Genomic DNA, 227,568 nt, shown 5'->3' on the forward strand with positions numbered 1-227,568 from the left:
GGCGCGGTGGCCGTGAAGCCCTGACGTCCGGCCGCACCGGGTGGCGCCCACCCACCTCACGGACTGGCTGCACCTGGCGGGCTGGCACGAGCCCCGTCCTGCTGCTGCACTGCCGGCCCTTCCAGCGCCAGGCCGCCTACCCGCCCTTCCCGACGCGCTGCGCACCGCCGCGTGGGCGGGGCGCGACAACGCCCGCCGGGTCTACCGGCTGTCCGAAAGCCGGCCGGCGTGTGGCTGATCACAGTTGTCCCGGAGCGGCTACCGGGAAGCCCGAACCGCTGAAAGTATGATCAAGCGATGTCTGACATGACCGAAACCACGCCCGGTTGGCTGACTCCCGACGAACTGGAGTCGGCGCGCGCCCGCATGCCGATCCTGTACGTCGAGGCCGTCCCCGTGCGCGTCGACGACAGCGGCGAAGTCACCAGCGTGGGGCTGCTGCTGCGCATCGGGCCCGACGGAACGGTCAGCCGGACTCTGGTCTCCGGCCGTGTACTGCACCACGAGCGGGTCCGCGACGCCCTGCTGCGCCACCTGGAGAAGGACCTCGGCCCCGTGGCGCTGCCCCGCGTTCCGGCCTCCCTCCAGCCCTTCACGGTCGCGGAGTACTTCCCGACGCAGGGCATCACGCCGTACCACGACCCCCGTCAGCACGCGGTGTCCCTCGCCTACATCGTGCCGGTGACCGGTGACTGCCGCCCCCGGCAGGACGCGCTCGACCTGGTGTGGTTCAGCCCGCAGGAGGCCATCTCGCCGGCGGTGCAGAGCGAGATGCCGGGCGGGCACGGGGTGCTGCTGAAGCAGGCGCTGGCGCACGCGGGCTGCGCGATCTGACACCGCCGCGTCGCGCGCTCGGCGGCGTACCACTCGACGCGCACAGACGCACGCAAAGGGCCCCGCGGGCTTTCACCCGCGGGGCCCTTCCGAACGATCCGAATGCTCGGAACGATCAGACCAGGTCGAACCGGTCCAGGTTCATGACCTTGTCCCACGCCGCGACGAAGTCCGTCACGAACTTCTTTTTGGCGTCGTCGCTCGCGTAGACCTCGGCGAGCGCCCGCAGCTCGGAGTTCGAGCCGAAGACGAGGTCGGCACGGCTGCCGGCCCACTTGAGCTCGCCCGTGGCGGCGTCACGGCCCTCGAAGGTGGTCTGGTCCTCGGACGTCGCCTTCCAGGTGGTGCCCAGGTCGAGCAGGTTGACGAAGAAGTCGTTCGTCAGGGCCCCGGGCGTCGTGGTGAGCACGCCGAGCTGCGACTGCTGGTGGTTCGCGCCCAGGACGCGCAGGCCACCGACCAGGACCGTCATCTCGGGGGCGCTCAGGCTGAGCAGGTTCGCCCGGTCGAGCAGCAGGTACTCGGCCGGCAGGCGGTTGCCCTTGCCGAGGTAGTTGCGGAACCCGTCGGCCGTCGGCTCCAGCGCGGCGAACGACTCCGCGTCGGTGTGCTCCTCGGTGGCGTCGACGCGGCCCGGCGTGAAGGGCACCTCGATGTCGAAGCCGGCGTCCTTGGCCGCCTTCTCGATGGCCGCGCAGCCGCCGAGCACGATCAGGTCGGCCAGGGACACCTTCCTGGCGGAGCCCGCGTTGAAGTCCTGCTGGACGCCCTCGAGGGTGCGCAGCACCAGCGCCAGCTGGTCCGGGTCGTTGACCTCCCAGCTGCGCTGCGGCTCGAGGCGGATGCGGGCGCCGTTGGCGCCGCCGCGCTTGTCGCTGGCGCGGAAGGTGGAGGCCGACGCCCACGCGGTGGTGACCAGCTGCGAGACGGTCAGGCCCGACTCGAGGAGCTTGGTCTTGAGGACCGCGATGTCAGCGGCGCCGATGGGCTCGCCGTCGGCCTCGGGGAGCGGGTCCTGCCACAGCAGGGTCTCCTCGGGGACCTCCGGGCCGAGGTACAGCGACTTCGGACCCATGTCGCGGTGGGTCAGCTTGTACCAGGCCCGGGCGAAGGCGTCCGCGAACTCCTCGGGGTTCTCCAGGAAGCGCCGCGAGATCTGCTCGTAGACCGGGTCGAAGCGCAGCGCCAGGTCCGTGGTGAGCATGTTCGGGGCGATCTTCTTCGAGGAGTCGTGGGCGTGCGGGACGGTGCCCTCGCCCGCGCCGTCCTTCGGCTTCCACTGCTTGGCGCCGGCCGGGCTCTCGGTCAGCTCCCACTCGTAGCCGAAGAGGTTCTCGAAGAAGTTGTTGCTCCACTGGGTGGGCGTGGTGGTCCAGGTGACCTCCAGGCCGGAGGTGATGGTGTCCGCGCCCTTGCCGGTGCCGTACGTGCTCTTCCAGCCGAGGCCCTGCTCCTCCATCGAGGCGGCCTCGGGGTCGGCGCCGACGTGGTCCGCCGGGCCGGCGCCGTGGGTCTTGCCAAAGGTGTGGCCGCCGGCGATCAGGGCCACGGTCTCCTCGTCGTTCATCGCCATGCGGCGGAACGTCTCACGGATGTCGCGGGCCGCGGCGAGCGGGTCCGGGTTGCCGTTCGGGCCCTCCGGGTTGACGTAGATGAGGCCCATCTGGACCGCGCCGAGGGGGTTCTCCAGCTCGCGGTCGCCGGTGTAGCGCTGGTCGTCGAGCCAGGTGGTCTCGGGACCCCAGTACACGTCCTCCTCGGGCTCCCAGACGTCCTCGCGGCCGCCGCCGAAGCCGAAGGTCTTGAAGCCCATGGTCTCCAGGGCCACGTTGCCGGCGAGGATCATGAGGTCGGCCCACGAGATGCTCTGGCCGTACTTCTTCTTGACCGGCCACAGCAGGCGGCGGGCCTTGTCGAGGTTGGCGTTGTCCGGCCAGCTGTTGAGGGGGGCGAAGCGCTGCTGACCGGCGCCGGCGCCGCCGCGGCCGTCGCTGATCCGGTAGGTGCCCGCGCTGTGCCAGGCCATCCGGATCATGAACGGGCCGTAGTGGCCGAAGTCGGCGGGCCACCAGTCCTGCGAGGTCGTCAGCACCTCCGCGATGTCGCGTTTCACCGCCGGCAGGTCGAGGGACTTGAAGGCCTCGGCGTAGTCGAAGTCCTCGTCGAGGGGGTTGGCCACGGCGGGGTTCTTGGCGAGGATCTTCAGGTTGAGCCGCTCCGGCCACCACTGGCGGTTCCCGCCGCCCTGGGTCGGGTGCAGGGCACGCCCGTGCGCGACCGGGCAGCCGCCTGTGGCCTCCTCCATCTTCGGGTCGGTGACGATCGCATCGGGATTCTCAGCCATGGGGGTCCTTCCGAACTAAGTGGTTCACGGTGCTCAGGAACTGCTGGCGGTGGAACATGCGGGGCACAGGCCCCAGTAGATGACCTCGGCCTCGTCGATCGAGAAGCCTCGGTCGTCGGACGCGGTCAGGCAAGGGGCCTCGCCGACGGCGCAGTCGACATCGGCGAGGACACCGCACGACCGGCACACGAGGTGGTGGTGGTTGTCCCCGACGCGTCCTTCGAACCGGGCCGGGCTGCCGGGCGGTTCGATGCGGCGTATGAGCCCTGCCGCGGTGAGCGCGTGGAGAGCCTCGTACACGGCTTGCAGGGAGATGTGGCCCACCCGCTCGCGCACCCCGGAGGCGATCGCCTCGACGCCGAGGTGGTCACCGTCCCGGACGGTCTCGAGCAGCGCGACGCGAGCGGCCGTCACCCGCAGGCCGGCACCGCGCAGCTCCTCGGCGGTGGTCGGAGGCGGGGCTGCGGTCATGCCGCACAACCTATCCCCGTAAACACGAACGGTTCAAGAAAAAGAACGGTTCTAATTTTGGCGCCACACAGAACACGACTCTCTCGAACACGACGAAGGCCGCCTTCTCATCGCTGAGAAGGCGGCCTTCGAGCTACGACCTCACACGTCGGGACGACAGGATTTGAACCTGCGACCCCTTGACCCCCAGTCAAGTGCGCTACCAAGCTGCGCCACGTCCCGTTGCCCGTCTGACCTGGGGTTTCCCCTGGCCGAACGTGCAGGGAAACAATACCGCACTCGGGCCGGTGATCGCGCGCGCCTTTCTCCGGGGCAGGCGGGAAGCCGCCGTCCCGGCCGGGCTTGACCTCAAGTTTGCTTGAGGTTGCACGCTCGCCGTATGACGACGACCGACGAACGCGGACGCGCGTACGACTACACGGAGCTGCCGGGGCTCATGGGCCTGATGACGGGCGACGAGAAGCACGGCCCGGCCGCGACGTCCACGCTGGACGTGCTGTGGGTCCTCTACGACCGGGTGCTGCGGGTGGACCCGGAGCGGATGGACGACCCGGGGCGGGACCGGTTCCTGCTGTCGAAGGGCCACGGGCCGATGGCGTACTACGCCGTGCTGGCGGCCAAGGGCTTCGTGCCGGTGGAGTGGCTGCCGGGCTTCGGCTCGTACGACTCCCCGCTCGGGCACCATCCCGACCGCACGCTCGTGCCGGGTGTGGAGATCGGCAGCGGGTCGCTGGGGCACGGCCTGCCGATCGCGGTGGGCACGGCGCTGGGGCTGCGCGCCCAGGGGCTCGACGAGCCGCGGGTGTGGGTGCTGATCGGGGACGCCGAGCTGGACGAGGGCAGCAACCACGAGGCGATCGCCTTCGCCGGGCCCGCCGGGCTCGACCGGCTGCACACCGTGGTCGTCGACAACTCCTCCGCCAGTCATGCGCTGCCCGGCGGGATCGCCGCCCGCTTCGAGGCGGCGGGCTGGTCGGCGGTGACCGTCGACGGCCGGGACCACGAGGCGCTGCATGCCGCCTTCACCGCGCCGCATCCGGGCCGCCCGCACGTGGTGGTGGCCCGGGTCGAGCCGAAGCACGCGTGAAACCGCCTCCTTCCATCCCCTTCTGAGCTCGGAAAGGACCGACTTCCGTGGACACCATGCGTGACCGTTTCGCCCCTGTCGTTACCCGGCTGCTCGACGAGGATCCGCGGGTCGCCGTAGTCCTCGCCGAGATCGGCACGGACGGCTTCGCCGAGGCCCGGCGCCGGCATCCCGACCGGGTGATCAACGTCGGCATCCGCGAGCAGCTGCTGGTGGGGGCGGCCGCGGGGCTGGCGCTGACCGGGCTGCGGCCCGTCGTGCACACCTTCGCCAGCTTCCTCGTCGAGCGGCCCTTCGAGCAGGTCAAGCTGGACCTCGGGCACCAGGACGCGGGCGCGGTGCTGGTGAGCGCCGCCGCCTCCTTCGACTGGCCGGCCGGCGGGTACACGCACATGGCGCCCGGCGACGTGGCGCTGCTCGACACCCTGGACGGCTGGAGCGTGCACGTACCGGGGCATCCGGACGAGGCCGAGGCGCTGCTGCGGCACGCGGTCGCCGCCGGTGACGACAAGGTCTACGTGCGGCTGTCCGTGCAGTCGAACACGCAGGCACGGCCCGTGGACGGGCAGCGGTTCCGCACCGTGCGCGAGGGACGTTCCGGTGTCGTGGTCGCCGTGGGGCCGATGCTCGACGCCGTGATCGAGGCGACAAAGGGCCTCGACCTCACGGTTCTGTACGCGACCACGGTCCGCCCCTTCGACGCGGCCGCCCTGCGCCGGGCCACGGAGACGGCCGGGGCCGACGTCGTCCTCGTCGAGCCGTACCTGGCGGGCACGTCGACGGCCGCGGCGAACGACGCGCTGTCCGACGTACCGCACCGGGTGCTCGGCCTGGGCGTGGGCCGGCGTGAACTGCGCCGGTACGGGACCGTCGAGGAGCATGTCGCCGCGCACGGACTGGACGCACGGTCCCTGCGGGCGCGCATCGGGGAGTTCACCGGGCGCCGGGCGGGCACGTAGCGGTCGGCGGCAGCCGGAGCCCCCCTCCAGCCCCGGCTGCCGCTCAGTGCCCCGGATCATGCCACGGGGCACCGACAACGCCTCCCGGCTCATCAGTCCACGGCCGGCAGTCCCAGCCGGGGGTGCGCCTCCAGCAGGCGGGGCGGGGCCGCCTGTCTCCAGGAGTCGGCGAGGATGTCGCGCAGTTCCTCCTCGTCCTCCAGCGCGGCGAGGCGGACTCTCACCCAGGCGAACTGTGCCTCGTGGCCGGCGATCCAGAACTTCTCCGGTTCGGCGAGCGCCAGTTCGTCGCGCTCCTCCTTGGGGCAGCGCACGGCGAGGGAGGTCTCGTCCTCGGGCAGGGTGGCGAACATCTTCCCCGCCACCCGGAACGTGGGCATGCTCCAGGCGGTCTTCTCCGTCGTGTCCGGCAGGGACAGGGCGATCCGTCGTACGTCTTCGGCATCCGGCATGGCAGGCACCGTAGCCGCTGCCACTGACAATCACCTGGTCGGAGCGGCTGCGCCCACGTACTTGCAGTAGATCGTCGTGGGCCTGAGGACACCGGCCGGATCCGCCGCGTAGTCGGGGATCGTGCCGACCCGGGTCCAGCCGGCGGAGCGGTACAGGTGCTCGGCGGGGCTGCCGGTCTCGGTGTCCAGGTGCAGGAGGGTGATGCCGGCCTCCGCGGCCGCCTCCTCCGCGACGGCCAGGAGCCCGCGGCCGAGGCCCCGCCCGCGGGCGTCGCGGTGGACCATGAGTTTCACGAGCTCGGCGCGGTGGCGGCTGTTGGGCTTGTCAGGGAAGGCGAGGCTCACGGTGCCCAGCGCCCGGCCCTGCCCGTACGCCACCCACACGGCGAGCTGCCCGGCGGCCACGGCGGCGGCCCGCCCCTGCCACCAGGCGACGGCCCGCGCCCGGTCGAGCGGCGCGAGGAAGCCGATCGAGGCACCGCCGTCGACGGTGTCGGCCAGCAGGTCGGCCAACTCCTCGCTGCCCTCCAGCAGTTGCGCTTCGTCCAGACGGCGGACGGTCATGGCCGCACCACCGCCAGCACGTAGCGCACGTCCTCGGGGCCGGGGCACCGGAACCGGGTCGGCCCCCACACCCGCAGCCGCAGGCAGTCGCCCGCGCCGAGCCGGTGCTCGATGTCCTGTGCCGTCACCGCGAGAGCTCCTTCCAGGACCCAGATGTGCTGTTCCAGGCCGGGCACGGGCGGGCGGTCGTAGGCGATGTCGGCGCCTGCGGCGAGCCGCCCCTCGACGAGTTCGCCGCGCAGCCCGGCGTGCGGCGGGGACACGGACCGCCGTACGAAGCCGGAGGACCGGTCCTCCCACACCGGCTGCTCGGCGGTCCGCACCAGCGGCGCCGGCTCGGCCTCGACCTCGCTGAGCAGCTGGGACATGGTCCGTCCGTAGACGGCACACAGGCGGTTCAGGAGCGAGGCGGTGGGACTGATCTCCGCCCGCTCGGCCCGGGACAGGGTGGACCGGCTCACCCCGCTGCGCTCCGCCAACTCCCCCAGGGACCAACCGTGTTCGGCCCGCAGCTCGGCCAGGCGCGCGCCGAGCCGGGCGTCGACGGGGTCGGCCTCCACACCCTCTCGTTTCACATGCGGGATGATATCCCATATCCGGGAACCACGTCGTCAGTCCCGTCCGCCGAAGGCCGCCAGCGTCCGCTCCAGCGCCGGCAGTGCCCGCACCACCCGCTTGGAGCGGATCAGCAGGTCCCACGCGGGCTCGAACTTCTTCCAGCCGCCGGCGTACGCGAGGTGCCGCAGCCGTTCGTGCGGGCCCGGCTGGGCCGCCGAGCCCCGCCAGATGCTGGACCAGCGGTAGAAGTCGCGGTACGCCCGCCAGTAGCCGTCCTGGAGCTGACGTGCCGTCATCCCCTTCGGCTCGTAGACGACATGGCGGGTGTCGTACAGGTCCCAGTCGCGGTGCAGGATGCGGCCCTCGGACTCCAGTTGCTTCCACAGTCCGGTCGCCGGGTACGGCGTCATGATGTGGAAGGTCGCCGTCTCCACGCCCTGGCCGATCGCCCACTCCACGGTGCGGTCGAAGACGTCGGGGCCGTCCTGGTCGAGGCCGAAGACGAAGCTGGCGTTGACCATGACCCCGGCGTCGTGCAGGCGCCGTACGGCCGCCGCGTAGTCGGTGCCGATGTTCTGGTTCTTGCGGCGTTCGGCGAGGTTGGCGTCGTTGACGGTCTCGAAGCCGACGAACAGGCTGCGCAGACCCGCCTCCACGGCCCGCTCCAACAGATCTGGGGCCAGGACGGAGTTGACGGTGCCCGCCGCCTGCCACAGCCGGCCCATGCCCTTCATGCCGTCGAACAGGGCCCGCGCGAAGCGCCGGTTGCCGAACAGGTGGTCGTCGAGGAAGTAGAGATGGCGTCCGGGCAGGCGGTCGATCTCGGCCAGGGCGTCGTCGACGGCCTGGGTGTAGAAGGACTTGCCGCCCTCGAAGAAGGCGTCCTTGTAGCAGAAGTCGCAGTGGTGCGGGCAACCCCGCGAAACCACGATCGAGTTGGGGACCAGGTACAGGTGACGCTTGATCAGGTCGCGGCGGACCGGCGGCAGTCCCGCGAGAGTCCGCAGGGCCGAGTCGTAGCGGCGGGCGGGGACGCCGTCGCGGAACTCCTTGAGGAACAGCGGCCAGGTGTCCTCGCCGGGACCCGTGAAGATCGTGTCGGCGTGGGCCGCGGCCTCCTCGGGGAGCGAGGTGACGTGCAGGCCGCCCAGGGCGACGTGCACGCCCCGGGCGCGGAAGTGGTCGGCTATCTCGTAGCTGCGCCGGGCCGAGGTGATGTACGGCTGGATCACCACCAGGTCGGGGGTGCCGAGGGCCTCCAGGTCGAGCCGCTCCACGTGTTCGTCGTGGAGGGTGACCTCGTCGTCGGGATCGAGGTAGCCGGCCAGGGTGGCCAGGCCCAGGGGCGGGAACAGCGAGTACTTGATGGGCCGGAACAGCGGGCTGGTCGCCTCGGTGAGGGCCGGGAGGATCATCGTCACGCGCATGCAGATCGAGACTGCGGGCGACCCGTGGCCGGTTCCCGCCCCTCGCGGCCTACGCCTGGGCGTCCTGGCGCCGGGCGGCCTCGCCGAGCGCGTCCAGCACCGGCCGGATCAGCGGATGCCCCTCGGCTCCCCGGCGTACGGCGGCGAACACCCGGCGGGTCGGCGCCACGCCGTCGACCGGACGGACCACCACGCCGGACAGGTCCATGCCGCGCAGCGCCGAGCGCGGTACGAGGGCCACGCCCGCGTCGGCCGAGGCGAGCGCGACGACCGCACGGAAGTCGTCCGAGGAGTGTTCCAGACGTGGCTGGAAACCGGCGGTCTCGCAGGCCAGGACCACCACGTCATGGCAGGGGTTGCCGGGGTACGGCCCGATCCACGGGTCCTTGGCCAGCTCCGCGAGCGGCACCTCGGCGGCCCCGGCCAGGCGGTGGCTGACGGGGACGACCGCGTCGAAGGGCTCGGCGTACAGCGGTACGTGGCTCAGCCGCGGGTCGTCGGCGGGCGGGGCCCCGCGGTACTCGACGGCCACGGCGACATCGACCTGCCGGTCCAGCACCATCGGCAGGCTGGCGTCGCCCTCGGCGTCCTGGACGCGGATGCGGATGCCGGGCGAGGTCTCGGCGAGCCGGGCCACCGCGGGCGCGACCACCAGGGCGATGCCGGTGGCGAAGGAGGCGACCGTGACCGTGCCGGCGGCGCCCGAGCCGTACGCGGCGAGCTCGGCCTCGGCCCGCTCCAGCTGGGCGAGGACGGCGTTGGTGTGGCTGAGCAGGATCTCGCCGGCCGGGGTCAGCCGTACGCCCTTCGCACCGCGCTCCACCAGCCGGTGGCCCGTCTCCTGCTCCAGCGCGGCGAGCTGCTGGGACACGGCGGAGGGGGTCAGATACAGCGCGGCGGCAGCCGCCGTCACCGTGCGGTGGTCGGCCACCGCACGGAGGATGTGCAGCCGCCGCGCTTCGATCATGAGATCGATTGTCTCAAATACGTCCCTCAGGCCTGCTCGGCGTCCAGCTCGGCCCGGGCCGCCGCGAAGGCGTCGACCGCCCGGTTCACGTCCGCCGTCGAGTGCGCGGCGGACAGCTGCACGCGGATCCGGGCCTGCCCCTGCGGCACGACCGGGTACGAGAAGCCGATCACGTACACGCCCCGCTCCAGCAGCAGCTCCGCCATCCGGCCCGCCTTCGCCGCGTCGCCGATCATCACGGGCGCGATGGGGTGGTCGCCGGGGAGGATGTCGAAGCCCTCGTCGGTCATCCGGCGGCGGAACAGCGCCGTGTTCTCGGTGAGCCGGACCCGCAGGTCGTCCGCCGACTCCAGCAGGTCGAGCACCTTCAGCGAGGCCGCCGCGATCACCGGGGCGAGCGTGTTCGAGAAGAGGTACGGCCGGGACCGCTGGCGCAGCAGGGCGACGATCTCGGCGCGGGCGGCGACATAGCCGCCGGAGGCGCCGCCGAGGGCCTTGCCGAGGGTGCCGGTGACGATGTCGACGCGGTCCATGACGCCGTGCAGTTCGGGCGTGCCGCGCCCGCCGGGGCCGACGAAGCCGACGGCGTGCGAGTCGTCGACCATGACCATCGCGTCGTAGCGGTCGGCGAGGTCGCAGATCTCGCGGAGCGGGGCCACATAGCCGTCCATGGAGAAGACGCCGTCGGTGACGATCAGTCGGCGCCGTGCGTCGGACGCGTCCTTCAACTGCCGTTCCAGATCGGCCAGATCACGGTTGGCGTAGCGGAAGCGGCGTGCCTTGGACAGGCGGATGCCGTCGATGATCGACGCGTGGTTCAGCGCGTCGGAGATCACCGCGTCCTCCGGGCCGAGCAGGGTCTCGAAGACACCGCCGTTGGCGTCGAAGCAGGAGGAGTACAGGATCGTGTCCTCCTGGCCGAGGAACGCCGACAGGCGCGCCTCCAGCTCTTTGTGCACCTCCTGCGTGCCGCAGATGAAGCGCACGGACGCCATGCCGTAGCCCCAGCGGTCCAGGGCCGCGTGGGCGGCGGCGACGACCTCGGGATGGTCGGCGAGGCCGAGGTAGTTGTTGGCGCAGAAGTTGAGGACCTCACCGGGGCGGCCGCCCGCGGTGACGTTCACGGTCGCGGACTGCGGGGTGCCGATGACGCGCTCGGGCTTGTGCAGACCGGCGGCGCGGATCTCGTCGAGGGTGGCGCGCAGGTCGTCGCGCACGGAGTCGAACATGAGGGAAGCTCCTGAGATGCTTGCGGAGGAAGGGAGTTGGGTGCTCCAGGGCTACGCGCTTCGCGGGTTGGTGCTTCGCGGTTACACGCTTCCCGGGTTACGCGCTTCGCGGCTTGCGAGCTGTACGGGTTACGCGGTCCAGTCGAGGATGACCTTGCCGCCGCGGCCGCTCGCCGCGTCGTCGAACGCCGCCTCGAAGTCGCGGTAGCCGTACCGGCCGGTGATCACGGGTGCGAGGTCCAGGCCGCCCTCCAGCAGGACCGACATCGCGTACCAGGTCTCGAACATCTCCCGGCCGTAGATGCCCTTGAGGGTGATCATCGAGGTGACGATCCGGGCCCAGTCGACCGGGAACTCCTGCGCCGGCAGGCCGAGCATCGCGATCCGGCCGCCGTGCGTCATGTTGGCGATCATGTCACGCAACGCCTCGGGGCGGCCGGACATCTCCAGGCCGATGTCGAAGCCCTCGCGCAGGCCGAGTCGGCGCTGGCCGTCGGCGATGGACGCGCCGGAGACGTCGAGCGCGAGGCTCACGCCGATCTTGCGGGCCAGCTCCAGCCGTTCCTCGCTGACGTCGGTGATGACGACGTTGCGGGCGCCGGCGTGCCGGGCCACGGCGGCGGCCATCAGGCCGATCGGGCCGGCACCGGTGATCAGGACGTCCTCGCCGACCAGCGGGAAGGACAGGGCGGTGTGCACGGCGTTGCCGAACGGGTCGAAGATCGCGGCGACATCGAGGTCGACGGGCACGCGGTGCACCCAGACGTTGGCGGCAGGCAGGGCGACGTACTCGGCGAACGCCCCGTCCCGGCCGACGCCGAGCCCGACGGTGGCCCGGCACAGGTGCCGCCGGCCGGCCAGGCAGTTGCGGCACTTGCCGCACACCAGGTGGCCCTCGCCGCTGACCCGGTCGCCGACGCTGATGTCGGTGACGTCCCGTCCCGTCTCGACGACCTCACCGACGAACTCGTGCCCGACGACCAGCGGGGTGCGGATCGCCTGCTGCGCCCAGCCGTCCCAGGCCCGGATGTGCAGATCGGTGCCGCAGATCCCGGTGCGCAGCACCTTGATCAGTACGTCGCCGGGTCCGACGGCGGGCTCCGGGACGTCCGCGAGCCGGAGCCCGGGCTCCGCCTTCTCCTTGACCAGCGCCTTCAACGCTACGGCTCCTGTGGGTGAGTCCCGGCTCCGGGCATGCCGAAGGAGCCCTGGGCCGGGAGGAGGAGTGGAATCGCACAGCAATCTGCCGTACGGCGCCCTCACCGGTCCATCGAGGTTTTCTTAAGCGCGGCCACAGCTTTCCTTCACGCCTGACCTGTGTGGAAAGATCGCCGGGCCGGAGGATCTCTGGGAGCACCGGCCGCCGGTCAGTGCGGCAGCCCGTCGCCCTCCCGGAACTCCAGCCGCAGGACGAGGTCCGCGGCCTGCTCCTTGATGATCGCCAGGCCCGCCTTCCCCCAGGGCCGGGGCTGAATGTCGGCGACGCACACGGTGCCCAGCACCATGCCGGTGCTGTCGATGAGGGGAGCGCCCAGGTAGGAGCGGATACCGAACTCGTCGACGACCGGGTTGCCCGCGAACCGCGGATAGTCGCGGACGTCCTCCAGCACCAGGGCCTTGCGGCGGACCACCACATGGGGGCAGAAGCCGTGGTCGCGGGGCAGGGCGCGGCCCAGCAGGGCGCCGGTGCCGTCGCTGCGCACGACCGGGGCGATGAGGGGGGTGTGCAGGCCGGCGAAGAACTGCCCGTTCTCGTCGAGGAAGTTGACCATGGCGTACGGCGCCCCGGTGTGGTCGGCGAGGCGGCCCGCGAAGGCGTCGAGCCCGGGCTCCGGGCGCTCCCCCAGGCCGAGCGCCCGCAGTCGCCGGGTACGGGCGGGAGCCTCTTTGTCCTCAGGTGTCAGCAGCAGACGACCGGCCGGGCGCGGCGGGTCGTAGCTCATGGGCGGGCTCCCGTGCTGTGGGCGTACGTCATATGCGGCTCCGTGACGAGGTGTGCGGGGGTCACATGTGGGCGCCGTACCCCGTGGCGGGGGCCGGTGCGTGGGCGATCAGGTGGCGTACGAGCGTGGCCAGGGTCTGGACGCCGGAGCTGGAGATCCGGGCGTCGCAGCACACGACGGGGATCTCGGCGGACAGGTCGAGAGCGGCGCGCACCTCCTCGGGGTCGTAGCGGTAGGCGCCGTCGAACTCGTTGACCGCGACGATGAAGGCGAGGCCGCGCTGCTCGAAGAAGTCGACGGCCGCGAAGCACTCCTCCAGGCGGCGGGTGTCGGCGAGGATGACCGCGCCGAGCGCGCCCTCGCACAGCTCGTCCCACATGAACCAGAACCGCTCCTGGCCGGGCGTGCCGAACAGGTACAGCACGTGTTCCGGGCTGAGGGTGATGCGGCCGAAGTCCATGGCCACGGTCGTCTCAAGCTTGTTCTCGATCCCGTCGAGGTTGTCGGTCGCGGCGCTGACCGTGGTGAGCAGCTCCTCCGTGCTGAGCGGGGCGATCTCGCTGACCGCGCCGACGAAGGTGGTCTTGCCCACGCCGAACCCGCCCGCCACGAGGATCTTCAGCGCGGTGGGAAAGGGGTCGGTGCCGTCGTCGTAGTCAGAGCTGTCGTCGTAGTCCATCGAGCACTGCCTCCAGAAGGGCCCGGTCCGTCGGGTTGTGGTGGAACACGGGGGGCTTGGTGGTGAGCGCCCCGCAGTCGACGAGGTCCGCCAGCAGCACCTTGGTGACGGCCACCGGCAGCTTCAGATGGGCGGCGACCTCGGCGACCGGGACGGGCGCGCGGCACAGGTCGAGCGCCTGCGCGTGCTCGGGGCCGAGGTAGCCGAGGGGGGTCGCCCCGGTGGCCATCACCTGCGACATGAGGTCGAGCGCGACGGTGGGACGGGTGCGGCCGTTGCTGACGGTGAAGGGGCGCACCAGCCGACCGGCCGCGTCGTCGAGCCAGGGCCCGTCACCGGCCGCCGCCACGCTCAAGGCCTCATCGCCCGGGAATCGACGGTGTGCTGGCGGGGGGCGGTCACCAGGTAGGGACGGACGCTCTTGACCAGCATCGCCATCTCGTAGCCGAGGACCGCCGCGTCGGCCTCCCGGCCGGCGAGCACGGCGAGGCAGGTGCCGGAGCCGGCGGTGGTCACGAACAGCAGGGTCGAGTCCAGTTCGACGACGACCTGCCGTACGTCGCCGCCGTCGCCGAACCGGACACCGGCGCTGCGGCCGAGGGAGTACAGGCCGGAGGCCAGGGCGGCCATGTGGTCGGCGCTGTCCGGGTCCAGGCCGTGCACGGACTTCACCAGCCCGTCGCAGGACAGGAGCACCGCGGCGGTCGTGTGCGGAACCCGCTGCACGAGGCCGCTCATCAGCCAGTCGAGATCGGATACCTGGGCGGTCGGCGCTTCGCTCGCCATGGTGGATCGACTCCTTGAGGTACGAAGGTCTGCGGGAGCGCTGGGGGTGGGAAGGGGGGTCGTCATCCGGCGGGTGCGCTCCCGTCGTGCCGGGCGGTCTGGTCGAAGGTCTGGTCGGGGCGGGACAGGGGCACGCCATCACGCGCGCCGCGCGCCTCGGAGGAGGCGGGCGCGTGCGCGGAACGCGCCTCGGTTGTGGGGGCCAGGTCCATGGGGCGTACGCCCATGGAGGGCGGGGTGAGGGTGGAGGACGCGTCCATGGGGGGCCGGATGGTGCGCGGCGTTGGATCTGTGGGTGCCGGGGCCATGTGGGCCGACTCGCTGTGGGCCGGGTTCGGATGGGCCGACTCCCGGTGGACCGGGGCCATGTGGGCCGACTCGCTGTGGGTGGGCTCCATGGGGACGGGCTGCCTGGGGGCAGGGTCCATGGGGACGGGCTCCATGGGGATCGGCATCCGGTGGGTCGACGTCGTGCGGTCCGGCTCCCTGCTGGTCGGCTGCGTGCTGGTCAGGTCCGTGCTGGTCGGCTCGCTGAGTGTTGACTGCCGGTGCGTGGACTGCGCTGGCTTTGCGCCCAGATGACCGGGCTCCATGTGCCTGGAGTTCATGTCGCTGGAGTACATGTGGCTGGAGTCCATGTGGCCCGAGTCCGAGTTGCCGGAGTTGGTGTACCCGGAGTCTGTGTAGCCGGACTCCATGAGACCGGAGTCGGTATGGCCGGAGTCCATATGCCCCGCCGCCATGTGGCCGGGCTCCCTGTGCCCCGCTTCCATGTGCTGTTGGGCTTCGGCGAGCCCGATGCCGCGCTGGAAGGCCGCCATCAGGCCGGGGTCGTGGCCGGCGAGGTACTCGGTGTCCTGGCGCGGGGCCGGGCCGCCGCGCAGCTGCGGTGCGATGTGCTCCTGGGCGCGGCGGCGGGGCAGTTGGGGTTTGCCCATGGTGCCGCGCACCGCTCCGCTGCGCGGGGTGGGCGGCGCGGTCACGTTCTCGGCGAGGATCCGCCGGTCGTCGGGCTTGATGCCGGGCGCGGCCTCGGCCGGGTTGGGGCGCTCCTCCCGCGCGCCACGCACGGGCAACGGCGGCGGTCCGCCGCCGGTCCACCCCGCGGCCGGTGCGGCGGGCTGCGGCTGCCGCCGCGCTTCGCCGTGAGGTGCCGATGGCGCATCCGACGCGCCGAGGTGGGACAGGGAACCGGACGAGTCGCCCGGTGCGGCCCCGGCCACCGGCGCGGACGCGATCACGGCCCCGGACCCGGGCAAGGACCCCCGCGCGGACGACGAACTCGGCGCAGACGACACCCCTGCCCCGGACGAAGCCCCCGGCACAAAGGAATCGCCCGGTGCCGGAGAGCCCGTGTGCGTAGCCGAGGCACCCTGCCCGGACCCGGGCCGCGCCCGCTGTGACGCTACGACCGGCCGGTCCGCACCGGCACCCGTACCCCCACCCGCTCCGGCACCGGAACCCGCACCCGCACCACCCGGTGCCTGTGCCTGCTCCCCCACTCCGGAGGCGCCCGGCGCAGCCCCCAGCAGTGCCTGCGGCACGACGAGCACCGCCTGCACCCCGCCGTAGATGTTGGTCTGCAGCCGGACGGTGATGCCGTGCCGCCGGGCGAGCTGCGAGACCACGAACAGCCCGATGCGGCCGTCGGCGAGGAGCCGGGCGACGTTCACCTGGTCCGGGTCGGCGAGGAGGGCGTTCATCCGCTGCTGCTCCTCGACGGGCATGCCGAGTCCGCGGTCCTCGACCTCGACGGCGAGCCCGGAGGTGACGAGGTTGGCCCGCAGCAGCACCTGGGTGTGCGGGGCGGAGAACACCGTGGCGTTCTCGACGAGTTCGGCCAGCAGGTGGATGACGTCGGCGACGGCGTGGCCGCGCAGGGTGCCGTCGATCGGCGGCACCAGCTTGACCCGCGAGTACTGCTCGACCTCCGCGATGGCCGACCGCAGCACCTCGGTCATGGAGACCGGGTTGCTCCACTGCCGCCGGGACACGGCCCCGCCGAGCACGGCGAGGTTCTCGGCGTGCCGGCGGATCCGGGTGGCGAGGTGGTCGACGTGGAAGAGCCCCTTGAGCAGGTCGGGGTCCTCCATCTCGTTCTCCAGCTCGTCGAGGATGGAGATCTCGCGGTGCACCAGGGACTGCAGGCGCCGGGCGAGGTTGACGAACACCTCGAGCTTCTGCTCGCTGCCCGCCTGGCTGGAGAGCTGGGAGGCCTGGACGACGGCGGTGACGGCGCCGTCGTGGGCGCGGGCCAGGTCGGCGGCGAGCGGTTCGAAGTCGTCGGCGTCCTCGGGGGGAGCGCTGAGCGGCCGGCGCTCGGGTGGGCCGTCGCCGCGGCGCAGCGCCTCGACCAGGGCGCGCAGGTCGGCCTCGCGGCGGGCGGTGCTGCGGCGCAGGGCGCTGATGCGGTCGTGCACGGACCGGGCCGCGCGGTTGGCAGCCACAGCGGCGATGACGATGCCGGCGAGGGTCACCGAGACCGCGCCGCCGAGCACGGCCCACAGGGTGAGGCCCGGTCGCGCTCCGGTGGAGCGGACGGTGAACAGGACGGCCGCACAGGCACTGAGGGCCACGGCGATGGGCGGCAGCACGGCGAGACGCAGCAGTTGGGGCTGTATGTGAGTCTCGGGCAGTGCGGGCGCGGTGCGGGCGACCGGCCGCCCGTGCCGCCCGCCCTCACGGCGGTCTGCGCGGGCGGCCGGGGCGCGGAGGTGAGACATCGGTGTCCTCGTGCTGGTCCGTCGGGCCGGGGTGCCAGGGGGGCTCGTGGGAGTGCGACCGGGCTCGCGGGCCCGGGTGCGCGCCGTACGGGGTGCATGGCCGGCCTGGCGGCCGCGGGCGTGCCGCGCGTGTCCCGCGCCGGGGCGCCCACCGCCCACCGGCCGACCCGAATCGGCGGCGGACGGCTCGCCCGCATCGGCGGCAGCCGCCCACTCCGAGCCCTCGTCCGGGCTCGGACGACGGGGATCCCCGTCGCGTCGACCACCTCGTCCGCCTTGCGCCTGCACCTACAGACCCCGCTCCCCTGACCTGCCTGATCCAGGCGACACCGCGGCGCGGCCCATCCGGAATCCGGCCCTGCGTCGCCCGACGGACACTCACAGTAGTCGTCACCGCATCATGTGCGGTGGGCAGTTGACAAACTCATACGGTGAGCGTCCCGCTCTGGTATGAGGCTTCGCACGACAGACCGATAAGCCTCCGGGGTGCCCACCCCGGAAGGGAAAGAGTTCGATCTGACCTGGTCAGAAGCGGTCACGGAGAAACAGCAAGACCCGGGGAGCCCTTCGCTCCCCGGGCCTCACACCATGCGCGTCCCCCGCCGACGGCCAGTCCTCCGGGAACGCCCAAGCGCCTCCCACCCGTCCGACCGCACCGCCGAAATGTCACTGAGCGTGTCGGCCTAGGCCATGACTCCGCGTCGCCCCTGGCCCTGATCGTGGCCCCGGATGAGCGCCACCCCACGCCACCACGGCCGTCGGACGACAACCGCCCGCACGACCCGCCCGCGAACCCTGCCCGGACCTGTCGAGCGGACGAGCGGGAGGGAGCGGACAAGCAAGACGAGCGGAAGGGAGCGGACGAGCGGGACGAACGGACGAGCCCGGCGATCACACCCCGGCCGCCCTGAACGGGATCGCGTTCCCGTCACGACTCGCCGACGAGGTCGGCGTCCTTCGCGACCGTCTCGGCCGCCACCGGCCAGGCCGCCCACCCCTCGGCAGGAGCCCGGGTCACCTCACGCCACCAGGGGCGTGCGGGAGGGAGATGTGCCGGCTCGAACGGTTCCCCGGGGACCGGCGTCGCCACCGCCTGCCCTGCCTCGTGGCCGGCGTACAGGGTCCGCTCGGCGGGCTCGTGCCAGGGATGCGGGGCCAGGTTGAACGTGCCCCAGTGGATCGGGAGCAGGACGCCGTGCGGTCGGCCCTGCTGCAGATCAAGCTGCGCCCGTATTCCTTCGTCGGGGGTCATGTGGATGTCGGGCCAGAACTCGGAGTACGCGCCGATCTGGATCATCGTGGCGTCGAACGGGCCGTGCTCGGCGCCGATGTCCTCGAAGCCCTCGAAGTAGCCGGTGTCGCCGCTGTGGTAGATCCGGTGCTCGGCTCCGGCGACGACCCAGGAGGCCCACAGGGTGTGCTGGGTGTTGCGCAGGCCCCGGCCGCAGAAGTGGCGGGCCGGGGTGGCGGTGAGGGTCAGTCCCCCGAGCTTCGTGTCCTCGTGCCAGTCCAGTTCGCGCAGCCGGTCGGCGGACACGCCCCAGTGCTCGAGGTGGGCGCCGACGCCGAGCGGCACGGCGAACACCGTGTCCGTGCCGGCCAGCGCCTTGATGGTGGGCATGTCCAGGTGGTCGTAGTGGTCGTGCGAGATGACGACGACGTCGACGGGGCCGAGCGCGGCCAGCGGCACCGGCACCGGATGCAGCCGCCCGGGACCGGCGAAGGGGAACGGGGAGCAGCGCCGGCCCCACACGGGGTCGAACAGGACGCGCTGTCCGTCGATCTCCGCGAGCACGCTGGAGTGCCCCATCCACGTCAGCCGCAGTCCGCTCACCGGGGGCTTGGCGAGGTCGGCGAGTGTGGTGGCGTGCACCGGCGGCGTGCCCTGCGGGGTGCGGCGGGTCCGGGCGTCCTTGTCGAAGTAGAGCTTCGCGAAGTCGCGTGTGGAACCCGAGGGGCGGGTCCGTGCGGTGCCCCCGGGGTTCTGGAAGACGCCGTCCTTGAAGTGGGGCGATCTGCGGATCCGCGCCATGCGCTCCCCGCTCGGGTCCACGCCGAAGGCCGCGGGCCGCAGTGCGCGGAGCCCGGAGCTCAGGGAACGGTAGCCGGCCACGGTACCTCCAGGTGGAGTCGGTCAGGCATCCCATTATGGTCGGCCCCTCCGACAGCGCCGGGCCGCCCTGGTCACGGTGGGCATCACAGACCCCACCACCGAAGATCGGTCAGGACGTTGACCGTGCGTCGCACCGCTTCCGGTACTGACCCGCGATTCAGCAGGAGCCGTCGTGACCAGTCCCTTGTCGCAGCTCACCTGGACCGACCACCTCACCGGTCGCCAGGGCTTCCTGGCGCGGCCGGTACGTCCCGCTGGGCGGCGCCAAGGGCGGCATCGACGGCGATCCCCGGGAATCCGTAGGCGTACGGGCTGCGCTGCCGGTGCGCTGTCTGCGGGATCAAGGGCGCGGAACAACAGCTCGGGATCGGCCGAATCGCCCTGCCAGGAGGTTCCCTACTGCTGTGTAGGGTGACGGCGTGGCGAGAGTCCGGTTGAGCGTGGCGGAGCGGCGCCAGGAACTGCTGCGGGCCGCCATCGAGCAGATCGAGGCACGGGGCGTGGCGGCGGTCAGGATCGCCGACGTGGCTTCGGCGCTCGGCGTGTCCAACGCGCTGGTGCTCTATCACTTCTCGACGAAGGAGCAGCTGGTCGCCTCCGCGTTCCGGCACGCGGCCGAGGACGACCTGGCGCATCTGCGCAGGCTGCTCGGCCGCCGTACGTCGGCGCTGCGGCGGCTGCGGTCGGCCGTACGGTGGTACGCCCCCACGGGCCAGGCCAAGGGCTGGCGGCTGTGGATCGAGGGCTGGGCGGCGGCGCTGCGCGACCCGGCGCTCCAGGAGGTAACGCGCGATCTGGACAAGCAGTGGAAGGCCGCGCTCGCGGAGGTCATCGCGGAGGGCGTGGCCGCGGGCGAGTTCCACTGCCCGGACCCCACGGGCGCGGCCCTGCGCCTGACCGCCCTGCTCGACGGGCTCGCCGTCCAGCTGACCTCATACGCCGGTGCCGTGCCGCGGGCACGAGCCCAGGCATGGGTGGACGAGGCCCTGGCCCGCGAACTCGGCCTGGGCCGGGAAGCCTTGACGGCCGCCCGACGCTGAACTCCCGCCCAGGCGCGGGCCACACCAACCGCCCGTACAAGCAGCACCCACCAGATCGCCCCACCCACACCCGACCACACCACGACGACACGCGCCCAGGCACGGGCGGACGAAGCACCGGCCCACGAACTCGGCCTGAACAGCAAGACCTGAGCACCGCCCGACGACGGACTCCCGCCCGAGTGCGAGCCACGCCGGCCGTCCCCGTGCGAGCAGCACCCGCCGAATCGCCGCACCCACGCCCGACCGCACCGCGACGGCGCCGCCCGCGCCCGAGGGTGCTCAGGCCACCGAGGCGATCCGCATCTTGATGTCGTCCGGCGACAGGGTTCCCTTGGCCGTCACGTGGTCGCCCGACGACTCCCCGCGCAGCCGGCGCCCGATCCACGGGACCAGGTACTCGCGCGCCCAGTGGACGTCGTCCCGCCGGATCTCGAAGGTGCCGCGCGGCGGCAGGGGCGGCCAGGGCTGCTCCGGGTCGGCCGGCACCTTCAGGCCGAGGGCCTGGCCCGCGCGCAGCGCCACGCGCGTGTGCCCCTCGGGCGACAGGTGCAGCCGGTCGGCGTCCCAGGCCCTGCGGTCCCGGACGCTCTTCAGGGACCACAGGTCGAGCACCGGGCAGCCGTACCGGTCGGCGATGGCCCGTACGTGGCCGTTGTACGTGGCGATCTTGCCGCGCAGGTGCTTGAGCACGGGCACGTCCCGGGTGTCGAAGCCGGTCGCCACCATGACGGTGCCGGCCGCGGCGGTCAGCGCGGCCACCGCCCGCTCGAACCGCTCGGCCACGTCGTCCGGGTCGCCGCCGGGCCGGATGATGTCGTTGCCGCCCGCGCAGAACGAGACCAGGTCCGGGGCGAGTTCGACGGCCCTGGGGACCTGGTCCGCCACGATCTGGTCGAGCAACTTGCCGCGCACGGCGAGGTTCGTGTACCGGAAGTCGCCTTCGGGCCGGCGGTCCGCGAGCAGCACGGCGAACCGGTCGGCCCAGCCGACGAACGCCCCGTCGGGGCCGGGGTCGCCGACGCCCTCGGTGAAGCTGTCCCCCACCGCCACGTACGACCCGATCACTGATCTGCTGTCACTCTTCGAATCGTCTGCCACGGCAGAACATGATTCACCCTCGAATGTGACCTACGCGACCGTAGGAAGGGATTGACGCGCGGTGAGATAAGCCACTCCCAAAGTGTTGGCCAGCTCCGGAATAGTGCGCCGATCAGGGATGTTGAGGGGCAAGCCGCCACACCCGGAACCCGGTGACGCGGAAGTGGCTCCACACGGTCCGGAAGGCAAAGTGGCCGCCGGTGTACGGCTGCGGGTCGCGGTAGTCGAAGACGAGCCGCCCGTTGTTCCACCACTGGACGGTCGACCCGTCGGAGACGATCCGGACGCGGTTCGGCTCGTTCGGCACCAGCAGCGGCTCGGTGTAGTCGAAGACCAGCGGACGCACTCCGGGCTCGCCGACGTAACGGCGCAGCCTGGTCGTGGTGTTGTGGTTCGCGCCGTACCCGGCGTAGTACGTCGTGAGGTGGTCGTACTCGGCGAGCGCGCCGCCGCGCGCCGTGGCGAAAGAGGTCGTCCGGGGAGCGGACGTCGGTCGCGTTCCAGAAGTTGTTGAGGTCCGAGACGCGGTCGTTCGCCCCGCCCTCGGACACCGGCGTGGCGGTGTACTCCAGGACGTACGGCCCCTCCAGCCGCTGTGTGAACCAGACCGTCGCCCCGCTCGGCACGTCGATCTCCAGCACGCCGCGGGAGGCGGTGACACGCCCGCCCTCCTGGAGTTCGGTCACCCACCGGCCGAGGCCGTGACGGAAGTCGTCGCGGGCGAGGAGGCGCCGGTGGCGGGGCGCCGCGTGCGCGGTGCCCGTCGGGGCGAGAGCCGCCAGGGCGGCACCGGCGGCCAGGACTCCGAACGTTCTACGGGTGGTCGGCACAGGACACAGCTCCTTCGCATCACATCCGCCAGAAAGCGCTTGCTCCACTGAGGAGATCACTGTGTCCCAACTGCCGCCGCATGTCGATGCCTTGGCGTCCCGCACGCACACCGAAGGCCGGACCCGGGGATCGGGATCCGGCCTTCGGAGGCGTGTCAGGCAGGTGGTCGCGTGGGTCAGCCGACGGTGACGCCGTGCGAGCGGAGGTAGGCGACCGGGTCCACGTCGGAGCCGTAGTCCGGCGTGGTGCGGATCTCGAAGTGCAGGTGCGGTCCGGTCGAGTTGCCGGTCGAACCGGAGAGGCCGACCTGCTGGCCGGCGGTCACCGTCTGGCCGGCCGACACGGAGAGCGAGGACAGGTGGGCGTACTGGGCGTAGTAGCCGTCGTTGAGCTTGATGACGACCTGGTTGCCGTACGCGCCGGCCCAGCCGGCGGAGACGACCGTGCCCGCGCCCACGGCCTTGAGGGAGGTCCCGGTCGGGACGGAGAAGTCCACGCCGGTGTGGTAGCCGCTGGACCACATGCTGCCGGCCACCTTGTAGCCGGTGCCGACCCCGGCGGACACCGGCGCGGTGTAACCGCCGGAGGTGCTCGTGGCCTCGGCGGCCCGGGCCGCGGTCGTCGTCTTCGCGGCGGAGGACTTCTCGACCGCCTTCTTCGGGGCCGACGCCTTGGACTCCGACGCCTTGGACTCCGTGGACTTGGACTCCGGGGACTTGGCCGGGGAGGACGGCTTGTCCGCGCCCGTCGTCGCCTTCTTGCCGATCGTCAGCTTCAGGCCGGGGTGGATCAGGGACGGGTCCTCGCCGACGGCCTCACGGTTGTCCGCGTACAGCTTCTTCCAGCCACCGCTGACGTTCTGCTCGGCGGCGATCTTCGCAAGATAGTCGCCGGCCTGCACGGTGTACGTGCGCACGTCCGCATTCTTCTTCTCGGCGGCATTCTTCTCGGCCACCGGAAGGGACTGGACGGCCCTTTCGGAAGCCGACTGCGGGGTGGCGGCATAGGCGCCGGTGGCCCCCAGCAGCGGAAGGGCGAGTGCGGCGCCACCGGTTCCGGCGACGGCGATGGAACGAGTGAAACGCTGGGTCTTGGGACGGCGGTGCTTACCCTTCGCGGGCATGGCGAATTCCTCTCCGGCGCCTGCGAGGTGAGCTGTCGGGTGCGGACTGGAGATGCCCGGCCGCGCCGAGGCGCGACTTAACCCCAAGCCTGTTCCGGAGACCGGAACAGGCGTCGTACCTGTGGGTCCCCCGCTCCTGCCGTACACGGGTCAGTGTGGGTGCGGGCTCCGGGCGGCGGCAGGATTCGGCGTCCGTCCGGATCGGTGGCGAACGTAAGCGAATAAGACGCGTGGGGACAAGCTTGCGGTTGCTCGTGAATGCGACTCAGGAGATTCCTGTGGACATTCCCGGTGACCCTGCGTCGATTACGGATCTCCCGCTTTCCCCAAACTCCCTTGAAAAGCATGTTGATTACGTGAACATGACGACAACACATCGTCACGAATATGACGCTCCTCACGTGCCCCGACCCATCTCCCTTTCTATCGGGGCACGTTATGCCGAAGTGCTCTATTCAGACAGATCGGCCACTTGCCACGAACCGCCCGGGCATTCGTGGCCGAGCCGGGTCACCGGCGTCGCAGCCGGAGCACGGTGGCGTCGAGGTCCCCGCGCAGTCCGGTCCGCAGCCCGTGGTGGGTCAGCACAGCGCCTCGATGGATTTCTCCGGTTTCGAGGCATTCGTACGACGCTGCCGCATCGAGGCCGCGCAGCCTGAGCGCCGGGACCGGTTCCCCGTAGTGCTGCGCCTGCAGCCAGGCCAGCACGACGGTCTCGTCGCCGAGGACGTACTGCACCGCGCTGAGCCCGCCCGCCGGAGGACGCAGCCGGTACAGGTCGCCGCGCTGGACCACGGGCCGGATCTGCTTGTAGAGCTCCACCCACTCGCGGGCCTCGGCGAGCTCCTCCTGCGTCCACCTGGTCAGGTCGCCGCCGACGCCGAGGACTCCGGCCATGGCGCTGACGAACCGGAAGCGCAGGGAGCTGACCCGGCCGTTGAGCATGACGTTCGGGCTGTCGGTGACCCAGGCCGCCATGACCCGGGCCGGGTGGATCTGGCTGAAGCCGTGCTGGATGGCGAGCCGGTCGAGCGGGTCGGTGTTGTCCGAGGTCCACACCTGGTCCGTCCGGCTCAGCACCCCGAGGTCGATCCGCCCGCCCCCGCCCGAGCAGGATTCGAAGGCGACGTGCGGGTGCGCCTGGCGCAGCCGGTCCAGCAGGGCGTACAGGGCCCGTACGTGGTCGGTCCACAGCCGCTGCGGATACGGGTCGCCCGGCCAGCCGGCGTCGGTGAAGCAGCGGTTGAAGTCCCACTTCACGTAGTCGATCGGGGCGCTGGACAGCAGCCCGTCGAGCTGCTCCCACAGGTAGTCCTGGACGTCGTCGCGGGCGAGGTTGAGGACCAGCTGGTTGCGGAGCTCCGTCCGCGTGCGTCCCGGCTGGAACTGCACCCAGTCCGGGTGCGCGCGGTACAGGTCGCTGTCCGGGTTGACCATCTCCGGCTCGACCCAGATGCCGAACTGCATGCCGAGGCCGTGCACGTGGTCGGCGAGCGGCTTGAGCCCGTGCGGGAAACGGTCGGGGTTGGGCGTCCAGTCGCCGAGCCCGGCCCGGTCGCTGGTGCGCGCCCCGAACCAGCCGTCGTCGACCACGAACAGCTCCACGCCCATCGCGGCGGCCCGCTCGGCGAGCGCCCGCTGCTGCTCCTCGGAGATGTCGAACTCGGTGGCCTCCCAGGAGTTGAACAGCACGGGCCGGTCCCGGTCCGCGTCCGGGACGACGTACGTCCGCTGGTAGGCGTGCCAGGCGCGACTGGCACCGCCGAAGCCGCCGTCGCTCCACAGGCCCGCGAAGACGGGGGTGGTGTACGACTCCCCAGCCCCCAGCATCAGCAGGCCGGAGTCGTCGTGCCCGGCCCCGCCGGTGATCTGCACGCGCGCGTCCGGGAGTTGGGCGACGGCGATCCGCCAGGACCCCGACCAGCCGAGGGCGCAGCCGTACACCTCGCCGCGTTCCTCGGTCGCGTCGGTGTCGAGGGCGACCCACGGCAGGTGCTGGTGCCCGGTGTGGCCGCGGCGGCTGCCGATGACCTTCTCGCCGTAGGTGAGCTCCGAGCGCACCAGCCGGGACTCCGCGCCCCAGCGGCCGTGCAGCTGGGACAGCCGCCAGCCGTCACGGTCGGGCAGGGTCCAGGTGGCGGAGTCGGCGCGCAGCACTTCGACGTCCGGCCCCTGGTTCTCCAGGGTCACCCAGCGCTCGACGACGTCGGTGGCGGGACGCATCCGGTAGTGCAGCGTGACGGCGAGACCGCCGTCCCGGAAGCGGAGCCGCAGCTCGCCGTCCTGAGCCGTGTCGTGACCCTCGTACGTCCACTCCGTACCGCGCCGCTCGCCGGTGCGCACGGACAGGGCGGGACGGGTGAAACGCGGACCGCCCTCGACCGGGTACTCCTCGCGTCCGTCGAGCGGGGACTCGAAGGGCCAGTAGTCCGGCAGCGGGCGCACGGCGAGGGCCTCGGCGTCGGCGAGCGCGATCCTGGGGCCCCAGTGCAGGTGCACCAGCTCGTCGCGGTCGGTGAGATGCACGGCGTAACTGCTGGTCGGCCCTGTCAGGACCCACGTACGACCGTCTTCGGAGATCTCCGGCATCAGACCCTCACAGATTCGAACAGGTGCGATCAAGCACCAACATCATCGGGGTGCCCGGGCTGTCCGGGCAACGTCTGTGGACAACTGATTGGCCCTGGCAGGCATGCCGTATGGTCGTGTGGTGCCCGTCGGCGAGTCGCGTCGGCGGGGCCGAGTGGGAGGGAGCCCTCGTGACGCAGCAGGTCCCGTCGACCGAGCCCGAGCTGGCCGCAGTGCGCAACTTCCGTGACGTGGGCGGACTTCCGACCGTGGACGGTCGACGGGTGCGCTACGGGGTGCTGTTCCGCAGTGGCCACCTCGCGCACGCGACCGCGGAGGACGCCGCCTTCCTCGCCTCCCTGGGCCTGCACACCATCTTCGACTTCCGCAACGCGGCCGACCAGAAGCTGGAGGGGCCGGACGTCGAGCTGCCGGGCGTGCGCAATGTGAACCTGCCGCTGACCGACCCCGCCGACGGCGCCGAGTTCTGGAAGATGGTTCGCGACGGCGACATCGACCAGCTGCGCGAGATCCTCTCGGACGGCAAGGCCGCGAACCGGATGATCGCCTCCTACCGCACGATCATCAAGGAGCGCACCGCCGAGCATTCCCAGGTGCTGCACGCCCTCGCCGAGGACAGCGTGCCCGCCCTGATGCACTGCGCGGCCGGCAAGGACCGCGCGGGCCTGTCCGTCGCGGTGACCCTGCTCGCCCTGGGCGTCGAGCGTGAGGCGATCCTCGACGACTACCTGAAGTCCAACGCCAAGCACCGCCGCTACAAGGTGCACCGCAGCAGCAGCTCCGCCTCCGCCTACTCCGACGAGGTCATGGACCTGCTCAGCCCCCTCTTCGACGCACGCGCCGAATACCTGGACGCGGCCTTCCAGACCATCGAGGAGACCTGGGGCGGCGTCGACACCTACCTGGAGAAGGGGCTCGGCGTCACCCCGGAGACCCGGGAGCGGCTGCGCGAGCGACTGCTCGACTGATCCCCGGGAGCCGAGGGGATCACTTCGCGCCCACCTCGAACAAGAGGTAGATGAAGGCCGCGAAGACATGCCCCACCGCGATGTAGATGATCAGCCGCACCCACAGGGCGCGGGGGAACTTCTCTTCCATGTCGCTCATGGCGTATCTCCAGGGGTGGGGCCCAGGCACAGGGCGGCCGTGGGGCTCTGCAGCAGGGTGTGGACGAACAGCAGCTCGACCCCGTCGGGGTCCTGGGCTGCGATGCGGTGCGGGGTCAGCGAGTCGAAGTGCGCGCTGTCGCCCGGGCCGAGCCGGTGCGTGGCGTCCCCGAGGCGCAGCCGCAGCCGCCCCTTGAGGACATGGAGCCATTCCTCACCGGGGTGCACGCGCACGATGTCGCCCTGGGAGCCGTACGGCACGTGGACGCGCAGGGCCTGCATGCCGCGCCCGGGTGCGCCGGCCTGCCAGTACGTCCAGCCGCCCGCCACGGTGGGCTCCATGGCGGCGGCCCGTACGACGGCGTCCCGGTCGGCGACCGTTTCGCCGAGCAGCTCGGAGACGGTCGTACCGTAGATGCGGGCGAGCGCGAGCAGCATCGGCAGTGAGGGCTGGCGCTGACCGGTCTCCAGGCGGGAGAGGTGGGCGGGCGACAGCCCGGCGGCGCGGGCCGCGGCCTCCAGCGTGAGGGAGGCCCGATGGCGCAGGGCGCGCAGCTGGGGCGCGACGGCGGGCAGGGCACCGGCCGGATCGCCCGGCTCGACCGGCGGCCCGGTCTCGGAGGAGCTCATGCCTCCATTCAGCCGGAGCCTTGCCTGTGCGGCAAATTCATTGCCTGAAAGGCAAAAGGCGGCGGGGTGCGCGCCTGGTCAGCGGTTGGCCACCGCCTGCTTCACCAGCGTCTTCCCGAAGTCCCACACCAGCCCGCCGTTGTGCGCGTCGTCCATGACTGCGGTGAAGGCGTCGACGAACCGGTCCACCTCCCGCTCGCCGATGATCAGCGGCGGGATCAGCTTGATCACCTCCATGTGGTCGCCGGAGACCTGGGTGAGGATCCGGTGCCGCTGCAGCAGCGGTACGACGACCATCTGAGCGAACAGTCCCTTGCGGGCGGCCTGCAGCACGGTCCAGCGGCTGCGCAGCTTCAGCGACCTGGGCCTGCCGAACTCGATGCCGATCATCAGGCCCCGGCCGCGCACCTCGGAGAGCAGCTCGTACTTGTCGGTCAGCGCCGCGAGCCGGGACTTCAGCTGCTCGCCGGTGGCGCGGACGTTCGCGACGATCTGCTCGTTCTCCATCACCGACAGCACCGCGAGACCCGCCGCCATGGCCTGCGCGTTGCCGCCGAAGCTCGCCGAGTGGACGAGGACCCGGTCCATGGACGAGTAGACCTTCTTGAAGATCCAGTCCTTGCCGAGGGTGGCCCCCACCGGCACATAGCCGCCGGAGAGCGCCTTGGCCACGCACACCAGGTCCGGCTCGACCCCGTCCTCGTGCTGGTAGGCGTAGAAGTCGCCGGTCCGGCCGAGTCCCGTCTGCACCTCGTCGGCGATGAGCAGCGCCTTGTGCTGGTGCAGCAGCTCCTGGGCGGCGCGCAGATAGCCGGGCGGGGCCTCGTGGACGCCCTTGCCCTGGATCGGCTCGACGATCAGGGCGGCGACGTCCCCCTTTCTCAACTCCCGCTCCAGGGCGTCGAGATCGCCGAGGGGCACGGCCGTGTCGGGCAGCAGCGGGGCGAAGCCGTCCCGGAAGCCGGACTCGCCGTTCACGGACAGCGCTCCGGTGGTCAGTCCGTGGAAGGCGTGCGCGCAATACAGGATGCGCGGCCTGCCGGTGACGTAGCGGGCGAACTTCAGGGCGCCCTCGACGGCCTCCGTGCCGCTGTTGCCGAAGAACACCCGGTCCAGGTGCGGGGTGTGGGCGAGCAGCTTCTCGGCCAGCAGCCCGGGCAGCGGCTGGCAGTCGAAGCGGGTGAGGTCGGCGAGGGAGGCGTCGAGGACGTCGTGCAGCGCCTTGCGGACGACGGGGTGGTGGCGGCCCAGCCCCATCACCCCGAACCCGGCGAGCATGTCCAGGTAGTCGTCGCCGTCCGCGTCCCAGAAGTAGGCGCCCTCGGCACGCTCGTAGACCTTGTCGAAGCCGATGGTGTGCAGCATGCGCGGCAGCTGGTGGTTGAGGTACCGGGCGTGGAGGTCGTAGCGTTCGCCGCCACGCTCGGCCAGCAGCCTGCCGAGATCGAACTCCCCGGTCCCGGCTGCGGGTTCGGCGGTGGTCATCCCTGGTTCTCCTTGGACAGCTCTTCCTTGACGGCCAGACTCGCGCTGATCCGTCCGGCGACCTCGACGGGCGTGAGGCCGATGTCGGCGAGCACTTCGGCGCGCTTGGCGTGCGCGAGGAACTGCTCCGGGATCCCGAACCGACGTACGGGCACGTCGACGTCGGCGTCGCCCAGCGCCAGCGCCACCGCCGAACCGACCCCGGCGGCGCGGCTGTTGTCCTCGACGACGGCGACCAGGCGGTGCTCGGCGGCGAGAGGGGGCAGCGCCGGGTCGACGGGCTTGACCCAGCGGGGGTCGACGACAGTGCAGCCGATCCTGCGGGCCTCCAGCAGCTCGGCGGCCCGGAGGCAGACGGGCGCCATCACGCCGACGGCCACGAGCAGCACCTCGGGGTCGTCCGCCCGGTGCAGGACGTCCAGCCCGCCCACCCGGTCCACCGCCGGAATCGACGGGCCCACGGACTCCTTCGGGAAGCGGACGAGAGTCGGCGCGTCGTCGACGGCGACCGCTTCGCGCAGCTGGGCGCGCAGCTGGTCGGCGTCGCGCGGCGCGGCGATCCGCAGCCCCGGCACGACCTGGAGGACCGCCATGTCCCACATGCCGTTGTGGGAGGCGCCGTCGACGCCCGTGACGCCGGCCCGGTCCAGCACGAAGGTCACCCCGCAGCGGTGCAGCGCCACGTCCATCAGGAGCTGGTCGAAGGCGCGGTTGAGGAAGGTGGCGTAGACGGCGACGACCGGGTGCAGGCCGCCCGTCGCCAGGCCCGCCGCGGACACGGCCGCGTGCTGCTCGGCGATGCCGACGTCCCACACCCGGTCCGGGAACCGCTCGGCGAACCTTCCCAGGCCGACCGGATGCAGCATGGCGGCGGTTATCGCCACCACGTCCTCCCGCTCCTCGCCGATCTTCACGATCTCGTCGCCGAACACGGACGTCCAGGACGGGCCATGGGACGGCGCGAGCGGCTCGCAGGTCAGCGGGTCCATCACGCCGACGGTGTGGAAGTGGTCCTCCTCGTGGGCGAGGGCGGGTTCGTAGCCGCGTCCCTTCTCCGTGAGGCAGTGGACGAGGACCGGCCCGTGGAAACGCTTGGCGCGCCGCAGCGCGGACTCGACGGCTCCGATGTCGTGCCCGTCGATCGGGCCGACGTACTTCAGGCCCAGGTCCTCGAACAGGCCCTGCGGGGCGAAGGCGTCCTTGAAGCCCTTCTTCGCACCGTGCAGCGCCTCGTAGACGGTGTTGCCGATGACGGGCGTGCGCTGGAGCACCTCCTTGCCCCAGGCCAGCACCCTCTCGTAGCTGTCGGTCGTGCGCAGGGTCGCGAGGTGGTTCGCGAGGCCGCCGATGGTCGGGGCGTAGGAGCGTTCGTTGTCGTTGACGACGATGATCAGCGGGCGGTTCTTGGCGGCGGCGATGTTGTTCAGCGCCTCCCAGGCCATGCCCCCGGTGAGCGCGCCGTCGCCGATCACCGCGACGACGTGGCCCTTCTCCCCCTGCACCTGGCGGGCCTTGGCGAGCCCGTCGGCCCAGCCCAGCGCGGTGGAGGCGTGGCTGTTCTCGATGACGTCGTGCTCGGACTCCTCGCGTGACGGGTAGCCGGACAGGCCGCCCTTGCCGCGCAGCTTGGAGAAGTCCTGACGGCCCGTGACCAGCTTGTGCACGTAGCTCTGGTGGCCGGTGTCCCACAGGATGCGGTCGACCGGTGACTCGAAGACCCGGTGCAGGGCGACGGTGAGCTCCACCACCCCCAGGTTGGGCCCGAGATGACCGCCGGTCCTGGCGACCGCGTGCACCAGGAACTCCCTGATCTCGCCGGACAGTTCGCCGAGTTCCGCCTCGGACAGCGCCTTCAGGTCGCGTGGTCCCCGGATGCTCTCCAGAATCGTCACGCTCGGGCCCCCTCTCGGTCCGTGCCTCGCTTCAACTCACCGTCACTGCTGGTGTCCCCATGACGGTCGGGGCGCCGGACGCGGCGCCGTCCTGCTCCATCTGCTCGGCGAGCTTCATCGCCTCTTCGATCAGTGTCTCGACGATCTTCGACTCGGGGACGGTCTTGATGACCTCGCCCTTGACGAAGATCTGTCCCTTGCCGTTGCCGGAGGCGACCCCCAGATCCGCCTCCCGCGCCTCGCCGGGGCCGTTGACCACGCACCCCATGACGGCGACGCGCAGCGGCACCTCCATGCCCTCCAGACCGGCGGTGACCTCGTCGGCCAGCTTGTAGACGTCGACCTGGGCGCGCCCGCACGACGGGCACGACACGATCTCCAGCCGCCGCTGCCGCAGCCCCAGCGATTCCAGGATCTGGATGCCGACCTTGACCTCCTCGGCGGGCGGGGCCGACAGCGACACCCGGATGGTGTCGCCGATGCCCTGCGAGAGCAGCGCGCCGAAGGCCACGGCCGACTTGATCGTGCCCTGGAACGCCGGGCCCGCCTCCGTCACCCCCAGATGCAGCGGGTAGTCGCACTCCTCGGCGAGCTGCCGGTACGCCTCGATCATCACGACCGGGTCGTTGTGCTTGACGGAGATCTTGATGTCCCGGAAGCCGTGCTCCTCGAACAGCGACGCCTCCCACAGGGCGCTCTCCACGAGTGCTTCCGGGGTCGCCTTGCCGTACTTCTGGAGCAGCCGCCGGTCGAGCGAGCCCGCGTTGACCCCGATCCTGATCGGCGTGCCGTGGTCCCTGGCGGCCCGGGCGATCTCCTTGACCCGGTCGTCGAACTGCTTGATGTTGCCGGGATTGACGCGTACGCCCGCACAGCCGGCCTCGATCGCGGCGAACACGTACTTCGGCTGGAAGTGGATGTCCGCGATCACCGGGATCTGCGACTTGCGGGCGATGGTCGCCAGCGCGTCCGCGTCGTCCTGCGTGGGGCAGGCGACGCGCACGATCTGGCATCCGGAGGCGGTGAGTTCCGCGATCTGCTGCAGGGTGGCGCCGATGTCGGACGTACGGGTCGTCGTCATCGACTGCACCGACACCGGGGCCCCGCCCCCGACCGCCACCGGTCCGACGTGGATCCGCCGCGACGGGCGCCGCTCGGCGATCGGACGGGCCGGCATCTCGGGGACGCCCAGGGAGACGGCGGTCATGCGCTACCCCTTGCTTCCGGCGACGGTCTCGCGCATGGCGCGCAAGGACTCCTTCAGGGACCCCATGGTGGCCAGGACGGCGGTCGGCTCGTAGCCGCAGTGCGCCATGCAGTTGGCGCAGCGCGGGTCCTTGCCGCGGCCGTACTTGTCCCAGTCGGTGTCCTCGATCAGCTCCCGGTACGTCGGCACGTACCCGTCGCTCATCAGGTAGCAGGGCCGCTGCCAGCCGAAGAGCGAGTAGTTCGGGATCGCCCACGCGGTGCACGGGAAGTCGACCTTGCCCTCGAGGAAGTCGAGGAACAGCGGGGAGTGGTTGAGCCGCCAGCGGCGCCGGTTGCCGCCCGAGAAGGCCTTCTTGAACAGCTCGCGGGTCTGCTCCACACCCAGGAAGTGCTCCTGGTCGGGGGCTTTCTCGTAGGCGTAGGCGGGCGAGATCATCATCTCGTCGACCTTGAGGTCGTCGTTGAGGAAGTTGAGCACCTCGATGACGGTCTGCGGGGTGTCGGTGTTGAAGAACGTCGAGTTGGTGGTGACCCGGAAGCCGCGCCGTTTGGCCTCCTTGATGGCCTCCACCGCCTCGTCGAACACGCCCTCCTTCGCCACCGACTCGTCGTGCCGCTCGCGCAGCCCGTCGATGTGCACGGCGAAGGCGAAGTAGGCAGACGGCTTGAACTTGTCCATCTTCTTGCGCAACAGCATGGCGTTGGTGCACAGGAAGACGTACTTCTTCTTCGCCACCAACTGACGGACGATCTCGTCGATCTGAGGGTGCATCAGGGGTTCGCCGCCGGCGATGGACACCATCGGCGCGCCGGACTCGAGCACCGCCCCCACGGCCTGGGCGACCGGCATGCGCTGCTTGAGCACCCCCGCCGGGTGCTGGATCTTGCCGCATCCCTCGCACTTGAGGTTGCAGGCGAAGAGCGGCTCCAGCTCGACGATGAGCGGAAACTTGTCCCGCCTGCGGAGCTTCTGTTCAGCCAAGTACGTAGCGACCTTGATGGACTGGCGCAGCGGCATGGCCATCTGGCTCACCTCCGGGGGAGCAGCAAAGAACGGTGCCATTCGAAGAATGCGGGCAGGACGGAGCGAAGAATGCGGAAAGCCGATATTCCACCGCGCACCGTGCCGATCCGGACGAGTTCATGTTCTGGAGCGTCCACGACCACCCGTACGGCCGCAACCGGGCGCTCGCCCGCCCGCACGGCGCTCAGGAGCGTGGCCGCCGACTCCATGTCGACCGCGATCGCGCCGGTCGCGAGCAGATCGGACCGCTCGTGACCGCGGACGACGTGGTCGGAGCCGGTCAGCGGCCCGGTGTGGACGGTGCGCCCGGGCACGGCGCGCCCGAGCTCCTTGACGAGCAGGTCGGTCCCCACGCACGGGACGGTCCCGCGCGGGTCCCGGGTCTCCTCGGCGACGACGAGGTCGCCGGGGTGCATGCCGGGCGCGAGCCCCGCGCAGAAGCCCGTGGCCAGCACGGCGGCGTCGGCGAGGGCCGGGTCGGACAGAATCCGGGAGACGCAGCGTTCGGCCGCCTTGGGCCCCATGCCCGTACGGAGCACGGTGACCGGCCCGCCGGCGCCGCCGCGGTCGCTGGTGCGCAGGGCGAGGTGCTCGATGCCGAGCGCGCAGGCGATCAGCAGCGGAGCCGGGGCGGGCTGGGCGCTCATCAGCCCTCCTTGCGGTCCGGGAACGGCTCCCCGTGCACGTACCGGCCGAGAGCGGTGAGCGGGAAGACCTGCCGGTAGAGGTGGTAGTTGATGGAGAAGTCCCAGGGGAACCCGGTGCCGGTGAAGTACGGCTCGTCCCAGGAGCCGTCCTCCCGCTGGGTGGCCGCCAGCCACTCGACGCCCCGCTCGACGGCCTTGGAGTCCCTCTCCCCCGCCGCCAGCAGGGCCATCAGTGCCCACGCCGTCTGCGAGGCGGTGGAAGCGCCCCGGCCGCTCCACTCCTTGACGTCCCGGTAGGAACGCAGGTCCTCGCCCCAGCCGCCGTCGTCGTTCTGGACGGACTCCAGCCAGGCCACGGCCCGCCGGATCGCCGGGTGCGAGCCGGGGATCCCGGCCGCCACCAGGGCGGGGACGACGGAGCCGGTGCCGTAGACGTAGTTGACACCCCAGCGCCCGAACCACGAGCCGTCCGGCTCCTGTTCGGCCAGCAGCCACTCGATGCCGCGCCGGGTACGCGGGTCGTGGGCCAGGCCCTCGACCGCGAGCATCTCGACGACGTGCGCGGTGACGTCGGCGGACGGCGGGTCGATGACCTCACCGAAGTCGCAGAACGGCAGCTTGTTGGGGAACATGCTGGTGTTGTCGACGTCGAAGGCGCCCCAGGCGCCGTTCTTCGACTGCATGCCGAGGTTCCAGCGCACCCCGCGCGAGATCGCCTTCTCCACCCGCTCCGGGTCGTGGTGCTTGACGCGGCGCAGCGCGAGGACCACCTCGGCGGTGTCGTCGATGTCGGGGTAGTTGTCGTTGTGGAACTCGAACGCCCAGCCCCCGGGCGGAAGTTCGGGCCGCCGTACCGACCAGTCGCCGGGCCGCACGACCTGCTCGGCCAGCATCCAGTCCGCGGCCTTGATGAGTTGCGGATGGTCGGCGGGCAGCCCCGCGTCGGCGAGCGCGATGGTGGCCAGGCAGGTGTCCCACACCGGTGACTGGCAGGCCTCGATCATCCGGGCCCCGTCCTCGCGCCACACGGCGAACCGGTCCAGGGACTCCAGCCCGGCCCGCATCACGGGGTGCTGAAGGTCGTAGCCCAGCAGGCGCAGGGCGATGATCGAGTACACGGCCGGCGGCTGGATGCCGCCCCAGCAGCCGTCGTTCTCCTGCCGCTCGATGATCCAGCGGGCCGCGGTGTTCATGGCGGCCCTGCGCAGCCGGCGGGGCGCGACCTTGCGCAACGCGTGCAGCGCCCTGTCCAGCCGCTGGAAGGCACCGTCCCAACTGGCCGCCGAAGCAAGGGGCCTGGGCGGGTTGGGGCGCTCCGGGTCGGTGTGCAGCTCGTCGAGCGGGAAGGGCGCGGGCCTGACCGGCCGCTTCGCGGAGACGATCGTCAGCGGGACGATGGTCTGCCGGGCCCAGCATCCGAAGTCGTAGATGTTGAGCGGCACCCACTTCGGGATGTAGATGAGCTCGGGCGGGAGTTCGGGCAGGTCCTCCCACTTCCACCAGCCGAACAGGGCGAGCCAGATCCGGGTGAAGACGCGGGAGGCGGCGATGCCGCCCTGCTCGCGGATCCAGGCGGAGGCCCTCGCCATGTGCGGCGCGTTAGGCGCGTCGCCGGCCAGGCGCAGCGCGACGTACGCCTCGATGGTGGTGGAGAGTTCGCCGGGGCCGCCGTAGAAGGTGCCCCAGGTGCCGTCCTCGCGCTGCTCGCCGCGGATGAAGAGCGCGGCGGCCTCGGTGGTCTTCTCGTCGCGGATACCGAGGAACTGGCGGAGCAGCAGGTCCTCGGCGTCCATCGTGACGTTGGTCTCGAGGTCGCCCTTCCACCAGCCCTGGGGGTCCTGCCGCGCGAGCAGGAAGTCGGTGGCGCGCCGGACCGCGCGCGCGGCGGCTTGCTGGACCCCGGCCGCCCCGGGGGTGTCGGTGTCGGTTTCGCTGGCCGCGGCAGCGCGGGGCGGCAGGGCCCCGGTGCTTCCGTCGGTCGTCGCTGTCATGGCTTCCCCTTCGTGCAGTGCTGCAAGTAGTGCGTCTGCTGTGGGTCCGCCGTCGGCCGGTGCGTGTTGACACGCCACACCGGCCGGCGACTACGCGAGGGCTATTCGACCGATAGTGATCATCTCTTTTCGCCCGGTGGTGATCATCTCTTTCGTACGACGACGAAGTCGGCGAGCGCCGTGAACTGCGCCCGCACCCGGTCGGGCATGTCGACGGCGTCGAGGGCCTCGATGGCGACGGTGTGCTGACGACGCGCCTCTTCGGCGGTCCACTCGCGGCCGCCCGCCTCCTCGATGAGGGCGGCACGGGCCGCGAACTCCTCCTCGGAGAAGTTCTCGACATCGCTGCTCTTGGCGTCGGCGGCGAGGATCTCACCGAGCCGCTCGGAGGCGGAACCGCCCGCCGCGAGCGCGGCGACGACCGGCAGGGACTTCTTGCGCTGGCGCAGGTCGCTCCAGGTCTGCTTGCCGGTCGCGACCGGGTCGCCCCAGATGCCGAGCAGATCGTCGACGGCCTGGAAGGCCAGGCCCAGGTGGTAGCCGTACTTCTCCAGCGCGTCGGCGCTGCGGTCGTCCGCGCCGCCGAGCACCGCGCCGATGGAGCAGGCGCAGGCCAGCAGGGCGCCGGTCTTGTTGCCCTCCATCTCCAGGCACTCCGCGACGCTGACGCGGTCGCGGTGCTCGTAGGAGATGTCCTGCGCCTGACCGTCGATCAGGGCGCGGGTGGCGGTGGTCAGGCGGCGGGCGGCGCGGCCGGCTTCGACGGTGCCGAGTTCGAGGAGCACCTCGTTGGCGAGGGCGAACAGGGCGTCGCCGACGAGGATGGCCTGGGCGGGGCCGTGCACCTTCCACACGGTGTCGCGGTGGCGGCGCTGTTCGTCGCCGTCCATCAGGTCGTCGTGCAGGAGTGAGAAGTTGTGGACCAGTTCGACGGCGACGGCGCCGGGGACGCCGACCTCGGGCGCGGCGCCGGTGACCTCGGCGGACAGCACCGCGAGGGCGGGACGTACGGCCTTGCCGCCGTCGCCGTCCGCGGGCCTGCCCTGGGCGTCGATCCAGCCGAAGTGGTAGGCGGCAACCGTGTCCATGGGAGGGGCCAGGCGGTCGATGGCCGCCCTCAGTACCGGTGTGGCCAGGGTCCGGCCGCGCTCCAGGAGCGCGGTCACGTCCACCGCGTCGGCAGCCTTCGAGGCCGGGGGCACAGTGGGCACAGTCTCTCCTCTTGTTGCGGTACCGGGGGTGCGGGGGCCGCCTGCCGCGCTGCGCTGATCGAGCATCACGCCGCCTCCTCGACTTCGAAGAGCTGGCGCGGGCGGGGCCGGCCCAGGGCGCTCAGCGCGGCGTCCGCCGCGCTTACACCACTGCGGACCGCACTCTCCATGGTCGCGGGCCACCCTGTGGCGGTCCACGCTCCGGCCAGGTAGAGGCCGGGTGCCTTGGTGCGGGCGCCGGGCCGCAGACGCCCGACGCCGGGAGTGGGAGCGAAGGTCGCGGTGCGCTCCCGGGTCACGAAGAAGTCCTTCACTTCGGCGCCGCGCGTGAGGGGCAGCAGCCGCTCCAGCTCCGGCAGGTACCGCTCGCGCAGCACGGCCACCGGCTCGTCGATCTCGTCCTGCGCGACCGACTGCGACAGGGCGAGGTACTGCCCCTGGCGCAGCCCGGACGCCTCGGTACGGTCGAACACCCACTGCACCGGCGTGCCGAGCGCCGCGAAGAACGGCCTGCTCAGCACCGTCCGGTCGTAGACGACATGGAGGTTGAGGATCGGCGCGGTGCCGATCTCCAGCAGCCGCTCGGGCGCGTCGAGCGCGTCGGCGGGCAGCAGGTCGTACGTCTCGCGCTGCGGTACGGCGAGCACGACCGCGTCGGCCTGAAGCGTCTCGCCGGGAACCTGAACGCTCCACTGCCCGTTCACGTTTGGGGAGACGGAGGTGACGCGTGTACGGACCTCGGTACGGACGCCCGCGGAGTCGAGCGCCTTGCGGGCCAGCCGATCGTGCAGTTCGCCCAGCGGGACGCGGGCCCAGCCGATGTCGGCCGCGCCCGGGTCGGACAGCAGACCGGTCTTGAACACCATCGCGGCGAGCCCCAGGGAGGCCTCGCCCGCGACCGCGTTGAGGGTGGCGACCCCGACCAGGTCCCACAGCGCTTCGACGGCACGCGCCGACTGGCCGTGCGCGGCCAGCCAGCTGCCGAAGTCCTGTGTGTCCAGGGTCGGATCGGCGAGGTCGAGCCCCTTGAGCGCGAGCGCGGCACGGCCCACCTTGGCGCGGTCGGCGAGCGACAGGTGCGGATACGTGGCGAGGCTGCGCCCCAGGTGGAGGGGCACGGGCAGCGCGTCGCGCCGCAGTCTGCCCAGCCGCCGCCCCTCGGGCCGCGCTACGTCCAGGACGGGCACGTCGAGACGGTCCTGCAGCGGTGCCAGCGCCGCGCCCTCGATACGGTCGAGGAACCACCGGTAGGCGGTGCAGCAGCGCAGGTACACGTGCTGTCCGTTGTCGACGGTCAGATCGCCGCGCTGGAAGGAGAAGGCCAGGCCGCCCAGCCTCGGCCTGCCCTCGAGCAGGGTGACACGCACACCGGAGTCGGCGAGCGCGAGCGCGGCGGTGATGCCGGCGAGCCCGCCGCCGACCACGACGGCGTGCCCACCGCCCGGCATCGGGCTGTCCGCGAGCGGCCCGTGGGACCGTGTGCCGTGGGTCATCGTGCACCCTCCCCTGCCCGGCCGCCGTACTGCTGGAACGGTGCACGAGCGGCCGTCTCCGTCAGGGACGCCGCCCCGCACCGGAGGGTTGCCCGCCGCTTTTCGCCGGTGACATCACCTTGGACCGGTCCGACCGTCTGCCCCATCAGACGCGCCTCCTGACGGGCCGTCGCGCCACATGCCGCGCGTCCAGGCCGGACAGGCCGCGCACGGCGACGTACGCCTTCTCCCGCCCGGGCAGCGAGACCCGGCCGCGCAGCACGGCCTCCGGGTCGCGCTCGATGCGGTCCAGGAGGCGGCGGTAGATGCCGGCCATGGCGGCGACACAGGCGCCGCTGCGCCGGTCGAGCATGGGGAGCAGCCGGTAGCCCTCGGCGAAAAGGGCGCGGGCCCGTCGCACTTCGAAGTGCACGAGGCCCGCGAAGTCGGAGCCCTCCGGTGGCCTCGGCCCGCTGAACCCGGCCGAGCAGCCGAACTTGGCGAGGTCGTCGGCGGGCAGATAGACGCGCCCGCCCGCGGCGTCCTCGCGGATGTCCCTGAGGATGTTGGTGAGCTGGAGTGCGAGCCCGAGCGTGTCGGCGTACTCGGGCGCGCGCTCGGCGCCGCGCGCCCCCGGTTCCGTGCCGAACACGCCGAGCGAGAGCCGTCCGATGGCGCCGGCCACACAGCGGCAGTAGACCTTCAGGTCGTCCCAGGTCTCGTAGGTCTCGCCGCGGACGTCCATCAGGACGCCGTCGATGAGCTCGTCCAGGCCGCCCAGTGGGATCGGGAAGTGCTCGGCGGCGTGGGTGAGGGCGACCGCGACCGGGTCGGTGTCGTCCTCGCCGACGTCGCCCTCGCGGATCCGGGTGAGCAGCGCTCTGGTCTCCTCGAGTCTGGCGACCTTCACGTCGTCGGCCAGCGCGCCGTCGCCGATGTCGTCGACGCGCCGCGAGAACGCGTACAGCGCTGACATCGCGCGGCGCTTGGGCGTCGGCAGCAGCCGGATGCCGTAGGCGAAGTTACGGGCCTGCTGTCCGGTGACGGCCTCGCAGTAGCGGTAGGCGGCGAGTACCGGTGCGGACGCGTGTGGTTCCGACTCCACGGTCCGGATCACCCCTCTCCTCGCAGAGTCACGCCCACCTCACGCAGCAACCGGATCTTGCCGGGCTTGGGCGGGCCGGGAAGTACGTCGTAGTCGGCGGCGGCGATCGCGCGGACGGCCGCCCTTCCCCCCGCCACGAACCCTGCGAGCAGCAGCTTCAACCTGCCGTGGACGCTACCCACGAGGGGGACGCCTTCATCCAGGAGTGCACGGGCACGTTGCGCTTCGTACGCAACCAGAGCACGCACCGACGCGCCAGCGGTTTTCGTGGCGAGATCCGCCTCCTGGACGTGAAAACGCTTCATGTCCGCGGCTGGCAGATAGATACGGTCGCGGCCCAGGTCCTCGGCCACGTCCTGGAGGTGCTCGACGATCTGCAGGGCCGTGCAGATCATGTCGGAGCGGCGGATCCGCTCCGGGGTGGAGGTGCCGGTGACGGCGAGCACGAGACGGCCGACGGGGTTGGCGGACAGCTCGCAGTAGGCGAGCAGGTCGTCGTAGGTCTCGTACCGCCGGACGAGCTGGTCCTGGCGGTTGGCGGCGATCAGGCCGAGGAAGGGCGCGGGGGTCAGCGAGCGGCGGCGGACGGTCGGCTGGAGGCGGCGCAGCAGGGGATGGCGCGGGACACCGTCGAAGACTCTGCGCAGGTCGGCCTCGAAGGCGTCCAGCAGCACCAGCCGGTCCTCGGCCTCCCGCGGGGACACCCCGAGCAGGCGGGCGTCGGCGCCGCCGGGGGCCAGGTCGCCGTCGCCGATGTCGTCGACCAGGCGGGCGAAGCCGTAGACGGCCATGAGGTCGTCACGCCAGGTCCGGGGCAGGAAGAAGGGGGCCACGGGGAAGTTCTCACCCGCGGCCTTGTCGAGCGTGCCGCGCTCCGGGTCGACGGCGCGCGCCGTGCCGGTTCCCGTCACCGCGGACTGCCCGGGGCGGGGACGGCACATGCTGCGTGGACCTGGGGAGTTTCCGTAGCCATTGCCGTCACATCTCCCGTTCTACACTGCCGACCCAATACAGACTATTTCGGACACGCCGCCCGGCCGTCGGTGCAGCAGCCCTGACGGAGGGTGTCGCGCGTTATCGCCCTACTTGCCGCGTTTCGGGACCTGTACAGCTTACGTTGTACAACGCAGCGGGGATCGCCTGGGTGTCCTGCGCGTCACAACAACACACCGATCAGGCCCAAGATTCCTAAACCAGGCCGAAGTTGACGTTTCCTTTGCAGACGCGGGGCCCCGCCGGAACAGTTCCTGCGGGGCCCTGGGCGAAGCGGGTCACTTGCCCGTGAACTTCTCGTACTCCTTGAGGACCTCGTCGGTCGGGCCGTCCATGCGCAGTTCGCCGCGTTCCAGCCACAGGACGCGGTTGCAGGTGTCGCGGATCGACTTGTTGTTGTGGCTGACCAGGAAGACGGTGCCGGCTTCCTTGCGCAGTTCCCGGATGCGGTCCTCGGAGCGCTTCTGGAACTTGCGGTCACCGGTGGCCAGGGCCTCGTCGATCATCAGAACGTCGTGGTCCTTGGCGGCGGCGATGGAGAAACGCAGGCGGGCCGCCATGCCCGAGGAGTAGGTGCGCATCGGCAGGGTGATGAAATCGCCCTTCTCGTTGATGCCGGAGAAGTCCACGATCTCCTGGTAGCGGGCCTTGATCTCCTCGCGGGACATGCCCATGGCGAGTCCGCCCAATATGACGTTGCGCTCGCCGGTCAGGTCGTTCATCAGGGCCGCGTTGACGCCGAGCAGGGAGGGCTGGCCGTCGGTGTAGACCTTGCCCTTCTCGGCGGGCAGCAGGCCGGCGATGGCGCGCAGCAGGGTGGATTTGCCGGAGCCGTTGGAGCCGATCAGGCCGATGGCCTCGCCGCGGTAGGCGACGAAGGAGACGCCGCGCACGGCGTGCACCTTGCGAACCCCGCGCGCCGCGTCGTCGGAGCCTCGCTTGAGGATGCGGCTGAGGGCGGCGGTCGCGCTGCCCTTGCCGGTCCTGGCGCCGTTGACGCGGTAGACGATGTGCAGGTCGTCCGCGATGACGGTGGGGACCCGCTCCTGCTGCTTCTGCTCAGCCACGGCCGTACCTCTCCTCCGCCTTCCAGAAGTACACGAAGCCGCCGAGGGCGAAAACCAGGGCCCAGCCGGCCGCGGCCGCCCAGACGTGGTCGGGCAGGTACTCCGAGCCGTAGCCGTCGATGAGGGCGAAGCGCATCAGGTCCATGTAGATGGCGGCCGGGTTCCACTGCAGGACGGTCGCGATCCACTGCGGCTTGTCGGCCAGGAAGACCGGGATGGAGAACATCACGCCGGAGGCGTACATCCATGTACGCATCACGAAGGGCATCAGCTGCGCCAGGTCCGGAGTCCTGGCTCCGGCCCGGGCCATGATCAGCGCGAGGCCGGTGTTGAAGCAGAACTGCAGGACGAGAACCGGCAGGATCAGCAGCCAGGACAGGTCGGGGACGCTGCCGAAGCCGACCGCGACCGCGAACAGCACGATCATCGAGAACAGCAGCTGCTGGAGCTGCTGGAGCGCGAAGGAGATCGGCAGCGAGGCGCGCGGGAAGTGCAGGGCGCGCACCAGTCCGAGGTTGCCGGAGATCGCGCGCACCCCCGCCATCACCGAGCTCTGCGTGAACGTGAAGACGAACACGCCCGTGACGAGGAACGGGATGTACACCTCGCGTTCCATGCCCCGGTCGGCCTCCAGGAGCAGGCCGAAGATGAAGAAGTACACGGCCGCGTTCAGCAGCGGGGTGACCACCTGCCACAGCTGTCCGAGCTTGGCCTGACTGTACTGGGCGGTCAGCTTCGCCTGGGAGAAGGCCAGAATGAAGTGCCGCCGTCCCCACAGCTGCCGGACGTACTCCGGGAGGGACGGCCGGGCGCCGCTCACGGTCAGCCCGTACTTGGCGGCGAGCTGTGCCGCCGTGAGGCCCTCGTCGGGCGACGCGGGCGCGCTCACCGCGACCGTGCCGTCGTGCGTTGTCTCACTCACCAGTTGGAAACTTTCGTCTTCGAGATGCGCAGCCTGTGCGGGCCTGGCATGAGCCTGCTGGGGCCGGGGCCGGCCCGGGTTGCTCCCGGACACGAGCTTGTCAGATGACGGGGGGCCGGCCCAGTCGGGTCAGCCGCCACACCGTACGCCACTTCATGGGGCGGCGGGGTCCGCACGGAGTGGTCCAGCCTTCCCGGAATCCGCCGAACCATGCCCGCAGGGCCGGGCGGGAGGGCCGGCGTACGAGGGTGAGCAGCAGCCAGGCGCCGAGGTAGACCGGGACGAGGAGCGCGGGGAGGTTGCGGCGGGCGAGCCAGACGCGGTTGCGGGCGACCATGCGGTGGTAGACCGCGTGCCGGGAGGGCGCGGTCGTCGGGTGGTACAGCACCATGTCGGACCGGTAGTCGATCATCCAGCCCGCGTCGAGGGCCCGCCATGCCAGGTCGGTCTCCTCGTGGGCGTAGAAGAACTCGTCCGGAAGGCCGCCGACGTCCGCGAAGACCCGGGTGCGGACGGCGTTGGCGCCGCCGAGGAAGGTGGTCACGCGGGAGGAGCGCAGCGGGTTAGACGCCCGCAGCCGGGGGACGTGGCGGCGCTGGGTGAGGCCGGTGTCCGGGTCGGCGATGCGGAAGCTGATGATGCCGAGCTCGGGGTCGGCCGCGAAGGCCTGGCGGCACAGCTCGGCGGTGTCGTTGTTGGCCAGCAGGCCGTCGTCGTCGAGGAACAGCAGGATGTCGACATCACGGCCGCCGGGCCCGAAGGCCTCGATGCCGACGTTGCGGCCGCCGGGGATGCCGAGGTTCTCGGGCAGCTCGATCGTGCGGACGCCGTCGGGGACGTCCGGGACGGGCGAGCCGTTGCCGACCACGACGACCTCGACCGGGTCGCCCTCCTGCTTGGCGATCGAGTCGAGCAGGGCGCGCAGCTCGTCGGGGCGGTTGCCCATGGTGATGATGACCGCGCCGACCTTCAGGGAAGAGGTCACGGCGCTCACCGCAGCCTGCTCGACGCCAGGATCGACACCAGGTGCAGCAGCGTCTGCAGCAGGGCGATCGCGGCGAGTACGGCGGTGCCGAGCCGGGTGAAGAACAGGTCGCCCCTGCTCGCGTCCAGGACCGCGAGGACGAGGATCAGCAGGGACGCCTCGATGCCGAGGATGAGCCGGTGGAACTTGATCGCGGCGGCGGCCCGGCGGGCCAGCGCCATGCCGGAGGAGCGCGGTTCGGCCGCGGCCTCCTTGACCGGCGGCAGTCCGCCCTGGTGGCGGGCGACGCCGACGAGGTCGGTCTCGGCCTTGATCAGGATCGCGCCGAGCGCGGCGAGGGTCCCGAGGAAGGCCCAGAGCCAGTCGATGCGGCCGGGGCCCCACAGGTCGGCGGCGCGCAGGCCGAGCCCGACCAGGACGGCGGCGTCGGTCAGGTAGGCGCCGACCCGGTCCAGGTAGACGCCGCCGAGGGAGAACTGCTTCTTCCAGCGCGCTATCTCGCCGTCGACGCAGTCCAGCAGCAGGTACAGCTGGACCATCACCACGCCGAGCACGGCGCCCGCGATCCCCGGCACCAGCAGGGCCGGGGCCGCGAGCACACCGAAGACGGTCATCAGGTAGGTGAGCTGGTTGGGCGTCACCCGGGTGTTGACCAGGTAGCGGTCGACCCGCAGGGACACCTCGCGCATGTAGAGGCGTCCCGCCCAGTGCTCACCGCTGCGCCGGTCCTTCACCCCTGCGGGGTGAACGACGGGGCGTAGTTCAGCTACCGATGGCCTTGACATAGTCGGCGTAGATGTCCTTGATCTGTTCGGTGTTCAGGTCGAGGTGTTCGAGGATCGTGTACCGGCCGGGCCGGGTCTCCGGAGCGAACTCCACGACCTTGACGAACTCGTCCGTCGTGAAGCCGATCTCGTCCGGCAGCACCGGCAGCCCGTGCCGGCGCAGCACCTGGGCCATGTACGCCGACTCCTCGTGCGCGCCCCGCAGCCACATCGCGAAGGCCGCGCCGAGACCGCACTGCTCGCCGTGGGCGGCGGCCCGCTTGGGGAACAGCAGGTCGAAGGCGTGGTTGATCTCGTGGCAGGCCCCGGAGGACGGCCGCGAGTCACCGGACACCGACATGGCGATGCCGCTGAGGACCAGCGCCTCGGCCAGCACCTGGAGGAAGTCGTTCTCCCCGATGCCGCCTGGGTGCCGCAGCACCGCCTCGCCGGCCTGCCGGGCCATGGCGGCGGCGAGGCCGTCGATCCGTTCGCCCTTGACGCGGTTGGCGAGCTCCCAGTCGGCGATCGCGGAGATGTTGGAGACGGCGTCGCCGATGCCCGCGCGCACGAAACGCACCGGGGCCTCGCGGATGACGTCCAGGTCGATGACGACCGCGATCGGGTTCGGTACGCCGTACGAGCCTCGGCCCGCGTCGTTGTCGAGGGTGGCGACCGGCGAGCACAGGCCGTCGTGCGCGAGGTTCGTCGGGACGGCGACCAGCGGCAGGCCGACGCGCGCCGCGGCGAACTTGGCACAGTCGATGATCTTGCCGCCGCCGAGGCCGACGACCGCGTCGTAATGGCCGGCCTTTATGTCGCCGGCCAGCCGGACCGCGTCGTCGAGGGTGCCGCCGCCGACCTCGTACCAGGTGGCGCCGGGCAGGCTGGGCGCGATCCGCTCGCGCAGCCTGGCGCCGGAGCCGCCGCTGACGGCGACGGCGAGGCGGCCGGAGTGCGAGATGCGCTCGTCGGCGAGGACGCACGCCAGGTCGTCGAGGGCACCCGGGCGGATGTCCACGACGAGCGGCGAGGGGATGAGCCGGGTCAGTACTGGCACGCGATCTCCCGTCCGCGGGCGAGATCGTCGTGGTTGTCGATCTCCACCCACTTGACGTCGCCGATCGGCGCCACGTCGATACGGAAGCCGCGGTTGACGAGCTCCTGGTAGCCGTGCTCGTAGAACTGCTGCGGGTCGGTCTCCCACACGGCCTTCAGGGCGTCGGCCAGCTCGGGGGCGGCGTCGCCCTCGATGAGGGTGACGCCGATGTACTCGCCGGTGGCCTCGGCGGGGTCCATCAGCTTGGTGATCCTCGTCATGCCCCTGTCGGGATCGACGACGACCTTCATCTCCTCGTCGGCGAGCTGCTTGACCGTGTCGAGGGCGAGGATGATCTTCTTGCCGTCGCCGCGGGCGGCGAGCAGGGTCTTCTCGACGGAGACCGGGTGCACGGTGTCGCCGTTGGCGAGGATCACGCCGTCCTTGAGGGCGTCACGGCCGCACCACAGGGAGTAGGCGTTGTTCCACTCCTCGGCCTTGTCGTTGTCGATGAGGGTGAGCTTGAGGCCGTACTTCTTCTCCAGCGCTTCCCTGCGCTCGTACACGGCCTCCTTGCGGTAGCCGACGATGATCGCGGCCTCGGTCAGGCCGATCTCGGCGAAGTTGCCGAGTGTCAGGTCGAGAACCGTGGGTTCGCCCTCTATGCCCGCGGGCCCCACCGGCACCAGCGCCTTGGGAAGGCTGTCGGTGTAGGGGCGCAGACGCCGTCCGGCGCCGGCCGCCAGCACGAGGCCGATCATGCGGGTTCTCCTTCATCGTGTACGGCGGGCGCGCCTCCCAAGTGAGAGGCCACCCAGAAGCGGATGCTCTCGACGAGCACCACGAGGGCGACGGCCACGGCGAGGACCGTGAGCGCGACCTTGAACTGCGAGGCGGTGAGCACCGCGGCGAGGACGGTGACGAGCAGCGTGCGCCCTTCGTGCCCCCCTATGGAGCGCACCAGCCAGGCCGGGGGCGCTCCGGCGTTCCCGCGGATGCGGTACACCGTGTCGTAGTGATGGTAGGCGACCGCCGCCACCAGCCCGAAAGCCGCAGGAAGGGCGCCGTTCACGTCCGCTTGGGCCGCCAGTACCAGGACGGTGCCGTATTCGGCGGCGCGGAAGAGCGGGGGGACGAGCCAGTCGAGGGCGCCCTTGAGGGGCAGTGCGACGGCGGCGGCCGAGGTGAGCGCGTAGAGGGCGGCCGCCGCGACGGGGAGCGCGCTGCCGTACGGCTCCAGGGCCACCGCGAGGACCAGCAGGGCCGCGCCGGGCAGCGCCACGCCGATGCGCGCGCCGAACGGCGGCTTGGCGGGCAGCTTGCTCAGCGCCCGTACCAGTGCCTCGGAGATCGGCCCGCTGTCCGCCAGGTCCGCCAGCGCCTTCGCCGCCCGGTCCGTCCGCTGGGCCTTGCGCGTCAGCGACCGCAGCACACGCCCCGCCGTGGTGTACGTCGCCGCGAAGGCGCAGCCGATGAGCAGCGCGTAGAAGGTGATGCGGGGAGTCGTGACAGCCGTCAGGACGGCGATCATCGCCCAGCGTTCGCCGATGGGCAGGACGATCATGCGGCGTACCCAGACCGTCCAGCCGACGCTGTCGAGCTTGTCGGAGAGGGCGGCGGTGGGGCTGGTGTTGGCGGCGGCGTCGTGGTTGGCCTCGTTGAAGGAGAAGTCCACGACGTGCCGGCAGGTCTGCAGGACCATCGCGCCGAGGGCGAGGGCCCACACGTCGTCGCCGCCGCGGGCCGCGCCGAGCGCGAGGCCGGCGTAGTAGGCGTACTCCTTGGCGCGGTCGAAGGTGGCGTCCAGCCAGGCGCCGAGCGTGGAGTACTGCAGGGAGTAGCGGGCGAGCTGGCCGTCGGTGCAGTCCAGGACGAAGGAGAACAGGAGCAGGACCCCGGCGGCGACGAAGCCGCCCCGGGTACCGGTGGCCGCGCAGCCCGCCGCTATGAGGGCGGTGAGCAGCGAGGCGGTGGTGACCTGGTTGGGGGTCAGGCCGCGGCGGGCGCACCAGCGGGCGATGTAGCGGGAGTACGGGCTGATGAAGAAGGTGGTGAAGAAGCCGTCGCGGGCCTTCACGGCCGACTTCAGGCGTACGGCCTCGTCGTCGACGGCGGCGACGGCCTGCCGGGCCTCGTTGCGGGCCTGCGGGTCGGCGGGGACGGCGGCGACGAGGCTGCCGAGTTCGGGGCGGTGGACGCTCGCGCCGTCGGCGTCGAGGGCGGTGACGATGCGGTCGGCGAGGCTGTCGACCAGGGTCGTGCCACGGCCGGAGGAGTTCTCCCGTGCCACGGCCCGCGTCAGGGCCTGGCGGCCGGCCGGCTGGGCCGTGACGGCGCCGGGGATCGCGGCGAGCGGGAAGCGGGGGTCGGTGAGACCGAGGCGCAGCGCGTGCAGGTGGCCCACGAAGCGGGCGTCGACCACGGCGACCCGCTCCCCCGTGGGCACCGCGGCGAGCAGGGTCTCGGCCTCGGCGGTGTCGGAAGCGACCCGTACGTCGAAACCGAGGGACCGCAGATCGCCCTCGATCGACGAACCGGGGACCGGCTGACCGGTGAGGATGGCGGTCGACAACCGAACTCACTCCCTGGGTGCCGACGCGGTCGGCGTCGGTCATGTACATGATGGGGGCGCCCGTGCCGGTGGCTCCCGGGCGGCATGTCGGCAGAGGCTATCGGATGCCGGGAAGCCCGCGTTCACCGCCCGTTTGACGGCCCGATCAACGTGGTTCGCCCAAGCCCGTGCCGCGATCATCATCGGGGATCGGGGGCCCGCCCCACAAACCGCGCCTGACAGACCGGGCGTCACTGGACATGGGTGACATTGCGCCCGGCCTCGCGGGGTCGGCATAGGGTGGGCGACCATGACATGGCTGATCACAGGCGGAGCCGGCTACATCGGGGCACATGTGGCGCGGGCCATGACCGAGGCCGGGGAGCGTGTCGTGGCGCTGGACGACCTCTCGGCCGGGGTGCCCGCGCGGCTCCCGGCGGACGTCCCGCTCGTCGAGGGCTCGTCGCACGACGGTGCCCTGCTGAAGCGGGTGTTCGCCGAGCACGCGGTGACGGGGGTGGTGCACCTCGCCGCCCGCAAGCAGGTCGCCGAGTCCGTCGCGCAGCCGACCCGCTACTACCTGGAGAACGTGGGCGGTCTCGCGACGCTCCTTCAGGCCGTCGCCGAGGCGGGGATCCGGCGGTTCCTGTTCTCCTCGTCGGCCGCCGTGTACGGCGACCCGGGTGTGGACCTCATCACGGAGGACACGCCCTGCGCGCCGGTGAACCCGTACGGCGAGACCAAGCTCGCCGGGGAGTGGCTGGTGCGGGCGGCGGGCCGGGCGCACGGCGTCTCCACGGCGTGCCTGCGCTACTTCAACGTGGCGGGCGCGGCGGCGCCGGAGCTGGCCGACACAGGTGTCTTCAACGTCGTCCCCATGGTCTTCGACCGCCTCACGCGCGAGGAGGCCCCGCGGATCTTCGGCGACGACTATCCGACGCCGGACGGCACGTGCGTCCGTGACTACATCCACGTCGCCGACCTGGCCGAGGCACACCTGGCGGCGGCCCGGCGGCTCGCCGACGGGGGCGTGACGGGCGACCTGACGGTCAACATCGGCCGCGGCGAGGGCGTCTCGGTGCGTGAGCTGATCACCGTCATCGGCGAGGTGACCGGTGACCGTCGGCGCCCCGTCGTCGAGGCACGCCGTCCCGGGGACGCGCCGCGCGCGGTCGCCTCCGCCGCCCGGGCCGCCGAGGAGCTCGGCTGGACCGCCCGGCGCGGGGTACGGGAGATGGTCGAGTCGGCGTGGCAGGGGTGGCTGCTGCACCACGGCGGCTGAGGAGGCTGGCGCGCTGCGGCCGCCCGCACGCCTGTTGCCCCGCTCGCGCGGACGCCCGCGCGGCCGGTTCCGGTCCCACCGCCCCACGGGTCGCGCCGACGCGGCCGCCCTGACGCCAGAACACCGGCTCACCCGGCCGCCCGCGTCTCCGCGGCATCCCGTTGGTGCGGAGGCCGGGGCGCGCCGCAGCGCACCCGTCGGGCGACCGCGTCTCCCAGGCGGCCGTGCCGCCGCTGCCGCGGCTGCGGCCGCTCGCCGAACCTCGCCACGGCCTCCTGCCGCCGCGCGCGGTCGGCTCCGCCCTGACCACGATTGCGCACCCGCCGACGGCCCGGCAGCCTGACGCCCCCGACCGCCGAGGCCCGCACGCACGCCGCCCGCACCCAGCGCCCAGCCTCCTGACCTGCGCATGTTTCCGCAGGTCAGGGCACATGACAACGGTGTTCAGTGCCGCGTTGCTCATACCCCCTGCCCGTAGTTCACTGTGGGGCGCGGGCATGATCCCGACGGACACAGGAGGGCGGCTTTCATGGGGGCTGGGCACGATCACGGGCACGCGCACGGCGCGTCGGCGGGCGGTACGGCGGCCTCGGCCTACCGCGGCCGGCTGCGGGTGGCGCTGTCGATCACGCTGGCCGTCATGGTCGTGGAGATCGTCGGCGGCGTCCTCGCCGATTCGCTGGCGCTGGTCGCGGACGCGGCGCACATGGCGACCGACGCGCTGGGCCTGGGCATGGCCCTGCTGGCGATCCACTTCGCGAACCGCCCGCCGAGCGAGCGGCGCACCTTCGGCTACGCCCGCGCGGAGATCCTCGCCGCCCTGGCCAACTGTCTGCTGCTGCTCGGGGTCGGCGGATACGTCCTGTACGAGGCCGTGCAGCGGTTCGTCACCCCGGCCGGCACCGAGGGCGGGCTGACCGTCGTGTTCGGTGCGGTCGGCCTGGTCGCGAACATGGTGTCGCTGACGCTGCTGATGCGCGGCCAGAAGGAGAGCCTGAACGTACGCGGTGCGTTCCTGGAGGTGGCGGCGGACGCCCTGGGCTCGGTCGCGGTGATCGTCTCCGCGCTGGTGATCCTGACCACCGGCTGGCAGGCCGCCGACCCGATCGCCTCGCTCGTCATCGCGCTGATGATCGCGCCCCGGACCTGGAAGCTGCTGCGCGAGACGCTGGACGTGCTGCTGGAGGCGGCCCCCAAGGACGTCGACATGGCGGAGGTGCGGACCCACATCCTCGCGCTGGACGGTGTCGAGGACGTCCACGACCTGCACGCCTGGACGATCACCTCCGGCATGCCGGTGCTCTCCGCGCACGTGGTCGTCAGCTCCGAGGTCCTGAACGCGATGGGCCACGAGAAGATGCTCCACGAACTGCAGGGCTGCCTCGGCGACCACTTCGACGTCGAGCACTGCACCTTCCAGCTGGAGCCGGGCGGGCACGCGGAGCACGAGGCGCGGCTGTGCCACTGAAGCGGGGGTGCGCGAGGCGCGCGCGGACGTGAAGGCGCCGGGGAACGCAGCCGTCGGCCGCGCGCCCGCATCCTGACTCGCACCGACCTGCGCCCGGACGATTCCCCGTTCGCCGCGGCGGGCACGATCATCTACCGGGCCCCTCCTGCGGTGTCCGGGAACCGGCCGCGGTCCCCGCCGCCGCGCGGGACATGCGGGTGCCCGCGAATGCCGGGTGTGCCGGTCTCGTACGGCACACTTGGGGCGCGAAGACCGATGTGAAGGATGGGTATGCCGATCACACCTGCCACCGCGACGCACAGTCCGTCGAACGGCACCGCTGACGCGATTCTGCTGGAACTGGTCGACGAGGACGGCGTGACGATCGGCACCGCGGAGAAGCTCGCGGCCCACCAGCCGCCGGGGCAGTTGCACCGCGCCTTCTCGGTGTTCCTGTTCGACGAGCGCGGCCGGCTGCTGCTCCAGCAGCGGGCGCTGGGCAAGTACCACTCCCCCGGCGTGTGGTCCAACACCTGCTGCGGCCATCCCTACCCGGGCGAGGCACCGTTCGCTGCGGCGGCGCGGCGGACGTACGAGGAACTGGGCGTGTCGCCGTCGCTGCTCGCCGAGGCGGGCACCGTCCGCTACAACCACCCGGACCCTGCCTCGGGCCTGGTCGAGCAGGAGTACAACCACCTGTTCGTCGGCATAGTGCAGTCCCCGCCGCGGCCGGATCAGCGGGAGGTGGCGGCGACGGCGTTCGTGACCCCGGCCGAGCTGGCGGAGCGGCACGAGAAGGACACCTTCTCGTCCTGGTTCATGACCGTCCTGGACGGGGCCCGTCCGGCGATCAGGGAGCTGACCGGGTCTTCGGCCGGCTGGTGAGCCAGGACACCTGCACGGGTTCGCGCCGGTGAGCTAGGGCACGCGCACGGGTTTGAGCGGCAGGGCGGCCCAGATCACCTTGCCGCCGCTCGTCGTGTGCTCGACGTCGCACACGCCGCCCGCCTCCAGCGTGATCTCACGGACCAGGAGCAGCCCCCGCCCGCCGGTCTCGCTGTGGGCGGCCTCCAGGGCGGTCGGGCGGTAGGGGTGGTTGTCCTCCACGGACACCCGGATCCACTCGGCACCGACGGTGACCTCCACCGCGAGCATCGGCGACAGCACGGCCGCGTGCTTCACCGCGTTCGTGACCAGTTCCGACACGATCAGCAGCAGGCCGTCCACCAGGTCCTCCGAGACCGGCACGCCCTGGCGCAGCAGCAGGTCCCGGACGGCGTGCCGGGCCTGCGGGACGGAGGCGTCGACGGCGGGTGCGGTGAACCGCCACACCCCCTCGTACGGCAGCGGATCCGCGGGCCTCGTGCCGTACGGTGCTTCTTGGCCCTCGGGGCGTGGGCCGGGCCCGCGCCCGTGATTGTCCATCGTCCGGTCGCCACCCTCGCGCTCGATTGTCACCACACGTCGAGTGTTGGTAACGATCCGCTCCGCACCGCAGTTCTGAACAGAAGTCAGCGAGTATCGAACGCTTCTGATCGTTGGCGTATGACACGGTCAGTTGTGGGACTGGTCCTGTCCCTGTTGTGCCGACTCGGCGGACTCTTCGGGTTGTACGGGTTTGGCAGGTGCCGATCACGTACTGGCTGCTGCTCCAGCCGACCCGGGGTCCGCGCACCGGCGGGCTCGGCCGTCCAGCCGGGCGGATAGCATCCGGCGCATGGAGCCCCAGCTGCTGCACAGCGTCACCGACGCGGTCGCCACCGTCGTCATCCGCCACCCGGCCAAGCGCAACGCCATGACGGCCGCGATGTGGCGGGCCCTGCCGCCGCTGCTCGACGCGCTGGCGGCCGATCCGGCCGTGCGGGCAGTGGTGCTCACCGGTGAGGGCGGCACGTTCTGCGCGGGGGCCGACATAGCGACACTTCAGGGCTCGGCGGAGGAGGCGCAGCGGCTCGCCGTGCGCGCCGAGGAGGCCCTCGCGGCGTTCCCGAAGCCGACGCTGGCGGCGGTCCGCGGGCACTGCGTGGGCGGTGGGGCGCAGCTGGCGGGGGCGTGCGATCTGCGGTTCGCCGAGGAGGGGGCGCTGTTCGGGATCACGCCGGCCAAGCTGGGGATCGTGTATCCGGCGTCCTCCACCCGGCGGTTGGTGGCGCTGGTCGGACCGGCCACCGCCAAGTACCTGCTGTTCTCCGGCGAGTTGATCGACACGGAGCGGGCGCTGCGCACCGGCCTGGTCGACGAGGTGCTGCCGGAGGGCGAACTGGGCAAGCGGGTCGCGGAGTTCACACGGATCCTGGTGTCCCGTTCGCAGCTGACGCAGGCCGCGGCGAAGGAGTTCGCGAACGGGCGCACGGACCGGGACGCCCACTGGGCCGAGCAGGCGCGCGGCAGCGGCGACACCGCGGAGGGCGTCGCCGCGTTCCTGGAGCGCAGGCAGCCGCGCTTCACGTGGAGCGTGCCTGCGTCAGGGTCCGAGTCATGGTCCACGTCGGCGTCATGGTCTACGTCAGGATGAAGCGGCTGCGCGCCCGGAGCCGGTCCACGAGGTGTGCGGGCGCCTTCTCGGGCGATCCGGCGTCGTAGGGCGGCTGCGGGTCGTACTCCGTGGCGAGCTGGACGGTCTGGGCGTGTTCGTCACCGGCGATCCTGCCGAGCAGGGTGAGGCCCATGTCGATACCGGAGGAGACGCCGGCGGCGGTGACGTACTTGCCGTCGAAGACCACCCGCTCCCCCGTCGGTTCGGCGCCGAAGCGCTGGAGCTGGTCCAGGGCCAGCCAGTGGGAGGTCGCGCGGCGGCCTTCGAGGAGTCCGGCGGCGGCGAGCAGCAGGGAGCCGGTGCACACGGATGTCGTCCAGGTACTGGTGGAGTCGGCGGCGCGCAGCCAGTCCAGGAGTGTGTCGTTCTCCATCTGCCGGCTCTGGCCGGGGCCGCCGGGGACGACCACGATGCCGGGGTCCGGCACGTCGGCCAGGGTCCGGTCGGCGGTGAGCGCCAGGTTCCCCCTGTCGGTGCGGACGGGGCCGTTCCGTTCGGCGACGAAGACGGTCTCGGCGCCCGGGAGGCCGCCGAGGGTCTCGTACGGGCCGACGGCGTCGAGGGCGGTGAAGCGGTCGAAGAGGACGATCGCGATCTGCATCGATTTCCCTTCCGGGGCGGCTGCGGGGTGTCGGCGGCGGGTGCGGGGCGTCAGTGGGCGGTCGCGGGGCGGAACCGGCGGCGGTACTCGGCCGGGGCCGTCCCCAGGGCTTTGAGAAAGGCGCGGCGCATGGCCTCGGGGGTGCCGTAGCCGCTGGCGCGGGAGATCTCCTCGACGCCGTCGGCGGTGTCCTCCAGCAGGCGGCGGGCATGTTCGAGGCGGACCCGGTCGACGTACCGGCCCGGCGTCATGCCGGTCTCGGCGCGGAAGGCGCGGGCGAAGTGGCGCGGCGAGAGGCGGGCCCGGGCGGCGAGGGAGTCGACGGACAGGTCGGCGTCCGGGTGTTCGGTGATCCACTGCTGGACCTCCCTGAGGGGCTCGCGCTGTGCGGTCTGGGCGGCGAGCTGGGCGCTGAACTGGGCCTGGTTCCCGGGCCGGCGCAGGAACACCACCAGGTGGCGCGCGATGGTGAGGGCGACGTCCCGGCCCAGGTCCTCCTCGACCAGGGCGAGGGCCAGGTCGATGCCGGCGGTGACACCGGCCGAGGTGGCGACGTGCCCGTCGCGTACGTAGACGGGGTCGGGGTCGACCTCGACGGCCGGGTGGTCGCGGGCCAGCTTGGCGCAGTACGCCCAGTGGGTGGTGGCCCGGCGGCCGTCCAGCAGACCGGCCTCGGCGAGCAGGATCGCGCCGGTGCACACGGAGACGAGGCGTGCGGCACGTGGCCCGTGGTCGCGCACCCAGTCGACCAGGCGCGGGTCGGGACGGCGGGTGCCCTGTCCGCCCGGGACGAGCAGCGTGTGCGGCCGTGGCGCGTCGGCGAGGGACTGGTCGGGTACGAGGGTCAGGCCGCTGCCGGCCCGTACGGGCGCGCCGTCCAGGGAGGCCGTGCGGATCCGGTACGAGCCCGGGCACTGCTTCTCCGCGCCGGCGAAGACCTCCACGGGACCGGTGACATCGAGACTCTGCACGCCGTCGAAGAGGACGACGAGAACGGTGCGCTGCGCCATGCGGTCGATTCTTCGCGCGCCCGCTCATGGCCGCAATGACGAGTTTCCCACCTTCTCTGCCATGCGGTGCACGCCCCTGGAGGACATACCAAGCGGTTGGTAACCTGCCGGGCATGACGACTGCCGCCATCGAGCCGCGCGCCGGACGCCGCTGCCACAACGCGCTCAACTCCCTGCACTCGACGCACTACTTCTCGCCCGACCTGGGCCGGGAGCTGGGCGAGGTCGGGATCACGGACCCGCGTGCCGTCAACTTCGCGGTGCGGTCGGCCGCGCTGGGGCCGGTCGGGCCGGGGACGGTCGCGGCGGCGTTCTACAACTACAAGTACGAGCTCGTCGCCCGACACGTGCCCGCGGTGTGGGACACCGCCACGCCCGGGCAGGTCCTCGCCGCACGCGCGCGTGCCGTCGACGCGACGCTGCGCCGCCTGCTGGGCGACAAGGCCGTGGCGTCCGCCGAGATGACCGAGGCCGCGGGGCTGGCGCTGCGTGCCGCCGAGGCCTGCTCGCGCGGTGCCCGGCCGCTGTACGCCGCCCATGCCGACCTGCCCGTCCCCGACGAGCCGCACCTGGCGTTCTGGCACGCGGCGACCCTGCTGCGCGAGCACCGGGGCGACGGGCACCTCGCCGTACTGGTGTCCGCGGGGCTCGACGGCCTGGAGGCCCTCGTGACGCACACCGCGACCGGCAAGGGCCTGGCTCCGAAGTGGGTGTTCGGCACCCGCGGCTGGAGCCGGGAGGAGTGGGACGCGGCGGCGATGCGGCTGCGCGAGCGCGGACTGCTCGACGAGGCCGGCGAGCTGACCGGGCAGGGGGTCGCGCTGCGCGAGGAGATCGAGCGGGAGACGGACCGGCTGGACGCGGCCCCGTACGAGCATCTGGGCGCCGAGGGCGTCGCGCGGCTGACGGAGCTCGCGACGGCGTTCGCACGCACCGCGTTCGCCGCCGGAGCCTTCCCGGGCGACCTGATCGGCAAAGGCTGAGCATGTCAACGCGGCGGTGAGGTACCCGTGCCTCTCCCGGTCGTCGTGGCCGGGAGAGGAAAGGGGAAATTCGTGTTCCGTGCTATCGCTGATGTGCTGCGCCAGATCGGTGGCGCCATCGCCACCGTCGTGACGCTGCCGTTCCGGGCCCTGGCCCGTCTCTTCGGCGGGGCCTCGTCCTCGACGCGGAGCCGCAGGGTCTGACGTTCCACCCGACCCGCACCGCCCGGCCGGCGCCCTGAGCCACGAATGTCGGTGCCACCTGCCACAATTGCCGCGCAACCTCAGTGGAGAAGGCGGTACGGGATCGTGACGACACCCGGGTCCCTCGAAGTAGGGTCCATCGAAGGCAGGATCGCCGAGGAGCTCGGCGTACGGGAGCGGCAGGTCAAGGCTGCCGTCGAGCTGCTCGACGGCGGTTCGACGGTGCCCTTCGTCGCCCGCTACCGCAAGGAAGCGACCGAGATGCTCGACGACGCGCAGCTGCGCGTGATCGAGGAGCGGTTGCGCTATCTGCGGGAGCTGGAGGAGCGGCGGACGGCGATCCTGGAGTCGGTGCGCGAACAGGGCAAGCTCACCGAGGAGCTGGAGGCGCAGATCCGGGGCGCTCAGACCAAGGCGCGCCTGGAGGACATCTATCTGCCCTACAAGCCCAAGCGGCGCACCAAGGCGCAGATCGCGCGCGAGGCGGGGCTGGAGCCGCTGGCGGAGGGGCTGCTCGGCGATCCGACCGTCGAGCCCCTCGCCGCGGCCGCCGCGTTCGTCGACGCCGACAAGGGTGTGCCCGATCCGCAGGCCGCCCTCGACGGCGCCCGGGCGATCCTGACCGAGCGGTTCTCGGAGGACGCCGACCTGATCGGCGAGCTGCGCGAGCGCATGTGGGTGCGCGGGCGGCTGGCCGCCAAGGTCCGGGAGGGCAAGGAGGAGGCGGGCGCCAAGTTCGCCGACTACTTCGACTTCGCCGAGCCGTTCACCGAGCTGCCCTCCCACCGCGTCCTGGCGATGCTGCGCGGCGAGAAGGAGGAGGTCCTCGACCTCGTCCTGGAGCCCGAGGAGCCGACGGACGGCCCGTCGTCGTACGAGGGGATGGTCGCGCACCGGTTCGGGATCGCCGACCGGGGCCGGCCCGCCGACAAGTGGCTGGTGGACACCGTGCGCTGGGCGTGGCGCACCCGCATCCTGGTGCACCTCGGCATCGACATCCGGATGCGGCTGCGCACGGCCGCCGAGGACGAGGCCGTGAAGGTGTTCGCGGCCAATCTGCGTGACCTGCTGCTCGCCGCCCCGGCGGGCACGCGTGCGACGCTCGGCCTGGACCCCGGGTTCCGTACGGGTGTGAAGGTCGCCGTGGTCGACGCGACCGGCAAGGTGGTGGCGACGGACGTCATCCACCCGCACGTCCCGGCGAACAGGTGGGACGAGGCGATCGCCAAGCTGGCGCGGCTCGCGAAGGAGCACGCGGTCGAGCTGATCGCGATCGGCAACGGCACGGCGTCCCGCGAGACCGACAAGCTCGCCGGGGAACTCATCGCCAAGCACCCGGAGTTGAAGCTCACGAAGGTGGTGGTGTCCGAAGCGGGCGCGTCCGTGTACTCGGCGTCCGCCTTCGCCTCGCAGGAGCTGCCCGACCTGGACGTGTCGCTGCGCGGCGCGGTGTCGATCGCCCGCCGGCTGCAGGACCCGCTGGCCGAGCTGGTGAAGATCGACCCGAAGTCGATCGGCGTCGGCCAGTACCAGCACGACCTGTCCGAGGTGAAGCTGTCCCGTTCGCTGGACGCGGTGGTCGAGGACTGTGTGAACGGCGTGGGCGTGGACGTCAACACGGCATCCGCGCCGCTGCTCGCCCGCGTCTCCGGCATCACCTCCGGCCTCGCCGAGAACATCGTGGCGCACCGGGACGCCAACGGGCCGTTCAAGTCCCGCTCCGAGCTGAAGAAGGTGCCGCGGCTGGGCCCGAAGGCGTACGAACAGTGCGCGGGCTTCCTGCGGATCCGGGGCGGCGACGACCCACTGGACGCCTCCAGCGTGCACCCCGAGGCCTACCCGGTCGTCCGCCGCATGGTGAAGACCACCGGCCAGGAGGTCGCCGCGCTCATCGGCAACACGGCGGTGCTGCGCTCGCTGAAGCCGCAGGACTTCGTGGACGAGACGTTCGGTCTGCCGACGGTGACGGACATCCTGAAGGAGCTGGAGAAGCCGGGCCGCGACCCGCGGCCCGCCTTCAAGACGGCCGCCTTCAAGGAGGGCGTCGAGAAGATCTCCGACCTGTCGGCGGGGATGATCCTGGAGGGCGTCGTGACGAACGTGGCGGCGTTCGGGGCGTTCGTGGACGTCGGCGTCCACCAGGACGGTCTGGTGCACGTCTCCGCGATGTCCAAGACGTTCGTCAAGGATCCGCGGGACGTCGTGAAGCCCGGGGACATCGTCAAGGTGAAGGTCCTCGACGTGGACATTCCGCGCAAGCGGATCTCGCTGACGCTGCGGCTGGACGACGAGGCGGCCCCGAAGGGCCAGGGCTCCGGTTCCGGATCCGCTTCCGGTTCCGGTGAACGCCGTCAGCGGGGCGGGCGTCCGCCGCAGCAGCGGCAGGGCGGCCGGGGCGGCGGTGGCGGCTCGCGCCAGGCGCCCCCGCCGGCCAACAGCGCCATGGCCGACGCGCTGCGCCGCGCGGGCCTGCTCGACCCGAAGAACGGCAGGCGCTGACCCGCCCGGGCCCGGCTCCCCGTACGGCATCGGGGGGCCCGGGCCCGGTCCTGCTCGTAGGGTGGCGGTATGACCACTTCGCGCGTACTCACCTGGGACGTCACGGCGAGCCGGGGCTACGAGACCGCCTGGGTCGACTTCGACGCCGGCACCCTGCGGGCCCGCGGCCGGGCGGTCGGGACCTCGCCCGAGCCGTACTGGATCGCGTACGAGCTCGACACCGGTGAGGGCTACGTGACGCGGCGGCTGCTGGTGACGGCCGAGACGGCGGCCCGTACCCGCACACTCGATCTGCGGCACGACGGACGGGGCGGGTGGACGGCCGACGGGGAGCGGCTGGCGGGCATGGGCGGCGCCCTCGACTGCGATCTGGGGCTGTGCCCGCTGACCAACACCATGCCGGTGCTGCGCCACGGACTGCACCGGGCGCCCGGCGAGCAGGAGTTCCTGATGGCCTGGGTGTCGGTGCCGGGGCTGACGGTACGGCGGTCGCGGCAGACCTACACCCACCTCGCGCGGACCGACGGCGGTGGGCGGGTCCGCTTCGCCTCGGGCGACTTCCGCAGTGACCTGGAGTTCGACGGGGACGGCTGTGTCGTCGACTATCCCGGTCTGGCGCGGCGCCTGACGCCCCGTTAGGGCCGCGCGGCCCGTCTAGCGCTCGGTGACCTTGCCGTCCGCCACCTCCAGGCGGCGCGTGACGCGTACCGCGTCGAGCATCCGCCGGTCGTGGGTGACCAGGAGGAGCGTGCCCTCGTAGGAGTCGAGGGCCGACTCCAGTTGCTCGATGGCGGGCAGGTCGAGGTGGTTGGTCGGCTCGTCGAGGACCAGGAGGTTGACGCCCCGGCCCTGCAGCAACGCCAGTGCGGCGCGGGTGCGTTCGCCCGGGGAGAGGGTCGCCGCCGGGCGCAGGACATGGTCCGACTTGAGGCCGAACTTGGCCAGGAGGGTGCGGACTTCGACCGGTTCCGTATCGGGTACGGCGGCACGGAACGCGTCGAGCAGGGGCTCCGGGCCGTGGAAGAGCCGGCGGGCCTGGTCGACCTCGCCGAGCAGGACGCCCGAGCCCAGGGCCGCGTGCCCGGCGTCGAGCGGGACGCGGCCCAGCAGGGCGCCCAGCAGCGTGGACTTTCCGGCGCCGTTCGCTCCGGTCACCGCCACCCGGTCCGCCCAGTCGATCTGCAGGGAGACCGGGCCGAGCACGAAGTCGCCGCGGCGCACCTCGGCGTCCCGGAGCGTGGCGACCACCGCGCCCGACCTCGGGGCCGCCGCGATCTCCATGCGCAGCTCCCACTCCTTGCGCGGCTCCTCGACGGCCTCCAGCCGTTCGATCATGCGCTGGGTCTGCCGGGCCTTCGCGGCCTGCTTCTCGCTGGCCTCGCTGCGGAACTTGCGGCCGATCTTGTCGTTGTCGCCGGCCTTGCGGCGGGCGTTCTTCACGCCCTTGTCCATCCAGGACCGCTGCGTCTGCGCGCGTTCCTGGAGGGCCGCCTTCTTGTCGGCGAACTCCTCGTACTCCTCGCGGGCGTGCCGGCGGGCCACCTCCCGCTCCTCCAGATAGGCCTCGTAGCCACCGCCGTAGAGGTTGATCTCCTGCTGGGCGAGGTCGAGTTCGAGGACCTTGGTGACGGTGCGGGCGAGGAACTCCCGGTCGTGGCTGACGACCACCGTCCCGGCGCGCAGGCCGCTCACGAAGCGTTCCAGGCGCTCCAGGCCGTCCAGGTCGAGGTCGTTGGTCGGCTCGTCGAGGAGGAAGACGTCGTAGCGGGAGAGCAGGAGGGACGCGAGGCCGGCTCGCGCCGCCTGGCCGCCGGACAGGGACGTCATCGGCTGCTCCAGGTCCACCGCCAGGCCGAGGGAATCGGCGACCTCCTCGGCGCGTTCGTCGAGATCGGCACCACCGAGGGCCAGCCATCGCTCCAGGCTCGTCGCGTACGCGTCGTCGGCGCCGGGGGCGCCCTCCACCAGGCCCTGGGTGGCCTCGTCCATCGCCCGCTGGGCCTCGGCGACACCGGTGCGGCGGGCCAGGAACGCGCGTACGGTCTCGCCCGGCCGGCGGTCCGGCTCCTGCGGCAGGTGTCCGACGGTCGCGGCCGGCGGGGACAGCCGCAGCTCGCCCTGCTCGGGCGCGGTCAGCCCGGCGAGCATCCTGAGCAGCGTGGACTTGCCCGCGCCGTTGGCGCCGACCAGCCCGATCACATCACCGGGGGCGACCACGAGGTCCAGTCCGGAGAAGAGGGAGCGGTCGCCGTGGCCGGCGGCGAGGTTCTTGGCGACGAGGGTGGCAGTCATCAGAGGGCAGATCCTAATGGCGCCCGGGGGCCGTGTGCGTCCTGGTCTCGGGGGGCTGGCGCGTCCCGGCCTGAGGGGGCCGGGTACGCCCCGGTCTCAGGGGGCGCGGTCCGTCCGGGCTTCAGTGCGCCACGGCCGCCGCCAGCACACTTCCCGCGGTCCGCGCCACGACGAAGGCCTCCCCCTTCACCGTCTTCGCGTCCAGGGCGATGCGGTGGCGGCCCGCCTCGAGGATGCCGTCGAAGGCTTCGTGGGTGTGGGTGCGGTAGAGGCGGTCGAGGCGATACGCGGTGAGCCGGACCCGGCAGGGGGAGGTGACCTCGACCTCCGCCGCGCGCCCGTCGGCGGACAGGCCGGTCAGGCGGCGCCGTGCGACCGGGCTGCGGTCCAGGGCGTGTTCGATCTGGGCGACGAGGAGGGGGACGATCGGGGCGAGGCCGTCGACGTAGGCCACCTGGACCCCCGCGCGTTCGAAGGCGCGGCGGACGGCGGCACGTTCCTCCTCGCCGACGGCACGGCCGAAGGCGACGGCGCCGTAGCCGCGCAGTTCGTCGGCGGGGACGTCGCGGGCATCGTGGGTGATGTCGGCGCCGATGCCGATGGTGCGCAGGGCGGCGGCGAGCTTGGCCAGGACGGCGACACGGGCGCCGATGAGCAGCACGCGGCGGCGCTCGCCCGCGGCCGAGCCGTCCAGCAGGGAACCGAGCGCCGCGCGGTACTCCGCGCCACGGAAGCGGAACGGGCCGATGCCGTGGTAGCCGTTGAGGTCGAGGTCGGCGTGTTCGTCGGTCTGCCAGGCGAAGTCCCGCCAGACGAAGTCGTCGCCGTCGCGCTCGATGGCCGCGGTCACGGCGCCGCACGCCAGGTCCTCGCACTCGGGGCAGCCGTAGATGACGTACCGGCCGCCGGGCAGCGGCGGGTCCGTCTCCAGGAGCAGGCTGCGGACCTGCGCGGTGAAGATCGCGGGCGGGACGTCGGAGGCCAGCGGGGAGACGGCGTCCAGGTCGGAGAGCTGGAACAGCAGCGGACGTCCGTCGACGACGAAGTCCATGAAGTCCCGGTGGACCTGGTAGTCACCGTCTGCGAGGACCCCGCCGGCCCGCATCGCCGGAGCCAGGCCGAAGGTCGCGTACTCGGCACACATAGGTGAGTATCCCCACACAAGGCGTGATCTGAGCGCGGCATGACAGATTCCGCTACCGTCGCCGCGTGGCGGGTGAACCAGGTGACGAGATCGTGGTGGTCGGCGGCGGCGTCGTCGGGCTGGTGACGGCTGTTGTCCTCGCCGAGCGCGGCAGGCGGGTACGGGTGTGGACGCGGGACCCCGTGGAGGGGACCACCTCGGCGGTTGCCGGGGCCCTGTGGTGGCCGTACCACGTGGAGCCGATGGCGTTGGCGCGTGCGTGGGCGCTGCGCTCGCTGGACGTGTACGAGGAGCTGGCGGAACGGCCGGACGTCACCGGCGTACGCATGGTCGAAGGAGTCATGGGCGAGACCGCCCTGGACGATGCGGTCGCGTGGGTGGCCGCCCGGGTGCCAGGGCTGCGCGCGGCGACGACCGAGGAGTACGGCGGGACGGGCATCCGGGCGCGATTGCCGCTCATCGACATGTCGACTCATCTGCCGTGGCTGCGTGAGCGGTTCCTGGCGGCGGGCGGGGTGATCGAGACGCGTACGGTGTCCCGCGGGTTCACGGAGGTCGACGCGCCGGTCGTGGTCAACTGCACGGGTCTGGGTGCGCGGGAGCTGGTGCCGGATCCGTCCGTGCGGCCGGTACGAGGCCAGTTGGTCGTCGTGGAGAACCCCGGGATCCGCACCTGGCTCGTCTCCACCACCCCCGACGGGGAGATGGCGTACTTCTTCCCGCAGCCCGGCCGGCTCGTGCTGGGCGGCACGTCGGAGGCAGACGTGTGGTCGACCGAGCCGGATCCGGCGGCGGCCGAGGCGATCGTCGCGCGGTGCGCGGCACTGCGGCCGGAGATCGCCGGGGCGCGGGTCCTGGAACACCGGGTGGGCCTGCGCCCCGCCCGGGACGCGGTCCGGCTGGAGCGCGAACCGCTGCCGGACGGACGGCTGCTCGTGCACAACTACGGCCACGGCGGCGCGGGAGTGACGGTGGCCTGGGGGTGCGCGGAGGAGGCGGCGGGGCTGGCGTGCCGTTGAGCACCGCCGGGGCGCGTCCCGCCCGCGATGGCCGGGACGCCTTCTGCTGGTGATGGCGGGGGCGTCTCCTGCTGATGATGGCCGGGACGCCTCCTGCCGGTGATGGCCCGGACACCTCCTGCCGGTGATGGCCGGGACGCCTCCCGCCGGTGATGGCCCGGACACCTTCTGCTGGTGATGGCCGAAGCGTCTCCTGCTGGTGAATGTTGGGGCCGCCTCCGGTGGCGAACGCCCGCGAGCCCCCCGGGCCTCAGCCACCAGGGCCGTCTCGCGGACAACCACGCAGACGCCTCCGCCAGCGACCGCCAAGGGCGCCTCCCGCCGATAGCGGCCAGGGCCGCCTCCCGTCGGCGACTGGCGAGCGAGGCGCGATCCTTGCCGGCCGGCCGTGGCGTCCTCGCTGGCGAACACCCAGGCGCAACCAGCCGACACCCACCAGCGCACCCGCACCCATCAACCACCGCCGCGTCCCCCGCCAACCCCATGAGCACCTCCGCTGGCGAACACCCAAGCGGCGGCTCCCGCAGGCAACTGCGGAAACGCATCCGGTGACAACCGCGCCGGAGCCTCGCGCCCGGAACCGCACCTGGGCGTCTCCCGCCGACGACCGCCAGGGGCACCTGCGGTTGGCAACCGGCCAGGGCCGCCTCCGCGCGCGGCCGAGGCAGCCTCCCGCCGGCAAACGCCCAGGATCCCCGCACTCGCCACGCCGGGACGGCCCCACCGGCAACTGCCGGACCTCCTCCCCTGGCAAGCGCCGGGCCCCGCCAGCCACCGGGAGGGCGCCCCCGTGGGCAACCGCCAAAGCCGCCCGCCCGACAGCCACCGGGACGTTCCCCACCAAGAACCACCGAGGCCGGCCGGGCTGCCAACCGCCCAGTCCCCCCTCAATGACCACGGCCGGGATGCCCCCCAGGGCAACCGAGAACCGGGAACGCCCTCCAGCAGTAACCGCCGCCCCCGACACCTCTCAGTGCTTACCGATCGGATCGCCCTCCACATCCGGGCCGCGGCCCGGGCCGACGCGGAATTCGAAATCGCCGTCGTACTTCTTGTGGCCCTCGATGACGGCCAGTTCGACGGCCTCGGAGCCCATCTGCTCGCGGACGATGAGCGGGTCCCTGCGCAGATCGCGCATCAGGGCGATGCACATGCAGATCATCACGAGGACGAAGGGGGCCGCCGCGAGGATCGTGAGGTTCTGCAAGCCTGTGAGGGCGTCGCCCTGGCCGCTGCCGACGAGGAGCATGACGGCGGCCACGGCTCCGGTGACCACGCCCCAGAACACCACCACCAGGCGGCCGGGTTCGAGGGCGCCGCGCTGGGAGAGGGTGCCCATCACGATCGAGGCCGCGTCGGCGCCCGAGACGAAGAAGATGCCGACGAGGATCATGACCAGCAGGCTGGTGACGGTGGCGATGGGGAACTCGCGGAGGACGGCGAAGAGTTGGCCTTCGGGCGTGGACTCCTCACCGAGCCGGCCCTGCTCTCGCATCTTCATCGCCGAGCCGCCGAAGACCGCGAACCAGACCAGGCTGACCGTACTGGGGACGAGTATGACGCCGCCGACGAACTGGCGGATCGTACGGCCCCGGCTGATGCGGGCGATGAACATGCCGACGAACGGCGTCCAGGAGATCCACCACGCCCAGTAGAAGACGGTCCAGTTGCCCAGCCAGTCCGCGACGCCTTCGCCGCCGCTGGCCTCGGTGCGGCCGGCGAGCTGGGGCAGATCGCCGAGGTAGGCGAAGACGGAGGTGGGCAGCAGGTCCAGGACGATGATGGTCGGGCCCGCCACGAACACGAACAGGGCGAGGATCAGCGCCAGCACCATGTTGGTGTTGGACAGCCACTGGATGCCCCGCTCCACACCCGAGACCGCGGACGCGACGAACGCCCCCGTCAGCACGGCGATGATCGTGACGAGCAGCCCGGTGCTCACCTTGTCCATCCAGCCCAGTTCCTCGACGCCGGAACCGATCTGCAGCGCACCGAGCCCGAGCGAGGCGGCGGAGCCGAAGACGGTCGCGACGATCGCGAGGATGTCGATGACGCGGCCGGCCACGCCGTTCACGTGCTTCTCCCCGAGGAGCGGGGTGAAGACGGCGCTGATGGTCTGGCGGCGGCGCCTGCGGAAGGTGCTGTACGCGATGCCGAGGCCGACCACGGCGTAGATCGCCCAGGGGTGCAGGGTCCAGTGGAAGAGGGTGGTGGCCATGGCCGCTTCCATGCGGTCGCCGGAGTCGGCCGGGTCGGTGCCCGGCGGGGCCGTCGTGTAGTGCGACAGCGGCTCGCTCACGCCGTAGAACATCAGGCCGATGCCCATGCCCGCGCTGAACATCATCGCGACCCACGACACCGTGCGGAACTCGGGTTCCTCGCCCTCGGCGCCGAGGTGGATCCGGCCGTAGCGGCTGGCCGCGAGCCAGAGGGCGAAGACGACGAAACCCGAGGCGGCCAGCATGAACGCCCAGCCGCCGTTGTGCATCAGTCCGCTGAGCATGCTGGTGGAGACGTCTTCGAGCGAGTCCGTCGCGGCGGCGCCCCAGGTCACGAACGCGAGGGTGAGCACGGCCGTGATGCCGAACACGATCCGGTCGGTCCGGGGCCCTTCCTGACCGGGGAGGCCCGCTTCCGAACCCGGCAGCGAGCCTCCCGCCTGGCCTTCCTTGTCGGTTGGTCGATCCTGCGTCACAGGCGGAACCTTTCCTCGGGACGATGGAGGTGGAGCTTGTACCTCCGTTACGCCCCTACCACATGTGGCGCAAACTCACCCCTCGGGAATCTCAGCAGTCTCAGCAGTCCGTGTCCGGCTCGCCCGCGGTCAGGTGGTACGCGGCGCGCGCGTCGAGCAACAGCGGCACCAGGGCACGCAGCGACTGGCGCAGCGGTACCAGGACACCGTCGCCGTCGCCGTCCCGGTGTACGCGTACGCCGTGCAGGGCGAGTTCGTCCTTCACCTGCGTGTACTGGCCGGCGGTGAGCCGGTAGCCGCAGGGCGGGTCCTGGATCACCTCGGACTCCTCGGGCGGGTCGTTGTCGGCGCCTCCGACGTGGACCGGGCCGGTGTCCCGGTAGCCCGCGAGCCGGGCCGCGCCCGTCGCCGCCTCGATCCGGCCCCGGCGGTCGTCCGTGAACTCGAACAGACCGTCGAGTGCGGCGAGTTGGGAGTGGACGCGGCGCCTGTTGTTGAGCGCTTCGTCCCGCTGTTCGGCGTCCGTGAGGGGGTCGACGCGGCTCTCGATGAGCAGCCCGACCGTGTGCTTGATGCCGGACATGTTCCGCAGGATGCGCTCCTGCCCGTCCCCGGCCACCTGCCGGATCGGTTCGCCGGTGACGGGGTCGGTCCAGATGCCGTACGTGCCGGTCGAGTAGCCGGCGGCCCGCGCGGTGGGGCGTAGGTAGGTTTCGGACAGGGTCTGCGCCTCGTCGTGAACCCGCGTGTGCGTGTTGAGGTTGCGCGGCCACAGGTCGAACAGGTCCTTGTCGTAGTACGGGGGTGTGGCGCCGTACTCGTGCAGGTCGTAGACCACGTCGGGCCGCTGGTCGCGGACGACCGCGGCCAGGGCGCGGCCCTCGGCGGTCTTCAGGGCGAGGTGGTCGCGGTTGATGTCGACGCCGTCGGCGTTGCCGCGGGTGTCGGCGGCCCGGCCGTCGGGGTTGGCGGTGGGCACGACGAGCACCGTGGTGCGGTCCAGCAGGCGGCGGGTCTTCGCGTCCCGGGCGTACGCCAGGTCGCGGATCGTGCTCAGGCAGGCCTCGCGGCCGGCGGGTTCGTCGCCGTGCTGGCCGCACACGAGCAGCGCCTTGTTCGGGGCCGGGTGCGTGCCGATGCGGACGAGCTGGAGCGGGCGGCCCTGCTTCGTCGTACCGATGCGGGTCATGGAGACCCGGCTGCTCGCCCGGTCGACGGCCGCCAGGAACTGCTGTTCCTCGGGCTGGGTGGTCCAGCGGGCGCCGTCGGTCCGCTCGAAGCCGGTGCGTGGCGGGGAGTCGGTCGCGTGGGCGGGTGCCGCGACGAGGGAGGCGGCGAGGGCCGCCGCGGTGAGGGTGAGGGTGAGGGCGCGTATCACCGGCCTCCCTCCGGAATGCGCTCGGCGATGCGCGGATCACGTACGCCGTCCAGCTCGCCGGCCGTTGGGGCGGGGACGTGGGCGCCGGCGGTGGCGCGGGCGAACGCGGCGGTGCCTCCGACGAACGGGACGCGCGCCGAGGTGCGGGACAGGTCGAGGGTGAGCGTCGGGGTGTCGGCGGGCGGGTCGATGAGGTCCTTGTCGGTGCCCGCGACGATCAGCGCCAGGCGGTGGCCCTTGGGGACGACGTGGTCGGTGGCCGCCAGGTCGAGGGTGATCGTGTACTTCTTGCCCGGGGTGAGCGGGGCGCCCTTAAGGTCGGAGGCGTGGTTGCCGAGGTCGGCCCAGCCGCGGCTGACGATCGTGTAGTCGACGTCGGCGGTCTTGGCGCGGGTCTCCTTGAAACAGGAGCTGTCGCCCGCGGTGCTCGCGCCCCAGCAGGTGCGGTCGGTGAGGGTGGTGATGCCCTCGGCCGCGTCGGCGTAGTCGCGGATGGTGGCGGGGCCGAGGTCGACCAGGACGGCGGAGAGATGGGCCGTCGGGGTGGTGGGGGTCGCCGTGACGGTGACCTTGGAGGAGCCGGACAGGCGCAGGTCGCGGGTGAGCGGCCTGGTGGTGAAGCCGGCCTTGTCCGGGGTCGACCTGTCGATCTGCGCGGCCCAGTCGGTTTCGCTCAGCTGCCGGTTGTCGGTGAAGGTCTCGGTGCCCTCACCCCTGCGCAGGCCGAGGGTGCCGACGCCCGGCTCGGTGCCCTCGTCGGGGCGCAGGGTCGTCCTGTCGGTGCCGCGCGGCGGCCAGACCTGGGACGTGACCCACTGGTCGGGGTGGCGTTCGATGTCGGCCATGGGCTCGCGGTCGATGCCGTTGTCGTAGCCGAGGAGTTCGTGGTCGAACCAGCGGTGCAGGGTGTCGACCCACTGCGCGCGCCGGAAGTCGAAGGGGTCGACGTGGCCGACCTGGGAGAGCCAGATCTTGCGGTCGACGCCGTGCCGGGCGAGGGCTTCCCACCACTGGCCGAAGTGCTTGGCGCGGACGTTGAGGTCCTGCATGCCGTGGATCACGAAGACGCTGGCCTTCACCTTCGCCGCGTCCTTGACGTAGTCCCGCTCGGTCCACAGCCGGGTCCAGTCGCCGGTGCGCGGGGCACCGGCCACGAGCTCGCGCTGCACGGCGGCGCACCCGGCTCGGGCATCGGGGCTCTCGACGTAGTTCGACAACCAGTCGGGGCCGGAGTCGTAGAGCGGGGCGCCCTTGGCGAAGTAGTAGTCGTACCAGGAGGAGATGGCGCCGATCGGGACGATGGTCTCCAGGCCCTCGACACCCGTGGCGGCGACGCCATTGGCGACCGTGCCGTCGTAACTCTTGCCGATCATCCCCGTCCGGCCGTTGGTCCAGGTGGCCTTGGCGCGGACGGTGCCCGTGCGGGTGGTGTACGCCTTGGCGCGGCCGTTCAGCCAGTCGACGACGGCCTTCGCGGACTGGACGTCGGAGCGGCCGCCGACGTCGACACAGCCGTCGGAGCGATTGGTTCCGGCCAGGTCGACGCCGACGAAGGCGTAGCCGCGTGGCACGAAGTAGTTGTCGTAGAACAGCGGCATCTGGACGACGTCGCCGTCGGCGTCGTACGTCTTCTTCTGGCTCTCGTTGCCGCGCCCGCAACAGGAGTAGTACGGGCTGGCGTCCATGATGACGGGGATCTTCCGGCCCTGCTGGGCGGGTTCGCGGGGGCGGACGATGTCGACGGCGACACGGTCGGTGCGGCCGTCGCCGTCCTCGTCGAGTCCGGTGTCCACCCAGACGGCCTCGCGGACGGCGTTGTCGTACGAGTAGACGGGCCGGCTCTCCCGCGGGGCGGCGTGCGCCGCGGCGGGGGTGAACAGCGTGGCCATCAGGGCGGCCGTGGCCGCCGTCGCGAGCGGTCTCCAGGTCGTGAAGCGCGTGCGTTTCGGCATGCGCGGGACGGTACATCGGTCAACTCCCGTACAGAAGAGGGCAGCTGACGGACTGACGGGAGGGTTGTGGCCGAGAAGTGCCCTTGGGGCCCGGCGTCTCGTGACGGCCGAAGGGCGATCGTGTGACAGCGGCGGCCACGGCCACGCCGGGCAGCACCCCGCAGCGCCCCCCGGGAAGCCCTCCCCCAGCGCCGGGTTACGCACCCACCCGTGCCGGCCGCAGCGGGCACCAGCCGCGTTCGTGAGCTCCGGCGCGCCCCGTGCCGCCCGGCGGTCTACGGTGGGCCCATGCGCGCCGGGCGCGTGGGCCGGTCGGTGCCGACGGGGCGATGAGGGAGTCGGACGTGCGGGACGTGGCGATCATCGAGGCTCCGTCCGTGCTGGGGCTGCGGCCGACCGGTGTTGAGGGCCTGCCGGACGCGCTGCTGGGCGCCGGTCTGGGCACGGGGCTCGGGGCGGTGCGGGCGGGCAGTGTCGAGCCGCCCGCGTACGACCCGGAGCGGGACCCGGACAGCGGGGTCCTCAACCCGGAGGGCATCGCCGCGTACTCCGTGGCGCTGGCCGACGCGGTGGGTGACGTGCTCGACGGCGGCCGGTTCCCGGTGGTGCTGGGCGGCGACTGCAGCATCCTGCTCGGCAACCTGCTCGCGCTGCGCCGCCGGGGCCGGCCGGGGCTGCTGTTCCTCGACGGCCACACCGACTTCTACCAGCCGTCGGCGGAACCGTCCGGCGAGGTGGCCTCCATGGAACTCGCCCTGGCCACCGGCCGCGGGCCCCGTGTGCTGTCCGACCTGGAGGGCCGCGGCCCGCTGGTGCGGGACGAGGACGTCGTCGCCCTGGGCTTCCGGGACGCCGAGGAGTCCGCGGAGGCCGGGATGCAGCCCTTGCCGCCCGGGCTGCACGCGATGGAGCTGGACATGGTGCGGGCGCTGGGCGCGCAGGAGGCGGCGCGGCGCGCGGTGGCCCTGCTGACCGGCTCGGGCGCCGGGTACTGGATCCACCTCGATGCCGACGTGCTGGACGACGCGGTCATGCCCGCGGTCGACTACCGGCTGCCCGGCGGGCTGACCTGGCAGGAACTGGAGACCGTACTGCGCACCGCGCTGTCCGGTGCGGGTGCCGTCGGCTTCGACGTCGCGATCTTCAACCCCCGGCTGGATCCGGACGGGACGATCGCGCGGCGGTTCACCGCGTGTCTGCTGCGGGCCTTCGCGACGCAGGGCTGATCGGCTCGCCCACCACGCGGCTCGCCAGCTCCGCGGCCAACTCCGAGACATACACGCGCAGTTCGGCCTCCGCCGCCATGCGTTCGGCCTCGAGGCGGGGGCCGGCCCCGGCGAGCAGTTCGTCGCGCTCGCGTACGCCGTCGGCGCGGGCGGCGGCGATCAGTGCGGCGCCCTGCTCCTGGGCCCGCTGCCGGACGCCGGCCGCGTCATGGCGGGCCTCGGCGAGCAGCGCCTGCGTCTCCTCGCGGGTGGCCTCGGCCTGGGCGCGCACCTCCTCGGCGTGCCGGCCGACTCCGCTCGTCGCCTGCTCGCGGGCCGCGAGGACGCGGTTGATCCGGCGGAGCAGCCGGGTCAGGACGAGGTAGCAGGCCGCGAACAGGACCGCCGCGACCAGCATCTCCTGGACCCGGGGGTTGAGCGGGCCGACATCCACGGGAATGAGCTCCACGCCGATGCTTTACCCGCTCAAGCGTGCGAGCGATCGCGCATCCGCGCCAATCTTGGCCGAAATCGCACCGTCTCGGGCGGACGGCACCCGGTGTTCCGGGGGTCAGTCTCCGTGGTCGTAGACCGTCACCGGTGTCCCCCGCTTCACCAGCCGCCCGGCTATGAGCGGCTCGACGCGGGACCACGTGCCGCCGGCCAGGCCGCAGCCTGTGCGGGGCAGGTGGACCGAGGCTCCCGGCTCGGCCGCCCGGTCGGCGAGCCGGCCGGGCGGTGTCGATCGCCTCGCAGCGCACGGGGACGCCCGTGCCGCCGGTTCTGATGCCACGCCGGCCGATCATGTTGGCCACCCACACGTACGGCTCGACCTGGACGAGTTGCACGGCGCCCAGCCCGAACTCGTTGGAGGCGCGGCTGCGGTGCCAGGCGCGGTGGGCCGCCTCCGGCTCGGGCCGGCGCCGCGATATGGCCAGGACGAAGCCCTTCCCCCCAGCCGCCGATGTCGTTGCAGACATGGGCGATGACCTTGACGCCCTTGACCGACGGAACGGTGGCGCCACCCCCGACATATGTGATCCCCGACATGACGCCACCGTGGGCGATGCCACTGACAGTAGCGCTGACCTGCTACTTCGTGAGCTGCGAGAGCTCCTTGTCGGCGGTCTGCGACACCCGGCGCCGGATGCCGAACCAGCCCGCCACCAGCATGGCCGCGATCAGCGGGATCAGCAGCAGCGTCCTGCGGCCGACCTCCGGGTCGTTCCACATCATGCCGAGGCAGGCCAGCAGGAACGCGATCGTGGCGATCTCCGTGACCGGGCTGCCGGGCAGCCGGAAGTGCGGCCGGGCGACCAGGCCCGCCTTCGCGCGGCGGACGAAGACCAGGTGGCAGATCATGATGATCACCCAGGTACTGATGATGCCGAGGGAGGCGACGTTCAGCACGATCTCGAAGGCCTGGCTCGGCACGAGGTAGTTCAGGCCGACGCCGAGCACGCACACCGCGCAGGTCAGCAGGATGCCGCCGTAGGGGACCTGGCTGCGGTTCATGCGGGCGGTGAACTTCGGGGCCGAGCCCGCCATCGCCATGGAGCGGAGGATCCGGCCCGTGGAGTACAGGCCCGAGTTCAGCGACGACATCGCGGCCGTCAGGACCACCAGGTTCATCACGTCGCCCGCCGCCGGGACGCCGATCTTCGACAGGACCGTCACGAAGGGGCTCTGGTCGGCGGAGTACACCGAGCCGGGCAGCAGCAGGGCGAGCAGGACGACCGAGCCGACGTAGAACAGGCCCACCCGCCACATGATCGAGTTCACCGCGCGCGGGACGACCTTCTCCGGCTCGGCGGTCTCGCCCGCGGCGACACCGACCAGCTCCAGTGCGGCGTACGCGAAGATCACGCCCTGCATGACCAGGACGACGGGCATCAGGCCGTGCGGGAAGACACCGCCGTTGTCCGTGATGACGCTCAGGCCCGGCGTCCGGCCGCCCACCTCGTGCTGGGTGGCGAGCAGGAAGATGCCGACGAACATGAAGCCGACGAGCGTGGCGACCTTGATGATCGCGAACCAGAACTCCATCTCGCCGAAGATCTTCACCGAGATCAGGTTCACGGCCAGGACCACCGCGAGGGCGGCCAAGGCGAGCACCCACTGCGGGATGTCCGTGAACATGCTCCAGTAGTGCGTGTAGAGCGCGATCGCGGTGATGTCGGCGATACCGGTCGTGGACCAGTTCAGGAAGTACATCCAGCCGGCGACGTAGGCGCCCTTCTCGCCGAGGAACTCGCGCGCGTACGACACGAACGAACCCGACGACGGCCGGTACAGGACCAGCTCGCCGAGCGCGCGGACGACGAAGAAGGCGAAGACGCCGCAGACCAGGTAGGCCAGCGCCAGTGCCGGTCCCGCGTTGTGCAGGCGTCCGCCGGCGCCCAGGAAGAGGCCGGTGCCGATGGCACCGCCGATGGCGATCATGTTGACGTGGCGGGCCTTGAGGTCCTTGCTGTAGCCGGCGTCGCCCGCGTCCGCGGGCACGCGGGCCGCATCGGTGCGCGGCGTGGCCTCAGCCGTGTTCACGGCGTTCTTGCTCACGGGTGGTTCCACTCTCTGGTGCGCCCGGGCGGGTCTCGCCCCGGTGTCCGGATGTGCCTCGGCCGGCGCTCTGGATGAGGGCACAGACCGAGGCAGCACCTTCCCACAGCGACCGGCCCGCATGTGATGGCGTACGTCACAGAGCGTTACTTCTCACATGATCCACCACGGGTATCCATCTTGGTCACGGGCCGTTCACGCCATGGTCGTCGGCAGGTGCGTGGGAGGTTTCACAGCACTGGTGGGACAGCGATACTGCTGCGCATGACGACCGACACCGAGGACCCCACCGACACCGAGGACCCCACCGACAGCGGGGACCCCACTGACAGCGGGGAGCCGACCGACACCGGGGAGCCGACTCTCACGATCGACGAGCTCGCCGCCCGGGCCGGTGTCACGGTGCGCACGGTCCGTTTCTACGGCACGCGGGGCCTGCTGCCGCCGCCGGTGATCGGTCCACGCCGTGTGGGGCACTACGGGCGGGAGCATCTGGCCCGGCTGGCGCTCATCGAGGAGTTGCAGCTTCAGGGCATGACGCTGGCGGCCATCGAGCGCTATCTGCGGCAGCTGCCGCCGGACCTGAGCGCACGGGACCTCGCGATCCACCGGGCGGTCGTGGCGTCCTGGGCGCCGGACATCGTGGAGACGGTGACGCGGGAGGAGCTCGAGCGGCGGGCGGGCAGGCCGCTGGGCGACGACGCCGTCGAGCGGCTGGTCGCCATGGACGTGGTGCGGCACCGGAACGGCACGTACGACGTCGACCTCGGCCTGCTCCGGCTGGGCGTACGGCTCCTGGACGTACCGATCTCCCAGGAGGCGATCCTCGCGGCGCGCAAGGTCCTCATCGAACACTCGCGCGCCGCGGCCCATGAGCTCTCCCAGCTCTTCCGCGGTGAGGTGTCGGAGCGTGACGCGCGGGACGTGCGGTCCCTGTCGGCACATATGCACCCCTTGGTGGTGCAGGCGCTCCTGACGACCTTCCAGCGGTCGCTGAAGGAGGAACTGGGCGAGTGGCTCACCCAGTCAGGAACGGGCTGAGTCGCTGAACCGCTCCCCCTTCTCGGCCTTCTCCACCAGCAGCGCGGGCGGCGTGAACCGCTCGCCGTAGCGTTCGGCGAGTTCACGCGCGCGTGCCACGAATCCGGGCAGGCCCGCACCTCCCCCGGCGCCGCCGTCGTAGCCGTTGATGTACTGGAGCACGCCGCCCGTCCAGCCGGGGAAGCCGATGCCGAAGAGGGAGCCGATGTTGGCGTCGGCGACAGAGGTCAGCACGCCCTCCTCCAGGAGCCGGACGGTGTCCAGCGCCTCGGAGAACAGCATGCGTTCCTGCATGTCCCGCAAGGGGATCTGGTGGCCGGGCTCGGTGAAGTGCTCGCGCAGTCCCGGCCACAGGCCGGTGCGCCTGCCGTCCTCGTCGTAGTCGTAGAAGCCGGCGCCGCCGCTGCGGCCGGTGCGGCCGAACTCGTCGACCATGCGGTCGATGACGGCCTCGGCGGGGTGCGGGGTCCAGGTGCCGCCCGCCTCCTCCACGGCCCGCTTCGTTTCGTTGCGGATCTTGCGCGGCAGGGTCAGGGTCAGCTCGTCCATCAGGGAGAGCACCTTGGCCGGGTAGCCCGCCTGGGCGGCCGCCTGTTCGACGGACGCGGGCTCGATGCCCTCGCCGACCATGGCGACGCCCTCGTTGATGAAGTGCCCGATGACCCGGGAGGTGAAGAACCCGCGCGAGTCGTTGACGACGATCGGCGTCTTCTTGATCTGCCGGACCAGGTCGAAGGCGCGGGCCAGGGCCTCGTCACCCGTCCGCTTCCCCTTGATGATCTCGACGAGCGGCATCTTGTCGACCGGCGAGAAGAAGTGCAGCCCGATGAAGTCGGCCTGCCGCTCGACGCCCTCGGCGAGCGTGCTGATGGGGAGGGTGGAGGTGTTGGAGCACAGCAGGGCGTCGGGGGCGACGACGTTCTGGATCTCCTGGAACACCTTGTGCTTGAGGGAGGTGTCCTCGAAGACGGCCTCGATGACCGCGTCGCAGCCCGCCAGGTCCTGCACCTCGGCGGTGGGGGTGATCCGCGCGAGCAGCGCGTCCGCCTTCTCCTGGGTCGTACGGCCCTTGGCGACGGCCTTGGCGCACAGCTTCTCGGAGTGGCCCTTGCCCCTGACCGCGGCCTCCAGGGAGACGTCCTTCAGGACGACGTCGATGCCCGCGCGGGCGCACGCGTAGGCGATGCCGGCGCCCATCATGCCGGCGCCGAGGACGGCCACCTTGCGGACCTGGCGCGGTTCGATGCCCTGGGGGCGGTTGGCGCCGGAGTTGACGGCCTGGAGGTCGAAGAAGAAGGCCTGGATCATGTTCTTCGACGTCTGCCCGGCGGCCAGCTCCACGAAGTAGCGGGCCTCGATGACCTGGGCGGTCTCGAAGTCGACCTGGGAGCCTTCGACGGCGGCGGCGAGGATGTTGCGCGGGGCCGGGTAGGGCGCGCCGCCCGTCTGCTTGCGCAGGGTGGCCGGGAAGGCGGGCAGGTTGGCCGCGAACTTCGGGTGGGACGGCGTGCCGCCGGGGATCTTGTAGCCGGGCCTGTCCCAGGGCTGCTGCGACTCGGGGTGGGCGTCGATGAAGGCGCGGGCCTTGGCGATCAGCTCCTCCTGGCTCTCGGCCACGTCGTGGATGAGGCCGTTCTCCAGGGCGCGCCAGGGGCTGTACTGGGTGCCCTGGAGCAGGACCTTGAGGAGGGCGTCGGCGATGCCGAGGAGGCGTACGGTACGGACGACGCCGCCTCCGCCGGGCAGCAGGCCGAGGGTGACCTCGGGGCAGCCGATCTTGGCGCCGGGAGCGTCGAGGGCGACGCGGTGGTGGCAGGCGAGGGCGATCTCGTAACCGCCGCCCAGGGCCGCGCCGTTGATCGCGGCGACGACCGGCTTGCCCAGGGTCTCGATGCGGCGCAGGTTGCGCTTGATCGCCATGCCGCCGTCGAACAGTTCCTGTGCGGTCTCCGGGGTGACCCGGATCAGGTCGCGCAGGTCGCCGCCGGCGAAGAAGGTCTTCTTGGCGGAGGTGACGATCACGCCCCGGATGATGTCCTTCTCGGCCTCCAGGCGGTCGGTGATCGCGGCGAGCGAGTCGCGGAACGCCTGGTTCATGGTGTTCGCGGACTGGTTCGGGTCGTCGAGGACGAGGGTGACGACGCCGGTGTCGTCCTGTTCCCAGCGGATGGTGGTGCTCTCGGTCATGGGGTCTCCGTAGAAAGAGGTCTCGTGGTTCCGCCGGGGTCAGACGCGTTCGACGATGGTCGCGATGCCCATGCCGCCGCCCACGCACAGCGTGGCGAGGCCGTAGCGCTTGTCCTGGCGCTCCAGTTCGTCGACGAGCGTGCCGAGGAGCATCGCGCCGGTCGCGCCGAGCGGGTGGCCCAGCGCGATCGCGCCGCCGTTGACGTTGACCTTGTCCAGCGACAGGCCCATGTCCTTGACGAAGCGGAGCACGACCGCCGCGAACGCCTCGTTGATCTCGACGAGGTCGATGTCGTCGATGGTCAGGCCGGCCCGGGCGAGCGCCTTGCGGGTGGCGGGCGCGGGCCCGGTGAGCATGATGGTGGGCTCGGAGCCGGACACGGCGGCGGAGACGATCCGCGCGCGCGGGGTGAGCCCGTAGCGCTCGCCGACCTCCTTGGTGCCGATCGCGACGAGCGCGGCGCCGTCCACGATGCCGGAGGAGTTGCCCGCGTGGTGGACGTGGTCGATCTTCTCGACCCAGTGGTACTGCTGGAGCGCCACCGCGTCGAAGCCGCCGAGTTCGCCGATGTCCGCGAAGGACGGCTTGAGCTTCGCGAGGGAGTCGGCGGTGGTGCCGGGCCGCATGTGCTCGTCGTGGTCGAGGACGACGAGACCGTTGCGATCCTTCACCGGCACGACCGACTTCTCGAAGCGGCCCTCCTTCCAGGCGGTGGCCGCCCGCTCCTGCGACAGGGCGCCGTACTCGTCGACGTCCCGCCGGGTGAAGCCCTCGATGGTGGCGATCAGGTCGGCGCCGATGCCCTGCGGCACGAAGTTGACGGCCAGGTTCGTCATCGGGTCGTTGAACCAGGCACCGCCGTCGGACGCCATCGGCACCCGGGACATCGACTCGACACCGCCCGCCAGGACCAGGTCCTCCCAGCCCGAACGGACCTTCGCCGCGGCCAGGTTGACGGCCTCCAGGCCCGAGGCACAGAAGCGGTTCTCCTGCACGCCCGCCACCGTGTCGGGCAGCCCGGCGGCCAGGGCGGCGATCCGGGCGATGTCGGAGCCCTGGTCGCCGACCGGGCTGACGACCCCCAGCACGATGTCGTCGACGGCGGCCGGGTCCAGGCCCGGGAAGCGGGCGCGGATCTCGTGGATGAGTCCGACGACCAGGTCGATGGGCTTGGTGCCGTGCAGGGCGCCGTTCGCCTTGCCGCGTCCGCGCGGGGTGCGGATCGCGTCGTACACGTACGCTTCGGTGCTCACGAGGAGGCCTTTCACTGAGGGTTTCCGGGCGAGGGGCACTGGGAGTCGCGGGATGACAGGAGGAGCCGGGGTATGTCCCAGTCGCGGGCCACGTCCTTGGTGTCGGCGCCCGGCTGCGCGGGTCCGGTGCGGACCGTCGTGGGGGTCGCCGAAAAGCGGGGGGCCGGGGCGGGCTGGGTGATGCCGCCGTGGTCGGTGAAGGTGCCGCGGGCGGCGAGGTGCGGGTGGTGCGGGGCCTCTCCCAGGGTCAGCACGGGCGCCACGCACGCGTCGGAGCCCTCGAAGACGGCCGTCCACTCCTCGCGCGTACGGGTCTTGAAGCGGGCCGCGACTTGCGCGCGCAGTTCGTCCCATCGGGCGATGTCGTTGCGGGCCGCGGTCTGGTCCTCGATGCCGAGCAGGCCGAGGAACTCGTCGTAGAACGGCTGCTCCAGGGCGCCGACGGCCATGTACTTCCCGTCGGCCGTCTCGTACGTGCCGTAGTAGGGGCAGCCGCCGTCGAGGAGGTTGGCGGCGCGCCGGTCCTGCCAGCCGCCGGCGGCGAGCATGCCGTGGATCATCGCGGCGAGGTGGGAGGCGCCGTCGACGATGGCGGCGTCGACGACCTGGCCGGTGCCGGTCGCACGCGCGTGGTGGAGGGCGGCGAGGACGCCGACGACGAGGTAGAGGGAGCCGCCCGCGTAGTCGCCGACGAGGTTGGCCGGGGGCGGGGGCGGCTCGTCCGGTCGGCCGATCATGCCGAGGGTGCCGGTGAGGGCGATGTACGCGATGTCGTGCCCAGCGCGGTGCGCGAGCGGCCCTTGCTGGCCCCAGCCGGTCATACGGCCGTAGACGAGCCGCGGGTTGCGGGCGTGGCAGGGCTCCGGGCCGACGCCGAGGCGCTCGGCGACACCGGGGCGGTAGCCCTCGATGAGGATGTCGGCGCGTTCGGCGAGGTCCAGGACGCGCGCGGGGCCGTCCGGGGCCTTCAGGTCGACGATCACCGAGCGCTTGTTGCGGTTGGTGACGTCGTACGCCGGGTCGATCGCGAGCCCGGCACCGCCGGGCCGGTCGACGCGGACGACATCGGCGCCGAGGTCGGCGAGGAGCATCGCGGCGAACGGGCCCGGCCCGATGCCGGCCAGCTCGACCACGCGCACGCCGCTGAGCGGGCCGTGTCCTGGCGTCCTTGCCGTTGCCATCCAGCCCCCAGCGCTGTGACACAACTGATGTAACACCGGTGATGCTAGGAACGCGTTCCACTCACCACAAGACCCTGGGCGAGCAAGCGCTTAGCTCATTATGCGAGGGCACGGGGGTCAGTGCCCGTCCAGCTCCGCCGTCAGCCGCTTGGGCGCGATGGCGCGGTAGCTCTCCTCCACCCAGTCGCACAGCAGCTCCGCGGCCGGGGCGCCCTTCTCCTCCAGGGGGATGCTCACCCAGCCGGACCTGCCAAGGCCGTACCCAGCGGGCTCGGCGCCGGGACAGGTCAGGGCGTGCGCGTGGCTCGTCTCGTCCTTGAGCTTCACCGTCACCCCCAGGGGGTAGCTGCCGTCGTCGACGCCGAGGAAGACGAACACCTTCTTGTTGACCTTCGCGACGGACTCGCCCCAGGGGAAATCCTCCACGGCGCCGGGCAGCCCCAGGGCGAACTCGCGCACTTTCTCCCACTTCTTCAGGGCATGTGCGGGCACCGCCATGGCGTTCCTCCGGGCTCGTCGTCGGGCTCCGTCCCCCTCACGCTAGCCTCAGCCACCGACAGCGGCGCGGGCTGCACGACCGAGGGGTGTCATGAGCAGGCTGAACAGGACGGACCGTCCGTACGACATCGTGCTCTTCGGAGCCACGGGTTTCGTCGGGACGCTCACGGCGGAGTACCTCGCCGCGCACGCGCCCGAGGGGCTGCGCTGGGCGATCGCGGGCCGCAGCACGCGGAAACTGGAGCGGCTGCGGGAACGGCTGCCCGGGGGCGCCGAGGTCGGTGTGCTGCGGGCGGACGTGTCCGATCCGGCCTCACTGCGCGAACTCGCCGAGCAGGCGCGCGTGGTGGCCACGACGGTGGGCCCGTACGTGACGTACGGCGAGGAGCTCGTCGCCGCCTGCGCGGACACCGGTACGGACTACCTGGACCTCACGGGTGAGCCCGAGTTCGTGGACCTGGTGTACGTCCGGCACGACGCACGCGCGCGTGAGACCGGTGCGCGACTGGTGCACGCCTGCGGTTTCGACTCGATCCCCCACGACCTGGGCGTGTACTTCACCGTCCAGCAGCTGCCGGAGGGGGTGCCGCTGACCGTGGACGGCTTCGTGACCGCCGACGGGATGTTCTCCGGCGGGACCTTCGCCTCGGCCCTCAACCAGTTCGCGCGGCACCGCCAGATGCGGGCGGCCGCCCGGGACCGGCGGCGCCACGAGCCGCGGCTGGTGGGCCGCAGGGCGGCCACGCCGACCGGCGCGCCGCGCTTCGCGAAGGAGGTGGGCGCCTGGGCGCTGCCGCTGCCCACCATCGACCCGCAGATCGTGCGGCGCTCGGCGCAGGCCCTGGAGCGGTACGGGCCCGACTTCCACTACCGGAACTACGCGGCCGTCCGGCACCTGCCCGTCGCGGTGGGCGGTGTCGCGGCCGTGGGCACGCTGGTCGCGGCGGCCCAACTGCCGCCCGCGCGGCGCTGGCTGTCCGGCCGGATCAAGCCCGGGGAGGGCCCGAGCCCCGAGAAGCGGGCGAAGAGCTGGTTCTCGCTCCGTTTCGTCGGCGAGGGCGGCGGCCGGCGCGTGTGCACGGAGGTCGCGGGCGGCGACCCCGGATACGACGAGACGGCGAAGATGTTCGCCGAGTCGGCCCTGTCCCTCGCCCTCGACGACCTCCCGCCGACGGCGGGGCAGGTCACGACGGCGGTGGCGATGGGCGACGCGCTGATCGGCCGGCTGCGCGCGGCGGGGATCCGCTTCCGGGTGGCCGCGACCCGCTGAGCGGTCACACGGTCCTGCCGGTTCCGCTTACAGCGGCCACTCGGCGAGGGTGTAGATCATCCCGGCGATCCAGCCGAGCCCCGCCAGCACGGCGAGGATCAGCCCGACGGTCACAGCACGCTCGACGGGCTGGCTGGGGTGGGCAGCGGGCTTGGGGGCGCGGTGCGTTGTCATGCGCCCCAGCCTGCCGACCGGGGTGACGGCCCGGCATCCGTACACGTACTCAGAGCCGGTACTCAGATCGTGCCGCCCGGTACCTCCCCGACCGCCCGGCCGCCGGCTCCTCCGGTTGAGACTTTCCCGACCCTTGGGCTCGGCCCTCTGTGGCGACAGCGCGAAAGTGCCAACAAGCAGTTCAATGAAACCATTGAAGGCATGAAGTTCCTTCTCGAAGTGACCATGGACGACGCGGCGTTGGCGAAGGACCCTGCGGGCGAACTGGGCCGGATCCTGAGGTACTGGGGCGGCAATCTCCGCCATTACGCGCTGCGGCCCGGTGACGGCTCGGCCGTCTACGACTCGGAGTACCGAGAAGTGGGCCGCTGGCACATCGTCGAGCAACCCGAGGACGATCAACCCGAGGTGGTTCAGGCCGAGGACGCTCAGGCCGGGTAGGTCGCCTCGCGCAGCGCCCTGCGGCACAGGGCGTCCGCCCTGCGGGTGGTCTCCGGCAGGCGGTAGGCGGGGGTCAGGGCGAGGGTGTGGGCGCAGGCGTTGTCGAGGCTCACGCGGTGACCGACCGAGACGAAGACCGGTTTGACGGCGTCCCGGGTGCGCAGGGCGCGGCCGACCTCCTCGGTGCCGGCGCGCAGCGCGGACGTGCTGCCGCGCGGCGCGTCCGGGTCGTCGTACGTGAACGTGAAGGGGTTCTTGGCGACGCCGATCGTGGGCAGGCCGGTGAGGACGCCGAGGTGGCTGGCGAGACCGAAGCGGCGGGGATGGGCGAGGCCGTAGCCGTCGCAGACGACCAGGCCGGGCGGACAGGGCAGGGCGTCCAGGGCGGCGAGGACGGTGGGGATCTCGCGGAAGGCGAGCAGGCCGGGCACGTACGGGAAGGAGATCCGGCCCACGGCCGTCGCCTGGGCGACGACGTCGAGGGTCGCCGCGTCCAGCACCACCGCCGCGGCCGCGACGACGTCCCGCTCGTCGTCGTACGCCACGTCGACACCGGTCACCCGGCCCGTCCCGGGCGGCGGCCCGGGCTCGTCGAGCACCACGCGTGCGCGCAGTTCGTCCTGGACGGCGCGGGCCTGCTCCTCGGTCGCGGGCCAGCCCGCGGGAATGCGTACGGTCGTCATGGTGACCACGAGCCTACGGCCCGGGGTGGTGCCGCGATCGAGTGCGTACCGGAGCCGGGCCGCGAGGGCGCGGGACGGCTCGGCGAGCGGGACGCGGGCGTCCTGCCGGCGTGCGGACGTGAAGAACCCCCGCGACGGCGGGTGCTCACCGCCGGCGCGGGGGACCGTGCGCAACTCGTGGAGGCAGCAGCAGGCCGGCGTGGACCTGCGGTTCAGCCCTTGCCGCCCAGCGCCCGCTGCAGCTCGCTCTTGTTCATGTTCGAACGGCCGTGGATGTCGCGGCGCTTGGCCTCCTCGTACAGCTGGTCGTACGTGGGCCCCTGGGAGCCCCCGCCGGACCGCTGGCCGCCGCGCTGGGCGGACGACTTGTCCTGCTTCGAGGTGCGGCTGGCGGTCTTCGACTCGCCGGAGCGGGCGCGTTCCTTGTTCACCGTCCGCGCGGCGATCTCCTTGGCGCGCTCGGTGCCCTCGCCCCGGTCCTGCGCACTTTTCTTGATGTGCTCGTACTGGCGCTCCCTCTTGGAGCTCGAACCGCGTGGCATGTCCGCTCACTTCCTCTCAGTCACAGTGAACGGGTACCCACATTGCCAACAAACAGGGCATAGCGCGCGCTCAGTGCTCCAGGCGTGCCACCCGGCCCTTCTCGCCGGCGGCCCAGCAGCCGAGATCGGGGGCGCGGTCCACGGTGCCGTACGAGCCTGTGTCGACCGTCCGCCAGGAGCGGCCGGCGTCGGACGTCGACAGGATGCGGAACTTCCCGTCCCCCGGGTCGCTCATCGCCAGGCCGTGGCGGGTCTCTCGTGTGCTCGTGCGTCGCGTGCTCCCCAAGCACCTCATGGCGGGTGAAGTCGGCCCACCGCCCCGGTGTCATCCAGATGGCCGCGAGCGGTGTACGGGCGTTCCGGGGGCGTCGCAAGTGCCCTGCGGGGCAGCGAGGAGAGGCATGCCACTGTTGTGCATGAACGCGGTGACAGAGGTCACTCGCACTTCGTGTGCACGGATTGGCTGATTCCGTCGTCTCTTCCAGTGCCCGGCCCGAACCGCCCGGAAGTCCGTCCAGCCGTCACGAGGGAGCAAGGCGTTGTCCACCGTCATCGAGCAGCCCGTTGAGGCCCGCCTCGTCGCCGCCGCGCCGCGTATGCCGAGCATTCCCGCGACGCTCCACTACGACCGGCGCGATCCGTTCGCCGTCCGCATGACCTTCCCGGCCCCGGCCACCCTGGAGGGCGTGGAGGTCTGCTGGACCTTCGCCCGTGAGCTGCTCGCCGCGGGGCTGCGCGGGCCGGAGGGCCACGGCGACGTGCGGGTGCGGCCGTACGGGTACGACCGCACCGTCCTGGAGTTCCACGCCCCCGAGGGCACCGCCGTCGTGCACGTCCGCTCGGGCGACGTGCGCCGGTTCCTGGAGGCCACCAGCGAGCTCGTGCCGGTGGGTCTGGAGCATCTGCAGCTCGACCTGGACCACGATCTGGCCGAGCTGATGCGCGACGCCTGCTGACGACTGCGCCCGAGCAGGGTGCCGGGCTCGCCGTGGTCGAGGCCGCACACCGGCGCCTCGTACGCTCCCGCGCCCAGCGGCTCCCCTGCGGCGCGGCGGATCAGGGCGTGCGCGGCCCGGGCGATGCCCGGACCGGCGGCGCACCGGGACCGGCCCGCACGTTCAGCGGCCTTTTCACCCCCCTCGGCGAGCTCCCTCACGGTCCCCGGGTCGACGGACGGTGGCAGGAAGGGGCGGCGGCGACGCGCCCGGCCGGCTCGGTGACGCGACACGCGCGGCCCGTCACCGCGTCGTGCGAAGAGTCCTCGACGTGCAACCGGCCGCGCCCGTGGCGAGCACCGCGCGCACGGTGCCGGCGACGCCCTCCGAAGGCTCGGCGTACCCGCTCTCGCGGTCCGCGCCGACGGGCGCGCGGACCTCGTCGGCGATCCGCGCGACGGCGGCCGGGGCCCGCCGGCGCTCCGGCCGGTCGCCGTCCGCCCCTCCCCCAGGTCCGTCCGTCACTCCCCGGACGCCAGCGTGGGCGCCGTCACCGCCGCGCTGACCGCCGTGCGCACCTCGCGCAGGACCTGCCGCAGAACGGGTGTCGCCGCGCCGCTGTGGTCGGCGAGTTCCGCCAGGCGCTCCTTGTGGGCGGCGCGGTCCTTGACGCACAGCAACGTGCGCAGGTCCGCCGCGGCGGCGAGGGCGACGACCGTCGCGTCCCGCTCGGAGACGTCCTCGACCGGAAGGGGCCCCGCGAGCACGAGCCGCGCCTCCTCGCGCAGCGCCGCCACGACACCGACGCGCTCCAGCACGTGCTCCACGGACGGGAACACCCCGAGGACCCGCCTCTTCTCCGCGCGCAGATACCCCTCGGCCACCAGCTGCTCCCGCACGACGTCGAGGGTGACCTGCGCCCGCAGCGTCACCCAGCTGCGCCAGCGGTGCGGCCGGGATTCGCGGACCAGGTCCAGCAGTCCGTCGAGGCCCGCGTCCCCCGTACGGGAGTCCAGGTCGACCGGCGTGGCGATGCCGTCCTCGTCGACGAGCAGCCCGCGCTGGGCCAGTTCGGTGAGCGCGCCGGCGCGTACCAGGTGGTGAAGGTGGGCGGCGCGCGTGACCTCCAGCTTCTCGGTGTCCCAGGCCAGCAGGTACAGGCGGGCCGGCAGCGAGAGCGAGCCGTTGGGCACGGGGGCCTCCTCGAGGCGGTGAGGAAAGGGATCACGGTAATGCGTTGACAGCCCCCAGGTCCCCTCCTACGGTGTACAGCGGTCCTGTTGCCGTCGATTGGAGAAGGACGTTGCTCGTCTGAGGTCCTGAGACACCGCGTCACACCCGTCGGGTGTGGGCGTCGCGTGCGACCTCGGCGTTCGAGCCGTCCTTGCGGAGCAGGGCTTTTCTCATGCCCGGCCTGTCCAGGGTTCCCTCCCGGCTGTTGGTCGTCGCCTCCCCCGGTGTCTCGATACGCGCTTGCCCCTGACCGCATCAAGCAACCGCGAGGCCCGCATGCCACTTTCCATCAGCTGTACGTCCCTCTCCTTCACCTGGCCCGACGGCACCCCTGTCTTCGAGGACCTCGACGTCGCCTTCGGCCCCGGCCGGACCGGGCTCGTCGGCGTCAACGGGTCGGGGAAGTCCACCCTGTTGAAGCTCATCGCCGGAGAGCTCGCCCCGGTCGACGGCACCGTCCACGTCGCCGGCGAGGTCGGCTACCTCCCGCAGAACGTAACGCTCGACACCGCCCTCAGGGTCGACGAGGCGCTCGGCATCGCCGCACAGCGGGCCGCGCTGCACGCCATCGAGGCGGGCGACGTGGCCGAGGAGCACTTCGAGACCGTCGGCGACGACTGGGACGTCGAGGAGCGCGCCCTGGCCACCCTTGGCGAACTCGGCCTGGGGCACGTCGAGTTGGACCGCACCATCGGCGAGGTATCCGGCGGCGAGTCCGTGCTGCTGCGGCTGGCCGCGCTGCTGCTGCGCCGCCCGGACGTCCTGCTGCTCGACGAGCCCACCAACAACCTCGACCTGTACGCGCGGCGGCGGCTGTACGCGGCCGTCGAGTCCTGGCCGGGCGTGCTGGTCGTGGTCAGCCACGACCGGGAACTCCTGGAACGGGTCGACCAGATCGCCGACCTGCGCTCCGGGGAGATCACCTGGTACGGCGGGAACTACTCGGCCTACGAGGAGGCCCTCGCCGTGGAGCAGGAGGCGGCCGAGCGCATGGTGCGCGTCGCCGAGGCCGACCTGCGCAAGCAGAAACGCGAACTGGCCGACGCACAGGTCAAGTTGGCCCGCCGCAAGCGGTACGGGCAGAAGATGTGGGACAACAAGCGCGAGCCCAAGGTCGTCGTGGGCGAGCGCAAGCGCCAGGCCCAGGTCGCCGCCGGCAAGCACCGCATCATGCACGAGGAGAAGCTCGCCGAGGCCAGGGAGCGGTTCGACGAGGCGGTGGAGGCCGTGCGGGACGACGACGAGATCCGCGTCGAGCTGCCGTACACGGCCGTACCGGCGGGCCGCACCGTCCTCACCCTCCGGGACCTGCGCCTGGCGTACGGCGCACGCGTCGAGGGCGGTTTCGACCTGCACGGCCCCGAACGCATCGCGCTGATCGGACGCAACGGCGCGGGCAAGACGACGCTGCTGCGCACGATCGCCGGGGAGCTGGAGCCGGTGTCGGGCGAGGCGACGGCGCACGTGCCGCTGCGGTTCCTGCCGCAGCGCCTCGACGTCCTCGACGGCGAGCTCAGCGTCGCCGAGAACGTGGCCCACTTCGCGCCGGGCGCCACCAACAACCGGATCCGGGCCCGGCTCGCCCGCTTCCTGTTCCGGGGCGCCCGCGCCGACCAGCAGGCGGCGACGCTGTCCGGCGGCGAACGTTTCCGGGCGACGCTGGCCGCGCTGATGCTGGCGGAGCCGGCGCCGCAGCTGCTGATGCTGGACGAGCCGACGAACAACCTCGACATGGCGAGCGTCCGGCAGCTCACCACGGCGCTGGAGTCCTACGAGGGGGCGCTGGTCGTGGCCAGCCACGACCTGCCGTTCCTGGAGTCGGTCGGCATCACGCGGTGGCTGCTGCTGGAGGGAGAACTGAAGGAAATCACGCCAGAGGCTGTCGGGTTTCCCGCCTAGCGTCGGCGGCATGAGCGAGTACACGACCGCGCGCACGAGCGAGCACACGCACGATGTCATCACCCTGACCGGAGCCCGGGAGAACAACCTCAAGGACGTCACCCTCCGCATCCCGAAGGGCCGGCTGACCGTGTTCACCGGTGTTTCGGGATCGGGGAAGTCGTCGATCGTCTTCGACACGATCGCGGTGGAGTCGCAGCGTCAGCTGAACGAGACGTATCCGTGGTTCGTCCGCAACCGGCTGCCCAAGTACGAGCGGCCGCACGCCGACACCATGGAGGACCTCTCCCCCGCGATCGTCGTCGACCAGCGGCCGGTCGGCGGCCACTCGCGGTCGACGGTCGGCACGATGACGGACGTCTACTCGGTGATCCGGGTGCTGTTCTCCCGGCACGGCACCCCGCGCGCCGGACCGGCGACGGCGTACTCGTTCAACGACCCGTCGGGCATGTGCCCCGAGTGCGACGGGCTCGGGCGGACGGTACGGCCCGACTGGGACCGCATTTTGGACCCGGACCGCTCCCTGGCCGACGGGGCGGTCCGCTTCCCGCCGTTCGCCGCCGGGACCTGGCAGGGGCAGGCGTACACGAACAGCGCCGACCTCGACCCGCACAAGCCGGTGGGGCAATTCACCGCCGCCGAGCGGGAGTTCCTCCTGCGCGGGCGGCCCGGCAGCAAGGTCACCGTGGGCGGCAGCGGCGGCACCTGGACCACCGAGTACGAGGGGCTCGCCGACCGTTTCGAACGGCTGTACCTGAAGCGGGACCTGTCGGCGATGAGCCAGAAGACCCGTGACCTCGTACGGGAGTACCTGGTGGAGGGCACCTGCCCGGCCTGCCACGGGGCACGGCTCAACCAGGCCGCGCTCGCGACCCGGATCGGCGGGTTGAACATCGCCGACTGCACCCGCATGCAGGTCACCGATCTCATCGCCGTACTGAAGGAGATCGACGACCCGGTCGCCCGGCCGATCGCCGCAGCCGCCGTCGCCGCACTGGAACGCATCGAGGCGATCGGTCTCGGCTACCTCAGTCTCGACCGGGAGACCTCCACCCTGTCCGGCGGCGAGGGGCAGCGGCTGAAGACGGTCCGCCACCTCGGCTCCAGCCTGACGGGGATGACGTACATCTTCGACGAGCCGAGTGTCGGCCTGCACCCGCGTGACGTGGGCCGCCTCGGTGATCTGCTGCTGCGGCTGCGCGACAAGGGGAACACCGTGCTGGTCGTCGAGCACGACCCGGACGTCATCGCGCTGGCCGACCACGTCGTCGACATGGGGCCGGGCGCCGGTGACGGGGGCGGCCGGGTGGTGTTCGAGGGGACACCGGACGAGCTCGCCGCCTCCGGCACGCTGACCGGACGGTGCCTGCGGCGCCGTACCGCCGTCAAGGAGGAGGTGCGGGAGGCGACCGGCGAGCTGTGGGTGAAGGGCGCCGGCCGGCACAACCTGCAGGACGTGACCGTGCGGTTTCCCACCGGGGTGCTCACCGCCGTGACCGGGGTCGCCGGGTCGGGAAAGAGCTCCCTGGCCGGGGAGTTCACCGCCGCGCACGCCGACGCGGTGGTCGTCGACCAGTCGTCGATCGGGATCTCGGCCAGGTCCACCCCGGCGACCTACCTCGGGATCATGGACACGGTACGGAAGATCTTCGCCCGCGGGACGGGGTCGGAGCCGGGCCTGTTCAGCTTCAACTCCTCCGGCGCCTGCGGCACGTGCGAAGGGCGCGGGATCATCCACACCGACCTCGCCTTCATGGACCCGGTGACCACGACCTGCCACGACTGCGAGGGGCGGCGCTTCAACGAGGAGGTACTGCGCCTGACCGTGGACGGCCGCTCCATCGCCGACGTCCTTCAGATGACGGCCGGCCAGGCCCTGGACTTCTTCGCCGACCCGGGCGTACGACGCCGGCTGCGCGCGCTGCGGGACGTGGGACTCACCTACCTGACGCTCGGGCAGCCGCTGTCGACGCTGTCCGGAGGCGAACGGCAGCGCATCAAGCTCGCCACCCGGCTGCACCGGACGGGCGCGGTGTACGTCCTCGACGAGCCGACGACCGGGCTGCACATGGCCGACGTGGACGGGCTCGTCGCGCTGCTGGACCGGCTCGTGGACGCGGGCAACACCGTCATCGTCGTCGAGCACAACCTGGACGTCGTCGCCCGGGCCGACTGGGTCATCGACCTCGGCCCGGACGGCGGCAGGGACGGCGGACGGGTCGTGTTCGAGGGAACGCCCCGGCACCTGAGGGAAGCCGACGGCTCCTTCACGGCGGAGCATCTGCGGCGGGCGGTGGCCCGGGCCGTGCCCGCGCTCAGCCGGTGAGACAGCCCCCGGACGCGTCGACGTCGGTGCCGAGCACCGGGGCCGCGGACGAGGCCCGCGCGGCATCCACACCCGGTCCAGTGCGGTGCACCCCAGGGGCCCATCCCCTCCCCTGGGGTGACCTGGCCCGGAATGGCCCTGCATGATGGTCCGCCGACGCCCGATGGGTTCCGGCCGGTCCCGGAGGCAGCGTCGACGCAGTACCCGACACGTCCCACCCGATACGGAGTCACGCTCGTGCCCAGCAAGAAGGCCCTCGTCCGCCGCCCCAGCCCCCGCCTCGCCGAAGGGCTGGTGACGCACATCGAGCGGGAGAGGGTCGACGTCGACCGGGCGGTCGAGCAGTGGGAGGCGTACGTGAAGGCCCTGCGCACGCACGGCTGGGAGACGATCGAGGTGGATCCGGCCGACGACTGCCCCGACTCCGTGTTCGTCGAGGACACGGTGGTGATGTACAAGAACGTGGCGTTGATCACGCGGCCGGGTGCCGAGTCCCGGCGTGCCGAGACCGCCGGGGTCGAGGAGGTCGTGGCCGGCCTGGGCTGCTCGGTGAACTGGATATGGGAGCCGGGCACGCTGGACGGCGGCGACGTACTGAAGATCGGCGACACGGCCTACGTCGGCCGGGGCGGGCGCACCAACGCGGTCGGGGTGCAGCAGCTGCGGGCCGCGTTCGAGCCGCTGGGCGCGAGGGTCGTCGCCGTGCCCGTGAGCAAGGTGCTGCACCTGAAGTCGGCGGTCACGGCGCTGCCGGACGGTACGGTCATCGGGCACATCCCGAAGATGGACGCGCCGTCGCTGTTCGCGCGCTTCCTGCCGGTGCCGGAGGAGTCCGGCTCCCACGTCGTGCTGCTCGGCGGCGACAAGCTGCTGATGGCGGCGAGCGCGCCGAAGACCGCGGAGCTGTTCGCGGACCTCGGCTACGAGCCGGTCGTGGTGGACATCGGCGAGTTCGAGAAGCTGGAGGGCTGTGTGACGTGTCTCTCGGTGCGGCTGCGGGAGCTGTACGCCTGACCGGGCGGGCGATTCTGTCGTTCGGCCCCCGACCTGCGGGTCCGGGAGTCCGTGTCGTTCCCTGATGTGACCACGCTGATCAGCGATCTTTACATCACCCTTAACCTACGGCCCCGTAACCTACGAATACGTAGCCTACGATGGCGTAGGTTCATAGATTTCCGCTCGCACGTCCCCCTGGAGCCTTCATGACGACCACCACTCCGCACCTCGGCAGCCCGGCCGGCGCCTGGACCGACGCCCAATTGCTGTACGCCCTGGAAGAAGTGGTCGAAAAGGAGCTCAACCGGCATCTGCAGGTCGCCAAGGACTGGATGCCGCACGAGTACGTGCCCTGGAGCGACGGCCGCAACTTCCCCGGTTTCTTCGAGGACGGCGAGGCCTGGGACAAGCAGCAGTCCAAGGTCACCGAGATCGGCCGGATCGCGCTGGTGGTCAACCTGCTGACGGAGGACAACCTCCCCAGCTACCACCACGAGATCGCCACGCTGTTCGGCCGGGACGGCGCCTGGGGCACCTGGGTGCACCGTTGGACGGCCGAGGAGGGCCGGCACGGCATCGTGATGCGGGACTACCTGCTCACGTCGCGCGCGGTCGACCCGGACAAGCTGGAGCAGTTCCGCATGGCCCACATGAGCGAGGGCTTCGAGCACGACCACCGGCACTCGATGCTGCACTCGGTCGCCTACGTCGCCTTCCAGGAGCTGGCCACCCGCATCTCGCACCGCAACACCGGCCACCAGTCCGGCGACCCGGTCTGCGACCGCATGCTGGCCCGCATCGCGACCGACGAGAACCTCCACATGGTCTTCTACCGGAACCTGCTCAAGGCGGCCTTCGAGCTCGCGCCCGACCTGACCATGCAGGCGGTGCGGGACGTCGTGGTGAACTTCCGGATGCCCGGTCACGGCATGCCCGGCTTCGAGCGTTTCGCCGCGCAGATGGCGATCGGCGAGGTCTACAACCTGCGCATCCACCACGACGACGTGCTCCAGCCGGTGCTGCGCTTCCTGAAGGTCCTGGAGATCGACGGCCTGGGCGCCGAGGGCCGTCAGGCGCAGGAGGAACTCGGCCTGTTCATGGGCGGTCTGGACGCCGAGGCGGCGAAGTTCGACGAGAGGCTGGCCGCGCGCAAGGCCCGGATGGCGGCCCGCGCGGGCGGCTGACCGCCGCCGTCAGGGAGGGCGGCTGGATTCGAACCGGCGTGCCTTACGAGCTGTGCCGCCAGCGTGGGGTACGCCGCAGCTCCAGCCGCTCCTTCTCCGACAGACCGCCCCACACGCCGAACCGCTCGTCGTTGTCCAGCGCGTACTCCAGGCAGGCGGAGCGGATGGGGCACATGCCGCAGATCCGCTTGGCCTCCCGCACGGAACTGCCGGGCTCGGGAAAGAAGAAGTCCGCCCCCGTCTGCGCGCACAGCGCCTCCGCCTGCCAGGCGAGGTCGGGCGACGTGATCGTTTCGATGTGCATGGCCAGAAGGGTGCCGGGCGGCGAAAAACGTTCGCTCAACGCGGGATCAACGCCTCACCGCCCGGCGTCGGGCGACGGCACGATGATGACCCCGCCGGCTGCGGGCACGCACGGCGGCGCGCCGGGCGATCGCGCCGCAGGCCGCGGATCGCCCCGGCGAGGGCTATCGGGTGAGTCCTGCCCCGGGTCGCCCCGGAGCACGGCGAAGCGGGCACCGTACGGGTCTGCGAGCTTGGCCATCCGGCCGACCCCGGACACGGAGGTGGCCGGCATCCGGACGCTGCCGCCGAGCTCCTGTGCCCTGGCGACCGTGGCGTCCGTGTCGTCGACGGCGAAGTAGGGCAGCCAGTACGGCCCGGACCCGGCCTCTGTGGGTTCGTCGGCCAGGGGCACCAGGCCGCCGAACATGGCGTCCTCGCCCGTGCCCGCCGGATTGATGCCCGTGTAGGTGCCGCCGGGGAAGGACACGGCCGAGGTCTCCCAGCCGAGCACGGAGTGGTAGAAGGCGGCGGCGCGGGCGATGTCCGGGGTGTACAGCTCCACCCAGCACAGCGACCCGGGTTCGCCGGCCACGTCGACGCCCTTGAGCCGGGTCGGCTGCCAGATCCCGAAGGCCACGCCCGCCTGGTCGGCCAGGATCGCCATCCGGCCCTGGCCCAGGACGTCCATGGGTGCCACGGGCACACTGCCCCGGGCGTGCTCGGCCGCCTTGACGGTGGCGTCCGCGTCGGGGCTCTGGAAGTACACGGTCCACGAGGGCGGGCCCTGCTCCGGCGTGTTCTGCATCCCACCCGCGACGGTCCGGCCGCCGAGCTGGAAGAAGCCGTAGCCGCCGGCTTCGGGGCCCGCCGACCGGAACCGCCAGCCGAACAGGCCGCCGTAGAAGGACGTGGCGCCCTCGATGTCGGACGTGCCGACGTCGGCCCAGTTCGGAGCGCCGTGGACGAATCGGGTGGTGAGCATGGTGCCCTCCCGCGAGAGGTCCCGTGTGCCTGCTCTGCCGAGTCTCGCACCGGGCACTGCCACGCGCCGTCGGAGCGTGCCCACGCCTGTCCTGGGCTGTCGGGATGTCCGTCGGGATGCTTTTCGGTGCGGCACTCCCGAAGCAGGGCGTGCCGCCGTCCGTCTCCGCTACGCCGACGCCCGCCGCACCAGCGTCGTCGGCAGTACCACGCTGGACGGGGTGCCTCCCACCGCGTCCTCGGCGGTGGGGCGGTCCAGGCCGCGCAGCAGCAGGCGGGCCATGAGGCGGCCCATCGTCTCGATGTCCTGGCGGACCGTGGTGAGCGGCGGGTCGGTCTGCTCGGCGACGGGGAGCATGTCGTCGAAGCCGACCACGGCGACGTCCTGGGGGACGCGCCGCCCGTGCTCGCGCAGCACCCGCATCGCGCCCGCGGCCATCAGGTCGTTCGCGGCGAACACGGCGTCCAGGTCGGGGCAGCGGCCGAGGAGTTCCCGCATCGCGCGCTCGCCGCCGACCGGAGTGAAGTCGCCCTCGGCCACGAGCCGCGGGTCCGCGTCGACCATGACGTCCCGGAAGCCGTCGAGCCGGTCCACCGCGGACGTCTGGTCGAGGGGACCGGTGATGTGCGCGATCCGGGTGCGGCCGAGACCGACGAGGTGCCGTACCGCCTCGCGGGCGCCACCCCGGTTGTCGCTGTCGACGTACACGGCGGTGGGGGTCTGCCCTGCTCCGGCGGAGCCGCGAGCAGGGGGGAGCGTGCCCTCGTCGCTCCACCCCGGCCGTCCGCCGAACACGGTCGGCACTCCGGCGCGCCGGATCAGCCCGGGGAGCGGGTCGTCGAGGTGCAGCGAGAAGACGAGCGCGCCGTCGACGTGGCCGCCGGCGAGGTAGCGGGCCACGCGCGCGTGGTCGTCGCGGCCCTCGATGAGCAGCAGCACGAGCTGGTTGTCGTGGGCCGTCAGCTCCTTGCTGATGCCGCGGAGCTGCTGGGCGAAGAAGGGGTCGGCGAAGACCCGGGTCTCCGGTTCGGCGATGACGACGGCGACGGCGTCGTGCCGCTTGGTCACCAGGCTGCGGGCGGCCTGGTTGGGGACGTACCCGAGCTCCTCCACCGCCCGCCGGACCCGCTCGACGAGGGGTTCGCGCACGCCGTCCGCCCCGTTGACGACGCGGGACACGGTGGCCCGCGAGACCCCGGCCCGGGCGGCCACGGCCTCCAGCGTGGGGCGCGGCGCTGTCTCGGTCACTTCGGGGCTCCTCCTCGGCGGTTGCGGATCAGCATAGCCCCGGCCGACCGGCCGGGTGAGAGCGCTCTCCGTGACAGAGAGCGCGTTGGGGACGCAGGGGGCTTTCCGCTGCTGGAGGTTCGGGGCGGCGTACGCGTCAGGGCGTCTGCGCTCCCGGTCCCGGCTTCTTCGCCCGGCTCGGCTGGACGCGCTTCGGCTCGCCCGGCATCTTCGGGTACTCCGGCGGATACGGCAGATCGCCGAGCCCGTGATCGTGCTCGTCGCGGCGCGCCAGGTCGAGCAGGGCGTCCAGGGAGAAGCGGTGGTCGTCCATGTCCGCGTGCACGTCGCCCAGTTCGGCGAAGCGTGCGGGCATGGTCGCCAGGTCGAAGTCCCGGGGGTGCGCGACCCCGACCTCCTCCCAGGTCAGGGGCGCGGAGACGGGGGCGTGCGGGCGGGGCCGTACGGAGTACGCGGAGGCGATGGTGCGGTCGCGTGCCGTCTGGTTGTAGTCCAGGAAGATCCGCCTGCCGCGTTCTTCCTTCCACCACTTGATCGTCACGTGCTCCGGCATCCGCCGTTCCATCTCGCGCCCGACGGCGATGGCGGCGCGCCGCACCTGTGTGAACGTCCAGCGCGGCTCGATCGGCACGAACACGTGCAGGCCCCGGCCGCCGGAGGTCTTGGGCCAGCCGCGCAGGCCGCCGAACTCGTCGAGGACCGCGCGCAGTTCGTGGGCGGCGCGCACGGCGTCGTCGTAGTCCGTACCGGGCTGCGGGTCGAGGTCGATGCGGAGCTCGTCGGGGCGGTCGACGTCGTCGCGGCGCACCGGCCAGGGGTGGAAGGTGAGGGTGCCGTACTGGGCGGCCCACACCACGGCGCCGACCTCCGTCGGGCACATCTCGTCGGCGCTGCGGCCGCTGGGGAAGGTGATGTGCGCGGTCGGGATCCAGTCGGGCATGTTCTTCGGGGCCCGCTTCTGGAAGAACCACTCGCCGTTCAGGCCCTCGGGGTAGCGCTCCAGGGTGGTGGGCCGGTTCCGCAGGGCGCGCAGGATGCCGGGGCCGACCGCGATGTAGTACCGGGCGAGGTCCAGCTTGGTGAAACCGCGCTCCGGGAAGAAGACCCTGTCCGGGCTGGACAGCCGTACGGTCCGGCCGTTCACGTCCAGTTCCACCGCGTCACCCATGCGAGCCACGGTAGGCGTACGGGGCAAACCTCGCACACCGGGCAATCCCCGCGGTATGCGCGCAGAATCAGGAGCATGGACCTGCCGGTGATGCCGCCCGTGAAGCCGATGCTCGCCAAGTCGGTGGCGAAGATCCCGCCGGACATGCAGTACGAGGCGAAGTGGGACGGCTTCCGGGCGATCGTGTTCCGCGACGGCCCCGAGGTGGAGTTCGGCAGCCGGACGGGCAAGCCGCTGACCAGGTACTTCCCCGAGCTGGTGACGGCCGTGCGGGAGCGGTTGCCGGATCGGTGCGTGGTGGACGGGGAGATCGTGATCGCGCGGGAGGGGCGGCTGGACTTCGACGCGCTCACGGAGCGCATCCACCCGGCGGACTCCCGGGTGCGGATGCTGGCCGGGAAGACGCCGGCCTCGTTCGTGGCCTTCGACCTGCTGGCGCTGGCGGACGAGTCGCTGATGGACGTGCCGCTCACCGACCGGCGCAACCTCCTCACCATGGCGCTGTCCGACGTGACGGCCCCGGTGCACCTGGCGCCGGCGACCACGGACATCGAGGTGGCGCGGCAGTGGTTCGACCGGTACGAGGGAGCCGGCCTGGACGGTATCATCGCCAAGCCGCTGAACCTGCGCTACCTGCCGGACGAGCGCGCCATGTACAAGGTCAAGCACGAGCGCACGGCGGACGTCGTCGTCGCCGGCTACCGCCTCCACAAGAGCGGCCCCGTGGTGGGCTCCCTGCTGCTCGGCCTGTACGACGACCGGGGCACCCTCCAGCACGTGGGTGTGTGCGCGGCCTTCTCCATGAAGCGGCGGGCGGAACTGGTGGCGGAGCTGGAGCCCCTGCGGATGGACGACGTGGCGGGCCATCCCTGGGCGGCCTGGTCGGAGGAGGCCGCGCACGAGACGGCCCGGCTGCCGGGCGCGCCGAGCCGCTGGTCGGGCCGCAAGGACCTGTCCTGGGTGCCGCTCAGGCCGGAGCGGGTGGTGGAGGTGGCCTACGACCACATGGAGAACGGTCAGCGGTTCCGCCACACGGCCCAGTTCCGCCGCTGGCGCCCGGACCGGACCCCGGAGAGCTGCACGTACGCGCAGCTTCAGGAGCCGGTGCGTTACGACCTGGCGGAGATCTTCGGCCCGTAGCCGCTTTCACGGCCGTTTCACGGCCGTGTCAGATCCGCGGCAGGCACCAGCCGCCCTTACGGCTGCATCAGCACCTTGACCGCGCCGTCCTGCTTGCGCTGGAACATCTCGTACGCGTGTGGCGCGTCGCTCAGCGGCACCCGGTGGGTGGCGAAGTCCTCGACGCCGAGGGGGTCCTCGTCCGTCAGGTACGGCAGGATGTCGTCGGTCCAGCGGCGCACGTTGGCCTGGCCCATCCGGATCTGGATCTGCTTGTCGAACAGGGTGAGCATGGGCAGCGGGTCGACCATGCCGCCGTAGACGCCGGACAGTGACAGGGTGCCGCCGCGCCGCACCAGGTCGATGGCGGTGTGGAGGGCGGCGAGCCGGTCGACACTGAAGCGTTCGGTGAGCGGGCCGCTCAGCTTGCGGGGCAGCATCGCCGAGGCCTGCTGGGCGAGCTTGGCCGCCGCGCTGCCGTGGGCCTCGGTGCCGACCGCGTCGATCACGGCGTCCGGGCCGCGGCCGTCGGTCTCGTCGCGGATCGCGGTGACGAGCTCCTTCTCGCTGTCGAAGGACCTCAGGTCGTACGTCTCCACGCCCCGCTCGCGGGCCCTGCGCAGCCGCTCCGGGACCAGGTCCACGCCGAACACCCGCCCGGCGCCCTTGATCTGGGCGACCCGGCAGGCCATGTCGCCGATGGGCCCGAGGCCGAGCACGGCGATGCTGCCGCCCTGCGGGATGTCGGCGTAGGCCACCGCCTGCCACGCGGTGGGCAGCACGTCGGCGAGGTAGACGAAGCGGTCGTCGGGCGGGCCCTCGGGGACCTTGATCGGGCCGTACTGGGCCTGCGGGACCCGCAGGTACTCGGCCTGGGCGCCCGGCACCGAGCCGTACAGCCGGGTGTAGCCGAACAGGGCGGCGCCCATGCCCTCGCCGTGGACCTGGGTGGTCTCGCACTGGGTCTGCAGCCCGGTCAGGCACATCCAGCAGTTGCCGCAGGCGATCTGGAACGGCACCACGACCCGGTCCCCCGCCTGCAGGTCCGGCACCCCGGCGCCGACCTCCTCGACGATGCCGATGGGCTCGTGGCCGAGGATGTCCCCCGGTGTCATGAACGGGGTGAGCACCTCGTACAGGTGCAGGTCCGACCCGCACAGCCCGGTGGAGGTGACGCGGATGATCGCGTCCGTCGGCTCCTGGATCCGCGGATCGGGCACGTTCTCCACCCGCACGTCCCGCTTGCCCTGCCAGGTCACTGCCCTCATCCCTCGCGCTCCCTCCGTCATGTGCGCGTCGGTCGTACGGCGGGCGTCCGGGTACCCGGACGCCGCCGCGCCGAACCGCACGCCCCGGCCCCCGGCAACGAATGCGCCAGACCAGGTCACAACCGATCAACTGTGGCCATCAATGGGCGCACAAGTGCACAATCGAGAGAAATCCGATGACCTGAGGCTCGGTGACGACCGTGGGCATGGGACGAAGAGCGCGCACGCGGCGCGCCGCGACGACGGCGCTGCTGGCCGCCACGGTGACGGTCTCCCTGGCGGCGGGCTGCACGGGGACGGACGGCCCGGGCGACGACGGCGGGGGCGCACCGAAGGAGTCACCGCAGGGATCGCCGCGGGAACCGTCGCCGGACGGGGCCGGCAACGCCCCTCCGGTCCTCGCCGTGAAGCTCGACAACGCGCGCGCCGCCCGCCCCCACACCGGCGTCGACGCGGCGGACGTGGTGTACGTGGAGCAGGTCGAGGGCGGGCTGAGCCGTCTGATGGCGGTGTACGCGACCAGGCTGCCGGAGGCCGTCGGGCCGGTGCGCAGCGCACGCGAGTCCGATCTGGAGCTGCTGCGCCAGTTCGACCGGCCGGTCCTCGCCTTCTCCGGGGCGCAGAGCAAGCTCCTGCCGCTGATCGACGAGGCGCCGCTGGAGGCCAAGTCGCCCGCCGAGGCGTCCGGCGCCTACTTCCGCGGCACCGGCAAGCCCGCCCCGTACAACCTCTATCTGCGGCCCGAGCGGCTGATGCCCGCCGCGCCGGGCCCGGACGCCCTGACCACCGGTTTCCGCTACGGTGCCGCCCCCGCCGGCGGCACGGCCGAGAACTCGCGCACCGTGCGCTACCCGGCGGCCCGCTTCACGTTCACCTGGTCGGACGCCCGCGACCGCTGGCTGGTCACCATGGACGGCGCCCCGGCCGTGACGGCCGACGGGGAGCGGCTGGCGCCCGCGACCGTCGTCGTGCAGTACGTGAACGTGCGCGACTCCGCCTTCAAGGACTTCCTCGGCAACAACACGCCGTACACGGAGACGGTGGGCTCCGGGAAGGCGACGGTACTGCGCGACGGGCGGGCCCACGACGTGCACTGGAAGCGCGCCGAGGCCACGGACGGCACGGCGTTCACCACCAACGACGGCACACCGGTGAACTTCGCCCGGGGCCAGGTGTGGGTGGTGTACGCCAAGGCGCCCTGATCAAGGCGCCCTGACCAAGGCGCCGGCAGCAGAGACTCGGCTCAACGCGGCGCCACCAGGGACTCGGCCGGGTTGCGCAGCCCCTCGGCCGCGTCCGCGACCCGCCGGATGAGGTCGAAGAAGACGGTCTGTTCCTCGGCGGTCAGCGGGGCGAGGAAGACCTGGTTCATACGGGCCGTGCGCACGGTCAGCTTGCGGTGGGTGCGCACCCCCTCCTCGGTGAGGCGCAGCAGGAACCGGCGGCCGTCCTGCGGGTCGCGGACCTTGTCGAGCAGCCCGCGGCGGCCGAGCCGGCTGATCACCTCGGCGATCGTGGACCGGTCCAGACCCACCCGCTCCCCCACGGTGCGCTGGTCCAGGCCCGGCTCGGCGACGAGCGTGTTGAGGACCGCGAACTGCGGCGAGGTGATCTCCTCGGAGACCATCGTGTTCCACAGCAGGTAGTGCGCCTGCTGGAGCCGCCGGGCCAGGTGCCCGGGATGGGTGGTGAGGTCCACCGCGGCCATGTGCGCCCCCACGGTCGTTTTCGTTGGTGCACTGAACGATACCCGGCGCCGGACCGGCCCGCCCAGCCCGCATCCCGCGTTATTCCGAGGTATTGACGCTCCGCCGCTCCGGTGGCAGCGTGAGGGCAACCTCGCTGAAATACTCAGTGCCCTGATTAATCCTGAGGGTCGGGGCGCTTGGAAGAGATGGGGCTTGTCGGATGGACAAGGTGGTCGCCTCGGCCCTCGAGGCGGTGGCCGACGTGCCGGAGGGCGCGTCGCTGGCGGTGGGCGGTTTCGGGCTGTCCGGTGTGCCGAACGTGCTGATCCAGGCGCTGTACGAGCGTGGCGTGGGCGCTCTGTCGGTGGTCTCCAACAACTGCGGGGCGATGGAGTCCGGGCTGGCGGTCCTCCTGGCGGCCGGGCGGATCGCCCGGGTGACCGGCTCGTACATCGGGGCGAACAAGGAGTTCGCCCGCCAGTATCTGGCCGGGGAGCTGGAGGTGGAGCTGATCCCGCAGGGCACGCTGGCCGAGCGGCTGCGCGCCGGCGGGGCCGGGATCCCCGCCTTCTACACCCCCGCCGGGGTGGGGACGCAGGTCGCCGAGGGCGGGCTGCCGTGGCGCTACGACGGCTCCGGCGGTGTCGCGCTGGCCTCGCCGCCGAAGGAGGTCCGGGAGTTCGAGGGGGTGGAGTACGTGCTGGAGCGCGGCATCCGCACCGACTTCGCGCTGGTGCGGGCGGCCCGGGGCGACCGGCACGGGAACCTGGTGTTCAGCAGGTCCGCCCGCAACTTCAACCCGCTGGCCGCGATGGCGGGCCGGGTGACGATCGCCGAGGTGGAGGAGCTGGTCGAGCCCGGGGAGATCGATCCGGACGCGGTGCATCTGCCGGGGATCTTCGTGCAGCGGGTGGTGGCCCTCACCCCCGAGCAGGCGGCGGACAAGAAGATCGAGCAGCGGACGGTCTCCGCGCCCGAGGCGCGAGGGACGGTGAGCGGCTGATGGCCTGGACACGCGAGGAGATGGCCGCGCGGGCGGCCCGGGAGCTGCGGGACGGCCAGTACGTCAACCTGGGCATCGGCCTGCCGACCCTGATCCCCAACTTCCTCCCCGAGGGCGTCGAGGTCGTCCTGGAGTCGGAGAACGGCATCCTGGGCACCGGCCCCTACCCCACGGAGGACCAGGTCGACCCGGACCTGATCAACGCGGGCAAGGAGACCGTCACGGTCCTGCCGGGCGCGTCCTTCTTCGACTCGGCGCTGTCGTTCTCGATGATCCGCGGCGGGCACATCGACGTCGCCGTGCTCGGTGCGATGCAGGTCTCCGAGCGGGGCGATCTGGCCAACTGGGCGGTGCCGGGAAAGCTGGTCACCGGGATCGGCGGTGCGATGGACCTGGTGCACGGCGCCCGTACGGTCATCGTGGTCATGACGCACACGGCGAAGGACGGCTCCCCGAAGATCCTTCAGCGGTGCACGCTGCCGCTCACGGGCAAGGCGTGTGTGAACCGGGTCATCACCGACCTCGGTGTCCTCGACGTCACCGGCGACGGACTGGTGCTCGTCGAGACCGCGCCCGGTGTGAGCGTCGAGGAGATCACCGCCCGGACCGATGCCAAGCTGATCGTCGCGGAGGCTGTGAAGTGAAGGACGTCTACATCGTCGACGCCGTGCGCACGCCGATCGGCCGCTACAACGGCGGCCTGGCGCGTGTCCGACCGGACGACCTGGTCGCGCACGCGATCCGCGAACTCCTCGCCCGGACACCTGAGTTGGACCCCGCCCGGATCGAGGACGTGTACGTCGGCAACGCCAACGGCGCCGGCGAGGAGAACCGCAACGTCGGCCGCATGGCCGCCCTGCTGGCGGGTCTGCCGACGTCCGTGCCGGGCGTGACCGTCAACCGGCTGTGCGCCTCCGGTCTGGAGGCGGTCGTCCAGGCCGCGCGGGCCATCGCCCTCGGCGATGCCTCCATCGCGTTGGCCGGCGGAGTCGAGTCGATGACCCGTGCCCCGTACGTCCTGCCGAAGAGCGACAAGCCCTTCCCGGCCGGGCACACCGAGCTGTACTCCACCACCCTCGGCTGGCGCATGGTCAACCCGAGGATGGACCCGCAGTGGACGGTTCCGCTCGGCGAGTCCGCCGAACTCATCGCCGACAAGCACAAGATCAGCCGCGAGCAGCAGGACGAGTTCGCCCTGGCCTCCCACCACAAGGCCGCACGGGCCCGGGCCACGGGCCTGTTCGACGCGGAACTCGCGCCCGTGACGATCCCGCAGCGCAAGGGCGACCCGGTCGTCTTCGATGCCGACGAGTGTGTCCGCGCGGACGCCTCCCTGGCGGCGATGGCCAAACTCCAGCCGTCCTTCCGGCCGGACGGCGGCACGGTCACGGCGGGCAATGCCTCCCCGTTGAACGACGGCGCCGCCGCGCTGTTGCTGACCGACGCCGACGGACTGAAGGCCACCGGCCGCGAACCCCTCGCCCGCATCTGCGGCACCGGTGTCGCCGCGACCGACCCGCACTACTTCGGACTCGCCCCCGTCGAAGCCGTCAACCGGGCACTGGCAAAGGCGGGCAAGGGATTTGGCGACCTGTCGGTCCTCGAACTCAATGAGGCCTTCGCCGCCCAGGTGCTGGGCTGCCTGGCCGAATGGCCGGAGTTCGACCCCGCGATCCTCAACCCGCAGGGCGGCGCCATCGCCCTCGGCCACCCGCTCGGCGCCTCCGGTGCCCGCCTCGCCGGCACCATCGCCCACCAACTCGCCCGCAAGGGCGGCGGCATCGGCGTCGCCACCCTGTGCATCGGCGTCGGCCAGGGCCTCGCCCTCGTCCTCGAACGCTGAGAACCGCGCCCAGCACCCCAGGAACCTCAAGGACCCCCAGGGACCCCCATGACTCTCACCCAGCACGACATCGACCAGGAGATCGCGGCCGAGCACGCCGCGTACGAGAAGCGCCTCGCCGACGGCGGGCCCGTCGAGCACCACCCGCGCCGCGACTACGCCCCGTACCGCTCCTCGGTGCTGCGCCACCCGAAGCAGCCGCCGATCACCATCGACGTCACCAAGGACCCGGAGCTGGTGGAGCTGTCCTCCCCCGCCTTCGGGGAGCGGGACATCACCGAGATCGACAACGACCTGACCCGGCAGCACCACGGCGAGCCGATCGGCGAGCGCATCACCGTCTCCGGCCGGCTGCTGGACCGCGACGGCCGTCCGGTGCGCGGCCAGCTGGTCGAGATCTGGCAGGCGAACTCGGCGGGCCGCTACGCCCACCGGCGTGAGCAGCACGACGCCCCGCTCGACCCCAACTTCACCGGCGTGGGCCGCACCCTCACCGACGACGACGGCTTCTACCGCTTCACCACCATCCAGCCCGGCCCCTACCCGTGGCGCAACCATGTCAACGCCTGGCGCCCGGCCCACATCCACTTCTCCGTCTTCGGCACGGCGTTCACGCAGCGGCTCGTGACGCAGATGTACTTCCCGAACGACCCGCTGTTCCCGTACGACCCGATCCTGCAGTCCGTCACGGACGACGCCGCCCGGCAGCGGCTGGTCGCGACGTACGACCACAGCCTGTCCGTGCCGGAGTTCTCCCTCGGCTACCACTGGGACATCGTGCTCGACGGCCCGAACGCCACCTGGATGGAAGAAGGACGCTGACCCGCCATGACGAAGATCGACACGAGCGGCCCGGAGAACGCGCTGCCCACCCCGTCGCACACGGTCGGCCCGTTCTACGGGTACGCGCTGCCGTTCCGCGGCGGCGAGGACATCGCGCCGCTCGGGCATCCGGACACGGTCACCGTGCACGGGTACGTGTACGACGGCGGGGGCAGGCCGCTGCCGGACGCCCTGCTGGAACTGTGGGGGCCGGACCCGGAGGGCAACCTGCCGACGGCCGACGGTTCGATGCGGCGGGACCCGGCGAGTGGTGGCTTCCTCGGGCGCAACGGCGTGGAGTTCACCGGTTTCGGACGTATCCAGACCGACGCGGACGGCCACTGGTACGCGCGCACGCTGCGGCCCGGCGCGCGCGGGCGCAACGCCCCGTACATCAGCGTGTGCGTGTTCGCGCGCGGCCTGCTGGTGCACCTGTTCACCCGGATCTACCTGCCGGGCGACCAGGCCGCGCTGGCGGCGGACCCTCTGCTGTCCCGGCTCGACGCGGAGCGCCGCGGCACGCTGATCGCGGGCGACGAGGGCAACGGCACGTACCGTTTCGACATCCGCCTTCAGGGCGAAGGCGAGACGGTCTTCCTGGAGTTCCAGTGACATCGGCCGCAGCAGACGGTGGCCTGCTCGCCCCCGGATGGGCGGGCTCTCCCGCCGCGTCCGCGACGAGCGACAGTGCCTTCCTGCGGGCGTTGCTCGACGCGGAGGCCGCGCTGACCCGCGCCCAGGCCGCGCTGGGGCTGGCCCCCGCCGAGGCGGCGACGGCGATCACCGAGGCGGCCTCCGACACGGGCCGTTTCGACGTGCGCTCCCTCGCGGAGCGCGCCCGCGGCGGCGGGAACCCGGTGATCCCGCTGGTCGCGGACCTGACGCGGGCGGTCGGCGAGGAGTACGGCCCGTACGTCCACCGGGGAGCGACCAGCCAGGACATCATGGACACGGCGACGATGCTGGTCGCCGTCCGCACCCTGGACCCGGTGCTCGCCGACCTCGGGCGGACGGAGCGTGCGCTGGCCCGGCTCGCCGCGGGGCACCGTGACACGGTGATGCCGGGCCGGACGCTCACCCAGCACGCCGTGCCGACGACGTTCGGTCTGAAGGCGGCCGGCTGGCGGTCGCTGGTGCTCGACGCCCGGGACCGGGTGACGGCCGTCCGGGACGGTCTTCCCGCCCAACTCGGGGGCTCGGCCGGGACGTTGGCCGCCTTCACCGCGTACGGCGCCGACGACGCGACCGCGCTGCCGGTGGCCTACGCCCGGGAGCTCGGTCTTCAGGCCCCGCTGCTGCCCTGGCACACCCTGCGCACACCGATCGCCGATCTCGCCGGGTGCCTGGCGTTCGCGGCCGGGGCGCTGGGCAAGCTCGCGGCGGACGTGCTCGTGCTGTCCCGGACCGAGATCGCCGAGGTGGCGGAGGGCAGCGGCGGCGGTTCGTCCGCGATGCCGCACAAGGCGAATCCCGTACGGGCCACGCTGATCGCCGCCGCGGCGAGGCGGGCGCCGCAGCTCGCGGCGACGCTGTACGGCTCGCTGGCGGCGGAGGACGAGCGGCCGGCCGGGGCCTGGCACGCCGAGTGGGAGCCGCTGCGGGACCTGCTGCGGCTGGCCGGCGGGGCCGCCCGGGACGCCGCCGAACTCGCCGAGGGGGTGCGGGCGCACCCGGACACCATGCGCGACCACCTCGGCCTCACCCACGGGTTGATCGCCTCGGAGCGGCTGTCCGCCGAACTGGCGCCGGTGCTCGGCCGGACCCGCGCCAAGACGCTGCTGACGGAACTCACCCAGCGGGCGTGCGCCGAAGGGCGTGGCCTGGGGGAACTCCTCGCGGAGCAGCCCGAGTTGCAGGACATCGAACTCACCACCGACCCCGCCCGCTACACCGGCTCCGCCGGGGTCCTCACCGATCGTGCTCTGGAGCGACGTTGACCGGGAAACTCCTCAACCACCGCGTCGAAGGGCCCCCTTCCGCTCCCCCGCTGCTGCTCGGGCCGTCGTTGGGCACCTCGTACGCCCTGTGGGACAAGGTGGCGCCCGAGCTGTCGATCACGCACCGGGTGGTCCGCTGGGACCTGCCGGGGCACGGCGGCTCCGCGGCCGATCTGATCGGTCCCGGCGCGACCGTCGGCGACCTCGCGGGGCTGGTGCTCGCGCTCGCCGACACGCTCGGCATCGAGCGGTTCGCGTACGCGGGCGTGTCGCTGGGCGGGGCGGTCGGGCTGCATCTGGCCGTCCACCACCCGCAGCGGGTGTCGTCGCTGGCCGTGATCTGCTCGTCCGCGCACTTCAACGGGTCGCAGCCGTGGGAGGAGCGGGCCGCGCTGGTGCGGCGCGAGGGGCTGGCCTCCCTGGCCGAGAGCGCGAACGCCCGCTGGTTCACGCCCGGGTTCACCGTGCCGGAGCTGGTGGCCGACCACCGCGCGGCCGACCCGGACGCGTACGCCGCCTGCTGTGACGCGCTGGCCGCGTTCGACCTGCGGGACCGGCTCGCCGGCATCGGTGTGCCGACGCTGCTGGTCGCCGGCCGCGAGGATCCGGCGACCCCGCCCGCGCACCTGCGGGAGATCGCGGACGCGGTGCCGGGCGCCGCGCTCGTCGAGATCCCGGGCGCCTCGCACCTGGCACCCGCGCAGTGCCCCGAGGCGGTGCTCGCCGCGCTGCGACCGCACGTCGACGGGCCCGCCGGGCGGGGCATGGAGGTGCGGCGCGAGGTGCTCGGCGACGCGCACGTGGACCGGGCGCAGGCCGGGCAGACCCCGTTCACCGCCCGCTTCCAGGACTTCATCTCGCGCTACGCCTGGGGCGAGATCTGGACCGACCCGACGCTCAGCCGCCGCGAACGCAGCATGATCACACTGACGGCGCTGGTGGCGCACGGCCACTACGACGAGCTGGCCATGCATGTGCGGGCCGCGCGGCGCAACGGGCTCACGCCCGAGGAGATCGGCGCGGTGCTGCTGCAGACGGCCGTTTACTGCGGGGTGCCGGCGGCGAACTCGGCGTTCGCGGCGGCCCGGCGGGTGCTGGCCGAGGAGGACCGGGGCTGAGGGTGACCCTGCTGGTCGTAGCTCCGGCAGAGCCTCGCGGAGGTCCGTGCGCCGTGCCTACGGTGGGGGTATGTCCACCATCCTGATCACCGGTGCCACCTCGGGCCTCGGCCGGTACGTCGCCTTCGAACTGGTCCGCGCCGGGCACGTCGTCCTCGCCCACGGCCGTGACGCGGGCCGTACGGAGCGTCTGGTCGAGGAGCTGCGCACCGAGGGCGACGCCGAGGGGTTCGTCGCCGACCTGGCCTCCCTCGCGCAGGTGCGTCAGCTGGGCGCGCACGTCGCCGACGCGCACCCGGACCTCGACGTGCTGGTCAACAACGCGGGCGTGGGGTTCGGGCAGCCCGGTGCGGGCCGGGAGCTCAGCGCCGACGGGCACGAGCTGCGGCTGGCGGTGAACTACCTGACGCCCGTTGTGCTGACCCGGGCGCTGCTGCCGGTGCTGCGGGCGAACGCGCCCGCGCGGATCGTCAACGTCGGATCGGCCGGCCAGGAGCCCCTCGACTTCGACGACCCGGAACTCAGCCGCGGCTACCGCGGCGTGTCGGCGTACTGCCGCAGCAAGTTCGCGCTGGCCGCGCACACCTTCGCCCTCGCCGGGGAGCTGGAGGGCACCGGGGTCTCGGTGAACGTGCTGCACCCCGCGACCTACATGGACACCGGGATGGTCCGCGAGGCGGACGTGAACCCGTGGAACACGGTCGCCGACGGCGCGCCGGGCGTCCTCGCCCTGGCCACCCGGGACCTGGGCACGGGCCGCTACTTCGACGGCACCCGCCCGGCCCGGGCGCACGAGGCGGCGTACGACCCGGGCGTACGCGAGCGGCTGGCTGCGGTCACCGATCAGCTGCTGAACGTGTGACCGGTGACCTACCGCAGGCCCGCTCCCGTCTCCAGCTCCGCGTGTGCCATCGCCACCAGGCCGTCCGCGCCGCACGAACGCGCCAGGTCCAGGCCCCGGTTGAGCTCGGTCACCGAGCGGGAGACGATGCCGTGCTCGATGCGGGCGGCCGCGTGTTCGTACTGGCAGGGCGAGGCCTCCAGGTACGTGACGGCTTGGGCGGCGAGGCGGACCGCGCGCTGGCCGGTCTCCAGGGCGGCGGCGCAGCGCAGGGCCTCGCCGATGGCGGTGTCCGTGCCGAAGCGCTCGGCCCGCCGGCGGACGTCGACGGCGAGCTGGGCGGCGCGGGCCGGGTCCTCGGTGGCGAGGGCGCGGGCGAGGTCGGCCGCCCAGGGCACGAGCACCGGGTTGTGGTGGCCGCGTACGGCCGCCGCCTTCCCCGCGGCCTCCAGTTCGTTGATGCCGTCCTTGGTGCGGCCGACGGCAAGGAGCAGCCGGCCGCGTACCGCCCGCGGGTCCGGCAGCACTATGGTCGACGGGTAGGGCGGGGCGAAACCGCACCGTTCGGCGACGTCCCAGGCCTCGTCGACATGACCGCGGGCGAGCAGCGTGTCCACGAGATTGCAGGTCACGTTCCAGTACAGGGGCAGTCCGCGGCCGACACGCTCGGCGAGGGGCAGCGCTTCGCGCAGGGACAGTTCCGCGTCCTTCAGACGACCGCGCCTGCGGTGGGCGACGCCGACGTAGGCGCGTGCGAGGGCGAGATGCCCGCCGCTCCAGCCGGCGATCTCGTAGGCCCGCACGGCGTCGTGGTAGAGGCTTTCGGCGCGGTCGAGGCGGTCGGTGTAGGCGTACGCGGAGGAGAGCATCAGCAGCAGTTCGATGCCCCACTCACTGTCGGTCCACCCGAGTCCGGGGGCGAGGCGGCCGCTCACGAGGGTGCGGTCGCACAGCTCGACGATCTCCTCGGCGTTCTCCCCGTGCGTCAGGGCGTCGAAGGCGCGCAGGATGAGCAGCGCGCGTTCGGAGTTGTCCCGGCCGGTGCAGTTCCGGGCATGGTCGGCCAGGCGCTGGGAGCGGCCCGGTGAGCCGGCCTCGCCGGCGTGGATGCCCTCCCACATGATGTGCACGGCCTCCAGCCGCATCCGGGCGGGCCCGGGTTCGAGCCGGGCCGCCTCCGCCTCGACCATGCGGACGGCCTCCTCCAGCTGGTCGTTGTGGACCAGCGCCTGGGAGAGGCGGACGACGGCGTCCACCCGGTCGGCGCCGTCGAGTCCGGGCATGCCGAGAGCGGTCCGCAGGTGGCCGATCGACCTGTCGGGCACGGTCAGGAGGGCGGCGCAGCCCAGTTCGTACAGGACGTGCGCGTGGACGTCGGGTGCGGGCGGTTCCTCCAGGGCGCGCTCCAGGCAGCGGCGGGCGGCGTCCGGGGCGCCGACGGCGAGGTGTTCACGCGCGGCCTCGCGCAGCTGGTCGACGAGTTCCTCGTCGGCGTCCGGGTGGACTTCGAGGAGGTGCCGGGCGGCGACCGATGCGGGGTGGCCGGAGTCGGTGACGACGCGGGCGGCGATGCCGTGCATCGCGGTGCGCAGGGCGTCGGGGATGGAGTTGTAGACGGCGGTGGCGATCAGCGGGTGGACGAACTCCAGATCGCCGTCGCCGGCCCCGCCGGCCGCGGGATCGGGTGCGGCCAGAATGCGGGCATTGCACAGCAGTTCGGCACAGCGGACGGCCTGGTCGGGCTTCATGGTGGCGAGTTTGGCCACCAGGTCGATGGAGATGCCGGTGCCGAGGATGGCGGCCGCCCACGCGAACCGGGTGGCGTCTATACCGAGTTGCTCCAGGCGGGCGACGAGACCGCCGCCGCGGGCCGAGCGGTTCAGCTCGCGCAGTTCCCGGGCCCGCGCCTCGACCGGTTCCACCTCGCTGTCCTGCACCTTGGCGAGGAGTTCCACGGTGTCGTACGGGTTGCCGGCGGTGACGGCCCACACTTCGCGGCAGAACGCGGCATCCGCGTGTTCACCCAGTGTGGCGCGGGTGAGTCCGGCCGTCGCGTCCGGGGTCAGGGCGCTCAGGGTGGCGACGGGGCGGTTCGACGCGGCGGCGACCGCGTCCAGGTGGCGGGCGCCCGCGCCGCTGATGTCACCGGGCCGGCGGGCCACCACGAGCAGCACGGAAAGGTCGCCCAGGCGCTCGGCGAACGCGGCGAGCCAGTGCAGGGTCTCCTGGTCGGCCCAGTGGGCGTCGTCGATCAGCAGCACCAGCGGCCACTCACGCAGCGCGAGCCGGGTCACGGCGGCGACCAGGCCGTGGCACACGCTCTGCGGATCGGCGTGCCGGTCGCCGGGGTCCGCGATGCCGAGGGCGGGGCCGGCGATGTCGTACCAGTCGCCGAGGTAGTCGCGCGCCTCCTCGGGCAGCATCGACACCAGCGCCGGCTGCAGCAACTGCCGTACCACGTTGAAGGGGACGGAGCGCAGGGTCTCGCCGCCGCGGGCCGACCACACGGTGCAGCCGCGGGCCTCGGCGATGCGGCGGGCCTCGGCCAGCAAGGCGGTCTTGCCGAGGCCGGCCTCGCCGCGGAACACCAGCAGGCCGCCGGACGACTGGTGGTCCGCACACAGGGTGTCGACCGCCTGTGTGAGGGCGGCGACTTCCTCGTCGCGCTCCCACAGGGAAGCCGAGGCGGCGGCCATGGGCCGTACCTCTGTCATCCCGCTCCCTCCCCAAGTCGCCGGAACGACGTACAGACCTTGAGCGTAGTCCTCCGGCTGCCTCGACGGAGGAGGGCCGGGGCAGCTGTTGCCGTGACGGGTGACACGAAGGGCGGACGGGCGACGCACCGGGCCCGTCACCAGCGGCCGCGCACGTCAACGACGGTCAAGAATCCGTCTTTTGCGGCCTGTTGTCCTAGTTCCGTGCGGGGTGCGCGGCCCGTCACCGAAGACGACGCGGCTTCTCTCATCCCGCTTTCACCGACGCCTCATACGGTGGGGGCATGACGCAGGAGACTCCTCCCGGGTGGTACCCCGACCCCGGGCAGACAAGTGACGGGCCCGCCACCGAACGCTGGTGGGACGGCAGGGCGTGGACGGACCGGATCCGTCCCGCGGAGCCGGCCGCCGCATGGGGTCCCCCGGCGCGGCAGCCGGACGCCGGGGCCCCCGCGGCGTATCCGGCCTATCCGGCCTATCCGGCCTATCCCGCCGCTTCGGAGGCCGGGCCGCGGCGCGGGGTGCGTACGGGGATCGCCGTGGCGGTGGCCGCCGTGGTCCTCGCGAGCGTCGGCGTCGGCGTGTACGCGCTCACCGGCGGCGACGGCGGGGGCGGCAGCTCCGCCACCTCGCAGGGGCCGGGGGGTCAGGGCGGCCAGGGCGGGCCGTTCGGCGGCCCGGGCGGAAACGGTGGCTCGGGCGGGTCCGGTGGGTCCGGCGGGCAGAGTCCGTCGCCGGACGGGTCCGAGCCGCCGAGGATCGAGAGCGGGTCGGTGACCGACACGGTCAGCGGGATCAGCCTGCCCATCCCCGAGGGCTGGTACGGCCAGGAGCTCACCGTCGGCGCGCAGGTGACGTCCGAGGACTCCTACAAGTGCCCCGGCGACACCTCCGCCACCTGCACCAAGGGCGGGGCGTACTCGGCGCCGGCGCCGGCGCTGGGCACGAAGGGCAGCACCGCGGAGGAGGTCGCGAAGGCGGACATCTCCGCGAACGCCGAGGAGTCCTACGGCGGCAGGAGCTACGGCGCGATCACCTCCCACGAGGTGCTGGCCTCCGAGGCGGTGACGGTGGCCGGGCAGAAGGGCTATCTGGTCCGCTGGAAGGCCGTCACCAGCAAGGGCGCCGACGGCTACGTCGAGTCGCTCGCCTTCCCCTCCCCCGCCGACCCGAAGCGGATCGTGGTCGTCCGCTTCGGGGTCGACGCCGACCAGCGGCAGTCCGTCATCGACGACATCACCAAGGGCATCAAGGTGTCGACGGGCGGCGGCAACGGGCAGGACGTCTGACGGGCCCCGACGAGTGAGCCGGCCGGGCGGGGCGCCCCTCCGCTCAAGAGGAACCCCGCCCGGCCGGGGGTGCGCGCCGCCCCCGTCCCCACGGTGCGGCGCGGACAGGCCACCGCCCAGTCATCCCGTGGACGGCGGCCTGGGTATCAGGTGACGCCGAGCACCGGCAGCACGGCGGCCTCCACGAAACGGACCAGGTAGTCCGGGTCGGCGTCCTCGCCCTCCAGGACGGGACGGGCGCGCAGGACGCCGAAGATCTGCGCCGGGATGTACTCCAGCGCCGGGTGGCCGGCGGGCACCTCCCCGCGTTCGACGCCGCGCCGCAGGATCTCCTTCAGCGCGGCGAGCTCCGGCTCGACGAGCGCCTCGCGCAACGCGCACCGGAGCTCCGCGTCCTGTGTGACGGCATGCCCCAGCGCCTGGAGCAGCTTGGTGTCCCGGCCCGACCACTCGCCCGCGGCCCGCGCGGCCAGGCGCAGGTCCTCGGCGAGCGATCCGGTGTCGATACCGCCGAAGCGCTCCCGCCGGTTCGAGCGCAGCGCCGCCGCCACGAACTGGGGCTTCGTCCTCCACTGCCGGTACAGCGTGGACTTGCTGCAGCGGGTGCTGGCGGCGATCCCCTCCATGGTGACGGCGTCGTAGCCGCACTCGCGGATCTGCTCGAGCGCGGCGTCGAAGAACTCCTGCTCACGCTCGGGCGTGATCTTGGAGCGGCGCGAGGCGCCGACCGGCTCCGGTCGGTCCGCGGCCTGCGACGTCATGGGCGGTGCTCCTCGCTCGGGTCGGCGGTCACGTCGTCTGCCACCAGTGTGTCGCATGTCAATCGATACGCCAGTGTACCGGGACGCATCCGTATCGGTACACTGGCGTATCGATACTGAATCGTATCGATGACGCATACACCGAGGACGCACGCACCGAGGACGCCCACATCGATGACACACGCACCACCGTCAGTGAAGGGGCCGGGGGATGAATGCCCGCACCGAGCCTGAACCGGCGGAGCCCGACGCGACAGCGCGGCCACCGCTCGTCCGGGAGCTCCTGCTCGTCGCAGGACTCTTCCTCGTCTACAAGTTCGGCCGGCAGCTGGCGACGGGCCACACCGGCGAGGCCTTCCGCAACGCGCACCGCGTGTGGGACCTGGAACGAGCGGTTCACCTGCCCGGCGAGGGTGCGGTGCAGTCCCTGCTGCTGCACGGCGACGCCCTGGTGCACCTCGCGAACACCTACTACGCGACCGTCCACTTCCCGGCCACCGCGGCCTTCCTCGTCTGGCTCTGGCTGCGGCGCCCGGCGCACTACGTGTGGGCGCGCCGGGTGCTGGCCGCGCTCACCGCGGCCGCGCTGGTGCTGCACCTGGCGTTCCCGCTGGCCCCGCCGCGCATGCCGGCGGCGACCGGCCTGGTGGACACGGCACGGGTGTACGGGCCGTCGGTGTACGGGCCGCCCGGCACCGACCAGTTGTCTAACCAGTTCGCGGCGATGCCGTCGCTGCACTTCGGCTGGGCCCTGATGGTGGCGGTCGGCCTGGTCGTCGCGACGCGGTCGCGGTGGCGGTGGCTGTGGCTGCTGCATCCGCTGCTGACGCTGCTGGTGATCGTGGGCACGGCGAACCACTACTGGCTCGACGCGCTCGTGGCGACGGCCCTGCTCGGCCTCGCGCTCGCGGTGGTCCACCTGCCGCACCGGACGGCGACCACGGCGGGCCGCGCGCAGGACGAGCTCGCACCGGCACAGGACGGGCCCCAACCGGCACAAGACAGGCTCGTTCCGGCACCGGACAAGCTGCTACCGGCACAGGACAAGCTCGTACCGGCACAGGACAGTGCCGCGGGTGAGGTGCTGGCGAGGGCGGGCCGATGAGCGCCGTCCTGATCGCCGTCGTCCTGTCGCTGGTCTCCGCCGTCGCCTACGCGGCCGCGGCCGTCGCCCAGGAACGGCTGGCCTCCCGGAGCCCCGGTACGGGTGCGCTGCGGCTGCTGGGCAGCGGCGCGTGGTGGTGGTCGGTGGCGCTGAACGCGTCGGCGGCGCTGCTGCACGTCGTGGCGCTGAAGTACGGTCCGCTGACCGTGGTCCAGCCGCTCGGCGCGCTCACACTGGTCGCGGCGGTGCCGCTCGGGGCGCGGATCGCGGGGCGGCGGGTGAGCGCGGTGGAATGGCGGGGCACCGCCCTGACCCTGCTCGGGCTCGCCGCGATCCTGGTCACGGCCTCCGGGACCGCTCCGGACGATGTGCTGAGCGTGCCCGAGGCGCTCGCGGTCGCGGGCGCCACGGCGGCTGTGATCGGCACGCTGTCGTGGCCGGGCGCCCGCCCGGGCCTGCGGCACGCGACCGCGTCCGGGATCGCCTCCGGGGTGGCCTCGGCGCTCACGCAGACCGTGACGGTGGCCGTGACGGACCGGTCCGGGCCGCTGCTCAGCGCGCAGGTGATCGGGGTGGCGCTGCTGGTGTCGGTGTTCGCGGCCGGCGGGCTGCTGCTGTCCCAGACGGCCTACCGGGGCGGCCTGGGCGCGCCGCTCGCGGTGGTGACCCTGGTGAACCCGGTGGCCGCCGCGGTGATCGGGCTGTCGCTGCTCGGTGAGCGGCTGCAGGGCGGCCCCGCGGGGATCCTGCTCGCGCTGGCGGGCGCGGGGCTCGCCTCCTGGGGGGTGGTGCTGCTGAGCCGGGCGGCACCCCACGCCGGCGACGGGGACGACGACCACCCGGTGGCCGCCGTCCTGGCGCTGGAGCCGGGCTCGGCCGCTCCCGAACCGGCCCTGGTGCCCCGGCCGTCCAGGCCGGGGCACCTCACGACCGCTACTCGGTGAGGATCGCCGGGTCGCTCACACCCGGACGCCCGTTCTCGACGTGGCCCGCGAACCGCCGCAGGAACGCCGGATCGGCCTCGGAGGTGACGGTCAGGTCGTACCAGCGGCGGCTCGCCGCGAGGTCGACCGTGCGCCGCACCGTGGCGCCGGGGCGCACCGTGACCGTAGAGGCCGGACCGCCGTAGCCGTTCGCCAGCTTCAGCCGCACGGTGCCGGAGCCCTGGTTGGTGAAGGTCAGCACGACGTCGTCGCCGCTGTGCCGGGCGGTGACCTCCGGCCCGGCGGCCTTGTGGCCGCCCTTGAAGACCCGCACGAAGCCGTTCGGGCCGTGCACGGTCAGGTCGTACGAGCCCTTCGAGTACGCCGGGTTCCAGGTGTCCGCGACGGTCCTGCCGGCCTCGGTGGTGTACATCCAGGGGCCGTCGGTGCGGTTGCCGGACGTGACGTGGAAGGCGGCGCCGGCCTTCGCCCCGGAGGCGAAGGTGAGCGTGAACCGGCCGGCCGCAGCGTCCACCGAACCGTCCACGTACGGCGCGTACTTCAGCGGCCGGGCCCGGCGCAGGCCGCGTTCCTGCCGGGGCATGCGCGGGTCCGCCGGCGGGGTGGGGCGGTAGTCGGGGTGGCGTTCGCGGTCCCGCGGCTCGTACGCGTCGGTGTCCGGCAGGCCGGCCGGCCGCGCGTCCCTGCGGGAGAAGTCGAACGCGGAGGTCAGGTCACCGCAGATCGCCCGGCGCCACGGTGAGATGTTCGGCTCGCGCACCCCGAAGCGGCGCTCCATGAACCGCAGGATCGAGGTGTGGTCGAAGGTCTCGGAGCAGACGTACCCGCCCTTGGACCACGGCGAGACGACCAGCATCGGCACCCGGGGCCCGAGGCCGTACGCGCCGGCCGGGCGCTTGCCGTCGCCCAGGTAGAGGTCGAGCAGGACGTCGACCGTCGACCTGCCCTGCGCGTCGGACCGCGGCGGCAGCGGCGGCACCACGTGGTCGAAGAAGCCGTCGTTCTCGTCGTAGGTGATGAACAGGGCCGTCTTCGCCCAGACCTCCGGGTCGGAGGTGAGGGCATCGAGGACCTGGGCGATGTACCAGGCGCCGTAGTTCGAGGGCCAGTTGGAGTGCTCGGAGAAGGCCTCGGGGGCGGCGATCCAGGAGATCTGCGGCAGCGTGCCGGCCTTCACGTCGGCGCGCAGCCGGTCGAAGTAGCCGTCGCCGTTCTTGACGTCGGTGCCGGTGCGGGCCTTGTCGTACAGCGGGTCGCCGGGCTCGGCGCTGCGGTAGCTGTTGAAGTACAGCAGCGAGTTGTCGCCGTAGTTGCCGCGGTAGGCGTCCTCGATCCAGCCCCAGGAGCCCTTCGCGTCGAGGCCGTCGCCGATGTCCTGGTAGATCCTCCAGGAGATCCCGGCCTTCTCCAGGCGCTCGGGGTAGGTCGTCCAGCCGTAGCCGAGTTCGTCGTTGCCGAGGACCGGGCCGCCGCCCGTGCCGTCGTTGCCCGTGTGGCCCGTCCACATGTAGTAGCGGTTGGGGTCGGTGGAGCCGATGAACGAGCAGTGGTAGGCGTCGCAGACGGTGAAGGCGTCGGCGAGCGCGTAGTGGAAGGGGATGTCCTCGCGGGTCAGATACGCCATGGTGGTGGTGCCCTTCGCGGGCAGCCACTGGTCGTACTTGCCGCCGTGGTAGGCCTGCTGCCCGTCGGTCCAGCCGTGCGGCAGGCCCTCCAGGAACTGCATGCCGAGGTCGTCGGCGTCGGGGTGGAAGGGCAGGACCTCCTTGCCGTCGGCGGTCCGCTGGTGCCAGATCGGCTTGCCGTTCTCCAGCGTGACCGGACGCGGGTCGCCGAAGCCGCGGACGCCTCTCAGCTTGCCGAAGTAGTGGTCGAAGGAGCGGTTCTCCTGCATCAGGACGACGATGTGCTCGACGTCCTCGATCGACCCCGTGCGGTGGTTGGCCGGGAGCGCGGCGGCGCGCTCGATGCTGGCGGACAGCGCGCTGAACGCCGCGGTGGCACCCGCGAGTTGGAGGAAGCGGCGCCGGTTGACTTCGGGCATGGGTGAGGGACCTCTCGTCCTGTCGGCGGGAACTGGCCGCAGCGTGACCGCATGTGCGCGGATGGAGTGTTCCAAGAGCACCAAACGTCAGGGAAGGCTCTGGTGGCGCTCATGCGAAGGTCATCGGTACGTGTGGTGGGCCGGACGTTCCGGCGCCCGTTCCGGGCCGCGGCCAGTGCGGCTCGCGGTTCGGGCGGCAGGCTGTCAATCTTTTCGACTGGAAGGTCACACGCTGCCGAAGCAGGCCGGAACCCCGGCCGCGGGCTGGGCGCGGTCCGCCTCGCGAAAGGCCGGACGGCCACGTTCTGGGTCGCGCGGCGAGTGGACGGGTGCCCCGCAGCCAGGCCAGCGCCTGACCAGCCTTTTTACGGAAGTTCTTCCGCCTGACAGAAGCCGCCTTGCCGAGCTGCCGCAAGCATCACGACCCTGGGTCCACCACGGCACGCGGGGCGACGGCGCCCCGCGCTTCAGGGACGGGAACGCCATGCCTCACATGACCGCCTTCGCCAGGAACCAGTGGTACGTCGCCGCCTACAGCCACGAGGTCGGCCGCGAGCTGCTCGGCCGGACGATCCTCGGTGAGCCGCTCGTGCTCTACCGCACCGAGGAGGACGGGACGCCGGTCGTGCTGAACGACCGCTGTGTGCACCGCCGTTACCCGCTGTCCGAGGCCCCGACCCGCCTGGACGGCGACCGGATCGTGTGCGGATACCACGGGTTCACGTACGACACGACCGGCACCTGCGTGTACGTGCCGGGGCAGAAACGCATCCCGCGCACCGCCCGCGTCGCCTCCTACCCGGTGGTCGAGCAGGACTCGCTGATCTGGGTGTGGATCGGCGACCCGGCGCTCGCCGACCCGCAGGCCATTCCGCGCGCCCGGCACCTGGACTCCACGGGCTGGGTGACCGTCCGCGGCATGGAGCCCATCGACTGCGACTACGGTCTCCTCGTCGACAACCTCCTCGACCTGTCCCACGAGACGTATCTGCACGGCGGCTACATCGGCACCCCCGAGGTCGCCGAGACGCCGATCACCACCGAGGTCGACGAGGGCGCCGGCATCGTACGGGTGAGCCGGCACATGGACGACGCCGAGTGCCCGCCCTTCTACGCCAGGTCCACCGGCATCCAGGGGCGGATCACCCGCTGGCAGGACATCGAGTACCACGCGCCCTGCCTGTACCTGCTGCACAGCCGAATCGCCCCGGTCGGCGTGCTGCCCGAGCCGGACGGCAGCGACCCGAACGGCTTCCACACCGAGATCACGTACTGCATCACGCCGTCCGCCGAGGGCAAGGTGTACGACTTCTGGGCAGTCTCGCGGGACTGGGCGACGGACGACACCGAGGTCACCGAGTTCCTGCGGAGCAACAACCACACGGTCGTCATGCAGGACGTCACCGCGCTCAACCTGCTGCAGCGCACGCTCGGCACCGAGCGCACCGGATACCAGGAGCTGAGCATCAACATCGACACCGGCGGCCTGGCCGCCCGCCGCATCCTCGCCCGGCTGGTCGAGGAGGGCGCCAAGCCCGTGGAGAAGGTCCAGTGACGTCATCCCCCTCCTTCACGACCGGCGAGATCTACCGCATCGACTGGCTGCCGGGCACCGACGTGCTGCACGGCACCTGCCACTGCGGCCGTGAGCACACCGCCCAGGACCCGGTGGAGATGTGGGAGTGGATGCTCGCCCACCCGCAGGGCCACGAGCCGCGCCCCGAGCCGCGGGGAAACGGCTCATGAGGGCGTACGAAGCCGAACTCGTCGTCACGCGCCGGGAGTTCGCGGCCGAGGGCGTACTCGCCCTCACCCTGCGCCACCCGCTGGGCGAGGACCTGCCGGACTGGAAGCCCGGCGCCCACATCGACGTCGTGCTCGGCCCGGAGCTGGAGCGGCAGTACTCGCTGTGCGGCGACCCGGCGGACCGGTCGGCCTGGCGGATCGCGGTGCTGCGGGAGCCGGACGGGCGCGGTGGATCGGCGTACGTGCACGAGCAGTTGGGCCAGGGCGGCAAGGTCCGGGTGCGCGGTCCGCGCAACCACTTCCGGCTGGAGCCCGCCGCCCGCTACCGCTTCGTCGCGGGCGGCATCGGCATCACCCCGATCCTGCCGATGCTGGCGGCGGCCGAGGCGGCGGGCGCCGAGTGGACGCTGCTGTACGGCGGGCGCACCCGCCGGTCGATGGCGTTCACCGGGGAGCTGGGCCGGTACGGGGACCGGGTGACGCTCGCCCCCGCGGACGAGACCGGGCTGCTGGACCTCGGCTCGGTGCTGGACGACGTCCCGGACGGCACGCTCGTGTACTGCTGCGGTCCCGGGCCGCTGCTCGACGCGGTCGAGGAGCGGTGCCCGCCGGGCGTGCTGCACGTCGAGCGGTTCCAGCCGAAGGAGCAACCCACCGGCACGGACACCGCCGTGGACACCGAGTTCGAGGTCGAGCTCGCGCGCAGCGGCAGGACCGTCACCGTCGCACCGGACGTCTCCGTCCTGGATGCCGTGCGGGCGGCCGGTGTCGAGGTGCTGTACTCCTGCACCGAGGGCACCTGCGGCACGTGCGAGACGGACGTCCTCCAGGGCGATCCGGACCACCGGGACTCGGTGCTCACGCAGGAGGAGCGGGACTCGGGGGAGACGATGATGATCTGTGTGTCCCGGTGCCTGGGGAAGCGGCTCGTGCTGGACCTGTGATCCTCAAACCGGGCCCGTGGCCCTCAGGCCGGACCCGTGGCCCTCAGACCGGACCGTGATCCTCAGGTCCGCTTCGATCCGCGCCACGGTCGCCAGCAGGTGCGGCAGCAGATCGCGGCGGACGGACTCCACGCAGGTGCGGCCGGCGTGCACGGCGATGTTCACCCCGGCCACCACCTCGCCGTCCCGGTCCCGGACCGGGGCGGCGACCGAGCGCAGCCCCTCCTCCAGCTCCTGGTCGACCAGGGCGTACCCCTGGCGGCGGACCCGGTCCAGTTCGGCCCGCAGCGCGCGTGCCGAGACGATCGTGTGCGGGGTCAGCGGGCGCAGTTCGGTGCGGGCGAGCCGGGCCTCGACCTCCTCGTCCGGCAGATGGGCGAGCACGACCCGGCCGACGGAGGTGACGTACGCCGGGAAGCGGGTGCCGACCGTGATGGACACGGTCATGATCCGGCGGGTCGGGACGCGGGCGACGTACACGATGTCGTCGCCGTCCAGGACGCACAGCGACGACGACTCCCCCACCTGCCCGACCAAGTGCTCCAGGTGCGGCTCGGCGATCTCCGGCAGCGTGCAGCCGGCGAGGTAGGAGTAGCCGAGCTCCAGCACGCGCGGGGTGAGGCGGAAGAGCCGGCCGTCGGTGTGGACGTAGCCGAGGTCGGCGAGCGTGAGCAGGAAGCGGCGGGCGGCGGCCCGGGTCAGTTCGCAGGAGCGCGCGACCTCGCTGAGCGTCAGCGCCGGATGGTCCGCGTCGAAGGCGCGGATGACCGCGAGGCCCCGCTCGAGGACCGGACGAAGTGCGGTGCGCGAACGGCGTCGGCCATCGTGACCTCCGGGAGGACGTACGAACGTACGCGCTGCGCACGCTATGAGCGCGCCCGAGGCACTGTCAACGACCGTGATGTTCAACTGCCCCGTGTGGTACGGGCATTGACCATGTGTCGGGCCGGGCTCTACGTTCCCGCTGAGCACATGCGTGCTGTCCGCGCACAGCTGTCGGAGTCCCGGGAACGATCCCCAAGGGAGTCGGAGTCATGCGTCGTCGTCTGCTCATCGGCCTCACGGCCGTGTCCGTCCTGGCCGCCGCGACGGCCTGCGGCTCGTCCGACGGCGGTGGCGCCCCGGGCTCGAACGCCTCGTCCGGCGGCACCACCACGGTCACGGTGGGGATCATCCCCATCGTCGATGTCGCGCCCCTCTACCTGGGCCAGGAGAAGGGCTTCTTCAGCAAGCGCGGTCTGAAGCTGAACATGAAACCGGCGCAGGGCGGTGCCGCGATCGTGCCGGGCGTGGTCAGCGGCCAGTTCCAGTTCGGGTTCTCCAACATGACCTCGCTGATGATCGCCCAGACCAACGACGTGCCCGTGAAGGCGGTCGCCAACGGCATCGCCTCGACGGGGGTGGCGGGTAAGGACTTCGGCGCCATCACCGTCAAACAGGACAGCCCCGTGAAGTCCCCGAAGGACCTGGAGGGCAAGAAGGTCGCCGTCAACACGCTGAAGAACGTCAACGAGACGGCGGTGCGCGCGTCGGTGCGCAAGGCGGGCGGCGACCCCGACAAGGTGAAGCTGGTCGAGCTCGCCTTCGACCAGATGCCCGCCGCCCTCGACAGCGGGCAGGTCGACGCCGCCATGGTGGTCGAACCCGCCCTCGCCACCATCAAGAGCCAGGGCGGCCGCGAGATCGCCTCCGCGCTGGTGGACGTCGCCCCGAACCTCACCGTCGCCATGTACTTCACGTCCACGCGGTACGCGCAGCAGAACCCGGACGTGGTGAAGAGGTTCCAGGAGGCCACCGCCGAATCCCTGGCGTACGCCGACGCCCACCCGGACGAGGCACGCCAGGCCATCACCACGTACACCAAGATCCCGGCCCCGGTTCTGGAGAAGGTGACTCTGCCGAAGTGGCCCGCCGAACCCGACCGGGCGGGCATCGAGACGCTGATGAAACTCGGCGAGCAGGACGGCCTGTTCACGAAGACGCCCGACCTGGACGCGCTGCTGCCGTGAGGGGCGAGAGCGCCGTCCTCGGTGCGGCCGGACTCGCGGGATTCCTCGCCCTGGGCGAAGCGGTGCCGCGGCTCGGCCTGGTCGAGGAGGACTACTTCCCGCCGGCCAGCCGCATCGCCGACGCGCTGGCCGGTGAACTCGCCGACGGCGCCTTCTGGACGGCGCTCGGCGACACCCTCACCGGCTGGGCGCTCGGCCTGGCGATCGCGGTGGGCGCGGGCGTCGTCGCGGGCGTGCTGATCTCCGTCGTGCCGTACCTGCGGCAGGCGACGGCCTCCACGATCGAGTTCCTGCGGCCCATCCCGTCGGTCGCGCTGATCCCGCTGGCCGTGCTGCTGTACGGCACTCAGCTGCGGTCGGTGCTGCTGCTGGTCGTGTACGCCGCGTTCTGGCAGGTGCTCATCCAGGTCCTGTACGGCGTGCGGGACGTCGACCCGGTCGCGGAGGAGACGGCACGGTCGTACGGCCTCGGCACCTGGGCCCGCGTCCGGCACGTGCTATGGCCGACGGCGCTGCCGTACGTCATGACCGGGGTGCGGCTGGCGGCGGCCGTGGCGCTGATCCTCGCCGTGACCGCCGAACTCGTCATCGGCGCCCCGGGGTTGGGGGCCCGTATCGCGGTCGCGCAGACCTCGCAGGCGGTGCCGGAGATGTACGCGCTGATCGTCGTCACCGGCGTGCTCGGGCTGCTGATCAACGTCGGTGCCCGGTCGGTGGAACGGCGGGCGCTGGCCTGGCACCAGTCCGTGCGCGGGGAGGTGGCGGTGTGAGGGGCGTCCTGCTGCGGCTGTGCTTCGTGCTCGCCCTGCCCGCCGCGCTGCTGGCGCTCTGGTGGGCGGCGTCCGACAGCAGCACGAACGTGTACTGGCCGCCCCTGCGGACCATCCTCACCACCTTCCCGGACGTGTGGACGGGCGCACGGCTGCGCGGGGACGTGCTGCCGAGCGTGCTGCGTCTCGCGGCGGGCTACGCCCTCGCGGCCGTCGCCGGGATCGCGCTGGGCACGGTCATCGGCTCCCACCGGCGGGTGCGGGCCGTGTGCGAGCCGGTGCTGGAGTTCCTGCGGGCGGTGCCGCCTCCCGTGCTGGTGCCGGTCATCATGCTGTTCGCGGGCATCGGCGACACGATGAAGATCCGTGGTGATCGCCGCCGGCTGCGTGTGGCCGGTCCTGCTCAACACGGTCGAGGGTGTACGGGCGGTCGACCCGGTCATGGCCGAGACGGCCCGCTCCTACGGCATCACGGGCGCCGCGCGCCTGAAGGACGTGGTGCTGCGCTCGGCGAGCCCGCAGATCTTCGCGGGCCTGCGGCAGGCCCTGTCGATCGGGATCATCCTCATGGTGATCAGCGAGATGTTCGCGGCCAGCAACGGACTGGGCTTCACCATCGTCCAGTTCCAGCGGTCCTTCGCGATCCCCGGCATGTGGACCGGGATCCTCGTCCTCGGCCTGCTCGGCTTCGTCCTCTCGGTCCTCTTCCAGCTGGTCGAACGCCGCGCGCTGGGCTGGTACCACGGCCTGCGCGCCGCCACCCGGCGGTCCCGGTGAAGCTCGTGAAAGGGCGGTCCATGCTTGACGTACGCGGCCTGAAGAAGGTCTACGAGGGATCCGGGCGCCGGACCGAGGCGGTGCGCGACCTGACCTTCACCGTCGAGGCCGGTGAACTGGTCTGCCTCGTCGGCCCCTCGGGCTGCGGCAAGACGACCCTGCTGAAGTGCGTGGGCGGGCTGCTCGCGCCGACGGGGGGTGAAGTGACGCTGGCGGGGCGGCGGGTGGACGGGCCGCCGCCCGGGACGGCGTTCGTCTTCCAGGAGTACGGGCGCAGCCTGTTCCCGTGGATGCGGGTCGCGGCCAACGTCGAACTGCCGCTGAAGCAGAAGGGGTTGACGAAGGCCCGGCGCCGGGAGCTGGTCGCGGACGCGCTGGAGTCGGTGGGCCTCGCGGACGCCGCAGGGGCGTATCCGTGGCAGCTGTCGGGCGGCATGCAGCAGCGGGTGGCCATCGCCCGGGCACTGGCGTACGAGCCCGAGGTGCTGCTGATGGACGAGCCGTTCGCGGCCGTGGACGCCCAGACCCGCGCCGACCTGGAGGACCTGGTCCGCAGGCTGTGGCGCGAGCGCGGCATCACCATCCTGTTCGTCACCCACGACATCGACGAGGCCGTGTACCTCGGCGAGCGCGTGATCGTGCTGTCCGCCTCTCCCACCGTCGTCCAGGAACAGCTCAAGGTCGACCTCCCGGACGACCGGGACCAGTTGCACACGCGCGTGGCCCCGCGCTTCGCCGAACTGCGCACCCATGTGTACGCGCAGATCCAGGCGGCCAAGCGCGGGGCCACGGCCGTGAAGACGGACACGCCGCCGTCCGGCTAGCGGGCGGCCCACAGCCCCCTGACGTGCCCGAGGTGCCGGGTCATCACCGCCCGTACGGCGTCCTCGTCGCGGGCGAGGAGCGCGTCGAGGAGTTCGAGGTGCTCCTCGGCGGAGGCCTGAAGGTGTCCCGCCTCGGCCAACGCGGTCAGCCCGTACAGCCGGGAGCGGCGCCTGAGGTCCCGTACGACCTCGACGAGATGGGCGTTGCCTGCGAGGGCCAGCAGTCCCAGGTGGAAGCGCTGGTCGGCCTCGACGTACGCGATGAGGTCGCCGGACGCGGCGGAGGTGACGATCTCCTCGGCGATGGGGCGCAGCGTCTCGAGGGCGGCCGGGTCGGCGGTGGCCGCCAGGCCCGCCGTCGTCGGGATCTCGATGAGGGACCGGATGTGGGTGTACTCGTCGAGCTGTTCGTCGGAGACGGCGGTGACCCGGAAGCCCTTGTTGGGCACGGTGTCGACCAGGCCCTCCTTGGCGAGGTCGAGCATGGCCTCGCGCACCGGGGTGGCGGAGACGCCGAAGCGGGCGGCGAGGCCGGGCGCCGAGTACACCTCGCCGGGGCGCAGTTCGCCGGCGATCAGCGCGGCCCGCAGCGCGTCCGCGACCCGCTCCCGGTAGCTGGGCTTGCGGCCGCCGAGGACGGGCAGGGCGGGGCTGTGCTGCGGGGGCATGACGGTCGTCCTCCTTCAGCCGCCACCCTGATGGCGGCGATTGCATACAGTGTGCTGTCGTCCGCCTACAGTACGAAGCCGGCCGGGAAGGGGTCCTCGGGATCCAGCAGGTACTGGGCGGTGCCCGTGATCCAGGCCCGGCCGGTGAAGCTGGGCAACACGGCCGGGATGCCCGCCACCTCAGTGGTGCCGAGTAGACGGCCGGTGAAGTGCGTCCCGATGAAGGACTCGTTCAGGAACTCGGTGTGCAGCGGGAGTTCACCGCGCGCGTGCAGCTGCGCCATGCGCGCGCTGGTGCCCGTGCCGCAGGGCGAGCGGTCGAACCAGCCGGGGTGGATGGCCATCGCGTGCCGCGAGTGGCGGGCGGTGGAGCCGGGTGCGGCCAGGTAGACGTGGTGGCAGCCGTGGATGGACGGGTCCTCCGGGTGGACCGGCTCGTCCTCGGCGTTGATCGCGTCCATCAGCGCCAGGCCCGCCTTGAGGATGTCGTCCTTGCGGGACCGGTCGAAGGGCAGGCCGAACCGCTCCAGGGGCAGGATGGCGTAGAAGTTGCCGCCGAAGGCGAGGTCGTACGTCACCGTCCGCCCGTCGGCGAGGGTCGCCTTGCGGTCGAGGCCGACCGCGAAGGACGGCACGTTGTGGAGGGTGACGGCCTTGGCGGCGCCGCCCTCCACCGCGACCTCGGCGACGACGACTCCGGCCGGGGTGTCCAGGCGGATGGTGGTGACCGGCTCGACGACCTCGACCATGCCGGTCTCCACCAGCACGGTCGCCACGCCGATGGTGCCGTGCCCGCACATCGGCAGATAGCCGGAGACCTCGATGTAGACGACGCCCCAGTCGCAGTCGGGCCGGGTCGGCGGCTGGAGGATCGCGCCGCTCATGGCGGCGTGCCCGCGCGGCTCGTTCATCAGCAACTGCTTGACGTGGTCGCGGTGTTCGCGGAAGTACAGCCGCTTGTCGTTCATCGTGGCGCCGGGCACGGTGCCGATGCCGCCGGTGATCACGCGGGTCGGCATGCCCTCGGTGTGCGAGTCGACGGCGTGCAGGACGAGCTTGCTGCGCATGTGTCCTCCCCTTACGCCAGTCCGGCCGCGACGGCCTTCTCGGTGGCCGCGCGGACGGCCGCCTCCTGCTCGGGCAGCAGGGGCGTGCGCGGCGGGCGGCAGGGTCCGCCGTACCGGCCGACGAGGTCCATGGACCGCTTGATGGCCTGCACGAACTCCACGCGCGAGTCCCAGCGCAGCAGCGGGTGCAGCTGCCGGTACAGCGGCAGCGCGGTGCCCAGGTCGCCGTCGACGGCCGCCCGGTACAGCTCCACGCTCGCCCGGGGCAGCGCGTTGGGGTAGCCGGCCACCCAGCCCTTGGCGCCCGCGACGGCGAGTTCCAGCAGGACGTCGTCGGCGCCGATCAAAAGGTCCAGTTCGGGGGCGAGTTCGGCGATGCGGTAGGCGCGGCGGACGTCGCCGGAGAACTCCTTCACGCCGTGGATGTACCCCTCGCCGTGCAGGCGGGCGAGCAGCTCCGGCACGAGGTCGACCTTGGTGTCGACGGGGTTGTTGTACGCCACGACCGGCAGGTGGGCCTTGGCGACCTCGGCGTAGTGGGCGAGGACGGAGCGCTCGTCGGCGCGGTAGGCGTTGGGCGGCAGCAGCATCACCGCCCCGCAGCCCGCCTCCGCAGCCTGTTCGGCCCAGCGCCGGGCCTCGGCGGACCCGTACGCGGCGACGCCCGGCATGACGCGCCGCCCGCCGACCGCGGCGACGGCCGTCTCGACGACCCGGGCGCGCTCCTCGGGCGTGAGCACCTGGTACTCGCCGAGGGAGCCGTTCGGGACCACGCCGTCACAGTCGTTCTCCACCAGCCACGCGCAGTGCTCGGCGTACCGGTCGTAATCCACGCAGAGGTCGTCGTTCAGCGGCAGCGCGGTGGCGACGAGGACGCCGCGCCAGGGGCGGTGGTCGGTCATGAGGGTCCTCTCTCGGTGTGCTGTCGGGCGAGTACACCCAGCGGCACGGGCCGCGCGAAGGGCCGCCGCGTGGGGGTGGGTTCACATCCGGCGAGCCCGGCGACGGCGGGTCCGCACATCCGGCCCTGGCACCAGCCCATGCCGGCCCGGGTCAGCAGCTTCACCGTGCGGACGTCACCGGCGCCGAGGCCGAGGGCCTCGCGGACGGCGCCCGCGGTGACCTCCTCGCAGCGGCACACGACGGTGTCGTCGGTGACCTGGCCGGTCCAGTGCGCGGGCGGCGCGTACGCGGAGTCGAGGGCGGCGGCGACCCTGAGCAGCCGCGCGCGGGACCTGACGGCCGCGGGCGCCGGGTCGAAGGCGGTGCCCTTGAGGTGCGCGGCGACCGAGCATCCCGCGAGGTGCCCCTCGGCGAGCGCGAGGGCGGCACCGCCGATGCCGGTGGCCTCGCCGGCCGCCCACACGCCGGGCACGTCGGTGCGCTGTTCGCCGTCGACGCACACCGCCGGCCCGTCGAGGCGGCAGCCGAGGCTCCCGGCGAGGTCGGTGTGCGGGAGCATGCCGTGACCGACGGCGAGGGTGTCGCAGGCCAGGTGCCGCTCGGTGCCGGGCCGCACGCGTCCGTCGGCGTCGAGGGCGGCGACGGTGACGCCGGTCAGCCGGTCGCCGCCGTGGGCGCGGACGACGGTGTGGCGGGCGAGGAACCGTACGCGGTGCCGCACCAGCCCGGCGGCGTACGCGGCGGCCTCCGGGAGCTTGGCGGCGAGCGCCCGGGCGTGGCGCGGCAGCCGCCCGGGACCGGCCGACTCGACGAGCGCGGCGACCTGGACGCCGGCCGCGGCGAGCCCGGTCGCCACGGGCAGCAGCAGCGGCCCGGTCCCGGCCACGACGGCGGTCCGCCCCGGCACCACGAGCCCGCCCTTGAGCATGGCCTGCGCACCACCGGCGGTGACGACGCCGGGGAGGGTCCAGCCGGGGAACGGCAGCACGGTCTCGTAGCCGCCGGTCGCGAGAAGTACGGCATCGGCGCGCACCTCGACCGGCTCCTGCTGTTCCGGGCCGAGCAGCGCGTGCACGGTGAAGCCGCCGGAGTCCCGCTCCACACCCCATACGTGATGCTCCGTCAGCACCTGTACGTCACTGGCGGCGATCCCGTCTCGCAGCCGCCTCCAGGCGCGCCACTGGTGGTGCAGTGCCTCGGGCCTTCGCGCCCCGAGCGCGGCGGCGGGCTGCCGCCAGAACTGCCCGCCCGGCTCCGCCGCCCCGTCGACGAGCGCGACCCGTACGCCCCGCGCGGTTGCCGCCGACGCGGCGGCGAGCCCCGCCGGGCCCGCGCCGATCACCGCGAGCTCGGTCCGCGTCACCCGCTTCACCGCGCGGTCAGTCCGCATGGCCCGTCCCCTCCCGCGTGCCGATCACCAGCTCAGTCGCCATGGCCCGTCCCCTCCTGCGTCCGGATCACGTCGCCCGGGCGCACCGGCACGAGACAGGCCCGCTGGTTCGGTCGGTCGTTGACGGTCACCAGGCAGTCGAAGCAGACGCCGATCCCGCAGAAGATCCCGCGCGGGCGGCCCGCGCCGCGGGTGGCACGCCAGGAGGTGACGCCCGCCGCCCACAGCGCGGCGGCGACCGTCTGGCCGGGCAGCGCCTGAAGGGGCCGCCCGTCGAAGGTGACCGTGAAGACGGGACCGGGTCGCGCCCCGGCCAGTTCCAGCGGATTCACTCGGCCTCCTCCACAAAGCGGTCGGGCCGGAAGGGGGTGAGGTCCAGGCCGGGCGTCCGCCCGGTCAGCAGCCGCGCGATCAGCTGCCCGGTGCCGGTGGCCAGCCCGATGCCCGCGCCCTCGTGCCCGCAGGCGTGCCAGAGGCCGGGCGCTCGGGGATCGGGGCCGATGGCGGGCAGGTGGTCGGGCAGATACGGCCGGAAACCCACGTACGTCCGCAGGGCCCGCACCCCGGCCAGGAACGGGAACAGCCGCGTCGCCCCCGCCGCCAGCGCCCGCAGCGCCGGGAACGACAGGGACCGGTCGAAGCCGACCCGCTCACGGCTGGCGCCGATCAGGACGGGCCCGGCGGCGGTGCCCTCCACCACCGGGGAGGTCTGCAGCGCCGCCGAGTCGCTGGCGACGTCCGCGACGTAGTCGGCGGCGTACACCTTGTGCCGGATGCGGGGCGGCAGCGGCTCGGTGACCAGGACGAAGCCGCGCCTGGGCAGGACGGGCAGGGACACTCCGGCGCGGGCGGCCAGCTCACCGCCCCAGGTTCCGGCCGCGTTGACCACCACCGGGGCGTACAGGTCTCCCCGGTCCGTGCGCACGCCGCGCACCGCGCCGTCCGGTCCGCGCAGCACCTCGGTCACCTCCCGGCCGGTGAGCAGCCGGGCCCCCGACGCCCGCAGGAGGTGTGCCGCGGCGAGGGCCGGCATCACCTGGGCGTCCTGCGGATAGCGCACGCCGCCCGCGAGGCCGGTCGCCAAGTACGGTTCGAGATCCCGGAGTCGGTCGGCGGACACGTCGACGGCCTCGACCCCGGCCGCCCGCTGCCCGGCCGCGAGCTCCGCCAGCCCGGTCAGCGCCTCGGGCGTGGCGGCGACGACGAGGCCGCCCTTGGCGTCGTACTCGACCGCCTTCCCCAGCTCCTCGGCCAGTTCGGCCCACAACCGGCCGGACAACAGGGCGAGTTCGAGCTCGGGGCCCGGCGCCTTGTCGGAGACGAGGAGGTTCCCCTCCCCCGCGCCGGTCGTGCCGCCGGCCACGGGGCCGCGGTCCACCACGGTGACGTCGAGTCCCGCACGGGCCGCGTAGAAGGCGCAGGCGGCGCCCACCATTCCGGCCCCGACGACCACGACATCGCAGGTCAGTCGCTGACTCACGCCAGTACTATGTCACATGGCGCTGTTCGGGAGAACAGTGCGTGAGCTGCGGGGACTGTGCGGGTCCCGGGGAACGGGTGTGCCGGGGCCGGTGGCGCCGCGCGCTCAGTCGGCCGCGGGAACGACCCTCAGATGCGAGGCGGCGCGGCGCGGCCTGCGGTCCCGGGACGGAGTGCGGCGCGCCTCGCGCAGGACCAGCGTCAGCCGCTCGCAGCCCATGTCCTGAAGCGTCCGGGGCGTCTCCACCACGATCCGGCAGTCGGTGGCGCCCCAGCGCGGGTCGGGGTGCAGCAGCGGACGTACGGCGCCGTCGTGCTCGACGGCCGCCTCCTCGCCGACCGCGCGGATCCAGTGCGGCAGGCCCTGCCGGTAGGCGGCCTCCATGATCGGGTCCTGGGCGATGTCGCGGCGGACGGCCTGCAGGGCGTGGTCGTGGCCGTACCGCTCCAGGGTGGCCGCGAAGTGCGCCAGCATCGGCAGGCACCAGCTCGACTCGTGCTCGCCGAGCACCGTGGCCGCGTCGGGGTGGAACAGCACGAACCGGAGGAAGTTGTCGCCCGGCATGGCCGTCGGGTGCGCGCCGACCTCGCGGAAAAGTGTCCGGAAGGCGTTGTTGGTCAGGAGCACGTCCCAGCGGTGGTCGACGACCAGCGACGGGAAGGGGACGGCCTCCATGAGGGCGGCGTAGTCCTGCAGATAGGCCTGGGCCTCGGGAGTCCCGGGGACGGGCCGCGGTGCCGGCCGCTGTCCTCCTGCCTGATATGCCATCGGGAGGTCACCCCTCTTGCTGTGCGGCCTCGACGCGGCCGCCCCGATCCTGCTGCCCGCACGCGAGGCGTGTCAACTATCGTGGCATTTCGTGCCTGTTGACGGCTGAAATTGGCCACAGTTGTGGCGAGACCTGGATGTGAGTTCGAACCACCCGTTAGTCTCCGGGAAGTTCACGACACCCGCTCGTGAAGAGCCTGCTTGTGAGAATCCTGTGAGAGACGTAGGAGATCTGTCGGTGACGGGTGGCTTCGAGAGTCCGGGCACCACACCGACGGCCGCGCTGCCGGCCGTGGTCGCCCGCGTCACCGCACTCGCCGACCGGCTCGGCGTGCCGCACTCCGAAGTCTTCGACGTCGGCCGCCTGTCCGTCGCCTCCGGCGTCCCGGAACCCGTGGTCAGGGCGTTGCTGAGCGGCCGTCCGGCGGGTGAGCCCGATGTGCAGGCGCGGTTCGTGCAGCGCCTGGACCTGCTGCGCCGCACCCGGCTCAAGCCGAACGGGCGCAAGTACACCCAGCAGGAGATCGCCGACGGCGCGGGCATGTCGCGGCAGCAGGCGGGCGCCCTCATCAACGGCGACCGGCGGCCCACCATGGAGCACTGTGACGCCATCCAGCGCTTCTTCCGCGTGCACGCCGGCTTTCTCACGGCCGAGGACCCCGAAGCGCTCGCGAACGTACTCCAGCACACCGAGCAGGAGCTGCTGCAGAAGCTCGCCGACCGGGAGCGGGAGGCCGCCGCGGCCGCCGAGGACCCGCTGGAGCGGCTGCTGCAGGACCACGGCGTCCGCGGGATCGCCTGGCGGGCCGCCCAGCTGCCCACCGACCAGCACCGCGACAAGGTCGCGGAATGGCTGGACATGCTCCTGGAGAGCGTCAAGCGGCCCGAGTCGTCGTGACCCTGGGGAGAGAAGTGGGCATCGGTAGGGAAATGCGCCGCCTGTGCGGCGAGTTGGTCGCGGAACTCACGCTCGACGCCCCGGCACGGCCCGCCGTCCTGTACGGCGCGCTGTGCGACGCGATGAGCAGACGCCGCGGCCGCCCCGTCCACTTCCGTACGGCCGCCTTCCCGCCCGGGACCGCCAGCGGACTGTGGCTCGACATGGCCGACCAGGACCTGGTGGTGATCGAGGAACGCACCGCGCCCGACCACCAGTTGGTGATCCTGGGCCACGAGCTGTGGCACATGAAGGCCGGGCACTGCAGCCACCACGTGGCGGGCGCCGCGGTCGCGGCCCGGCTGCTCGACGACGCCGCCGACCTGCGGGCGACCGTCCTCAAGGTCGCCGCGCGCACCCGCTTCGACCTCGCCGACGAGCAGGAGGCCGAGCGCTTCGGCCTGCTGCTGGCCAGCAAGTGCCGTGCGTGGCTGGCCGGTTCGTCGTTGCGGGGGCCGGTGCAGCGGGATCATCTGGCGGGGCGGATCGAGGCGTCGCTGGGGTATCTGGGGCCGCAGGGCTGAACGGCCGGCCGGGACCACGCCGTCCCGGCCGCCCCACTCGGTGAGGACTCGCCTTTGCCGGGCGGGCGAACCGGCATGCGGGGAAGCCGGAATGTCAGTGGTGGGCGGCATGCTGGTGGTGCGCCGCCGCGTGCGGGGGCGTGCGTGTCCTGGGTGCCCGCCGCCGTGCGGGGCGCATGCCCTGGGCGCGTGGACCGATGACACCGACACGGGGAGAGCCGACCGATGCCCACCGCCGTACTGACCGACCGCGAACGCACCGCCGTCCAGGCGTACCTGCGCCTGCTGCACACGGTCCGCGCCGCCTTCGATGTCACCCCCGGCCCGCCGGAGACGCGTCGGCCCCCGGTCGTTCCGCCCGCCGTGCTCGCCGAGGCGGAACAGGCCCTGGCGGAGGCGGGCCTGGCCGGTAACGAGGAGGAGTTCTTCCGGCTGTTGCGGAGCTGGTGCCCGCCGGAGTAGTCGGCAGCCGTGGCCCGCGCGGGAGCCGGCGGGGCGGCAGCCGCGGGCGGCCGTCGCTGACGGGACGGCCGCAGCGGGCCCGTCCGTCAGCCGTGCGGGACGGTGACCGCCGTCGCGAGCAGGCCGCGTCCGGCGGTCCAGCGGCCCTCGAAGTGGTCGAGGCGGCGGTCGCCCACCCACGGTCCCGGTACCAGGAGGGCCGCGCGGAAGCCGCCGCACACCCGTTCGCCGGGGTCCACGGAGATCTCGATGTCGGCCTCCATGAAGTCCAGCCACTTCCCGGTGAGGGGGAACCACGCCTTGTAGACGGACTCCTTGGCGCTGAACAGCAGCCGGTCCCAGTGCAGGTCGGGCCGGTCCGCGGTCAGCCGGCGCAGCCGCTGCTGCTCCGTGGGCAGGGACACGGAGGGCAGCACACCGTCGGGCAGCGGCCCGTCGGGCTCCGCGTCGATGCCGAGGGAGGCCAGGTCGGTGACGCGTACCAGCGCGGCGGCGCAGTAGCCATCGCAGTGGGTCATGCTGCCGACGAGCCCCGCCGGCCAGCGCGGGGCGCCGCGCTCACCGGGCAGCACCGGCTGCGGCGGCACACCGAGCTTCTCCATGGCGCGGCGCGCGCAGGAGCGTACGGCGGCGAACTCCCGGCGCCGCTTGGCCACCGCCCGCGCCACCAGGGCCGCCTCCTCCGGGTACAGCGACGCGTCCGCGCCGTCGTGGCCGTACGCCTCGACGGCGACCACCGTCTCCGGCAGCAGCTCCTCGATCAACGGTCCTCGCCCTCCCTCGGCAGGATGCGGCGCAGCCCCGGCTGCCCGGATCTCTTGCGCCACTCGCGGGGGTAGCCCACCGAGACCTCCTCGAAGCGGACGCCCTCGTGCCAGGTGGTCCGCGGGATGTGGAGATGGCCGTAGACCATCGTGTGGACGCGGAACCGGCGGTGCCAGTCGGCGGTCAGCCGGGTGCCGCACCACATGGCGAACTCGGGATGCCACAGGACGTCCGTCGGGTGGCGGTCCAGCGGGTAGTGGTTGACGGGGATCGTGGGCAGGTCCACGGGCAGTTCGGCGAGTTTGCGTGCGGTCTCGGCGACCCGGGCCCGGCACCAGGCCTCCCGGCTCGGGTAGGGGTCGGGGTGCAGCAGGTACTCGTCGTTGCACACGATCCCGGTCTCGTGCGCGTACGCCAGCCCCTCCTCCTTGGTCGCGCACCCGGCCGGCAGGAACGAGTAGTCGTACAGCAGGAACAGCGGCGCGATCGCCACGGGACCGCCGGGACCGTGCCAGACGGGGTAGGGGTCCTCGGGTGTCACCACGCCGAGCTCGCGGCACATCTCGACCAGGTGGTCGTACCGGGCGACGCCGCGCAGGGTGACGGAGTCCCTCGGATGGGTCCACAGCTCGTGGTTCCCGGGCACCCACACGACCTGGCGGAAGCGGCCGGCGAGTGTCTTGAGGGCCCAGCGGATGTCGGCCACGGTCTCCGCGACGTCACCGGCCACCAGCAGCCAGTCGTCGTCCGACGCGGGCTGCATCCGCTCGACCAGGGCGCGGTTCTCCGGGTAGCCGATGTGCAGATCGCTGATGGCCCACAGCTGACCGTCACCACCGGCCCTCGACGTCACCTCTCGCCCCCTCCGCACGCGCGAACGTCACCACGAGATCACATCCGCGCCGCCGGGACAAGCGGCCCGTTCCGGCGGGCGGCGGTCCCGGCGTCCGGACGGGCGTGATCCAGACCGCCATGAGACCACCATGGCCCGCCATGAGACCGGCATGAGACCGGCATGATCGGAAAATCCGTAACACGCACGTTGCACGAGACGGCCCGGCGAAGCCGTATGATCTGCCCCAACACCACCGCTGAGAAATTCCCTTCACACAGGGGCGGTTTGGTGTCCCTCCATTCGTCCTGCCCGGGCACGGGCCGCTGAGCCCTGCCCGCGAACCGTGAAAGGCGGCCTGCATGGTCTCTCGCGTACGCGTCTGGCTCAACCGCACGTACGCGGAGAACGTGTTCTTCATGGATCAGCTGCGGAGAAATCCCAGCGACCGGGCCGTCGAGATCCATGCCACGCACGGTGACCCCGACTCCCCCGTGCTGGCCGCCGCCGACACCGCCGAACTCGAACCGGAGGGCCTGTCCCCGGCCGCGTACGTCGAGTACGCCCTCGACCAGTGCGCGCGGCGCGGCATCGACGTGTTCGTGCCGCGGCTGCACCAGGCGGCCGTCGTGGCGCACCGCGCCGAGTTCGAGGCGGCCGGTACGGCGCTGCTGGCGCCGCCGCCGGAGGCCGTGGCCGTCTTCCACGACAAGGTGATCGCCTACGAGGCGGTCCAGACGATCGGCGTGCCGGTGCCGCCGTGGTGGCGGGTGCGGTCGGCCGACGAACTCCTCGCCGCCGTCGAGGAGTTGGAGGCGAGCGGCCACAAGGCGTGCTTCAAGCCCGCCTCCGGCGCGGGCGGGGTGGGCTTCCGCGTGATCACGCGCGCCCCCTTCTCGCTCATGCACCTCAACGGATTCCCGAGCCCGTACGTGCCGCTCGACCTGGTGCTGGAGGCGATGCACCGGGCCGAGGAGCCGGTCGACTGGCTGGTGATGCCGCGCCTGGAGCAGCCGGAGGTGTCGGTGGACTGCCTCACCGGCCCGGACAACCGGATCCGGCTCGCCGTGGGCCGCACCAAGAACGGCCGCCGCCGGGGCTTCACACTCCACGAGCAGTGGCTGGAGCCGGCCCGGCGGATCGCGGAGGGCTTCGGTCTGCACTACCTGTCCAACATCCAGTTCCGGATGCTCGGCGACCGGCCCGTCCTCATGGACGTCAACACCCGCCCGGCCGGTGGACTGCACCAGCTGTCCCTGTGCGGTGTCAACGCCCCCTGGGCAGCTGTGCAGTTGGCGCTCGGCGAGGACCCGGGCGAGGTGGTGCCGCCGTTCCTCGGCCAGGACTACACGGTGGTGTCCGGGCCGCGTCCGTTGCGGACGGTGCCGCTGCCGGTGCAGCAGCAGCGGGCGGAGGAGACGGCGCCGTTGCTGCCGGCGGTGCCGTCCCCGGTCGGGGCCGCGGCGGAGGCACTGCCGCTGTAGACGTGCCGTCGCAAGACGCCGCGCGCACGGCCGGTCAGCCAACCGGATAGCCCCACGCTCTCGCCAACTCGGCGAGCCGTGGCGGCAGTTCGGCGTCCGGTCCGGCCGTGCGGGCGGTCTGGATACGGCCGGACCTGATGGTGCTGGACCAGTCGCCCAGCTGGGGCCGGAACGTGCCGTGGTCCTTGCTGCCGTAGTCGAGCATGCCGGACTCCCAGGCAACGCCGAGGTGGTCGCAGATGCCCCGGGTCACCTTCTCCGGTTCGGCGGTCAGCTCCTCGTACCTGATCACATGCACGTTGGGGAGACGGTTCCGCGCCTCCTCCAGCTTCTCGCTGTAGCGGAGGACCTCGGCGCGGATCTCCTCGTGGTCGGGGTCCGCGCGGCGCTGGGTGAGGGACGTGATGACCGCGCCCGGGTGGCGCAGCAGGACGAGGTAGCGGGCGCTGGGCCAGCATCGGTGCAGGCGGGGCCAGATGAGGGTGTTGGGCGGTGTCTTGTCGACGATGACGTCCTTGCCACTGCGGGTGAGTTCCAGGTGCAGCACCCGGTCCCACAGGATGTGTTCCAGCTCGTCCTTGTCGAGCTGGAGTTCCTTCATGGCGTCCGCGGTGAAGTCGCGGGACAGGTGGACGTGCACGGTGCGCAGGTGCATCTCGTGCGGGGCGCGGATGCGGCTGTGGCTGTTGAGCAGGACGCGCAGCAGGGTCGATCCGGAGCGTACGGACGACAGCACGAAGACCGGGGACTCCACCAGGCGCGGGGCGGGCGGAGCGGTGTAGGGGTCGGTGACCGGCCGAGGAGCGGGGATCGCGTCGAGGTTCCGGCGCGGGGGGCTGACCGCCTGCATCACCAGCCTTCCGCGACGCTTCAGTCCCTTGCCGATCGCAGCCATACGCGGATCTCGCACCGTGACACCTCTCTCTTGCGCCGTGCGTTCCGCATCCCAGAGGGGGAAGATGAAGCTCAAATGTCACGGAGGGAAAGCACCCCGGTCGCAGACGTTCACAACCCGCCTGCGACCAGGGGATTCACCGCTTTCTTAATTCTTCGTCAGAACCGGCGCGCCGAAGCGGGCGGCTCGATCCAGAGCACGCCGGGGGTCTCGCACCTGGACGCCGTCGACGGCGTTGATGCCCCCGTGGACGAAGACCCCCAGCTTGGCGTCGGTGAACCAGGGTCGCGTGGGCATGCGTCAGGCCCTCTTCAGCCGCAGCGTGAGGATCTGGAAGGGCCGCAGCGTGACGGGGACCGCCCCGTCGCCGTCGAGGTCCGCGTCCTCCAGGCGCCGTTCCAGCAGGTCGGTGACCTGGGCGGCCGCCAGCTGGAAGCCGGTGCGCAGGACGCCGGTGGCGCGGCCGCCGCGGGACTCGTAGAGCCGTACGACGACGTCGCCGGACCGGTCGTCGGCGAGCTTGACCGCCTCCACGGTCACGCCCTCGCCGGTCACGGACACGACCGGTTCCGGCGTGCCCGCCGCGTCCGCCACGCGCAGCGGGAGGTTGAGGGCGTAGCCCTCCGCGACGGCGTCCGCGATGCTCGCGCCGGGCAGGAGCGCGTAGGTGAAGCGGTGCCTGCCCTGGTCGGCCTCCGGGTCCGGGATGCGCGGGGCACGGACCAGGCTGAGGCGGACCGTGGTCGTCGTGCCGCCGTCCTCGCGGACCGTGCGGGTCACGTCGTGGCCGTACGTCGAGTCGTTGAGGACCGCGACGCCGTAGCCGGGTTCGCCGATGTGCACCCAGCGGTGACCGGAGACCTCGAAGCGGGCCGCCTCCCAGCTGGTGTTGGTGTGGGTGGGGCGCTGGATGTGGCCGAACTGGATCTCGGCGGAGGAGTGCGGGGCACGGATGTCCACCGGGAAGCCGGCCTTGAGGATCTTTTCGGCCTCGTGCCAGTCGATGTCGGTCTCGATGTCGATGCGGGGGCTGCCGGCGCGGACGGTGATCGTCTGGGTGATGCGCGAGCCCTTGCCGAAGGCCCGCTCGACCCTGATCGCCCCGATCAGCGGGTCCTGCTCGACGACCGTGACCGACTCGGCGTCCAGCAGGTCCGTGTAGCGGTTCCGGTAGTGCTTGTCGATGTCCCAGGCGTCCCAGTAGTTGGGCAGGTCCGTGTGGAGGCGGAGGAGGTTGCCCTTGTCGGCGAGGACTTCGCGGTTCGACCGTAGATCGTAGACAGACGACAGTGTGCCGTCTTCGGCGATCTCGACCCGGACCAGCCCGTTGTCGAGGACCCGGCCGGTGACCGTCACCGGCTGCGGGGGCTCGGTGGCGGCGAGGGGCGCACTGCCGCTCGCGGGCACCGCCACGTACACCGGTGCTCCCTCGGCCGTGCGGACCACTTCGGCACGGTCGTACGGGCTGGTGTTGAACACCTGCGTCCCGCCGGCGCCCAGCGCGGCGATCGCCTGGGCCGTCAGGTCCTCCAGCTCCCGGCCGACGCGGGCGTATTCGGCCTCCGCCTCCCGGTGCACCCACGCGATCGACGAGCCGGGCAGGATGTCGTGGAACTGGTGCAGCAGGACCGTCTTCCACAGGCGGTCGAGCTTCTCGTACGGGTAGGTGTAGCCCGGCGCGTGCAGCGCCGCCGTCGTCGCCCACAACTCCGCCTCGCGCAGCAGGTGTTCGGAGCGGCGGTTGCCCTGCTTGGTGCGGGCCTGGGAGGTGTAGGTGGCGCGGTGCAGCTCCAGGTAGAGCTCGCCGTTCCAGACCGGGGCGTCCGGGTACTCCGCGCGGGCCTTGGCGAAGAACGCGTCGGGGTGTTCGACGACGACCTTGGGCGAGCCCTCCAGGTCGGCGAGCCGGCGCGCCCGTTCCATGATCTCGCGGGTGGGACCGCCACCGCCGTCGCCCCAGCCGAAGGGCGCCAGCGAGCGTGTACCGGCGCCCTTCTCGGAGTAGTTGCGCACGGCGCGGTCCATCTCCTCGCCGCTGAACCGGGCGTTGTAGGTGTCGACCGGCGGGAAGTGGGTGAAGATGCGGGTGCCGTCGATGCCCTCCCACCAGAAGGTGTGGTGGGGGAACTTGTTCGTCTGGTTCCAGGAGATCTTCTGGGTCAGGAACCAGTCGTTGCCGGCGAGCTTGGCGAGCTGCGGGTAGGCGGCGGTGTAGCCGAAGGAGTCCGGCAGCCAGACGCCCTTGGTCTCGATGCCGAAGTGCTCGATGAAGAACCGCTTGCCGTGGATGAACTGGCGGGCCATGGCCTCGCCGCCGGGCAGGTTGCCGTCGGCCTCGACCCACATGCCGCCGACGGGCGCCCACTGGCCCTTCTTCACCGACTCCTGGATGCGGGCCCACACGTGGGGGTAGTTGTCGCGCACCCACTCGTACTGCTGGGCCTGCGAGCAGGCGAAGATGAAGTCGTCGTACTCGTCGGCCAGGGACGTCACGTTCGAGAAGGTCCGGGACGTCTTGCGCTTGGTCTCGCGGATCGGCCACAGCCAGGCGGAGTCGATGTGCGCGTGCCCGACGCCGGAGATGGTGTGGGCGCTGGCGTGGGCGGGCTTGGCCAGCACGGGCGCGAGCACCTGGCGGACGGCCGGGGCGCTGCCGGAGACGTCGTCGAGGTCGAGGGCGTCCATGGCCCGGTCCAGGGTGTGCATGATCTCGTGGCGGCGCGGTTCGTGCTCGCCGAGGTGGACCATGAGGTCGCGCAGCACCTGGAGGTCCAGGTCGAGGTGCCAGACCTCCTCGTCGAGGATCGCGAGGTCGGCGCGGCGGAATGTATACAGTGGACGGTCGCCTGCCGTCCGTACATCGCCCAACGGCGTCGGGGCCGCGAAGTCGTTCGCCAGGATGTCGGGGTTCGAGGCGGCCTCGACCAGGTAGTGGATCTCCTCGCCGCCGGTGGCCGGGTTGGCGATCGGCACGTACTGGTTGAGCGGGTTGACCGCCTTCAGCGGTGTCCCGTCCGTGAGGTGGACCAGGGCCTCGGCCTGGTTGCCGGGCCAGTCGCCCGTGAATCCGAGGTCGATGACAGCCTCGACGCGCCGGCCGGCCCACTCGGCGGGCACCTGTCCGCGCATCCGGAACCAGGTGGTGCCCCAGGGCGGCCCCCAGGGGGTGTCCATGGCGAAGGGCTCGTAGGTCGCGGCGGCGGCCTCCTCGAAGGGGACCGGCTCTCCCGGTGCCTGCCAGGCCTCGACGGCGAGGGGCACGGTGGCCGCGTAGATCGCGGGCTTGATGCGCTGGGTGTGGAGGCGCTCGACGCGCTCCTCGATCCGGCGGCGTTCGTCGTGCATGAACAGCTCTCCTGACAGGGCTACTTGAGGTAGGCGAGGCCGGGGTGGACGGAGGTGTAGCCATCGACGAGGCGACGGGCCACGTTCACGGAGTCGACGAGCGGGTGCAGGGCGAACGCCTTCACCGCCGTCGTGCGGGAGCCGGACTCGGCGGCGGCGAGCACCTCGCGCTCGACCGCCTTGACCGCGCAGACCAGGCCGGTGGCGTGGTCGGGCAGCGGGTCGACCGCGACCGGATGCGCGCCGCCCACGTCGACGAGGCAGGGCACCTCGATGACGGCCTCGGCGTCGAGGACGGACAGGGTGGTGCGGTTGCGGACGTTGAGGATCAGCGTCGTGCGCTCGTCGCGGGCGATGGCCCGCATGAGGGCGAGGGCCACCTTCTCGTAGCCGCCGGACAGGTCGTCCTCGTCGCGTTCGCCGGCGCCCGCAGTCTCGCGGTTCTCGGCCATGTAGGTGGCCTCGCGTTCGGCGCGGGTGCGGTCCCAGATCTCCAGGGCGGGGGCGTCCGGGTTCCTCAACTGCGCGTAGAAGCGGGCCTGTTGGTCGTGGAGGAACGCGCCGCGGGTCTTCTCGGCCTGCTGGTAGGCCCGGACGGCTTCCCGGTTGAAGTAGTAGTAGTGCAGGTACTCGTTGGGGATCGCGCCGAGCGACTGGAGCCAGTCGACGCCGAACAGCTTGCCCTCCTCGAAGGAGCCGAGCAGATCGGGGTCGGCGAGCAGGCGCGGGAGTTCGTCGCGGCCGTCGACGCGCAGGCCGCGCACCCAGCCGAGGTGGTTGAGGCCGACGTAGTCGATGAACGCCTCGCGCGGGTTCGCGCCGAGCACCCGGGCGATACGGCGGCCGAGGCCGACCGGCGAGTCGCAGATGCCGATGACACGGTCGCCGAGGTGGCGGGACATGGCCTCGGTGACCAGCCCGGCCGGGTTGGTGAAGTTGATGACCCAGGCATCGGGCGCCAGGCGGGCCACGCGCCGGGCGATGTCGACGGCGACGGGGACCGTCCGCAGACCGTATGCGATCCCTCCCGCGCCGACCGTCTCCTGGCCGAGGACGCCTTCCGTGAGCGCCACCCGTTCGTCGTGCGCGCGGCCCTCAAGCCCGCCGACACGGATCGCGGAGAACACGAAGTCGGCGCCGCGCAGCGCCTCGTCCAGGTCGGTGGTGGCGGTCACCTCGGGCGCGTCGGGGACCCGGGCGGCCTGTTCGTTCAGTACACGGGTGACCGCATGCAGTCGACCGGCGTCCAGGTCGTGCAGCACGACCCGCGTCACCCGGCCCTCGGCGCGGTCCTGGAGGAGCGCCCCGTACACGAGCGGCACCCGGAATCCGCCGCCGCCCAGAATCGTCAGCTTCACGCCTGCACCTTTCCCACCACGACGACCTCGACGCCTGTCTCCTCCAGGGAGGAGCGCGTCGCCGTGTCGACCGGCTCGTTCGTCACCACCACGTCCAGGTCCTCGGGACCGCAGACCTTCGCCATCCCCGTACCCGGGAACTTCGCCGAGTCGGCCAGCAGCACCACCCTCTCACCGGCCCTGATCATGGCGCGCTTGACCGGCACCTCGACGACCGTGGTGTCCATGACCTGCCCGCCGGGCCGCACCCCGCTGGTGCCGAGGAAGAGCCAGTCGGCGTGCAGCTGGCGCAGGTTGTCCTCGGTGAGGAAGCCGACCAGGGAGCGGTACTCGCGGCGGACCATGCCGCCGAGCAGCACCAACTCGATGCCCTCGTCGTCGGCGAGTTCCTCGTACACCACCAGGTTGCTGGTGATCACGGTGATCCGGCGGCCGTGCAGCTGCCGGGCCAGCCGGAAGGCGGTGGTGCCGATGTCCAGCAGCACCGACTGACCGTCCCTGATCATCTGGGCGGCGCGCGCGGCTATGGCGTCCTTCTCCGGCACGCGCACCTCGGCGACCTCGGCGAAGGGCTGGTCGCCCTCCTCCACCACGGCGCCCCCGTGGACACGCGTGAGCAGGCCGTCCTCCTCCAGTTTGACCAGGTCACGCCTGATCGTGGCGGGGCTCACGCCCAGCTGCTCGGAGAGATCGGTCACGGCCGCGGGGCCGCCGGAGCGCAGGACCCGCAGGATGAGTTGGTGTCGTCGTTCCGCTAGCACGGCATGCACACTACTCGTCATCTTCAATCACCACCATGCTTATTTCTGCTCGGCTATTGACCAATCTCTCCGAGGGGCGCACGATTCCGGTCACCGAAATGAAGACTTTTGACGAGAGGACGGATCCGTGGACGACGACCGGCCCGATGTGCTGCTGACCGGGCTGCTCTTCTACGACCTCGTCCTCACGGGGCTGGGGAAGCCGCCGACGCCGGGCGAGGAGATCTGGACGGCCGGCATGGGCTGCGGCCCCGGCGGCATCGCCAACCTGGCGGTGGCCGCCGCCCGCTTCGGTCTGAGGACCTCCCTGGCGACGGTCTTCGGCGACGACTTCTACGGCGAGTACTGCCGTGACCTCCTGGACGACCAGGAAGGCGTCGACCTCTCGCTGTCCCGGACCGCGGACGGCTGGCCCACCCCGGTCACCGTCGCCCTCGCCCACGGTCACGACCGGGCCCTCGTCACCCATGGCCTCCAGCCGCCGTACTCGCAGGACGCGCTGATGGGCGACCCGCCCGAGGCGCGCACCGCCCTCGTGCACATCGAGGCGCAGCCCGGCGAGTGGCTCGCCAAGGCCGCCGCGAACGGTACGCGGATCTACGCCGACGTCGGCTGGGATCCCACCCAGGAGTGGTCCACCGACCTCCTGGACCAGCTCTCCCTGTGCCACGCCTTCCTCCCCAACGAGACCGAGGCGATGGCCTACACCCGCACCGACAGCGCGGTCGCCGCGCTCGGCGTCCTCTCCGAGCTGGTGCCGGTCACCGTGGTCACGCGGGGCGGCGACGGTGCGGTGGCCGTCGACCAGATCACCGGCGAGTACGCGGACGTCCCCGCCCTCGACATCGATGTCCTCGACGCGACGGGCGCCGGTGACGTCTTCGGCGCGAGCTTCGTCGCGGCCTCGCTCGGCGGCTGGCCGCTGGAGGAACGGCTGCGGTTCGCCGTACTGGCCGCCGGGCTGTCCGTACGTCACCACGGCGGGGCCCTGGCCGCCCCCGGCTGGTACGGCGTCGACCGCTGGTGGCGCTCCCTGACCGACCCCGGGCTGAAGCGGGCCTACGGGTTCCTCGCGGACCGGCTCCCGGAGAACCCGGGGCCGCCGGTCGCGTACGCCCCCGTCACCCCGCCCGCACGGCAGCGGTGACTCCCCACGTGCCCCCACGCACCCGCGTCCCCCTGCCCCCACACACCCACGTCCCGATGCGCCCCCATGCACCCATGTCCCCCCGCATGCCCCTCTGATGCGAAGTCCCGAACAGATCCGAAAGGCGGTGGGAGCTGTGCGGCTCTCACGAAGAGGCCTGCTGCGCGCGGGCCTGGCCGGTACGGCCGCCACGGCCCTAGGAGGCCTGGCGTCCGGCTGCGCCGTTCCGACCGGTTCCACCGGCCGGAACATGGTCCTGTGGTACTGGAGCGGTGGTCTGAGCGACACCGTCGTCAAGAACGCCAAGGCCCGCTTCGACGGCTCCGTCGACCTGCAGGCGATCCAGATCGGCGGCTACTACCGCTCGAAGCTGATCACGACCATGGCCGGCCGCTCCCACGTCCCCGACATCGCGGGGCTCAAGGGCGAGGACATGGCGTCGTACCTGCCGAACGCCGACCAGTTCATCGACCTGCGCACCCTCGGTGCCGAGAAGTACCGGAGCCAGTACCTGGCGTGGAAGTGGGACCAGGGCATCGCCGACGACGGCACGATGATCGGCTTCCCCATCGACTGCGGGCCGGTCGCGCACTTCTACCAGTACGAGGTGTTCCGCAGGGCGGGACTGCCGTACGAGCCCGCCGACGTGTCGAAGGAGCTGAACACCTGGGAGAAGTTCTTCGCGGCCGGTGAGCGGCTCAGGCGGCGCATCCCGGGGACCTCCCTGCTCAGCGACGTCAACGCGGTCTTCGAGAACGTCGTGAACCAGGGCAGCAGGCGCTTCGTCGACAAGGACCGGAACTTCATCGGCGACCAGGAGCACGTGCGGGGCGCCTGGGCGCTCGCCGTGGAGGCCAAGCGGCGCGGGATCGTCTCCGACCTCGTCAGCGGCACTCCTGACCAGCTGTCGGCCATAGAGAGCGGCAAGCTGCCCAGCCAGCTGGGCGCGTCCTGGGCGACGTACGACCTGAAGAACGGCGTGCCGAAGACCAAGGGGAAGTGGCGGATCGCCGACATGCCGGTGCGGCCCTCCAACAACGGCGGATCGTTCCTGTCGATCACCAAGGCGTGCCGGGAGCCCGAGCGGGCCTTCGAGATCATCACCTGGGTGCTCAACGCCGCCAACCAGGCGCAGGGGTACGTCGACGCGGGCCTGTTCCCCTCCACCCCCGCCAGTTACGGCCTGAAGCAGCTGCGCGAGCCCGATCCGTTCTTCGGCGGGCAGGTCACGACGGACGTCTTCGGACCCGCCGCGCAGAAGATCGCGATCGCCTACAACAGCCCGTACGACGTGGCGCTCGGGCAGCCCATCAAGGACGAGATCAAGAACGTCGGCGTCCTCGGCAAGGACCCGGAGAAGGCCTGGAGTGACGCCATGAGCACATGCCGGCGCATCGCGAAGCACCTGGGGGTGAGCTACTGATGGCCACCGTCCCCGCAGTGCAAGAGCCCCCGGTGGTCATGGCGCAGACCCCCGCCGTGCGGCCGAAGAAGGGCCTGCGCAAGTACTGGCACCTGTATGCCGCGATCTCCCCCTTCTATCTGCTGTTCCTCGCCTTCGGCCTGATCCCCGTGGGCTTCTCGCTCTATCTGTCCTTCCACCGCTGGGACGGCCTCGGCTCGATGGAGTGGGCGGGCTTGTCGCAGTACCAGTACCTGCTGAGCGACAGCGACTTCTGGCAGTCGATCGGGAACACGCTCGTGATCTGGTCGCTGGCCACCTTCCCGATGATCTTCCTGGCGATGGTCACGGCCGTGATGCTCAACTCGGCGGTCCGGTTCAAGAACGTCTACCGCTTCGCCTACTTCCTGCCGAACGTCACCTCGGTGGTGGCGATCGCGATCGTCTTCGGCTCGGTGTTCTCCACCAACTTCGGTCTGGTGAACGCCCTGTTGCAGGCGGTGGGGCTCGACCAGGTGGCGTGGCTGAACACGCCGTGGGGCATCAAGGCCGCCATCGCGACGCTGATGACCTGGCAGTGGACCGGCTACAACGCGATCATCTTCCTCGCCGGTCTGCAGACGATCCCCAGCGACCTGTACGAGGCGGCCCGTATCGACGGCGCCGGGCCCGTGCAGACGTTCTTCCGGGTGACGCTGCCGCTGCTGCGGCCGACGCTACTGTTCGTGCTGGTGGTCTCGACGGTCACGGGCCTGCAGAGCTTCACCGAGGCGCAGGTGCTGCTGCAGAACACCGCGAACGAGTCGACGTTCTCCGGCGGCCCGGACCACGCGGGCCGGACGATGGTCCTCTACTTCTTCCAGCAGACCTTCGACAACAACGACTTCGGCTACGGCGCCGCCGTGGCGTGGGGCATCTTCCTCGTCGTCGTCCTCTTCTCGATCATCAACTGGCGGCTGGTGCAGCGCCGGGGCGAAGCATAGGGAGGCCGTTCACCATGGCATCCACCCACGGCGTCAAGCCGTCCCGCAACGGCGTCAGGCCGCCGCGCAAGGGCATCAAGGGTTCACAACGCCGCGGCATCGGCCTGCACGCGGCCCTGATCGGCGGCTTGCTGCTGTCGGCCTTCCCCTTCTACTGGGCCGTCATCATGTCGACCCACACGACGAGCGAGATCTTTTCCTACCCGCCCAAGCTGCTGCCGGACACGCACTTCCTGGAGAACGTCCGCAACCTCTTCGACGCGATCGACTTCTTCGGGTCGATGGGGAACTCGCTGCTCGTCGCGACGACGGTGACGTTCCTGGTGCTGTTCTTCGACTCCCTGGCCGCGTTCGTCTTCGCCAAGTTCGACTTCCCGGGCAAGCGGCTGCTGTTCGCGGGGCTGATGCTCATCTTCATGGTGCCGATGCAGCTGCAGGCGATCCCGCAGTTCGTGATCATGGCGAAGATCGGCTGGATCGGGTCGATGACGGCGCTGATCGTGCCGGCGGCGGCCAACGCGTTCGGCATCTTCTGGATGCGGCAGTACATGAAGAGCGCCATCCACGACGAACTGATGGACGCCTCCCGGCTGGACGGGGCGGGCTTCCTGCGGCAGTACTGGCACGTGGCGCTGCCGGTGGTCCGGCCGGGCCTGGCCTTCCTCGGCATCTTCACCTTCATGGCCCAGTGGAACGACTACGCCTGGCCGCTGATCGCCCTCACCAACCCGGACAACGTGACCTTGCAGGTCGCCCTGTCCCAGCTCAACGGCACCCATGGCACCACGGACTACGGCATGGTGATGACCGGCGCGCTGCTCGCCCTCGTCCCGCTGCTCATCGTGTTCGCCCTCGGTGCCCGGCAGATCATCGGCGACCTCGCGAAGGGGGCCGTGCGCGGATGACGCAGCGGTGTGTGAAGGGGGCCCTGCGCCGATGACGAGCGATCCGCTGATCGCCCTGCGCCCCTGGGAGGCACCCGAGGTGACCTCCTGGGGGCGTCTGCCGATGAACGCCGTCGACCGGCGCCCGGGAGCGGTCTCACTGGACGGGGACTGGCGCTTCCAGCTGCTGCCCGCGCCGGACGCGCCGGACGGCGACGACTGGTCGTCGGCCTACGTTCCCGGTGTATGGACCATGCAGGGGACGGATGACCTTCCGCAGTACACGAACGTCCGTATGCCGTATACGGAATTCCCGCCGCGGTCGCCCGTCGCCAATCCGACGGGTGTGTACGAGCGCCCGGTGGACGTCCCCGCCGAGTGGACCGGGCGCCGGGTCGTGCTGCAGGTCGGCGCCGCCGAGAGCGTGCTGCTGGTGCACGTGGACGGGCAACCGGTCGGCGTCTCCAAGGACTCCCACCTGGCCGCCGAGTTCGACCTGACGGAGCTGGTCCGTCCAGGAAGGCGGTCCGTCGTACGGCTGACCGCCGTGAAGTGGTCGGACGCCTCGCACATCGAGGACCAGGACCAGTGGTGGCACGGCGGGATCACCCGTTCCGTGCTGCTGTACGCCACCGACCCGCTGCACCTGGCGGACGTCACGGTGCGGGCGCGGCGGGACGGCGAACTGCGGGTCGACTGCCGGGTGCGGGACGCCGGCGGGGCACTGCCCGAGGGCTGGTACGTCAGCGGCGAGCTGGCCGGTCACCTCCTCACCCAGGACGAGGAGTTCGACCGCGCCAACGCCGAGACCGAGCGCGTCTCCGGCTTCCTCGGCGAGGCCCGGCTGCGAACCGCCGTCCCCGACGTGCGCCCCTGGACCGCCGAGACACCCGAGCTGTACGGCCTGACCGTCCGGCTGCACCGCGCCGACGGCACGGTCGCGGACATCTCCCGGCACCGCATCGGCTTCCGGGACGTGGCGATCGCCGGCCGGGACCTGCTGGTCAACGGCGAGCGCGTGTTCATCCGGGGCGTCAACCGGCACGACTTCCACCCGTTGACCGGGCGGACCGTGTCGTACGACGACATGCGGGCGGACCTGGTGCTGCTCAAACGTTTCGGCTTCAACGCGGTCCGCACCAGCCACTACCCGGGCGACCCCGCCCTGTACGACCTCGCCGACGAGCTCGGCCTCTACGTCGTCGACGAGGCCGACATCGAGTCGCACGACCACGCCCACGAGATCGCCGACGACCCGCGCTACCTGAACGCCTTCGTGGACCGCGTCTCGCGGATGGTGCTGCGCGACAAGAACCACCCGTCGGTCATCATCTGGTCGCTCGGCAACGAGTCGGACTACGGCGCGAACCACGACGCGGCGGCGGGCTGGGTGCGCCGCCACGACCCGACGCGGCCGGTCCAGTACGAGGGCGCGGCCAGACGCGGCTGGGCCGACCCGGAGCTCGCCTCGGACATCGCCTGCCCGATGTACGCGCCGCTGGAGGACTGTGTCGCGCACGCCCTGTCCGGGCGGCAGACCAAGCCGCTCATCCAGTGCGAGTACTCGCACGCCATGGGCAACAGCAACGGCACGCTCGCCGACCACTGGGCGGCCATCGAGTCCACCCCGGGTCTTCAGGGCGGCTTCATCTGGGAGTTCTGGGACCACGGCATCCTCCAGCGGGTGAGCGACGGCAGACCGACCGGGCGCGCGGGCGCCGGGCTGTACGAGGGCGGGGTCGCCGCGCCCGGGCATCGCTGGGCGTACGGCGGTGACTTCGGGGAGACGATCCACGACGGGGCGTTCATCGCGGACGGTGTCGTCTTCCCCGACCGCACGCCCAAGCCGGTGCTGTACGAGCACCGGGAGATCGCGGCGCCGGTGCGGCTGGAGTGCTTCAGACACGAGGGCATCGTCGTCGGCAACCACCAGCACTTCCGGGGTCTGGACTGGCTGTCGGCCGAGTGGGAGCTGGCGGTGGAGGACGGGCCCACGCTGACCGCGCCCGCCGAGCTGCCCGACCTGCGTCCCGGTGAGACGACCGCCGTGCCGCTGCCGTTCGAGCTGCCCGAGGAGGGCGGTGAGGCGTGGCTGACGCTGCGGGTGACGACCGCCGTGGACGAGCCCTGGGCGCCGCGCGGGACGGTGGTGTGCATGCCGCAGGTGCGGCTGCGGGCGGCCGCCCCGGTGACGTGCGTCCCGGTCGCGGACCGCACGGTCGAGGTCGACGCGGACGGGCTGCTGGTCCACCCGCTGCTGACGGCCCCGCCGACGCTGTCCCTGTGGCGGGCGCCCACCGACAACGACGAGCTGGGCGGCATGGCGGCCCGCTGGCGGGAGTGGGGGCTCGACGCGCTGGAGCGCAAGGTCGTCGGTATACAGCATGCGGTCGGCAGGATCACCGTGCGGGCGGAGTACGTCTCACCGGCCGGGGTCGTCCGCCACGAGCAGGTGTTCACCGCCATCGAGGGCGGGATCCTCGTCGAGGAGAGCGCCGACCTGCCCGAGACGCTGGACGACGTGGCACGGGTCGGATCCGTGTTCGAGACCACGCCCGGGCTGAACCTGCTGGAGTGGTTCGGTCAGGGCCCCTGGGAGTCGTACCCGGACCGCAGCGCGGGCGCGCCCGTGGGCCATCACTCCCGCCCGGTGGACGAGTTGTTCACCCCGTATCTGCGCCCGCAGGAGAGCGGCGGCCGGCACGGCGTACGGCGCTTCACACTGTCGGCGCCGGACGCCACCGGGCTGGCCGTGCACTTGGACCGGCCCCGCCAGGTCTCCGTCACCCGGTACCGCGCCGCCGACCTCGCGGCGGCCGCCCACCACGACGAGCTGGTGCCGCGCGCCGGCTGCGTGGTGCACATCGACGCGGCCCACCGCGGCCTGGGCACCGCCTCGTGCGGGCCGGACACCTCACCGTCGTACCTGATCCCGGCCGGGACCCACCGCTGGGCCTGGACGCTGCGCGTTCTCTGATCCCCGCTGTCGCCGTCACCTCCCACGGAGCACACGTGTGCACTTCGCATGAGCACGACCAGGGCTGCGAGGCCGCCCAGGCAGGCGCCGCACGACGCGGTTTCCTGCGGGCCACCGCGCTCCTCGGCGCCGCCGCCACGGCCGGTGCCGTGCTGACGACGGCCGCCGGGGCGGCACCGGCGGGCCTCCGGCGGCCCGATGCGGACAGCCGTCGTTTCACACTCGCCGTCATGCCGGACACCCAGTACCTCTTCGACGGTCCGAGCATCGACAAGACGCCGGTCGAGGCGTCCCTGCGCTACCTCCTGGAGCACACCGAGGACGAGAACATCGTCTTCCTGACCCACCTCGGCGACCTCACACAGAACGGCGCCCGGCCCGAAGTCGCCGCGATCAGCGAGGCGTTCCGGCTCCTGGACCGGCGGGAAGTCGGCTACAGCGTCCTCGCCGGCAACCACGACGTGAAATCGTCTACGGACGACCAGCGCGGGTCGACCGCATACCTCGAGGCCTTCGGGCCGCAGCGCTTCCGGGGCAGGCTGACCTTCGCGGGCGCCTCCCCGGACGGCTACAACACCTGCCACCTCTTCAGGGCCGCAGGCCGCGAGTGGATGGTGCTGGCGCTGGACTGGCGGCTGTCGGCGAAGGGGTACGCGTGGGCGAAGGAGGTGATGGCCGAGCATCCCAGGACGCCGGTCGTCCTCACCACGCACGAGCTGGTCGCCGAGGACGGCGCCCTGTCGTCGTACGGGCAGCAGCTGTGGGACCGGCTGATCGAGGACCACGACCAGATCTTCCTCACCCTCAACGGCCACTACTGGCCCGCCGCCCGCACCACCCGCCAGAACGCGGCCGGGAACGACGTCCACCTGCACCTGACGAACTATCAGAACCGTTACTTCGGCGGCGCGGCGATGATCCGTCTCTACCGCTTCGACCTGGACCGGAACGTCATCGACGTGGAGACCGTCTCCCCGTGGATCCTGGGCCGGGCCGCGAAGGGGCACAACGAGCTGGAACGGCAGGAGAGGGAGCTGAGCGGGGACGCCGACCGGTTCTCCGTCGAGATCGATTTCGAGGAACGTTTCTCCGGCTTCGCTCCGGTGCCCGCGCGCCCCTCCCGGCCCGCCTCGCGCCTGCTGGTACCGGGCACGGTCGCCTACTGGCGCTTCTACGGACACGAGTCGGGTACGGCCGTCACCGGCACGGTCCGTGACCTGTCCGGGCGCGGCAACGACCTCGCCCTGGTGGCGGTGGGCGGTGGCACCCTCACCTGGTCGTCCGACCACCACCCCGACCAGCCCGGCCACGGCAGCCTGGAGTTCCAGGGCAACAAGTCGCCGCTGCGGGGCGCGTACCTGCGCACGGTCGACGGCGCCCCGCTCAACTCGATGACGTTCGAGGACGGTTACACCATCGAGGCCTTCTACCGCCTGCCCGCCGACTGGGATCCGGCGCACCACGCCTGGTCCGGCCTCGTCGGCCGCACCGGCACCGGCGGCGCCGCCGGCAAGACCGCCGACGACCCGGACGAGCCGCTGGCCACGCTGTCGCTGTCCGACGACCGCGAACCGCAGTGGGCGGTGCGGCCGCTCAACCAGGAGGGCATCGCCACCAACTGGGGCCAGGAGACCCCGCTGGAGACCTGGTGGCACCTCGCGGTCGTCAACGACGGCGCGCACACCACCCTCTATGTCGAGGGCTGCCCGGTCGTCCGCAACCCGAGGGCGACCGCCGTCGGACTCGCCTCGGTGGGGCTGCCGTGGCTGCTCGGCGGCTACGAGTACGCCGGGCGGATCGACCAGATCCTGCACGGCCGGCTCGGCGACGTACGCATCGTCGAACGGGCGCTGCCCGTCACGTCGTTCATGAACCACTGACCGCACCCAGCGGACCGTCATGACCGAGCAGCGGCTGCCCCCACCGCACCGGTCACCTCGGCGCCGCCATCGACCCGCACGGTCCGATCGCACGGTCCGATCCCCCACGCGCCCGGAGACGGTGACCCGTGGGCCGATGCGTGGTTCTATTCCAACCCCATCTTCGTCGACGTGGAAGGTTCCTGATCCCTGATGAAGCGTCATATTCTCGCCTGTGCCGCCTTATTGGTACGTCCGTGCTCGGTATGTCCGTGCTCGGCGCGGGTACGGCGTCGGCCGGTGAGCCGCGCTGGGTGGAGAGCGGCACGGCGTACACCGGCACCCTCGGCGGCGGTCAGGGCCTGGCCAGCCGCGCGGACGGCTCGCTGCTGTACCGCGGGCTGGCCTCGATCCCGCTGGACCTGCGGGCCAAGGGCTGGAACCACGTCGGCGACCCGGACATCGCCCGCGGCCACGTCTTCGACGCCTACCAGGGCGCGGACGCGGCGACGTCGAAGATGTTCGCGGTGACCACCCCGGCCGGGAAGCGCTACGAGTACGTGCACCGGCTCAACCCGGGCGAGAAGGTGAACAACTCCTTCGCCGCCGTCTCACCCGACGGGCAGTGGCTGGTGTCGGGCGAGTGGGGCGAGCAGCGCAGACTCCAGGTCTTCCCCGCTCCCCTGCTCAACCCGTCCACCCCACCCGCCGGCGGGGAGCTCAAGGAGGCCGGGCAGATCACCCTGGACCAGCCGGTGCGCGACATCCAGGGCTGCGACTTCGTCACCGACACCCGCCTGGTGTGTGCCTTGAACGACGCCTCGGGAATCCTCTTCCCCGAGATCCGGCCGCTCCTCCAGGTCGACCTGGAGCACAGACTCGACGGCCGGCCGGTGACCGGCGCGGTGACGAGCCTGTTCGCGCTGCCGCAGCGCAGCGTGTGCACGGGCACCTTCGAGACGGAGGGCGTCGACTACGACGCCGGCAGCGGCACCCTGCGCGCCCAGATGATCCCGCCGGGCGTATGCGCCGTATCGACGGCCGTATACGCGTACCGGCAGGTCACGGACTGATCCACGAGGGCGTACGGTGGGCCGCGTGACCGGTGAAGAGTCGCTGCGGCCCCAGTCCCTCATGCTGACGTTCCTGGGCGACCAGGTGCTCGGACGTGACGTGTGCGTGTACTCGGGCAGTGTCATCGACGTGTTCGCCCGCGCCGGGATCGGTGAGCAGGCGACACGCTCGACGCTGACCCGCATGGTGAACCGCGGTCTGCTGCGCCGCCAGCGCGAGGGCCGCCGGATGTACTTCGGGCTGACCGAGCGGTCCGAGGCGGTGCTGCGGGACGGCGAGCGGCGCATCTGGCAGACCGGCGCCGTCAACCGGACCTGGGACGGCACCTGGACCCTGCTCGGCTTCTCACTGCCCGAGTCCTGGCAACGCCAGCGCCATGACCTGCGCTCCCAGCTCACCTGGAGCGGATTCGGCCCGCTGTTCAGTGGCCTGTGGATCGCCCCCGGCGAGGTCGACGTCTCCGGCCTGGTGGCCGAGCTCGGCCTGTCCGCCCACGTGAAGGTGTTCCGCGCGCACGCCGACCCCGGCATGGACGTCGGCCAGATGATCGAGGAGACCTGGGAACTGTCCGACCTGGCGGCCGGCTACGCGGCGTTCGTACGGCGCTGGCAGCCGTGGGAGGACGACCTGCCGGACGCCGACGACGCGCTCGTCCTGCGGCTGCGGCTGCAGACGGAATGGCTGCGGCTCGTCCGCCGCGACCCGCGCCTGCCGGTGAAGCACCTGCCGGACGACTGGCCGGCCGAGCAGGCCGAGAAGACGTTCCGGACGGTGCACGACCGGCTGTCACCGCTCGCCCGGGAGTCCTCGGAACGCCTTCTCGACCTGGTACCGGTGCGCGGCGGTCAGGCGTAGCACCGCCGCGGCCTTCAAGGCATGGAACGTCAGGCGTGGCACCGCCGCGGCTCTCAAGGCATGGAACGTCTCAGGCGTAGCACCGCCGCGGCTTTCAGCCGTAGCACGGCCGAGGCCCTCAGGCGTGGCACCGTCGCGGCTCTCCGGCGGAGCACCGCCTCTTCTCAGGTCTTCTCAGGCGCGGAACGCGGGCCGGATCGCAGGCCTGTCGCCGCCACGGTCTCAGGCGTAGAACCGCGACAGGCTCCGCAGCACCGCCGCCGGCTTCGCACCGCCCTCGATCTCGATCGTGCCGTCGACGGTGATCTGCACCCCGCCCGGTACCTCCTCGACCTCCGCAAGCTTCGCGGCCAGCCGGATGCGCGAGCCGACCTTCACAGGGGCCGGGAAACGCACCTTGTTCAGGCCGTAGTTGACCTTCGTGGTGACGCCCTGGACGTCCAGCAGTTCGGTGAAGAGCGGGATGAAGAGGGAGAGGGTGAGGTAGCCGTGCGCGATGGGGGCGCCGAACGGGCCGTCCTTGGCGCGCTCGGGGTCCACATGGATCCACTGGTGGTCGCCGGTGGCGTCGGCGAAGGTGTTGACGCGCTCCTGGGTGACCTCGATCCACTCGCTGGTGCCGAGGTCACTGCCGGCGAGCTTCTTGAGCTCGTCGAGGCCGTTGACGGTGATGCTCATAGAGGGGTCCTTGGCTAGGAGTTGCGTGGAGATGGGCGTCAGGTAGAGCTGGGAGTTCCGCAGAGCCGGGAGTTCCGCAGAGCTATGAGTCGCCGTAGCGCTTGCGCACGCGGGACTTGAGGAGCTTGCCGGAGGCGGTGCGCGGCAGTTCGTCCGCGACGACCACCGACTTGGGGATCTTGTACTTGGCGAGGCGGCCGGCCAGCGACGCGAGGACCTCGTCGGGATCGAGCGCGGCGCCCTCCCGGGGCACGACGACCGCGCGCGGCACCTCGCCCCACTTGTCGTCCGGCACGCCGATGACCGCGCACTCGACGATGTCCGGGTGGGCGAGGAGCTGGTCCTCGATCTCGGCGGGGTAGATGTTCTCCCCACCGGAGATGATCATGTCCTTCATACGGTCGACGATGTACACGTAACCGTCGTCGTCGACGCGGGCCGCGTCCCCGCTGCGGAACCAGCCGTCGGCGAAGGAGGCGGCCGTCTCCTCGGGCAGCCCCCAGTAGCCGGGCATGACGTGCGGCCCGCGCACGACGACCTCGCCGGTCTCGCCGACGTCGACCGGGGTCATGTCCGGCCGTACGACCCGTACGTCGCTGAAGAAGTGCGGCACGCCCGCCGAACCGGCCTTGCTCACGGCGTGCTCGGCGTCCAGGAACAGCGTGCCGGGGGCGGCCTCGGTCATGCCGTAGCCCTGGAGGAAGGTCAGGCCGCGCTCCTGGTACGCGGCGATCAGCGGGGTGGGGACCGGGGAGCCGCCGCAGGTCAGGATGCGCAGTGAGGACAGGTCCGCGTCCGGCCAGCGCGGATGCCGAGCCACCTGGTCGAACATCGTCGGCACGCCGAACATGAAGGTGATCCGGTGCCGTTCGATCAGGTCGAAGGTGGTCTCCGGATCGAAGGCCTCGACCAGGACGCAAGTGCCGCCCTTGAGGAGCACCGGCAGGGTCAGCATGTTCAGGCCGGCGGTGTGGAACAGCGGGGCGGAGACCAAGGCGCGTTCGTCGGCGATCAGGTCGTGGTCGATCAGGACGTTGACCGCGTTCCAGGTGAGGTTGCCGTGGGTGAGCATCGCGCCCTTGGGGCGGCCGGTCGTGCCCGAGGTGTACATGATGATGCAGGTGTCGTCGGTGCCGACCGGTTCGTCGATCGGCTCCTCGGAGGCCTCGGCGACCGCCTGCTCGTACTCCGCGCCGACCTCGACGTACGCCCGTACGTCGGTGCTGCCCGGCAGTCCGGCGACGAGCCCGGCGTGTGAGGGACCGTAGACGAGCGCCTTGGCGCCGGAGTCGGCGAGCTGGTAGGCGACCTCGGGCCCGGCGAGGCGGATGTTGAGCGGGACGAAGACCGCGCCGAGCGTGCCCGCCGCGAACAGGGTCTCCAGGAAGGAGGGGTGGTTCGGGCCGAGGTAGGCGATGCGGTCGCCGCGGCGCACGCCCCGCTCGCGCAGGGCGTGGGCGAGACGCGTGGTGCGTGTATACAGCGTGCGATAGCTGGTATGCGATGTGCGGTCGTCGGTCGACGACGCGTCGCCGTGGATCAGGGCGGTGCGGTGGGGCGTCTTACGGGCCCGGCGTGCGGGCCATGACCCCAGTCCCTCGTTGCGCATCGTCGCGCCCCTTTACGGTTTCGTCAGCCCGAGCAGGCGGGCGGCGTTCTCCTTGAGGATCTTCGGCCTCACCTCGTCCTTGACCGGCAGCTTCTCGAAGTCGGCGAGCCAGCGGTCGGGGGTGAGGACGGGGAAGTCGGAGCCGAAGAGGACCTTGTCCTTCAGCAGCGTGTTGGCGTACTGCACCAGCTGCGGCGGGAAGTACTTCGGCGACCAGCCGGACAGGTCGATGTGCACGCCCGGCTTGTGCGTGGCGACGGCGAGGGCCTCGTCCTGCCAGGGGAAGGACGGGTGCGCCAGGATGATCTTCAGGTGCGGGAAGTCGGCGGCGACGTCGTCGACGTGGAGGGGGTTGGAGTACTTCAGGCGGATGCCGCCTCCGCCGGGCACGCCCGCGCCGATGCCGGTCTGGCCGGTGTGGAACAGGGCGATCGTGCCGGTCTCCTCGATCACCTCGTACAGGTCGTACGCCACCGCCCGGTCGTTGGGGAAGAAGCCCTGGATGCTGGGGTGGAACTTGAAGCCCTTCACCCCGTACTCCTCGGCCAGGCGCCGGGCCTGCTTCACCCCCGCCTTGCCCCGGAACGGGTCGATGGAGGCGAAGGGGATCAGCACGTCCGGGTTGGCGGCGGCGGCCTCGGCGACCTCCTCGTTGGGGACCGGCGGCGTGCCGGTGGCGGACTCGGCGTCCACCGTGAAGATCACGGCGGCCATCTTCCGCTCCCGGTAGTACGCGGCGGTTTCCTGGAGGGTCGGCTTCCGCTTGCCCTCCACCTTGAAGTAGGCGGAGGAGGCGTCGTGCAGGTCGTCGTCCAGGGAGGAGTGGCCCTTGGAGGAGACCTCCGCGTGGGTGTGGACGTCGATCGCGACGAGTTCCTCGACGTTCATGACGGGTTCCTCGACGTTCATGACGGGTTCCTCGACGTTCATAGCGGGGTCCATCACGCCTCCGGGAACTTCGGCGCCGGAATGCCGACCGTCTGCGGTTCCGCGCCGACCGAGGTGGGCCAGGCGTCGGCCAGGGCGTCGGGGGTCCAGCCGCCGTCGGCGTACGCCGCCCTGATCTCCTGCGGATGCGACCAGAGTGCCACCTTGTCGCCGCCGATACCGATGCACTGGCCGGTCACGGAGCGGGCGGCCTCGGAGGCGAGGAAGGGCACGAGGGCCGCGCAGTCCTCGGGGGTGCCGAATCCCTCGCCCTTGCGCAGGAAGTCCGGCAGCGGCTCGCCGTCGCGCAGGGCCTCGATGTACGGGGCGAAGGCGGGGATCGTCTCGGTCATCGCGGTCGCGGCGACCGGGACGATCGCGTTGACGGTGATGTTCGCGCGGGCCAGCTCCATGGACCAGGTGCGGGCCATGGCGGCGATGCCGGCCTTGGCGGCCGCGTAGTTGGTCTGCCCGAAGTTGCCGCGCTGCCCGGCCGGGGAGCCGACCAGGATCAGCGTGCCGCCCTCGCCCTGCTCGCGCATGCGGACGGCGGCGGCGCGGGCGCAGGTGAAGGTGCCCTTGAGGTGGGTGGTGATCACCGCGTCGAAGTCGTCGTCGGTCATCTTCCACAGGACCTTGTCGCGCAGGATGCCGGCGTTGGTGACCAGGACGTCGAGCCGGCCGAACTCCGCGACCGCCCGGTTCACCAGCCGGTCCGCGGCCTCGGAGGTGCCGACCGGGACGACCTCGGCGACGGCGGTGCCGCCGGCCTCGGCGATGGACTTCACGGCCGCCTCGGCCACCGCCTCGTCGACGTCGTTGACGACCACGGACGCACCGTGGGCGGCCAGGGCGTGGGCGTAGGCGAGGCCGAGACCACGGCCGCTGCCGGTGACGACGGCGGCCTTGCCGGTGAGATCGATGCTGGGCACGGGTGAGTCCCTTCACGAGCTGGTGCTGGTCCTGGTGCTGGTGGTGCGGCTACGGGATGCCGGTGACGTTGCTTGCGGATGCGGGTGACGCTGCTTGCAGGTGCCGGTGACGCGACCGCGGATGCGGATACCGCGACCGCGGATGCAGGTGGCACGGCCCGAGATCGAAGCTAGGAGCAATAATTGTGGACGTCAATAGTTGTTGCCGACCGGCAGGGTGCGCCAGACTGGAACCAGCACGCATCAACCACCGCACGACCAGGGAGTCCGTCATCGCCCGCCAGCCGCACCCCACGAGCCCCGCCCCCGCTCCGATCGACGCGCACGAGCCGTGGATGCGCGGGCTGCACGCCGACACGGGCTACCTGCTGTACCGGCTGGGCCTGCGCTCGGGGCAGCTGTTCAACGCCTCGCTCCAGGAGTCCGGTCTGCGCCTGCGCCACTACGCACTGCTGCGCTTCCTCACCACCACCGAGGGCGCCCTGCAGCGCGAACTGAGCGCCCGGCTCGGCTACGACCCGAGTGCGATCGTCGGCCTGGTCGACGACCTGGAGAAGCTGGGCTTCGCCGAGCGCCGCCCCTCCCCCGACGACCGCCGCAGCCGGATCGTCGCGCTGACCGAGGCCGGCCGCGCCTTCCTGCGCGACACCGACGAGGCGGGGCAGCGGGTCACCGACGAACTGCTGGCCCCGCTGGACGCCGCCGAGCGGGAGACGCTGCACGCGCTGCTGCTGCGGGTCGCCGAGGACGGCCTGAACTGACGCGTACCGGACGTGCCGGCGATTGATGTTGTGCAAATGATTGACGGCCGCTCAATAGGTGCCTAACTTCACCGGGCGCCGGTAGTCCCCTCCGGCCCCACCCGCCCGGCAACGGCATCAGGGAGCTCGTCATGCAGCCGTCCCGCCCCTCGTCCTCCGGTCAACTCCCCCCCGACTCGCGGCAGTTGCGCCGCGTCGCACTGTCCGGCCTGCTCGGCACGGCAGTGGAGTTCTACGACTTCCTCGTCTACGGCACGGTCGCCGCGCTGGTCTTCGGCGACCTGTTCTTCCCCCAGGCCGATCCCGCGGTCGGCACCATCGCGGCGTTCGGCACCTTCGCCGCGGGCTATCTGGCCCGCCCGCTGGGCGGCATCGTCTTCGGCCACTTCGGCGACCGGATCGGCCGCAAGTCGATGATGCTGCTGACCATGGTCCTGATGGGCTGCGGCAGCTTCCTCATCGGCCTGCTGCCGACGTACGACGCGATCGGCGTGTGGGCGCCGATCCTGCTGGTCGCCCTGCGGGTCGTGCAGGGCATCGCGATCGGCGGCGAGTGGGGCGGCGCGATGCTGATGGTCGTCGAGCACGCCGAGCACGCGCAGGGTTCCCGGCGCGGCCTGTGGTCCAGCTTCACCCAGCTCGGCGCCCCGCTCGGCTCCGTCCTGTCGGCCGGGGTGGTCACCCTGGTCTCCGCGCTGCCCGACGACGACTTCCGCTCCTGGGGCTGGCGGGTGCCGTTCCTGCTGAGCATCGTGCTGCTGGGCGTCGGCCTGTTCGTGCGCCTCAAGGTCGCCGAGAGCCCGCTGTTCGCGCAGGCGAAGCGGGAGCCGCTGGACAGGCCGCCGGTGGTGGAGGTGCTGCGCCGGCCGAAGCCGGTGCTGCTGGCCGCCTGCGTGGGCATCGGCGCCTTCACCGCCCAGTCGCTGCTGACCAGCTTCATGATCTCGTATGCGGTCGACCAGGGATATACGCGTCCGCAGGTGCTGACCGCCGTGACCGTCGCGTCCTGTGTGGCGCTGGCCGTGCTGCCCGCCGCGTCCGCGCTGTCCGACCGGGTCGGCCGCCGCCCCGTCGTCCTCGCCGGAGCCGTCGCCTCGGCCGCGCTCGCCTTCCCCGTCCTCGCCCTGGTCGACTCCGGCTCACCCGGCCTGCTGATCCTCGCCCTGGCCCTCGGCCACGGCGTCGCCCAGTCGACGATGTACGGGCCGCTCGGCGCCCTGCTCGCCGAGATGTTCGGCACCCGCGTCCGCTACACCGGCGCCTCCCTCGGCTACCAGGCGGCCACCCTGATCGGCGCCGGCTTCTCCCCGCTGATCGCCGGGAGCCTGCTCGCCTCCACCGGCGGCGGCAGCACCCCGGTGTCGCTGCTGCTGTGCGCGGGCGCCGCGATCACCGCGGTCACGGTGTGGCGGCTGCGCGAGACGCACACCGACGCCCTGCACACCCCCGCCGTCCCCGCCTGCGCCCCCGCCCCGGAAGGAACCCCGCGTTGAGGATCCGTCTCGCGCTGCTGACCGTGTCCCTGTGCGTGGCGACCGCGCCGCCCGCGCAGGCCACCGCGACCGACACCCACCTGGAGGGCCGACTCCCCTCCGGCGCCCGCTACGCGATGGACGTCCCCGCGTCCTGGAACGGCACCGTGCTCCTGTACAGCCACGGCTACGCCCCCGCCGGATCCCCCAACCCGGCGCGGAACACGCCGGATTCGGCCGTCCTCGACAAGCTGCTGGACGAGGGATACGCCCTCATCGGCTCCTCGTACGCCACGACCGGCTGGGCGGTGACGGAGGCGGTGCCCGACCAGCTCGCCACCCTGGAGGAGTTCACGCGGCGGTTCGGGGCGGCCCGGCGGACGCTCGCCTGGGGCACCTCGTACGGCGGGTTGGTCACCACGATGCTCGCCGAGCGGCACGCCGGCCGGTTCGACGGTTCGCTGTCGATGTGCGGACTGGTGCAGGGCGGTGTCGCCAACTGGAACAGCACGCTGGACCCCGTGTTCGCGTTGAAGACGCTGCTGGCTCCCGGCGCGGACGTCCCCCTGACCGGTTTCACCGACCAGGCGGAGGCAGCCGGCGCGGCGAACACGCTCACCACGAAGGTCGACGCCGCGCAGCGGACCCCCGAGGGCCGCGCCCGCATCGCGCTGGCCGCCGCGCTGCACAACGTCCCCGGCCACAACGACGCCTCGCAGCCCCGGCCCGGCCCGACGGACCGGGACACCCGGCAGGCCAACCAGTACACGGCCATCAGAGGTCTGATCCAGCTCCCCGCCTTCCGCTGGCGGCAGGAGGCCGAGGCCCGGGCCGGGGGCAACCCGTCGTGGAACACGGGCGTCGACTACTCGGCGATGCTCGCCAGGTCCCCGCTGTACAAGGAGGTCACCGAGCTCTACCGGAAGGCCGGTGTCTCCCTGCGCGCCGACCTCGCGGCCCTGAACCGGGCGCCCCGGATCTCCGCCGACCCGTCGGCCGTATGGTGGATGCGGCATACGAGCGTCTTCACGGGTCGTCTCACCGACCCCCACCTGACGATCCACACGACCGGCGACGCGCTGATCCCCGTCCAGGCGGAGAGCGCCTACCGGCGGGCCGCCACCGCGGCGGGCTCCGGGCCGCTGCTGCGGCAGGCGTACGTCGACGGCCCCGGCCACTGCACGTTCACCACCGGCGAGATGCTCGCCGCCCTGCACACCCTGGAACACCGGCTGGACACCGGCCGCTGGGACACCTCGGTCGGCGCGCTCAACTCCCGTGCGCAGAAGGAGGATCCGGCGGCCGAGGCCCGCTATGTTCCGTACCGACCGGCGGCCTACCCCCGCCCCCACGACCTCGCCCACCCGGGAGATGCCCGGCCATGACCGCCCGCCCCCAGGTTCTCGGCTCCGCTCGGACAGGGAACACCCCCACGGCGCCCGACCGGCTGCTGTCCGTGCTCGCGGCCTTCGACCACGAGCATCCGGCCCTGTCGCTGACGGACATCAGCCGCCGGGCCGGTCTCAGCCTGACCACCGCGCACCGGCTGGTCGGCGCGCTCACCCGGTGGGGCGCCCTGGAGCGCGACAAGTCCGGCGTCTACCACGTCGGGCTCAGGCTGTGGGAGGTCGCGGCGCTCGCCCCGCGCGGGCTGGCGCTGCGGCAGCTCGCCCTGCCGTACCTGGAGGACCTGTACGAGGCGACGCACGAGAACGTGCAGCTCGCGGTGCGCGACGGGTCCGAGGTCGTCTACATCGAGTGGCTGTCGGGACGCTCTGCGGTCGGCGTGCACATCCGGGTCGGCGCCCGTTGGCCGCTGCACGCCACCGGGGTCGGTCTCGCGCTGCTGGCCCACAGCGAGCCGGAGCTGCAGGACGAGTACTGCGCGGGCCCGCTGGCGTCCTTCACCCCGTACACGATCACCGATCCGGCGCGGCTGCGCCGGGTGCTGGCCGAGGTGCGGCGCTCGGGCGTCGCGGTCAGCGACCGGCAGGTCACCCAGGACGCGCTGTCGGTGGCCGCTCCGGTGCGCGGGGCGGACGGCACGGTGGTGGCCGCCGCGTCGGTCGTGGTGCCGCAGGCCGACGCCCAGGTTCCGGTGCTGGTCCCGGCGGTGCGGCTCGCGGCACGCGGGATCTCCCGGGCCCTGGGCTGGCAGCCGGAGGCCGCCACGCGGCCCGGTCACTGAGATCCCAGGGCTCCACCGGCGTAGCGTCACGGCGGGCTCGGCGACCCCGGGGATCGGGCAGGTGTGGAGCGATTCGAGGACCTTCTCGGCGGCCTTGGTGGACCATGGTGCCGACAGCAAGAAAAGTTGCCCGAAAAAATCCGGGCGCCGATGTCGAGAACCCGTGACCGGCTCCGTCCCCGGGGTGAACGCGACCACAATGGGTCGCACCAGACCAGGAGAACCACGATGGCCAAGTACTTGCTGCTCAAGCACTACCGTGGCGCGCCGGCCGCGGTCAACGACGTGCCCATGGACCAGTGGACGCCTCAGGAGATCTCGGCGCACGTGCAGTACATGCGGGACTTCGCGGCCCGGCTGGAGGGGACCGGCGAGTTCGTCGACGGTCAGGCGCTCGCCCCCGAGGGGACGTGGGTCCGCTACGACGGCGAGGGGCGCCCGCCGGTCACCGACGGCCCCTTCGCCGAGACCAAGGACCTCATCGCCGGCTGGATGGTGATCGACGTCGACAGCTACGAGCGCGCCGTCGAGCTGGCCGGGGAACTGTCGGCCGCGCCCGGAGCGGGCGGGAAGCCGATCCACGAGTGGCTGGAGCTGCGCCCGTTCTACGGCGTGTCGCCCACCATCACGGAGTGACCTCACCGATGAACGAGGCCCTGCTCCGCAGCCTCACCCCGAGCGTGCTCGCCATCCTCGTCCGTCGCGGAGCCGACTTCGCGGCGGCCGAGGACGCCGTGCAGGACGCGCTCGTCGAGGCGGTCCGGGTCTGGCCGGCCCAGCCGCCGCGGGATGCGAAGGGCTGGCTGGTCACCGTGGCCTGGCGCCGGTTCCTCGACGCGACCCGGGCGGACGCCACCCGCCGGCGGCGTGAGGATCTCCTCGACGAGGAGCCCGCGCCCGGGCCCGCGCCCGCGGTGGACGACACGCTCCAGCTCTACTTCCTGTGCGCCCACCCGTCGCTGACGCCGTCGTCCGCGGTCGCTCTAACGCTGCGCGCCGTCGGCGGGCTGACCACCCGCCAGATCGCCCAGGCCTATCTGGTGCCCGAGGCGACCGTGGCGCAGCGCATCAGCCGGGCCAAGCGCACCGTCTCCGGTGTGCGGTTCGACCAGCCCGGCGACGTCGCCACCGTGCTGCGCGTCCTCTACTTGGTCTTCAACGAGGGCTACTCCGGTGACGTCGACCTCGCCGCCGAGGCCATCCGGCTCACCCGGCAGCTCGCGGCCGCGATCGACCACCCCGAGGTGGCGGGGCTGCTCGCCCTCATGCTGCTCCACCACGCCCGGCGCGCCGCCCGCACCGCGCCCGACGGCAGCCTGGTGCCGCTCGCCGAGCAGGACCGCGGCCGGTGGGACACCGAGTCGATCGCCGAGGGCGTCGCGATCCTGCAGGCGGCCCTCGCCCGCGACCGGCTGGGCGAGTTCCAGGCCCAGGCCGCCATCGCGGCACTCCACGCCGACGCGCCCACCGCCGAGGAGACCGACTGGGTGCAGATCGTCGAGTGGTACGACGAGCTCGCGCGCCTGACCGACAGTCCGGTGGTCCGGCTCAACCGCGCGGTGGCCGCCGGCGAGGCCGACGGACCGCGCGCCGGCCTGGCGGCGCTCGCGGCACTGGACGACTCACTGCCCCGCCACGCCGCGGTGGCGGCGTACCTCCACGAGCGCGACGGCGACCTGGTGACGGCGGCACGGCTGTACGCCGAGGCAGCCCGAAAGGCACCCAACCTCGCCGAGCGCGACCACCTGACGCGTCAGGCCGCCCGGCTCAACGCCCGCCGGTTTGACTGATCGGCCGCGCTCGGATCTGGTGTGGTCTTCCAGGACGGCCACCTGGCCGGGCTGCTGGGCGCCGAGGGCCTGGGCGCCCTCAGCCTCACCGCACCCCCGCTGATCATCGCGATCGCCTTCGGCCACGCCATGGACTACGAGTGCCCTGCTCGGCCGCCGGGCCGGCTCCGGCCGGGCGCCTCCTCTTCGGGCAGCCCGAACCGTTCGTGCGCGCGGCGCAGCGGCCTCGGCGCCCACCAGGCCGCCAGACCGCAGACCGCCAGACCGCCAACCCGCACATTCGCGCATTCATGGGATGAACCTGCCTGCCCCGCAAGGACTTTCTTTGTTTCACCTCTTGACGACCGGAGTGACGTGGAGCACATTGGCGGCACTTTGAGAGCGCTCTCATCACCTCCCCAGGGCGCTTTCAAAGTCACCTGCGCAGCAGAACTCCGTACCCGAGAGGCACCCCCACATGAGCGAAACCTCCGGCATACACCGCAGACGGCGCCCGTTGCGGCGGGCGCTGGTCGCCGTGGTCGGCGTGCTCGGCCTCGCGGCGGCCGCCGCGACCGTCGCCACCCCGTCCGCGAGCGCTTCGGCGCCCCCTCCCCCGTCGGGCTGGACCCAGGTCTTCCTCGACGACTTCAACGGCGCGGCGGGCAGCGGCGTCAACACGTCCAACTGGCAGTACGCGACCGGCACCGGGTACCCCGGCGGGCCCGCCAACTGGGGCACCGGCGAGGTCGAGACGATGACGTCCAGCACGAACAACGTCTCGCTGGACGGCAACGGCAACCTCCGCATCACCCCGCGCCGCGACGCGGCCGGCAACTGGACCTCGGGCCGCATCGAGACCAACCGCACCGACTTCCAGCCCCCGGCCGGCGGCAAGTTGCGCGTGGAGGCCCGCATCCAGGTGCCCAACGTCACCGGGGCCGCGGCCAAGGGCTACTGGCCGGCGTTCTGGATGCTGGGCGCGCCCTACCGGGGCAACTACTGGAACTGGCCCGCCGTCGGCGAGCTGGACATCATGGAGAACACCCAGGGCCAGAACACGGTGTTCGCCACCATGCACTGCGGCACCTCGCCGGGCGGCCCCTGCAACGAGAACAGCGGCATCGGCGGCTCCACCACGTGTCCCGGCACGACCTGCCAGGCCGGCTTCCACACCTACCGCATGGAGTGGGACCGCTCGACGAGCCCGGAGGAGATCCGCTTCTACCTCGACGGCACCAACTTCCACACGGTGCGCGCCAACCAGGTCGACGCGACGACCTGGAAGAACGCCACGGACCACGGTTTCTTCATCATCCTCAACGTGGCGATGGGCGGCGGCTTCCCCGACGCCTTCGGCGGCGGCCCGGACGCCGGCACCCAGCCGGGGCACCCGATGGTCGTCGACTACGTCCAGGTCCTGTCGGCAGGTGGGAGCGGTACCACGCCCCCGCCGACCGGCGGCACCCGCGACGCCTACGGCACCATCCAGGCCGAGTCGTACGACGGCCAGTCCGGGGTGAGCACCGAGTCGACCTCGGACTCGGGCGGCGGCCAGAACATCGGCTCGCTGGCCAACGGCGACTGGGCGCTCTACAAGGGCGTCAACTTCGGCTCCACAGCGGCAAGGCAGTTCAGCGCACGGGTGGCCAGTGGTGCGGCGGGCGGTGTCAGCGGTCTGGTCGAGGTGCGCCTGGACAGCCGCAGCAGCGCGCCCATCGGCAGTTTCTCGGTGGCCAACACGGGCGGCTGGCAGTCGTGGCGGACCATCCCGGCGAACATCACCGGCGTCACCGGCACGCATGACGTCTACCTGACGTTCACCAGTGGCCAGCCGGCCGACTTCGTGAACGTGAACTGGTTCAACTTCAGCCGCTGACCGGCGGTTCAGGCGGCCGACGAGTGCGGCGGGGCTCCACGCGTACGCGTGGAGCCCTTCGGCCGGGAACACGTGTGCGCGGGCCTGCCCGCTGTGACGGGCTCCGCCGGTGCAGCGCGAGCAGACCTCCCGGCTCGCCCACGCGGACCATCCACATCTCCGGGAGCGCGCCGGCCCGTGCCGGGCGGGCCGCGGACGTCCTCGGCGTCGGCGTCGGCGGCCGACTCGTCCTGCACCGCGAGGACGCCGCCGCCTTCCCCGCCTCCCGGGCCTTCGACCTGGTGCTCCGCGTCGGCTCCACGCACGCCTTCGGCGGTCTGCCCGCCACCCTCGCGGCGGCGCGGAAGCATCTGGCTGAGGGCGGGCGCGTCCTGGTCGGCGACGGCTTCTGGGAGCGCGCGCCCTCCCCGAAGGCGGTCGACATGCTCGGGGACCTCGCCGACCTGCCGACCACGGTGGGCCGCGTGGTCGCCGACGGGCGGGCTCCGGTCCACGGCCACATCGGCACATGCCACGAACTCGACGCCTACGCAGGGGGCCTGGACGGATCCGCCGGCCTCCTGGGCTCGGGGCAACCGCCGCGATCCGGACAGCACCCAGGCGCTCGCGGCGGCCGAGACCCACCGGGCCGGACGGCTGCGCGGCCACCCGGAGTCGTTCGGGTTCGTGGGCATGGCGCCGCGGCCGACGGCTGGGTGAGCCGGGCGGGGCCCGCGCCGGACGTCCGGGGGTCCGGGGGTCCGGGGGTCCGGGGGGCCAAGGGCGGGCCGGCGTCCGTCGTCCGGGCCCGGACGGCACCTGCGCTGTCAGCGCAACTCCGCCCGGAACCCCGCCGGCGTCATGTCCGTGTGCTGGTGGAAGAACTTGGAGAAATTCGCGGCGTCGGGGAAGCCGACCGCCGCGCCGACGCGGCCGATCGGCAGGTCGGTGTGGGCCAGCAGCCGCTTGGCCTCGAGGATCACGCGTTTGTCGATGAAGGCCTTCGGGGTCTCGCCGGTGGCTGCGCGGACCGCGCGGACGAGGGTGCGACGGGAGTAGCCGAGCGCGTCGGCGTAGGCGCTGACGCTGTGGTTGGTGGCGAAGCCGTGCTCCACCGCGTCCCGGAAGCGGGTGAAGGTCGTGTCGGTCTGCCCGGGCGCCGCCTGGGCGGAGCTGGTCGCCAGGTGGGCCAGGCGCAGGAGGAACGCGCTCAGGGAGTGGCGCAGGACCGCGGTGTGCAGGTTCAGCGGCAGGGTGGTGGTGTCCTCGTACTCGCGTCGCAGCTGGGCGAGCGCCGCCCGCAGCGCGGTGAGCTGTGGTTCGTCGGGGTGCAGCAGGGGCGGGAGGTCGTAGCGGTACAGGCCGGTGGCTTCCACCGTGGAGCGGGGCAGGAAGCCGGGCTGCATGGTCAGCACGGTTCCGCGGTACTCGCTGGTCCGCGAGAAGCGGTGGACCTGCCCCGGGCGGATCCACAGCAGGTCGCCGACCGTGGCCTCGTACTCGGCGAAGTCGATCATGTGACGGACCGGGCCGTCGCTGAACAGCATGACGACGTGGAAGTCGATGCGGTGCACGCGTTCCAGCGGCACCCCGTCGGGGCGCCAGTCGCGGCCTTCGCCCATCGGGCCGACCTGCATGCCGACGCCGAGGACGCTCAGATCGACCGGGAAGGGGAACGTTCTGATCCCGTCGCCGCCATCGTCCCCGTCTCTTCCCCGCAAGGGTCTGTCCGTCATGTCCGTCTCGTGCCGTCCCGTGCGCGTGTCCCGTCGTGGGGGTGTCCCACTTTCACCACAGGCTGGCAACCGCGACCTTCCACCAAACAAGTCAGACTTTTAGTTTTGAACGCGTCAAACCAGCTACTTCGCTCGGATCGAGGACTTCTTGAAGATGAGCACGCAGACAGCCGACAGCTTGGAGTGGACCGAAGTCGACCGGCGTGCCGTCGACACCGCCCGCCTTCTGGCGGCCGATGCCGTACAGCGGGTCGGGAACGGCCACCCGGGCACCGCGATGAGCCTGGCCCCCGCCGCGTACACGCTCTTTCAGAAGGTGATGCGTCACGATCCGGCCGACCCGGAGTGGACGGGTCGTGACCGCTTCGTCCTCTCCCCCGGCCACACCTCGCTGACGCTGTACACGCAGCTCTTCCTCGCGGGGTACGAGCTGGAGCTCGACGACCTGAAGGCGTTCCGCACGCATGGTTCGAAGACGCCCGGCCACCCCGAGTACGGGCACACGGCGGGTGTGGAGACGACGACCGGCCCGCTGGGTCAGGGGGTCGCCAACGCCGTCGGCATGGCGATGGCCGCCCGCTACGAGCGCGGCCTGTTCGACCCGGACTCCCCCGAGGGCAGCTCGCCCTTCGACCACACCATCTGGGCGATCGTCTCCGACGGCGACCTTCAGGAGGGCGTCTCCGCCGAGGCGTCCTCGCTGGCCGGCCACCAGAAGCTCGGCAACCTGGTCTTCCTCTACGACGACAACCACATCTCCATCGAGGGCGACACCGCGACCGCGTTCTCGGAGGACGTGCTGAAGCGGTACGAGGCGTACGGCTGGCACGTGCAGCGGATCGCGCCCGCCGAGAACGGCGACGTCGACGTGCACGCGCTGTACGCGGCGCTCAAGGCGGCGCAGGCCGAGGCCGGGCGCCCCTCGATCATCGCGATGCGCACCATCATCGCCTGGCCCGCGCCCAACGCCCAGAACACCGAGGCCGCGCACGGCTCTGCGCTCGGCGACGACGAGGTCGCCGCCACCAAGCGGGTTCTCGGCTTCGACCCGGAGCAGAGCTTCGTCGTCGAGCCGGAGGTGCTCGCGCACACCCGCAAGGCCCTCGACCGGGGTGCCGAGGCGCACGCGGCCTGGCACAAGCGGATCGCCGCCTGGCGCGAGGCCGACCCGGAGCGCGCCGAGCTGTTCGACCGGGTCAGCAAGGGTGAGCTGCCCAAGGGCTGGGAGGACGCCCTGCCGGTGTTCGAGCCCGGCAAGGCGGTCGCCACGCGTGCCGCGTCCGGCAAGGTGCTCCAGGCACTCGGCGCGGTCGTCCCCGAGCTGTGGGGCGGCTCCGCCGACCTGGCCGGTTCGAACAACACCACCATCGACAAGGCGTCGTCCTTCCTGCCGAAGGGCAACCCGCTGCCGGAGGCCGACCCGTACGGCCGGACGATCCACTTCGGCATCCGCGAGTTCTCCATGGCCGCGGAGATGAACGGCATCGCGCTGCACGGCAACACCCGTGTCTACGGCGGCACCTTCCTGGTGTTCTCCGACTACATGCGCAACGCCGTGCGCATGTCGGCCCTGATGCAGGTGCCGGTGACGTACGTGTGGACGCACGACTCCATCGGCCTCGGCGAGGACGGCCCCACCCACCAGCCGGTCGAGCACCTGGCCGCGCTGCGTGCCATTCCCGGCCTGAACATCGTGCGTCCGGCCGACGCCAACGAGACCGCGATCGCCTGGGCCGAGATCCTCAGGCGGCACTCCACCGACCCCGCCCCGCACGGCCTCGCGCTCACCCGCCAGGGCGTGCCGACGTACGAGCCGAACCCGGACGCGGCGCGCGGCGGTTACGTCCTCCAGGACGCCTCCGGCGAGACGCCGGAGGTGATCCTCATCGCCACCGGTTCCGAGGTGCAGCTCGCGGTCGCCGCGCGGGAGCGGCTGGAGGCCGAGGGGATCGGCGCGCGGGTGGTGTCGATGCCGTCCGTGGAGTGGTTCGAGGAACAGCCGCACGAGTACCGCGAGAGCGTCCTGCCGCCGTCCGTGAAGGCGCGCGTCGCGGTGGAGGCCGGTATCGGACTGACGTGGCACCGGTTCGTCGGTGACGCGGGACGCATCGTCTCCCTCGAGCACTTCGGCGCCTCCGCCGACGCCAAGACCCTGTTCGCCGTGTACGGCTTCACCCCCGAGAACGTCGTCGCCGCAGCCCGCGCATCACTCGCCGCAGCCCGGGAATCCCTCGCCGCCGCGCGCGGTTGATCCGACCGCCGGAAAGAAGATGATCACTGTGACCGAATCAACCGCGACCGCGGGACCCCTCAAGCGCCTGTCCGACGAGGGCGTGTCGATCTGGCTCGACGACCTGTCGCGCCGGCGGATCGAGTCCGGCAACCTGGCCGAGCTGATCGGGACGAAGAACGTCGTCGGCGTCACCACCAACCCGTCCATCTTCCGGGCCGCCATCGGCTCCGGCGAGGGCTACGAGGAGCAGCTCGCCGATCTCGCCGTGCGGGGTGTGACGGTGGAGGAGGCGGTCCGCATGATGACGACCGCCGACGTGCGTGCCGCCGCCGATGTTCTGCATCCGGTATACACCGCGACCGGTGGCCGGGACGGCCGGGTCTCCATCGAGGTCGACCCGCGCCTGGCCCACGACACCGCCGCGACGATCGCCGAGGCCAAGCAGCTGGCCTGGCTGGTCGACCGCGCCAACGTGATGATCAAGATCCCGGCGACGAAGGCCGGTCTCCCGGCGATCACCGAGGTGATCGGCGCGGGCATCAGCGTCAACGTGACGCTGATCTTCTCGCTGGAGCGCTACCGCGAGGTGATGGACGCCTACCTCGCCGGTCTGGAGAAGGCGCAGGCGGCCGGGCTCGACCTGTCGGCCATCCACTCCGTCGCCTCCTTCTTCGTCTCCCGCGTCGACACCGAGATCGACAAGCGGCTGACGCTGCTGGGCACGGACGAGGCCCTCGCCCTGAAGGGGCGGGCGGCGCTGGCCAACGCCCGGCTCGCCTACGAGGCGTACGAGCAGGTCTTCGCCGGGGAGCGCTGGCTCGCCCTGTCCGGGGCGCGCGCGAACAAGCAGCGCCCGCTGTGGGCGTCCACCGGTGTGAAGGATCCCGCATACAAGGACACGCTGTACGTCGACGAGCTCGTCGCCCCCGGCACCGTCAACACCATGCCGGAGGCCACGTTGAACGCCGTCGCCGACCACGGTGCCGTCACCGGCGACACGGTCACCGGCGGCTACGCCCAGGCCCGCGCCGACCTCGCGGCCGTCGAGCGGCTCGGCATCTCCTACGAGGAGGTCGTCCAGCAGCTCGAGGACGAGGGCGTCGCCAAGTTCGAGGCGGCCTGGCAGGACCTGCTGACCGCGGTCACGAAGTCCTTGAACAGCAAGGGAGTTGACGCGTAAATGAGCGAGGAGATCCCCGTGACGGAAGCGGCCGCCTCCCTCGGCGCCGAGGTCCCCGTGGCGGACACGGCCGCCGCCTTCGCCCCGAGCACGGCCGTCCTCGAAACCGCCCGCACCCCGGAGGACCCCGGCAGCCCCGGCTTCTGGTCCAACCCGCTGCGCGACGCGCGCGACCGGCGGCTGCCCCGGATCGCGGGCCCGTCCGGTCTCGTCATCTTCGGCGTCACCGGCGACCTGTCCCGCAAGAAGCTGATGCCGGCCGTGTACGACCTGGCCAACCGGGGTCTGCTGCCGCCGGGCTTCTCGCTGGTCGGTTTCGCCCGCCGGGACTGGGAGGACCAGGACTTCGCGCAGGTCGTGCACGACGCGGTCCGCGAGCACGCCCGCACCCCGTTCCGCGAGGAGGTCTGGCAGCAGCTCGCCGACGGCATGCGCTTCATCCCCGGCGACTTCGACGACGACACGGCGTTCAAACAACTGCGCGCAGCCGTCGAGGAGTTGGACGCCTCCCGGGGCACCAGCGGCAACTACGCCTTCTACCTGTCCGTACCGCCGAAGTTCTTCCCGAAGGTCGTCCAGCAGCTGAAGAAGCACGGGCTGGCGAACGCGCCGGAGGGCTCCTGGCGGCGGGCGGTCATCGAGAAGCCCTTCGGGCACGACCTGGACAGCGCCTGCGAACTGAACGCGATCGTGCACGACGTGTTCGACCCGGAGCAGGTCTTCCGCATCGACCACTACCTCGGCAAGGAGACCGTCCAGAACATCCTGGCGCTGCGCTTCGCGAACCAGATGTTCGAACCGATCTGGAACCGGTCGTACGTCGACCACGTGCAGATCACCATGGCCGAGGACATCGGCATCGGCGGCCGGGCGGGTTACTACGACGGCATCGGCGCCGCCCGGGACGTCATCCAGAACCACCTGCTCCAGCTCATGGCCCTGACGGCCATGGAGGAGCCCGCCTCCTTCGACGCGGCGTCGCTGCTCACCGAGAAGCTGAAGGTGTTCCGGGCCGTGCAGCTGCCGCAGGACCTGGGCCGGCACACCGTGCGCGGCCAGTACGCGGCGGCCTGGCAGGGCGGCGAGCAGGTGCGCGGTTATCTGGAGGAGGACGGCATCGACCCGGCCTCCACGACGGACACGTACGCGGCGATCAAGCTGGGCATCGACAACCGCCGCTGGGCGGGCGTGCCCTTCTACCTGCGCACCGGCAAGCGGCTGGGCCGCCGGGTGACGGAGATCGCGGTCGTCTTCCAGCGGGCGCCGCACTCCCCCTTCGACGCGACGGCCACCGAGGAGCTGGGCCAGAACGCGATCGTCATCCGCGTCCAGCCGGACGAGGGCGTCACCGTCCGGTTCGGTTCGAAGGTGCCGGGTACGTCGATGGAGATCCGGGACGTGACGATGGACTTCGCCTACGGCGAGTCGTTCACGGAGTCCAGCCCGGAGGCGTACGAGCGGCTCATCCTGGACGTACTCCTCGGGGACGCCAACCTGTTCCCCCGTCACCAGGAAGTGGAAGAGTCCTGGCGGATCCTCGACCCGATCGAGCGGTACTGGGCCGAGAACGGCAGGCCCGCGCAGTACGCGGCGGGCAGCTGGGGACCCGCGGAAGCCGACGAGATGCTCGCACGAGACGGACGGAGCTGGCGCAGGCCATGAAGATCGACCTGACCGACACCACGGCAAGCAAGATCAACAAGGCGCTGGTGCAGGGCCGCCGCGCCATCGGCACCCCGGCCGTGGGCATGGTCCTGACGATGGTGATCGTCACGGACGAGGAGAACGCCTACGACTCGATCAAGGCGGCCGAGGAGGCCTCGCACGAGCACCCCTCGCGCACCCTGGTCGTCATCAAGCGGCACGCCCGCACCCCGCGCGACCGCACCCGCTCCCACCTGGACGCCGAGGTGAGGGTGGGCGCCGACGCGGGCACCGGCGAGACCGTGGTGCTGCGCATGTACGGCGAGGTGTCCGAGCACGCCGACTCGGTGGTGCTGCCGCTGCTGCTGCCGGACGCGCCGGTGGTGGTGTGGTGGCCGGTGGACGCGCCGGAGAACCCCGCGAAGGACCCGCTCGGCGCGCTCGCGCAGCGCAGGATCACCGACATGTACGCCGTCGAGCGCCCGCTGCAGGCGCTGGAGGCGCGGGTGACGTCGTACGCGCCCGGCGACACCGACCTGGCCTGGACCCGGCTGACCCCGTGGCGTTCGATGCTGGCCGCCGCGCTGGACCAGGCCCGGCTGACGGTGACCTCGGCCGCGGTGGAGAGCGAGGCGGAGAACCCGAGCGCCGAGCTGCTGGCCCGCTGGCTGGAGGCCCGGCTGCACGTTCCGGTCGACCGGGTGGAGACCGCCGGCCCGGTCGTCACGGGCGTACGGCTCGGTACCGAGAAGGGCGAGATCGTCATCGACCGACCCGAGGGCCCGCTGGCCACGCTGCACCTGCCGGGCCAGCCCTCGCGCACCCTCGCGCTGAAGGTCCGCCCCACCTCCGAACTCATCGCCGAGGAGCTCAGGCGCCTCGACGCGGACGAGATGTACGCCGTCGCCCTGCGCGGCGAGGGCACCAAGGAGGCCCCCGCACATGTCTGACTCCCCCTTGCTCACCCGGCGGCCCGAGTGGACCGCTCTGGAGGACCACCGGGCCGAGTGGCAGGCGCACCTGCGCGAGCTGTTCGCCACCGACCCGGGCCGCGCGGAACGGTACGTCGTGCGCGTCGGTGACCTGCGCATCGACTACTCCAAGAACCTGGTCACCGACGAGACCCTGGCCCTGTTGCAGGAACTGGCCACCGCCGCCGGCGTGTTCACTCTGCGCGACGCCATGTTCCGCGGCGAGAAGATCAACGTCACCGAGCGCCGGGCCGTACTGCACACCGCGCTGCGGGCGCCGCGGGACGCGGTGATCGAGGTCGACGGCGAGAACGTCGTGCCCAAGGTGCACGCGGTCATCGACAAGATGACCGACTTCGCCAACCGGGTGCGCTCCGGCGAGTGGACCGGCCACACGGGCCGCCGCATCCGCAACGTCGTCAACATCGGCATCGGCGGCTCCGACCTGGGGCCCGCGATGGCGTACGAGACGCTGCGGGCCTACACGGACCGGGAGTTGACCTTCCGCTTCGTGTCGAACGTCGACGGCGCCGACCTGCACGAGGCCATCCGCGACCTGGACCCAGCGGAGACGCTGTTCATCGTCGCGTCCAAGACGTTCACCACGATCGAGACGATCACCAACGCGACCTCGGCGCGCTCGTGGCTGCTCAACGGCCTCGGAGGCGACGACAAGGCCGTCGCCAGGCACTTCGTGGCCCTGTCGACCAACGCCGAGAAGGTCACCGAGTTCGGCATCGACATCGACAACATGTTCGAGTTCTGGGACTGGGTCGGCGGCCGCTACTCCTACGACTCGGCGATCGGCCTGTCCCTGATGATCGCCATCGGCCCGGACCGGTTCCTGGAGATGCTCGACGGCCTCCGCATCGTCGACGAGCACTTCCGCAACGCGCCTGCCGAGGCCAACGCCCCGCTGATCCTCGGCCTGCTGGGCGTCTGGTACGGCAACTTCTTCGACGCCCAGTCGCACGCGGTGCTGCCGTACTCGCACTACCTGTCGAAGTTCACCGCGTACCTGCAGCAGCTCGACATGGAGTCCAACGGCAAGTCGGTGCAGCGCGACGGGCGCCCTGTGGAGTGGCAGACCGGGCCGGTGGTGTGGGGCACGCCCGGCACCAACGGGCAGCACGCCTACTACCAGCTGATCCACCAGGGCACCAAGCTCGTCCCGGCCGACTTCATCGGCTTCGCGCGGCCCGTCGCCGAGCTGGGCGACGAACTCAAGGCACAGCACGACCTGTTGATGGCCAACCTGTTCGCACAGGGGCAGGCGCTCGCCTTCGGCAAGACCGCCGAGGAGGTCCGCGCCGAGGGCGTGCCCGAGGAGCAGGTGCCGCACCGCACCTTCAAGGGCGACCACCCCACGACCACGATCCTGGCCACGGAGCTGACCCCGTCGGTGCTCGGCCAGCTGATCGCCCTCTACGAGCACAAGGTGTTCGTGCAGGGCGCGATCTGGAACATCGACTCCTTCGACCAGTGGGGCGTCGAACTCGGCAAGGTGCTCGCCAAGCGCGTCGAGCCCGCCCTCACCGAAGGTGCCGAGGTGCCCGGACTCGACCCGTCCACCGCCGCCCTCGTGGCCGCGTACCGCTCGCTGAAGAACGCCGGAAACGCTCAGGGAGAAGTGAACTGACATGCAGCTGGGACTGATCGGTCTCGGAAAGATGGGCGGCAACATGCGCGAGCGGATCCGCCGCGCCGGCCACACCGTCATCGGCTACGACCGCAACCCCGAGGTCTCCGACGTCGGCAGCCTGGCCGAACTGGCCGGCCGGCTCGACGCCCCGCGCACCGTCTGGGTGATGGTCCCGGCCGGCGCCGCCACCCAGTCCGTCATCGACGAACTCGGCGAGCTGCTTCAGCCCGGCGACACCGTCGTCGACGGCGGCAACTCCCGCTGGAGCGACGACGAGAAGCACGCCGCCGAGCTCGGTGCCAAGGGCATCGGCTTCGTCGACGCCGGAGTCTCCGGCGGCGTGTGGGGCCTGGAGAACGGATACGCGCTGATGGTCGGCGGCGACAAGGAGCACGTCGACCGGCTCCGGCCGATCTTCGACGCCCTCAAGCCGGAAGGCCCCTACGGCTACGTCCACGCGGGCAGGGTGGGCGCCGGGCACTTCGCGAAGATGGTCCACAACGGCATCGAGTACGCCATGATGCAGGCCTACGCCGAGGGCTGGGAGCTGCTGGAGGCCGTGGACTCGGTGGACAACGTCCGCGAGGTGTTCCGCTCCTGGCAGGAGGGCACCGTCATCCGCTCCTGGCTGCTCGACCTCGCCGTGGGCGCCCTGGACGAGGACGAACACCTGGACAAGCTGCGCGGCTACGCCGAGGACTCCGGTGAGGGCCGGTGGACGGTCGAGGCCGCCATCGACAACGCCGTACCGCTCCCGGCGATCACCGCCTCGCTGTTCGCGCGGTTCGCCTCCCGCCAGGACGACTCCCCGCAGATGAAGATGATCGCCGCGCTGCGCAACCAGTTCGGCGGGCACGCCGTCGAGCAGGCGAAGAAGGCGTGACGACCGTGGGTGATCTGCTGCTGGTCCGCCATGGGGAGACGCAATGGAGCAGATCGGGACAGCACACCAGCTTCACCGACCTGCCCCTGACCCGGCACGGCGAGGAACAGGCCAAGTCCCTCGCTCCCCTCCTGGCGGGCCGGCCCTTCGCGCTCGTCCTGACCAGCCCGCTGGCCCGCGCGGCGCGCACCGCCGAACTCGCGGGCCTGTCCGGGGCCGTACCGGAACCGGACCTGCACGAGTGGGACTACGGCGACTACGAGGGCGTCACCACCGACGAGATACACCGCACACGCCCCGACTGGGACCTGTGGACCGACGGGGTGCCGCCCGGTCCGGGCGGGCAGCCGGGCGAGTCGCCCGAGCAGGTCGGGGCGCGCGCCGACCGGGTGCTGGCGCGGGTGGCCGCGGCACTCCCGGACGGTGACGTGCTGCTCGTCGCCCACTCCCACTTCCTGCGGGTCCTCACCGCCCGCCGCCTGGGCCTGCCACCGGCCGGCGGCCGGCTGTTCCGGCTGGAGACGGCGACGCTCAGCCGCCTGTCGACGGAGCACGGGCGGCCCGTGATCGCGGAGTGGAACACCCGGCCGTAGTCCGTGAGTTGACACCCGTGGCCGGCCGCGTCAGAGTCCCCGCTGATGGAGATCGACAATCTGACGCCGGCCGAGCTGCGGGTCTGGCAGGCCTTCCCGCGCGGGGAGGTCGTGGACTTCCGCACCGGCGGGGACGAGGACACCGCGGCGGGCGCCGACTGGGGAGCCGAACGCACCCTGCGCGCCTCGATGCTGAGGGCGCTGCTGGTCAGCGCCCCACAGGAGGACGGCGAGATCCCCGCCCTGCGGGTCAAGGGCGCCCGGATCACCGGCCCGCTCGACCTGACACACGCCGTCGTCGACCACCCGATCCGGCTGAGCGACTGCTACTTCACCGACCCGCCCGACCTGTACGGCGCCCAGCGGCGCAGGCTCAGCCTGCGCGGCTCGGTGCTTCCCGCCCTGGACCTCGGGAGCGCCCGGGTCGACGGCGTGGTGCGCCTGTCGGACTGCCGGCTGCGCGGGCGGGTGCAGCTGAGCGGGGCCCAGATATCCGGGGCCCTGTTCCTGGAGCGCACCGAACTGACCGCGCGGGACCCCGGGGAACCCGTCCTCAAGCTCCAGCGGACGGTGATCGAGGACGACCTGCGGGCGCCGGACCTGCGCGCACACGGCGAGGTACGGCTCAACGGCGCCACCGTCAACGGATCGGTCGACCTCACCGGCGCCCGCCTCAGCCACCCCGGCCAGATCGCCCTCGACGCGCAGACCCTCACCGTCGAGAGCGACGTCCTGCTGCGCAGCACCCGGGTCCACGGCTGGATCGGCCTGCGCGGCGCCCGTGTCGCCGGACGCCTGGACCTGTCGTACGCGCACCTGTCGAATCCGGGCGACGCCGCGCTGCGCGCCACCAGCTGCGCCATCGGGGAGCTGTGGCTGCGCAAGGGCCCGCCTCCGGAAGGCACCGTGAACCTGCGCCGCGCACAGATCGACGTGCTGTTCCTGGAACCGGAGACGGTGCCGGACCGGGTGCTGCTCAACAGCCTCGTCTACACCTCCCTCACCCCGCACGAACCCGCCGAACGCCGCCTGCCCATGCTGGAACGGGACGGCGACGGCTATGTCCCGCACGCCTACGAGCAGTTGACCGCCGCCTACCGCCGCATCGGCGACGACCACGCGGCCCGCCTCGTCCAGCTCGCCAAGCAGCGCCGCCACCGCGGCACCCTGCCCTGGTACGGGCGGCTGTGGGGCCGCGTCCAGGACGTCACCGTCGGCTACGGCTTCCGCCCGCTGCGCGCCTGCGTCTGGCTGCTGTCGCTGCTGGCGGCCGGCTCCGTCGCCTACGGACTGCACCACCCCGAGCCGCTCAAACCGTCCGAGGCGCCCCCGTTCAACCCGGTGTTCTACACCCTCGACCTGCTGCTCCCGGTGATCTCCTTCGGCCAGGAGGGCGCGTTCGCCCCGCACGGCTGGTACCAGACGCTGTCCTACGTCCTCGTCCTCACCGGCTGGATCCTGGCCACGTCGGTCGTCGCGGGCGTGACCCGGACGGTCAGCCGCCCGTGAGCGCCCGCACCGCGTGCTGCGCCGCCAGCCGCACCGGCGCGTTCGGGGCGCCGTAGCCCCGGTAGCCGCCCTCGCGCTGCACCAGTTCGAAGAAGACGCGGCCCACGGTGCGGGTGTAGCAGTGCCGGAAGACGCCGTGCGCGTCCCGGTCGTAGAGGATGCCCAGCTCGCGGTACGTCTCCAGTTCCTCGCCGGGGAGGTCGAACCGGGCCGCGAGGTCGTCGTAGTAGTTGGCGGGGATCGGCAGCAGACGGCCGCCGGCCGCGCGCAAGCGGCGGGCCGCGGCCACCACGTCGTGCGTGGCCAGCGCGATGTGCTGGGCGTGGACGGTGTCGTCCGTGGGTGCCGCGCCGACGGTGAGGGCGATACGGACGCTGCCGTCGGCGTTGGTGACGGCGCGGCTGCGCAGCAGACCGTAGGGGTCGGCGACGTCCACGCTCTGCTGTGCGTGCAGCCCGAGGACGCTGCGGTGGAAGAGGGCGGCCTCGTCGACGTGGTGCCAGGGCTGGGTGAGGGCGACGTGGTCGACGCCTCGCACGTGCGGGGCTTGCGCGGTGTGCCCGACGTCCGCGAAGTCGGCTCGCCAGTCGGGGAGTTCGGGCCGGTTCGTGGCGCAGAAGAACAGCTCCGTGCCGTCGGGTGCGGCGACCGCGTCGAGCGGGGCGTCCTCGGGTGCGCGGCGGCGCGGCAGTACCGGCGCCAGCAGGGCCTCGGCGCGCCGGGCCGCGCCCGCCGGGTCGGGTGACTCCAGGCCGAGCGCGGCGAGCCGGGTGCCCTCGCGTCGCCCGGCCGGGCCGGTGTTGACCAGGATGCGGGCCTCGCCCTGCTGCCACAGGTCGACGGGTTTGCCGCGGTGCCGTGCGGTGCGGTCGAAGCCGAGCGCGCCGAGCAGCGCCGCGAGGGGTTCGGCGTCGGGCGTGACCAGCTCGGCGAAGGCGACGCCCGTGGGGACGACGGGGTCGGGCAGGGCCGCCGCGCCGACGGTCTCCTTCAGCAGGAGGAGGGAGCGGTGGGCGTCCACCGCCGTGGGACCGGCCTCGGCCTGCCGGAAGACGTCGTTGAAGACCTCCAGGGACAGCGGACCTTCGTAGCCTGTATGCAATACACGGCGTACCAGTCCGGCGATGTCGAGGCCGCCCTGGCCCGGGAAGCAGCGGTAGTGGCGGCTCCACTGCAGCACGTCCATCGCGAGCAGCGGGGCGTCGGCCAGCTGGAGGAAGAAGATCTTCTCGCCGGGGATGTCCTCGATGCCCTTGGGATCCGAACCCCGGGACAGGATGTGGAAGCTGTCCAGGCAGGTTCCGAGCGCCGGATGGTTCGCGGACTCGACGATGCGCCAGGCGTGGTCGTACGTGCTGACGTGCCGGCCCCAGGCCAGCGCCTCGTAGGCGACCCGGATGCCGAACTCCCGGGCCAGGTCGGCGAGCCGGCTGAGCTGTTCGGCGGCGAGGGCATCGTCGTCCACGGTCGACGGGGCGACGCTGGAGCAGACGAGGACGGTGTCGGCCCCGAGCCTCGTCATCAGCTCGAACTTGTGCCGGGCGCGGCGCAGGTTGCGCGCGAACTCGTCGGCGGGCACGGCCTCGATGTCCCGCATCGGCTGGTAGAGGTCGATGGTGAGGCCGAGGTCGGCGCAGCGGGCCCGGACCTCCTGCGGGGTGAGGGGGCTGGCCAGCAGGTCGTTCTCGAAGATCTCCACGCCGTCGAAGCCGGCTCGGGACGCGGCCGTGAGCTTCTCGGTGAGGGATCCGCTCAGGGAGACGGTGGCGATGGACGTACGCATGCGGGTACCTCTCTGCCGGTCTGCTTTCACCTGTCTACTTCGGTGCCGTGACGGGCCCGGCCAGCTCCGCGATGTCCGCGAGCATCCGCGCGCTGTCGGGCTCCCGCCCGCTGAACAGGCGGAACGCGTCCGCCGCCTGGAAGACGGCCATGCCGCCGCCGTCCAGCGTGGCGCAGCCGAGCGCGCGGGCGGTGCGCAGCAGCTCGGTCTCCAGCGGGCGGTAGACCACCTCGGCGACCCACAGGCCGGGATGCAGCAGTGCGGCCGGCAGGGGCAGGCCGGGGTGGGCGGCCATGCCGGTGGGGGTGGCGTGCACGATGCCGTCGGCGCCGGCGAGCAGCTGCGCCAGACGGTCCGGGGGCGCGGCGCCCGCGCGGCCCGCCCCGAAGGTGCGGTTCAGGGACGCGGCGAGGGCGGCGGCCCGCTCGGGCAGCGCGTCGACGACGGTGACCCGCTCGGCGCCCAGGGTGAGCATGGCGTGCGCGACGGCCGCGCCCGCGCCTCCGGCGCCCAGCTGCACCACCCGCTCCAGCGGCGCGTCGGGCAGGCCGCGCGCGAAGGAGGCGGCGAAGCCGGTGACGTCGGTGTTGTGGCCGACGGAGCGGCCGTCCTCGAAGACGACGGTGTTGACCGCGCCCAGCGCCTCGGCCTGCGGGGAGAGCACGTCCAGGTGCCCGGTGACGAGCTGCTTGCAGGGATGCGTGATGTTCAGCCCGTCGAAGCCCAGGTCACGGGCGGCCCGCACCAGGTCGCCCACCGCCTCGGGTGGCACGCCGAGCGTGTCGATGTCGATGAGCCGGTACAGATACCGCAGGCCCTGCCGGTCGGCCTCCCGCTCGTGCAGTGCCGGACTGAGCGACGGGCCGATGCCGGAACCGATCAGTCCGACGAGATACGCGTCCTTGGCCATCGCGGGACCTCCTGAGCGGCTCGCTAATGTACGAACTAGTACGTTAGCTATATCAGGAGGGCGGGACCGGCGGGAAGACCTGCGAGGGGACCTGCAGTCAGACCCGGCCGGGACGCGGGGCCTGCTTCTACAATCACCGGCACTGGCCGCCCGTCGCCCGAAGGAACCCCATGACCAGCGTCGAAGAACCGGCACGACCCGGCGAGCGCATCCGTGACGCCGCCCGCACCAAGGCCGAGATCCTCGACGTCGCGACGCAGGAGTTCGCCCGGGCCGGCTACGACGGGGCCCGCGTGGACGAGATCGCCGCCCGCACCCGCACCACCAAGCGGATGATCTACTACTACTTCGGCGGCAAGGAGCAGCTGTTCACGGCCGTGCTGGAGCGGGCGTACGGCGTGATCCGCGAGGCGGAGCAGCAACTCGACGTCGAGCACCTGGACCCGGTGGCGGCCATCCGGTGCCTGGCGGAGCTGACCTTCGACCACCACGAGCAGCATCCCGACTTCATCCGCCTGGTGAGCATCGAGAACATCCACGGCGCGGAGCACATCGCCGCCTCCGAGAAGCTCGGCAGGATCGGCTCGCCGGCCCTGGACGTGATCCGCCGCATCCTGGCACAGGGGCGGGAGTCGGGGCTGTTCACGGCCGACGTCGACGCTGTCGACCTGCACGCGATGATCAGCGCCTTCTGCTTCTTCCGGGTCGCCAACCGGCACACCTTCGGCGCGCTGTTCGGCCGGGACCTGGTCGACCCCGCCCAGCGCGAGCACTACCGCACCATGCTGGGCGACATGGTGATCGCGTACCTCACGGCGGAGCGTGCGGGGGACTGAGCGCCGTACCGGCTGAGCCTCGTACCGGCCGAGCCTCCCGTCGGCTGAACTTCCTACCGGCCGAACCCTCCTACCGGCTGAGTGCCGTACCGCACGACCCCTTGACACCCGGGAAACGTGGGCGCAACATCCCTAGCCAACCGCTACTAACTATCCAGTGGGTTAATTAGCCGGGCAGCGCACCCGGCGCGGCCGACCCGTCACCCCAGGGATCCGGCACTTCTCGCCTCCGTCCCCCTCCGCTTACGTTGGAGCCTTCCCGAAGGAGTACGCCGTGTCCGTCCCCGCCGCCTCCCGCGACGCAGCCCCGCCCGGACAACCGAAGAAAGCCGCGACCGCCGCCTGGATCGGCAGCGCCCTGGAGTACTACGACTTCTTCATCTACGGCAGCGCGGCCGCTCTGATCTTCCCCGCGGTCTTCTTCGACGAGTCCGACCCGGCGACGGCGACCCTGCTGTCGCTGGCGACGTTCGGTGTCGCCTACGCCGCCCGGCCGATCGGGGCGCTGTTCCTCGGCCACTTCGGCGACCGGCTCGGCCGCAAGAAGATCATGGTCTTCACCCTGATCCTGATGGGTCTGTCGACGTTCCTCATCGGCTGTCTGCCCACCCGCGACCAGATCGGCACCCTGGCTCCGGCCCTGCTGGTGCTGTGCCGCGTGCTGCAGGGCATCTCGGCGGCGGGCGAGCAGGCCAGCGCCAACTCCATGACGCTGGAACACGCGCCACCGCACCGGCGCGGCTTCTTCACCAGCTTCACCCTCAGCGGCACCCAGGGCGGCCAGCTCCTCGCCACCCTGGTCTTCATCCCGGTCGCCGCCCTCCCCGAACAGCACCTCATGTCGTGGGGCTGGCGGGTGCCGTTCTGGCTGAGCATCGCGGTCGCCGTCGTCGGCTACGTGATCCGCCGCAAGCTGGACGAGACCCCGGCCTTCGCCCAGCAGACCGCCACCGAGGGTGTCGTGAAGCTGCCCCTGATGGTGCTGGCGCGCGAGCACTGGGCGGACGTGCTGCGGGTGATCGCGGCCGCGCTGATCGCCTCGGTCAGCACGATCTTCACGGTGTGGGCGCTGGCGTACGCGACGAGCGACTCCGTCGGACTGAGCCGGTCCTCGATGCTGTGGGTGGGTGCCCTGGCCAACCTGGTCGCGCTCGCCGCGATCCCGCTGTGGGCCTCCCTGTCCGACCGCATCGGCCGCCGCCCGGTGTTCCTGATCGGCGCGGAGGGCAGCGCGGTGACGATGTTCTTCTACCTGTGGGCGATCTCGACGGGCTCCTACCCGCTGACCCTGATCCTGGGCATCGTCGCCTTCGGTGTCGTCTACAGCGCCGCCAACGGCGTGTGGCCCTCCTTCTACGGCGAGATGTTCTCCACCCGGGTCCGGCTGTCCGGCATGGCGATCGGCACGCAGATCGGCTTCGCCGTGGCCGGTTTCGCGGTGACCTTCGCCGCGCAGATCGCCGGCCCGGACGGCGACGACTGGTCGGCGGTGGCCCTGTTCACAGCGGCCCTGTGCGTCCCGCCGGTGATCGCCGCCCTCTCGGCCCGCGAGACCCACAGGATCCCGACGGAGCGGCTGGGCGAACGGTGCCGCCAGGAGGCCTCCCAGCCGGAGACGGTGACGGCCTGATCCACGCGCCCGCACGTCCCCGGACGCCGCGTCGGCTCCGGGGACTTGGGGCATGCGGCGCCCGTTCCGCGCCCGGGTCAGGTGGCGGCAGCGCCGACGCAGAACTCGTTGCCCTCGGGGTCGGCCATCACGACATGGTGCCCGTCGAACTCCACCAGGACGGTTCCGCCCGCCCTCACCAGACGCCCGGCCTCCGCCCGGATGCGGGCCCAGCGTTCGTCGGGGCTGCCGTGCCCCGGTACCCGGATGTCGAGGTGGAACCGGCCGACCACCGAGCGACTGCCGACTGCTGACCGGCCCGACTGGCGACAGGGACGGGCGACGGGCGACAGGCGACAGGCGACAGGCGACACAGGCGACAGGATCCCGTGGCTCGCGGCCCAGCGCCAGGCGGCCAGCCACAGGGGCCAGCCGAGTCGCCCCGGCATCCGGCCGCCCGCCCGGCCTACCCCCGCGGAATCCCGTACGCGCGTTCCACACGCAGCCGCAGCACCAGGCGGCGGTCGCGGACCATGGCGGCGCGGTAGTCGTCCCAGTCGGGGTGTTCGCCGAGGACGTCGCGGTAGAGGCGGATGAGTTCCTCGACCGTCTCGTCGTACGGGTCCTGCGCGACGGGCGAGAGGTCGGCGGTGCCCTCGGCGACCGTGTAGGCCCACCGGTCGGCGGTGGTGACGTGGTAGGAGGCCCGGGGGTCGCGGCGCAGGTTGCGGGTCTTGGCGCGGTCGTCCGTGAGCGAGACGCGGATGATCCGCTCGTCGGGGTAGTAGGCGTGGTTGACGTTGGACAGCTGGGGGCGGCCGTCGCGTTTGAGGGTGACCAGTACCCCGCCGTTGCCTGCGGAGAGCAGGCCGAGGAGTGCTTCCTGCGTCGCGTCCTGAGTCATGCCTGCGTCAACCGCCGGGCGCGGTCACGGCATTCCCCGGCTGTGACGAGGACGACCGTTTTCCGGTCCTGCGTGATCATGAGGGGTTCCTGAGCCACGATGGGGTCTGAGGCGGTCCGGGCGGGGTATGCCGGACTCACCTCGACGAGCACGACGGAGGAGAGCCATGGCACTGCTGCGACAAGAGGTCGACCCGGGTGAAGCCGGGCTGGATCCGAAGGCGCTGGACCGCCTGGACCAGCACTTCGCCCACTACGTCGACGAGGGGCGTCTGCCGGGCTTCCTCGTGTCCGTCGCGCGCGGCGGACACGTCGCACACCTGAGGACGCACGGCCTGCGGGACATCGCGGCCGGGCTGCCCGTCGAGGCCGACACGCTGTGGCGGATCTACTCGATGACCAAGCCGGTGACGGCGGTGGCCGCGCTGATGCTGGTGGAAGAGGGCCTGCTGTCGCTCGACGACCCGGTCGACCGCTACCTCCCGGCCTTCGCCGAGCCGCAGGTGTACGTCGGCGGCTCCGGGCCCGACGACCTGACGACCCGCCCGGCCACCGGGCCGATACTCGTCCGGCACCTGATGACCCACACCGCGGGCCTGACCTTCGGCTTCTACCACACCCACCCGGTCGACGCCCTGTACCGCGCGGCCGGTCTGGAGTCGTCGGTGCGCCCTGGCGCGGACCTGGCCGGCACGATCGACCTGTACGCGAGCCTGCCGCTGCAGTTCGAGCCGGGGACGCAGTGGAACTACTCGGTCGCCTCGAACGTGCTGGGCCGGCTCATCGAGGTCGTGTCCGGGAAGCCGCTCGACGCGTTCTGCGCCGAGCGGATCTTCGGCCCTCTCGGCATGACGGACGCCGGATTCCACGTCACGGACGAGCAGGCGGGCCGACTCGCCGAGATGTACGGGGAGAGGGGCGACCGCGGTGGCATCGAGCCGATCCCCGGGCTGCCGCTGCGGGGCCGGCCGCGGTTCCTGTCCGGCAGCGGCGGCATGGTGGCCTCCGCCCATGACTTCCATCGCTTCATGGAGCTGCTGCGCCGCCGCGGCGAACTCGACGGCGTCCGGCTCCTCGCCCCGCAGACCGTGGACCTGATGACCTCGAACCACCTGCCCGGCGGCGCCGACCTGCGTGCCTTCGGCAGCCGCCCGGCCCACGACGAGCCCGGCAACGAGGGCGTCGGTTTCGGGCTCGGCGTCTCGGTGGTGATCGACCCGTCGCGGACGCAGGCCCCGTCGGGGCTCGGCACGTACGGCTGGAGCGGGGTGGCGACGACGACGTTCTGGGTCGACCCGGGCCGCGACCTGACGGTGCAGTTCATGACGCAGCTGCGGCCCAGGTCCTCGCACACGGTCTTCCGGGACCTGAAGACGCTGGTCCACGAGGCCGTGGTGGAGTGAGCGTCTACTGATCGACGCGGAGCGTGAACTCGACGCCGTCGCGGGCGAGTTCACGCAGCCACTCCTGCGAGCGGGATGCCGTGCCGGCGGCGCGGCTCAGTCCCGGCGGCAGCGAGCCGTCCAGGACGTGGCTCACACCGAGGGCGAGGGTGCGGGAGACGCAGCGGGCCATCGCGCTCTCCGCCGCGTCGCCGACGAGGTCGAGCAGGTAGCGGCCCGCCCAGGTGCGTCCCGTCCCGGACCGCACGTCCAGCGACACGGCCAGCACGACCCGGTCGCGGTCGTCGTCCGTGGTGGGGTAGGTGGCCGCCAGGTCCCGGGCGAGGGCGGCGATCCGCGCGTCGTCGCCGGTCCTCAGCTCCTCGAAGACGCCCTGCCAGGCCCGCAGCCAGCCCTCCAGGCGCAAGGTTCCGCGCACGAACGTCCGCGGTGTCCAGGCGGACGGCAGACCGTACTGCGCGACGAACGGGACGCTGTCGCGGTTGGGGTAGACCTCGAACGTCTCCCCGTCGACGACGTGCCGCCGGGTCGCCTCCCACGGCCGCTCGGCGACCGTCTCCACGCCGCCCTCGAGGTAACGGGCGGGCGAGCGCAGGGCGTTGAGGACGCCGAGGGGTGCCCAGCTGAAGCGGTACGTGAAGTCGTTCGGGACGGCGGGGACACCGCCGCAGTACGAGGTGAGGCTGTACGAGGCGGGCGTCGCCTCGCCGATCGCCTCCCGGGCCCGGGCGACGAGGTCGTGCGCGAAGAGGTGGTCGATGCCCGGGTCCAGCCCGGTTTCGGTGAGGACGACGAGCCCGGCCTGCTCGGCCGCGGGCACCTGCTCCAGCACCGCATCGGAGACGTAGCTGGAGCAGGCGAAGTGCGCCCGCCGGCGCACACAGGCCGCGAGCAGCGGCGCGTGCTCCGGCGCGGGCAGCATGGACACGACGACGTTCCCGGGCGCCAGTTCGCCGGTGAGCGCGGGGAGCGTGTACGCGCGGGGCTCGGCGCGTCCGGTCAGGCCGAGCCGGTCGAGGGCTTCGGACGCGCGGTCCGCGGTGCGGTGCCACAGCCGTACGTGCTCGGCGGCGCCGCACAGCGCGGCCAGTACGCTGCCCGTGGACAGTCCGGCGCCGATCCAGTGGACGGTGCCGCTCGCGGGCACCAGGCCGTCGGTCAAGGCAGTCGACGAGCTCAAGGAACTACCCCTCTGCGAGGCCGAGTTCACGGCAGGCCTGGCGGAACCGGTCCAGGCAGCGCCCCCACGGTCCGCCGACGCCGAAGTCGAGCAGGTGGGGCAGCAGGGCGGCGGAGAAGTCGGTGCTGGACTCCTTCGGCAGCAGGGAGGGCAGGTTGTCGATGGCGATCAGGTCCAGCGGGGGTTCCTCGCGCAGGCGGCGGACGGGCTCGTCCCAGTCGGTGGTGCGGTCGTAGACCGGCAGGACGTTCAGGGGGGACCGACGTCGCAGGTGACGTCGCACAGGGTGCGCAGGCGGCGGGCGGGGTCGTCGAGGTCCTGCTCGCGGAGGAAGGGCGGGACAGGGCCGGTGGCGAGGACCGCGTTCACCATCACGTCGTGCTCCAGCAGGGCCCGGCGGTCCAGGTCACGGGTCTCGGCCTGGTCCCAGCAGGTCGGGTCTGCGCCGGCGGTGCCGAACGCGACGCGGGCGCCCCGGCCGCTGCGGCCGAGTGCGCCGATCACCAGGGTGGTGAAGTCCGCGTCCCCGGCGGCCGGTCGCAGCGTCTCGTCCAGCTCGTCCTTCGTGGTGGGCGTCAGGGGCGCCGTCAGCCGGCCCCGGTGCTGGAGCACGGCCAGGGCGGCGCCCAGGTAGCCGGCCCAGAAGCCGAAAGCGGCGAGGCGGCGGCGTCCACCAGGTATTCCAGGTCGAGCAGTGCCCCTCCCCCGGCGGCGAAGCGGCGCAGCAGCCCGGCGGCGCCCGGCTGCCGCTTGTAGGCGTGCCCGAAGTAGACGTGCCGGTGCACCAACTCGGCCGGTTCGCCGGGGAGTTCCTTCAGTCCGACGACGACCGTCTCCGCGGGCGCCGACACCCAGGAGCCCGCGGGCGCGACCCGGCAACCGGCCGCCTCGTACTGCGCCACGGGGAAGATCCGCTGCGGGGACTCCTCGACGGTCACTTCCACGCCACTCTCGACGAGCCGCCGGGCGTCGTGGGGCACGATCGGCGTGCGCCGCTCGGTGGTGCGGGCCTCGTGGCGCAGCCACAGATGGAGCTCGGTCATACCAGGTTGGCCTCCGGGCGCGGGGCGTCCGGCCGCGAACCGGCCGGCGCTGAGCGGGCAGACGTCCTCGAAGGGTACGCGGCCCGGGCACGGGTCGCGCACGGCCTCGCCGACGGCCGGCCCCGGGGGGAAGCCGTGCCCGCGCAAAACCGGTGGCATGGCACGGCGTACGACGGGCGGCCCCGGTCAGGCGTCCGGGGCCGGCGCTGTCGTGTCGGGAGACCGCCCCGGGGGCGTCATGACCAGTGCGCCGCCGCGTCCAGGTGGGGCAGGTGGTGGTCGAGGCGCTCCCGCTTGGTGCGCAGGTAGGTGATGTTGTTCTCGCACGGCGGTATCAGCAGCGGGACCTGCTCGGCGACCTTGATGCCGTGCTCCAGCAACGCCTCGCGCTTGCGCGGGTTGTTGGACATCAGGCGGACCGAGCGCACGCCCAGGTCGTGCAGGATCTCGGCGGCGACGCCGTAGTCGCGGGCGTCCACCGGCAGGCCGAGCGCGAGGTTCGCCTCGACGGTGTCCAGGCCCTCCGCCTGCAGCGCCATCGCGCGCAGCTTGGCGAGCAGGCCGATGCCGCGGCCCTCGTGCCCTCTCAAGTAGACGACTACACCGGCGCCTTCGGCGACGACGGCGCGCAGCGCGGAGTCGAGCTGGTCGCCGCACTCGCAGTGCTGGGAGCCGAAGGCGTCACCGGTCAGGCACTCCGAATGGAGCCGCACGAGCACGTCGTCCGTGCCGATCTCACCGTAGACGAGCGCCACTTGCTCGTCACCGCGGTCGTGGTCGAGGTAGCCGACCACCTGGAATTTCCCGTACACCGTGGGCAGCGGGGCATTCACGACGCGTTCCGCGCCCGTGCGCTGCGGTGCCTTCTTGCCGAGTACGCCAACTTTTTCTGTCATGATTCTCGAGTTCCTAAGCAGAGACGAAAGGCCGTGAAGAAATGAGTGGTTCGGGAACGCGGTCGGCGGCATACGGTCCGGAGCACGGTCTGCTGCCGGCGGACACCACGGAAGACGTACGGACGCGGGGCGCCGGCGTCTCAACGCAGGTCGCGGTCCTTCCCGTCGGCAGCTTCGAGCAGCACGGTCCGTTTCTTCCGCTGGCGACCGACACCCTCGTCGCCTGCGCCGTCGCGCGGGAGATCGCCGACACGTACCCGGTGCACCTCCTTCCTCCGGTGACGATCTCCTGCTCGCACGAGCACGCGGCCTGGCCGGGGACCGTCAGCATCTCCTCCGTGACCCTTCACGCGGTGATACGGGACATAGCGGCTTCGCTGCGCCGGTCGGGCGTGGACGCCCTGGTGGTGGTCAACGGACACGGCGGAAACTACGTACTGGGCAACGTCGTTCAGGAATCCTCCGCGCGCGGCGAGCGGATGGCGCTGTTCCCGGCCCCGGAGGACTGGGAGACGGCGCGGGAGCGGGCGGGCGTGGCCACCTCGCTGCTCACCGACATGCACGCGGGGGAAATTGAGACCTCCGTCCTTCTGCACGCTCATCCCGAAATGATCCGCCCCGGTTATGAGACGGGCGATTTCGTCGCGGACGACCGGCGTCATCTGCTCTCCCTCGGTATGTCCGCCTACACCGATTCGGGAGTCATCGGCCGTCCTTCGCTGGGCTCGGCGGAAAAAGGGAAACGACTGCTGGCGAGCCTGGCGGAATCCTTCGGCGCGTATTTCTCGTTGCTGACCTCCGGACCGGACGAGAGGGCCGGACGGGGCTGACGCACCGTCGCTTCCGGGTCCGTCGCGGCGGGCCCGGAACGGGCGCGCAGGCCGCCGTACCAGCGGGCGACGAGCACGACGACGCCGGGCAGGCTCGCCACGAGGCTGAGCACCCCGTAGACGACGGCGACGGCGAGGCCCTTGCCCGCGCCCAGTCCGGCGGCGCCGAACGCCCAGGCGGTGACGCCCTCCCGGGGACCCCATCCGCCGACGTTCAGCGGCAGGCTCATGGCGAGCAGCGCCAGCACGGCGAGCGGCAGCAGCACCGTCACGGAGGCGGTGGTTCCGGCGACGCGGGCGGCGAGCACGAACATCGCGACGTACCCGGCCAGGACGACGACGGAGGAGACGACGACACCGGGCCCGTTCCGCCGGGAGACCAGCCCCTCGCGTGCCTCGGCGAGCGTGGCGCGCAGCGCCCGGCTCCGGCGGGAGGGCGCCCGGTTCATCCGCAGCGCCAGCACGACCGCGACGGCGCCGAGTGCGGCCAGGCCCGCGAGCGGGGCGATGTGCCGGGCCTCGGCCAGCACGGGGGACGGCATGGTCAGCAGCACCACCGCGCCGACGGCGAACAGCGCGAGCTGCCCGGCGGCCCGTTCCAGGACCACCGACCGCACGCCCCGGCCGAGGTCACCGGTGCTCTGCCCGTGCCGCACCGCCCGGTGCACGTCGCCGAGGACGCCGCCGGGCAGGGCCGCGTTGAGGAACAGCGCACGGTAGTAGTCGGCGACGGCCGGGCCGAGCGGCAGCCGGATCCGCAGGCCCCGGGCGACCAGGGCCCACCGCCACGCGCTGAACACGGTGGTCACCAGCCCGATCCCGAGCGCCGCGAGCAGCGTCGGCGCGTCGATCCTGCGCAGCCCGTCCAGGAAGACGCCGGTGCCCAGCCGCCACAGCAGGACGGTGAGGATGGCGACGCCGGCGAAAGTGCCGAGGTGGGTGCGGAGTCCGCGGGAGCCGAGGCGGGCGAGAACGGCACGGGGGGCACGGCGGGCTCGGGCTGCGCGGGGCGCGCGGGGCTCGGCGCTCGACCGCGTCTCATCGGGTACGGGCCGCGCCACGGCCCGTCCCTCGACCGTCTCTCCGCGTACGGGCCTTGCCACGACCCGTGCCTCGACCGTCTGCGTGCTCATGACGCCCCGCCCGCCGGCCGGCACAGGGCGAGCAGGTCGGTGTGGTGGACGACCACCCGCAACTCCCCCGCGGCGCAGGCGCCCAGCCGTTGCGTCAGGTACTGCTCGGCACGTTCCCGCAGCTCCGGGCGCTGCTCGACGGCCGCGCCGACCCAGCCGCGCAGCCACTGCCCGGTCAGCGCGGCCTGGTCGGGGCCGAGCCGCCAGGGGCTCGGGTGCAGCCGTACCGTCGCGCCGTGCCCGGCGAAGGCCTCGGCCGCGACCGTGACCGCGTCCGGGCCGAGCAGGCCCGTGCGGCGCTGGTGGGCGTTGAACGCCTCCGTGAGCTCCGCGTCCAGCGGGTGGGACGGGGTCAGCTCGACGCGTCCGGCCACGGAGAGCGTGAGCAGGGCCGGGCAGCCGGCTTGGGCGCAGGCGGCGGCGAGGGTCTCGATCTCCTCGCGGGTGAGCACGTCCAGGAGCGCGGAGGCGGTCACCAGGGCCGCGCCGCGCAGGGCGTCCGGGGTGAGGCGGGCGATGTCGCCGCGCCGCGTCTCGACGGTGACCCGGCTGCCGTCGGCGGCGGAGCGCGGGGAGCCGACCGCGGCGAAGTGCAGGAGGTAGGGGTCACGGTCGTGCAGGACCCAGTGCTGGGCGCCGTCGAGCAGCGGGGCCAGCCAGCGGCCCATCGAGCCGGTGCCGCAGCCGAGGTCGTGGATGACGAACCCGTCGGCCCGCCGGGGGAGGTTGGCGAGCCGGATCCGCAGCGGATCGAGCACCTCGTGTGCCCGCGCGGCGGCGTCGGCCGGCTCCCGCAGCTGAAGCCACTCGGGTGCGTAGCGGGGCGGCTCGCCGGTCTCCTCCGGCCCGGTCTCCCGCAGCCGCAGGGTGGCCCGCTCGCCGGGGCGCGGAGCGGGGCCCGCGCCCGGGATGACGGCGTCCGTCGCCTCGGCGGCCTGACCGGGCCCGGGCTGGGCCGGGAGCGTCCCGCTGTGCTGTGTCGTCGCCGGGTTCGTCATGCGGCCCTCCGGGGTTCGGTCGGGAGTCGGCGCAGGACCGCGGCCAGACTCTGTGCCGTGGCCGCCCAGCCGTCGAGGGCGACGCGGCGGCCGCGGGCGGCGGCCTTGAGGCGGCGGCGTACGTCGGCCTCGCCGAACCAGCCGCGCAGTTCGGCGGCGATGGCCGCCGGGTTCTCCGGCGGGACGAGGATGCCGGGCACCCCGCCGTCGGGGGCGCGTCCGACCGCCTCCGGCAGGCCGCCGACGTCCGTCGCCAGCACGGGGATGCCCCGCGCCAGCGCCTCCGTCACCGCCATGCCGTACGTCTCGGCGTACGAGGTGAGGACCATCAGGTCGGCGGCGGCGTAACTGGCGTCGAGTGCGGCGCCGGACAGCGGCCCCGCCAGCTCCAGCCGGTCCTGAAGGCCGTACTTGTCGATGAGTGTGCGCAGATGGGCGACGTACCCGGGGTCCTGGGTCAGGCCGCCCACGCACACGCAGCTCCAGGGCAGGTCGGCCACCTGGGCCAGCGCCTCCACCAGCCGGTGCTGTCCCTTGCGCGGGGTGACGGCGGCGACGCACAGCAGCCGGGAGACGCCGTCGGTGCCGGGCGCGAGCGGCGCGATGTCGGCGCCGGGGGCGGCGACGTGCACGCGGTCCGGGGCGAGGCCGTGGTGGGAGACGAGGCGGCGCACCGCCCAGTCGCTGGTCGCGATCACGGCCGGCACCGCCCGCAGCACCGCACGCTCCCGGGCGTCCAGTTCGGCCGCCACGGCGGGGTCGAGGCCCGTCTCGTCGCCGAGCGGGAGGTGGACGAGGACGGCCATGCGCAACCGTTCCGCCTCGGGGACGACGATCTCCGGGACGCCGCAGGCGACGAGCCCGTCGAGCAGGACGGCGGTGCCGTCCGGCAACTCCCGCAGCGTGCGGGCGAGTTCCGCACGGGCCGCCGCCCCAGGCCGGGGCCAGTCACCGGCCACCGCGTGCTTGAGCACCTGCCAGCCGAAGCCGGGCAGGTCCAGACACACGCGCCGGTCATAGGCGTTGCCCCCGCTGGGGACGGCCGGGTCGTCGACGCCGCCCGGCATGACGAAGTGCACGGAGCGCAGGGACATGGGGATGATCTCGGCGTTCTTCAGGGCGGCGTGCTGTACGGGCACGTAGTTCAAAGTCGCCCGCCCGGCCCGCTCCGGCCGCTCGATGGTCGTGTCGGTCACAACGCACACTCGTAACTCGCCCAGGCGATGTGCGACTCGTGCAGCGTGACGGTGATGCCCGCGATGCCCTTGGCGCCCTCGCCCATGGCGCCCTTGTGGATGCGCTCGGCGAGACGGTCGGCGATGACCTTGGCCAGGAACTCCGTGGACGTGTTGATGCCGGCGAAGTCGGGTTCGTTGTCGAGGTTGCGGTAGTTGAGCTCGCTGACGACCGCCCCGAGTTCCCGGGTGGCCAGTCCGATGTCGACGACGATGTTGTCCTCGTCCAGCTGTTCGCGCCGGAACGTGGCGTCCACGAGGAACGTGGCCCCGTGCAGGCGCTGCGCGGGTCCGAAGACCTCTCCGCGGAAGCTGTGGGCGATCATGATGTGATCGCGGACGGTGATGCTGAACAACGGACGACCCTCCAGGTGCGGCGCGTCTGCTCCCCGGCTGATCGCTGCCGGGGATGCCGGGTAGTACGGCTGTCCGCGATCCCGCGTTCAGCCTCCGGTACGTCTTTTCTCAGGTCAGGCGCTCCTCGTACCAGCCTGTCGTACCAGATTGAACGATTCGTCAGCGGATGTCTGGGCCCGGTGTCTTCGGCCGGGTCAGCCGGCGTCGCCGTAGCGGACGCGGTGGCACAGCGCCGGGATCTCGCCGGAGGCGATCCTCGGCAGCACGTCGGGCAGTTCCTCGAAGGCGGATTCTCCGGTGACCAGGGCGTCCAGGGCGGGGTCGGCGAGCAGGTCGAGGGCGAGGGCCAGCCGGTCGGCGTACGTACGGCCGGCGCGCCGCGGGGAGACGGTGCCGACCTGGCTGCTGCGGATGACCAGCCGCCGGGAGTGGAAGTCCTCACCCAGCGGGAGGCCGACCTTCCGGTCGCCGTACCAGCTCAGTTCGACGACCGTGCCCTCGGCGGCCAGCAGCTCCAGGGACCGGGCGAGGCCCTGTTCGGTGGCGCTGGCGTGGACGACCAGGTCGCAGTCGCCGAGGGCGTCCTCGGGCGAGGCGAAGGCGACGCCGAGCGCCTCGGCGACCTCGGCCCTCGCCGGGTCGGCGTCGACCAGTTGGAGGCGTACGCCGGGGAAACGGGCCAGCAGGGCGGCCACCGAGCAGCCGACCATGCCGCCGCCGACCACGGCGATCCGGTCGCCGACCAGCGGCGCCGCGTCCCACAGGGCGTTCACGGCGGTCTCCACGGTCCCGGCGAGCACGGCACGCTCGGCGGGCACGCCGTCCGGCACGGGCGTCACGGCACCGGCCGGGACGACGTACCGGGTCTGGTGCGGGTACAGGCAGAAGACGGTACGGCCGCGCAGGGATTCAGGTCCTGCCTCCACGACCCCGACGTTCAGGTAGCCGTACTTCACCGGGCCCGGGAAGTCGCCCTCCTGGAACGGCGCCCGCATCGCCGCGTACTGGCTCCCGGGCACTCCGCCGCGGAAGACGAGGGTCTCCGTGCCGCGGCTCACCCCGGAGTAGAGGGTGCGGACGAGCACCTCCTCCTCGCCCGGCTGGGGCAGTTCGGCGTCCCGTATCCGGCCGCGTCCAGGCGAGTCGATCCAGAACGCACGTGCGGTGCGGTTCATCCAAGTCCTCCTGAACGATCGGGAAGCTGCTTGCGTACCGAGTGGTGCATCGAGTGGTGCGCAGGCCGCGCACAAGGTAGCGGCGTTGATCGACTCTGTCACACGGCCGGAGGATGTTCGGTGGCCCTGAACAGTACATATGACGCGAGGCTCGTCCAGCAGGAGACCGCCGTGGGGGCGGGTGTGCAGGTCCTGTTGCTGGGCCTGCTCGGCACGGCCATCGGCATGGGCCCGGCCGGCTGGCTGACCGGCCTGGCGTTCGCGTTCGCCACCTGGGCGGTGCTCTCCCGGGCCCTGCACCGCTCCCGGCTGCGCAGCTTCGGCGCCGCCAACCGGGTCACCCTCGGCCGCGCGACGCTCGTCGGCGGGGTGACCGCCCTGGTCGCGGACTCCTTCCACAGCTCACCGCCGGTCTCGCTGTTCGTCGGTCTGACCGCGGTGGCCCTCATCCTCGACGGCGTCGACGGCAAGGTCGCCCGCCGCACCGGCACGTCGACGCCGCTGGGCGCCCGCTTCGACATGGAGGTCGACGCGTTCCTGATCCTGGTGCTCAGTGTGTACGTGTCGATGCAGATGGGCCTGTGGGTGCTGCTGATCGGCGGGATGCGGTACGTGTTCGTCGCCGCGGCCCGCGTGTGGCCCTGGCTGACCGCCCCGCTGCCGCCGAGCACGGCCCGCAAGACCGTGGCCGCGCTGCAGGGCGTACTCCTGCTGCTGGCGGGCGCGGACCTGCTGCCGTACGCGGCCAACTTCGGGGTGGTGGCGCTGGCGCTGGGACTGCTGGTGTGGTCGTTCGGGCGGGACGTGCTGTGGCTGTGGCGCACGTCGCGGGTCCAGGCGGCTCCGGCCGGGACGCAGGTGCGTGAGCTGGTCGCCGGGTGAGGTCCGGGGTAGTCGCTCCACGTTTCACGAGTCGGCCGCTGACCGCCGGATGACACCGGCTCAGTCGCGGCGCGGCAGCAGCACCACCGCCGCTGCCGGTACGGCGGCCAGCACCAGCCAGGGCACGGCCGGCGGCAGCCCCGCGTCGAGCAGGCCGCCGGTCGCGGAGCTGCCGAGCAGCACGATCAGGCCGGACACCGAGGACAGCGCCCCGGTGTACAGCCCGAGCCGGCCCTCCTCGGCGAGGTCGGGCACCCAGGCCCGCGCCACGGGCGCGACCAGCATCTGACCGAGGGTGAGCAGGACGACGAAACCGGCCGCGGGCACCAGCCCCGCCGCTCCCGTCCACCCGGCGGGCCGCGCCACCGCCACGACCGCGAACCCGGCGGCGATCAGCAGCAGTCCGGCCGCCATGGACCGGCGCAGCGCGAGCCGCTCCCCCACCCAACGTGTGACCGGCAGCTGCGCGGTCACCACCAGCAGCGACGACAGCGCGAACAACCAGGCCAGCGCCGCCTGTGAGCCGGTGGCGCGCTCCACCTCCTCGGGCAGGGCCAGATAGAGCTGGTTGTAGGCGAGCAGATAGGCGCCGTACGCGCAGCACAGCGCGAGGAAACGGCGGTTGCGCACCAGCATCCGCAGCCCGCCCTTCATCCGGGTGCGCGCCCGGCCGGGGATGTGCTGGGGAAGCAGCCGGGCGTGCCCGGCGAGGACCAGGACGAAGATTCCGGCACCGGCCAGGCAGGCCGTACGGAAGTCCACCGCGAGCAGCAGCGCGCCGAGCAGCGGCCCGAGGAACGCCCCGGCCTGACCGGCCACGGTGAACAGCGCCAGCACACGGGTCCGGGACCCGCCGCCCGCCTCCTCCCAGACGACCGCCTGCCGGGCGACCTCCGACTCGACCGCCGGTGAGAACAGCGCGGCGGCGAACCCGATCAGCAGCACCGCACCGATGACCGACCAGGTCTGCCGCGCGTATCCGAGCCACCCGAACCCGGCGATGCGCAGCACGCAGCCCGCGAGCACCACCGGCCGGATGCCGTACCGGTCCGCCAGCGCCCCGCCCACCACGAACAGGCCCTGCTGGCTGAACGTCCGCAGCCCCAGCACGAGGCCCACCAGCCAGCCGGCCATGCCGATCGCCTGCCCCAGGTGCTCGGACAGGAAGGGCAGCACGGCGAAGAAGCCGATGTTGAAGGCGAGTTGGGTGACGATCAGCAGCCGCAGCAGAGGCGACAGACGGGTCCGGCCGGGCGACCCGCGCAGGCCGGTCGCCCGGGAGGCCAGAGGGCGGCGGCCGGAGCCGCCCGGGTTCGTCCGAGTCATCGGGATCCCACCAACTCCGTTGCGGGCGAAGGTCGTTCGGTGACCTCCTGCGGTCTACGAGGGGTCCGGCGCGGTCGCCGTACGCCGCCCGCAGCGGTGACCGCCAGCGCACCGAGCAGGGCGAGGGCGGCCGCGGGGGCGAGAACGACCCAGGGGGCGCGTTCGGCGTAGGGCTGGTTCTCGGCGAGCAGCAGGCCCCATTCCGGGGACGGCGGCTGGGCACCGAGACCGAGGAAGCCGAGCGAGGCGAGGGCGAGGGCCACGCCGGGCAGCCGGAGCAGGGCGTGGCGGGTCACGGACGGCAGGACGGCGGGCAGCAGTTCGCGGCGCAGCAGGTACCAGCGGTCCGCGCCCAGGCCGCGGGCGGCCGCGAGGTGCAGGGTGGCGCGTTCCTGCCGCAGCAGCGCGGCGGTGTGCGCGGCGAGCGGGGCCCAGGCGACGGCGGTCACCGCGAGCACGGGCGTGGCGGCTCCGCTGCCCGCGACGGCGGTGACGAGGAGCGCGGCGAGGACCGGCGGTACGGCGTTGACGGTGTCGACGAGCGGCCCGGACAGCCGGGGCACCAGCCCCAGCAGGACACCGATGCACAGGGCCGCGGCACTGATGGCGAGGGCGAGCAGCAGCGTGTCGAGGGCGCCGTGCCCGACCCGGGCGAGCAGGTCCCGGCCGAGCGCGTCCGTGCCGAACGGGTGTGCCGGGGACGGAGCTTGGAGCCGTCCGCCGGTGTTGAGGGCGAGAGGGTCGCGGGGGAGGCCGAGTGCGAGGAGGCCGAGGAGGAGGGCACTGTATGCAATCGGCTGGATGCGGTAGGCAGTGGGCAGGAGTCGGCGGACGGTCGGCAGGATCCGGTCGGTGAAGGGAAGGACTCGGCGTCGGGGGGCTGTCGGCGGGATTCGGTCGGCAGTCGACGGGATCCGGCGAGCAAGCGGCGACCTCTGCCGAGCGAGCGGCGGGATCCGGCGAGCAAGCGGCGACCTCTGCCGAGCGAGCGGCGGGATCCGGCGAGCGAGCGGCAGACGGTATGCCATCCGCCGGATCCTGCGGACCGGCGCCAGGACTCGGTAGGCGATCGCCGGATTGCTGGCTGCGGACACCGGGCTCCTGTCCGCGAAAGCCGGACTCCCGGCCACAGACGCCCGACTCGCGGCGGCAGACACCGAAGTCCCAGCCTCAGACACCGGACTCCTGTCCGCAGACACCGAGCTCCCAGCCGCAGACACCAAACTCCCGGCCTCAGACGCCCGACTCCCGGCCGCAGACACCAAGCTCCCAGCCTCAGACACCGGACTCCCGGCCACGGCCACCGAATTCCCGTCGACAATCGACGGATTACGGTCGACGGCCGCCACCGGCCGGTGCAGCGTCGGCAGCGCACCGTCGCGCAGGGCCGGCCCGATGAGGAGCCGGGCCGCGAGCCGGCAGGCGCCGGTCGCCGCGGCCCCGATCAGGAGCAGAGCGAGGGTGCCGGCCTGGAGGACGGGCAGGTCCTGGGCGAGGGCGGCCTGGAGGGTGGTGCGGCCGAGGCCGGGGATGTCGAAGATCTGCTCGACGGCGACGGCCCCGCCGGTCAGGCCGACGACGAACAGGCCGAGGTTGGGCAGCAGGGCGGGCACGCAGCGGCGTACCGCCTGGCGGGCGATGCGCCGGCCGGGTATGCCGCGTGCGGCGGCGGCCAGCACCCACGGTTCGCCGAACGCGCCGGGCAGCAGGTCGTCAAGGAGCCGCCCGAGCACGGCGCCGGCGGGCAGGCCGAGGGCGAGCGCGGGCAGCACCGTCCACTGCGGCCCGTACCAGCCGAGCGCGGGCAGCCAGCCCAGTTGCACACCGACGACGGTGGCGAGTACGGACGCGGTGAGGAACTCGGGCAGGGCGGCGAGCATCGCGGAGCCGGTGCCGCCCCTGCGGGAGCGGCCGGCCGTACGGAGGGTGCGGGCGCACACGAGCCCGGCGGTGCAGACGGCGACCCCGAGCGCCACGGCCATCAGCAGCAGTGAGGCGCCCAGTGCCCGCAGCACGTCGGGCATGACCTCGCCGCCGGAGATCCACGATCGTCCGGCGTCCCCGCGCCACAGTCCGCCGAGCCACTGCCCGAGGAGAGTCAACGGGCCCTGTTCGAGGCCCAGTCGGCCGCGGATGTCGGCCAGCACCTCGGGGCTGGGGTCGCGGTCGGCGGACCGGGCTTTGAGCACGGTCAGGGCCGGGTCGGTGTGCGTCAGCCAGGGCAGCAGCCCGATGCCGCACACGAGGGCGATCGCGAGCGCGGCCCGCCACAGGACCTGCCTCATCGTTCAGCGCCGCGTTCCCGTGCCGACGAGGGTGCGCTCGTACGGGTCGAGGAGGACGCCCCGCACCGAGGTGCCGACGCCGGTGATGATGCGCTGGTGGACCAGCGGCACCACGGCGTCGGTGCCGAGGATCGCCGCCTCCGCCGCCATGGCCGCGTCCTGGCGCTTCGCGGCGTCGGCGGCCTGCTCGGCCCGGGCCACGGCCCGGTCGACGGCCTTGTCGCACAGCTGGGCGATGTTGAAGCCGCCGTCGCAGGTGTAGTCGCCGGCGAGGACGGCGACGGGGTCGCCGGTGTCGACGAGGGTGTTGCGGGCGAGGACGAACGCGTCGAACTTCCCGTTGAGGGCGTCGCTCTCCAGCCGCGAGTACTCGCGCACCTGGAGCCTGACCGTGAACCCGGCCTTCTCCAGCTGCTGCTTCAGCACCTGGGCCACTTCGGGGAGTTCGGGCCGGTTGTCGTACGTGGCGAGGGTGAGGGAGGTGCCCTTGGGGCCGGCCGCCTTCGCCCGGCCGGTGGGCTTGAGGCGCTTGCCCTCGGCCCAGGTCACCGCGGGCCCGTAGATGCCGGTGCCGGGATCGGCGTGGCCCTCGTACACGCCCTTGGCGAGCGCGGAGGTGTCGACGGCCCGGCGGGCGGCGGCGCGCAGTTCCGGGTCCTTGAAGGGGCCGGAGGCGGAGTTGAGCAGCAGGCTGGTGGTGCGGGTGGTTGCGGTCTCGCGGCGGGTGCCCTGGTCGAGGGTGGCCGCCTGGGAGACGGGGACGGCCTCGGCGAGGTCGACCTGTCCGGTGCGCAGGGCGTTGGCGCGGGCGGTGCCGTCGGCGATGAAGCGGGCGTCGATGCCGGAGGCCTGGGCGCGGCCGGCCCAGTAGTCGTCGAAGCGGTCGAGGGTGGCGGAGGTGGAGCCGTTGACCTCGGTGAGCTCGAAGGGCCCGGTGGCGGTGCCGACGGGGTCGACGCGGCCGTCCTTGCCGTAGGCCTGCGCGGAGAACACGGCGAGGCTCGGGCTGGACAGGCGCAGCGGCAGGACGGGGTCGGGTTCGGTGGTGGTGATCCGTACGGCGCGGCTGCCGTCGGCCTGGGCGGTGAGGGTGACGCCGGAGAGGGCGGCGGGTGCGGGCTTCGCCTTCGTGGCGCGGGTCAGGGCGGCGGCGACGGCGGCCGGTGTGACGTCGGTGCCGTCCTGGAAGACGGCCTCGCGCAGGGTGAACTGCCAGGTGCGGGCGTTCTCGCGGCGCCAGGACGCGGCGAGCGCGGGGGACGCGGCGCCGTTGGCGTCGAGCACGGTCAGGCCCTCGGTGACACCGAGCCGGCTGAGGATCGTGGCGTCGGCGCCGTACGGCGAGAGGCGCTCGGCGGGCGGGAAGGCGAGGGCGACGCGCAGCCGGGAGCCGCTGTCGGCGCCATCCGGCAGGTCGCCGCCTCGGGAGGCGAAGCAGCCGGTCAGGAGCGGGACGACAGCGAGGCCCGCGAGCAGACGGGAAGGCAGCGGACGCACGGGTCACCGCCCCATCGGTATCTCGAAGTGGACGACGCCGTTGCCGCCGCCCGGGTCCTCGCGCTCGTCGTGCACGACTTTGCCGATGGACCGCCAGAAGGCCTCGGCGCCCGGTACGGACGGGTCCGTGTGCAGGTAGACGGCGCGATAGCCGCCGTCCGCCTCGGCGAACGCGAGCAGTTCCCCGACCAGCCGGCGGGCCAGGCCCTGCCTGCGGTGGCCGGGACGGACGTACACGCGGCGCAGTTGCGCGGTCTCGTCCGAGGGGTAGCGCTCGGCGAGGTGGCGCGGGTTCGGCGGGTGGGCGGGTCCGCGGGAGTCGAGGGCGGCGGTGGCGACGACGTCTCCACTGTCCGGGTCGAGCGCGACGAGGAGGGTGTGGCGGGCGGGGGTGAGATAGGCGGAGGCCGGGTCGATGATGTCGCCGTGCCAGCGGGGCACGTAGCCGGTGCCGAAGTCGCGGTAGACGGTGTCGAGCATCACCGCTCGCGCACCGTCGAGGTGTTCCGGGGTCGCCGTCCTGATGCTGTAGTCGCGCACTTGCACATCATATGCATTAAGCGGAACCAGCTGATCACCGGCAGCGGGCGACCGCGGGGCCGCCCGCCAAGTCGGCTGCACGACAGCCGATTTGACACCACCCGGACCACACACCAACCTAGCCACATGACATTCATTTTCAACAACTCGGAGCGCTCGTGAGGATCGCGTTCGTCGGCAAGGGCGGCAGCGGCAAGACCACACTGTCGGCGCTCTTCTCCCGTCATCTGGCGCGTTCCGGTGCCCCGGTCCTCGCCATCGACGGCGACATCAACCAGCACCTGGCCCAGGCGCTCGCCCCCGAGGAGGAGCGGCCCTTCACCGCCCCTCCCCTGGGCCCGCACCTGGCGGAGATCAAGGACTACCTGCGCGGGACCAACCCCCGCGTCCCCTCCCCCGACGCCATGATCAAGACGACCCCGCCGGGCCGCGGCTCACGCCTGCTGCGCCTGCTCGGTGACGACGAACTGCACGCTCGGCACGTCGGCCGGGCGGGCGGCGTGCCGCTGATGGTGACGGGCGAGTTCGACGAGAGCGACCTGGGGGTGGCCTGTTACCACTCCAAGCTCGGCGCGGTGGAGCTGTACCTGGGCCACCTGGTCGACGGCCCCGGCGAGTACGTGGTCGTCGACATGACCGCCGGTGCGGACGCCTTCGCCTCCGGCCTGTTCACCCGGTTCGACATGACGTTCCTGGTGGCGGAACCCACCCGCAAAGGCGTCTCGGTCTACCGCCAGTACCGGGAGCACGCCGAGCAGTTCGGCATCCGGATCGCGGTCGTCGGCAACAAGGTGACCTGCGAGGACGACCTGCTCTTCCTCAAGGAGCAGGTGGGGGACGACCTCCTGACCCACCTGGTGCACTCCTCCTGGGTCCGCGCGGCCGAACAGGGCCGCACCGAGAGCGCCGGCCTGGACGCGCTGGACGCCCTGGAACCCCACAACCGGCACGCGCTGAACGTCCTGCGCGAGGCCGTCGACACCCACCCCCGCGACTGGGAACGACTGCACCGCCACGCCGTCGAGTTCCACCTGCGCAACGCCCGGTCCTGGGCGGACGCGCGTACGGGCCGGAACCTGGCCGACCAGGTGGACCCGGACTTCGTCCCGGGCCCGGCGGCCCTGGCCTGACCCCCGCCTTCCCGACCCCCGTCTTGCCAACCCCCACTCAAGCCAGCCACCACCAGACAGGACACCCCTACATGTCTCTCGACGTCTCCCCGAAGCTCCTCGCCGAAGCCGAGCGCGGTGACATCCTCGAGGAGGACTTCGTGGACACCGTCCGCACGTCCCTCCCCTACGCCTACGACCTGATCGCCTCCCTCGCCGCCGAACTCAAGGACGGCGACACCGAGTTCACCGACAACCAGACCCCTCCCCCGTCCGAGAAGGAGCGCGGCCAGCTCCTGCGCGCCCTCGCCAGCGACGCGATCCGCGGCAGCCTGGAGCGCCACTTCGGCATCTCCCTGGCCTTCCAGAACTGCCACCGGGTGGCGGCCTTCCGCCCGGAGGCACGGGACGGGGAGACGTACGCGCGGTTCACGTCGGTGCGGTCGCAGGTGCTGAATCAGTCGCCGGAGTTCAGGGACTGCTGACCCGGAAACGTCCCCGGCCCCCGTCTACTCGATGCCCGCCGCGTCGAGTAGACGGATCAGGCCGTCGCGGCCGCAGCCCGGCGGCGCGGCACGATGAGCGGCCATGAGCAGGGGGAAGCAGCCCCACTCAACGGTGTGCAGCCGGGGGGCGGGTTCTCGTGCGGCCTTGACGTTCCGTCACGGCCCTTCGGTGCGCGCCATACGTTGCGACGCGGCGACCCCCCGGTTCCTCACCTCAGGAACGTTCCCACGGCCGTCCCGAACCGCCCCGCATCGTCCAGCCACGGAAAATGCCCCGCCCCGGGCTGGACGACCAGCTCGGCATCCGGGAACAGCGCGGCGTACTCCGTCATCACGCGCACCGGCGCCGCCACGTCGTACTCGCCGGCCAGCACGAGGACGGGGGCCGGGAGCGCGGCGAGGGCCGTGCGGGTGGTGTCCGGGGCGAAGGCGCCGTCGGCGGCGTAGACGGCCGCCGCCTCGTCGTTACGCTGCTCGGCCTCGGCCGCCCGGACAGCGCGCGCCTCGTCGTCCCAGCGGGCGAAGTGGAAGGGGGCGATGGCCTCCCAGGCGTCGGGCGTGGCCCGGCCTTCGGTGATCGCCTCCAGGGCCGTGTACGCCGGGCTGAACCACGGTTCCTCACGGCGCAGGCGTGCGGTCGCCAGGCGGTCCTCGGCGGTGACCGGCAGGCCCACCGCCATGGTGCTGGGGGTGATCAGGGCGAGCCGGGCCACGCGGTCGGGGTGGCGGGCGGCGTAGAGGACCGCCAGGTTCGCGCCACCGGAGTGGGCCAGGAGGTCCAGCCGGTCCAGGCCCAGCTCCTCCCGGAGGGCCTCGACGTCGTCGACCTGCCGGTCGCACCGGTACGACGCGGGGTCCTCGGGTGTCGCCGAACGGCCCGTGCCTCTCAGGTCCAGCCGGACCAGGCTGCGGTGGGCGGTCAGTCCGCCGAGTTCACCCAGGTACACGGAGTCCTGCATCGGCCCCCCGGGCAGGCAGACCAGCGCCGGGCCGTCTCCGGTGACGTGGTGGGCGAGGGTGGTGCCGTCGGAGGCGGTGAAGGTGGGCATGGCGGCGAGCCTGACAGCGAGGGGCGAGGGGGGCAACCGGTTTAGGGGCCGGGAGCGATACTTGTGCGGATGCCGATGCGGACGCTGCTACGGATACGGGCCACGGGCCCGGGTTCGTGCCGCTCGGGGCGGAGCGGCACGTAGGAGGCGCTCGGGGCGGAGCGGCACGTACGCGACCCTGGACCGGGCCACGGCGAGAACGGCCCCTGATCCGGAGCTCGGTGCCACCGGGGCGGCCCCACCCCTCGTAACGGGTGGGGCCGCCCCTGCCCGCTACCGCGTCGGTGTCGCGAGCGGCGCCGCAGCGTACCCCGTCGGCCGCGCCGTGAACGTGCCGCGGCCCTGGGTCCGGCTGCGCAGGCGGGTCGCGTAGCCGAACAGCTCGGCCAGCGGCACGGTCGCGGTGACGACCGCCGCGCCGGCGCATGTGCCCGAGGGTGACGGAGCCCGTCACCCGGCCGCGGCGGGCCGCGAGGTCGCCGAGCACGCCGCCCACCGCGTCCTCGGGCACGGTGACCGTGACCTCGACGACCGGTTCCAGGAGGACCATCGAGCAGGCGCGCAGGGCCTCGCGGAGCCCGAACCGGCCGGCGGCGCGGAACGCGGTCTCCGAGGAGTCCTTCACGTGGGTCGCGCCGTCGGTGAGGGTGACGCGCAGGCCGGTCACCGGGTGACCGCCGAGCGGGCCCTCGGCCAGCGCGTCCCGGCATCCGGCCTCGACCGCGCGGACGTACTCCTGTGGGACGCGCCCGCCGACGACCGTCGAGCGGAACTCGAAGCCCGTCGCACCTTCCTCGGCGGCTCCCAGTGGCTCGACGTCGAGGACGACCTGCGCGAACTGCCCCGCCTCGCCGTCCTGCTTGACGTGCCGGTGGACGAGGCCGGTCACGCCGCGGGCCACCGTCTCCCGGTAACTCACCCTCGGCCGGCCGACGTTCACGTCCAGCCCCTGATGGCGCCGCAGCTTCTCCACCGCGACCTCCAGGTGCAGCTCGCCCATGCCCGACAGGACCGTCTGCCCGGTCTCCGGGTCGGTCCGCACGACGAGCGAGGGCACCTCCTCGGCCAGCCGGGCGAGGGCCGAGGCCAGGCGGCCGGTGTCGGTGGCCTTGCGTGCCTCGACCGCCACGGACACGACCGGTTCGGCCGCGCCCGGCGGTTCCAGGACGAGTGGCGCGTCCGGCGCGCACAGGGTCGCACCGGCGCGGGTGGATAGGGAACCGAAAAGGCCGCGGGCACGGGATTTCCGGCCCCGGTGGGCGTGGGGCGGCACGACGCCCCACAGGCGGGCCGGTAAGACACGCCCGCGCCTCGTCCTTACCTGCCGGGGCTAGCGTCACGGCGGAGCCGCCCCCTCCGGCTCCCACCACAGGCCCGAGGAAGGACAATCCGCATGGCCGGCAACTCGGCGGGAGTCCCACCGGAGTTGACCACGTCCCGGCTGCTGACCTCCTGGCAACCGGACGTGCCCGCGCTGCTGTTGGTCGTCGCGCTGGGCGCTCTGTACGGCTGGGGCGTGCTGCGCCTGCGCCGCCGCGGTGAGCGCTGGCCGCCGGGGCGCGTCGCGGCGTTCACGCTGCTCGGGCTGGGCGGGCTGGTCGTGGCCACGATGTCCGCGCTCGCCGGGTACGACCACGTGCTGTTCTGGCCGGCCACCGTGCAGAACGTTCTGCTCGACCTGGTCGCGCCGCTGGGCCTGGCCCTCGGGGATCCGCTGGGGCTGGCCGTCCGGGCCCTGCCGGAGCGCGTCGCGGCCCGGGTCCGGCGGGCCCTGACCGGGCGGGTGCTGCGGCTGCTGACGTTCCCGCTGGTCAGCACGGTCCTGGTGCTGGCCACGGAGCTGACGGTGTACCTCACGCCGTACTTCGCCACCGCTCTGCGGCTGGGCTGGCTGCACGAGCTGATGTATCTGCACCTTCTGCTGGCGGGCTGCCTGTTCGTGGTGCCGGTGCTCACTCACGAACAGGCGCTGCCCGCCTGGTGCAGCCACCCGGTCCGGGCGGCGCTGGTCTTCCTCGACGGGATCGTCGACGCCGTGCCGGGTGTGGTGGTGATGACCCACGGCACGCTGATCGCCGGGGCCTGGTACCTGCACCACACCCCGTCCTGGGCGCCTGATCCCCGGTACGACCAGCAGCTCGGCGGCGGGGCGATGCTCGGCATCGCCGAACTGGCCGCAGTCCCCTTCCTCCTGGCGCTCCTCGTGCAGTGGGCACGCCACGAGCGCGTCCGCGCCGCTGCCCTCGACCGTCGCCTGGAGGCGGAACTCGTCCCCGCGGCCCCGCGCACGCGGCGACCGGCCCCGGGGCCCGCGGGCGATCTCCTCCGCCCCTGGTGGGAGACGGAGCGGGGGGAGATCACCGACCGCATCCGGCGACAGAGGCAACGGGACTGACCAGAAGGGACGAGGCCCGTGCTCGGCCGCTCGGCGTGATCACCTCCGCGCCTGTGCCGGACCGTGTCATCGTCGCCGTTCAGTGAGCCGCTCACTCGGCTCCCCGCGAACAACGTGGGGCGGGCCCGGTGGCCCGGTGGCTGTGGGCAGCGGTCCGGTGCCTCAGGCCGCGGTGTATCCGAGCTGGCGCCTCATGTAGGGGGTCATGAGGGTCTTCGCCTTGGCGAGGGTGGTGGTGCGGCTGCCGAGGACCGTGGTCTCGCCGCCCGGCACGGGCAGCAGCGTCACTCCGTCCGCCGGGCCGAACGGCACGATGAGCGGGGTGCGCTGGATCGGCCGGTAGAAGCGGGGCTGTCTGCGGTGTCTGCCGGAACTGCGCAGGTGGGCGCGGATGTTGTGGGCGGCGAGGTCCGCCTGGGCGAGCGCGGCCGGGGTGATCTTGAGTTCGGTTGCGTCGTTGACGTCGCCCACCGCGAACACGTCCAGCCGGCCCTCGACGCGCAGCGTCCGGTCGACCTTCACGTGTCCGCTCCCGTTCAGCCAGTCACCGTGCCCGGCCAGCCGCAGCCAGAGGGTGTTCGGGGTGGTGCCCGTGGCCCAGAAGGAGAGGTCGGCTTCGATGACGTTCCCCTGGGCGTCGCGATAGGTGCCGTAGTCGTTGCCGGGGGACATGAAGGAGTCGAGCCGCACCTCCACGTCGTGGGACTCCAGCCAGGCGCGGGCCTTGTGCCCGGCCCGCGTGCTGCCCGTGGAATGGAGCAGTTCGGGCCCGGAGTGGGCGAGCGTGACCCGGGCGTCGGGCCGGGCCAGGCGGATCTCGGCGCTGAGCTCGACACCGGAGGGGCCGCCGCCGACGACGAGGACGTGTTCGGCGGTGGCGACCTTCTGCTGGTGTTCGGCGAAGGACTTGGCGGCCTCCTCGGTGGTGGTGCCGGTGAAGCGGGCCGGTTCCGGGTAGTCGGCGCCGGTGGCGATCACCACCACGTCGTACCGGAGCCGCTCGCCCGTCGCCAGGACGACCTGCCGCTCGGCGGTGTCGATGCGGACCACCTTGCCGACGGCCACGCGTCCGTGGTGCAGCAGCCGGTCGTACGGAATGAAGGGGGTCGCCGCCCACTCCGGGCGCACGCCGGCGCGCAGGGAGGCGATGCGGTGGAAGAAGACCTCCTTGCGGTCCACGAGCGTGACCCGCGCCGTCCCGTCCAGCCGTTTCGCCAGCCGGACGCCCGCATAGCCGCCGCCGATCACCACTACGTCGCCGTCATGCACACCGAGCTCCTGTGCCTGTGGGGAGGAAGGTGCGAGTGCCGCGGCGGGTGGGCCGCCTCGACCACTCGACTGCCGGTGAGCGTAGCGCTTGAAACTTAAAGGAGTAATGGGATGGTGTGTGTGTTCTGTGAAGCGACGGTACCGATGAGGGTCATGTGGCCTCTGCGGCCTGCGCGGACGAGCCCGAGTCCGGAGACGCCTCGTTCCCGGGAACGACTCGTTCCCGGAAACGACTCGTGCGGGCCAAGGTAACCCTCGACCCGCACAAGTGACTCATTGATACAGATTGATATGTCTTTGTGTAAGTGTCCGAGGGGGGACTTGAACCCCCACGCCCGATAAAGGGCACTAGCACCTCAAGCTAGCGCGTCTGCCATTCCGCCACCCGGACCAGGTGTCTGCCGCCTTGCCGGGGGGTCCCCCGCGGCGACATGGACAACCATACCAAGCTTTCGCAGTGCCTTTCACCTGCGTTTCCGTCCGCCGGAGGCGTCGGTGAGCCGTGTGACGCGACGCCCTCGCGATGTCACCGCGGGTGACGTGCCGACCACTCACGGGAGCACGCCGGCGGCCGAGGGTCGGGGGCCGTGGTCCGCGGGTCTGTGGATCCGCGGGTCTGTGGGTCTGTGGGGCTGTGGGGCTGGGCATCGAGCAAGTGGCGGGGCGGGCGGGGTGGCACCCGTGGATGCGGGTGCCACCCCGGAAGAGGGGGCGCGGTCACGTCATGAGCCGGTGGCTGACGGCAGCAGCTGGTGGTCCGGGAAGTTCCCGGGCAGCCGCTCCCCCGGTGGGCCCTGGGTCACGGCACGGACCAGGAGGTCGCCGCCGACGAAAGCGCCGCGCCAGGACGCGCCGAGCCCGCCGAACAGCTCGTCGCGGTCGCCCCTGGAGCGTGGCGTGCCGTGGCCGACCTTGAAGGCGCGGATCTGCGGGGCCAGCCGCTCGTAGGTCGCCCGGTCGTCCGTGGACAGGGTGGCCACCAGCGCCCCGTTGGAAGCGTTCATCGCGGCCAGCAGTTCCGCCTCCGTGTCGACCAGGACGATGGTGTCGACCGGGCCGAACGGCTCAGCGTGGTGGAGCGGGGAGGACGGGGGCGGGTTGAGCAACGTGACCGGCTGGACGTACGCCGAGGTGTCCTGGCCGGGCAGGAACCGGGCATCGGTCGGCCTCCCGCGGTGCAGGGGGACGGCGCCCCGGTCGACGGCCTCGGCGACCTGGTCGTGCAGTTCCTTCGCCTTGGCCGCGTTGATCAGCGGCCCGAAGTCCAGCTCCGGACAGGGATCGTCAGGGCTCTCGACGGCGAGCGGGTGGCCGACCCTGAGCGTGCGCACCGCCGGCAGGTACGCCGCCAGGAACGCGTCGAACAGGTGCCGCTGGACGACGAAGCGCGGATACGCCGTGCAGCGCTGCTTGCCGTAGTCGAAGAGCTTGGGGACGACCGCGGTGAACGCGTCCCAGTCCGAGTAGTTCCAGATGCCCCAGGTGTTGAGTCCTTCCTGTTCGAGGATGTGCCGCTTGCCGAGGTCGGCGACGGCCGTGGCCACCGCGGCGCCGGTGTCGCGGCCGCCGACGAAGGAGACGCAGCCGATCTCCGGCGCCCGCACGAGCGCCTGGGACAGCTCGCCTCCGCTGCCGCTGACGAGGGTGGCGGGAATCCCCTCGCGGGCGGCGAGCGCCGAGGCCAGGGTCAGACAGGCGACACCGCCGTCGGTCGGGGTCTTGGCGATGACCGCGTTGCCCGCCAGTGCCTGTACCAGCAATGCGTGAACGAGCACGCTCATCGGGTAGTTCCAGCTGGCGATGTTGGACACCGGGCCGTCCAGCGGGGCCCGGCCGGCGACCATCGGCTCGATGCCGTCGACGTACCAGCGCACCCCGTCGATGGCCCGGTCGACGTCCGCCTGCGCGAGCCGCCAGGGTTTGCCGATCTCCCAGACGAGCAGCAGCGCGAGCAGGTGGCGGTGCTCGGTGAGGGCGTCGAGGGTGGCCGCGACGCGGGCACGGCGTTCGGGCAGCGGGATGTGGCGCCAGGCGCGGTGCTGGTCGAGTGAGGCGCGTACGGCCTGCTGTGCGGTGGCCCGGTCCAGACGCGGCGGGCCGGCGATCGGGCTGCCGTCGACGGGGCTGACGGCGGGCAGCACCCGGCCGTCCGCCTGCCAGGCGCAGTTCCAGAGATTGAGGACGCGGTCGTCCCGGAAGGCCTCGGGTGCGACGGTGAGACAGCGCCGCCACGCGTCGGTCCAGGAGGTGCCGGATTTGAGGGTGAGGGTGGGTGCCATCGGGTTGCTCCGCTCACGGTGCACGGTCGGGGGCGGGACGGGCACGGCTCTTCGGCCGGGAGGGGCATGGCTGTTGGGTGGGGCGGGGCGTGGCTCTTGAGCCGAAGCGGCGCTCTTGAGTGGGAAAGGCCCGGCTCTTGAGCCGAAGCGGCGCGGCTCTTGAGCGGGAGAGGCGTGGCTCTTGAGTGACGTCACGCTCCGCGGCCGAGTGCGTCGAGTACCAGTCGGGCCGTCTCGGTCGGGGTCCTTCCGACCTTGACGCCGGCGGCCTCCAGCGCCTGCTTCTTCGCCTGGGCCGTGCCGGAGGAGCCGGACACGATCGCGCCCGCGTGCCCCATGGTCCTGCCCTCCGGGGCGGTGAAGCCGGCGATGTAGCCGACGACCGGCTTGGTGACGTGCTCGCGGACGTAGGCGGCCGCGCGTTCCTCCGCGTCGCCGCCGATCTCGCCGATGAGGACGATCAGTTCGGTGTCGGGGTCGTCCTGGAAGGCGGCGAGGCAGTCGATGTGGGTCGTGCCGACGACCGGGTCGCCGCCGATGCCGACGCAGGTCGAGAAGCCGATGTCGCGCAGCTCGTACATGAGCTGGTACGTCAGCGTCCCCGACTTGGACACCAGGCCGATGGGGCCCGGCTTGGTGATGTCGGCCGGGATGATGCCCGCGTTGGACTGGCCGGGGGTGATCAGGCCGGGGCAGTTGGGGCCGATGATCCGGGTGCCCTTCGTCTTCGCGTACGAGGTGAAGGCGACGGAGTCGTGGACGGGGATGCCCTCGGTGATGACGACCGCGAGGCCGATGCCGGCGTCGGCGGCCTCGACGACGGCCGCCTTGGCGAAGGCCGGCGGTACGAAGACGACGGTGACATCGGCGCCGGTCGCCTGTATACCGTCGACGACCGACCCGAAGACGGGCACCGCACGGTCGTCGAAGTCGACGGTGCGGCCGGCCTTACGCGGATTGACGCCGCCGACGACGTTCGTGCCGGCCGCGAGCATGCGGCGGGTGTGCTTCATGCCCTCGCCGCCGGTCATGCCCTGGACGAGGACCTTGCTCTCCTTGGTGAGGTGGATCGCCATGTCGTCCGGTCTCCTCAGGCTGCGTGGGCGAGTTCGGCGGCACGGCGCGCGGCACCGTCCATGGTGGTGAGCTGCTGCACGAGCGGATGGGCGCGCTCGTCGAGGACAGCGCGGCCCCGGGCCGCGTTGTTGCCGTCGAGACGCACGACGAGCGGCTTGGTCAACGGGACGGTGTCCAGGGCCTGCACGATGCCGTCGGCGACCGCGTCGCACGCGGTGATGCCGCCGAAGACGTTGACGAAGACGGACTTCACGGCGGGGTCGGAGAGGACCACCGACAGCCCGCCCGCCATGATCCGGGCCGACGCCCCGCCGCCGATGTCGAGGAAGTTGGCGGGGCGGGCGCCGCAGCCGGCGACCACGTCGAGCGTCGACATGACGAGACCGGCGCCGTTGCCGATGATGCCGACCTCGCCGTCCAGCTTGACGTAGTTGAGGCCCTTGGCGGCTGCCGCCGCCTCCAGCGGGTCGTCGCGGGTCGCGCCCTCGGCACCCCAACGGGCTTGGCGGAAGCGGGCGTTGTCGTCGAGGGTGACCTTGCCGTCGAGGGCCATGATCCGGCCCTGCCGCGTGCGGACGAGCGGGTTGACCTCGACGAGGAGGGCGTCCTCGCGGACCAGCACCTCCCACAGCCGTACGAGGACGTCGGCGGTCTGCGGCGGCAGCCCGGCCGCCTCGGCGATCTCTCCGGCCTTCGCCGAGGTGACGCCCGCAGCGGGGTCGATGTGTATACGGGCGACAGCCTCCGGGCGACTGGCGGCGACCTCCTCGATGTCCATGCCACCCTCGGCGGAGGCGATCGCGAGGAAGCGGCCCGCGGCGCGGTCGAGGACGTAGGAGACATAGAACTCGGCCTCAATGTCCACGGGTTGGGCCAGCATGACCTTGCGGACCGTGTGGCCCTTGATGTCCATACCAAGGATGTGACGTGCCGTCAGCTCGGCGGCGGCCGGGTCCGCGGCGAGCCTCACTCCCCCCGCCTTGCCCCGCCCGCCGGTCTTGACCTGCGCCTTCACGACAACGCGGCCGCCGAGCCGGCGGGTGATCTCGCGCGCCCGTTCCGAGGAGTCGGTGACCTCGGCCCTCGGCACCACGATGCCGTGTCCCTCGAAGAGTTCCCTTGCCTGGTGTTCGTACAGGTCCATCTCGGCTCCTGTCTGCGAAGTCATCGGCAGTCGCCGTCAGGCCGGACTCCGATGACGGAAAAGTGCCGCACGCCCCCTGGACACCACCCATCGGATGCGGGATAACAAGCTTCATACAGTATTCGTCGACTGTATGCAATGTACGAGCAACCCCGCGAGAGTGTTCCCACCCCCCTATGAAGGGACAGGACTTCGCCATGCCCGACGACACCCAGGACGTGATTTCCGGCGGTCATCTCGTCGCCAAGGCCCTCAAGGCCGAGGGGGTCGACCGCATCTACACACTGTGCGGCGGCCACATCATCGACATCTACGACGGCTGCGTCGACGAGGGCATCGAGGTCGTCGACGTCCGCCACGAGCAGGTCGCCGCCCACGCCGCAGACGGTTACGCCCGGATCACCGGCAAGCCGGGCTGCGCGGTCGTCACCGCCGGACCGGGGACGACCGACGCCGTCACCGGTGTCGCCAACGCCTTCCGCGCGGAGTCCCCGATGCTGCTGATCGGCGGTCAAGGGGCCCTCATCCAGCACAAGATGGGGTCCCTGCAGGACCTGCCGCACGTCGACATGATGACGCCGATCACCAAATTCGCGGCGACCGTGCCGGACACGGCGCGCGCGGCGGACATGGTGTCGATGGCCTTCCGCGAGTGCTATCACGGCGCGCCCGGGCCCTCCTTCCTGGAGATCCCGCGCGACGTGCTGGACGCCAAGGTGCCGGTGGGCAAGGCGCGCGTGCCGAAGCCCGGCGCCTACCGGGCCTCCACGCGCTCGGCCGGCGACCCCGAGGCGGTGGAGAAGCTCGCCGACCTGCTGGTGCACGCCGAGAAGCCCGCGATCCTGCTGGGCGGTCAGGTGTGGACGATCCGCGGCACCGAGGCGGCCATCGAGCTCGTCAGGACCCTCAACATCCCCGCGTACATGAACGGCGCCGGCCGCGGCACCCTCCCGCCCGGTGACCCGCACCACTTCCAGCTGTCCCGCCGGTACGCCTTCTCGGGCGCCGACGTCATCGTCATCGTCGGCACGCCCTTCGACTTCCGCATGGGCTACGGCAAGCGGCTCTCCCCGGACGCGACCGTCGTGCAGATCGACCTCGACTACCGGACCGTCGGCAAGAACCGCGACATCGACCTCGGGATCGTCGGCGACGCCGGCCTGGTGCTGAAGTCGGTGACCGAGGCGGCCTCCGGACGCGTCAACGGCGGTGCGTCCAAGCGCAAGGAGTGGCTGGACGAGCTGCGGGCGGCCGAGCAGACCGCGCTCGAGAAGCGGCTGCCGCAGCTCAGGTCGGACGCCTCCCCCATCCACCCCTACCGCCTGGTCAGCGAGATCAACGACTTCCTCACCGAGGACTCGATCTACATCGGCGACGGCGGCGACATCGTCACCTTCTCCGGGCAGGTCGTGCAGCCCAAGTCGCCCGGGCACTGGATGGACCCGGGACCGCTGGGCACGCTCGGCGTCGGCGTCCCCTTCGTGCTCGCGGCCAAGCAGGCGCGGCCCGACAAGGAGGTCGTCGCCCTGTTCGGCGACGGCGCGTTCTCACTCACCGGCTGGGACTTCGAGACCCTCGTCCGCTACGACCTCCCCTTCGTCGGCATCGTCGGCAACAACTCCTCCATGAACCAGATCCGTTACGGCCAGGCCGCCAAGTACGGCAAGGAACGCGAACGGGTCGGCAACACCCTCGGCGACGTCCACTACGACAAGTTCGCCCAGATGCTGGGCGGTTACGGCGAGGAGGTCCGCGACCCCGCCGACATCGGCCCGGCGCTGCGGCGCGCCCGCGAGTCCGGGAAGCCGTCGCTCATCAACGTCTGGGTCGACCCGGACGCGTACGCCCCCGGAACCATGAACCAGACCATGTACAAGTGAGGAGCGCTTGGCATGACCAAGACCTCGACCAAGGCTCTCGACGGCATCCGCGTCCTGGACATGACGCACGTCCAGTCCGGGCCCTCCGCGACCCAGCTCCTCGCCTGGCTCGGCGCGGACGTCATCAAGCTGGAGGCACCGACCGGTGACATCACGCGCGGGCAGTTGCGCGACCTTCCGGACGTCGACTCCCTCTACTTCACGATGCTCAACTGCAACAAACGGAGCATCACCCTCAACACCAAGACCGAACGCGGCAAGGAACTCCTCACCGAGCTGATCCGGCGCTCGGACGTCATGGTCGAGAACTTCGGCCCGGGCGCGGTCGACCGGATGGGGTTCACCTGGGACCGCATCAGTAAGATCAATCCACGGATCGTCTACGCCTCCATCAAGGGGTTCGGCGACGGCCCGTACACCAACTTCAAGGCGTACGAGGTCGTCGCGCAGGCCATGGGCGGGTCGATGTCGACCACCGGGTTCGAGGACGGGCCGCCGCTGGCGACGGGGGCCCAGATCGGGGACTCGGGCACGGGCGTCCACGCCGTGGCGGGCATCCTCGCCGCACTGTTGCAGCGCGAACGCACCGGGCGCGGGCAGCGGGTGAACGTGGCCATGCAGCATGCGGTGCTCAACCTGTGCCGGGTGAAGCTGCGCGACCAGCAGCGCCTGGCCCATGGTCCACTCGCTGAATATCCCAACGAGGACTTCGGCGACGAGGTTCCCCGCTCCGGGAACGCCTCCGGCGGCGGCCAGCCGGGCTGGGCGGTCAAGTGCGCGCCGGGCGGCCCGAACGACTACGTGTACGTCATCGTGCAGCCGGTCGGCTGGAAGCCGATCAGCGAACTCATCGGCCGGTCGGAGCTGGCCGATGACCCCGAGTGGGCGACGCCCGAGGCACGCCTGCCCAAGCTGAACAAGATGTTCCAGCTGATCGAGGAGTGGTCCTCGACGCTGCCGAAGTGGGAGGTGCTGGAGCGGCTCAACGCGCACAACATCCCGTGCGGGCCGATCCTGTCCACCAAGGAGATCATCGAGGACCAGTCGCTGGTCGCCAACGAGATGGTCGTCCGCATCTCCCACCCCGAGCGGGGCGAGTTCGTGACCGTCGGCAACCCGCTGAAGCTCTCCGACTCCCCCGTCGAGGTGACCAGTTCACCGCTGCTCGGCGAGCACAACGAGGAGGTCTTCATCGGCGAGCTGGGGCTCGGCGACGAGGAGCTGCGCTTGCTGAAGTCGAACGGGGTGATCTGACGTGATGGCCGAAGACCGGGTGCTGCGCGTGCGCGCGCTCCTCGACTCCGTGCGGGCCGAGGGACGGACCGCGCTGACCGCGCCCGAGGGCAAGGTGGTCGCCGACGCGTACGGGATCGCCGTACCGGGCGAGGAGCTGGCGAAGGACGTCGAGGAGGCCGTGGCGTGCGCGGCGCGGTTCGGCGGACCCGTCGTGATGAAGATCGTCTCGCCGGACATCCTGCACAAGACCGACGCGGGCGGGGTGATCGTCGGCGTCGAGGGCGCCGCGGACGTACGGGCCGCGTTCCACCGGATCATCGCCAACGCGCGTGCCTACGACGCCGGAGCCCGTATCGAGGGCGTGCAGGTGCAGGAGCTGCTGCCGCAGGGGCAGGAGGTCATCGTCGGGGCGGTGACGGACCCGACGTTCGGGAAGGTCGTGGCGTTCGGGCTCGGCGGGGTGCTCGTGGAGGTTCTCAAGGACGTCACGTTCCGGCTCGCGCCCGTCGACGCGGACGAGGCGCTGTCCATGCTGGACTCGATCCGGTCGGCGGAGATCCTGCGCGGGGTGCGCGGACAGGCGGGCGTGGACCGGTGGGCGGTCGCCGAGCAGATCCGCCGGGTCTCCCAACTCGTCGCGGACTTCCCGCAGATCGCCGAGGTGGACCTCAATCCGGTGATCGCGACCGCGCAGGGGGCGGTCGCCGCCGATGTCCGGATCATTCTCGCCGAGTCGCAGCCGCCGTCCCGTCGACGGTATGCGCGCGAGGAGATCCTGACGACCATGCGCCGGCTGATGCAGCCGAGGTCCGTCGCCGTGATCGGCGCCTCCAACGAGCAGGGCAAGATCGGCAACTCGGTGATGCGCAACCTCATCGACGGCGGTTTCGCCGGGGACATCCATCCGGTGAACCCCAAGGCCGATGACATCTTGGGCCGCAAGGCGTACAAGAGTGTCACCGACGTTCCCGGTGAGGTGGATGTGGCGGTCTTCGCGATCCCCGCCAAGTTCGTGGCCTCGGCCCTGGAGGAGGTGGGACGCAAGAAGATCCCCAACGCCGTGCTGATCCCCTCCGGGTTCGCGGAGACCGGCGAGCACGCGCTCCAGGCGGAGATCGTGGCGATCGCCGAGCGGTACGGCGTCCGGCTGCTCGGGCCGAACATCTACGGCTACTACTCGACGTGGCAGGACCTGTGTGCCACGTTCTGCACCCCGTACGACGTCAAGGGCGGGGTGGCGCTGACCTCGCAGTCCGGGGGCATCGGGATGGCCATTCTGGGTTTCGCGCGGACCACGAAGACGGGTGTGTCGGCGATCGTGGGCCTCGGCAACAAGTCGGACCTGGACGAGGACGACCTGCTGACCTGGTTCGGGGAGGACCCGCACACCGAGTGCATCGCGATGCACCTGGAGGACCTCAAGGACGGGCGCGCGTTCGTGGAGGCGGCGCGGGCGACCGTGCCGAAGAAGCCCGTTGTCGTGTTGAAGGCGGGGCGTACGGCGGCGGGCGCGAGGGCCGCCGGCTCGCACACGGGTGCTCTCGCCGGGGACGACGCCGTGTACGACGACATCCTGCGGCAGGCCGGGGTGATCCGGGCGCCCGGGCTGAACGACATGCTGGAGTACGCGCGCGCGTTGCCGGTGCTTCCCGCTCCCCGGGGCGACAACGTCGTGATCATCACCGGAGCCGGCGGCAGCGGCGTGCTGCTGTCGGACGCGGTGACCGACAACGGCCTGTCGCTGATGGAGATCCCGCCCGACCTGGACGAGGCGTTCCGGACGTTCATCCCGCCCTTCGGGGCCGCGGGCAACCCGGTGGACATCACCGGGGGCGAGCCTCCGTCGACGTACGAGGCGACCATCCGATTGGGCCTTCAGGACCCGCGGATCCACGCGCTGGTCCTCGGCTACTGGCACACCATCGTCACTCCCCCCATGGTCTTCGCCGAGCTCACCGCGCGCGTGGTGGCCGAATTCCGGGAGCGCGGGATCGCCAAGCCCGTGGTGGCGTCGCTCGCGGGCGATGTGGAGGTCGAGGAGGCCTGCCAGTACCTCTTCGAGCGGGGGGTCGTGGCGTACCCGTACACGACCGAGAAGCCGGTGGCCGTGCTCGGCGCGAAGTACCGCTGGGCGCGGGCCGCGGGGCTGCTGGGGGGCGGTTCATGAGGTGAGTGGCGGGGGGGCCGGCCGACGGTGCGCGTCGGCCGGCCCCGGGACCCGAGCGCGCACGAAAGGCATGGGACAGGGGGCGCTGGCCAGATCTTTCGACGCAAGGGGTGCAACACGACATGACAACGACCGATCTGCCGACATCGGTTCCCTACCGAGAGGTGACCGACGCGAACGGACGCGTCTACCGCATCGGTGAGACCGACATCGACATTATGGGCCGCGAACGCAAGTGGATGGTCATCCTGCCGTGGGTCGGCATGATGGGCATCAGCTCGGCCGAGTACGCCTTCGCGTCCGCCGAGGACACGCTGCACACGGCACACCAGTGGAGCAGCGGGCACATCTTCTGGATGCTGGGCGTCTGGGTGTTCTTCCAGGCCTCGGTGGCCTTCCCCGCGGGCAAGCTGCGCGAGAGCGGCAGGCTTCCGGCCCGCTGGGCGATGATGCTCGGCGCGCTCGGCACCCTCCTGGGATACCTCTCACTCGCCTTCGCGCCGCATGTGATCGTCGCCTACATCGGCTTCGGCATGTTCAGCGGCATGGGCGCGGGCATGGTCTACGCGACCTGCGTGAACATGGTCGCCAAGTGGTATCCGGAGCGCAAGGGCGGCAAGACGGGCTTCGTGAACGGCGGATTCGCCTACGGCTCGGTGCCGTTCGTGTTCCTCTTCACCGGCTACATGGACCTCACCAACTTCCGCTGGGTGCTGGTCTGCGTGGGTGTCTTCCTGGCCGCGGTCGTCGCGGTGGCGGGCTACTTCTTCCGCGACCCGCCGAAGAACTGGTGGCCGGCCGACGTCGACCCGCTGAAGAAGCCCGACGACGCACGCGCCCGGCGCGCACTGGAGAAGAACCCGCCGGCCGTGCACCAGTACACCCCCATGGAGGCATGGAAGACCGGCCGCGTGGCCCTCATGTGGTTCTGTCTGCTGTGCACCTCGGGCGTGAACATCTTCGGTATCGCCTTCCAGGTGCCGTTCGGTGACGAGGCGGGCTTCGCGGGCGGCATCGTGGCGACCGCGATGTCCCTGAAGGCGATCGTCAACGGCACGGGCCGCGGTGTCATCGGCTGGCTCTCCGACCGCTACGGCCGCAAACAGTGCCTGATCTTCGTCTGTATCGTCCTCGGCCTGTCGCAGTACGGCATCCTGCTGTCCGGGAACCTCGGGAACCTGCCGCTGTTCCTGCTGTTCTCGTCGATCTCCGGTTTCGGCGGCGGCGCCATCTTCCCCATGTTCGCCGCGATGACCGCCGACTACTTCGGGGAGAACAACAACGCCTCCAACTACGGCCTGGTGTACTCGTCGAAGCTGGTCTCCGGCCTGCTCGGGTCCGGCATGGGCGCCGTGGTGGTGGCCAACTGGGACTACTCCGGCGCGTTCGTCCTGGCGGGCTCGATCTCCCTGTTCGCGGGCTTCGTGGCCCTGTTCCTGCATCCGCCGGGACGGCCCAGGCCCAAGCGCATCGTCCCCAACCCGCATCCGCTCGGCGAGGAGATGGCGTAAGCAGGACGGCAGACCTGCTCCTGGCACCGGCTTCGCCCAGAAGGTGGGATTCGGGTCCCTGGTGGCGGCGTACGCCACCAACTACGGTCCGGTGCACAGCGGCAAGCTGATCAGCGGCCTGGCCGGCGGCGGGCTGGGCTCCATGCCGGCGGCGGCCTGCGGCTACAACGGCGCGTACGCGCTCGCCGGGGGCGTGTCGATGGTCGCGGCGGCGCTCGCGCTGCTGCTGCGGCAGCCGAGGCCGGGGCCCCGACCGGTGGGCTGAGGCTGACCCGGCGTGTGACGGAGGAGGGCCTCCCCGGGGTCGGGGAGGCCCTCCTCCGTGCGTAGGGTCCGCCGGTCCGTGCGGCGGGATGTCAGCGCAGTGGGCGTCTCGAAGTCACGCCCCACGTAATCTCTTCCTGTGCCAGCCTCCCGCCTGCATCGCGTCGCCGTCCTGGTGCTCGAGGGTGCGAAGCCGCTCGATGTCGGCATTCCCGCGCAGGTTTTCACGACCCGCGCGAGCATGCCGTACGAGGTGCGGGTGTGCGGGGCGACACCCGGTCTCGTGACCGGCGGCGATGGCCTCGCGTACTACGTCGCCCACGGCCTCGACGCGCTTGCGTGGGCCGACATCGTCTTCGTCCCCGGCTACCGGTTCCCGGACCGCGACGACCCGCCGCAGGCCGTCGTCGAGGCACTGATCGCCGCCCACGACCGGGGCGCGCGGCTCGCCGCCATCTCGACGGGTGCCTTCGCGCTCGCCGCCACGGGCCTGCTCGACGGCAGGCGCGCCACGACGCACTGGCACTACACGCGGGCCCTCATGGCCCGGCATCCGCTCGTCCAGGTCGACGAGAACGTGCTGTTCGTCGACGAGGGCAGCGTGCTCACCTCGGCCGGCGCCGCCTCCGGCATCGACCTGTGCCTGCACATCCTGCGCGGCGACCTCGGAGTGGCCGCGTCCAACCACGCGGCCCGGCGTCTGGTGGCCGCCCCTACCGCAGCGGCGGCCAGGCCCAGTACGTGCCGCGCAGTGTCCCCGAGCCGCTCGGCGAGCGGTTCGCCGTCACCCGCGAGTGGGCGCTGCACCGGCTCGGCGAGCCCCTCACCCTCGACATACTGGCGCGGCAGGCCGGGGTCTCGCCGCGCACGTTCTCCCGGCGCTTCGTCGAGGAGACCGGCTACACGCCGATGCAGTGGGTGATGCGCGCCCGCATCGACCTGGCCCGCGAACTGCTCGAGCGCTCGCAGCGCGGCGTCGAGCAGATCGCCGCCGACGTCGGGCTCGGCACCGGTGCGAACCTGCGCCTGCACTTCCAGCGCATCCTCGGCACCACACCGAGCGAGTACCGGCGCACCTTCACCCGGGGTGAGTAACCCGCCCGGCACCGTGTGGCGGGGTCCTTTTGAACCGTGGCGATCCCGCCACTGTCAGCGGCGCGAGCCGCGGGCGAGCCTGGTGGCGAAGGGAAGGGACATCACTCATGACTCGCATCGCCATCAACGGATTCGGCCGCATCGGACGCAATGTGCTGCGCGCACTGCTGGAGCGCGACAGCACCCTCGAGATCGTCGCCGTCAACGACCTGACGGAGCCCGCCACCCTCGCCCGGCTGCTCGCCTACGACAGCACGGCCGGCCGGCTCGGGCGTCCGGTGACGGTCGACGGGGACGCCCTCGTCGTCGACGGCCGTCGGATCACGGTGCTGGCCGAGCGCGAACCGGCGCAGCTGCCGTGGGCCGAACTCGGCGTCGACATCGTCCTGGAAGCCACCGGCCGCTTCACCTCGGCCAAGGCCGCCCGCGCCCACCTCGACGCGGGCGCGAAGAAGGTACTCGTCAGCGCGCCGTCGGACGGCGCCGACGTCACGCTCGCGTTCGGGGTCAACACCGATGCCTACGACCCGGCCGTGCACACGATCGTCTCGAACGCCTCCTGCACCACCAACGCGCTCGCGCCGCTGGCCGCGGTCCTCGACGAACTCGCCGGTATCGAGCACGGGTTCATGACGACGGTGCACGCCTACACGCAGGAGCAGAACCTGCAGGACGGTCCGCACCGCGACGCGCGTCGCGCCCGGGCCGCCGGTGTCAACATCGTGCCGACCACGACCGGCGCCGCCAAGGCGATCGGCCTGGTGCTGCCGAACCTCGACGGCAAGCTGTCGGGCGACTCGATCCGCGTGCCGGTGCCGGTGGGCTCGATCGTCGAACTCAACACGACCGTCGCCCGTGACGTGACACGCGACGACGTGCTGGCGGCGTACCGCGCCGCAGCTCAGGGGCCGCTCGCCGGCATCCTCGAGTACTCGGACGAGCCGCTCGTGTCGTCCGACATCACGGGCAATCCCGCCTCGTCGATCTTCGACTCGGCCCTCACCCGCGTCGACGGCCGCCACGTCAAGGTGGTCGCGTGGTACGACAACGAGTGGGGCTTCTCCAACCGCGTGATCGACACACTCGAGCTCCTCACCACCCGCTGACCGGACTCCGGTGGGGTACCCCGCCTCCGGCGACCGCGCCGGCCAGCACTTCCCTTGGGCACTCTGGTTGACCAGTCGGGCCGACCAGAGCGCTCGGTCACACAAGCCGGTCCGCCCGGCCTCCGGAGGGTGCGGGAGCGCCACGGCCGGTCAAGGCACTCTTCGAGCGTCGCCCCGCGATGGCCTGCGGCCACCCCTCACCGTCCGCGAACAAGTGGGGATGAGGAGCGGGGCTGGAGATTTTCGAGGAGCCCCAACAGGGATACCCAGACCGGATTGTCGATCTGAAGCTCGTTCCCATCAGCGGGCCTGGCGAGGGCCGTGGCCGACGGCCTGGTCCGGAACGACGGGCGACCCTTTGGAGGCATCGACCTCGGGCCAACCCCTGCGACCGCACGACGCAGCAGCGGCTCGCAAGGACCATCCGCACGTCAACATGCGGATTTCCACCGGGAGATGGGCGAGAGAGTCCCCCTGTTATGGTGCGCCTGTGTCATCGATCAAGCAGTTCCAAGTCACCTTCGACTGCGCAGAACCTGAGCGCGTCGCTCGCTTTTGGTGCGAGGTGTTGGGGTACGTCGTACCGCCGCCACCGGAGGGGTTCGCTACGTGGGACGATTTCGATCGCTCTCTGCCGCCTGAGCGGCAGGGCTCGGCGTTCGCCTGCAGTGATCCCTCCGGTGTGGGCCCGCGACTGTTCTTTCAGCGCGTTCCCGAAGGCAAGGTCGTCAAGAACCGGGTGCATCTCGACGTAAGGGTCGGCACCGGGCTCGTGGGTGAAGAGCGCCTCGCCACACTCGAAGCCGAGTGCGCACGACTGGTCGCGCTCGGCGCGACACGCGTGCGACTGCTGCTTGCCGATGACCACAATGAGTCGTGCATCGTGATGCAGGACATCGAGGGCAACGAGTTCTGTCTCGACTGAGCATCCTCCGGGCCAGCGAGGTGGGAGCCGTCTCCCTTGGGCCTCTCTTAAAGGGTCCCGTCACCAGTGTCTTGACCGGGCCGTCCGTGCAGAGCAAGGCGTCGGTCAGCTCGAACAGGGCATCGTGGCGTCCGCTCCGGCACTCGTAGAACTCCGTCCGGAAGCGTGACGGCGTCGCGAGCACCCCAACACCTCACGCTTCTCTGGTTGTTGCAGCACACTCATGTCCACGGCCCCGGTCTGATCACGTGCGTTCCTTGGTGGGAGCACAGGATCAAGCCGGGGCCGCCCGCTTGTCCGGCGAACGCCCAGGTGAGCGACCAAGTTCCAGTCGCCTGCGGACCGGAACGTCAAACGGCGAGCTCAGTCCGTGCGCGACGGGCGTCAGTCGTGCAAAGGGACGTCAGGCCGTGCCAGCGGCGTCAGCACTTCTCCCGGAGGGAGTGCAGGTGCGCGCTGGAGCGGCGCGCGAACGTGAAGGACTCGGTGGGGTTGTCGTGCTCGGCCTGCCAGTGGTGGGCGAGGCGGTGGCCGCGCAGCCGGGTCACGGCAGAGATGAAGCGCTGGTAGTCGATGTCGCCGTCGCCGACGTCGACCATGCGGTATCCGTACGGGTTCGACGGGTCGCTGGCGCCGTCCTTCACGTGGAAGAGCGGGTAGCGGTGCGGCTGCTTGAGGACGTAGTCGAGGGGCTCGAACGGCGCGGGTGTGCCGTCCGGCCGCTTGGAGAAGCGGAACTGGCCCACGTACGCCCAGTAGATGTCCATCTCGAAGTGGACGAGGTCGGGGTCGGTCTCGGCGAGCAGGACGTCGTAGAGGCGGACCTTGGGGTTGTCGCTGGCGAAGGAGAACTCCTCGGAGTGGTTGTGCTGGTAGAACTTCATGCCGCGCGCCTTCGCCGCCGCGCCGTAGGTGTTGAAGTCCTCGGCGGCGCGCTTCCACGCGTCGACGGTGGAGCCGTAGCGGAACGGGCCCGCGGCCGTGCCGATGTGCTTGAGGCCGAGGGCCTCGGCGTCGTCGAGGACCTTGGTGAGGTTCTGCGCGAAGGTGTAGGCGTCCGGGTTGCTGGAGTAGTAGCCGACGTGGCTGCCGATCGGGTTCAGGCCGTGGTTGCGCGCCAGCCGCCTGAGCTGGGCGAGGGTGATGGGGCCCGCCGAGCCCTGGGTGTATCCGGCGAACTCGACCTCGTCGTAGCCGTACTTTTCCAGTTCGGCGAAGACGGGGGCGAAGCCGAGCGTGGAGACCTTGTCGCGCAGGCTGTACAGCTGGATGCCGAGCCGGCCGGGCGGCAGGACGGGGCGGCCGCGGCCCGCGGCGCCGGAGGCGGTCCCGGTGGTGGACTCGGTGCCGTTGGTGGACGCGGTGCCGGTGGCGGCGGTCGCGGGGGCCGCTGCGGCGCCGAGCAGCGCGGCGGCGGTGGCGCCGGCGGCCACGCCGAGCATGCCTCGTCTGGTGAGGCGGTGGGTCAGTTCGGGGTCGGGCTGGGACATGCGGCTCATGCCTGGAACTCCTCGGTGTGGGACGGCGTTGTCAGTGGTGAGTGCTTCACTTGTGACCAGTCGGAAGGGACTGGCCGGTAAGACCGGTCGTGCTCGTGCGGGCCGGTCCGTGCGGTCGTGACCGTTCGGTCAGCCGAGTCCGGCGAGGTGGAGCAGGAGTGACTTCACGTCGATGGCCGCTATGCGGTCACCGACAGCGCGGGGGGTGGAGCAGATGAGGAGCGGACCGTCGTCGTCGCTCGTGGGAAGGCGGCCGTGGCTGCCGCGAATAGGTGAGGGATCCAGAGGCACGACCGCCATGCGGTAGCGCAGGCCCAGTTTCTTGCGCGCCAGTGCGGCCGCCGCTTTGACCCTGACGTAGGGGTCGAGGGGATCCATGAAGAGTTCGGCCGGGTCGTAGCCGGGTTTGCGGTGGATGTCGACGAGCCGTGCGAAGTCGGGCGCGCGGGCGTCGTCGAGCCAGTAGTAGTACGTGAACCAGGCGTCCGGCTCTGCTACGGCGACGAGTTCGCCGGCCCGCGGATGGTCGAGGTGGTGGGTCTTCTTGCCCTCGTCGTCGAGGAGTTGCCCGATGCCGGGCAGGCCGTCGAGGGCGGCCCGGGTGGCGTCGAGGTCCTCGGGGCGGCGGACGTAGACGTGAGCGATCTGGTGGTCGGCGACCGCGAAGGCGCGCGACGCCATCGGATCGAGGTACTCCATGCCGTCCTGTGTGTGCACGTCCAGCAGGCCGGCGCGGCGCAGCGCGCGGTTGATGTCGACCGGCCGGCTCACGCGGGTGATGCCGTACTCGGACAGCGCTACGACGGTACGGCCCTCCGCGCGGGCGTCGTCCAGGAGCGGTGCCATGGCGGCGTCCAGGTCGGTGGCCGCTTTCAGGGAGCGCGGGTCGTCGGGGCCGAAGCGCTGCAGGTCGTAGTCGAGATGGGGGAGGTAGCAGAGCGCCAGATCAGGGTGCCGGGTGCGGATGATGTGGCGGGTCGCGTCGATGATCCACCGAGTGGAGACGAGGTCCGCTCCCGGACCCCAGAAGTGGAACAGGGGGAACGTGCCGAATGTCTCGGTGAGTTCGTCGTGCAGGGCCGCGGGCCGGGTGTAGCAGTCGGGTTCCTTGCGGCCGTCGGCGTAGTAGATCGGGCGGGGGGTGACGGTGATGTCGGTGTCGGCGCCCATGGCGTACCACCAGCAGATGTTGGCGACCGTGTAGCCGGGGTGCGCGCGGCGGGCGGCGTCCCAGAGCTTGTCCCCGGCGACGAGTCCGTTGTGCTGGCGCCACAGCAGGACGTCGCCGAGTTCGCGGAAGTACCAGCCATTGCCGACGATGCCGTGCTCCGAGGGGAGGGTGCCGGTGAGGAAGGTGGACTGGGCGGCGCAGGTGACGGCGGGCAGGACCGTGCCCAGCGGGGCGCGGGAACCGGACTGGGCGAGGGCCTTGAGGTGGGGCATGTGGTCGAGGAGATGGGGGGTGAGGCCTACGACGTCGAGGACGAGGAGCGGGGTGGGGGACGCGTCGGAGGGGTGGTGGCTCATGGCAGTTCCTTCAGGCCGAGGTCCGTCAGCAGGTCGCGGGCGAGGGTGAGTTCGGCGGAGATGCCGTCGGCGAGCTGGGCGCGGGCGCGGGGCCGCAGCTCGGGCGGGAGGGCCTGCCAGGTGTAGGTCTCGACCTCAAGGTGGCGGGTGAGTGGGTGTGGTCCGCCGACGAGCCGGGTCAGGGCGGCTTTCAGGACCGGGAGCGTGGAGGTGAGGGGCGCGGCGGGGGCCGCGTGCAGCGGGACGTGGAAGTGGGCGCGCCAGGGCGAGGAGTCGGGCAGGACGTCGCCCCGCAGTGCCTCGTCGAGGTCGTCCGTGCCGCGCAGTCCGGCGGCGGTGGCGGCGCGGGTCTGGTGCAGGAAACGGGGTTCGGCGAAGGCGGCGAGGGCGGCGCGGACCTCGGGCAGATGCGGGTGCTCGGCGTGCAGGGCCGCCGAGAGCTGGGACTTCACGACGGGGACGCGGGCCTCGTCGAGCGCGTCCAGGGCAGCGTGTGGATCTTCGAAGGAGGTGGCGAGGTGGCAGGTGTCGACGCAGATGCCGATGCGGTCGTGGGCGATCGACGACAGCGGGGCGAGGGCGTCGCGGGTCGTCTCGACGACGCAGCCGGGTTCGGGTTCCAGGCCGACGCGGATGGAGCGGCCGGTGAGGTCCTCAAGGGCGTCGAGGCGTTCGGCGAGGCTGAGCAGGGCGGTGCGGGCGGTGGTGGCGCGCTCCTTGTCGTAGGCCGTGCGCCAGGCGAGCGGCAGGGTGGAGATGCTGCCGTCGGTGACGTCGTCCGGGAGCAGAGCGGCCAGGACGCGGGCCAGCGCGGTGGTGTGGTCGAGGCGTTCGGGGTCGGCCCAGTCCGGCTTGTAGACGCGGTACTTGACCTCTTCGGCGCCGAAGCCCTCGTAGGGGAAGCCGTTGAGGGTGATGACTTCCAGGCCGCGGCGGTCGAGTTCGCAGCGCAGGCCGCGCAGGGCGGACGGGTCGGTGACCAGGGCGTGGGCGGCGGCGCGGGCGAGCCACAGCCCGATACCGAGGCGGTCGCGGCCCAGGCGGCGGCGGACGGGCTCGCAGTGGTCGCGGAGCTGGGCGAGGACGCCGTCGAGGGTTTCGGCCGGGTGGACGTTGGTGCAGTAGGCGAGGTGGACGGTGGAGCCGTCGGGGTGGCGGAAGCGCATGGCTCACGCCTCCGCGGCCGGAACACCGACCGGCTCGTGCCCGTCGTCTCTCGGCGCGCCGCGGAGGACGGAGTTGCCCTCGTGGGTGGCCGCGGTGGCCGTGACGTCGAGATTCAGCCGGCCGCTGAGTCCGTAGAAGGCGACGGGGTTGCGCCACAGCACCCGGTCGACGTCGTCCTCGCTGAAGCCCTCGGCAAGCATCAGGTCGCCGACCTCGCGGGTCTTGAGGGGGTCGCTCCTGCCCCAGTCGGCGGCGGAGTTCACCAGGACCTGCTCGGGCCCGTAGGCGCGCAGGATCGCGACCATCCGCTCCGCGTCCATCTTGGTGTCCGGATAGACGGAGAAGCCCAGCCAGCAGCCGCTGTCCTTGGCCTCCTTGACGGTGGTCTCGTTGAGGTGGTCGACCAGGACGCGCTCCGGGGGCAGTGCGCACTCGCGGACGACGTCGAGGGTGCGGCGCAGGCCTGCGAGCTTGTCGCGGTGCGGGGTGTGCACGAGTGCGGGCAGGCCGTGGTCGGCGGCGAGCTGGAGCTGGGCGGCCAGCGCGGTGTCCTCGGCGGGGGTCATGGAGTCGTAGCCGATCTCGCCGACGGCCACCACGTGGTCCTTGACGAGATACCTGGGCAGTTCGTCCAGGACGGGGACGCAGCGCGGGTCGTTGGCCTCCTTGGGGTTGAGGGCGAGCGTGCAGTGGTGGGCGATGCCGTACTGGGCGGCGCGGAAGGGCTCCCAGCCGAGGAGGGAGTCGAAGTAGTCGAGGAAGGAGGCGGGCGAGGTGCGGGGCTGGCCGAGCCAGAAGGAGGGCTCGACCACGGCGCGGACGCCCGCGGCGTACATGGCCTCGTAGTCGTCGGTGGTCCTGGACGTCATGTGGATGTGGGGGTCGAAGATGCGCATCAGGACTCCTTGCCGTGGGGGTCGTCCGAGCGGTGCGACGGGGTCGCCGGGGGCTCCGTCCCGGTCAGGGCCAGGACGCGGTTCAGGTCCTCGGGGACGGGGCGGCCCGCGGCGGTGCGTTCGGCGGCGTAGTCGCCGAGCATGCGGGCGAGTTCGCTGTCCCCCTGGGCGCGCCGGGCCAGGTCCGCCACGTGCTCGACCGAGACGCCGGTGAACAGGCACTTCAGTACGGCGTGGCGCCAGTGGTGCGGGGCGAGGTGCCGGGCGGCGTACGGGCCGACGGCGGCGGCGAGGAGCCGGGTGTCGTTGGTGCGCAGGGCGTCCTCGACAAGCGGAAGGGACTCGGGGCCGGGCACCAGGTCCGGCAGGGCGTGCAGGACGGCGCGGCGCTCGTCGGCGGTGCCCTGGAAGTAGACCCGGGCCAGGGCGTCGGCGTCGGCGCGGGCCGCGTGCAGGATGAGGACGCGGGCGGCGTCGGCGTGCGCGGGACCGCAGCGGCGGCCGGCCTCGGCGAGGCGCAGCTCCCACACGGTGATGGGGCCGTGGATACCGGGATGGGCGGCGGCCTCGTCGAGGGCCTGGTCGAGCCAGGCGCGGGTGGCTCCGCCGAGGTGCGTGGTGAGGTGACGGCGCAGTTCTTCCGGTGGCGTGAGAGCGAGGGTGGTGTCGTGGGCTTCCGCCGTGTGCCGGGGGCCCGGGCCGCTCGTGGTGGGTGCCGCCGCGGTGAGGTCGAGGCAGTGCGTCTCGGGGTGGTGCGTCGTGTGGTGTGTCATGGGGTGGTGCTCCCTTCGGGGGTGGCGGAGGGATCCCCGTGGGGTGGGGCGGTGTGGGACGTCGTGGGGGCGGAGGGAGCTTCGGGAGGTGGGGCGTCGGGTTCAGATGGCCTGGTGGCGGCGACAGCAGCGGCGTACCGCGGGGCGCCGTCCCCGTCCGGTGATGGGGTGGCCGCCGCCCCGGCGGCACGGCGGAGGAACCGGAGGGAGCGTTCGGCGAAGTGAGGGCCCGCGTGGGAGTGGCGGGGAAGTTCGACGACGGTCAGGCCCTGGTAGCCGGTTTCGGCGAGAGCCATGAGGACGGGCGGGAAGTCGATCTCCCCGTCGCCGAACGGGAGGTGTTCGTGGATGCCGCGGCGCATGTCCTCGATCTGTACGTGGCGCAGCCAGGGAGCGGCGGCGCGTACGCAGTCGGCGGGCGGGAGGGGTTCGAGGCATTGGCAGTGCCCGATGTCGAGGGTGAGGCCGAGGGCGTCGGGGTCGCCTAGCGTGCGGCGCAGGCGGTGGAAGCCGGCGAGGGTGGCGAGGAGGTGGCCCGGTTCCGGTTCCACGGCGACCGGGATACCGGCGGTGGTGGCGGCGTCCAGGACGGGGGTGAGCGTCTCGGCGAGGCGTTTCCACGCCGTGTCCTCGTCCGTCCCTGCCGGGACGGTGCCGCTGAAACAGTGCACGGCGTGGGCTCCGAGGTCGGCGGCGACCTGGACGGCCCTGGTGAGGAGGTCGACGCGGCGGGCGCGGTCGTCCGGGTCCGGGTCCAGCAGGGAGGGGCCGTGCTTGCGACGGGGATCGAGCACGTAACGGGCACCCGTCTCCACGGTGACGCCCAGTCCGAGCGCATGCAGGCGGTGCGCGACCCGCCGGGTACGGGCGGCGAGGCCGGGGGCGAGCGGGTCGAGGTGCATGTGATCGAGCGTCAGGCCGACACCGTCGTAACCGAGGTCGGCGAGCAGGGCGAGGGCGTCGTCGAGACGGAGGTCGGCGAGGCCGTTGGTTCCGTAGCCGATGCGGAGGGCCGGGGCGTGGCCGGGGCGGGTGGAGCAAAGGGTTGTCGTCGCAGGGTCGATGGCGCGCCCGGCTCGGGCGCTCGTGCGGCCTTGCCGGGGGCCAGGCCGCACGGGATCAGGCAGGGGTCCAGCCGTCACGCGATCAGGCTCGGGACCGGTGCTCGTGCGGTCCCGCGGCGGGCTGGTCCGCACGGGATCAGGCAGGGCTCCAGCGGTCACGTGACCGTGCTGGGGCCCGGTGTTCGCGCGGTCCCGCTCGGCTCCGGTGCTGACATGATCGTGCTGAGGCCCGGTGCTCGTGCAGTCCCACTGGGGCCCGCTGCTCACCTGATCCCGCTGGGCCCCGGCGCTCGTGCGATCCCGCTCGGCTCCGGTGCTGACGTGATCGTGCTGAGGCCCAGCGCTCGTGCGGTCCCACTGGGGCCCGCTGCTCACCTGATCCGGCTGGGCCCCGGTGCCCACCCGATCCCGCTGGGACCCGGCGCTCGCACGGTCCCACTGGGGCCCGGTGCCCACCTGAGCCCGCTGAGACCCGATGCCCACCCGATCCCGCTGGGCCCCGGTGCTCGCACGGTCCCCGTTCCGGTTCCGCTCCGCTCCAGCCCGCACGTCGCGCCGTGCTCCGCTGCTCATGTGATGCTCACCTTTCTCGCGAATCTCCGCCCGATCGGGGCGAGGGCCGCGACCGACAGGGCGGTGGCCACGGCGCCGGCGCGGGCGGTGAGGGCGGCCTGGAGGGGGATCGTCGCGCGGATGCCGGCGCCGACGGCTCGTTGGGTGAGGGGTGGTGAGGGGTTGAGGGTGGCGTGGAAATAGGGGCGGGCGGCGGTCGCGGCGTAGACGGCGCCGAGGGCGGTGGCGAGGCCGGCGGTGGCCTGTTCCAGCTGCGGCCGCCCGCGCTCGGTGGAGCGTGGGGCGGCCGGGTGCGAGCGGGTTCCAGACAAGTCGTCGGCAGCCACTTTCCGTTGACCGGTCGCCGGGGGGCGCGAGGGGCGGTGGGTCATGAGGCGGGTCAGCAGACCGGTCGTGGCGAGAGCTGCCAGAGGGACAAGAGGTGAGCCGCCCCGGGCCTCCTGGCGGGACACGCTCGTCACGGCGAGGGTGTGGGTGCCCAGGAGTGCTGCGGAGGGCAGGGCCACGCGGGTGCGACCGGTAGTGGCCGCGGCTCCCAGGAGCAGGTCCAGTCCGCGGGCCGCCGCCATCGCCACGGGGCCGGCGGGCGTGTGCTTCAGGGTGAGGTCGTACGCCCAGACCGTGGCCGCGAGGGGTGCGGCGACGGCGAGAGCGGGGCGGCCGGCGCGGGTGGCCAGGGCCAGCCCGGCTCCGGTCAGGGCGCAGGCCGCCGTGAGGGCGGTGGCCGGTCGGATGCGGCCGGACGGGAGGGGTCGGTGCGGGCGATCGGTGGCGTCCTCCTCGCGGTCCGCCCAGTCGTTGAGGGCCATTCCGGCCTCGTACAGGCAGAGGGAGGAGCCGATGGCGAGCAGGGTACGGCCGTCGGGCCGTGCGCCCATCGCGGCGGCGCCGGCCAGCGCATCGCCGGGGACGGTGAACAGGGCGGGCAGGCGCAGCAGTTCGGCCCAGGCACGCCCGCGGCTCCGGCTCTCGGACGTCCGCTCCGCCCGCTCACCCCGGCTCACTGCCGTTCCCCCGGC

General features: G+C 72.0%; 197 protein-coding genes, 2 tRNA genes, 12 pseudogenes and 1 riboswitch (2 of these 212 running past the window's edge). Of the genes and pseudogenes, 89 read left to right on the forward strand and 122 right to left on the reverse strand.

The window, feature by feature from the left end; translation table 11 throughout:
- The 3 genes and pseudogenes from ACYVMZ_RS07120 to ACYVMZ_RS07130 all read left to right on the forward strand — a co-directional run.
- On the forward strand, positions 1-24 hold the end of the coding sequence (locus tag ACYVMZ_RS07120; RefSeq protein ID WP_461076700.1) for an SAM-dependent methyltransferase. 789 nt of this gene lie to the left of the window's left edge; the window shows 24 of its 813 coding nt (coding positions 790-813); the start codon falls outside the window, past its left edge; it ends in the stop codon at positions 22-24.
- Positions 23-140, forward strand: a pseudogene (locus ACYVMZ_RS07125) (amidohydrolase family protein); the annotation flags it as partial. The gene ACYVMZ_RS07120 and the pseudogene ACYVMZ_RS07125, both read left to right, overlap by 2 nt.
- Before the next feature lie 157 nt (positions 141-297).
- On the forward strand, positions 298-834 hold the full coding sequence (locus ACYVMZ_RS07130; RefSeq protein WP_461076702.1) for an NUDIX hydrolase family protein: 537 nt from the start codon (positions 298-300) through the stop codon (positions 832-834).
- A gap of 115 nt (positions 835-949) precedes the next feature.
- Here the strand turns inward: ACYVMZ_RS07130 and katG are convergent, their stop codons facing one another.
- The 3 genes from katG to ACYVMZ_RS07145 form a co-directional block, all read right to left on the reverse strand.
- Positions 950-3,178 carry a catalase/peroxidase HPI gene (katG, locus tag ACYVMZ_RS07135; protein ID WP_461076704.1) on the reverse strand — a complete coding sequence of 743 codons (2,229 nt, stop codon included), beginning with the start codon at positions 3,176-3,178 and terminating at the stop codon, positions 950-952.
- Between the two features lie 33 nt (positions 3,179-3,211).
- On the reverse strand, positions 3,212-3,649 hold the full coding sequence (locus ACYVMZ_RS07140; protein WP_461076706.1) for a Fur family transcriptional regulator: 438 nt from the start codon (positions 3,647-3,649) through the stop codon (positions 3,212-3,214).
- Positions 3,650-3,797: 148 nt separating this feature from the next.
- Positions 3,798-3,871, reverse strand: a tRNA-Pro gene (locus ACYVMZ_RS07145).
- A 157-nt stretch (positions 3,872-4,028) separates the two neighbouring features.
- Here ACYVMZ_RS07145 and ACYVMZ_RS07150 point away from each other — a divergent pair.
- Together ACYVMZ_RS07150 and ACYVMZ_RS07155 are read left to right on the forward strand one after the other, a co-directional pair.
- Entirely contained in the window at positions 4,029-4,736 is a 708-nt protein-coding gene (locus tag ACYVMZ_RS07150; RefSeq protein WP_461076708.1) for a transketolase, read from the forward strand.
- Between the two features lie 47 nt (positions 4,737-4,783).
- On the forward strand, positions 4,784-5,695 hold the full coding sequence (locus tag ACYVMZ_RS07155) for a transketolase family protein (protein ID WP_461076710.1): 912 nt from the start codon (positions 4,784-4,786) through the stop codon (positions 5,693-5,695).
- A 92-nt stretch (positions 5,696-5,787) separates the two neighbouring features.
- On the opposite strand, the gene ACYVMZ_RS07160 is transcribed toward ACYVMZ_RS07155, so the two are convergent.
- The 13 genes from ACYVMZ_RS07160 to ACYVMZ_RS07220 form a co-directional block, all read right to left on the reverse strand.
- Positions 5,788-6,147: an MmcQ/YjbR family DNA-binding protein gene (locus ACYVMZ_RS07160; RefSeq protein ID WP_461076712.1), complete on the reverse strand. Its 360-nt coding sequence runs from the start codon at positions 6,145-6,147 to the stop codon at positions 5,788-5,790.
- Between the two features lie 30 nt (positions 6,148-6,177).
- Positions 6,178-6,711: a GNAT family N-acetyltransferase gene (locus tag ACYVMZ_RS07165; protein WP_461076714.1), complete on the reverse strand. Its 534-nt coding sequence runs from the start codon at positions 6,709-6,711 to the stop codon at positions 6,178-6,180.
- Positions 6,708-7,286: a helix-turn-helix domain-containing protein gene (locus ACYVMZ_RS07170; protein WP_461076716.1), complete on the reverse strand. Its 579-nt coding sequence runs from the start codon at positions 7,284-7,286 to the stop codon at positions 6,708-6,710. The genes ACYVMZ_RS07165 and ACYVMZ_RS07170 overlap by 4 nt, the downstream gene beginning before the upstream one ends.
- A gap of 36 nt (positions 7,287-7,322) precedes the next feature.
- On the reverse strand, positions 7,323-8,696 hold the full coding sequence (locus ACYVMZ_RS07175; RefSeq protein ID WP_461076718.1) for a B12-binding domain-containing radical SAM protein: 1,374 nt from the start codon (positions 8,694-8,696) through the stop codon (positions 7,323-7,325).
- Positions 8,697-8,745: 49 nt separating this feature from the next.
- Positions 8,746-9,663, reverse strand: coding sequence for a LysR family transcriptional regulator (locus ACYVMZ_RS07180; RefSeq protein WP_461076720.1), 918 nt, complete (start codon positions 9,661-9,663; stop codon positions 8,746-8,748).
- A gap of 26 nt (positions 9,664-9,689) precedes the next feature.
- Entirely contained in the window at positions 9,690-10,892 is a 1,203-nt protein-coding gene (locus tag ACYVMZ_RS07185; protein ID WP_461076722.1) for a glycine C-acetyltransferase, read from the reverse strand.
- A 129-nt stretch (positions 10,893-11,021) separates the two neighbouring features.
- Positions 11,022-12,050 carry an L-threonine 3-dehydrogenase gene (gene tdh, locus ACYVMZ_RS07190; protein WP_461076724.1) on the reverse strand — a complete coding sequence of 343 codons (1,029 nt, stop codon included), beginning with the start codon at positions 12,048-12,050 and terminating at the stop codon, positions 11,022-11,024.
- A gap of 209 nt (positions 12,051-12,259) precedes the next feature.
- Positions 12,260-12,835, reverse strand: coding sequence for a GAF domain-containing protein (locus tag ACYVMZ_RS07195; protein WP_461076726.1), 576 nt, complete (start codon positions 12,833-12,835; stop codon positions 12,260-12,262).
- A gap of 61 nt (positions 12,836-12,896) precedes the next feature.
- Entirely contained in the window at positions 12,897-13,514 is a 618-nt protein-coding gene (locus tag ACYVMZ_RS07200) for a GTP-binding protein (RefSeq protein WP_461076728.1), read from the reverse strand.
- A complete protein-coding gene (locus ACYVMZ_RS07205; protein ID WP_461076730.1) occupies positions 13,492-13,863 on the reverse strand; it encodes a DUF742 domain-containing protein in 372 nt (123 codons plus the stop codon). Before ACYVMZ_RS07205 ends, ACYVMZ_RS07200 begins: the two co-directional genes overlap by 23 nt.
- 2 nt (positions 13,864-13,865) lie before the next feature.
- Positions 13,866-14,300, reverse strand: coding sequence for a roadblock/LC7 domain-containing protein (locus ACYVMZ_RS07210; RefSeq protein ID WP_461076732.1), 435 nt, complete (start codon positions 14,298-14,300; stop codon positions 13,866-13,868).
- A gap of 62 nt (positions 14,301-14,362) precedes the next feature.
- Positions 14,363-17,023, reverse strand: a complete 2,661-nt coding sequence (locus tag ACYVMZ_RS07215; protein WP_461076734.1) for a sensor histidine kinase — start codon at positions 17,021-17,023, stop codon at positions 14,363-14,365.
- Between the two features lie 928 nt (positions 17,024-17,951).
- A complete protein-coding gene (locus ACYVMZ_RS07220) occupies positions 17,952-19,136 on the reverse strand; it encodes an MBL fold metallo-hydrolase (protein WP_461076736.1) in 1,185 nt (394 codons plus the stop codon).
- Positions 19,137-19,308: 172 nt separating this feature from the next.
- Here ACYVMZ_RS07220 and ACYVMZ_RS07225 point away from each other — a divergent pair.
- Both ACYVMZ_RS07225 and ACYVMZ_RS07230 read left to right on the forward strand, forming a co-directional pair.
- Positions 19,309-19,432, forward strand: a pseudogene (locus tag ACYVMZ_RS07225) (glutamate dehydrogenase); the annotation flags it as partial.
- Between the two features lie 123 nt (positions 19,433-19,555).
- The gene (locus ACYVMZ_RS07230; protein ID WP_461076738.1) at positions 19,556-20,176 is read left to right on the forward strand and encodes a TetR/AcrR family transcriptional regulator; all 621 of its coding nucleotides are present in this window, start codon (positions 19,556-19,558) and stop codon (positions 20,174-20,176) included.
- Between the two features lie 282 nt (positions 20,177-20,458).
- Here ACYVMZ_RS07230 and ACYVMZ_RS07235 read toward each other — a convergent pair whose 3' ends face one another.
- The 4 genes and pseudogenes from ACYVMZ_RS07235 to ACYVMZ_RS07250 form a co-directional block, all read right to left on the reverse strand.
- Positions 20,459-21,244 (reverse strand): SGNH/GDSL hydrolase family protein, encoded by a 786-nt coding sequence (locus tag ACYVMZ_RS07235; protein ID WP_461077105.1) that lies wholly within the window; start codon positions 21,242-21,244, stop codon positions 20,459-20,461.
- A gap of 145 nt (positions 21,245-21,389) precedes the next feature.
- Positions 21,390-22,107: pseudogene (locus ACYVMZ_RS07240) on the reverse strand (DUF6250 domain-containing protein).
- Positions 22,108-22,283: 176 nt separating this feature from the next.
- On the reverse strand, positions 22,284-23,231 hold the full coding sequence (locus tag ACYVMZ_RS07245) for a M23 family metallopeptidase (RefSeq protein WP_461076740.1): 948 nt from the start codon (positions 23,229-23,231) through the stop codon (positions 22,284-22,286).
- A 4-nt stretch (positions 23,232-23,235) separates the two neighbouring features.
- Positions 23,236-23,392: riboswitch (cyclic di-AMP (ydaO/yuaA leader) on the reverse strand.
- A 349-nt stretch (positions 23,393-23,741) separates the two neighbouring features.
- Positions 23,742-25,820: an alpha-galactosidase gene (locus ACYVMZ_RS07250; RefSeq protein ID WP_461076742.1), complete on the reverse strand. Its 2,079-nt coding sequence runs from the start codon at positions 25,818-25,820 to the stop codon at positions 23,742-23,744.
- A 170-nt stretch (positions 25,821-25,990) separates the two neighbouring features.
- Between ACYVMZ_RS07250 and ACYVMZ_RS07255 the strand changes: the two genes are divergently transcribed.
- Complete coding sequence (locus tag ACYVMZ_RS07255) at positions 25,991-26,788, forward strand: tyrosine-protein phosphatase (RefSeq protein WP_461076744.1); 798 nt, start codon at positions 25,991-25,993, stop codon at positions 26,786-26,788.
- 19 nt (positions 26,789-26,807) lie between these two features.
- On the opposite strand, the gene ACYVMZ_RS07260 is transcribed toward ACYVMZ_RS07255, so the two are convergent.
- The 20 genes from ACYVMZ_RS07260 to ACYVMZ_RS07355 all read right to left on the reverse strand — a co-directional run bounded on the left by ACYVMZ_RS07260 (position 26,808) and on the right by ACYVMZ_RS07355 (position 47,934).
- Positions 26,808-26,927 carry a DUF6126 family protein gene (locus tag ACYVMZ_RS07260; RefSeq protein WP_128436791.1) on the reverse strand — a complete coding sequence of 40 codons (120 nt, stop codon included), beginning with the start codon at positions 26,925-26,927 and terminating at the stop codon, positions 26,808-26,810.
- A complete protein-coding gene (locus tag ACYVMZ_RS07265; RefSeq protein ID WP_461076747.1) occupies positions 26,924-27,556 on the reverse strand; it encodes a helix-turn-helix domain-containing protein in 633 nt (210 codons plus the stop codon). The genes ACYVMZ_RS07260 and ACYVMZ_RS07265 overlap by 4 nt, the downstream gene beginning before the upstream one ends.
- Positions 27,557-27,634: 78 nt before the next feature.
- The gene (locus ACYVMZ_RS07270) at positions 27,635-29,041 is read right to left on the reverse strand and encodes an aspartate aminotransferase family protein (protein ID WP_461076749.1); all 1,407 of its coding nucleotides are present in this window, start codon (positions 29,039-29,041) and stop codon (positions 27,635-27,637) included.
- The gene (dxs, locus tag ACYVMZ_RS07275) at positions 29,038-30,933 is read right to left on the reverse strand and encodes a 1-deoxy-D-xylulose-5-phosphate synthase (RefSeq protein WP_461076751.1); all 1,896 of its coding nucleotides are present in this window, start codon (positions 30,931-30,933) and stop codon (positions 29,038-29,040) included. Before dxs ends, ACYVMZ_RS07270 begins: the two co-directional genes overlap by 4 nt.
- Positions 30,934-30,964: 31 nt before the next feature.
- Positions 30,965-32,140, reverse strand: a complete 1,176-nt coding sequence (ispG, locus tag ACYVMZ_RS07280; protein WP_461076753.1) for a flavodoxin-dependent (E)-4-hydroxy-3-methylbut-2-enyl-diphosphate synthase — start codon at positions 32,138-32,140, stop codon at positions 30,965-30,967.
- Between the two features lie 3 nt (positions 32,141-32,143).
- On the reverse strand, positions 32,144-33,166 hold the full coding sequence (gene hpnH, locus ACYVMZ_RS07285) for an adenosyl-hopene transferase HpnH (RefSeq protein ID WP_461076755.1): 1,023 nt from the start codon (positions 33,164-33,166) through the stop codon (positions 32,144-32,146).
- Between the two features lie 5 nt (positions 33,167-33,171).
- Complete coding sequence (locus ACYVMZ_RS07290) at positions 33,172-33,813, reverse strand: phosphorylase family protein (protein WP_461076757.1); 642 nt, start codon at positions 33,811-33,813, stop codon at positions 33,172-33,174.
- On the reverse strand, positions 33,813-35,804 hold the full coding sequence (shc, locus tag ACYVMZ_RS07295; RefSeq protein WP_461076759.1) for a squalene--hopene cyclase: 1,992 nt from the start codon (positions 35,802-35,804) through the stop codon (positions 33,813-33,815). Before shc ends, ACYVMZ_RS07290 begins: the two co-directional genes overlap by 1 nt.
- Positions 35,805-35,947: 143 nt before the next feature.
- The gene (locus ACYVMZ_RS07300; RefSeq protein WP_461076761.1) at positions 35,948-37,015 is read right to left on the reverse strand and encodes a polyprenyl synthetase family protein; all 1,068 of its coding nucleotides are present in this window, start codon (positions 37,013-37,015) and stop codon (positions 35,948-35,950) included.
- A 65-nt stretch (positions 37,016-37,080) separates the two neighbouring features.
- Positions 37,081-38,508, reverse strand: coding sequence for a hydroxysqualene dehydroxylase HpnE (hpnE, locus tag ACYVMZ_RS07305; RefSeq protein ID WP_461076763.1), 1,428 nt, complete (start codon positions 38,506-38,508; stop codon positions 37,081-37,083).
- Positions 38,505-38,654 carry a DUF6380 family protein gene (locus ACYVMZ_RS07310; protein WP_461076765.1) on the reverse strand — a complete coding sequence of 50 codons (150 nt, stop codon included), beginning with the start codon at positions 38,652-38,654 and terminating at the stop codon, positions 38,505-38,507. Before ACYVMZ_RS07310 ends, hpnE begins: the two co-directional genes overlap by 4 nt.
- On the reverse strand, positions 38,654-39,604 hold the full coding sequence (gene hpnD / locus ACYVMZ_RS07315) for a presqualene diphosphate synthase HpnD (protein ID WP_461076767.1): 951 nt from the start codon (positions 39,602-39,604) through the stop codon (positions 38,654-38,656). The genes ACYVMZ_RS07310 and hpnD overlap by 1 nt, the downstream gene beginning before the upstream one ends.
- Positions 39,601-40,533, reverse strand: a complete 933-nt coding sequence (gene hpnC, locus ACYVMZ_RS07320) for a squalene synthase HpnC (protein ID WP_461076769.1) — start codon at positions 40,531-40,533, stop codon at positions 39,601-39,603. The genes hpnD and hpnC overlap by 4 nt, the downstream gene beginning before the upstream one ends.
- A gap of 330 nt (positions 40,534-40,863) precedes the next feature.
- Positions 40,864-41,652 carry an ABC transporter ATP-binding protein gene (locus ACYVMZ_RS07325; protein ID WP_461076771.1) on the reverse strand — a complete coding sequence of 263 codons (789 nt, stop codon included), beginning with the start codon at positions 41,650-41,652 and terminating at the stop codon, positions 40,864-40,866.
- On the reverse strand, positions 41,645-42,574 hold the full coding sequence (locus ACYVMZ_RS07330) for an ABC transporter permease (RefSeq protein ID WP_461076773.1): 930 nt from the start codon (positions 42,572-42,574) through the stop codon (positions 41,645-41,647). The genes ACYVMZ_RS07325 and ACYVMZ_RS07330 overlap by 8 nt, the downstream gene beginning before the upstream one ends.
- A gap of 100 nt (positions 42,575-42,674) precedes the next feature.
- Positions 42,675-43,520 (reverse strand): glycosyltransferase family 2 protein, encoded by an 846-nt coding sequence (locus ACYVMZ_RS07335; protein ID WP_461077107.1) that lies wholly within the window; start codon positions 43,518-43,520, stop codon positions 42,675-42,677.
- Positions 43,521-43,564: 44 nt separating this feature from the next.
- The gene (locus tag ACYVMZ_RS07340; protein WP_461076775.1) at positions 43,565-44,344 is read right to left on the reverse strand and encodes a CDP-alcohol phosphatidyltransferase family protein; all 780 of its coding nucleotides are present in this window, start codon (positions 44,342-44,344) and stop codon (positions 43,565-43,567) included.
- On the reverse strand, positions 44,322-45,383 hold the full coding sequence (locus ACYVMZ_RS07345; RefSeq protein WP_461076777.1) for an iron-containing alcohol dehydrogenase family protein: 1,062 nt from the start codon (positions 45,381-45,383) through the stop codon (positions 44,322-44,324). The genes ACYVMZ_RS07340 and ACYVMZ_RS07345 overlap by 23 nt, the downstream gene beginning before the upstream one ends.
- On the reverse strand, positions 45,371-46,123 hold the full coding sequence (locus ACYVMZ_RS07350) for a phosphocholine cytidylyltransferase family protein (protein ID WP_461076779.1): 753 nt from the start codon (positions 46,121-46,123) through the stop codon (positions 45,371-45,373). The genes ACYVMZ_RS07345 and ACYVMZ_RS07350 overlap by 13 nt, the downstream gene beginning before the upstream one ends.
- A complete protein-coding gene (locus ACYVMZ_RS07355) occupies positions 46,120-47,934 on the reverse strand; it encodes a DUF5941 domain-containing protein (protein WP_461076781.1) in 1,815 nt (604 codons plus the stop codon). Before ACYVMZ_RS07355 ends, ACYVMZ_RS07350 begins: the two co-directional genes overlap by 4 nt.
- Before the next feature lie 289 nt (positions 47,935-48,223).
- Here ACYVMZ_RS07355 and galE point away from each other — a divergent pair, with 289 nt between their 5' ends.
- The 3 genes from galE (at position 48,224) to idi (ending at position 51,527) form a co-directional block, all read left to right on the forward strand.
- The gene (gene galE, locus ACYVMZ_RS07360; RefSeq protein WP_461076783.1) at positions 48,224-49,195 is read left to right on the forward strand and encodes a UDP-glucose 4-epimerase GalE; all 972 of its coding nucleotides are present in this window, start codon (positions 48,224-48,226) and stop codon (positions 49,193-49,195) included.
- Positions 49,196-49,724: 529 nt separating this feature from the next.
- Positions 49,725-50,663, forward strand: coding sequence for a cation diffusion facilitator family transporter (locus tag ACYVMZ_RS07365; RefSeq protein WP_461076785.1), 939 nt, complete (start codon positions 49,725-49,727; stop codon positions 50,661-50,663).
- Between the two features lie 270 nt (positions 50,664-50,933).
- Positions 50,934-51,527 (forward strand): isopentenyl-diphosphate Delta-isomerase, encoded by a 594-nt coding sequence (gene idi / locus ACYVMZ_RS07370; protein ID WP_461076787.1) that lies wholly within the window; start codon positions 50,934-50,936, stop codon positions 51,525-51,527.
- A gap of 33 nt (positions 51,528-51,560) precedes the next feature.
- Here idi and ACYVMZ_RS07375 read toward each other — a convergent pair whose 3' ends face one another.
- On the reverse strand, positions 51,561-52,067 hold the full coding sequence (locus tag ACYVMZ_RS07375) for an ATP-binding protein (protein WP_461077109.1): 507 nt from the start codon (positions 52,065-52,067) through the stop codon (positions 51,561-51,563).
- 292 nt (positions 52,068-52,359) lie between these two features.
- On the opposite strand from ACYVMZ_RS07375, the gene ACYVMZ_RS07380 reads away from it, so the two are divergent.
- Complete coding sequence (locus ACYVMZ_RS07380; RefSeq protein ID WP_461076789.1) at positions 52,360-53,157, forward strand: enoyl-CoA hydratase/isomerase family protein; 798 nt, start codon at positions 52,360-52,362, stop codon at positions 53,155-53,157.
- Here ACYVMZ_RS07380 and ACYVMZ_RS07385 read toward each other — a convergent pair.
- Entirely contained in the window at positions 53,144-53,779 is a 636-nt protein-coding gene (locus tag ACYVMZ_RS07385; RefSeq protein ID WP_461076791.1) for a DJ-1/PfpI family protein, read from the reverse strand. The genes ACYVMZ_RS07380 and ACYVMZ_RS07385 overlap by 14 nt on opposite strands.
- 50 nt (positions 53,780-53,829) lie before the next feature.
- The gene (locus ACYVMZ_RS07390; protein ID WP_461076793.1) at positions 53,830-54,789 is read right to left on the reverse strand and encodes a GlxA family transcriptional regulator; all 960 of its coding nucleotides are present in this window, start codon (positions 54,787-54,789) and stop codon (positions 53,830-53,832) included.
- Positions 54,790-54,902: 113 nt separating this feature from the next.
- Between ACYVMZ_RS07390 and ACYVMZ_RS07395 the strand changes: the two genes are divergently transcribed.
- The 4 genes from ACYVMZ_RS07395 to ACYVMZ_RS07410 all read left to right on the forward strand — a co-directional run bounded on the left by ACYVMZ_RS07395 (position 54,903) and on the right by ACYVMZ_RS07410 (position 59,114).
- Positions 54,903-55,772: an SCO6745 family protein gene (locus tag ACYVMZ_RS07395; protein ID WP_461076795.1), complete on the forward strand. Its 870-nt coding sequence runs from the start codon at positions 54,903-54,905 to the stop codon at positions 55,770-55,772.
- Positions 55,773-55,844: 72 nt separating this feature from the next.
- The gene (locus tag ACYVMZ_RS07400) at positions 55,845-55,976 is read left to right on the forward strand and encodes an LPFR motif small protein (RefSeq protein ID WP_010042827.1); all 132 of its coding nucleotides are present in this window, start codon (positions 55,845-55,847) and stop codon (positions 55,974-55,976) included.
- A 105-nt stretch (positions 55,977-56,081) separates the two neighbouring features.
- On the forward strand, positions 56,082-58,475 hold the full coding sequence (locus tag ACYVMZ_RS07405) for a Tex family protein (protein WP_461076799.1): 2,394 nt from the start codon (positions 56,082-56,084) through the stop codon (positions 58,473-58,475).
- Positions 58,476-58,544: 69 nt separating this feature from the next.
- Entirely contained in the window at positions 58,545-59,114 is a 570-nt protein-coding gene (locus ACYVMZ_RS07410; protein ID WP_461076801.1) for a putative glycolipid-binding domain-containing protein, read from the forward strand.
- Between the two features lie 15 nt (positions 59,115-59,129).
- Here the strand turns inward: ACYVMZ_RS07410 and ACYVMZ_RS07415 are convergent, their stop codons facing one another.
- Positions 59,130-60,767 (reverse strand): ABC-F family ATP-binding cassette domain-containing protein, encoded by a 1,638-nt coding sequence (locus tag ACYVMZ_RS07415; RefSeq protein ID WP_461076803.1) that lies wholly within the window; start codon positions 60,765-60,767, stop codon positions 59,130-59,132.
- A 121-nt stretch (positions 60,768-60,888) separates the two neighbouring features.
- Positions 60,889-61,911, reverse strand: coding sequence for an oxidoreductase (locus tag ACYVMZ_RS07420; protein WP_461076805.1), 1,023 nt, complete (start codon positions 61,909-61,911; stop codon positions 60,889-60,891).
- A 65-nt stretch (positions 61,912-61,976) separates the two neighbouring features.
- Between ACYVMZ_RS07420 and ACYVMZ_RS07425 the strand changes: the two genes are divergently transcribed.
- On the forward strand, positions 61,977-62,930 hold the full coding sequence (locus ACYVMZ_RS07425) for an NAD(P)/FAD-dependent oxidoreductase (RefSeq protein ID WP_461076807.1): 954 nt from the start codon (positions 61,977-61,979) through the stop codon (positions 62,928-62,930).
- Positions 62,931-63,900: 970 nt separating this feature from the next.
- Here the strand turns inward: ACYVMZ_RS07425 and ACYVMZ_RS07430 are convergent.
- The 3 genes from ACYVMZ_RS07430 to ACYVMZ_RS07440 all read right to left on the reverse strand — a co-directional run bounded on the left by ACYVMZ_RS07430 (position 63,901) and on the right by ACYVMZ_RS07440 (position 68,955).
- Positions 63,901-65,625, reverse strand: a complete 1,725-nt coding sequence (locus ACYVMZ_RS07430) for a BCCT family transporter (protein WP_461076809.1) — start codon at positions 65,623-65,625, stop codon at positions 63,901-63,903.
- A gap of 100 nt (positions 65,626-65,725) precedes the next feature.
- Positions 65,726-67,003, reverse strand: coding sequence for a M14 family metallopeptidase (locus ACYVMZ_RS07435; RefSeq protein WP_461076811.1), 1,278 nt, complete (start codon positions 67,001-67,003; stop codon positions 65,726-65,728).
- The gene (locus tag ACYVMZ_RS07440; protein WP_461076813.1) at positions 67,000-68,955 is read right to left on the reverse strand and encodes a Xaa-Pro dipeptidyl-peptidase; all 1,956 of its coding nucleotides are present in this window, start codon (positions 68,953-68,955) and stop codon (positions 67,000-67,002) included. Before ACYVMZ_RS07440 ends, ACYVMZ_RS07435 begins: the two co-directional genes overlap by 4 nt.
- 329 nt (positions 68,956-69,284) lie before the next feature.
- Between ACYVMZ_RS07440 and ACYVMZ_RS07445 the strand changes: the two genes are divergently transcribed.
- Positions 69,285-70,181, forward strand: a complete 897-nt coding sequence (locus ACYVMZ_RS07445; protein WP_461076815.1) for an arginase family protein — start codon at positions 69,285-69,287, stop codon at positions 70,179-70,181.
- Here the strand turns inward: ACYVMZ_RS07445 and ACYVMZ_RS07450 are convergent.
- From ACYVMZ_RS07450 to ACYVMZ_RS07460, 3 genes and pseudogenes are all read right to left on the reverse strand, one after another.
- The gene (locus ACYVMZ_RS07450; RefSeq protein ID WP_461076817.1) at positions 70,141-70,629 is read right to left on the reverse strand and encodes a F0F1 ATP synthase subunit B family protein; all 489 of its coding nucleotides are present in this window, start codon (positions 70,627-70,629) and stop codon (positions 70,141-70,143) included. The genes ACYVMZ_RS07445 and ACYVMZ_RS07450 overlap by 41 nt on opposite strands.
- Positions 70,630-70,731: 102 nt before the next feature.
- A pseudogene (locus ACYVMZ_RS07455) lies at positions 70,732-71,210 on the reverse strand (macro domain-containing protein).
- A 42-nt stretch (positions 71,211-71,252) separates the two neighbouring features.
- On the reverse strand, positions 71,253-72,719 hold the full coding sequence (locus ACYVMZ_RS07460) for an amino acid permease (protein WP_461076819.1): 1,467 nt from the start codon (positions 72,717-72,719) through the stop codon (positions 71,253-71,255).
- A 264-nt stretch (positions 72,720-72,983) separates the two neighbouring features.
- Between ACYVMZ_RS07460 and ACYVMZ_RS07465 the strand changes: the two genes are divergently transcribed.
- Complete coding sequence (locus ACYVMZ_RS07465) at positions 72,984-73,760, forward strand: MerR family transcriptional regulator (RefSeq protein WP_461076822.1); 777 nt, start codon at positions 72,984-72,986, stop codon at positions 73,758-73,760.
- Here ACYVMZ_RS07465 and ACYVMZ_RS07470 read toward each other — a convergent pair.
- From ACYVMZ_RS07470 to ACYVMZ_RS07485, 4 genes are all read right to left on the reverse strand, one after another.
- A complete protein-coding gene (locus tag ACYVMZ_RS07470) occupies positions 73,746-75,947 on the reverse strand; it encodes a 3-hydroxyacyl-CoA dehydrogenase NAD-binding domain-containing protein (RefSeq protein ID WP_461076824.1) in 2,202 nt (733 codons plus the stop codon). The two genes, ACYVMZ_RS07465 and ACYVMZ_RS07470, sit on opposite strands and share 15 nt — an antisense overlap.
- Before the next feature lie 39 nt (positions 75,948-75,986).
- A complete protein-coding gene (locus tag ACYVMZ_RS07475; RefSeq protein ID WP_461076826.1) occupies positions 75,987-77,201 on the reverse strand; it encodes an acetyl-CoA C-acetyltransferase in 1,215 nt (404 codons plus the stop codon).
- Positions 77,202-77,212: 11 nt separating this feature from the next.
- The gene (locus ACYVMZ_RS07480; RefSeq protein ID WP_461076828.1) at positions 77,213-78,382 is read right to left on the reverse strand and encodes a CaiB/BaiF CoA transferase family protein; all 1,170 of its coding nucleotides are present in this window, start codon (positions 78,380-78,382) and stop codon (positions 77,213-77,215) included.
- Positions 78,383-78,499: 117 nt separating this feature from the next.
- Positions 78,500-78,880: an MmcQ/YjbR family DNA-binding protein gene (locus tag ACYVMZ_RS07485; protein WP_461076830.1), complete on the reverse strand. Its 381-nt coding sequence runs from the start codon at positions 78,878-78,880 to the stop codon at positions 78,500-78,502.
- 91 nt (positions 78,881-78,971) lie between these two features.
- Between ACYVMZ_RS07485 and ACYVMZ_RS07490 the strand changes: the two genes are divergently transcribed.
- Positions 78,972-80,150 carry a saccharopine dehydrogenase family protein gene (locus ACYVMZ_RS07490; RefSeq protein ID WP_461076832.1) on the forward strand — a complete coding sequence of 393 codons (1,179 nt, stop codon included), beginning with the start codon at positions 78,972-78,974 and terminating at the stop codon, positions 80,148-80,150.
- A gap of 27 nt (positions 80,151-80,177) precedes the next feature.
- Here ACYVMZ_RS07490 and mmpA read toward each other — a convergent pair whose 3' ends face one another.
- Entirely contained in the window at positions 80,178-80,324 is a 147-nt protein-coding gene (gene mmpA / locus ACYVMZ_RS07495) for a morphogenic membrane protein MmpA (protein WP_461076834.1), read from the reverse strand.
- A gap of 201 nt (positions 80,325-80,525) precedes the next feature.
- Here mmpA and ACYVMZ_RS07500 point away from each other — a divergent pair, with 201 nt between their 5' ends.
- Complete coding sequence (locus tag ACYVMZ_RS07500; protein ID WP_461076836.1) at positions 80,526-80,765, forward strand: hypothetical protein; 240 nt, start codon at positions 80,526-80,528, stop codon at positions 80,763-80,765.
- Here ACYVMZ_RS07500 and ACYVMZ_RS07505 read toward each other — a convergent pair.
- From ACYVMZ_RS07505 to ACYVMZ_RS07515, 3 genes and pseudogenes are all read right to left on the reverse strand, one after another.
- Positions 80,753-81,448: an endonuclease V gene (locus ACYVMZ_RS07505; protein ID WP_461077111.1), complete on the reverse strand. Its 696-nt coding sequence runs from the start codon at positions 81,446-81,448 to the stop codon at positions 80,753-80,755. The two genes, ACYVMZ_RS07500 and ACYVMZ_RS07505, sit on opposite strands and share 13 nt — an antisense overlap.
- Positions 81,449-81,660: 212 nt before the next feature.
- On the reverse strand, positions 81,661-81,990 hold the full coding sequence (locus ACYVMZ_RS07510; protein WP_461076838.1) for a plasmid stabilization protein: 330 nt from the start codon (positions 81,988-81,990) through the stop codon (positions 81,661-81,663).
- A 70-nt stretch (positions 81,991-82,060) separates the two neighbouring features.
- Positions 82,061-82,186 (reverse strand): annotated as a pseudogene (locus tag ACYVMZ_RS07515) (oxidoreductase); the annotation flags it as partial.
- 343 nt (positions 82,187-82,529) lie between these two features.
- Between ACYVMZ_RS07515 and ssgD the strand changes: the two are divergent.
- The gene (ssgD, locus tag ACYVMZ_RS07520) at positions 82,530-82,946 is read left to right on the forward strand and encodes a spore wall synthesis regulator SsgD (protein ID WP_461076840.1); all 417 of its coding nucleotides are present in this window, start codon (positions 82,530-82,532) and stop codon (positions 82,944-82,946) included.
- A 282-nt stretch (positions 82,947-83,228) separates the two neighbouring features.
- Here the strand turns inward: ssgD and ACYVMZ_RS07525 are convergent, their stop codons facing one another.
- The gene (locus ACYVMZ_RS07525) at positions 83,229-83,450 is read right to left on the reverse strand and encodes an isocitrate lyase/phosphoenolpyruvate mutase family protein (protein ID WP_461076842.1); all 222 of its coding nucleotides are present in this window, start codon (positions 83,448-83,450) and stop codon (positions 83,229-83,231) included.
- Entirely contained in the window at positions 83,447-84,118 is a 672-nt protein-coding gene (locus ACYVMZ_RS07530) for a GOLPH3/VPS74 family protein (RefSeq protein WP_461076844.1), read from the reverse strand. The genes ACYVMZ_RS07525 and ACYVMZ_RS07530 overlap by 4 nt, the downstream gene beginning before the upstream one ends.
- A 316-nt stretch (positions 84,119-84,434) precedes the next feature.
- Here ACYVMZ_RS07530 and ACYVMZ_RS07535 point away from each other — a divergent pair, with 316 nt between their 5' ends.
- The 4 genes from ACYVMZ_RS07535 (at position 84,435) to ACYVMZ_RS07550 (ending at position 90,563) form a co-directional block, all read left to right on the forward strand.
- The gene (locus ACYVMZ_RS07535; protein WP_461076846.1) at positions 84,435-86,057 is read left to right on the forward strand and encodes an ABC-F family ATP-binding cassette domain-containing protein; all 1,623 of its coding nucleotides are present in this window, start codon (positions 84,435-84,437) and stop codon (positions 86,055-86,057) included.
- A 10-nt stretch (positions 86,058-86,067) separates the two neighbouring features.
- Entirely contained in the window at positions 86,068-88,383 is a 2,316-nt protein-coding gene (locus tag ACYVMZ_RS07540; RefSeq protein WP_461076848.1) for an ATP-binding cassette domain-containing protein, read from the forward strand.
- A 237-nt stretch (positions 88,384-88,620) separates the two neighbouring features.
- Positions 88,621-89,397, forward strand: coding sequence for a dimethylargininase (gene ddaH, locus ACYVMZ_RS07545; RefSeq protein WP_461076850.1), 777 nt, complete (start codon positions 88,621-88,623; stop codon positions 89,395-89,397).
- Positions 89,398-89,585: 188 nt separating this feature from the next.
- Entirely contained in the window at positions 89,586-90,563 is a 978-nt protein-coding gene (locus ACYVMZ_RS07550) for an acyl-ACP desaturase (protein WP_461076852.1), read from the forward strand.
- Between the two features lie 43 nt (positions 90,564-90,606).
- On the opposite strand, the gene ACYVMZ_RS07555 is transcribed toward ACYVMZ_RS07550, so the two are convergent.
- The 4 genes from ACYVMZ_RS07555 to ligD form a co-directional block, all read right to left on the reverse strand.
- Positions 90,607-90,867 carry a WhiB family transcriptional regulator gene (locus ACYVMZ_RS07555; protein WP_461076854.1) on the reverse strand — a complete coding sequence of 87 codons (261 nt, stop codon included), beginning with the start codon at positions 90,865-90,867 and terminating at the stop codon, positions 90,607-90,609.
- 54 nt (positions 90,868-90,921) lie between these two features.
- Positions 90,922-91,830 carry a VOC family protein gene (locus tag ACYVMZ_RS07560; protein ID WP_461076856.1) on the reverse strand — a complete coding sequence of 303 codons (909 nt, stop codon included), beginning with the start codon at positions 91,828-91,830 and terminating at the stop codon, positions 90,922-90,924.
- Positions 91,831-91,998: 168 nt separating this feature from the next.
- Positions 91,999-93,078 (reverse strand): LacI family DNA-binding transcriptional regulator, encoded by a 1,080-nt coding sequence (locus ACYVMZ_RS07565; RefSeq protein WP_461076858.1) that lies wholly within the window; start codon positions 93,076-93,078, stop codon positions 91,999-92,001.
- A gap of 136 nt (positions 93,079-93,214) precedes the next feature.
- Entirely contained in the window at positions 93,215-94,246 is a 1,032-nt protein-coding gene (gene ligD / locus ACYVMZ_RS07570; protein WP_461076860.1) for a non-homologous end-joining DNA ligase, read from the reverse strand.
- A 75-nt stretch (positions 94,247-94,321) separates the two neighbouring features.
- On the opposite strand from ligD, the gene ACYVMZ_RS07575 reads away from it, so the two are divergent.
- The gene (locus ACYVMZ_RS07575) at positions 94,322-95,386 is read left to right on the forward strand and encodes an ATP-dependent DNA ligase (RefSeq protein WP_461076862.1); all 1,065 of its coding nucleotides are present in this window, start codon (positions 94,322-94,324) and stop codon (positions 95,384-95,386) included.
- A gap of 56 nt (positions 95,387-95,442) precedes the next feature.
- Here the strand turns inward: ACYVMZ_RS07575 and ACYVMZ_RS07580 are convergent, their stop codons facing one another.
- Positions 95,443-96,633 carry a zinc-dependent alcohol dehydrogenase gene (locus ACYVMZ_RS07580; protein WP_461076864.1) on the reverse strand — a complete coding sequence of 397 codons (1,191 nt, stop codon included), beginning with the start codon at positions 96,631-96,633 and terminating at the stop codon, positions 95,443-95,445.
- 206 nt (positions 96,634-96,839) lie between these two features.
- Between ACYVMZ_RS07580 and ACYVMZ_RS07585 the strand changes: the two genes are divergently transcribed.
- Positions 96,840-97,835: a DUF3048 domain-containing protein gene (locus ACYVMZ_RS07585; protein ID WP_461076866.1), complete on the forward strand. Its 996-nt coding sequence runs from the start codon at positions 96,840-96,842 to the stop codon at positions 97,833-97,835.
- A 41-nt stretch (positions 97,836-97,876) separates the two neighbouring features.
- Here ACYVMZ_RS07585 and ACYVMZ_RS07590 read toward each other — a convergent pair whose 3' ends face one another.
- Positions 97,877-98,341, reverse strand: a complete 465-nt coding sequence (locus tag ACYVMZ_RS07590; protein ID WP_461076868.1) for a MarR family winged helix-turn-helix transcriptional regulator — start codon at positions 98,339-98,341, stop codon at positions 97,877-97,879.
- A 200-nt stretch (positions 98,342-98,541) separates the two neighbouring features.
- Between ACYVMZ_RS07590 and ACYVMZ_RS07595 the strand changes: the two genes are divergently transcribed.
- From ACYVMZ_RS07595 to ACYVMZ_RS07630, 8 genes are all read left to right on the forward strand, one after another.
- Positions 98,542-99,324, forward strand: a complete 783-nt coding sequence (locus ACYVMZ_RS07595) for a CoA transferase subunit A (RefSeq protein ID WP_461076870.1) — start codon at positions 98,542-98,544, stop codon at positions 99,322-99,324.
- On the forward strand, positions 99,324-99,968 hold the full coding sequence (locus ACYVMZ_RS07600; protein ID WP_461076872.1) for a CoA transferase subunit B: 645 nt from the start codon (positions 99,324-99,326) through the stop codon (positions 99,966-99,968). Before ACYVMZ_RS07595 ends, ACYVMZ_RS07600 begins: the two co-directional genes overlap by 1 nt.
- Positions 99,965-101,167, forward strand: coding sequence for a thiolase family protein (locus ACYVMZ_RS07605; RefSeq protein ID WP_461076874.1), 1,203 nt, complete (start codon positions 99,965-99,967; stop codon positions 101,165-101,167). The genes ACYVMZ_RS07600 and ACYVMZ_RS07605 overlap by 4 nt, the downstream gene beginning before the upstream one ends.
- 48 nt (positions 101,168-101,215) lie before the next feature.
- Positions 101,216-101,989, forward strand: a complete 774-nt coding sequence (gene pcaH, locus ACYVMZ_RS07610) for a protocatechuate 3,4-dioxygenase subunit beta (RefSeq protein WP_461076876.1) — start codon at positions 101,216-101,218, stop codon at positions 101,987-101,989.
- Between the two features lie 6 nt (positions 101,990-101,995).
- Positions 101,996-102,601, forward strand: a complete 606-nt coding sequence (gene pcaG / locus ACYVMZ_RS07615; RefSeq protein ID WP_461076878.1) for a protocatechuate 3,4-dioxygenase subunit alpha — start codon at positions 101,996-101,998, stop codon at positions 102,599-102,601.
- The gene (gene pcaB, locus ACYVMZ_RS07620) at positions 102,598-103,926 is read left to right on the forward strand and encodes a 3-carboxy-cis,cis-muconate cycloisomerase (protein ID WP_461076880.1); all 1,329 of its coding nucleotides are present in this window, start codon (positions 102,598-102,600) and stop codon (positions 103,924-103,926) included. Before pcaG ends, pcaB begins: the two co-directional genes overlap by 4 nt.
- Positions 103,923-105,044: a bifunctional 3-oxoadipate enol-lactonase/4-carboxymuconolactone decarboxylase PcaDC gene (gene pcaDC, locus ACYVMZ_RS07625; protein ID WP_461076882.1), complete on the forward strand. Its 1,122-nt coding sequence runs from the start codon at positions 103,923-103,925 to the stop codon at positions 105,042-105,044. Before pcaB ends, pcaDC begins: the two co-directional genes overlap by 4 nt.
- Positions 105,045-105,114: 70 nt before the next feature.
- The gene (locus ACYVMZ_RS07630; protein WP_461076884.1) at positions 105,115-105,906 is read left to right on the forward strand and encodes an SDR family NAD(P)-dependent oxidoreductase; all 792 of its coding nucleotides are present in this window, start codon (positions 105,115-105,117) and stop codon (positions 105,904-105,906) included.
- Positions 105,907-105,914: 8 nt separating this feature from the next.
- On the opposite strand, the gene ACYVMZ_RS07635 is transcribed toward ACYVMZ_RS07630, so the two are convergent.
- Positions 105,915-108,599 (reverse strand): ATP-binding protein, encoded by a 2,685-nt coding sequence (locus ACYVMZ_RS07635; RefSeq protein WP_461076886.1) that lies wholly within the window; start codon positions 108,597-108,599, stop codon positions 105,915-105,917.
- 284 nt (positions 108,600-108,883) lie between these two features.
- Here ACYVMZ_RS07635 and ACYVMZ_RS07640 point away from each other — a divergent pair, with 284 nt between their 5' ends.
- Positions 108,884-109,888 (forward strand): DUF2510 domain-containing protein, encoded by a 1,005-nt coding sequence (locus ACYVMZ_RS07640; protein WP_461076888.1) that lies wholly within the window; start codon positions 108,884-108,886, stop codon positions 109,886-109,888.
- 146 nt (positions 109,889-110,034) lie between these two features.
- Here ACYVMZ_RS07640 and ACYVMZ_RS07645 read toward each other — a convergent pair whose 3' ends face one another.
- A complete protein-coding gene (locus ACYVMZ_RS07645) occupies positions 110,035-110,649 on the reverse strand; it encodes a TetR/AcrR family transcriptional regulator (protein ID WP_461076890.1) in 615 nt (204 codons plus the stop codon).
- A gap of 211 nt (positions 110,650-110,860) precedes the next feature.
- On the opposite strand from ACYVMZ_RS07645, the gene ACYVMZ_RS07650 reads away from it, so the two are divergent.
- Together ACYVMZ_RS07650 and ACYVMZ_RS07655 are read left to right on the forward strand one after the other, a co-directional pair.
- Positions 110,861-111,754, forward strand: coding sequence for a phosphatase PAP2 family protein (locus tag ACYVMZ_RS07650; RefSeq protein ID WP_461076892.1), 894 nt, complete (start codon positions 110,861-110,863; stop codon positions 111,752-111,754).
- Positions 111,751-112,698, forward strand: a complete 948-nt coding sequence (locus ACYVMZ_RS07655) for a DMT family protein (protein WP_461076894.1) — start codon at positions 111,751-111,753, stop codon at positions 112,696-112,698. The genes ACYVMZ_RS07650 and ACYVMZ_RS07655 overlap by 4 nt, the downstream gene beginning before the upstream one ends.
- Here ACYVMZ_RS07655 and ACYVMZ_RS07660 read toward each other — a convergent pair.
- A complete protein-coding gene (locus ACYVMZ_RS07660; RefSeq protein ID WP_461076896.1) occupies positions 112,688-114,742 on the reverse strand; it encodes a phosphocholine-specific phospholipase C in 2,055 nt (684 codons plus the stop codon). The genes ACYVMZ_RS07655 and ACYVMZ_RS07660 overlap by 11 nt on opposite strands.
- A gap of 484 nt (positions 114,743-115,226) precedes the next feature.
- Between ACYVMZ_RS07660 and ACYVMZ_RS07665 the strand changes: the two genes are divergently transcribed.
- Genes ACYVMZ_RS07665 through ACYVMZ_RS07675 form a run of 3 tightly spaced genes read left to right on the forward strand, consistent with a single transcriptional unit; the run spans position 115,227 to position 117,432 of the window.
- The gene (locus ACYVMZ_RS07665) at positions 115,227-116,297 is read left to right on the forward strand and encodes an aromatic ring-hydroxylating dioxygenase subunit alpha (RefSeq protein ID WP_461076898.1); all 1,071 of its coding nucleotides are present in this window, start codon (positions 115,227-115,229) and stop codon (positions 116,295-116,297) included.
- Positions 116,294-116,488 (forward strand): hypothetical protein, encoded by a 195-nt coding sequence (locus ACYVMZ_RS07670; RefSeq protein ID WP_461076900.1) that lies wholly within the window; start codon positions 116,294-116,296, stop codon positions 116,486-116,488. The genes ACYVMZ_RS07665 and ACYVMZ_RS07670 overlap by 4 nt, the downstream gene beginning before the upstream one ends.
- Positions 116,485-117,432: a PDR/VanB family oxidoreductase gene (locus ACYVMZ_RS07675; protein WP_461076902.1), complete on the forward strand. Its 948-nt coding sequence runs from the start codon at positions 116,485-116,487 to the stop codon at positions 117,430-117,432. Before ACYVMZ_RS07670 ends, ACYVMZ_RS07675 begins: the two co-directional genes overlap by 4 nt.
- On the opposite strand, the pseudogene ACYVMZ_RS07680 reads toward ACYVMZ_RS07675, so the two are convergent.
- A pseudogene (locus ACYVMZ_RS07680) lies at positions 117,347-118,256 on the reverse strand (IclR family transcriptional regulator domain-containing protein). The gene ACYVMZ_RS07675 and the pseudogene ACYVMZ_RS07680 sit on opposite strands and share 86 nt — an antisense overlap.
- A gap of 210 nt (positions 118,257-118,466) precedes the next feature.
- On the opposite strand from ACYVMZ_RS07680, the gene ACYVMZ_RS07685 reads away from it, so the two are divergent.
- From ACYVMZ_RS07685 to ACYVMZ_RS07700, 4 genes and pseudogenes are all read left to right on the forward strand, one after another.
- Positions 118,467-119,441, forward strand: coding sequence for an ABC transporter substrate-binding protein (locus ACYVMZ_RS07685; RefSeq protein WP_461076904.1), 975 nt, complete (start codon positions 118,467-118,469; stop codon positions 119,439-119,441).
- Positions 119,438-120,211: an ABC transporter permease gene (locus ACYVMZ_RS07690; RefSeq protein ID WP_461076906.1), complete on the forward strand. Its 774-nt coding sequence runs from the start codon at positions 119,438-119,440 to the stop codon at positions 120,209-120,211. The genes ACYVMZ_RS07685 and ACYVMZ_RS07690 overlap by 4 nt, the downstream gene beginning before the upstream one ends.
- Positions 120,208-120,988 (forward strand): annotated as a pseudogene (locus ACYVMZ_RS07695) (ABC transporter permease). Before ACYVMZ_RS07690 ends, ACYVMZ_RS07695 begins: the two are co-directional and overlap by 4 nt.
- A gap of 20 nt (positions 120,989-121,008) precedes the next feature.
- The gene (locus ACYVMZ_RS07700) at positions 121,009-121,812 is read left to right on the forward strand and encodes an ABC transporter ATP-binding protein (RefSeq protein ID WP_461076908.1); all 804 of its coding nucleotides are present in this window, start codon (positions 121,009-121,011) and stop codon (positions 121,810-121,812) included.
- Here the strand turns inward: ACYVMZ_RS07700 and ACYVMZ_RS07705 are convergent.
- From ACYVMZ_RS07705 to ACYVMZ_RS07735, 7 genes are all read right to left on the reverse strand, one after another.
- Positions 121,809-122,480, reverse strand: coding sequence for a GntR family transcriptional regulator (locus tag ACYVMZ_RS07705; RefSeq protein WP_461076910.1), 672 nt, complete (start codon positions 122,478-122,480; stop codon positions 121,809-121,811). The genes ACYVMZ_RS07700 and ACYVMZ_RS07705 overlap by 4 nt on opposite strands.
- 65 nt (positions 122,481-122,545) lie before the next feature.
- Entirely contained in the window at positions 122,546-123,547 is a 1,002-nt protein-coding gene (locus tag ACYVMZ_RS07710) for a proline racemase family protein (protein ID WP_461076912.1), read from the reverse strand.
- Between the two features lie 11 nt (positions 123,548-123,558).
- Entirely contained in the window at positions 123,559-124,449 is an 891-nt protein-coding gene (locus tag ACYVMZ_RS07715) for a dihydrodipicolinate synthase family protein (protein WP_461076914.1), read from the reverse strand.
- Positions 124,446-125,840 carry an FAD-dependent oxidoreductase gene (locus ACYVMZ_RS07720; RefSeq protein WP_461076916.1) on the reverse strand — a complete coding sequence of 465 codons (1,395 nt, stop codon included), beginning with the start codon at positions 125,838-125,840 and terminating at the stop codon, positions 124,446-124,448. Before ACYVMZ_RS07720 ends, ACYVMZ_RS07715 begins: the two co-directional genes overlap by 4 nt.
- Positions 125,841-125,872: 32 nt before the next feature.
- Positions 125,873-126,172, reverse strand: a complete 300-nt coding sequence (locus ACYVMZ_RS07725; protein WP_461076918.1) for a (2Fe-2S)-binding protein — start codon at positions 126,170-126,172, stop codon at positions 125,873-125,875.
- Entirely contained in the window at positions 126,169-127,320 is a 1,152-nt protein-coding gene (locus ACYVMZ_RS07730) for an NAD(P)/FAD-dependent oxidoreductase (RefSeq protein ID WP_461076920.1), read from the reverse strand. Before ACYVMZ_RS07730 ends, ACYVMZ_RS07725 begins: the two co-directional genes overlap by 4 nt.
- A 105-nt stretch (positions 127,321-127,425) precedes the next feature.
- Positions 127,426-128,088, reverse strand: coding sequence for an MmyB family transcriptional regulator (locus tag ACYVMZ_RS07735; protein WP_461076922.1), 663 nt, complete (start codon positions 128,086-128,088; stop codon positions 127,426-127,428).
- 238 nt (positions 128,089-128,326) lie between these two features.
- Here ACYVMZ_RS07735 and ACYVMZ_RS07740 point away from each other — a divergent pair, with 238 nt between their 5' ends.
- The 3 genes from ACYVMZ_RS07740 to ACYVMZ_RS07750 all read left to right on the forward strand — a co-directional run bounded on the left by ACYVMZ_RS07740 (position 128,327) and on the right by ACYVMZ_RS07750 (position 130,011).
- The gene (locus ACYVMZ_RS07740; RefSeq protein WP_461076924.1) at positions 128,327-128,986 is read left to right on the forward strand and encodes a helix-turn-helix domain-containing protein; all 660 of its coding nucleotides are present in this window, start codon (positions 128,327-128,329) and stop codon (positions 128,984-128,986) included.
- Between the two features lie 32 nt (positions 128,987-129,018).
- A complete protein-coding gene (locus ACYVMZ_RS07745) occupies positions 129,019-129,549 on the forward strand; it encodes a toxin-antitoxin system, toxin component (RefSeq protein ID WP_461076926.1) in 531 nt (176 codons plus the stop codon).
- A gap of 225 nt (positions 129,550-129,774) precedes the next feature.
- Positions 129,775-130,011: a hypothetical protein gene (locus ACYVMZ_RS07750; protein ID WP_461076928.1), complete on the forward strand. Its 237-nt coding sequence runs from the start codon at positions 129,775-129,777 to the stop codon at positions 130,009-130,011.
- An 86-nt stretch (positions 130,012-130,097) separates the two neighbouring features.
- On the opposite strand, the gene ACYVMZ_RS07755 is transcribed toward ACYVMZ_RS07750, so the two are convergent.
- Together ACYVMZ_RS07755 and ACYVMZ_RS07760 are read right to left on the reverse strand one after the other, a co-directional pair.
- A complete protein-coding gene (locus tag ACYVMZ_RS07755) occupies positions 130,098-130,775 on the reverse strand; it encodes a 4'-phosphopantetheinyl transferase family protein (RefSeq protein WP_461076930.1) in 678 nt (225 codons plus the stop codon).
- Positions 130,772-131,629 carry a metallophosphoesterase family protein gene (locus tag ACYVMZ_RS07760; RefSeq protein WP_461076932.1) on the reverse strand — a complete coding sequence of 286 codons (858 nt, stop codon included), beginning with the start codon at positions 131,627-131,629 and terminating at the stop codon, positions 130,772-130,774. Before ACYVMZ_RS07760 ends, ACYVMZ_RS07755 begins: the two co-directional genes overlap by 4 nt.
- Positions 131,630-131,970: 341 nt before the next feature.
- Here ACYVMZ_RS07760 and ACYVMZ_RS07765 point away from each other — a divergent pair, with 341 nt between their 5' ends.
- A complete protein-coding gene (locus ACYVMZ_RS07765; RefSeq protein ID WP_461076934.1) occupies positions 131,971-133,092 on the forward strand; it encodes an ATP-grasp domain-containing protein in 1,122 nt (373 codons plus the stop codon).
- A gap of 34 nt (positions 133,093-133,126) precedes the next feature.
- Here ACYVMZ_RS07765 and ACYVMZ_RS07770 read toward each other — a convergent pair whose 3' ends face one another.
- From ACYVMZ_RS07770 to ACYVMZ_RS07790, 5 genes are all read right to left on the reverse strand, one after another.
- Complete coding sequence (locus ACYVMZ_RS07770) at positions 133,127-133,987, reverse strand: sulfotransferase family protein (RefSeq protein ID WP_461076936.1); 861 nt, start codon at positions 133,985-133,987, stop codon at positions 133,127-133,129.
- A 147-nt stretch (positions 133,988-134,134) separates the two neighbouring features.
- Positions 134,135-134,284 carry a hypothetical protein gene (locus ACYVMZ_RS07775; protein WP_461077130.1) on the reverse strand — a complete coding sequence of 50 codons (150 nt, stop codon included), beginning with the start codon at positions 134,282-134,284 and terminating at the stop codon, positions 134,135-134,137.
- Between the two features lie 3 nt (positions 134,285-134,287).
- A complete protein-coding gene (locus ACYVMZ_RS07780) occupies positions 134,288-137,332 on the reverse strand; it encodes an alpha-mannosidase (protein ID WP_461076938.1) in 3,045 nt (1,014 codons plus the stop codon).
- 20 nt (positions 137,333-137,352) lie between these two features.
- Entirely contained in the window at positions 137,353-138,690 is a 1,338-nt protein-coding gene (locus tag ACYVMZ_RS07785) for a 6-phospho-beta-glucosidase (protein WP_461076940.1), read from the reverse strand.
- A complete protein-coding gene (locus ACYVMZ_RS07790) occupies positions 138,687-139,451 on the reverse strand; it encodes a DeoR/GlpR family DNA-binding transcription regulator (protein ID WP_461076942.1) in 765 nt (254 codons plus the stop codon). The genes ACYVMZ_RS07785 and ACYVMZ_RS07790 overlap by 4 nt, the downstream gene beginning before the upstream one ends.
- Positions 139,452-139,578: 127 nt before the next feature.
- Between ACYVMZ_RS07790 and ACYVMZ_RS07795 the strand changes: the two genes are divergently transcribed.
- The 8 genes from ACYVMZ_RS07795 (at position 139,579) to ACYVMZ_RS07830 (ending at position 150,632) form a co-directional block, all read left to right on the forward strand.
- Positions 139,579-140,598, forward strand: a complete 1,020-nt coding sequence (locus tag ACYVMZ_RS07795; RefSeq protein WP_461076944.1) for a carbohydrate kinase family protein — start codon at positions 139,579-139,581, stop codon at positions 140,596-140,598.
- A gap of 136 nt (positions 140,599-140,734) precedes the next feature.
- Positions 140,735-142,021: an ABC transporter substrate-binding protein gene (locus tag ACYVMZ_RS07800; RefSeq protein WP_461076946.1), complete on the forward strand. Its 1,287-nt coding sequence runs from the start codon at positions 140,735-140,737 to the stop codon at positions 142,019-142,021.
- Entirely contained in the window at positions 142,021-142,983 is a 963-nt protein-coding gene (locus tag ACYVMZ_RS07805; RefSeq protein WP_461076948.1) for a carbohydrate ABC transporter permease, read from the forward strand. The genes ACYVMZ_RS07800 and ACYVMZ_RS07805 overlap by 1 nt, the downstream gene beginning before the upstream one ends.
- Before the next feature lie 14 nt (positions 142,984-142,997).
- Positions 142,998-143,888, forward strand: coding sequence for a carbohydrate ABC transporter permease (locus tag ACYVMZ_RS07810; protein WP_461076950.1), 891 nt, complete (start codon positions 142,998-143,000; stop codon positions 143,886-143,888).
- Between the two features lie 31 nt (positions 143,889-143,919).
- Positions 143,920-146,844 carry a glycoside hydrolase family 2 TIM barrel-domain containing protein gene (locus tag ACYVMZ_RS07815; protein WP_461076952.1) on the forward strand — a complete coding sequence of 975 codons (2,925 nt, stop codon included), beginning with the start codon at positions 143,920-143,922 and terminating at the stop codon, positions 146,842-146,844.
- A gap of 35 nt (positions 146,845-146,879) precedes the next feature.
- Positions 146,880-148,724, forward strand: coding sequence for a LamG-like jellyroll fold domain-containing protein (locus ACYVMZ_RS07820; protein WP_461076953.1), 1,845 nt, complete (start codon positions 146,880-146,882; stop codon positions 148,722-148,724).
- 245 nt (positions 148,725-148,969) lie between these two features.
- The gene (locus tag ACYVMZ_RS07825; RefSeq protein ID WP_461077113.1) at positions 148,970-149,776 is read left to right on the forward strand and encodes a hypothetical protein; all 807 of its coding nucleotides are present in this window, start codon (positions 148,970-148,972) and stop codon (positions 149,774-149,776) included.
- 25 nt (positions 149,777-149,801) lie between these two features.
- Positions 149,802-150,632, forward strand: a complete 831-nt coding sequence (locus ACYVMZ_RS07830) for a PaaX family transcriptional regulator (protein ID WP_461076955.1) — start codon at positions 149,802-149,804, stop codon at positions 150,630-150,632.
- A 222-nt stretch (positions 150,633-150,854) separates the two neighbouring features.
- Here the strand turns inward: ACYVMZ_RS07830 and ACYVMZ_RS07835 are convergent, their stop codons facing one another.
- The 4 genes from ACYVMZ_RS07835 to ACYVMZ_RS07850 all read right to left on the reverse strand — a co-directional run bounded on the left by ACYVMZ_RS07835 (position 150,855) and on the right by ACYVMZ_RS07850 (position 154,778).
- Positions 150,855-151,310: a MaoC family dehydratase gene (locus ACYVMZ_RS07835; RefSeq protein ID WP_461076957.1), complete on the reverse strand. Its 456-nt coding sequence runs from the start codon at positions 151,308-151,310 to the stop codon at positions 150,855-150,857.
- Positions 151,311-151,392: 82 nt separating this feature from the next.
- A complete protein-coding gene (locus ACYVMZ_RS07840; protein WP_461076959.1) occupies positions 151,393-152,919 on the reverse strand; it encodes an acyl-CoA synthetase in 1,527 nt (508 codons plus the stop codon).
- Between the two features lie 12 nt (positions 152,920-152,931).
- The gene (locus ACYVMZ_RS07845; protein WP_461077115.1) at positions 152,932-153,807 is read right to left on the reverse strand and encodes an amidohydrolase family protein; all 876 of its coding nucleotides are present in this window, start codon (positions 153,805-153,807) and stop codon (positions 152,932-152,934) included.
- Between the two features lie 53 nt (positions 153,808-153,860).
- A complete protein-coding gene (locus tag ACYVMZ_RS07850) occupies positions 153,861-154,778 on the reverse strand; it encodes an SDR family NAD(P)-dependent oxidoreductase (protein WP_461076961.1) in 918 nt (305 codons plus the stop codon).
- Between the two features lie 335 nt (positions 154,779-155,113).
- On the opposite strand from ACYVMZ_RS07850, the gene ACYVMZ_RS07855 reads away from it, so the two are divergent.
- From ACYVMZ_RS07855 to ACYVMZ_RS07885, 7 genes are all read left to right on the forward strand, one after another.
- Positions 155,114-155,539, forward strand: a complete 426-nt coding sequence (locus tag ACYVMZ_RS07855; RefSeq protein WP_461076963.1) for a MarR family winged helix-turn-helix transcriptional regulator — start codon at positions 155,114-155,116, stop codon at positions 155,537-155,539.
- Positions 155,540-155,670: 131 nt separating this feature from the next.
- A complete protein-coding gene (locus ACYVMZ_RS07860; RefSeq protein ID WP_461076965.1) occupies positions 155,671-157,032 on the forward strand; it encodes an MFS transporter in 1,362 nt (453 codons plus the stop codon).
- On the forward strand, positions 157,029-158,396 hold the full coding sequence (locus ACYVMZ_RS07865) for a DUF6351 family protein (RefSeq protein ID WP_461076967.1): 1,368 nt from the start codon (positions 157,029-157,031) through the stop codon (positions 158,394-158,396). Before ACYVMZ_RS07860 ends, ACYVMZ_RS07865 begins: the two co-directional genes overlap by 4 nt.
- Complete coding sequence (locus tag ACYVMZ_RS07870; RefSeq protein WP_461076969.1) at positions 158,393-159,199, forward strand: IclR family transcriptional regulator; 807 nt, start codon at positions 158,393-158,395, stop codon at positions 159,197-159,199. The genes ACYVMZ_RS07865 and ACYVMZ_RS07870 overlap by 4 nt, the downstream gene beginning before the upstream one ends.
- Positions 159,200-159,427: 228 nt before the next feature.
- The gene (locus tag ACYVMZ_RS07875; protein ID WP_461076971.1) at positions 159,428-159,835 is read left to right on the forward strand and encodes a YciI family protein; all 408 of its coding nucleotides are present in this window, start codon (positions 159,428-159,430) and stop codon (positions 159,833-159,835) included.
- An 8-nt stretch (positions 159,836-159,843) separates the two neighbouring features.
- Positions 159,844-160,989, forward strand: a complete 1,146-nt coding sequence (locus ACYVMZ_RS07880) for an RNA polymerase sigma factor (protein WP_461077117.1) — start codon at positions 159,844-159,846, stop codon at positions 160,987-160,989.
- A gap of 457 nt (positions 160,990-161,446) precedes the next feature.
- The gene (locus ACYVMZ_RS07885) at positions 161,447-162,847 is read left to right on the forward strand and encodes a glycoside hydrolase family 16 protein (RefSeq protein WP_461076973.1); all 1,401 of its coding nucleotides are present in this window, start codon (positions 161,447-161,449) and stop codon (positions 162,845-162,847) included.
- A gap of 806 nt (positions 162,848-163,653) precedes the next feature.
- Here the strand turns inward: ACYVMZ_RS07885 and ACYVMZ_RS07890 are convergent.
- Complete coding sequence (locus tag ACYVMZ_RS07890; protein WP_461076975.1) at positions 163,654-164,562, reverse strand: helix-turn-helix transcriptional regulator; 909 nt, start codon at positions 164,560-164,562, stop codon at positions 163,654-163,656.
- 154 nt (positions 164,563-164,716) lie between these two features.
- On the opposite strand from ACYVMZ_RS07890, the gene tkt reads away from it, so the two are divergent.
- The 8 genes from tkt to ACYVMZ_RS07930 are packed head-to-tail and all read left to right on the forward strand — an operon-like array spanning position 164,717 to position 175,217.
- Complete coding sequence (gene tkt / locus ACYVMZ_RS07895; RefSeq protein WP_461076977.1) at positions 164,717-166,813, forward strand: transketolase; 2,097 nt, start codon at positions 164,717-164,719, stop codon at positions 166,811-166,813.
- Between the two features lie 19 nt (positions 166,814-166,832).
- Positions 166,833-167,975, forward strand: coding sequence for a transaldolase (gene tal / locus ACYVMZ_RS07900; protein WP_461076979.1), 1,143 nt, complete (start codon positions 166,833-166,835; stop codon positions 167,973-167,975).
- Positions 167,976-169,637, forward strand: coding sequence for a glucose-6-phosphate dehydrogenase (gene zwf / locus ACYVMZ_RS07905; RefSeq protein WP_461076981.1), 1,662 nt, complete (start codon positions 167,976-167,978; stop codon positions 169,635-169,637). It abuts the gene before it with no gap.
- On the forward strand, positions 169,634-170,569 hold the full coding sequence (opcA, locus tag ACYVMZ_RS07910; RefSeq protein WP_461076983.1) for a glucose-6-phosphate dehydrogenase assembly protein OpcA: 936 nt from the start codon (positions 169,634-169,636) through the stop codon (positions 170,567-170,569). The genes zwf and opcA overlap by 4 nt, the downstream gene beginning before the upstream one ends.
- Entirely contained in the window at positions 170,562-172,229 is a 1,668-nt protein-coding gene (pgi, locus tag ACYVMZ_RS07915) for a glucose-6-phosphate isomerase (RefSeq protein ID WP_461076985.1), read from the forward strand. Before opcA ends, pgi begins: the two co-directional genes overlap by 8 nt.
- Position 172,230: 1 nt before the next feature.
- On the forward strand, positions 172,231-173,115 hold the full coding sequence (gene gnd, locus ACYVMZ_RS07920) for a phosphogluconate dehydrogenase (NAD(+)-dependent, decarboxylating) (protein ID WP_461076987.1): 885 nt from the start codon (positions 172,231-172,233) through the stop codon (positions 173,113-173,115).
- 5 nt (positions 173,116-173,120) lie between these two features.
- Positions 173,121-173,708, forward strand: a complete 588-nt coding sequence (locus ACYVMZ_RS07925) for a histidine phosphatase family protein (RefSeq protein WP_461077119.1) — start codon at positions 173,121-173,123, stop codon at positions 173,706-173,708.
- A gap of 45 nt (positions 173,709-173,753) precedes the next feature.
- Positions 173,754-175,217 (forward strand): membrane-associated oxidoreductase, encoded by a 1,464-nt coding sequence (locus ACYVMZ_RS07930; RefSeq protein WP_461076989.1) that lies wholly within the window; start codon positions 173,754-173,756, stop codon positions 175,215-175,217.
- Here ACYVMZ_RS07930 and ACYVMZ_RS07935 read toward each other — a convergent pair.
- Positions 175,204-177,000 (reverse strand): bifunctional sugar phosphate isomerase/epimerase/4-hydroxyphenylpyruvate dioxygenase family protein, encoded by a 1,797-nt coding sequence (locus ACYVMZ_RS07935; RefSeq protein WP_461076991.1) that lies wholly within the window; start codon positions 176,998-177,000, stop codon positions 175,204-175,206. The genes ACYVMZ_RS07930 and ACYVMZ_RS07935 overlap by 14 nt on opposite strands.
- 34 nt (positions 177,001-177,034) lie before the next feature.
- Entirely contained in the window at positions 177,035-177,910 is an 876-nt protein-coding gene (locus ACYVMZ_RS07940) for a shikimate dehydrogenase (protein WP_461076993.1), read from the reverse strand.
- Between the two features lie 170 nt (positions 177,911-178,080).
- Between ACYVMZ_RS07940 and ACYVMZ_RS07945 the strand changes: the two genes are divergently transcribed.
- Together ACYVMZ_RS07945 and ACYVMZ_RS07950 are read left to right on the forward strand one after the other, a co-directional pair.
- Positions 178,081-178,746 carry a TetR/AcrR family transcriptional regulator gene (locus tag ACYVMZ_RS07945; protein ID WP_461076995.1) on the forward strand — a complete coding sequence of 222 codons (666 nt, stop codon included), beginning with the start codon at positions 178,081-178,083 and terminating at the stop codon, positions 178,744-178,746.
- 274 nt (positions 178,747-179,020) lie between these two features.
- Entirely contained in the window at positions 179,021-180,376 is a 1,356-nt protein-coding gene (locus ACYVMZ_RS07950) for an MFS transporter (RefSeq protein ID WP_461076997.1), read from the forward strand.
- 77 nt (positions 180,377-180,453) lie between these two features.
- Here ACYVMZ_RS07950 and ACYVMZ_RS07955 read toward each other — a convergent pair whose 3' ends face one another.
- Both ACYVMZ_RS07955 and ACYVMZ_RS07960 read right to left on the reverse strand, forming a co-directional pair.
- Positions 180,454-180,804, reverse strand: coding sequence for a VOC family protein (locus tag ACYVMZ_RS07955; RefSeq protein WP_461076999.1), 351 nt, complete (start codon positions 180,802-180,804; stop codon positions 180,454-180,456).
- A 17-nt stretch (positions 180,805-180,821) separates the two neighbouring features.
- Complete coding sequence (locus ACYVMZ_RS07960) at positions 180,822-181,259, reverse strand: PPOX class F420-dependent oxidoreductase (RefSeq protein ID WP_461077001.1); 438 nt, start codon at positions 181,257-181,259, stop codon at positions 180,822-180,824.
- A 166-nt stretch (positions 181,260-181,425) separates the two neighbouring features.
- On the opposite strand from ACYVMZ_RS07960, the gene ACYVMZ_RS07965 reads away from it, so the two are divergent.
- Entirely contained in the window at positions 181,426-182,661 is a 1,236-nt protein-coding gene (locus ACYVMZ_RS07965; protein WP_461077003.1) for a serine hydrolase domain-containing protein, read from the forward strand.
- A 4-nt stretch (positions 182,662-182,665) separates the two neighbouring features.
- On the opposite strand, the gene ACYVMZ_RS07970 is transcribed toward ACYVMZ_RS07965, so the two are convergent.
- From ACYVMZ_RS07970 to ribA, 4 genes and pseudogenes are all read right to left on the reverse strand, one after another.
- Entirely contained in the window at positions 182,666-183,823 is a 1,158-nt protein-coding gene (locus tag ACYVMZ_RS07970; RefSeq protein ID WP_461077122.1) for a saccharopine dehydrogenase family protein, read from the reverse strand.
- A gap of 22 nt (positions 183,824-183,845) precedes the next feature.
- Positions 183,846-184,884: pseudogene (locus ACYVMZ_RS07975) on the reverse strand (saccharopine dehydrogenase).
- A pseudogene (locus ACYVMZ_RS07980) lies at positions 184,881-185,044 on the reverse strand (sarcosine oxidase subunit beta); the annotation flags it as partial. The pseudogenes ACYVMZ_RS07975 and ACYVMZ_RS07980, both read right to left, overlap by 4 nt.
- Positions 185,045-185,120: 76 nt before the next feature.
- A complete protein-coding gene (gene ribA, locus ACYVMZ_RS07985) occupies positions 185,121-185,780 on the reverse strand; it encodes a GTP cyclohydrolase II (protein ID WP_461077005.1) in 660 nt (219 codons plus the stop codon).
- Between the two features lie 41 nt (positions 185,781-185,821).
- On the opposite strand from ribA, the gene ACYVMZ_RS07990 reads away from it, so the two are divergent.
- Entirely contained in the window at positions 185,822-186,610 is a 789-nt protein-coding gene (locus ACYVMZ_RS07990) for a creatininase family protein (protein WP_461077007.1), read from the forward strand.
- 143 nt (positions 186,611-186,753) lie between these two features.
- On the opposite strand, the pseudogene ACYVMZ_RS07995 reads toward ACYVMZ_RS07990, so the two are convergent.
- The 5 genes and pseudogenes from ACYVMZ_RS07995 to ACYVMZ_RS08015 all read right to left on the reverse strand — a co-directional run.
- Positions 186,754-187,743, reverse strand: a pseudogene (locus tag ACYVMZ_RS07995) (lysylphosphatidylglycerol synthase transmembrane domain-containing protein); the annotation flags it as partial.
- Positions 187,740-188,741, reverse strand: a complete 1,002-nt coding sequence (locus ACYVMZ_RS08000; RefSeq protein ID WP_461077009.1) for a class I SAM-dependent methyltransferase — start codon at positions 188,739-188,741, stop codon at positions 187,740-187,742. The gene ACYVMZ_RS08000 and the pseudogene ACYVMZ_RS07995, both read right to left, overlap by 4 nt.
- A complete protein-coding gene (locus ACYVMZ_RS08005; protein WP_461077011.1) occupies positions 188,738-189,937 on the reverse strand; it encodes a glycosyltransferase family 4 protein in 1,200 nt (399 codons plus the stop codon). Before ACYVMZ_RS08005 ends, ACYVMZ_RS08000 begins: the two co-directional genes overlap by 4 nt.
- Positions 189,934-190,332 carry a 6-pyruvoyl trahydropterin synthase family protein gene (locus ACYVMZ_RS08010; protein WP_461077013.1) on the reverse strand — a complete coding sequence of 133 codons (399 nt, stop codon included), beginning with the start codon at positions 190,330-190,332 and terminating at the stop codon, positions 189,934-189,936. The genes ACYVMZ_RS08005 and ACYVMZ_RS08010 overlap by 4 nt, the downstream gene beginning before the upstream one ends.
- 195 nt (positions 190,333-190,527) lie before the next feature.
- Positions 190,528-191,508, reverse strand: coding sequence for a zinc-dependent alcohol dehydrogenase (locus ACYVMZ_RS08015; RefSeq protein ID WP_461077015.1), 981 nt, complete (start codon positions 191,506-191,508; stop codon positions 190,528-190,530).
- A gap of 120 nt (positions 191,509-191,628) precedes the next feature.
- Here ACYVMZ_RS08015 and ACYVMZ_RS08020 point away from each other — a divergent pair, with 120 nt between their 5' ends.
- Entirely contained in the window at positions 191,629-192,390 is a 762-nt protein-coding gene (locus ACYVMZ_RS08020; protein ID WP_461077017.1) for a CDP-alcohol phosphatidyltransferase family protein, read from the forward strand.
- A gap of 60 nt (positions 192,391-192,450) precedes the next feature.
- On the opposite strand, the gene ACYVMZ_RS08025 is transcribed toward ACYVMZ_RS08020, so the two are convergent.
- From ACYVMZ_RS08025 to ACYVMZ_RS08040, 4 genes are read right to left on the reverse strand one after another with little or no spacing between them, the layout of a single operon-like run.
- Positions 192,451-193,716: an MDR family MFS transporter gene (locus tag ACYVMZ_RS08025; protein ID WP_461077019.1), complete on the reverse strand. Its 1,266-nt coding sequence runs from the start codon at positions 193,714-193,716 to the stop codon at positions 192,451-192,453.
- Positions 193,713-196,001 (reverse strand): ABC transporter permease subunit, encoded by a 2,289-nt coding sequence (locus tag ACYVMZ_RS08030; RefSeq protein ID WP_461077021.1) that lies wholly within the window; start codon positions 195,999-196,001, stop codon positions 193,713-193,715. The genes ACYVMZ_RS08025 and ACYVMZ_RS08030 overlap by 4 nt, the downstream gene beginning before the upstream one ends.
- Before the next feature lie 3 nt (positions 196,002-196,004).
- A complete protein-coding gene (locus ACYVMZ_RS08035) occupies positions 196,005-197,498 on the reverse strand; it encodes an ABC transporter substrate-binding protein (protein WP_461077023.1) in 1,494 nt (497 codons plus the stop codon).
- Between the two features lie 3 nt (positions 197,499-197,501).
- Entirely contained in the window at positions 197,502-198,038 is a 537-nt protein-coding gene (locus ACYVMZ_RS08040) for a GNAT family N-acetyltransferase (protein WP_461077025.1), read from the reverse strand.
- Positions 198,039-198,196: 158 nt separating this feature from the next.
- Between ACYVMZ_RS08040 and ACYVMZ_RS08045 the strand changes: the two genes are divergently transcribed.
- On the forward strand, positions 198,197-199,168 hold the full coding sequence (locus ACYVMZ_RS08045; RefSeq protein ID WP_461077027.1) for an ATP-binding protein: 972 nt from the start codon (positions 198,197-198,199) through the stop codon (positions 199,166-199,168).
- Positions 199,169-199,239: 71 nt separating this feature from the next.
- A complete protein-coding gene (locus tag ACYVMZ_RS08050) occupies positions 199,240-199,632 on the forward strand; it encodes an SCO5389 family protein (RefSeq protein ID WP_461077029.1) in 393 nt (130 codons plus the stop codon).
- Positions 199,633-199,862: 230 nt separating this feature from the next.
- On the opposite strand, the gene ACYVMZ_RS08055 is transcribed toward ACYVMZ_RS08050, so the two are convergent.
- Positions 199,863-200,702: an alpha/beta fold hydrolase gene (locus ACYVMZ_RS08055; RefSeq protein WP_461077031.1), complete on the reverse strand. Its 840-nt coding sequence runs from the start codon at positions 200,700-200,702 to the stop codon at positions 199,863-199,865.
- Positions 200,703-200,975: 273 nt separating this feature from the next.
- Positions 200,976-201,924 (reverse strand): annotated as a pseudogene (locus tag ACYVMZ_RS08060) (translation factor GTPase family protein); the annotation flags it as partial.
- 171 nt (positions 201,925-202,095) lie between these two features.
- Here ACYVMZ_RS08060 and ACYVMZ_RS08065 point away from each other — a divergent pair.
- Positions 202,096-203,097, forward strand: a complete 1,002-nt coding sequence (locus ACYVMZ_RS08065; RefSeq protein ID WP_461077033.1) for a cytochrome c oxidase assembly protein — start codon at positions 202,096-202,098, stop codon at positions 203,095-203,097.
- Between the two features lie 162 nt (positions 203,098-203,259).
- Here the strand turns inward: ACYVMZ_RS08065 and ACYVMZ_RS08070 are convergent, their stop codons facing one another.
- The 5 genes from ACYVMZ_RS08070 to sucC all read right to left on the reverse strand — a co-directional run bounded on the left by ACYVMZ_RS08070 (position 203,260) and on the right by sucC (position 208,866).
- Positions 203,260-204,366 (reverse strand): NAD(P)/FAD-dependent oxidoreductase, encoded by a 1,107-nt coding sequence (locus ACYVMZ_RS08070; protein WP_461077035.1) that lies wholly within the window; start codon positions 204,364-204,366, stop codon positions 203,260-203,262.
- Positions 204,367-204,672: 306 nt separating this feature from the next.
- A tRNA-Leu gene (locus ACYVMZ_RS08075) sits at positions 204,673-204,757 on the reverse strand.
- Positions 204,758-205,088: 331 nt separating this feature from the next.
- Positions 205,089-206,645: an aldehyde dehydrogenase family protein gene (locus tag ACYVMZ_RS08080; protein ID WP_461077037.1), complete on the reverse strand. Its 1,557-nt coding sequence runs from the start codon at positions 206,643-206,645 to the stop codon at positions 205,089-205,091.
- Positions 206,646-206,836: 191 nt separating this feature from the next.
- Complete coding sequence (gene sucD, locus ACYVMZ_RS08085; RefSeq protein ID WP_461077039.1) at positions 206,837-207,721, reverse strand: succinate--CoA ligase subunit alpha; 885 nt, start codon at positions 207,719-207,721, stop codon at positions 206,837-206,839.
- A 14-nt stretch (positions 207,722-207,735) separates the two neighbouring features.
- Entirely contained in the window at positions 207,736-208,866 is a 1,131-nt protein-coding gene (sucC, locus tag ACYVMZ_RS08090) for an ADP-forming succinate--CoA ligase subunit beta (protein ID WP_461077041.1), read from the reverse strand.
- 197 nt (positions 208,867-209,063) lie between these two features.
- On the opposite strand from sucC, the gene ACYVMZ_RS08095 reads away from it, so the two are divergent.
- The 8 genes and pseudogenes from ACYVMZ_RS08095 to ACYVMZ_RS08130 all read left to right on the forward strand — a co-directional run bounded on the left by ACYVMZ_RS08095 (position 209,064) and on the right by ACYVMZ_RS08130 (position 219,050).
- The gene (locus ACYVMZ_RS08095) at positions 209,064-210,746 is read left to right on the forward strand and encodes a thiamine pyrophosphate-binding protein (protein WP_461077043.1); all 1,683 of its coding nucleotides are present in this window, start codon (positions 209,064-209,066) and stop codon (positions 210,744-210,746) included.
- Positions 210,747-210,758: 12 nt separating this feature from the next.
- A complete protein-coding gene (frc, locus tag ACYVMZ_RS08100; RefSeq protein WP_461077045.1) occupies positions 210,759-212,000 on the forward strand; it encodes a formyl-CoA transferase in 1,242 nt (413 codons plus the stop codon).
- A gap of 4 nt (positions 212,001-212,004) precedes the next feature.
- Positions 212,005-214,149, forward strand: a complete 2,145-nt coding sequence (locus tag ACYVMZ_RS08105; protein ID WP_461077124.1) for an acetate--CoA ligase family protein — start codon at positions 212,005-212,007, stop codon at positions 214,147-214,149.
- Positions 214,150-214,271: 122 nt separating this feature from the next.
- Positions 214,272-215,660 carry an OFA family MFS transporter gene (locus ACYVMZ_RS08110; protein WP_461077047.1) on the forward strand — a complete coding sequence of 463 codons (1,389 nt, stop codon included), beginning with the start codon at positions 214,272-214,274 and terminating at the stop codon, positions 215,658-215,660.
- 43 nt (positions 215,661-215,703) lie between these two features.
- Positions 215,704-215,925: a hypothetical protein gene (locus ACYVMZ_RS08115; protein ID WP_461077049.1), complete on the forward strand. Its 222-nt coding sequence runs from the start codon at positions 215,704-215,706 to the stop codon at positions 215,923-215,925.
- A gap of 138 nt (positions 215,926-216,063) precedes the next feature.
- Positions 216,064-217,019, forward strand: a pseudogene (locus ACYVMZ_RS08120) (GlxA family transcriptional regulator).
- A gap of 107 nt (positions 217,020-217,126) precedes the next feature.
- Positions 217,127-218,125 (forward strand): type I glyceraldehyde-3-phosphate dehydrogenase, encoded by a 999-nt coding sequence (gap, locus tag ACYVMZ_RS08125; protein ID WP_461077051.1) that lies wholly within the window; start codon positions 217,127-217,129, stop codon positions 218,123-218,125.
- 490 nt (positions 218,126-218,615) lie between these two features.
- Positions 218,616-219,050, forward strand: a complete 435-nt coding sequence (locus ACYVMZ_RS08130; protein ID WP_461077053.1) for a VOC family protein — start codon at positions 218,616-218,618, stop codon at positions 219,048-219,050.
- Between the two features lie 422 nt (positions 219,051-219,472).
- Here ACYVMZ_RS08130 and ACYVMZ_RS08135 read toward each other — a convergent pair whose 3' ends face one another.
- The 8 genes from ACYVMZ_RS08135 to ACYVMZ_RS08170 form a co-directional block, all read right to left on the reverse strand.
- Positions 219,473-220,549: a sugar phosphate isomerase/epimerase family protein gene (locus ACYVMZ_RS08135; RefSeq protein WP_461077055.1), complete on the reverse strand. Its 1,077-nt coding sequence runs from the start codon at positions 220,547-220,549 to the stop codon at positions 219,473-219,475.
- A gap of 129 nt (positions 220,550-220,678) precedes the next feature.
- On the reverse strand, positions 220,679-222,076 hold the full coding sequence (locus ACYVMZ_RS08140) for an alkaline phosphatase family protein (protein WP_461077057.1): 1,398 nt from the start codon (positions 222,074-222,076) through the stop codon (positions 220,679-220,681).
- On the reverse strand, positions 222,073-223,242 hold the full coding sequence (gene eboE / locus ACYVMZ_RS08145; RefSeq protein ID WP_461077059.1) for a metabolite traffic protein EboE: 1,170 nt from the start codon (positions 223,240-223,242) through the stop codon (positions 222,073-222,075). The genes ACYVMZ_RS08140 and eboE overlap by 4 nt, the downstream gene beginning before the upstream one ends.
- 3 nt (positions 223,243-223,245) lie before the next feature.
- Complete coding sequence (locus ACYVMZ_RS08150) at positions 223,246-224,139, reverse strand: TatD family hydrolase (protein ID WP_461077061.1); 894 nt, start codon at positions 224,137-224,139, stop codon at positions 223,246-223,248.
- Entirely contained in the window at positions 224,139-224,912 is a 774-nt protein-coding gene (locus tag ACYVMZ_RS08155) for an EboA domain-containing protein (RefSeq protein ID WP_461077063.1), read from the reverse strand. The genes ACYVMZ_RS08150 and ACYVMZ_RS08155 overlap by 1 nt, the downstream gene beginning before the upstream one ends.
- The gene (locus tag ACYVMZ_RS08160) at positions 224,909-225,976 is read right to left on the reverse strand and encodes a sugar phosphate isomerase/epimerase family protein (RefSeq protein WP_461077126.1); all 1,068 of its coding nucleotides are present in this window, start codon (positions 225,974-225,976) and stop codon (positions 224,909-224,911) included. Before ACYVMZ_RS08160 ends, ACYVMZ_RS08155 begins: the two co-directional genes overlap by 4 nt.
- Positions 225,977-226,545: 569 nt before the next feature.
- Positions 226,546-227,553: an SCO3242 family prenyltransferase gene (locus ACYVMZ_RS08165; protein WP_461077065.1), complete on the reverse strand. Its 1,008-nt coding sequence runs from the start codon at positions 227,551-227,553 to the stop codon at positions 226,546-226,548.
- Positions 227,550-227,568: the final stretch of an inositol-3-phosphate synthase gene (locus ACYVMZ_RS08170; RefSeq protein ID WP_461077067.1), read on the reverse strand. 1,334 nt of this gene lie beyond the right edge of the window; 19 of the gene's 1,353 nt are visible here — the last part of the coding sequence; the start codon falls outside the window, past its right edge; its stop codon occupies positions 227,550-227,552. Before ACYVMZ_RS08170 ends, ACYVMZ_RS08165 begins: the two co-directional genes overlap by 4 nt.

This window comes from Streptomyces deserti (genome assembly GCF_054782695.1).

Coding starts and splice junctions, on each gene's coding strand:
- frc (WP_461077045.1), top strand. CDS start 210,759: ATGACCAAGACCTCGACCAAGGCTCTCGACGGCATCCGCGTCCTGGAC.
- ACYVMZ_RS07935 (WP_461076991.1), bottom strand. CDS start 177,000: ATGCGTACGTCCATCGCCACCGTCTCCCTGAGCGGATCCCTCACCGAG.
- ACYVMZ_RS07250 (WP_461076742.1), bottom strand. CDS start 25,820: ATGCCGGAGATCTCCGAAGACGGTCGTACGTGGGTCCTGACAGGGCCG.
- ACYVMZ_RS07635 (WP_461076886.1), bottom strand. CDS start 108,599: ATGACAGAGGTACGGCCCATGGCCGCCGCCTCGGCTTCCCTGTGGGAG.
- ACYVMZ_RS07870 (WP_461076969.1), top strand. CDS start 158,393: ATGACCGCCCGCCCCCAGGTTCTCGGCTCCGCTCGGACAGGGAACACC.
- ACYVMZ_RS07470 (WP_461076824.1), bottom strand. CDS start 75,947: ATGACCGAGAGCACCACCATCCGCTGGGAACAGGACGACACCGGCGTC.
- ACYVMZ_RS07310 (WP_461076765.1), bottom strand. CDS start 38,654: ATGGGGCAGACGGTCGGACCGGTCCAAGGTGATGTCACCGGCGAAAAG.
- ACYVMZ_RS07390 (WP_461076793.1), bottom strand. CDS start 54,789: ATGGCGCAGCGCACCGTTCTCGTCGTCCTCTTCGACGGCGTGCAGAGT.
- pcaG (WP_461076878.1), top strand. CDS start 101,996: ATGACGAAGATCGACACGAGCGGCCCGGAGAACGCGCTGCCCACCCCG.
- ACYVMZ_RS07585 (WP_461076866.1), top strand. CDS start 96,840: ATGGGACGAAGAGCGCGCACGCGGCGCGCCGCGACGACGGCGCTGCTG.
- ACYVMZ_RS08000 (WP_461077009.1), bottom strand. CDS start 188,741: ATGACGAACCCGGCGACGACACAGCACAGCGGGACGCTCCCGGCCCAG.
- ACYVMZ_RS07535 (WP_461076846.1), top strand. CDS start 84,435: ATGCCACTTTCCATCAGCTGTACGTCCCTCTCCTTCACCTGGCCCGAC.
- ACYVMZ_RS07805 (WP_461076948.1), top strand. CDS start 142,021: ATGGCCACCGTCCCCGCAGTGCAAGAGCCCCCGGTGGTCATGGCGCAG.
- gnd (WP_461076987.1), top strand. CDS start 172,231: ATGCAGCTGGGACTGATCGGTCTCGGAAAGATGGGCGGCAACATGCGC.
- ACYVMZ_RS07160 (WP_461076712.1), bottom strand. CDS start 6,147: ATGCCGGATGCCGAAGACGTACGACGGATCGCCCTGTCCCTGCCGGAC.
- ACYVMZ_RS07245 (WP_461076740.1), bottom strand. CDS start 23,231: ATGCCCGCGAAGGGTAAGCACCGCCGTCCCAAGACCCAGCGTTTCACT.
- ACYVMZ_RS07580 (WP_461076864.1), bottom strand. CDS start 96,633: ATGAGGGCAGTGACCTGGCAGGGCAAGCGGGACGTGCGGGTGGAGAAC.
- ACYVMZ_RS07640 (WP_461076888.1), top strand. CDS start 108,884: ATGACGCAGGAGACTCCTCCCGGGTGGTACCCCGACCCCGGGCAGACA.
- ACYVMZ_RS07835 (WP_461076957.1), bottom strand. CDS start 151,310: ATGAGCATCACCGTCAACGGCCTCGACGAGCTCAAGAAGCTCGCCGGC.
- ACYVMZ_RS07150 (WP_461076708.1), top strand. CDS start 4,029: ATGACGACGACCGACGAACGCGGACGCGCGTACGACTACACGGAGCTG.
- ACYVMZ_RS07745 (WP_461076926.1), top strand. CDS start 129,019: ATGCGCCGCCTGTGCGGCGAGTTGGTCGCGGAACTCACGCTCGACGCC.
- opcA (WP_461076983.1), top strand. CDS start 169,634: ATGAAGATCGACCTGACCGACACCACGGCAAGCAAGATCAACAAGGCG.
- ACYVMZ_RS07385 (WP_461076791.1), bottom strand. CDS start 53,779: ATGCAGATCGCGATCGTCCTCTTCGACCGCTTCACCGCCCTCGACGCC.
- ispG (WP_461076753.1), bottom strand. CDS start 32,140: ATGACCGCCGTCTCCCTGGGCGTCCCCGAGATGCCGGCCCGTCCGATC.
- ACYVMZ_RS07855 (WP_461076963.1), top strand. CDS start 155,114: ATGCGCGGGCTGCACGCCGACACGGGCTACCTGCTGTACCGGCTGGGC.
- ACYVMZ_RS07885 (WP_461076973.1), top strand. CDS start 161,447: ATGAGCGAAACCTCCGGCATACACCGCAGACGGCGCCCGTTGCGGCGG.
- ACYVMZ_RS08140 (WP_461077057.1), bottom strand. CDS start 222,076: ATGAGCCACCACCCCTCCGACGCGTCCCCCACCCCGCTCCTCGTCCTC.
- ACYVMZ_RS07710 (WP_461076912.1), bottom strand. CDS start 123,547: ATGCGCAGCAAGCTCGTCCTGCACGCCGTCGACTCGCACACCGAGGGC.
- ACYVMZ_RS08015 (WP_461077015.1), bottom strand. CDS start 191,508: ATGAACCGCACCGCACGTGCGTTCTGGATCGACTCGCCTGGACGCGGC.
- ACYVMZ_RS07465 (WP_461076822.1), top strand. CDS start 72,984: ATGACGACCGACACCGAGGACCCCACCGACACCGAGGACCCCACCGAC.
- ACYVMZ_RS07575 (WP_461076862.1), top strand. CDS start 94,322: ATGGACCTGCCGGTGATGCCGCCCGTGAAGCCGATGCTCGCCAAGTCG.
- ACYVMZ_RS07550 (WP_461076852.1), top strand. CDS start 89,586: ATGACGACCACCACTCCGCACCTCGGCAGCCCGGCCGGCGCCTGGACC.
- gap (WP_461077051.1), top strand. CDS start 217,127: ATGACTCGCATCGCCATCAACGGATTCGGCCGCATCGGACGCAATGTG.
- ACYVMZ_RS07265 (WP_461076747.1), bottom strand. CDS start 27,556: ATGAGCTCCTCCGAGACCGGGCCGCCGGTCGAGCCGGGCGATCCGGCC.
- tkt (WP_461076977.1), top strand. CDS start 164,717: ATGAGCACGCAGACAGCCGACAGCTTGGAGTGGACCGAAGTCGACCGG.
- ACYVMZ_RS07200 (WP_461076728.1), bottom strand. CDS start 13,514: ATGGACTACGACGACAGCTCTGACTACGACGACGGCACCGACCCCTTT.
- zwf (WP_461076981.1), top strand. CDS start 167,976: ATGAGCGAGGAGATCCCCGTGACGGAAGCGGCCGCCTCCCTCGGCGCC.
- hpnC (WP_461076769.1), bottom strand. CDS start 40,533: ATGTGCCGTCCCCGCCCCGGGCAGTCCGCGGTGACGGGAACCGGCACG.
- galE (WP_461076783.1), top strand. CDS start 48,224: ATGACATGGCTGATCACAGGCGGAGCCGGCTACATCGGGGCACATGTG.
- ACYVMZ_RS08105 (WP_461077124.1), top strand. CDS start 212,005: ATGGCCGAAGACCGGGTGCTGCGCGTGCGCGCGCTCCTCGACTCCGTG.
- ACYVMZ_RS07770 (WP_461076936.1), bottom strand. CDS start 133,987: ATGGCTGCGATCGGCAAGGGACTGAAGCGTCGCGGAAGGCTGGTGATG.
- ACYVMZ_RS07395 (WP_461076795.1), top strand. CDS start 54,903: ATGACGACTGCCGCCATCGAGCCGCGCGCCGGACGCCGCTGCCACAAC.
- ACYVMZ_RS07930 (WP_461076989.1), top strand. CDS start 173,754: ATGGAGATCGACAATCTGACGCCGGCCGAGCTGCGGGTCTGGCAGGCC.
- ACYVMZ_RS08150 (WP_461077061.1), bottom strand. CDS start 224,139: ATGCGCATCTTCGACCCCCACATCCACATGACGTCCAGGACCACCGAC.
- ACYVMZ_RS07880 (WP_461077117.1), top strand. CDS start 159,844: ATGAACGAGGCCCTGCTCCGCAGCCTCACCCCGAGCGTGCTCGCCATC.
- ACYVMZ_RS07510 (WP_461076838.1), bottom strand. CDS start 81,990: ATGCCACGCGGTTCGAGCTCCAAGAGGGAGCGCCAGTACGAGCACATC.
- ACYVMZ_RS08030 (WP_461077021.1), bottom strand. CDS start 196,001: ATGAGGCAGGTCCTGTGGCGGGCCGCGCTCGCGATCGCCCTCGTGTGC.
- ACYVMZ_RS07735 (WP_461076922.1), bottom strand. CDS start 128,088: ATGGCATATCAGGCAGGAGGACAGCGGCCGGCACCGCGGCCCGTCCCC.
- ACYVMZ_RS07945 (WP_461076995.1), top strand. CDS start 178,081: ATGACCAGCGTCGAAGAACCGGCACGACCCGGCGAGCGCATCCGTGAC.
- ACYVMZ_RS07445 (WP_461076815.1), top strand. CDS start 69,285: ATGAGGGAGTCGGACGTGCGGGACGTGGCGATCATCGAGGCTCCGTCC.
- ACYVMZ_RS07290 (WP_461076757.1), bottom strand. CDS start 33,813: ATGAGCGCCCAGCCCGCCCCGGCTCCGCTGCTGATCGCCTGCGCGCTC.
- ACYVMZ_RS07415 (WP_461076803.1), bottom strand. CDS start 60,767: ATGACTGCCACCCTCGTCGCCAAGAACCTCGCCGCCGGCCACGGCGAC.
- ACYVMZ_RS07890 (WP_461076975.1), bottom strand. CDS start 164,562: ATGACGGACAGACCCTTGCGGGGAAGAGACGGGGACGATGGCGGCGAC.
- ACYVMZ_RS07375 (WP_461077109.1), bottom strand. CDS start 52,067: ATGGACAATCACGGGCGCGGGCCCGGCCCACGCCCCGAGGGCCAAGAA.
- hpnE (WP_461076763.1), bottom strand. CDS start 38,508: ATGACCCACGGCACACGGTCCCACGGGCCGCTCGCGGACAGCCCGATG.
- pcaH (WP_461076876.1), top strand. CDS start 101,216: ATGACTCTCACCCAGCACGACATCGACCAGGAGATCGCGGCCGAGCAC.
- ACYVMZ_RS08065 (WP_461077033.1), top strand. CDS start 202,096: ATGGCCGGCAACTCGGCGGGAGTCCCACCGGAGTTGACCACGTCCCGG.
- ACYVMZ_RS07655 (WP_461076894.1), top strand. CDS start 111,751: ATGAGCGCCGTCCTGATCGCCGTCGTCCTGTCGCTGGTCTCCGCCGTC.
- ACYVMZ_RS08080 (WP_461077037.1), bottom strand. CDS start 206,645: ATGGCACCCACCCTCACCCTCAAATCCGGCACCTCCTGGACCGACGCG.
- ACYVMZ_RS08110 (WP_461077047.1), top strand. CDS start 214,272: ATGACAACGACCGATCTGCCGACATCGGTTCCCTACCGAGAGGTGACC.
- ACYVMZ_RS07480 (WP_461076828.1), bottom strand. CDS start 78,382: ATGGCAACGGCAAGGACGCCAGGACACGGCCCGCTCAGCGGCGTGCGC.
- mmpA (WP_461076834.1), bottom strand. CDS start 80,324: ATGACAACGCACCGCGCCCCCAAGCCCGCTGCCCACCCCAGCCAGCCC.
- ACYVMZ_RS07420 (WP_461076805.1), bottom strand. CDS start 61,911: ATGTGTGCCGAGTACGCGACCTTCGGCCTGGCTCCGGCGATGCGGGCC.
- ACYVMZ_RS07180 (WP_461076720.1), bottom strand. CDS start 9,663: ATGATCGAAGCGCGGCGGCTGCACATCCTCCGTGCGGTGGCCGACCAC.
- ACYVMZ_RS08050 (WP_461077029.1), top strand. CDS start 199,240: ATGTCTCTCGACGTCTCCCCGAAGCTCCTCGCCGAAGCCGAGCGCGGT.
- ACYVMZ_RS07940 (WP_461076993.1), bottom strand. CDS start 177,910: ATGGCCAAGGACGCGTATCTCGTCGGACTGATCGGTTCCGGCATCGGC.
- pgi (WP_461076985.1), top strand. CDS start 170,562: ATGTCTGACTCCCCCTTGCTCACCCGGCGGCCCGAGTGGACCGCTCTG.
- ACYVMZ_RS07630 (WP_461076884.1), top strand. CDS start 105,115: ATGTCCACCATCCTGATCACCGGTGCCACCTCGGGCCTCGGCCGGTAC.
- ACYVMZ_RS08135 (WP_461077055.1), bottom strand. CDS start 220,549: ATGAGCCGCATGTCCCAGCCCGACCCCGAACTGACCCACCGCCTCACC.
- ACYVMZ_RS08025 (WP_461077019.1), bottom strand. CDS start 193,716: ATGACTCGGACGAACCCGGGCGGCTCCGGCCGCCGCCCTCTGGCCTCC.
- ACYVMZ_RS07845 (WP_461077115.1), bottom strand. CDS start 153,807: ATGAACGTCGAGGAACTCGTCGCGATCGACGTCCACACCCACGCGGAG.
- ACYVMZ_RS07600 (WP_461076872.1), top strand. CDS start 99,324: ATGGCCTGGACACGCGAGGAGATGGCCGCGCGGGCGGCCCGGGAGCTG.
- ACYVMZ_RS07810 (WP_461076950.1), top strand. CDS start 142,998: ATGGCATCCACCCACGGCGTCAAGCCGTCCCGCAACGGCGTCAGGCCG.
- ACYVMZ_RS07815 (WP_461076952.1), top strand. CDS start 143,920: ATGACGAGCGATCCGCTGATCGCCCTGCGCCCCTGGGAGGCACCCGAG.
- ACYVMZ_RS07715 (WP_461076914.1), bottom strand. CDS start 124,449: ATGACCGACCACCGCCCCTGGCGCGGCGTCCTCGTCGCCACCGCGCTG.
- ACYVMZ_RS08095 (WP_461077043.1), top strand. CDS start 209,064: ATGCCCGACGACACCCAGGACGTGATTTCCGGCGGTCATCTCGTCGCC.
- sucC (WP_461077041.1), bottom strand. CDS start 208,866: ATGGACCTGTACGAACACCAGGCAAGGGAACTCTTCGAGGGACACGGC.
- ACYVMZ_RS07665 (WP_461076898.1), top strand. CDS start 115,227: ATGCCTCACATGACCGCCTTCGCCAGGAACCAGTGGTACGTCGCCGCC.
- ACYVMZ_RS07750 (WP_461076928.1), top strand. CDS start 129,775: ATGCCCACCGCCGTACTGACCGACCGCGAACGCACCGCCGTCCAGGCG.
- ACYVMZ_RS07650 (WP_461076892.1), top strand. CDS start 110,861: ATGAATGCCCGCACCGAGCCTGAACCGGCGGAGCCCGACGCGACAGCG.
- ACYVMZ_RS07700 (WP_461076908.1), top strand. CDS start 121,009: ATGCTTGACGTACGCGGCCTGAAGAAGGTCTACGAGGGATCCGGGCGC.
- ACYVMZ_RS07140 (WP_461076706.1), bottom strand. CDS start 3,649: ATGACCGCAGCCCCGCCTCCGACCACCGCCGAGGAGCTGCGCGGTGCC.
- ACYVMZ_RS08055 (WP_461077031.1), bottom strand. CDS start 200,702: ATGCCCACCTTCACCGCCTCCGACGGCACCACCCTCGCCCACCACGTC.
- tal (WP_461076979.1), top strand. CDS start 166,833: ATGATCACTGTGACCGAATCAACCGCGACCGCGGGACCCCTCAAGCGC.
- ACYVMZ_RS07365 (WP_461076785.1), top strand. CDS start 49,725: ATGGGGGCTGGGCACGATCACGGGCACGCGCACGGCGCGTCGGCGGGC.
- ACYVMZ_RS07270 (WP_461076749.1), bottom strand. CDS start 29,041: ATGACCACCGCCGAACCCGCAGCCGGGACCGGGGAGTTCGATCTCGGC.
- ACYVMZ_RS08155 (WP_461077063.1), bottom strand. CDS start 224,912: ATGACACACCACACGACGCACCACCCCGAGACGCACTGCCTCGACCTC.
- ACYVMZ_RS07875 (WP_461076971.1), top strand. CDS start 159,428: ATGGCCAAGTACTTGCTGCTCAAGCACTACCGTGGCGCGCCGGCCGCG.
- ACYVMZ_RS07955 (WP_461076999.1), bottom strand. CDS start 180,804: ATGCCGGGGCGACTCGGCTGGCCCCTGTGGCTGGCCGCCTGGCGCTGG.
- ACYVMZ_RS07165 (WP_461076714.1), bottom strand. CDS start 6,711: ATGACCGTCCGCCGTCTGGACGAAGCGCAACTGCTGGAGGGCAGCGAG.
- ACYVMZ_RS07775 (WP_461077130.1), bottom strand. CDS start 134,284: ATGCCCACGCGACCCTGGTTCACCGACGCCAAGCTGGGGGTCTTCGTC.
- katG (WP_461076704.1), bottom strand. CDS start 3,178: ATGGCTGAGAATCCCGATGCGATCGTCACCGACCCGAAGATGGAGGAG.
- ACYVMZ_RS07595 (WP_461076870.1), top strand. CDS start 98,542: ATGGACAAGGTGGTCGCCTCGGCCCTCGAGGCGGTGGCCGACGTGCCG.
- ACYVMZ_RS07410 (WP_461076801.1), top strand. CDS start 58,545: ATGACCACTTCGCGCGTACTCACCTGGGACGTCACGGCGAGCCGGGGC.
- ACYVMZ_RS07215 (WP_461076734.1), bottom strand. CDS start 17,023: ATGTCTCACCTCCGCGCCCCGGCCGCCCGCGCAGACCGCCGTGAGGGC.
- hpnH (WP_461076755.1), bottom strand. CDS start 33,166: ATGGCCATGCCGCTGCGCCAGTCCATCAAGGTCGCTACGTACTTGGCT.
- idi (WP_461076787.1), top strand. CDS start 50,934: ATGCCGATCACACCTGCCACCGCGACGCACAGTCCGTCGAACGGCACC.
- ACYVMZ_RS07555 (WP_461076854.1), bottom strand. CDS start 90,867: ATGCACATCGAAACGATCACGTCGCCCGACCTCGCCTGGCAGGCGGAG.
- ACYVMZ_RS07860 (WP_461076965.1), top strand. CDS start 155,671: ATGCAGCCGTCCCGCCCCTCGTCCTCCGGTCAACTCCCCCCCGACTCG.
- ACYVMZ_RS07720 (WP_461076916.1), bottom strand. CDS start 125,840: ATGCGGACTGACCGCGCGGTGAAGCGGGTGACGCGGACCGAGCTCGCG.
- ACYVMZ_RS07960 (WP_461077001.1), bottom strand. CDS start 181,259: ATGACTCAGGACGCGACGCAGGAAGCACTCCTCGGCCTGCTCTCCGCA.
- ACYVMZ_RS07540 (WP_461076848.1), top strand. CDS start 86,068: ATGAGCGAGTACACGACCGCGCGCACGAGCGAGCACACGCACGATGTC.
- ACYVMZ_RS07675 (WP_461076902.1), top strand. CDS start 116,485: ATGAGGGCGTACGAAGCCGAACTCGTCGTCACGCGCCGGGAGTTCGCG.
- ACYVMZ_RS07685 (WP_461076904.1), top strand. CDS start 118,467: ATGCGTCGTCGTCTGCTCATCGGCCTCACGGCCGTGTCCGTCCTGGCC.
- ACYVMZ_RS07505 (WP_461077111.1), bottom strand. CDS start 81,448: ATGACGACCGTACGCATTCCCGCGGGCTGGCCCGCGACCGAGGAGCAG.
- ACYVMZ_RS07660 (WP_461076896.1), bottom strand. CDS start 114,742: ATGCCCGAAGTCAACCGGCGCCGCTTCCTCCAACTCGCGGGTGCCACC.
- ACYVMZ_RS07175 (WP_461076718.1), bottom strand. CDS start 8,696: ATGCGCGTGACGATGATCCTCCCGGCCCTCACCGAGGCGACCAGCCCG.
- ACYVMZ_RS07490 (WP_461076832.1), top strand. CDS start 78,972: ATGAGCAGGCTGAACAGGACGGACCGTCCGTACGACATCGTGCTCTTC.
- ACYVMZ_RS07840 (WP_461076959.1), bottom strand. CDS start 152,919: ATGCGCAACGAGGGACTGGGGTCATGGCCCGCACGCCGGGCCCGTAAG.
- ACYVMZ_RS07965 (WP_461077003.1), top strand. CDS start 181,426: ATGGCACTGCTGCGACAAGAGGTCGACCCGGGTGAAGCCGGGCTGGAT.
- ACYVMZ_RS07130 (WP_461076702.1), top strand. CDS start 298: ATGTCTGACATGACCGAAACCACGCCCGGTTGGCTGACTCCCGACGAA.
- ACYVMZ_RS07780 (WP_461076938.1), bottom strand. CDS start 137,332: ATGCACGACGAACGCCGCCGGATCGAGGAGCGCGTCGAGCGCCTCCAC.
- ACYVMZ_RS07380 (WP_461076789.1), top strand. CDS start 52,360: ATGGAGCCCCAGCTGCTGCACAGCGTCACCGACGCGGTCGCCACCGTC.
- ACYVMZ_RS07340 (WP_461076775.1), bottom strand. CDS start 44,344: ATGTCAAGGCCATCGGTAGCTGAACTACGCCCCGTCGTTCACCCCGCA.
- ACYVMZ_RS07500 (WP_461076836.1), top strand. CDS start 80,526: ATGAAGTTCCTTCTCGAAGTGACCATGGACGACGCGGCGTTGGCGAAG.
- ACYVMZ_RS07210 (WP_461076732.1), bottom strand. CDS start 14,300: ATGGCGAGCGAAGCGCCGACCGCCCAGGTATCCGATCTCGACTGGCTG.
- ACYVMZ_RS07825 (WP_461077113.1), top strand. CDS start 148,970: ATGTCCGTGCTCGGCGCGGGTACGGCGTCGGCCGGTGAGCCGCGCTGG.
- eboE (WP_461077059.1), bottom strand. CDS start 223,242: ATGCGCTTCCGCCACCCCGACGGCTCCACCGTCCACCTCGCCTACTGC.
- ACYVMZ_RS07705 (WP_461076910.1), bottom strand. CDS start 122,480: ATGCCCCCGCAGCACAGCCCCGCCCTGCCCGTCCTCGGCGGCCGCAAG.
- ACYVMZ_RS07765 (WP_461076934.1), top strand. CDS start 131,971: ATGGTCTCTCGCGTACGCGTCTGGCTCAACCGCACGTACGCGGAGAAC.
- ACYVMZ_RS07990 (WP_461077007.1), top strand. CDS start 185,822: ATGAGTGGTTCGGGAACGCGGTCGGCGGCATACGGTCCGGAGCACGGT.
- ligD (WP_461076860.1), bottom strand. CDS start 94,246: ATGGGTGACGCGGTGGAACTGGACGTGAACGGCCGGACCGTACGGCTG.
- ACYVMZ_RS07195 (WP_461076726.1), bottom strand. CDS start 12,835: ATGAGCTACGACCCGCCGCGCCCGGCCGGTCGTCTGCTGCTGACACCT.
- ribA (WP_461077005.1), bottom strand. CDS start 185,780: ATGACAGAAAAAGTTGGCGTACTCGGCAAGAAGGCACCGCAGCGCACG.
- shc (WP_461076759.1), bottom strand. CDS start 35,804: ATGACAGCGACGACCGACGGAAGCACCGGGGCCCTGCCGCCCCGCGCT.
- ACYVMZ_RS07260 (WP_128436791.1), bottom strand. CDS start 26,927: ATGAGCGACATGGAAGAGAAGTTCCCCCGCGCCCTGTGGGTGCGGCTG.
- ACYVMZ_RS07560 (WP_461076856.1), bottom strand. CDS start 91,830: ATGCTCACCACCCGATTCGTCCACGGCGCTCCGAACTGGGCCGACGTC.
- ACYVMZ_RS07440 (WP_461076813.1), bottom strand. CDS start 68,955: ATGCCGAAACGCACGCGCTTCACGACCTGGAGACCGCTCGCGACGGCG.
- ACYVMZ_RS07185 (WP_461076722.1), bottom strand. CDS start 10,892: ATGTTCGACTCCGTGCGCGACGACCTGCGCGCCACCCTCGACGAGATC.
- ACYVMZ_RS07350 (WP_461076779.1), bottom strand. CDS start 46,123: ATGATCGGCCTCGTGCTGGCGGCCGGCGCCGGACGGCGTCTGCGCCCC.
- ACYVMZ_RS07485 (WP_461076830.1), bottom strand. CDS start 78,880: ATGGCGGTGCCCGCACATGCCCTGAAGAAGTGGGAGAAAGTGCGCGAG.
- sucD (WP_461077039.1), bottom strand. CDS start 207,721: ATGGCGATCCACCTCACCAAGGAGAGCAAGGTCCTCGTCCAGGGCATG.
- ACYVMZ_RS07335 (WP_461077107.1), bottom strand. CDS start 43,520: ATGGGCAACCGCCCCGACGAGCTGCGCGCCCTGCTCGACTCGATCGCC.
- ACYVMZ_RS07590 (WP_461076868.1), bottom strand. CDS start 98,341: ATGGCCGCGGTGGACCTCACCACCCATCCCGGGCACCTGGCCCGGCGG.
- ACYVMZ_RS07645 (WP_461076890.1), bottom strand. CDS start 110,649: ATGACGTCGCAGGCCGCGGACCGACCGGAGCCGGTCGGCGCCTCGCGC.